The 230,686-nt window shown below is 60.2% G+C and carries 194 protein-coding genes, 4 pseudogenes and 1 riboswitch (2 of these 199 running past the window's edge); of the genes and pseudogenes, 83 read left to right on the top strand and 115 right to left on the bottom strand.

Going from position 1 to position 230,686, the window contains the following annotated elements; translation table 11 throughout:
• From parE to K5R88_RS23750, 5 genes are all read right to left on the bottom strand, one after another.
• Positions 1-151 carry the 5' end (the start) of a DNA topoisomerase IV subunit B gene (parE, locus tag K5R88_RS23770; RefSeq protein ID WP_008027908.1) on the bottom strand. It extends 1,754 nt beyond the left edge of the window, so only the first 151 of its 1,905 coding nucleotides appear in the window; its start codon is at positions 149-151; its stop codon lies beyond the left edge, outside the window.
• A gap of 42 nt (positions 152-193) precedes the next feature.
• Positions 194-802 (bottom strand): YqiA/YcfP family alpha/beta fold hydrolase, encoded by a 609-nt coding sequence (locus tag K5R88_RS23765; protein WP_226298476.1) that lies wholly within the window; start codon positions 800-802, stop codon positions 194-196.
• A 187-nt stretch (positions 803-989) separates the two neighbouring features.
• On the bottom strand, positions 990-1,805 hold the full coding sequence (gene cpdA, locus K5R88_RS23760; protein ID WP_226298475.1) for a 3',5'-cyclic-AMP phosphodiesterase: 816 nt from the start codon (positions 1,803-1,805) through the stop codon (positions 990-992).
• A 107-nt stretch (positions 1,806-1,912) separates the two neighbouring features.
• Positions 1,913-2,365, bottom strand: coding sequence for a DUF1249 domain-containing protein (locus K5R88_RS23755; protein ID WP_008027902.1), 453 nt, complete (start codon positions 2,363-2,365; stop codon positions 1,913-1,915).
• On the bottom strand, positions 2,356-2,973 hold the full coding sequence (locus K5R88_RS23750) for an NUDIX domain-containing protein (protein WP_226298474.1): 618 nt from the start codon (positions 2,971-2,973) through the stop codon (positions 2,356-2,358). The genes K5R88_RS23755 and K5R88_RS23750 overlap by 10 nt, the downstream gene beginning before the upstream one ends.
• A gap of 229 nt (positions 2,974-3,202) precedes the next feature.
• On the opposite strand from K5R88_RS23750, the gene K5R88_RS23745 reads away from it, so the two are divergent.
• The gene (locus tag K5R88_RS23745) at positions 3,203-3,949 is read left to right on the top strand and encodes an RsiV family protein (protein ID WP_008040407.1); all 747 of its coding nucleotides are present in this window, start codon (positions 3,203-3,205) and stop codon (positions 3,947-3,949) included.
• Here the strand turns inward: K5R88_RS23745 and cytX are convergent.
• Together cytX and thiC are read right to left on the bottom strand one after the other, a co-directional pair.
• Positions 3,918-5,210: a putative hydroxymethylpyrimidine transporter CytX gene (gene cytX / locus K5R88_RS23740; protein WP_226298473.1), complete on the bottom strand. Its 1,293-nt coding sequence runs from the start codon at positions 5,208-5,210 to the stop codon at positions 3,918-3,920. The two genes, K5R88_RS23745 and cytX, sit on opposite strands and share 32 nt — an antisense overlap.
• A 131-nt stretch (positions 5,211-5,341) precedes the next feature.
• Positions 5,342-7,231: a phosphomethylpyrimidine synthase ThiC gene (thiC, locus tag K5R88_RS23735; protein ID WP_008027894.1), complete on the bottom strand. Its 1,890-nt coding sequence runs from the start codon at positions 7,229-7,231 to the stop codon at positions 5,342-5,344.
• Between the two features lie 163 nt (positions 7,232-7,394).
• Positions 7,395-7,500: riboswitch (TPP riboswitch) on the bottom strand.
• A 192-nt stretch (positions 7,501-7,692) separates the two neighbouring features.
• On the opposite strand from thiC, the gene K5R88_RS23730 reads away from it, so the two are divergent.
• A complete protein-coding gene (locus K5R88_RS23730; protein WP_008027893.1) occupies positions 7,693-9,132 on the top strand; it encodes a TolC family outer membrane protein in 1,440 nt (479 codons plus the stop codon).
• 126 nt (positions 9,133-9,258) lie between these two features.
• Here K5R88_RS23730 and waaA read toward each other — a convergent pair whose 3' ends face one another.
• The gene (gene waaA, locus K5R88_RS23725; protein ID WP_226298472.1) at positions 9,259-10,536 is read right to left on the bottom strand and encodes a lipid IV(A) 3-deoxy-D-manno-octulosonic acid transferase; all 1,278 of its coding nucleotides are present in this window, start codon (positions 10,534-10,536) and stop codon (positions 9,259-9,261) included.
• Entirely contained in the window at positions 10,529-11,449 is a 921-nt protein-coding gene (locus K5R88_RS23720; protein WP_008027889.1) for a LysR family transcriptional regulator, read from the bottom strand. The genes waaA and K5R88_RS23720 overlap by 8 nt, the downstream gene beginning before the upstream one ends.
• A gap of 102 nt (positions 11,450-11,551) precedes the next feature.
• Here K5R88_RS23720 and K5R88_RS23715 point away from each other — a divergent pair, with 102 nt between their 5' ends.
• From K5R88_RS23715 to K5R88_RS23700, 4 genes are all read left to right on the top strand, one after another.
• Complete coding sequence (locus tag K5R88_RS23715) at positions 11,552-11,884, top strand: DMT family transporter (protein ID WP_008027887.1); 333 nt, start codon at positions 11,552-11,554, stop codon at positions 11,882-11,884.
• A gap of 202 nt (positions 11,885-12,086) precedes the next feature.
• Complete coding sequence (locus K5R88_RS23710; RefSeq protein WP_192226910.1) at positions 12,087-13,262, top strand: NAD(P)/FAD-dependent oxidoreductase; 1,176 nt, start codon at positions 12,087-12,089, stop codon at positions 13,260-13,262.
• Positions 13,259-14,071: an aldo/keto reductase gene (locus K5R88_RS23705; RefSeq protein ID WP_008040399.1), complete on the top strand. Its 813-nt coding sequence runs from the start codon at positions 13,259-13,261 to the stop codon at positions 14,069-14,071. Before K5R88_RS23710 ends, K5R88_RS23705 begins: the two co-directional genes overlap by 4 nt.
• Before the next feature lie 33 nt (positions 14,072-14,104).
• A complete protein-coding gene (locus tag K5R88_RS23700) occupies positions 14,105-15,073 on the top strand; it encodes a hypothetical protein (RefSeq protein WP_008040396.1) in 969 nt (322 codons plus the stop codon).
• Between the two features lie 102 nt (positions 15,074-15,175).
• Here K5R88_RS23700 and hldE read toward each other — a convergent pair whose 3' ends face one another.
• The 4 genes from hldE to msbA form a co-directional block, all read right to left on the bottom strand.
• On the bottom strand, positions 15,176-16,600 hold the full coding sequence (hldE, locus tag K5R88_RS23695; RefSeq protein WP_226298471.1) for a bifunctional D-glycero-beta-D-manno-heptose-7-phosphate kinase/D-glycero-beta-D-manno-heptose 1-phosphate adenylyltransferase HldE: 1,425 nt from the start codon (positions 16,598-16,600) through the stop codon (positions 15,176-15,178).
• 102 nt (positions 16,601-16,702) lie between these two features.
• Positions 16,703-17,308, bottom strand: a complete 606-nt coding sequence (gene cysC, locus K5R88_RS23690) for an adenylyl-sulfate kinase (protein ID WP_192226909.1) — start codon at positions 17,306-17,308, stop codon at positions 16,703-16,705.
• On the bottom strand, positions 17,301-18,005 hold the full coding sequence (locus tag K5R88_RS23685) for a sulfotransferase family 2 domain-containing protein (RefSeq protein ID WP_223450894.1): 705 nt from the start codon (positions 18,003-18,005) through the stop codon (positions 17,301-17,303). Before K5R88_RS23685 ends, cysC begins: the two co-directional genes overlap by 8 nt.
• A 185-nt stretch (positions 18,006-18,190) precedes the next feature.
• Positions 18,191-19,990: a lipid A export permease/ATP-binding protein MsbA gene (gene msbA, locus K5R88_RS23680; RefSeq protein WP_223450895.1), complete on the bottom strand. Its 1,800-nt coding sequence runs from the start codon at positions 19,988-19,990 to the stop codon at positions 18,191-18,193.
• A gap of 115 nt (positions 19,991-20,105) precedes the next feature.
• Between msbA and K5R88_RS23675 the strand changes: the two genes are divergently transcribed.
• Positions 20,106-20,747: a toluene tolerance protein gene (locus K5R88_RS23675; RefSeq protein ID WP_223450897.1), complete on the top strand. Its 642-nt coding sequence runs from the start codon at positions 20,106-20,108 to the stop codon at positions 20,745-20,747.
• Positions 20,748-20,789: 42 nt separating this feature from the next.
• On the opposite strand, the gene K5R88_RS23670 is transcribed toward K5R88_RS23675, so the two are convergent.
• The 17 genes from K5R88_RS23670 to K5R88_RS23590 all read right to left on the bottom strand — a co-directional run bounded on the left by K5R88_RS23670 (position 20,790) and on the right by K5R88_RS23590 (position 40,001).
• On the bottom strand, positions 20,790-21,941 hold the full coding sequence (locus K5R88_RS23670; protein WP_223450899.1) for an O-antigen ligase domain-containing protein: 1,152 nt from the start codon (positions 21,939-21,941) through the stop codon (positions 20,790-20,792).
• 4 nt (positions 21,942-21,945) lie between these two features.
• Positions 21,946-22,713 carry a glycosyltransferase family 2 protein gene (locus K5R88_RS23665; RefSeq protein ID WP_223450901.1) on the bottom strand — a complete coding sequence of 256 codons (768 nt, stop codon included), beginning with the start codon at positions 22,711-22,713 and terminating at the stop codon, positions 21,946-21,948.
• Between the two features lie 38 nt (positions 22,714-22,751).
• Complete coding sequence (locus K5R88_RS23660; RefSeq protein ID WP_223450903.1) at positions 22,752-23,708, bottom strand: glycosyltransferase family protein; 957 nt, start codon at positions 23,706-23,708, stop codon at positions 22,752-22,754.
• Complete coding sequence (locus tag K5R88_RS23655; RefSeq protein ID WP_226298470.1) at positions 23,705-25,135, bottom strand: PIG-L deacetylase family protein; 1,431 nt, start codon at positions 25,133-25,135, stop codon at positions 23,705-23,707. The genes K5R88_RS23660 and K5R88_RS23655 overlap by 4 nt, the downstream gene beginning before the upstream one ends.
• Before the next feature lie 8 nt (positions 25,136-25,143).
• The gene (locus K5R88_RS23650) at positions 25,144-26,040 is read right to left on the bottom strand and encodes an antimicrobial resistance protein Mig-14 (RefSeq protein ID WP_223450906.1); all 897 of its coding nucleotides are present in this window, start codon (positions 26,038-26,040) and stop codon (positions 25,144-25,146) included.
• On the bottom strand, positions 26,040-27,170 hold the full coding sequence (locus tag K5R88_RS23645) for a glycosyltransferase (RefSeq protein WP_226298469.1): 1,131 nt from the start codon (positions 27,168-27,170) through the stop codon (positions 26,040-26,042). Before K5R88_RS23645 ends, K5R88_RS23650 begins: the two co-directional genes overlap by 1 nt.
• Positions 27,154-28,911 (bottom strand): carbamoyltransferase family protein, encoded by a 1,758-nt coding sequence (locus K5R88_RS23640; protein WP_008027860.1) that lies wholly within the window; start codon positions 28,909-28,911, stop codon positions 27,154-27,156. Before K5R88_RS23640 ends, K5R88_RS23645 begins: the two co-directional genes overlap by 17 nt.
• A 174-nt stretch (positions 28,912-29,085) precedes the next feature.
• A complete protein-coding gene (locus K5R88_RS23635) occupies positions 29,086-29,421 on the bottom strand; it encodes a YceK/YidQ family lipoprotein (RefSeq protein ID WP_008027859.1) in 336 nt (111 codons plus the stop codon).
• Positions 29,422-29,626: 205 nt separating this feature from the next.
• The gene (locus tag K5R88_RS23630; RefSeq protein WP_223450909.1) at positions 29,627-31,078 is read right to left on the bottom strand and encodes a lipopolysaccharide kinase InaA family protein; all 1,452 of its coding nucleotides are present in this window, start codon (positions 31,076-31,078) and stop codon (positions 29,627-29,629) included.
• Entirely contained in the window at positions 31,078-31,830 is a 753-nt protein-coding gene (locus K5R88_RS23625; protein ID WP_192226900.1) for a lipopolysaccharide kinase InaA family protein, read from the bottom strand. The genes K5R88_RS23630 and K5R88_RS23625 overlap by 1 nt, the downstream gene beginning before the upstream one ends.
• Entirely contained in the window at positions 31,827-32,561 is a 735-nt protein-coding gene (locus tag K5R88_RS23620) for a lipopolysaccharide kinase InaA family protein (RefSeq protein ID WP_008027856.1), read from the bottom strand. The genes K5R88_RS23625 and K5R88_RS23620 overlap by 4 nt, the downstream gene beginning before the upstream one ends.
• Entirely contained in the window at positions 32,561-33,367 is an 807-nt protein-coding gene (rfaP, locus tag K5R88_RS23615; protein WP_008040354.1) for a lipopolysaccharide core heptose(I) kinase RfaP, read from the bottom strand. Before rfaP ends, K5R88_RS23620 begins: the two co-directional genes overlap by 1 nt.
• Entirely contained in the window at positions 33,364-34,488 is a 1,125-nt protein-coding gene (locus tag K5R88_RS23610) for a glycosyltransferase family 4 protein (RefSeq protein ID WP_223450911.1), read from the bottom strand. The genes rfaP and K5R88_RS23610 overlap by 4 nt, the downstream gene beginning before the upstream one ends.
• Positions 34,488-35,549 carry a lipopolysaccharide heptosyltransferase I gene (gene waaC, locus K5R88_RS23605; protein ID WP_008027853.1) on the bottom strand — a complete coding sequence of 354 codons (1,062 nt, stop codon included), beginning with the start codon at positions 35,547-35,549 and terminating at the stop codon, positions 34,488-34,490. The genes K5R88_RS23610 and waaC overlap by 1 nt, the downstream gene beginning before the upstream one ends.
• Position 35,550: 1 nt before the next feature.
• Positions 35,551-36,585, bottom strand: coding sequence for a lipopolysaccharide heptosyltransferase II (waaF, locus tag K5R88_RS23600; protein ID WP_008040346.1), 1,035 nt, complete (start codon positions 36,583-36,585; stop codon positions 35,551-35,553).
• A 282-nt stretch (positions 36,586-36,867) separates the two neighbouring features.
• The gene (gene glnE / locus K5R88_RS23595; protein ID WP_226298468.1) at positions 36,868-39,807 is read right to left on the bottom strand and encodes a bifunctional [glutamate--ammonia ligase]-adenylyl-L-tyrosine phosphorylase/[glutamate--ammonia-ligase] adenylyltransferase; all 2,940 of its coding nucleotides are present in this window, start codon (positions 39,805-39,807) and stop codon (positions 36,868-36,870) included.
• Positions 39,804-40,001, bottom strand: coding sequence for a hypothetical protein (locus K5R88_RS23590; RefSeq protein WP_157214357.1), 198 nt, complete (start codon positions 39,999-40,001; stop codon positions 39,804-39,806). The genes glnE and K5R88_RS23590 overlap by 4 nt, the downstream gene beginning before the upstream one ends.
• Positions 40,002-40,191: 190 nt before the next feature.
• Between K5R88_RS23590 and aceE the strand changes: the two genes are divergently transcribed.
• The 5 genes from aceE to msrA all read left to right on the top strand — a co-directional run bounded on the left by aceE (position 40,192) and on the right by msrA (position 50,921).
• A complete protein-coding gene (gene aceE / locus K5R88_RS23585) occupies positions 40,192-42,837 on the top strand; it encodes a pyruvate dehydrogenase (acetyl-transferring), homodimeric type (RefSeq protein WP_008027850.1) in 2,646 nt (881 codons plus the stop codon).
• A gap of 11 nt (positions 42,838-42,848) precedes the next feature.
• Entirely contained in the window at positions 42,849-44,798 is a 1,950-nt protein-coding gene (gene aceF / locus K5R88_RS23580; RefSeq protein ID WP_226298467.1) for a dihydrolipoyllysine-residue acetyltransferase, read from the top strand.
• A gap of 271 nt (positions 44,799-45,069) precedes the next feature.
• A complete protein-coding gene (locus K5R88_RS23575) occupies positions 45,070-46,464 on the top strand; it encodes an alkaline phosphatase D family protein (protein ID WP_226298466.1) in 1,395 nt (464 codons plus the stop codon).
• Positions 46,465-47,382: 918 nt separating this feature from the next.
• A complete protein-coding gene (locus K5R88_RS23570; protein WP_008040338.1) occupies positions 47,383-50,076 on the top strand; it encodes a sensor domain-containing phosphodiesterase in 2,694 nt (897 codons plus the stop codon).
• 197 nt (positions 50,077-50,273) lie between these two features.
• Complete coding sequence (gene msrA, locus K5R88_RS23565) at positions 50,274-50,921, top strand: peptide-methionine (S)-S-oxide reductase MsrA (RefSeq protein WP_008040336.1); 648 nt, start codon at positions 50,274-50,276, stop codon at positions 50,919-50,921.
• A 461-nt stretch (positions 50,922-51,382) separates the two neighbouring features.
• Here msrA and K5R88_RS23560 read toward each other — a convergent pair whose 3' ends face one another.
• A complete protein-coding gene (locus K5R88_RS23560; protein ID WP_226298465.1) occupies positions 51,383-52,219 on the bottom strand; it encodes a 23S rRNA (adenine(2030)-N(6))-methyltransferase RlmJ in 837 nt (278 codons plus the stop codon).
• A 251-nt stretch (positions 52,220-52,470) separates the two neighbouring features.
• On the opposite strand from K5R88_RS23560, the gene K5R88_RS23555 reads away from it, so the two are divergent.
• The 3 genes from K5R88_RS23555 to K5R88_RS23545 are packed head-to-tail and all read left to right on the top strand — an operon-like array spanning position 52,471 to position 54,040.
• The gene (locus tag K5R88_RS23555; protein ID WP_008042052.1) at positions 52,471-53,055 is read left to right on the top strand and encodes a PAAR domain-containing protein; all 585 of its coding nucleotides are present in this window, start codon (positions 52,471-52,473) and stop codon (positions 53,053-53,055) included.
• Positions 53,055-53,627 (top strand): type VI secretion system amidase effector protein Tae4, encoded by a 573-nt coding sequence (locus K5R88_RS23550; protein WP_008042051.1) that lies wholly within the window; start codon positions 53,055-53,057, stop codon positions 53,625-53,627. The genes K5R88_RS23555 and K5R88_RS23550 overlap by 1 nt, the downstream gene beginning before the upstream one ends.
• A complete protein-coding gene (locus tag K5R88_RS23545) occupies positions 53,624-54,040 on the top strand; it encodes a type VI secretion system amidase immunity protein Tai4 (protein ID WP_226298464.1) in 417 nt (138 codons plus the stop codon). The genes K5R88_RS23550 and K5R88_RS23545 overlap by 4 nt, the downstream gene beginning before the upstream one ends.
• Positions 54,041-54,107: 67 nt before the next feature.
• On the opposite strand, the gene K5R88_RS23540 is transcribed toward K5R88_RS23545, so the two are convergent.
• The 9 genes from K5R88_RS23540 to putP all read right to left on the bottom strand — a co-directional run bounded on the left by K5R88_RS23540 (position 54,108) and on the right by putP (position 66,146).
• Entirely contained in the window at positions 54,108-54,425 is a 318-nt protein-coding gene (locus tag K5R88_RS23540) for a hypothetical protein (protein WP_226298463.1), read from the bottom strand.
• A 497-nt stretch (positions 54,426-54,922) separates the two neighbouring features.
• The gene (locus K5R88_RS23535; RefSeq protein WP_226298462.1) at positions 54,923-55,339 is read right to left on the bottom strand and encodes a hypothetical protein; all 417 of its coding nucleotides are present in this window, start codon (positions 55,337-55,339) and stop codon (positions 54,923-54,925) included.
• On the bottom strand, positions 55,340-55,798 hold the full coding sequence (locus tag K5R88_RS23530) for a hypothetical protein (RefSeq protein WP_226298461.1): 459 nt from the start codon (positions 55,796-55,798) through the stop codon (positions 55,340-55,342).
• A 524-nt stretch (positions 55,799-56,322) separates the two neighbouring features.
• Positions 56,323-56,631: a contact-dependent growth inhibition system immunity protein gene (locus K5R88_RS23525; protein WP_226298460.1), complete on the bottom strand. Its 309-nt coding sequence runs from the start codon at positions 56,629-56,631 to the stop codon at positions 56,323-56,325.
• Between the two features lie 45 nt (positions 56,632-56,676).
• Positions 56,677-56,973, bottom strand: coding sequence for a contact-dependent growth inhibition system immunity protein (locus tag K5R88_RS23520; protein WP_207284705.1), 297 nt, complete (start codon positions 56,971-56,973; stop codon positions 56,677-56,679).
• Positions 56,963-61,624 (bottom strand): RHS repeat-associated core domain-containing protein, encoded by a 4,662-nt coding sequence (locus tag K5R88_RS23515; RefSeq protein WP_226298459.1) that lies wholly within the window; start codon positions 61,622-61,624, stop codon positions 56,963-56,965. The genes K5R88_RS23520 and K5R88_RS23515 overlap by 11 nt, the downstream gene beginning before the upstream one ends.
• Entirely contained in the window at positions 61,624-62,361 is a 738-nt protein-coding gene (locus tag K5R88_RS23510) for a DUF4123 domain-containing protein (protein WP_226298458.1), read from the bottom strand. Before K5R88_RS23510 ends, K5R88_RS23515 begins: the two co-directional genes overlap by 1 nt.
• Positions 62,351-64,267, bottom strand: a complete 1,917-nt coding sequence (locus K5R88_RS23505; protein ID WP_226298457.1) for a type VI secretion system Vgr family protein — start codon at positions 64,265-64,267, stop codon at positions 62,351-62,353. Before K5R88_RS23505 ends, K5R88_RS23510 begins: the two co-directional genes overlap by 11 nt.
• A 394-nt stretch (positions 64,268-64,661) precedes the next feature.
• Positions 64,662-66,146, bottom strand: coding sequence for a sodium/proline symporter PutP (gene putP, locus K5R88_RS23500; RefSeq protein ID WP_192226891.1), 1,485 nt, complete (start codon positions 66,144-66,146; stop codon positions 64,662-64,664).
• A 463-nt stretch (positions 66,147-66,609) separates the two neighbouring features.
• Between putP and putA the strand changes: the two genes are divergently transcribed.
• A complete protein-coding gene (gene putA / locus K5R88_RS23495; protein ID WP_226298456.1) occupies positions 66,610-70,563 on the top strand; it encodes a trifunctional transcriptional regulator/proline dehydrogenase/L-glutamate gamma-semialdehyde dehydrogenase in 3,954 nt (1,317 codons plus the stop codon).
• Between the two features lie 258 nt (positions 70,564-70,821).
• Positions 70,822-72,624, top strand: a complete 1,803-nt coding sequence (locus tag K5R88_RS23490; protein ID WP_223413874.1) for an acyl-CoA dehydrogenase — start codon at positions 70,822-70,824, stop codon at positions 72,622-72,624.
• Positions 72,625-72,755: 131 nt separating this feature from the next.
• Here K5R88_RS23490 and K5R88_RS23485 read toward each other — a convergent pair whose 3' ends face one another.
• The 3 genes from K5R88_RS23485 to K5R88_RS23475 form a co-directional block, all read right to left on the bottom strand.
• Complete coding sequence (locus K5R88_RS23485) at positions 72,756-74,690, bottom strand: methyl-accepting chemotaxis protein (RefSeq protein ID WP_226298455.1); 1,935 nt, start codon at positions 74,688-74,690, stop codon at positions 72,756-72,758.
• A gap of 100 nt (positions 74,691-74,790) precedes the next feature.
• Positions 74,791-75,093 carry a cell division protein ZapA gene (locus K5R88_RS23480; protein WP_008025105.1) on the bottom strand — a complete coding sequence of 101 codons (303 nt, stop codon included), beginning with the start codon at positions 75,091-75,093 and terminating at the stop codon, positions 74,791-74,793.
• Positions 75,090-75,299 carry a hypothetical protein gene (locus tag K5R88_RS23475; protein ID WP_008025106.1) on the bottom strand — a complete coding sequence of 70 codons (210 nt, stop codon included), beginning with the start codon at positions 75,297-75,299 and terminating at the stop codon, positions 75,090-75,092. The genes K5R88_RS23480 and K5R88_RS23475 overlap by 4 nt, the downstream gene beginning before the upstream one ends.
• Before the next feature lie 323 nt (positions 75,300-75,622).
• On the opposite strand from K5R88_RS23475, the pseudogene K5R88_RS31070 reads away from it, so the two are divergent.
• The 6 genes and pseudogenes from K5R88_RS31070 to trxC all read left to right on the top strand — a co-directional run.
• Positions 75,623-76,459: pseudogene (locus K5R88_RS31070) on the top strand (MCP four helix bundle domain-containing protein); the annotation flags it as partial.
• Entirely contained in the window at positions 76,442-77,314 is an 873-nt protein-coding gene (locus tag K5R88_RS31065; RefSeq protein WP_411737390.1) for a methyl-accepting chemotaxis protein, read from the top strand. The pseudogene K5R88_RS31070 and the gene K5R88_RS31065, both read left to right, overlap by 18 nt.
• A 263-nt stretch (positions 77,315-77,577) precedes the next feature.
• Entirely contained in the window at positions 77,578-79,320 is a 1,743-nt protein-coding gene (locus K5R88_RS23465; RefSeq protein WP_008025108.1) for a potassium/proton antiporter, read from the top strand.
• Positions 79,321-79,354: 34 nt separating this feature from the next.
• On the top strand, positions 79,355-82,705 hold the full coding sequence (gene mscK / locus K5R88_RS23460) for a mechanosensitive channel MscK (protein WP_192226886.1): 3,351 nt from the start codon (positions 79,355-79,357) through the stop codon (positions 82,703-82,705).
• Positions 82,706-82,753: 48 nt separating this feature from the next.
• Positions 82,754-84,217, top strand: a complete 1,464-nt coding sequence (gene selO, locus K5R88_RS23455) for a protein adenylyltransferase SelO (RefSeq protein WP_226298453.1) — start codon at positions 82,754-82,756, stop codon at positions 84,215-84,217.
• Positions 84,218-84,302: 85 nt separating this feature from the next.
• Positions 84,303-84,737, top strand: a complete 435-nt coding sequence (gene trxC / locus K5R88_RS23450) for a thioredoxin TrxC (RefSeq protein WP_223414635.1) — start codon at positions 84,303-84,305, stop codon at positions 84,735-84,737.
• 134 nt (positions 84,738-84,871) lie between these two features.
• On the opposite strand, the gene K5R88_RS23445 is transcribed toward trxC, so the two are convergent.
• Entirely contained in the window at positions 84,872-85,642 is a 771-nt protein-coding gene (locus tag K5R88_RS23445; RefSeq protein WP_008025116.1) for a ParA family protein, read from the bottom strand.
• 354 nt (positions 85,643-85,996) lie between these two features.
• Between K5R88_RS23445 and K5R88_RS23440 the strand changes: the two genes are divergently transcribed.
• The 22 genes from K5R88_RS23440 (at position 85,997) to K5R88_RS23335 (ending at position 106,329) form a co-directional block, all read left to right on the top strand.
• The gene (locus K5R88_RS23440) at positions 85,997-86,722 is read left to right on the top strand and encodes a beta-ketoacyl synthase chain length factor (RefSeq protein WP_008042032.1); all 726 of its coding nucleotides are present in this window, start codon (positions 85,997-85,999) and stop codon (positions 86,720-86,722) included.
• Entirely contained in the window at positions 86,698-87,507 is an 810-nt protein-coding gene (locus K5R88_RS23435) for a lysophospholipid acyltransferase family protein (RefSeq protein WP_192226883.1), read from the top strand. The genes K5R88_RS23440 and K5R88_RS23435 overlap by 25 nt, the downstream gene beginning before the upstream one ends.
• The gene (locus K5R88_RS23430) at positions 87,488-87,748 is read left to right on the top strand and encodes a phosphopantetheine-binding protein (protein WP_008025122.1); all 261 of its coding nucleotides are present in this window, start codon (positions 87,488-87,490) and stop codon (positions 87,746-87,748) included. The genes K5R88_RS23435 and K5R88_RS23430 overlap by 20 nt, the downstream gene beginning before the upstream one ends.
• 9 nt (positions 87,749-87,757) lie before the next feature.
• On the top strand, positions 87,758-88,012 hold the full coding sequence (locus K5R88_RS23425; RefSeq protein ID WP_008025124.1) for an acyl carrier protein: 255 nt from the start codon (positions 87,758-87,760) through the stop codon (positions 88,010-88,012).
• The gene (locus tag K5R88_RS23420) at positions 88,009-88,554 is read left to right on the top strand and encodes a hypothetical protein (protein ID WP_008025126.1); all 546 of its coding nucleotides are present in this window, start codon (positions 88,009-88,011) and stop codon (positions 88,552-88,554) included. Before K5R88_RS23425 ends, K5R88_RS23420 begins: the two co-directional genes overlap by 4 nt.
• On the top strand, positions 88,551-90,233 hold the full coding sequence (locus tag K5R88_RS23415; RefSeq protein WP_226298452.1) for an acyl-CoA synthetase family protein: 1,683 nt from the start codon (positions 88,551-88,553) through the stop codon (positions 90,231-90,233). The genes K5R88_RS23420 and K5R88_RS23415 overlap by 4 nt, the downstream gene beginning before the upstream one ends.
• A gap of 128 nt (positions 90,234-90,361) precedes the next feature.
• Positions 90,362-91,096 carry a glycosyltransferase family 2 protein gene (locus K5R88_RS23410; protein ID WP_223450414.1) on the top strand — a complete coding sequence of 245 codons (735 nt, stop codon included), beginning with the start codon at positions 90,362-90,364 and terminating at the stop codon, positions 91,094-91,096.
• A complete protein-coding gene (locus K5R88_RS23405; RefSeq protein WP_226298451.1) occupies positions 91,093-92,040 on the top strand; it encodes an LpxL/LpxP family acyltransferase in 948 nt (315 codons plus the stop codon). The genes K5R88_RS23410 and K5R88_RS23405 overlap by 4 nt, the downstream gene beginning before the upstream one ends.
• The gene (locus tag K5R88_RS23400; protein WP_008039899.1) at positions 92,021-93,565 is read left to right on the top strand and encodes an HAL/PAL/TAL family ammonia-lyase; all 1,545 of its coding nucleotides are present in this window, start codon (positions 92,021-92,023) and stop codon (positions 93,563-93,565) included. The genes K5R88_RS23405 and K5R88_RS23400 overlap by 20 nt, the downstream gene beginning before the upstream one ends.
• Positions 93,558-93,983: an acyl-CoA thioesterase gene (locus tag K5R88_RS23395; protein WP_226298450.1), complete on the top strand. Its 426-nt coding sequence runs from the start codon at positions 93,558-93,560 to the stop codon at positions 93,981-93,983. The genes K5R88_RS23400 and K5R88_RS23395 overlap by 8 nt, the downstream gene beginning before the upstream one ends.
• Positions 93,980-94,582: an outer membrane lipoprotein carrier protein LolA gene (locus K5R88_RS23390; protein WP_226298449.1), complete on the top strand. Its 603-nt coding sequence runs from the start codon at positions 93,980-93,982 to the stop codon at positions 94,580-94,582. Before K5R88_RS23395 ends, K5R88_RS23390 begins: the two co-directional genes overlap by 4 nt.
• Positions 94,566-96,905, top strand: coding sequence for an MMPL family transporter (locus K5R88_RS23385; RefSeq protein WP_223450411.1), 2,340 nt, complete (start codon positions 94,566-94,568; stop codon positions 96,903-96,905). The genes K5R88_RS23390 and K5R88_RS23385 overlap by 17 nt, the downstream gene beginning before the upstream one ends.
• The gene (locus K5R88_RS23380; protein ID WP_223450417.1) at positions 96,905-98,062 is read left to right on the top strand and encodes a sodium:proton antiporter; all 1,158 of its coding nucleotides are present in this window, start codon (positions 96,905-96,907) and stop codon (positions 98,060-98,062) included. Before K5R88_RS23385 ends, K5R88_RS23380 begins: the two co-directional genes overlap by 1 nt.
• On the top strand, positions 98,049-99,296 hold the full coding sequence (locus K5R88_RS23375; protein ID WP_192226876.1) for an NAD(P)/FAD-dependent oxidoreductase: 1,248 nt from the start codon (positions 98,049-98,051) through the stop codon (positions 99,294-99,296). The genes K5R88_RS23380 and K5R88_RS23375 overlap by 14 nt, the downstream gene beginning before the upstream one ends.
• Positions 99,293-100,018: a class I SAM-dependent methyltransferase gene (locus tag K5R88_RS23370; RefSeq protein WP_223554166.1), complete on the top strand. Its 726-nt coding sequence runs from the start codon at positions 99,293-99,295 to the stop codon at positions 100,016-100,018. Before K5R88_RS23375 ends, K5R88_RS23370 begins: the two co-directional genes overlap by 4 nt.
• On the top strand, positions 100,018-100,623 hold the full coding sequence (locus tag K5R88_RS23365) for a hypothetical protein (protein WP_226298448.1): 606 nt from the start codon (positions 100,018-100,020) through the stop codon (positions 100,621-100,623). The genes K5R88_RS23370 and K5R88_RS23365 overlap by 1 nt, the downstream gene beginning before the upstream one ends.
• Positions 100,620-101,816, top strand: coding sequence for a beta-ketoacyl-[acyl-carrier-protein] synthase family protein (locus tag K5R88_RS23360; RefSeq protein ID WP_226298447.1), 1,197 nt, complete (start codon positions 100,620-100,622; stop codon positions 101,814-101,816). The genes K5R88_RS23365 and K5R88_RS23360 overlap by 4 nt, the downstream gene beginning before the upstream one ends.
• The gene (locus K5R88_RS23355) at positions 101,813-102,289 is read left to right on the top strand and encodes a hotdog family protein (RefSeq protein WP_226298446.1); all 477 of its coding nucleotides are present in this window, start codon (positions 101,813-101,815) and stop codon (positions 102,287-102,289) included. The genes K5R88_RS23360 and K5R88_RS23355 overlap by 4 nt, the downstream gene beginning before the upstream one ends.
• Positions 102,286-103,014 (top strand): 3-oxoacyl-ACP reductase FabG, encoded by a 729-nt coding sequence (gene fabG / locus K5R88_RS23350; protein WP_226298445.1) that lies wholly within the window; start codon positions 102,286-102,288, stop codon positions 103,012-103,014. Before K5R88_RS23355 ends, fabG begins: the two co-directional genes overlap by 4 nt.
• Positions 103,014-104,240 (top strand): beta-ketoacyl-ACP synthase, encoded by a 1,227-nt coding sequence (locus tag K5R88_RS23345; RefSeq protein WP_223414650.1) that lies wholly within the window; start codon positions 103,014-103,016, stop codon positions 104,238-104,240. The genes fabG and K5R88_RS23345 overlap by 1 nt, the downstream gene beginning before the upstream one ends.
• Before the next feature lie 230 nt (positions 104,241-104,470).
• Positions 104,471-105,619 carry a DUF2515 family protein gene (locus K5R88_RS23340; RefSeq protein ID WP_226298444.1) on the top strand — a complete coding sequence of 383 codons (1,149 nt, stop codon included), beginning with the start codon at positions 104,471-104,473 and terminating at the stop codon, positions 105,617-105,619.
• Positions 105,616-106,329 carry a hypothetical protein gene (locus K5R88_RS23335; RefSeq protein ID WP_226298443.1) on the top strand — a complete coding sequence of 238 codons (714 nt, stop codon included), beginning with the start codon at positions 105,616-105,618 and terminating at the stop codon, positions 106,327-106,329. Before K5R88_RS23340 ends, K5R88_RS23335 begins: the two co-directional genes overlap by 4 nt.
• A gap of 79 nt (positions 106,330-106,408) precedes the next feature.
• Here K5R88_RS23335 and K5R88_RS23330 read toward each other — a convergent pair whose 3' ends face one another.
• Both K5R88_RS23330 and K5R88_RS23325 read right to left on the bottom strand, forming a co-directional pair.
• The gene (locus K5R88_RS23330) at positions 106,409-106,672 is read right to left on the bottom strand and encodes a DUF6124 family protein (protein ID WP_226298442.1); all 264 of its coding nucleotides are present in this window, start codon (positions 106,670-106,672) and stop codon (positions 106,409-106,411) included.
• 466 nt (positions 106,673-107,138) lie between these two features.
• Positions 107,139-108,041: a LysR family transcriptional regulator gene (locus tag K5R88_RS23325; RefSeq protein ID WP_226298441.1), complete on the bottom strand. Its 903-nt coding sequence runs from the start codon at positions 108,039-108,041 to the stop codon at positions 107,139-107,141.
• Positions 108,042-108,208: 167 nt separating this feature from the next.
• Here K5R88_RS23325 and K5R88_RS23320 point away from each other — a divergent pair, with 167 nt between their 5' ends.
• Positions 108,209-109,441: an MFS transporter gene (locus K5R88_RS23320; protein WP_225609813.1), complete on the top strand. Its 1,233-nt coding sequence runs from the start codon at positions 108,209-108,211 to the stop codon at positions 109,439-109,441.
• Here K5R88_RS23320 and gspM read toward each other — a convergent pair.
• From gspM to K5R88_RS23205, 23 genes are all read right to left on the bottom strand, one after another.
• Positions 109,434-109,865 (bottom strand): type II secretion system protein GspM, encoded by a 432-nt coding sequence (gene gspM, locus K5R88_RS23315; RefSeq protein ID WP_226298440.1) that lies wholly within the window; start codon positions 109,863-109,865, stop codon positions 109,434-109,436. The genes K5R88_RS23320 and gspM overlap by 8 nt on opposite strands.
• Positions 109,862-110,968 (bottom strand): type II secretion system protein GspL, encoded by a 1,107-nt coding sequence (gene gspL / locus K5R88_RS23310; RefSeq protein WP_226298439.1) that lies wholly within the window; start codon positions 110,966-110,968, stop codon positions 109,862-109,864. The genes gspM and gspL overlap by 4 nt, the downstream gene beginning before the upstream one ends.
• The gene (locus K5R88_RS23305; RefSeq protein ID WP_226298438.1) at positions 110,965-111,816 is read right to left on the bottom strand and encodes a type II secretion system protein GspK; all 852 of its coding nucleotides are present in this window, start codon (positions 111,814-111,816) and stop codon (positions 110,965-110,967) included. The genes gspL and K5R88_RS23305 overlap by 4 nt, the downstream gene beginning before the upstream one ends.
• A complete protein-coding gene (locus K5R88_RS23300) occupies positions 111,813-112,355 on the bottom strand; it encodes a type II secretion system protein GspJ (RefSeq protein ID WP_226298437.1) in 543 nt (180 codons plus the stop codon). Before K5R88_RS23300 ends, K5R88_RS23305 begins: the two co-directional genes overlap by 4 nt.
• Positions 112,348-112,731 carry a type II secretion system minor pseudopilin GspI gene (gene gspI, locus K5R88_RS23295; protein ID WP_226298436.1) on the bottom strand — a complete coding sequence of 128 codons (384 nt, stop codon included), beginning with the start codon at positions 112,729-112,731 and terminating at the stop codon, positions 112,348-112,350. The genes K5R88_RS23300 and gspI overlap by 8 nt, the downstream gene beginning before the upstream one ends.
• Entirely contained in the window at positions 112,724-113,191 is a 468-nt protein-coding gene (gene gspH / locus K5R88_RS23290; RefSeq protein WP_226298435.1) for a type II secretion system minor pseudopilin GspH, read from the bottom strand. Before gspH ends, gspI begins: the two co-directional genes overlap by 8 nt.
• Positions 113,192-113,194: 3 nt before the next feature.
• Entirely contained in the window at positions 113,195-113,650 is a 456-nt protein-coding gene (gene gspG, locus K5R88_RS23285) for a type II secretion system major pseudopilin GspG (protein WP_207284680.1), read from the bottom strand.
• A gap of 3 nt (positions 113,651-113,653) precedes the next feature.
• Positions 113,654-114,862, bottom strand: coding sequence for a type II secretion system inner membrane protein GspF (gene gspF / locus K5R88_RS23280; RefSeq protein ID WP_226298434.1), 1,209 nt, complete (start codon positions 114,860-114,862; stop codon positions 113,654-113,656).
• Positions 114,863-114,865: 3 nt separating this feature from the next.
• Positions 114,866-116,347, bottom strand: coding sequence for a type II secretion system ATPase GspE (gene gspE / locus K5R88_RS23275; RefSeq protein WP_226298433.1), 1,482 nt, complete (start codon positions 116,345-116,347; stop codon positions 114,866-114,868).
• The gene (gspD, locus tag K5R88_RS23270; protein WP_226298432.1) at positions 116,344-118,272 is read right to left on the bottom strand and encodes a type II secretion system secretin GspD; all 1,929 of its coding nucleotides are present in this window, start codon (positions 118,270-118,272) and stop codon (positions 116,344-116,346) included. Before gspD ends, gspE begins: the two co-directional genes overlap by 4 nt.
• Positions 118,273-118,279: 7 nt before the next feature.
• Positions 118,280-118,852, bottom strand: a complete 573-nt coding sequence (locus tag K5R88_RS23265; RefSeq protein ID WP_226298431.1) for a type II secretion system protein N — start codon at positions 118,850-118,852, stop codon at positions 118,280-118,282.
• A gap of 77 nt (positions 118,853-118,929) precedes the next feature.
• Positions 118,930-120,396 carry an N-acetylglucosamine-binding protein GbpA gene (gbpA, locus tag K5R88_RS23260; protein WP_226298430.1) on the bottom strand — a complete coding sequence of 489 codons (1,467 nt, stop codon included), beginning with the start codon at positions 120,394-120,396 and terminating at the stop codon, positions 118,930-118,932.
• Between the two features lie 291 nt (positions 120,397-120,687).
• Entirely contained in the window at positions 120,688-121,755 is a 1,068-nt protein-coding gene (hemE, locus tag K5R88_RS23255) for a uroporphyrinogen decarboxylase (RefSeq protein WP_008025187.1), read from the bottom strand.
• Between the two features lie 226 nt (positions 121,756-121,981).
• Positions 121,982-123,400, bottom strand: a complete 1,419-nt coding sequence (locus K5R88_RS23250) for an FAD-dependent oxidoreductase (RefSeq protein ID WP_192226859.1) — start codon at positions 123,398-123,400, stop codon at positions 121,982-121,984.
• Positions 123,401-123,433: 33 nt separating this feature from the next.
• Positions 123,434-127,879 carry a glutamate synthase large subunit gene (gltB, locus tag K5R88_RS23245; RefSeq protein WP_008025189.1) on the bottom strand — a complete coding sequence of 1,482 codons (4,446 nt, stop codon included), beginning with the start codon at positions 127,877-127,879 and terminating at the stop codon, positions 123,434-123,436.
• Positions 127,880-128,229: 350 nt separating this feature from the next.
• Positions 128,230-129,843 (bottom strand): AAA family ATPase, encoded by a 1,614-nt coding sequence (locus K5R88_RS23240; RefSeq protein ID WP_226298429.1) that lies wholly within the window; start codon positions 129,841-129,843, stop codon positions 128,230-128,232.
• A 10-nt stretch (positions 129,844-129,853) separates the two neighbouring features.
• On the bottom strand, positions 129,854-130,954 hold the full coding sequence (gene aroB / locus K5R88_RS23235; RefSeq protein ID WP_008041853.1) for a 3-dehydroquinate synthase: 1,101 nt from the start codon (positions 130,952-130,954) through the stop codon (positions 129,854-129,856).
• 151 nt (positions 130,955-131,105) lie between these two features.
• Entirely contained in the window at positions 131,106-131,624 is a 519-nt protein-coding gene (gene aroK, locus K5R88_RS23230) for a shikimate kinase AroK (protein WP_032828585.1), read from the bottom strand.
• 4 nt (positions 131,625-131,628) lie between these two features.
• Entirely contained in the window at positions 131,629-133,713 is a 2,085-nt protein-coding gene (pilQ, locus tag K5R88_RS23225; protein WP_226298428.1) for a type IV pilus secretin PilQ, read from the bottom strand.
• 13 nt (positions 133,714-133,726) lie between these two features.
• The gene (locus tag K5R88_RS23220; protein WP_226298427.1) at positions 133,727-134,254 is read right to left on the bottom strand and encodes a pilus assembly protein PilP; all 528 of its coding nucleotides are present in this window, start codon (positions 134,252-134,254) and stop codon (positions 133,727-133,729) included.
• The gene (pilO, locus tag K5R88_RS23215) at positions 134,251-134,874 is read right to left on the bottom strand and encodes a type 4a pilus biogenesis protein PilO (protein ID WP_008041857.1); all 624 of its coding nucleotides are present in this window, start codon (positions 134,872-134,874) and stop codon (positions 134,251-134,253) included. Before pilO ends, K5R88_RS23220 begins: the two co-directional genes overlap by 4 nt.
• Positions 134,871-135,437 (bottom strand): PilN domain-containing protein, encoded by a 567-nt coding sequence (locus K5R88_RS23210; RefSeq protein WP_226298426.1) that lies wholly within the window; start codon positions 135,435-135,437, stop codon positions 134,871-134,873. Before K5R88_RS23210 ends, pilO begins: the two co-directional genes overlap by 4 nt.
• A complete protein-coding gene (locus K5R88_RS23205) occupies positions 135,437-136,501 on the bottom strand; it encodes a pilus assembly protein PilM (protein ID WP_226298425.1) in 1,065 nt (354 codons plus the stop codon). The genes K5R88_RS23210 and K5R88_RS23205 overlap by 1 nt, the downstream gene beginning before the upstream one ends.
• A 218-nt stretch (positions 136,502-136,719) precedes the next feature.
• Here K5R88_RS23205 and K5R88_RS23200 point away from each other — a divergent pair, with 218 nt between their 5' ends.
• Complete coding sequence (locus K5R88_RS23200) at positions 136,720-139,155, top strand: penicillin-binding protein 1A (RefSeq protein WP_442963915.1); 2,436 nt, start codon at positions 136,720-136,722, stop codon at positions 139,153-139,155.
• 296 nt (positions 139,156-139,451) lie between these two features.
• Here the strand turns inward: K5R88_RS23200 and K5R88_RS23195 are convergent, their stop codons facing one another.
• The 3 genes from K5R88_RS23195 to rpmE all read right to left on the bottom strand — a co-directional run bounded on the left by K5R88_RS23195 (position 139,452) and on the right by rpmE (position 141,946).
• Positions 139,452-140,720, bottom strand: coding sequence for a malic enzyme-like NAD(P)-binding protein (locus tag K5R88_RS23195; RefSeq protein ID WP_008025204.1), 1,269 nt, complete (start codon positions 140,718-140,720; stop codon positions 139,452-139,454).
• A 183-nt stretch (positions 140,721-140,903) separates the two neighbouring features.
• Positions 140,904-141,716 (bottom strand): thermonuclease family protein, encoded by an 813-nt coding sequence (locus tag K5R88_RS23190; protein ID WP_226298423.1) that lies wholly within the window; start codon positions 141,714-141,716, stop codon positions 140,904-140,906.
• A gap of 11 nt (positions 141,717-141,727) precedes the next feature.
• The gene (gene rpmE / locus K5R88_RS23185) at positions 141,728-141,946 is read right to left on the bottom strand and encodes a 50S ribosomal protein L31 (protein WP_008025207.1); all 219 of its coding nucleotides are present in this window, start codon (positions 141,944-141,946) and stop codon (positions 141,728-141,730) included.
• A 286-nt stretch (positions 141,947-142,232) separates the two neighbouring features.
• Between rpmE and K5R88_RS23180 the strand changes: the two genes are divergently transcribed.
• From K5R88_RS23180 to K5R88_RS23135, 10 genes are all read left to right on the top strand, one after another.
• Positions 142,233-144,452 (top strand): primosomal protein N', encoded by a 2,220-nt coding sequence (locus K5R88_RS23180; RefSeq protein ID WP_008025209.1) that lies wholly within the window; start codon positions 142,233-142,235, stop codon positions 144,450-144,452.
• Positions 144,453-144,688: 236 nt separating this feature from the next.
• Complete coding sequence (gene argS / locus K5R88_RS23175; RefSeq protein ID WP_032832667.1) at positions 144,689-146,425, top strand: arginine--tRNA ligase; 1,737 nt, start codon at positions 144,689-144,691, stop codon at positions 146,423-146,425.
• A gap of 1 nt (position 146,426) precedes the next feature.
• Complete coding sequence (locus K5R88_RS23170; RefSeq protein ID WP_008025212.1) at positions 146,427-147,125, top strand: SPOR domain-containing protein; 699 nt, start codon at positions 146,427-146,429, stop codon at positions 147,123-147,125.
• Between the two features lie 289 nt (positions 147,126-147,414).
• Complete coding sequence (gene hslV / locus K5R88_RS23165; protein WP_008025213.1) at positions 147,415-147,954, top strand: ATP-dependent protease subunit HslV; 540 nt, start codon at positions 147,415-147,417, stop codon at positions 147,952-147,954.
• Between the two features lie 54 nt (positions 147,955-148,008).
• Complete coding sequence (hslU, locus tag K5R88_RS23160) at positions 148,009-149,346, top strand: ATP-dependent protease ATPase subunit HslU (RefSeq protein WP_008025214.1); 1,338 nt, start codon at positions 148,009-148,011, stop codon at positions 149,344-149,346.
• A 121-nt stretch (positions 149,347-149,467) separates the two neighbouring features.
• Positions 149,468-149,845 carry a gamma-butyrobetaine hydroxylase-like domain-containing protein gene (locus K5R88_RS23155; RefSeq protein WP_008025216.1) on the top strand — a complete coding sequence of 126 codons (378 nt, stop codon included), beginning with the start codon at positions 149,468-149,470 and terminating at the stop codon, positions 149,843-149,845.
• A gap of 258 nt (positions 149,846-150,103) precedes the next feature.
• On the top strand, positions 150,104-151,783 hold the full coding sequence (gene phaC, locus K5R88_RS23150) for a class II poly(R)-hydroxyalkanoic acid synthase (RefSeq protein WP_192226849.1): 1,680 nt from the start codon (positions 150,104-150,106) through the stop codon (positions 151,781-151,783).
• A gap of 143 nt (positions 151,784-151,926) precedes the next feature.
• Positions 151,927-152,781, top strand: a complete 855-nt coding sequence (gene phaZ, locus K5R88_RS23145; protein ID WP_008025220.1) for a poly(3-hydroxyalkanoate) depolymerase — start codon at positions 151,927-151,929, stop codon at positions 152,779-152,781.
• Positions 152,782-152,895: 114 nt separating this feature from the next.
• The gene (phaC, locus tag K5R88_RS23140; protein WP_226298422.1) at positions 152,896-154,578 is read left to right on the top strand and encodes a class II poly(R)-hydroxyalkanoic acid synthase; all 1,683 of its coding nucleotides are present in this window, start codon (positions 152,896-152,898) and stop codon (positions 154,576-154,578) included.
• A 149-nt stretch (positions 154,579-154,727) separates the two neighbouring features.
• Positions 154,728-155,348, top strand: a complete 621-nt coding sequence (locus K5R88_RS23135) for a TetR/AcrR family transcriptional regulator (RefSeq protein WP_008041885.1) — start codon at positions 154,728-154,730, stop codon at positions 155,346-155,348.
• Positions 155,349-155,540: 192 nt separating this feature from the next.
• Here the strand turns inward: K5R88_RS23135 and K5R88_RS23130 are convergent, their stop codons facing one another.
• From K5R88_RS23130 to K5R88_RS23120, 3 genes are all read right to left on the bottom strand, one after another.
• Complete coding sequence (locus tag K5R88_RS23130) at positions 155,541-156,401, bottom strand: phasin family protein (RefSeq protein WP_226298421.1); 861 nt, start codon at positions 156,399-156,401, stop codon at positions 155,541-155,543.
• 10 nt (positions 156,402-156,411) lie between these two features.
• On the bottom strand, positions 156,412-156,834 hold the full coding sequence (locus K5R88_RS23125) for a phasin family protein (RefSeq protein WP_008025226.1): 423 nt from the start codon (positions 156,832-156,834) through the stop codon (positions 156,412-156,414).
• 244 nt (positions 156,835-157,078) lie between these two features.
• Positions 157,079-157,354: a polyhydroxyalkanoic acid system family protein gene (locus tag K5R88_RS23120; protein ID WP_008041889.1), complete on the bottom strand. Its 276-nt coding sequence runs from the start codon at positions 157,352-157,354 to the stop codon at positions 157,079-157,081.
• Between the two features lie 155 nt (positions 157,355-157,509).
• Between K5R88_RS23120 and ubiE the strand changes: the two genes are divergently transcribed.
• The 11 genes and pseudogenes from ubiE (at position 157,510) to K5R88_RS31055 (ending at position 165,573) form a co-directional block, all read left to right on the top strand.
• Entirely contained in the window at positions 157,510-158,280 is a 771-nt protein-coding gene (gene ubiE, locus K5R88_RS23115) for a bifunctional demethylmenaquinone methyltransferase/2-methoxy-6-polyprenyl-1,4-benzoquinol methylase UbiE (protein WP_007948968.1), read from the top strand.
• Entirely contained in the window at positions 158,280-158,903 is a 624-nt protein-coding gene (locus K5R88_RS23110) for a ubiquinone biosynthesis accessory factor UbiJ (RefSeq protein WP_223436716.1), read from the top strand. Before ubiE ends, K5R88_RS23110 begins: the two co-directional genes overlap by 1 nt.
• Positions 158,900-160,504 carry a ubiquinone biosynthesis regulatory protein kinase UbiB gene (gene ubiB, locus K5R88_RS23105; protein ID WP_226298420.1) on the top strand — a complete coding sequence of 535 codons (1,605 nt, stop codon included), beginning with the start codon at positions 158,900-158,902 and terminating at the stop codon, positions 160,502-160,504. The genes K5R88_RS23110 and ubiB overlap by 4 nt, the downstream gene beginning before the upstream one ends.
• Positions 160,505-160,584: 80 nt before the next feature.
• The gene (gene hisI, locus K5R88_RS23100; protein WP_007899278.1) at positions 160,585-160,986 is read left to right on the top strand and encodes a phosphoribosyl-AMP cyclohydrolase; all 402 of its coding nucleotides are present in this window, start codon (positions 160,585-160,587) and stop codon (positions 160,984-160,986) included.
• A complete protein-coding gene (locus tag K5R88_RS23095; RefSeq protein WP_008025232.1) occupies positions 160,979-161,311 on the top strand; it encodes a phosphoribosyl-ATP diphosphatase in 333 nt (110 codons plus the stop codon). The genes hisI and K5R88_RS23095 overlap by 8 nt, the downstream gene beginning before the upstream one ends.
• 25 nt (positions 161,312-161,336) lie before the next feature.
• A complete protein-coding gene (locus tag K5R88_RS23090; protein ID WP_008025233.1) occupies positions 161,337-161,609 on the top strand; it encodes a twin-arginine translocase TatA/TatE family subunit in 273 nt (90 codons plus the stop codon).
• A gap of 10 nt (positions 161,610-161,619) precedes the next feature.
• A complete protein-coding gene (gene tatB, locus K5R88_RS23085; protein WP_226298419.1) occupies positions 161,620-162,081 on the top strand; it encodes a Sec-independent protein translocase protein TatB in 462 nt (153 codons plus the stop codon).
• On the top strand, positions 162,078-162,872 hold the full coding sequence (gene tatC / locus K5R88_RS23080) for a twin-arginine translocase subunit TatC (RefSeq protein WP_008025235.1): 795 nt from the start codon (positions 162,078-162,080) through the stop codon (positions 162,870-162,872). Before tatB ends, tatC begins: the two co-directional genes overlap by 4 nt.
• Positions 162,869-163,576, top strand: a complete 708-nt coding sequence (locus K5R88_RS23075) for a 16S rRNA (uracil(1498)-N(3))-methyltransferase (protein WP_223452997.1) — start codon at positions 162,869-162,871, stop codon at positions 163,574-163,576. Before tatC ends, K5R88_RS23075 begins: the two co-directional genes overlap by 4 nt.
• 80 nt (positions 163,577-163,656) lie before the next feature.
• Positions 163,657-164,667: pseudogene (locus K5R88_RS31060) on the top strand (methyl-accepting chemotaxis protein); the annotation flags it as partial.
• A 33-nt stretch (positions 164,668-164,700) separates the two neighbouring features.
• The gene (locus K5R88_RS31055; RefSeq protein WP_404943240.1) at positions 164,701-165,573 is read left to right on the top strand and encodes a methyl-accepting chemotaxis protein; all 873 of its coding nucleotides are present in this window, start codon (positions 164,701-164,703) and stop codon (positions 165,571-165,573) included.
• 142 nt (positions 165,574-165,715) lie between these two features.
• Here the strand turns inward: K5R88_RS31055 and K5R88_RS23065 are convergent, their stop codons facing one another.
• From K5R88_RS23065 to hutC, 20 genes and pseudogenes are all read right to left on the bottom strand, one after another.
• Positions 165,716-166,450, bottom strand: coding sequence for an amino acid ABC transporter ATP-binding protein (locus K5R88_RS23065; RefSeq protein WP_008025241.1), 735 nt, complete (start codon positions 166,448-166,450; stop codon positions 165,716-165,718).
• The gene (locus tag K5R88_RS23060; protein WP_008025242.1) at positions 166,443-167,402 is read right to left on the bottom strand and encodes an amino acid ABC transporter permease; all 960 of its coding nucleotides are present in this window, start codon (positions 167,400-167,402) and stop codon (positions 166,443-166,445) included. Before K5R88_RS23060 ends, K5R88_RS23065 begins: the two co-directional genes overlap by 8 nt.
• 128 nt (positions 167,403-167,530) lie before the next feature.
• A complete protein-coding gene (locus tag K5R88_RS23055) occupies positions 167,531-168,328 on the bottom strand; it encodes a transporter substrate-binding domain-containing protein (protein ID WP_008025244.1) in 798 nt (265 codons plus the stop codon).
• A 189-nt stretch (positions 168,329-168,517) separates the two neighbouring features.
• Positions 168,518-171,088 (bottom strand): glucans biosynthesis glucosyltransferase MdoH, encoded by a 2,571-nt coding sequence (mdoH, locus tag K5R88_RS23050; RefSeq protein ID WP_032832668.1) that lies wholly within the window; start codon positions 171,086-171,088, stop codon positions 168,518-168,520.
• Positions 171,081-172,898 (bottom strand): glucan biosynthesis protein G, encoded by a 1,818-nt coding sequence (locus tag K5R88_RS23045; RefSeq protein ID WP_008041899.1) that lies wholly within the window; start codon positions 172,896-172,898, stop codon positions 171,081-171,083. The genes mdoH and K5R88_RS23045 overlap by 8 nt, the downstream gene beginning before the upstream one ends.
• Before the next feature lie 321 nt (positions 172,899-173,219).
• The gene (gene dtd, locus K5R88_RS23040; protein ID WP_008025248.1) at positions 173,220-173,657 is read right to left on the bottom strand and encodes a D-aminoacyl-tRNA deacylase; all 438 of its coding nucleotides are present in this window, start codon (positions 173,655-173,657) and stop codon (positions 173,220-173,222) included.
• Positions 173,654-174,625 carry a prolyl aminopeptidase gene (gene pip, locus K5R88_RS23035; RefSeq protein WP_008025251.1) on the bottom strand — a complete coding sequence of 324 codons (972 nt, stop codon included), beginning with the start codon at positions 174,623-174,625 and terminating at the stop codon, positions 173,654-173,656. The genes dtd and pip overlap by 4 nt, the downstream gene beginning before the upstream one ends.
• Positions 174,626-174,729: 104 nt before the next feature.
• Positions 174,730-175,660: pseudogene (locus K5R88_RS23030) on the bottom strand (alpha/beta hydrolase).
• A gap of 144 nt (positions 175,661-175,804) precedes the next feature.
• The gene (locus K5R88_RS23025) at positions 175,805-176,752 is read right to left on the bottom strand and encodes a choline ABC transporter substrate-binding protein (RefSeq protein WP_008025254.1); all 948 of its coding nucleotides are present in this window, start codon (positions 176,750-176,752) and stop codon (positions 175,805-175,807) included.
• Between the two features lie 276 nt (positions 176,753-177,028).
• Complete coding sequence (hutG, locus tag K5R88_RS23020) at positions 177,029-177,832, bottom strand: N-formylglutamate deformylase (RefSeq protein WP_008025256.1); 804 nt, start codon at positions 177,830-177,832, stop codon at positions 177,029-177,031.
• Between the two features lie 10 nt (positions 177,833-177,842).
• Positions 177,843-179,048: an imidazolonepropionase gene (hutI, locus tag K5R88_RS23015; RefSeq protein WP_223452985.1), complete on the bottom strand. Its 1,206-nt coding sequence runs from the start codon at positions 179,046-179,048 to the stop codon at positions 177,843-177,845.
• A gap of 87 nt (positions 179,049-179,135) precedes the next feature.
• Positions 179,136-180,668: a histidine ammonia-lyase gene (gene hutH, locus K5R88_RS23010; protein ID WP_223415491.1), complete on the bottom strand. Its 1,533-nt coding sequence runs from the start codon at positions 180,666-180,668 to the stop codon at positions 179,136-179,138.
• Between the two features lie 131 nt (positions 180,669-180,799).
• Entirely contained in the window at positions 180,800-182,323 is a 1,524-nt protein-coding gene (gene hutH, locus K5R88_RS23005) for a histidine ammonia-lyase (RefSeq protein ID WP_226298417.1), read from the bottom strand.
• A gap of 127 nt (positions 182,324-182,450) precedes the next feature.
• Complete coding sequence (locus K5R88_RS23000; protein ID WP_008036590.1) at positions 182,451-183,281, bottom strand: quaternary amine ABC transporter ATP-binding protein; 831 nt, start codon at positions 183,279-183,281, stop codon at positions 182,451-182,453.
• A complete protein-coding gene (locus K5R88_RS22995) occupies positions 183,278-184,129 on the bottom strand; it encodes an ABC transporter permease (protein ID WP_008025264.1) in 852 nt (283 codons plus the stop codon). The genes K5R88_RS23000 and K5R88_RS22995 overlap by 4 nt, the downstream gene beginning before the upstream one ends.
• 70 nt (positions 184,130-184,199) lie before the next feature.
• On the bottom strand, positions 184,200-185,168 hold the full coding sequence (locus K5R88_RS22990; protein WP_008025265.1) for an ABC transporter substrate-binding protein: 969 nt from the start codon (positions 185,166-185,168) through the stop codon (positions 184,200-184,202).
• Positions 185,169-185,237: 69 nt separating this feature from the next.
• Positions 185,238-186,707: a purine-cytosine permease family protein gene (locus tag K5R88_RS22985; RefSeq protein ID WP_223452978.1), complete on the bottom strand. Its 1,470-nt coding sequence runs from the start codon at positions 186,705-186,707 to the stop codon at positions 185,238-185,240.
• A gap of 159 nt (positions 186,708-186,866) precedes the next feature.
• Positions 186,867-188,555 carry a urocanate hydratase gene (gene hutU, locus K5R88_RS22980; RefSeq protein WP_192226835.1) on the bottom strand — a complete coding sequence of 563 codons (1,689 nt, stop codon included), beginning with the start codon at positions 188,553-188,555 and terminating at the stop codon, positions 186,867-186,869.
• A gap of 444 nt (positions 188,556-188,999) precedes the next feature.
• Positions 189,000-189,569, bottom strand: coding sequence for a HutD/Ves family protein (locus K5R88_RS22975; RefSeq protein WP_226298416.1), 570 nt, complete (start codon positions 189,567-189,569; stop codon positions 189,000-189,002).
• A complete protein-coding gene (hutC, locus tag K5R88_RS22970; protein ID WP_172435301.1) occupies positions 189,566-190,276 on the bottom strand; it encodes a histidine utilization repressor in 711 nt (236 codons plus the stop codon). The genes K5R88_RS22975 and hutC overlap by 4 nt, the downstream gene beginning before the upstream one ends.
• Positions 190,277-190,422: 146 nt before the next feature.
• On the opposite strand from hutC, the gene K5R88_RS22965 reads away from it, so the two are divergent.
• Positions 190,423-191,787, top strand: coding sequence for a formimidoylglutamate deiminase (locus K5R88_RS22965; RefSeq protein ID WP_008036578.1), 1,365 nt, complete (start codon positions 190,423-190,425; stop codon positions 191,785-191,787).
• A gap of 105 nt (positions 191,788-191,892) precedes the next feature.
• Here the strand turns inward: K5R88_RS22965 and K5R88_RS22960 are convergent, their stop codons facing one another.
• Together K5R88_RS22960 and K5R88_RS22955 are read right to left on the bottom strand one after the other, a co-directional pair.
• Positions 191,893-192,462, bottom strand: coding sequence for a lipocalin family protein (locus tag K5R88_RS22960; RefSeq protein WP_192417185.1), 570 nt, complete (start codon positions 192,460-192,462; stop codon positions 191,893-191,895).
• A gap of 31 nt (positions 192,463-192,493) precedes the next feature.
• On the bottom strand, positions 192,494-192,748 hold the full coding sequence (locus K5R88_RS22955; protein ID WP_008028040.1) for a hypothetical protein: 255 nt from the start codon (positions 192,746-192,748) through the stop codon (positions 192,494-192,496).
• 282 nt (positions 192,749-193,030) lie between these two features.
• Here K5R88_RS22955 and K5R88_RS31050 point away from each other — a divergent pair.
• Both K5R88_RS31050 and K5R88_RS31045 read left to right on the top strand, forming a co-directional pair.
• Positions 193,031-194,065 (top strand): annotated as a pseudogene (locus K5R88_RS31050) (HAMP domain-containing protein); the annotation flags it as partial.
• Positions 194,066-194,158: 93 nt separating this feature from the next.
• Positions 194,159-194,923, top strand: coding sequence for a methyl-accepting chemotaxis protein (locus K5R88_RS31045; protein WP_371927683.1), 765 nt, complete (start codon positions 194,159-194,161; stop codon positions 194,921-194,923).
• A gap of 117 nt (positions 194,924-195,040) precedes the next feature.
• On the opposite strand, the gene K5R88_RS22945 is transcribed toward K5R88_RS31045, so the two are convergent.
• The 5 genes from K5R88_RS22945 to K5R88_RS22925 all read right to left on the bottom strand — a co-directional run bounded on the left by K5R88_RS22945 (position 195,041) and on the right by K5R88_RS22925 (position 204,554).
• Positions 195,041-195,643: a DUF924 family protein gene (locus tag K5R88_RS22945; protein WP_226298415.1), complete on the bottom strand. Its 603-nt coding sequence runs from the start codon at positions 195,641-195,643 to the stop codon at positions 195,041-195,043.
• Between the two features lie 2 nt (positions 195,644-195,645).
• Positions 195,646-196,656, bottom strand: coding sequence for a class 1 fructose-bisphosphatase (locus K5R88_RS22940; RefSeq protein WP_008040991.1), 1,011 nt, complete (start codon positions 196,654-196,656; stop codon positions 195,646-195,648).
• Between the two features lie 266 nt (positions 196,657-196,922).
• Complete coding sequence (locus K5R88_RS22935) at positions 196,923-198,296, bottom strand: DUF3999 domain-containing protein (RefSeq protein ID WP_226298414.1); 1,374 nt, start codon at positions 198,294-198,296, stop codon at positions 196,923-196,925.
• Positions 198,293-201,886, bottom strand: a complete 3,594-nt coding sequence (locus K5R88_RS22930; RefSeq protein WP_226298413.1) for a DUF2339 domain-containing protein — start codon at positions 201,884-201,886, stop codon at positions 198,293-198,295. The genes K5R88_RS22935 and K5R88_RS22930 overlap by 4 nt, the downstream gene beginning before the upstream one ends.
• A 217-nt stretch (positions 201,887-202,103) precedes the next feature.
• Entirely contained in the window at positions 202,104-204,554 is a 2,451-nt protein-coding gene (locus K5R88_RS22925) for a glycogen/starch/alpha-glucan phosphorylase (protein ID WP_008028030.1), read from the bottom strand.
• 259 nt (positions 204,555-204,813) lie between these two features.
• On the opposite strand from K5R88_RS22925, the gene K5R88_RS22920 reads away from it, so the two are divergent.
• Complete coding sequence (locus tag K5R88_RS22920; protein WP_085988407.1) at positions 204,814-205,254, top strand: YkgJ family cysteine cluster protein; 441 nt, start codon at positions 204,814-204,816, stop codon at positions 205,252-205,254.
• Positions 205,255-205,456: 202 nt separating this feature from the next.
• On the opposite strand, the gene typA is transcribed toward K5R88_RS22920, so the two are convergent.
• Positions 205,457-207,277, bottom strand: coding sequence for a translational GTPase TypA (gene typA / locus K5R88_RS22915; protein ID WP_008028025.1), 1,821 nt, complete (start codon positions 207,275-207,277; stop codon positions 205,457-205,459).
• Positions 207,278-207,416: 139 nt separating this feature from the next.
• Entirely contained in the window at positions 207,417-208,871 is a 1,455-nt protein-coding gene (thiI, locus tag K5R88_RS22910) for a tRNA uracil 4-sulfurtransferase ThiI (RefSeq protein WP_008040995.1), read from the bottom strand.
• Positions 208,872-209,200: 329 nt separating this feature from the next.
• On the opposite strand from thiI, the gene glnA reads away from it, so the two are divergent.
• From glnA to ntrC, 6 genes are all read left to right on the top strand, one after another.
• Positions 209,201-210,607, top strand: a complete 1,407-nt coding sequence (gene glnA / locus K5R88_RS22905) for a type I glutamate--ammonia ligase (protein ID WP_008028021.1) — start codon at positions 209,201-209,203, stop codon at positions 210,605-210,607.
• Between the two features lie 145 nt (positions 210,608-210,752).
• Positions 210,753-212,798, top strand: a complete 2,046-nt coding sequence (locus K5R88_RS22900; RefSeq protein ID WP_226298412.1) for a toxin-antitoxin system YwqK family antitoxin — start codon at positions 210,753-210,755, stop codon at positions 212,796-212,798.
• Positions 212,799-213,038: 240 nt separating this feature from the next.
• Positions 213,039-213,548: a DUF4124 domain-containing protein gene (locus tag K5R88_RS22895; RefSeq protein ID WP_207284654.1), complete on the top strand. Its 510-nt coding sequence runs from the start codon at positions 213,039-213,041 to the stop codon at positions 213,546-213,548.
• Complete coding sequence (locus tag K5R88_RS22890; RefSeq protein WP_226298411.1) at positions 213,545-214,165, top strand: DUF4124 domain-containing protein; 621 nt, start codon at positions 213,545-213,547, stop codon at positions 214,163-214,165. Before K5R88_RS22895 ends, K5R88_RS22890 begins: the two co-directional genes overlap by 4 nt.
• 230 nt (positions 214,166-214,395) lie before the next feature.
• Entirely contained in the window at positions 214,396-215,481 is a 1,086-nt protein-coding gene (gene glnL, locus K5R88_RS22885) for a nitrogen regulation protein NR(II) (RefSeq protein ID WP_008024908.1), read from the top strand.
• A complete protein-coding gene (gene ntrC, locus K5R88_RS22880; RefSeq protein ID WP_064675450.1) occupies positions 215,478-216,914 on the top strand; it encodes a nitrogen regulation protein NR(I) in 1,437 nt (478 codons plus the stop codon). The genes glnL and ntrC overlap by 4 nt, the downstream gene beginning before the upstream one ends.
• A 525-nt stretch (positions 216,915-217,439) precedes the next feature.
• Here ntrC and K5R88_RS22875 read toward each other — a convergent pair.
• Positions 217,440-217,880, bottom strand: coding sequence for a hypothetical protein (locus K5R88_RS22875; RefSeq protein ID WP_032828573.1), 441 nt, complete (start codon positions 217,878-217,880; stop codon positions 217,440-217,442).
• On the opposite strand from K5R88_RS22875, the gene trmL reads away from it, so the two are divergent.
• A complete protein-coding gene (gene trmL / locus K5R88_RS22870; protein WP_223452963.1) occupies positions 217,879-218,334 on the top strand; it encodes a tRNA (uridine(34)/cytosine(34)/5-carboxymethylaminomethyluridine(34)-2'-O)-methyltransferase TrmL in 456 nt (151 codons plus the stop codon). The two genes, K5R88_RS22875 and trmL, sit on opposite strands and share 2 nt — an antisense overlap.
• A gap of 122 nt (positions 218,335-218,456) precedes the next feature.
• Here the strand turns inward: trmL and secB are convergent, their stop codons facing one another.
• Genes secB through K5R88_RS22855 form a run of 3 tightly spaced genes read right to left on the bottom strand, consistent with a single transcriptional unit; the run spans position 218,457 to position 219,653 of the window.
• Positions 218,457-218,942, bottom strand: a complete 486-nt coding sequence (gene secB / locus K5R88_RS22865; RefSeq protein WP_007897410.1) for a protein-export chaperone SecB — start codon at positions 218,940-218,942, stop codon at positions 218,457-218,459.
• Between the two features lie 41 nt (positions 218,943-218,983).
• Positions 218,984-219,238 (bottom strand): glutaredoxin 3, encoded by a 255-nt coding sequence (gene grxC / locus K5R88_RS22860; RefSeq protein WP_008024917.1) that lies wholly within the window; start codon positions 219,236-219,238, stop codon positions 218,984-218,986.
• Position 219,239: 1 nt separating this feature from the next.
• Complete coding sequence (locus K5R88_RS22855; protein WP_008024918.1) at positions 219,240-219,653, bottom strand: rhodanese-like domain-containing protein; 414 nt, start codon at positions 219,651-219,653, stop codon at positions 219,240-219,242.
• Between the two features lie 153 nt (positions 219,654-219,806).
• Here K5R88_RS22855 and gpmI point away from each other — a divergent pair, with 153 nt between their 5' ends.
• The 4 genes from gpmI to K5R88_RS22835 all read left to right on the top strand — a co-directional run bounded on the left by gpmI (position 219,807) and on the right by K5R88_RS22835 (position 224,987).
• Positions 219,807-221,336, top strand: coding sequence for a 2,3-bisphosphoglycerate-independent phosphoglycerate mutase (gene gpmI, locus K5R88_RS22850; protein ID WP_226298410.1), 1,530 nt, complete (start codon positions 219,807-219,809; stop codon positions 221,334-221,336).
• Positions 221,337-221,566: 230 nt separating this feature from the next.
• Positions 221,567-222,865 (top strand): murein hydrolase activator EnvC family protein, encoded by a 1,299-nt coding sequence (locus tag K5R88_RS22845; protein ID WP_008024921.1) that lies wholly within the window; start codon positions 221,567-221,569, stop codon positions 222,863-222,865.
• A 33-nt stretch (positions 222,866-222,898) separates the two neighbouring features.
• Complete coding sequence (locus tag K5R88_RS22840) at positions 222,899-224,218, top strand: S41 family peptidase (protein WP_008024923.1); 1,320 nt, start codon at positions 222,899-222,901, stop codon at positions 224,216-224,218.
• 1 nt (position 224,219) lies between these two features.
• Positions 224,220-224,987: a divergent polysaccharide deacetylase family protein gene (locus K5R88_RS22835; protein ID WP_226298409.1), complete on the top strand. Its 768-nt coding sequence runs from the start codon at positions 224,220-224,222 to the stop codon at positions 224,985-224,987.
• A gap of 112 nt (positions 224,988-225,099) precedes the next feature.
• Here the strand turns inward: K5R88_RS22835 and K5R88_RS22830 are convergent, their stop codons facing one another.
• From K5R88_RS22830 to K5R88_RS22800, 7 genes are all read right to left on the bottom strand, one after another.
• Positions 225,100-225,855: a substrate-binding periplasmic protein gene (locus K5R88_RS22830; RefSeq protein ID WP_008024926.1), complete on the bottom strand. Its 756-nt coding sequence runs from the start codon at positions 225,853-225,855 to the stop codon at positions 225,100-225,102.
• Positions 225,856-225,932: 77 nt separating this feature from the next.
• Positions 225,933-226,703, bottom strand: a complete 771-nt coding sequence (hisF, locus tag K5R88_RS22825; RefSeq protein ID WP_007972752.1) for an imidazole glycerol phosphate synthase subunit HisF — start codon at positions 226,701-226,703, stop codon at positions 225,933-225,935.
• A gap of 9 nt (positions 226,704-226,712) precedes the next feature.
• A complete protein-coding gene (gene hisA, locus K5R88_RS22820; protein WP_017336056.1) occupies positions 226,713-227,450 on the bottom strand; it encodes a 1-(5-phosphoribosyl)-5-[(5-phosphoribosylamino)methylideneamino]imidazole-4-carboxamide isomerase in 738 nt (245 codons plus the stop codon).
• Between the two features lie 42 nt (positions 227,451-227,492).
• Complete coding sequence (locus K5R88_RS22815) at positions 227,493-227,750, bottom strand: DUF2164 domain-containing protein (RefSeq protein WP_207284651.1); 258 nt, start codon at positions 227,748-227,750, stop codon at positions 227,493-227,495.
• Entirely contained in the window at positions 227,751-228,389 is a 639-nt protein-coding gene (gene hisH / locus K5R88_RS22810) for an imidazole glycerol phosphate synthase subunit HisH (protein WP_008024932.1), read from the bottom strand.
• Positions 228,389-228,982, bottom strand: a complete 594-nt coding sequence (gene hisB / locus K5R88_RS22805) for an imidazoleglycerol-phosphate dehydratase HisB (RefSeq protein ID WP_003218037.1) — start codon at positions 228,980-228,982, stop codon at positions 228,389-228,391. Before hisB ends, hisH begins: the two co-directional genes overlap by 1 nt.
• Positions 228,983-229,245: 263 nt before the next feature.
• Positions 229,246-230,686 carry the 3' portion of an OFA family MFS transporter gene (locus K5R88_RS22800; RefSeq protein WP_226298408.1) on the bottom strand. It continues 224 nt past the right edge of the window, so only the last 1,441 of its 1,665 coding nucleotides appear in the window; the start codon falls outside the window, past its right edge; the stop codon is at positions 229,246-229,248.

Below are 230,686 nucleotides of genomic sequence, written 5' to 3'. Positions count from 1 at the left end.
CTTCGTCGACGCTGTTGTCGATGACTTCCTGGGCGAGGTGGTTCGGCCGACTGGTGTCGGTGTACATGCCGGGGCGTTTGCGCACCGGGTCGAGGCCCGAGAGGACTTCGATGGCGTCTGCGTTATAAGAGCTAGCGCTGGGAGTGGCCATGGGGTCTCGTCGTCAAATGTTCTATTAAATAGAGGCGAAGACTCACAGTGCAGTGAAATCAATCGCCTGATACAAATCTGCGCCGATGCCGGCAAAACTCAGCATTGCCGGCAATTGCCCGGCAAAACCCTGGAAACTATGGTCGCCGCCGGCCTGGATGCGCAAGGCACAGGCCCGGTAATACTGCTGGGCGAGGCGATAATCCAGCGTTTCGTCGCCCGTCTGCAACCACACCTGATACCGCTGCGGGTCCTGGGGTGCCGGCACTTCCAGCTCGGCCAGGGCCGTCACATGGTCGTGGGTCAATTCCCAGGCCTCATCGGTATACAGGTTTTTCTGCGTCCCCAGATACCCGTCGAACATCCGGTGCGGACTGACGGCGGGGTTGATCAACAGGGCTTTCAAGCCATGGCGCTCGGCCAGGTGAGTCGCATAGTAGCCGCCGAGTGAGCTGCCTACCAGCAGTGGCCGGCCAAGCTCCGAAATTGCCTGTTCGAGCTGACCGATGGCCTCGCGCGGATGGTGATGCAGGGCCGGAACGCGCAGTTGATCGCTCAAGCCCAGACGCTCCATCACTTCGATCAACTGAGTGGCCTTTTTTGACGAAGGCGCACTGTTGAAACCGTGGATATAAAGGATCGAACCGGACATTTGAACTCCCTGTGCGTCGGGTAAAGAAGGCGGAGTTTACAGGGTGTCGGGGGAATCGGGGATATCCGTGGAATTCATGTCGTCTGAGCGGACGCCATCGCCAGCAGGCTGGCTCCCGCAGGGATTTGTGCACGACGCGGATTCATTGTGGGAGCCAGCCTGCTGGCGATGGCAGCACCGCAGATATTCAGTAGCCGTTGGAACCGTAGTCGACCTGAAAGTCGAACCCGGTCACGCGCTCTACGCCGGTTTCGAGCCGACCATCGGGCAACAGCCGCAACCACCGATACCCTGGCGCCTGCTCGCCGACCTTGAAATCCTCACTGCCCGGCTCGAACTGAATGCAGGTCGAGGGCGAGGCAATCAGGCGCACGTTGTTACGCACTTGATCGATTTCCTGATGCACATGCCCCCAAAGCACCGCGCGCACCTGCGGGAAGCGGTCCAGCACGGCAAACAGCGCCTCGGGATTGCGCAACCCGATCGGCTCCATCCACGCACACCCGATCGACACCGGATGATGGTGGAAGCACACCAGATGATGGCGCTCCGGCGCCTCGCTCAGCGAGCGCGCCAGCAACTGCAATTGTTCATCCTGCAAATACCCCGGCACCGACCCCGGCACCGCCGAGTCGAGCAACGTGACGCGCCAGTTGCCAACATCCACCACTGGTTCCAGCAGCGCGCTGTGCACGGCGGCTGCGGCCATGATCTGCGGTTCGTCGTGATTGCCGGGAATCCAGCGCGCCGGTGCATCGAGTTGCCGGGTCAGATCGCGAAACTGCTGATACGACTCCAGCGTCCCGTCCTGGGAAAGATCGCCGCTGGCAATGATCAGATCGATCTGCGGCTGTTGCTGCCTGACCAGCTCGATGACCTTTTGCAGGCTGTCGCGCGTATTCATGCCCAGCAACGTGCCGTCCGCTTCGGCAAACAGATGGCTGTCGGACAGTTGCACCAGCAACGCCGAATCGGCGGGGGTCAAAGTGGATACGCTCGGCAAGGCGTTCTCCCAGGGCTAAACACGGGATAAGTGGAATGCCGCGATTATGCTGGGGGACGAACGAAAGAGGAAATCCGAGAAGCTGACGCAGTTCACATCTAGCGAGCTCAACGCACAACGGCGTATTCGTGCCCACACGCCAGGCAATGGCTCAGCCATTCACCCAGGAACATGTTCAGCTGCGCCTTTTCGTCCGGCTGGTGCATCGAGGCGTTCGGGTAAGGATAGATCCCGCGAAAGCGTCGCGCATGTTCGGCGCTGACCACTTCGGCCATGCAGGCGTCGTGATAGACCTGCACTTCCAGTTGCGGCACCGGCAGCCACGGCAGGCTGTGTTCCTGACGCACTTGCAGGGTCGTGGTGTATGGACAGACCTGCAGCACTTCAAGGGCCAGCACGCCGAGCATCTGCTCGCCGTGGGTCACGGCAATGCGCCGCGCCGCCGGCTCGTTGCGCATGTCCGGCAGCAGTCGCATCAGGCGCGCGTAGTTGGCCTCGCAAGAGGCTTGCAGCCCCACGAGGTCCACCCGGTAGCGATCGCGCAACTTGTTTACGACCATAACCCCCTCACTTCAGCGCGGTTCAAAGCTAACCATTGCAAGGCAATGATGCTGGCCGCGTTGGCAATTCGTCCGTCGCGTACGGCTTGCAGGGCATCCTCGAACGCCCAGACCGTGACGCGGATATCTTCTGCTTCTTCCTCCAGCCCATGCAGGCCGCCGACCCCGGTTGTCTCGCAACGCCCCAGGAACAAATGCACGAATTCATTGCTGCCACCCGGCGATGGAAAATACTTGGTCATCGGCCAGAGCGCCCCGAATACAAGCCCAGCTTCCTCCTGCGCTTCGCGGTGAGCAACTTCTTCCGGCACTTCATCCTTGTCGATCAGACCAGCGACCAGTTCAATCAGCCAGGGATTGTCGGTCTTGCCCATGGCGCCGACGCGAAACTGCTCGATCAACACCACTTCATCGCGCTGCGGATCGTAGGGCAACACGCAGACCGCATCGTGGCGAACAAACACTTCACGATTGATTTCGCGGCTCATGCCACCGGCGAACAACTCGTGGCGCAAGTGCACGCGATCGAGCTTGTAAAAACCCTCGTAGCACTTTTCGCGCCGAACGATATCAACGGCGATCGGAATGGCGTTGGCAAAATCAGTCATGACAATCCTCGTTTACTGCTAGTCCGATCCGAGGCTCCTTTTGGTTACTTGCAACCTCGACTTCGCGCCATCCTAACGCGCCCGCGCCGTTTGATGCAGCCCCTTTCCAGTCAGCGGGATAGACGGTGAGGGCGAAACCAACTCTAATTAGCTTAGTGGCGAACTGACTGCTTCGTTGAGAGTCGAAGCGGATAACTTTTTGCCTTTCCCTGTTTTACGAAGGACGCCCATGTCGCTTTTTAAAATCGCCTCCGTGGCCGCAATCGCCCTGACCCTGGGCGCTTGCCAAAGCCTGTTCCAGCCCAACTACCGGGCGCCGCTGGAGACTACCCGCGATGCTTCCGAACAGCTGAAACCGGGTTGCACGACACCTGACTGCCCGCTGGTGAACATCGATACGCTGCGCTTTCCCGCCGAGCCGCAGTTGGACGGCATTGTCGAAAAACGTCTGCTGCAAATGACCCGCACCTCGCCCGATGCCCCGGTGGCACCGACGCTGGCGGCCTATCGCGATGAGTTTTTGCGCACCGCCGGCCCGCGCTACAGCAGTTACTTGCAAGCCAAGGTACGTGAGCAGCATGACGGCTTGGTGATCGTCGAATTTTCCAGCTACCTGGACACCGGCGGTGCACATGGCACGCCGGGCCGCAGCTTCATCAACTATTCGCGCCAGCAGCATAAAGTGCTGACCTTGTCCGACATGTTGGTGCCAGGTCAGGAAGAGGCGTTCTGGAAAGCGGCGCAGGTTGCGCACAACAGCTGGCTGATCAGCACCAAGCTCGATCAGGAACCGGAGTTCGTGAAGAGCTGGCCGTTCCAGAAAACCCAGAACATAGCGCTGACCTACGGCGGGGTGATCCTCAAGTACGACGTGAGCACCATCGCGCCTTACGCGCTGGGCCACGTCGAACTGAAGATCCCTTACCCTCGCCTGAACGGCATCATCAAGCCCGAGCTGTTTCCCGGCCGTAACTGAAGGCCCGACCCAGCACGAGTTGCAACAGCCCTGCCAGAATCAACGACGGCAGGGTTGCGCCGATGTCCGGATACAGATTGGCCAGCAAGTGATAGGTGCTGACCCCGCCCAGCCAGGCGAGCAGCGCCGGCCAGCGCAATGCGGCTGACGCCACTTGAGCACTGCGTTTACGCAGGATGAAGTGATCCACGAGCACCACGCCGAACAGCGGCGCAAACACCGAACCGATCAACAGCAGGAAGTTCTGGTACTGGGCCAATGGCGCCAACAAGGCGATCAGGGTGCAGACCACACCGATGGCCAACGCCAGGTGTTCGACTTTCAAGCGCAGCAAAATCCCGCTGGAAACGGCCGCCGAGTGAATGTCGGCAAACGCGTTTTCCGACTCATCCAGCAGAATCAGCAGCAGCGGAATCCCCAGGCCGGCACCGGCCAACGCCAACAGCAAGGCATTCACTTCACCGCTCGGCGCGAACGCCAGGGTGTAAGCCACGCCCAGGCTCATCAGCCAGAAATTACCGATAAAGAAGCCAATCGCCGTCCCGCCGAACACGTTTTTCGCACGCTTGCCGAAACGCGAGTAGTCGGCGATCAGCGGCAGCCACGACAGCGGCATCGCGATGGCAATGTCGAAGCCCACGGCGAACGGCATCGAACCGTCACCGGCCTGCGCCCACAACGCCGCCAGATCGGCTTTGGCGAACAGGTTCCAGGTCAGCCAGATGCACGCGGCCAGCAGCAGCCAGATGCCCCATTTGCGCAGGATCTGGCGCACGAAGGTCAACGGACCGCTGACGGCCAGCAAGGTCGCCAAGGCACCGAAGAACAACGTCCAGAGCAGCGGACTGGAGAACAGACTGCCTTCGCTGAACGCACGCGCGCCGAGCAGGCTGGCAGCGTCGCGCATGACGATGATTTCAAACGAGCCCCAACCGATCAGTTGCAGCAGGTTCAGCACCGTTGGCAGGCTCGCGCCTTTCGCACCGAGGCTGAGTTTGAGCGCGGCCATCGATGACAGGCCGGTGTCACTGCCGATCACGCCGACAGCGGCCAGAAGCAGAACGCCGACCAGCGTGCCGAGAAAGATCGCCAGCAGCGAACCGGACAGGCCAAGACCTGGCGCGAGCAATGCGCCGGTCTGCAAAACCATCAGGCCGATGCCGAGGGAGAACCACAGGGAAAACAGATCGCGGCCGCCGAAGACACGTTTGTCGGTCGGCACCGCGATGTCGGGTGAATAAGTGCTGGGTTGAATGCTCAAGGGTGTTATCTCAGAGGAACATTTGTTGTTGTGTGGATCGCTATCGCCAGCAGGCTGGCTCCCACAGGGGAAATGTGGGAGCCAGCCTGCTGGCGATGGGGCCTGTGCAGGCCCCACCCTTTCAGGTCAGATCAAACCTTCTTGTACAGCTGACTGCCTTCCTGCTTGAACCGCTCTGCCTGTTCCGCCAATCCCCGGGCGACTTCGGCGTCGACGGTCTCGATGCGCTGGTTGGCCGCGTACTCGCGGACTTCCTGGGTGATTTTCATCGAGCAGAATTTCGGCCCGCACATCGAACAGAAATGCGCGACCTTGGCCGAATCCTTCGGCAAGGTTTCGTCGTGATACGAACGTGCGGTGTCCGGATCGAGGCCCAGGTTGAACTGGTCTTCCCAACGGAACTCGAATCGCGCCTTGCTCAAGGCATTGTCGCGAATCTGCGCGCCCGGGTGCCCCTTCGCCAGATCGGCGGCATGCGCGGCGATCTTGTAAGTGATGATCCCGGTCTTCACGTCATCCTTGTTCGGCAGGCCCAAATGTTCCTTCGGCGTCACGTAGCAGAGCATCGCGCAACCGAACCAGCCGATCATCGCCGCACCGATACCCGAGGTGATGTGGTCGTAGCCTGGCGCGATGTCAGTGGTCAGCGGGCCGAGGGTGTAGAACGGCGCCTCGTCGCAGCACTCGAGCTGCTTGTCCATGTTCTCTTTGATCAACTGCATCGGCACGTGGCCCGGGCCTTCGATCATGGTTTGCACGTCGTGCTTCCACGCGATCTTGGTCAGCTCGCCGAGGGTTTCCAGCTCACCGAATTGCGCGGCGTCGTTGGCGTCGGCAATCGAGCCCGGACGCAGGCCGTCGCCCAGCGAGAAGCTGACGTCGTAGGCCTTCATGATTTCGCAGATCTCTTCGAAATGCGTGTAGGCGAAGTTTTCTTTGTGGTGCGCCAGGCACCACTTGGCCATGATCGAACCGCCACGGGAAACGATGCCGGTCACACGTTTGGCGGTCAGCGGCACGTAGCGCAGCAGCACGCCGGCGTGGATGGTGAAGTAATCGACGCCCTGTTCGGCCTGTTCGATCAGCGTGTCGCGGAACAGCTCCCAGGTCAGGTCTTCGGCAGCGCCGCCGACTTTTTCCAGGGCCTGATAAATCGGCACGGTGCCGATCGGCACTGGCGAGTTGCGGATGATCCACTCGCGGGTTTCATGAATGTGCTTGCCGGTGGACAAGTCCATGATGTTGTCCGCGCCCCAGCGGATGCCCCAGGTCAGTTTCGCCACTTCTTCTTCGATGGACGAACCCAGTGCGCTGTTGCCGATGTTGCCGTTGATCTTCACCAGGAAGTTACGGCCGATGATCATCGGTTCCAGTTCGGTGTGGTTGATGTTGGCCGGGATGATCGCGCGACCGCGGGCGATCTCTTCACGAACGAATTCGGGGGTGATGATTTTCGGCACGCTGGCGCCGAAGCTGTGGCCAGCGTGTTGCTGATCCAGCAGGCCAGCGGCACGGGCGACTTCAAGCTTCATGTTTTCGCGGATGGCGACGAATTCCATCTCGGGCGTGATGATGCCCTGACGCGCGTAGTGCATTTGCGTGACGTTGCCACCGGCCTTGGCGCGGCGCGGGTTGTTCACGTGAGCGAATCGCAGCTTGGTCAGCTCCGGATCGGCGAGGCGTTCCTTGCCGAAGTTCGAGCTGAGGCCGGGCAGACGCTCGGTGTCGCCACGGGCTTCGATCCACGGCGAGCGGATGTCGGCCAGGCCTTTGCGCACGTCGATGATCACGTTGGGGTCGGTGTACGGACCCGAGGTGTCGTACACGACAACCGGCGCGTTGATCTCACCGCCGAAGTCGGTCGGGGTCACATCAAGGCTGATTTCGCGCATCGGCACGAGGATGTCCGGGCGGGAGCCCTGAACGTAGATTTTTTGCGAGCGGGTAAACGGTTGAACCGATTGTTGATCGACTTGGGCCGAGTCACTCAGGTTCGTTATGTTTTTTGGTTTTATCGTCATCACGGGCTCTCCGAACACATCCAGGCAGTGGATTTTTGTCGGAGCGAACCTGTAATCGAATGGACGCACGGGCGCTGGGAAAACCAGCAGTGCTGTGCTCAGTGCTCGAGGGGTGTTCGATTGTCGAACAACATCCCGGACGAAGCACAAGAGGACTCGCCGGGTGACGAGAAATCTTGTTCCCTACGCAGGCGCTAACCTGATCAGGTTCAACGGGATCCGAAATTATTCGATCTCAGCCTCATAGCAAGGCACCCCGACAAGAACCCGGCCAGTCTAGACACAACTGACAAAGAACGCCAACACCGCAGTAAACACCATGATGAATGGCGCAATCAGACGATTGTTGCCGCACGTATGCGCAACTACACTCGCAACGGCCATGTCGCGCATTGACGCTGAGTGGGCTGCGCCGTACCTTTGGCGCTCAAATTATCAGTGTAATTTTTAGGGATGGCCTCATGCTGCGCAAACTCTCACTGGCCCTTGCCGTGTCTTGTGCTTCCAATGGAATGGCCTGGGCAGCAGAAGCGCCCTTATCGACCAAGACCGATCTGGTCAGCGTCTACCAGGAAGCGGTGGACAACAACGCCGACCTGGCCGCCGCCCGCGCCCAATACGGCGCGCAGAAAGAAGTCGTGCCCCAGGCGCGCGCCGGCTTGCTGCCGAATATTTCCGGTGGCGCCCAGTTGGCCAACGTGCGCACCGATATCGATCAACCGTCGTCCGTTGCCAACCGTAGCGCCAATTCCTATCAGGCAACGTTGGCTCAGCCTTTGTTTCGTGCCGATCGCTGGTTCCAGTACCAGGCCGCCAAGGACGTCAATGAGCAAGCCGCCCTGCAACTCTCGGCGACCGAGCAAAACCTGATCCTGCAAACCGCCGAGGACTACTTCAACGTGCTGCGCAGCCAGGACAACCTGGCCTCGACCAAGGCTGAGGAAGCGGCATTCAAGCGTCAGCTCGACCAGTCCAACGAACGCTTCGATGTCGGCCTGTCGGACAAGACCGACGTGCTGCAATCGCAAGCCAGTTACGACACCGCACGGGCCAACCGGATCGTTGCGCAGCGTCAGGTGGATGATGCGTTTGAAGCGTTGATCACCCTGACCAACCGTCAGTACAACTCGATTCAGGGCATCGTCCACACCTTGCCGATCCTGCCGCCGGCACCGAACGACGCCAAGGCCTGGGTCGACACCGCCGCCAAACAGAACCTGAACCTGCTGGCCAGCAACTACGCGGTCAGCGCCGCCGAAGAAACCCTGAAGCAGCGCAAGGCCGGCCACGCACCGACGGTGGATGCGGTGGCCAAGTATGAGAAAGGCGATAACGATGCCTTGGGCTTCAGCAACCCGAACGGCTTCGGCCAGCCGTATGGTGGCCCCGTCGAGCAACGCACGCTGGCGCTGCAATTGAACATCCCGATCTACAGCGGCGGGCTGACCAGCTCGCAGGTTCGCGAGTCGTACTCACGCCTGGATCAGACCGAACAACAGCGTGAAGGCCTGCGTCGGCAAGTGGTGGAAAACACCCGCAACCTGCACCGCGCGGTGAACACCGATGTCGAGCAGGTGCAGGCGCGCAAGCAGTCGATCATCTCCAACCAGAGCGCGGTGGAAGCGACCGAAATCGGTTATCAGGTGGGCACGCGCAACATCGTCGATGTGCTCGACGCGCAGCGTCAGCTGTACACCTCGGTGCGCAATTACAACAACACCCGCTACGACTACATCCTCGACAACCTGCGCCTGAAGCAGGCCGCCGGCACGCTGAACCCGGGGGATTTGCAGGACCTCAAGCGCTATCTCAAGGCTGACTACAACCCGGACAAGGACTTCCTGCCACCGGACCTGGCCAAGGCTGCGGCTGAGCAGTTAAAGGCAAAACCGGGGCAGTAATAAACCGGCTCCTACAGATTCGTGGGGTGACGGCGCTTCTGGGTTCACGCAAAACCCGTAGGAGCCAGGCTTGCCGGCGAAGGCGATTTCAAGGAAGTCTTCGCCGGCAAGCCTGGCTCCTACAGGTCAGCGATTGATCAATCGATCCAACCCATCCAGCAACCGCTGCAACGCGCCCTGATTGGTGCGCATCACTTTCAGCCCCGCGTCTGCCATTCGCTGCGCATCGCGCGGCAATTCGAACAGTCGCTGCACCGCCAGCGCCAGCCCCTCGGCATCTTCCACTTCCTGCAATGCCCCGGCGCTGCGCAACTGCGCGGCGATTTCGAGGAAGTTGAACAGGTGCGGCCCACTCAGCACCGGTTTCGCCAGCGCGGCGGGTTCCAGCAAGTTATGGCCACCGTTCGGCACCAGACTGCCGCCGACAAAAGCGCTGTCGGCCAGGGCATACAAAAACAGCAACTCGCCCATGGTGTCGCCGAGCAACACCGACGTATCGGCGGTGACCGGTTCGCCGGAGGAACGACGCACCGTGGCGAAGCCCTGTTGCCTGCAAAGCTCGAACACCGCGTTGAAACGCTCCGGATGACGCGGCACCAGAATCAGCAACGTATCAGGATGACTGTCGAGCAGTTGACGATGCGCCGCCAGCACCACTTCGTCTTCACCGTCGTGAGTGCTGGCGGCGATCCACACCGGACGCTCCTGCGCCCGCCATTGCCCACGCAACTCGGTCGCACGCTGAAGCAGTTGCGGGTCGATGGTCAGGTCGAACTTGATCGAACCGGTCACCTCAACCGTTTCCGCACGGGCGCCCAAATCGCGGAAGCGCTGGGCCTCGGCTTCGGTCTGCACGGCGAACAGGCTCATTTCGGCGAGCATCGGCTGAGTCAATTTACCGAAGCGGCCATAGCCTTTGGCGGAACGCTCGGACAATCGTGCGTTGGCCAGCGCCACAGGAATCCCGCGTTTGGCGCATTGGTGTATGTGGTTTGGCCAGAGTTCGGTTTCCATGATCACCGCCAGAGTTGGCCGGACCCGATCAAGAAACCGCGCCGCCGCGCATGGCAAGTCGTAAGGCAAATAGCAGTGCTGGATGCGCGGCTCGTTGGCGAACAAGGCGTGGATGCGTTCGGAGCCCGTCGGCGTCATGCAGGTCACGGTGATCGGCAGTGCGGGATAACGTTGCAGCAACGCGCGAATCATCGGCGCTGCGGCAATGCTTTCGCCCACGGACACCGCGTGCACCCAGATGCCGCCCGGCTTCATCGCCGGCAGCCCGAAGGAGAAACGCTCGCCGATGCGTTTGGCATACGCCGGGGCCTTGCGCGAGCGCAGCCACAGCCGAATCGCTACCAGTGGCAGCCCCAGGTAAAACAGCGCGGTGTAGAGAGTTCTATTCATGGCGGCGGAGTTTATCGGTTTTTTCGCCGATCGCCTGCAAGTGCACGGCAAAACGTTCCGCCAGCCAACGGGCCGCCGGGCCGAGCGGTTCATCGCGGCGCCAGACCAGCTCCACCACCAACGCCGGCGGCGTCCATTCGCTGGCCAGTTCGACCATCAACCCCTGATACGCCGGATACTGCACCACGTGCCGTGGCAACCAGGCCCAGCCGAGGCCACGCACCAGCCATTCGGCCATCACGTAGAAACTGTCGGCCCGCCAGACCTGCGGGCTGGCCGGCTCGCTGCCGGGATACACGCTGGACTGGGTCGACATCAGCAACTGCCGATGCTGCGCCAGTTGCTGACAATCGACCGGAGCCTGCGTTGCCAATGGATGCCCGACGCCGCACACCGTGACCATTTCGACGCTGCCCAGCACTCGCCGTTCGAGCGCCTCGGGAATCTGATCGTGATAAAACAACAAACCGAGATCGGCCCGACGCTCCACCAGTTTGCGCGCCACATCGCCCTGGGCAGCACTGGTCAATTGCACTTCAAGGCTGGGAAACTGTTTCGCCAGGGCTTCGAAACTTTCAATGATCGGCTGATACGGCATCGCCTCATCCTGAGCCACGCGCAGGCGAGCTTCCTGCCCGCGCGTCATTGCCAGCGCCCGACCATTCAGGCGCTCGCATTGACGCAGCACTTCCCGCGCCTCATCCAGCAACGCATTGCCGGCCTCAGTGAGTTTGGGCTGCCGGCCGCTGCTGCGGTCGAACAGGCTCACACCCAGGTCTTCTTCCAACAGCGCTATCGAACTGCTGACCGCCGACTGCGCCTTGCGCTGGTCCCGCGCCACAGCGGAAAACGATCGCTGCTCGGCAACGCTGACGAACAAACGCAACTGCTCCAGATTCCATTGAATGTTCATGGCTAACCCATCTCCCGCACAGATAGGTAATGACTTTACCCCATCTGAGCAACCTCTAAAATGCCGACCTCATAAAGCAACACTTCACACGAGGATGCACCCATGACCGCTTACTACTACCTGGCCATCGCCATCTGCGCCGAAGTGATCGCCACTGTTTCGATGAAAGCGGTCAAAGGCTTCAGCACACCGTTGCCGCTGATTCTGGTGATCGTCGGTTATGGCATTGCCTTCTGGATGCTGACGCTGGTGGTGCGCAGCGTGCCGGTGGGTGTGGCGTACGCGGTGTGGGCCGGCATGGGGATCGTGATGGTCAGCGTCGCGGCGCTGTTTATCTACGGGCAGAAGCTGGATGTACCGGCGATGCTCGGGATGGCGCTCATCGTGCTTGGCGTTGTGGTCATCCAGCTCTTCTCCAAAACCGCCGGCCACTAAGACCTGAAACACAATCCATTGTAGGGGCGAGCCTGCTCGCGATTGCGGTATGTCAGCCAACATCTCCGCTGAATGTACCGCCCTCATCGCGAGCAGGCTCACTCCCACAGGATTTGTGTCTGGCTATGGATTGATTGCCAGCAAAACCTCCATTCTTCGAGTCTGTATACTGCGCCCTCGTCTTGAACACTGAGGTCGCTGCATGCCATCCGTTATTTCCACCGACGTTTTGATTGTCGGCGCTGGTGTCGCCGGCCTCTGGCTGAACGCGCGCCTGCGCCGCCAGGGTTTTTCGACCGTGTTGGTGGAAAGCGCCACCCTCGGTGGCGGGCAGAGCCTGAAGTCCCAAGGCATCATCCACGGCGGCGCCAAGTACGCGCTGCATGGCGCCCTGACCGGCGCCTCGGAAGCCATCGCCGACATGCCGCGCCGCTGGCGTGAAGCCCTGGCCGGTGACGGTGAACTGGATTTGTCCGGTGTGCGCCTGTTGTCCGAAGCCCATTACCTCTGGTCCCCCGGCACGATCGCCGGCAACCTCACCAGCTTCTTCGCCAGCAAAGCCGTGCGCGGCCGCGTCGATCAGGTCAAGGGCGACCAATTGCCACCCGCCCTGCAAGACAAGCGCTTCAAGGGCAAGGTCTATCGCCTGGCAGAACTGGTGATCGACGTGCCGAGCCTGATTCAGCGCCTCGCCGACCTGGCCGGTGACGGCTTGCTCGCCGGGAAAACGATCGAGCCGTTGCTGGACGCTGGCGTTCTGGTCGGCCTGAAGGTCGACGAGCGTGAAATCCGCGCCCAACGCATCATCTTGAGTGCCGGTGCCGGGACGGCAGCGCTACTCGAAGCACTGGGGCTGACCAAGCCCGCCATGCAACGTCGACCGCTGCACATGATCATCGCCAAAGGCCCCGGCCTCAAACCGCTGTACGCCCATTGCCTGGGTGGCGGCACCAAGCCGCGCATCACCGTGACCACCCATCCGGCCGCCGATGGCCAATGGGTCTGGTACCTGGGTGGCGATATCGCCGAGGCCGAAGGGGTTGCCCGCGAACCCGCCGAGCAAATTGCCACCGCGCAAAAAGAACTCGGCCAGTTGCTGCCATGGATCGACTTGAGTACCGCGCAATGGGCGACCTTGCGCGTGGACCGCGCCGAGCCGCTGCAATCGGGCCTGACGCGCCCCGACAACGCCTTCCTTGCCGAAGAAGGCCGTTTGCTGGTCGGCTGGCCGACCAAACTGGCGCTGGCGCCGGACTTTGCCGACCGCGTCATCAGCTCATTGCAACGTGACGGCATCCAGCCAAGCCATCCCGCGCCGCTGCCCGAGTTGCCGAAGCCGCCGATGGGCGTCCCGGCCTGGGAGCAACTGCTGCCATGAGCCAACCGACCCTGCACGACTTGCATCGCCCGCTGGGCAGCACCGGCCTGATGGTTTCGCCCCTGGGTTTGGGCACCGTCAAACTCGGTCGCGATCAAGGCGTGAAATACCCCAACGGCTTCCAGATCCCCGACGATGACGAAGCGCGCATGCTGCTCAAACTCACGCGCGACCTGGGCATCAACCTGATCGACACCGCCCCGGCCTATGGCCGCAGTGAAGAACGACTCGGCCCGTTGTTACGCGGTCAACGCCAGGACTGGGTGATCGTCAGCAAGGTCGGCGAAGAATTTGCCGACGGCCTGTCCCGCCACGATTTCAGCGCCGCGCATACCCGGCTCTCGGTGGAACGCAGCCTGCAACGTCTGGAAACCGATTTTATCGATCTGGTGCTGGTGCACTCCGACGGCAACGACCTGGCGATCCTCAACGACAGCGAAGTCTACGCAACCCTCGCCGCGCTCAAGGCCGAAGGCAAGATTCGTGGCTATGGTTTCTCCGGCAAAACCGTAGAAGGCGGTTTGAAGGCTCTGGAACAAGGTGATTGCGCGATGGTCACCTACAATCTGAACGAACGGAACGAGAAGCCGGTCATTGACTATGCTGCTGATCACGGCAAAGCCATCCTGGTCAAAAAAGCCCTCGCCAGCGGTCACGTCTGCCTGAGTCCAGGCGTGGATCCGGTGCGCGCCAGTTTCGAGTTGTTGTTTGAACATCCGGGGGTGGCCAGTGCTATTGTCGGGACCATCAATCCGCTGCACCTCGCCCACAACGTCGCGACCGTTGCCCAGGTCCTACGTAGCAACTGATGCCGCCCCACGCGGCCTTAAGCAGGAGCCGACATGCCGCGTACGCTCATTAGAAAGAACCCGAGCAACTTCAAGACCCTGCCGTTATTCGTCGAAGCGACTCCCGAAGGCCTGAGTTATCAAAGCGTCGGGATGCCGCTGAATTTTTCCCAGACGTTGCAACGTCGCCGTCCGGTGACAGTGGCTGACAGCGAACGGTTCGCCGTGGAGCTGGCCAATCTCGGGGTTTCGGTGCGCCTGACCCTGCATTGGCAGAACCGCGATTACTGGGTGTTGGTACGTCAGCGTCGGCAAGACCGTGGCGACGTGGTGCTCAAGCTGATCTCCGGTTACGTGCCGGCCCACGAACTGAACCTGCCGCTGCACACCGCCATCCAGGAAATTGCCGAAGAGTGCCTGCTGGAAACGCCGGAAGGCTGGCTCGGCGGGCGTTTCAACGACACCTGGTTACCAGCGCCCTACTCCGCCGCGCTGCACTATCGCGAGGCGTTGCCGTTTCGATTGACGCCGCTATCCGGCTCGGCGCGGCCGGTGCGCTGCGCCAACCTGCAGTTGATCGAACGACCGCGCGCCTACGTGCACCTGCCGACCGCGTCGCTGCAACTGATCTATGACTTGCGCCTGGACGTGCCCAAGGAAGCCAAATCCCTGAGCCTGTTTCATGTCGACGAACGACTGGAGGGCGATCAACTGGTGGCCCGCCTCGACCGCAAGCGCCCCGACTTGTACCTGATGCCGTTGCAGGACGGCCAGCCGATGGCCGAGTTGTATACCCTGAAAAAGGATCACCTTTACCCGGCGAGCACACGCGGATTGTATCTGGCAGAGAGCTTTGCCCAGCAGCAAGGCTGGCTGGTGCGCGATGAGCGGATTCGCTGGAAGGATTGGGTGCGCCAGCAAGGCTTGAACCCGCCGGGGAAAGATTCCGGTTTGGCGCGGTTGCGCGGGAAGGCGAAGCAATTGCTGAAAAAGATTGTGCCGCGCAAGAAGGTCAGTTCTTAAAAGCAAAAAATCGCAGCCTCGTTTCACTCGACAGCTCCTACAGGGAATCGCATTCCAATGTAGGAGCTGTCGAGTGAAACGAGGCTGCGATCTCTTATGGTGTCACTCGGACTTGCGGATTTTCTCGACTATTGCGGTAGTCGAGCTGTTTGCCACCAGCCCCAAGACTTTCACGGTCCCGCCGTAGGCGGTCACGATGTCAGCGCCGACCACTTGGTCGATCCCGTAGTCCCCACCCTTGACCAGCACGTCCGGCTTGACCTTGCGCAGCAGGTTTTCCGGGGTGCCTTCAGGGAAGCTGATCACCCAATCCACCGCACCAAGACCTGCCAGCACCGCCATGCGACGGTCGACGCTGTTGATCGGACGACCCGGCCCTTTCAGGCGGCTGACCGAAGCATCGTCGTTGACCGCAACGATCAGACGATCGCCTTGAGCGCGCGCCTGTTCGAGGTACGTCACGTGGCCGGCGTGCAGGATGTCGAAGCAGCCATTGGTGAAGACGATCTTCTCTTTATGCGCACGCGCATCGTCGACCGCCAGCAACAACTGCTCAAGACCCAGAACACCGCGCTCGGAACCTTCTTCACGCTGGATGGCACGACGCAGTTCCGGGGCACTGATGGCCGCCGTACCGAGCTTGCCGACAACGATGCCTGCCGCCAGGTTGGCCAGGGCCACGGCGTGAGGCAATTCCTCGCCCGCGGCAATCGCCGCCGCCAGGGTGGAAATCACGGTATCGCCGGCACCGGTCACGTCGAACACTTCACGTGCCCGAGCCGGCAGGTGCAACGCCGGATGATCCGGGCGCAACAGGGTCATGCCGTGTTCGCCGCGGGTCACCAGCAACGCGCCGAGGTCGAGGTCGTGCATCAGCTGCGCGCCCTTGCTCACGAGTTCATGCTCATCGGCGCAACCGCCGACGATGGTCTCGAATTCGCTGAGGTTCGGAGTGATCAGGCTCGCACCCCGGTAGATCGAGAAATCCTTGCCCTTGGGATCGGCCAGCACCGGAATGCCACGGGCACGGGCGGCCTGGATCAGCACTTGATGATTTCTCAATGCGCCTTTGCCGTAGTCGGACAGCACCAGCACCTTGATGCCTTCGAGCAGTTCATCGACTTGCTCGCTGAGCGCCAACGCGTCGGTGGCGAAGGGTTCTTCAAAGTCGATACGCAGCAGTTGCTGGTGACGGCTCATGACCCGCAGCTTGACGATGGTCGGCTGGTGCGCGATGCGCTGGAACAACGCCCGTACGCCAGCGCCCTTGAGGCTGTTGGCCAGGCTGTCGGCGGCTTCATCGTCGCCGGTCACGCCGACCAGTGAGGCCGGTGCGCCGAGGGCGGCAATGTTCAGGGCAACGTTCGCGGCACCGCCCGGGCGGTCCTCGATTTGCTCGACTTTGACGACGGGTACCGGCGCCTCAGGGGAAATCCGTGAGGTACCACCATGCCAGTAACGGTCGAGCATGACATCGCCGACCACCAAGACAGGGGCTTGATCGAATCGCGGCATGGACAACTTCATGGAGCAACCCACATACAGAATGAACAGGGGCGGGATATTAACACAGGGTTGGCGTGGGCTTGTGTGGCGGCTGCAACGGGATGATTCTGCAGGGTTTATTGCTCATTTATTGAGCAATAAACCCGATAACCGCCGGCAAGCGTCTGCCATCTCCAGCGTTTGCGTGTCGATTTCACACTCGGCACACAACGGTGCCTCGTAGGGACTGTCGATCCCCGTGAAATCCTTGATCCGTCCTTGCCGGGCCGCCCGGTACAAGCCTTTTGGGTCGCGCTGCGCGCACACCGCGAACGAGGTGCTCACATACACTTCGATAAAATCGCCCTCGGCGAACAGGCGCCGCGCCGCTTCACGCTCGGCCCGAAACGGCGAAATCGCCGCAACAATCACGATCAGGCCGGCATCGACCATCAGCCTCGCCACCTCGGCCATGCGCCGGATATTTTCCCGACGACACTCAGCCCCCATCCCCAGGTCACGGCACAGACCGGCGCGCAGATTGTCACCATCGAGCACAAAGGTATGCCGCCCGAGTTCGTTGAGTTGCAGCTCCAGAGCATTGGCCAGCGTTGACTTGCCCGCACCGGACAACCCCGTCAGCCAGAGGCAGCGCGGCCGCTGCGATTTGATTGCGGCACGGTCGTTGATCGACAGCGACAACGCATAAGGCCTGATCCCGGGGACTGACATCGACAGCGCCTCATTCATAACCGAGCATCTCGTAATCGCGCTGGTACACCCGCCGTACCAACCGGCGGGTGCGCACCGAGCAGAAGTCACGGGCAGGCGCCGTGCGCCGCTGCTGCGAGCTGTTGATGTGCGGCAGCGGCACCGCGTCGCCCACCTGCTCGCACACGCGCTGAAAGTCGCGCTCCAGATGCTCCTGATAGCCAATGAAATCCAGCGCCAGGTGCCCGAAGGAATCGGTGAGAAAATCCGTTTGCGCAGCGAAATGCAGCTGCCGGTGGATCGTTTCCGGGTGCAGCCAACGTGCGACAAAATCGTCGAAATCGCGGTAGTGGCTGACCATTTTTTGCGCGGGTCGGTCGCGCAGGCTCAGCTCGTTGCCCCGCAGAAAAGCGTAGGCCGAGTACGCCCTTTCCAGCGGATCGCGAACAAAAGCAAACTTGAAACTGTCGGCAAACTGCTCGGGAAATTGCTGTTCGTACCAGTACAAGGGCAAGTGCCCCGGGCTCCAGCCATCGAACAGCGCCGCACAGACGCTGCTCCCGGCGCATTTGGGGACGTGAATGAACAGACAGGAACGCTGTGTGAAAGGCCGGGGAAAGCACAGGTTGGCCGACATCGACCGATTGACCACCTGACGGTCCACGACCGACAGGCGCCCCAGCAAGAATTGCCGTTGCGTCTTGGGCAACAGCTTCCAGAGATAACGTTGCAACATTGCAGCACCCGCGCGAAGGGGATGGCCCCCTCGATTGAAGTCAAAGTTCGTTCAGGAACCTTAACAAGCGCGTTGCCGAGATTTATTCAGGTTTGGTCAAGAAAGGTAAAGGTCTGGATACAATTCACCGGACGCATTGCACGTCGATGAGCGCGAGGGTGAGCCTGGCTCACCCTCGCGTCGGGTCAGGCGATGTTTTCTGCCGGCGCATCGAGCCCCATCGCATGCAGCCGCGAGTAGTAGCCGTTTTGTGCCAGGAGCTGGGCGTGGGTGCCGCGCTCGACAATTTCCCCATGGTCCATGACCAGGATCAGGTCTGCCTTCTCGATGGTCGACAAGCGGTGAGCGATCACCAGCGTGGTGCGACCTTTCATGACCTGATCCAGCGCCGCCTGAATGTGCCGCTCGGATTCGGTATCGAGCGCCGAGGTCGCCTCGTCGAGAATCAGCAACGGTGCGTTCTTCAACAAGGCCCGGGCAATCGCCAGACGCTGACGCTGACCACCGGACAGCAACACGCCGTTTTCGCCGACCTGAGTATCCAGGCCTTGCGGCATTTGCGAGATGAAGTCCATCGCATAAGCGTCCGTGGCGGCCTTTTCGATGTCTTCACGCGGCGCACCGGCAAGGTCGCCGTAGGCAATGTTGTTGGCAATGGAGTCGTTGAACAGGGTCACATGCTGCGTCACTTGCGCCACATGCCGACGCAGATTACGCAGACGGTAATCTTCGATTTCTACGTCATCGAGCAGGATCTCGCCGGTTTCATGGTGATAGAAACGCGGAATCAGACTGGCCAGGGTCGACTTGCCGCTGCCGGAACGCCCCACCAGCGCAATCATTTGCCCCGGCGCCGCGGTGAAGCTGATGTTCTTCAGCACTTCACGGTCGGTACCTGGGTAGGTGAAGCTCAGGTTACGCACTTCCAGGTGACCGCTGACGCGATCGCGCTCGACGGTGCCGGTGTCGACCTCAGGCTCGACGTCCAGTTGTTCGAAAATGCTTTCGGCACCGGCGACGCCTTTCTGGATGGTCGAACTGACTTCCGACAACTGGCGAATCGGTTTCGGCAACAGGCCGGCGGCGGTGATGTAGGCCACCAGGTCACCTGCGGTGGCATCACCGCGCAGGAACAACACGAGGAACATCAGCACTGCCATGGCGGTGTAGATCACCAACTGCAGCATCGGCGTGTAGACCGCGCCGGTCTTGGTCATGCGCAATTGCTTGTCGGTGTTGCCCTGACTGGCTTCGGCAAAGCGCCGCTCTTCGTAGCTTTCGCCGCCGAAGCTGCGCACCACTCGATAGCCCTGAATGGTTTCGGAGGCCACGTGTGTCACGTCGCCCATCGCCACCTGGATCTTCTTGCTTTGCTTGCGGAATTTCTTGCTCGCGCTGCTGACCATGACCGCGATGATCGGCAGGATCGCCAGCATCACCAGGGTCAGTTGCCAGTTCATCCACAACAGGTAACCAAACAGGAACACCACGGTCAGGCCTTCGCGAATGACCACTTTGATGGCATCCGTGGCAGCACCGGTGACCATGGTCACGTTAAAAGTGATGCGCGAAATCAGGTGCCCGGAGTTATGGGTGTCGAAATAGCGGTTGGGCAACACCAGCAATTTGTTGAACAGTTCGACGCGCAGGTCGTGAACCAGACCGAGGGAGACCTTGGCCAGGTAATAGTTGCCCAGGAACGACCCCAGGCCTTGCCATGCCGCGATCAGGATGATCAGCAGCGGCACAGCCATCAGCAACTGCAAGTCTTGCAGGTAGGGAACGTTCGGGAACAGCACCGCTTCGGGGTTGCTCAAGCCGTCGACGAAGTATTTGAGAATCCCGGCCAGCATCGGCTGTGTCGAGGCAAAAATCACGAAGCCAATGATACTGATGGCAAACAGGCCCCAGTACGGGCGCACATACGACAGCAGGCGCAGGTAAATCTTCAAGCTCGACGGCGCAGGCGAATCAGGGCTAGTCATGAGAACCCGTTGTATGAGAAAAGAGCCCGCGAGTGTAACACAGGCCATTTTAGTCGCTGAGCTGCGGTAATATGGCCGGCTATCCATGCCTCACGGCGTCGACCCCGGAGTATTGATGCAAGCGCTTGACCACACCCGATACCTCGCCCTGCGCGAGGGTGCACAAGTCCTTGAAGCGGATGGTTCGGGAGACAAGGTGCTGCGGTTGACGGACGGCTCGATCCTCAAGCTGTTCCGCCGCAAGCGTCTGTTGACGTCGGCCGCCTGGTATCCGTACGCCAAACGTTTTGCCGACAATTGTGATGCATTGCGTGAACGGCACATTCCCTGCCCGTCGATTCGTCAGGTCTACCGCATCGCAAGTATCGAGCGCGATGCCGTGCACTACGATCCGTTACCGGGTCAGACCCTGCGCCAGTTGCTGGACGACGAAGGCGACGCTGATCCGCTGCGCGGCCAGTTGGGGGCCTTCATGGCGACCCTGCATGAGCGCGGGATCTATTTCCGCTCGGCGCACCTGGGCAACATCGTGCTGACGCCCGAGCATCAATTGGGTTTGATCGACATTGCCGATATGCGGGTCTATCGCCGTCCGCTGCGCAAGACCCTGCGGCTGCGCAACTTCAAGCATATGGTGCGTTACCCGCAGGATCGCCAGTGGTTGCTCGACGATCACGGTGAGGTGTTCATGCAGAATTATGGCCAGACCCAGAGCGTTTGCTCTGCGGAAGAACTGAGCATCGCCCTGCAAAAATGATCTGGACACCTTCGCCTCCGGGGAGGAGGCGAAGGTCAGGCATTACGCCAGTGCCTGGCGTCGCGCTTTCAATACACGCGAGAGAATCATCGCCGAAGGCAGCAACACCAGCGGCCACAACTCGTCAGGGTTGCCGATCAGCAAACTTCCATCGAAGTTCAGCATCACCAACGCACACGCCAGATACATGCCCCAAGCATCACGCAGACGCCAGGCCTGCCAAAGTGAAGCCACCATCAGCGCGACAAACAACACCAGCGCCACCGCACCGCTGTAGAGCCCCAGCGCCACAAAAATATTGTGCGGATGCTGAATCGGCGTCATGCCCACGAGTAGCTGATCGGTGTGAAAACCGATGCCGCAGCCCAGCGTCCAGCCGCAACGGTGCCACTCGCCGACCATGATGTTAAAGATTTCGACGCGAGACGAATCGCCTCGGCTCAAGAGCGATTCGAACCAGAGCTCGTTGTGCACCACCCCGTACAAGCCCCACAGAGCCACCAGACCAATCACAATGATGCTGCCGATCAGGCGCGGTTTCTGGTGAAGACCATAAAGCAACCAGCAGCCGATGAGGAGCACGGCCCCCACCAATGCAGTACGCGTTTGCATGACGAAGATCACCGCGAACAGCGACAGGACGATACCCAGGCCAGCTTCAATCAGTTTTCGTTCTTTGAACCAGATGGGCAGCACCAATGCCAACGAGCAGAACAGCCAGATGCTCGCATAGATGATGTTCTGCAATCGTGCCGGCAGTAACGCCAGGCGGGCGCCGAACGGGAGCTCACCGCTGCTCCAGCTGTAGATCGCGCAAATGAAAATGTACAGCGTCAGGATCCAGAACTGCGCACGAGCAAACGCAAGGCTACGAAAGAACTGCGGATCGGTGAACGCACCGGCCACCATGATAAACATCAGCACATAAAAGATGTGCTTGAAGAACTGAGGTTCGCCGGCAATCGAAGCAGGCACCAGAAACCACAAAAGGAACGCCAGCCACCCCCACGCCAACGGCTGCTTGAGCAGGCCCGCGCCCTTTTCCTTGATCAGGAACACCAGGCCTGGCAAGACCATCAGTCCGTAGAACAGATTGTTGGTCCACTTCGATGACCAACCCACCACAAAACTCAACAGAAACAGGCAGAGCGCCAATCCAAAATACGACGTGAGGGTGATTTTTCCTGGCTTCATGCCGCTAAATTCCATTGACTGCCCAACCTATTGCCACACCGAGTATAAGGGCCACGACCAGCTTGATCCGATCGAGACGTTTACGCCGCAACTTGTTTTTGCGTTCCTGAGGAACCACCACATGCTCACCGAAACCGGTGTGCAGGACCGCATCGTTTTCCAGAATCAACGCATAGCGGTTTTCTTCGGCATACAGACGCGACAAGTCTTTCTCCCCGGAAAACGCGGCATACGGCGCATGAATCAGGTAATCCGCGCGACGGCGCAGCCCCGGGTTCAGGGAAAAGCCCTGCCAGTCGGCCTTGTGCGAGCCCAATACATAGTAGGGAATGCCATGGCTAACCTTGCGCTCGTTCAAAAACACATAAGGACTGTGAACCTTGAGGTCATGATTGAAGCTGCGCAGCCACACCTGCAAGGCTTGCGGATCTTCTTCCAGCAAGCATTGGGACTCTTCGATAAAGCCTTCGCGGTAGAAGTCCCAGTCGTCTTCGCAGTGGAAAATCCACGAGGTCTGCACCTCGGCATAGGCCGCATCGATGGACCGTAGCTGCCCCAGTCGCGGATTGTTGATGAAGAACCGGGTATGCGCCCGCCAGTGCTCCGGAATGCAGGCCTCGACGGCGCTGTCGCCGGAGTCTTCGGTAATGAATACCCTGCGGATGGGAGCCGTATTGAACCGGTCAAACGTCTCCAGGGTTCGCTTCAACAGATCGAAGCGACCGCAACTGGTGATGACGACCGAAATGTCGCTAGTCTCGCTGAACAGCATTTATTTACACCGCTCCATTAGTGGTTTTACCGCCGGCTTCACAGCCCGAGCGTTAAGCGTATTTTTTCTTTCCAGCCCAGCGGAACGTGCTCGCGTAGCGGCGCGCGCAAGGCGTCGACAATCGCATGCCCAACGGCGCGGAAGGTGTAACGCTGCTCTACCAGAGCCTGCCCGGCCAATGAAATGGACTCGGTCAGTTGCGGGGACTCACGCAACACCGCAAGTTTTTCCCTCAGCTCCTCGCGCGTTCGATAAAGCACAATGTTGTGCATATCGACAAAGCCCAATGCGCGATTCTCTTCTTCGCCCTGATCGTAAGCAAACAACACACAACCACAGGCCATGGCCTCGAAATTCTTGATCATGTATTCGCCCATGCCGACATCGGCACTCACGAAACAACGGATCCGGCTCAACGTCTCGCAGTATTCCTCACCCGACTTGGTGCGCGTGATCAGCAGGTTTTCGACTTCGGCCACGGACTCGAGCATCGCCCTGCGTCCGGCATAGGCAACACTGTTCAGGCTGCCGACGAAACCCAGCTCGATGTCACGTTCACGCTGACGGTTCTGCAACAGCGCCTGATCGTAGCCCTTGGGCACGAAATGCGCGTCAAAGCCTTCATCGCACAGGCGCTGGCTGACCATGTAACCCGAGCTGATCACCCGCGCCCAAGGCAACTTGCGGTAATGGGCGCTGAACTTTCCGGTGTACTTGCACGGAATGTAATTCTGGTAAGCATCGTGTTCCAGAATAACCAGATTGGGCAGGGTCTGTATGAACCTCACCTGTCTGATTTCTTTTTTGAAGCGCAGGAAGAACACGATCCGGTCATAGCGGGAGACATCTACGTGCTTGCGAAAGTAGCCACGCAAGTCGTCCTGTTCCTCACTGGTCAATTCGCGCTTGTCGCAGTCGCACTGCTCGGCAATACCGTCATACAGCCGATCGAGGATCGCTCGCTGCTCTTTCTGTACCAGAAACAGAACTTTCAATTGGTCTCTCTCTTTCCCGACAGCTCATGGACCCAGAACAATTCATGGCGTCGCACCGCTTTACGGAAGAACTCGTTTTCGCCGAACGTCGGCCAGTGTCTGGCCGCCAGACAACGTTGTATCGCCCGACGGAGTACACGCTTGAGGGGAAGTCGCGGTTGAAGGTCGTGCATCATGCCCAACGACATGGCCTTGTGCCACTGCTTTTCGGCCGACAGACAAAGCGTCCAGGGACGCAACGGCTCTTCAGCACTGATCTGCGGAGGCATCGCCACACCCGCACCGGCATCGCCCATTGGCCAGCGATCGTTATCGTGCAGGTGATTGGCGTAATGCAACAAAGTCTCGGGCTGCCAGGCTGTACCGCCCAGCGCCTGCATCACCGCTTGTTGCGAGCATAGATGATCCGGGTGCGGGTCGAAGCGCGGATGCGGCAAGACAATGACCTGAGGCTGAATGCGCTCGATCAGCTCTTTCAGGTCGGCCACCAGGTTGTTCCATGACGGCACGCCATCCACATCACTGCCCAGGGCGAACGGATTGAACCGGCGAAAATAGCGGGTGTCGCCCAGTTGCGCCTCGCGCGACAGCACGGCCTCGGCCGGTGCGTTTTGCATGGCTGGCAACTGCAGACAGAAGTAGCCCAGCTGGACACAACGCTCCTGAGGTACGCCGCCCCATAATGGCACACTGATACTATCCCAGGCGCGAAGCGATCCTTTCAACCGGGACGCCTCGACGCCTTTGAGCCCCATCTGCTGGTAGTGTTTGGCCTCGATTTCACCGGCGGTCAACGTCACGATCCAGCTTTCGCTGGCACTGCTGTACAAGCCGAACGCGGCCAATTCGGCATCGTCGGCGTGGGGCGCGATCACCATCACCCGCCGATTGCTGTAATCCGGATGTTCGAACGCCCAGAGTACCGGTTCGCCGAGCAATCGACAGAAACGCCCGCGCAGACGCAGCTCGCCTTTGGACAGAACCTGCGCCTGGCCGCTGAGGTTGAGGTAACGCAGACCGTTCACACCGCGCTCAAAGACTTGCCGGTCCGGACTGTCGCCACCCGACAATTCCACTATCGGGTCGAGAAAGCGCCCCAGCCAGGTACTTTTGATCCGTAACGCCAGCACCAGGGTCGCGTCGTCCACCAGCATGACGCCATCATCCAGCCGCAAATGTTCACCGTCCAGGTGAACCTTGGGTTGCTGGGTGTAGGGAGGAAAGCTGTATTCGTAATCGTCTTTGGGCGAATAAAACAAATGGTCCGCAAACCATGCTTCGTGAGCGATCCAGCCCAGGACCGCCAGAATCAGCGGCAACCACCAGGCCACCAGCACGCCGATGGCAATCAACAGCACCAGCGCGACCAGCAGGCCGATGCGTTTCTGGCGCCGATGGCGCTTGAGCAATTGCTGTTTACGGCTCATGGATTGGCTCATACGGTGAAGACTGGCACAGGATTGCACCAGCGATCCTTGTATTCACGATCGGCGCGACCGAAGGAGAAGCGCAGGGGCTTGTCCAGCGCTCGCGCATGCTCCCAGGCACTTTGCGTATTGAGAAAGCTCAGCACGCTGCCAGGGCTGAATTCGCGGGTTTGCGGATCCACGCCACCATTGATGTACTCGACACTGATCCATTGCGGCGCTTCAACGCGGTAGACCAGTTGAATCGCGATTGGCGCGTCGTTGAGGAAAATCACCGAACCGATCAACAAATCACGCAACAACTCGATCACTTCACCCATGCGCTCGGCACCGGTGGCCGCAAAACCCCAGCGACGCTGAAACAGGTCGCAATAAATCGCGGCCAGTTCTCGGCTGGAAAACTCGCTGACCGGCCGCACCACGCCGCCCGCCTCCTCCAGCAAGCGCAATTCGCGGCGCTGGTTGTAGCGAAACTTTTTCGACAGCTCTTCCGGAGTACGGGCCATGGCCAATTGCTCAGTCTGCAACCTGATGCCGGCGAACCGGCCTTCATTCAGTGCTGACAGATAACGGGCGCGATGGCGCAGGGGCGCTTGCGTATCAGCAGCGGCCGGCAGGATGAGCTCGGCGTTGCCGAGGTCGAACAGGCCTTTTTTACCGTTGCGCTTGAGCACGTCCTTGGACAAGGCAAGGTCGCGCCCCCAGGTCGGGATGGCCGCCTGGACGTCACCGTTTTGCGCCCAGGCCAGATAGCGCACGGGAATGCCGGCCAAATGAGCCAGTCGTTCGACGACCATCGGATGCGTCGCGACGCTGCCGCCATAACGGTTCCAGGCCTCGGCGTAAGTCGAGGCATCGACCACCGCCCAGCCACGCTCGCGCCAGCCTTGTAGTCGGTTGAGCATCAGCCCCTCGGCGCCAGTTCGGTAACGTGTGGCAAACGCCAGAAAGCATCGCGTACGGCACGGTCGGAGAAGCGCTCACGCAAGCGGTCGAGCATCAGCTCGGCGCACTGGCGACGTTGTTGCTCATCCATTGCGGCCAGATGGTGCAGCCCTTGAGCCAGGTGCCCGGCATCGCCCAACGGGAACAGAATGCCAACGCCTTCCACCACTTCCTTCGCGCCGCCACACGCCGTGGCGAGCAACGGCACGCCGGCAGCCATGGCCTCCAGCAGCACCATGCCGAACGGCTCGTGATCGGAACTCAGGGCAAACACATCGAAGGCACGGAAATAACGCCGAGCCTCGGGCACCTGCCCAAGGAACAGTACGCGATCGCCAATACCCAACTCGCGGGCCTGGGCCTTGAGGTCCTGCTCCAGCCGACCGGTACCCAAAACGACCAGTTGGCTGTTAGCCGGCAAACCCGGCAGAGCCGTCGCAAAACCTTCCAGCAACGTGGCCTGATCCTTGTCCGGATGCAGCCGTCCGACGTTGCCGACAACCCAGGCATCCATCGACAACCCCAGGGTTTCCCGGGCTTCACGAACGGACACCTGGCTGTCTTGCAAGGTTTGCACATCGATGCGGTTATAGAGTGTCTGAATCCGCCCGGCCGGCCATTTCGGCAAGCAACCGCGCATGTCATCGCGCACCGCGTCGGAAACCCCGAGCAGGCTCAGTCGCTTGCGGAAAACATGGGCGAAGAGCTTGCGAGTGCCGCGCTTGTAGTCATCAAACGCATGATGCACACCGATGACCGGCAACGAAGTGCCCAGCAAGGCGATGTAGATCGGCTTGAAACGATGAGCGATGCAGAAGCTGAAGTTGCGCGAAGCGGCGATCTTGCGCAGATCGCCGATGGCACCCAGCTTCAGGCCACGAATGGCCTTGGAGCTGTATTCCATGAACAACACTTCATCGGAAGCACAGCCCGCGGCAACCTCGCTGTCTGCAACCCCGGTCAGAAACACCGTGGTCACTCGATATCCGGTCCCCGCGAACAGGCTGGCGTACTGCCGGGCGCAGTCCAGAAACGGCCCGTCATAGCCGTGACAGAACTGCAGCACATGGCGTTCAGCCGAGCGTGTCATATGCGTCCGCGCCCTCTTTGACCACCAGGATGTCTTCCATGATCAGATACTGCAGGTCGGAGCCGAAGAACATGTTCAGGGCATCCGTCGGCGAGCAGATCATCGGCTCGCCACGACGGTTGAGCGAAGTGTTCAGCGACACGCCGTTGCCGGTCAGCACTTCCAGCGCCTTCATCATGTCGTAGTAGCGCGGGTTGTATTCGCGCTTGAGCACCTGGGCCCGGGACGTGCCGTCTTCGTGGACGACTTCCGGCACGCGGGTTTTCCACTCTTCAGCCACTTCGAAGGTGAAGGTCATGAACGGCGCCGGGTGATCGATCTTGATCATCTGCGGCGCGACGGTGTCGAGCATCGACGGGCAGAAAGGCCTCCAGCGCTCGCGGAACTTGATCTGGTGGTTGATGCGATCAGCCACGCCGGTCGCGCTCGGGCAACCGATGATCGAACGACCGCCCAAGGCACGCGGACCGAACTCCATGCGACCCTGGAACCACGCGACCGGGTTGCCGTCGACCATGATTTTGGCAATGTTTTCCGGCATGTTCTCGAGCTTGCGCCATACCGGCTTGCTCGGGTGACGGGCGCATGCTGCCAGCACGTCTTCGTTGCTGTACGACGGGCCGAGGTAGACGTGTTCCATCTTCTCGACTGGCACGCCACGGGCGTGAGACACGTAAGCCGCCGCGCCGACCGCGGTGCCGGCATCGCCGGACGCAGGCTGGACGAACAGCTCTTTGACGTCGTCACGGGCGATGATTTTCTGGTTGAGCTTGACGTTCAACGCACAGCCGCCGGCGAAGGCCAGCTTGCCGGTTTCCTTGAGCACGTCGCCCAGGTAATGGTCGATCATCTGCAACGCCAGTTTCTCGAACAGCGCTTGCATGCTCGCGGCGTAGTGGATGTACGGCTCGTCGGCGATGTCGCCTTCGCGCTTGGGACCCAGCCACTCGATCAGCTTCGGCGAGAAGTAGAAACCCTTGCCCTTCTCTTTATAACGGCGCAGGCCGATGACGTTGGCGTAGTCGGTGTTGATCACCAGCTCGCCGTTCTCGAACGAGGCCAGACGCGAGAAGTCGTACTTGCTGGCGTCGCCGTACGGCGCCATGCCCATGACCTTGAACTCGCCGTCGAGCATCTCGAAACCGAGGAACTCGGTGATCGCACCGTACAGGCCGCCGAGGGAATCCGGATCGAAGAATTCCTTGATCTTGTGGATCTTGCCGTTTTCGCCGTAACCGAAGAAGGTCGTGGCGTACTCACCCTTGCCGTCGATGCCGAGGATCGCGGTTTTCTCTTTGAAACCGGAACAGTGGTAAGCGCTGGAAGCGTGAGCCAGGTGATGCTCGACGGGCTCGATCTTGATTTTCTTCGGGTCGAAGCCCAGTTGCTCCAGGCACCAGACGATCTTGTTGCGATAGCGCTTGTAGCGACGGTTGCCCATCAGGATCGCGTCGAGGGCGCGGTCCGGGGCGTACCAGTAACGCTTGGCGTAGTGCCAGCGCGCCTTGCCGAACAGGCTGATCGGTGCGAACGGAATCGCAACCACGTCAACGTCGGACGGCTTGATGCCCGCCTGCTCGAGGCAGAACTTCGCCGATTCGTATGGCATGCGGTTCTTTGCATGTTTATCGCGCACAAAGCGCTCTTCTTCAGCCGCCGCGACCAGCTTGCCGTCGATGTACAAGGCTGCGGAAGGATCATGGCTAAGGGCGCCGGACAGGCCAAGAATCGTCAATGCCACAGGGGTCTAGCCTCTTTAGTCTGCATGCAGGCGCAACGCGCCTCAAAAATTAATGTGCCCTCGCAAGGGGCGAGAGACAGCTAAAGGGCGGGATTATAGCGTAAACATGCCGGGAATGACCCTACGGTTATCAGCGGCGTAAACATGACCCAAGGCCAGGACGCACGGCCAGGATCATCCGCGACCCGGCCGCCAGTAAATCCTGAGATTGCCATCGACCCCCTGCCGGTAAATCGTGTACGGCAAGGCAACGGTGTCCAGCGCACCGGACAACGCCAGGTCCAGCAAAACCAGCGGTACAAGAAAACCCGTGGGGTCCGGCGGTGCATTCAGCACACAAAAATCGTAGGCCATCCCGCTGTAGATTCGCGGGATGGACTGGCAGTAGGTTTTTTGTTTGCGCAGGTCACGCGCCGCGTCTTCGTCATTTTGCAGGACGGTGACGGCGGTGCCGCAGCCAGATAGCGCCAGTGAGAATGTGCCGAGCAGAACAGCCGTTTTAATCGTCAAGATTTGCCCTCCATGAACGTCAGGCAAACTAGCATTGCGGCTATTCGGGGCACAGTTCATGGGGTCCGGAGAACATGTAGGACATTTCATAAGAACTTGTCCGCCAATCTCGGGTGACTGTTCCAGCCCCATCGCGAGCAAGCTTGCTCCTACAGGATCTGCAGCGGGCACAGAATGTGTGTTTGCCGCAGACCCTGCAGGAAATTCAGGCAGCGCTGGCGATTTCTTTGGGCAGCCGCTGATCGATAACCTGATACAGCGCGCTGCTCTCAGGCCAATTGCGCATGAACCGCGCCCGGTCCCGCGCATACGCCGGGGCGAAGCTGGCGAGCGAGCCGTGCTGACGCATCGCGTCCAGATCGATCAGTGCCCAGCGATCTTCCTGCCAGAACAGGTTGTGGCCCTTGAAGTCGCCATGACTGATCCGCTCGCGAATCAGCTCTGCAAACAACTGATCCAGCGCCACCAGCTCTGCCTCGGGCGCTTCACCGCTTTCAACGTACGGCGCAAACCGCTCGATGATGTCCGGCCCCGCCAAATGCTCGGTCACCAGATACGCCCGGCTGCGCAACCAGAGAAAACGTTTTTCCAGCACGGCCAGCGGTTTCGGCGTGGCAAAACCAAGGAATGCCAGCCGATTGCCTTCGCGCCATGAGTGCCAGGCACGGCTCGGGCGCCAGAAGCGCTTGAGCCAGTGGGCAAAGCCTTTGATGTTGTAGCGCTTGATTACCAGCGTCCGACCGTCCACCGCGACTTTTCCGACACTCGCCGCGCCGCCGGTCTTGTACAGATGGCCCTGATCGAGCAATGCATCGGCCTGCTCCAGCACCGGCAACATCGCTGTTTCTTCCTCGCGGCGAATCGCCCGCAACCCGAAGGCCCCGCGCTGCACACTGAACAGCGTGCATTCGCGTCCGACCTTGATCAGGAAGTCCTTGAGGCGCCAGCTGCGGACCTTGTCGATCTGTTTCTGCAACGCTTCCATGGGCAAGGCATGCTCGCCATTGCTCAGCAGGTAATAGACCAGCAATTCTTCGGTGAAAGGCTCCAGCGCCTTGGGCAACTGGGCGAAAAACACCCCGAGGTTTTCCAGGACTTTCTGCCGCGACAATGGCTGGCCGGGGGTTTCGCTACAGATCCCGGCGCCGTCGATCAGATACAGTCGACCGCCCTGGCGCAGCAGGTTGTCCAGGTGCAGGTCTTCCTGCCACAGCCCTTTGCGGTGCATCTGGCCGATCGCGCCCAACGCCTCGGCCAACACGGCCCCTTGCCCATCCGCGAGCACCGGCAAGTGCTCGACCTGTTTCCAGGTATCCCCCAGGCTCTCGGCGCCTTCAAGGAAATCGAACAGCAGCCAGCCGCCCTCGCCGTCCTTCAAGCCGTCGGCCAGCAGCTGCGGCGTGGTCAGACCTTGAGCGGCGAGCAAGCGAACACCGTCCAGTTCTCGCTGAAAATGCCGGGCCGCCTTGGTGCCGACCAACAACTTGGCCAGCACCGGACGACCACGCCAGACACCGGCGCCGACATAACGCTGGCCCGGCAACACCCGCAACAGACTCAACAATTGCAACTCGGCAGGACCGGCGGCATCGGCCAGTGAAACGCTCAGCGGCAGAGCCGGGCTACGGCCGGTGTTTTTCAGTTCGGACAAACGCATCAGCGCGCCTCCTTGTGGCTGCGCCGCGCGGTCAGTCGCGCCAGCCAGCTGTCGATCAGCGAACTGTCCTGCGATTGATCCAGGTAAGCGGCCAGCAATTCACGTACCTGCGCATCGCTCCACTCGGGCGCCCGCCGCGTCAACGGTTCCAGATCCTTGACCCGGTCACGTCGGCCCCACAGCAGCGGCCGGGTTTTCTCCAGGTCGATCAATTGAGCCTGGTAACCGTCGCCCGTGGCCCGCAGAAAAATGTGTTTGGGATAGAAGCAGCCATGAACCTGACGCGCCGCGTGCAGGCGCCGAGCCAGCTCGCCACACGCCTGCAAAATCGCCGAGTGCTGCGCACCACTTAACTCCGACCAGCGCTGCAACAGCGAATCCAGGTCATCCCAACCGTCCAGCGCACGGGTCAGCAGAATCGCCCGGACTTCGCCATCGACTTTGCGCTCACCGAAGAACGCCGCTTTCAGCGCCGGAATGCCAAGTTTTTCATAACGACTGATGTTGCGAAATTCCCGGGCAAAACTGGGTTCGCCAAACGGCGCATGCAACGTGCGCATCTGGTAGTTGCTTTGCCGTTTGAGGTAGAAGCCGTGACCTTCAAGATCCAGCCGAAACACGCTGCTCCAGCCACCGCGCACGGTGTTGGGCTCATCCACGGCATCAAGCTGCCTGGCCCAAAGCGCATCGAAGTTGCCGAGGCCGTGGCGCTCCAGTAGCGCACGGTCTTCAGCAGCCAGAAAATCAGTCATTCGCGTCCCTCGAAAAATCTAACCACGTGCCGGATCCGTTTTTTGTCGGCGGCATTGAGTCGTGTCCGTTGGCTGTATTGCAGGTAAAAGCGCAGGCGTTGAGTCGCCGACAGCTGATACTTGGCGACCTTGTCCAGGCACGCCAGATCCTTGGTGATACGGTACTTGAGCCAGAAGCCGCGCCAGAAATTACCGTTGGGGCAATCGATCAGGAACAGCCGGGCCTGGTCGTCGATCAACAGGTTGCGCCACTTCAGATCGTTATGGGTGAAGCGGTGGTCGTGCATGGTCCGGGTATAACCGGCCAATTGCCGACTGACATGATCGACCCAGGCGCGGTCCGCCAGTTTTGGATCATGCCGTTCAGCCAGGATGGACAGGTCTACGGTATGCGGCAGTTCAAGGGTAATCATCGCCCCGCGAGCGTACGCCGCACCGCGCCGCTCCAGCCCCCAGGCCACCACTTCAGCAGTGGGAATGCCCCATTTGGCAAAGCGCTTGAGGTTCTGCCACTCCATTTTCACCCGCGGCTTGCCCAGATAACGGCGCAAGCCCTTGCCCGCGCCGACGTAACGTTTGACGTAATAGTTGACGCCATTGCGATTGACGCGGATGACTTCGGACAACGGATCGTGAGTCAGTCGCTCGCCCTTAAGCGCAAACACCGCTTCAAGGCTGCCGAAATCTTCTGCCAGCTCGCTATAAGCAGGTTCCAGTTTCCAGCCCGACATCAGAGCGCATCCCCGTATCGCTGTTTACGGTCGTAGAGTTTGTTGGCCTTGCCTTCCAGCCAGGCGAGCAGCCCCGCTTCTTCCGACAGAACCTGGCGCAGCGGTTGCTGGAAGTAGCCCTTGAGGAAACGCAATTTGTCGCGCTGGGTCAAGCCGATGTCCAGGGCCGAGAAGTACAGCGCCGCCAGATCCTTGTTACGCCAGCGCTGGGTAATCGTCGGGCGGGTCTGGGCGCGGTGCAGGTCGATCACCGAAAGTTTGAAATCGTCGGCGGTCACCGGTTTATCGGTGTGCAACAGGAAGTGGCAGATGTAGCAGTCGCGATGGTTGACCCCGGCACGGTGCATCATGCCGGTCATGCGCGCGACTTCGGCGATCAGCGCGCGCTTGAGTTTGGGCTCCGGCGGTTGCTTGACCCAGTCGATACTGAAATCTTCGAGGCTGACGGTCGGCGCCAGCTCTTCGGTAACGATGAACGAATGCTGGTCCGCCGGGTTGCTGCCCTTTTCACCGTAGGCGACAGCTGTCATGGTCGGCACACCGACTTCCTGCAGGCGCTGAATGGCTTTCCACTCCTGGCCCGCACCGAGCACCGGCAGTTTGGCGGTCAGCAGGTTCTTGAAGATCTCGCCCCAGCCAATGCCACGGTGGATCTTCACGAAAAAACCATGGCCGTTCACTTCGGTGCGCAAGGTCCGGCGCGCTTCCAGCTCGCGATAAACCTCGCCCTGCAAGCCTTCGACTTCGGCGAACGGGTCGCGCCCGGCCCAAAGGCTCTTGAACGGTTCAGCCAGCATCAACTTCATTTAGCGTGCTCCGCCAGAATCACATCGGCCGCGTGTTGCGGCATGCTGTAGAGGTCGGCCGTCTCGGCGAAAGCCAGACCATTGCGGCTCCAGGCCGCCCGTGCTTGAGCGTCGTTCAACATGCGGGTCAGGTATTGCGTCAGTTGCGCCTGATCGAAGGGTTCATCCAGCACCAGGCCGGCGTCGGCCTCGGCGATGTAATGGGCGTAACCGCACACGGCGCTGACCAGTACCGGCAACCCGGCCACCAGGGCTTCGAGCAACACGGTCCCGGTGTTTTCGTTGTACGCCGGGTGGATCAACAGGTCAGCACCCAGCAGAAAACGCGGGATATCACTACGACCCTTGAGGAACGTCACGTTGTCGCCGAGCCCCAAGGTGGCGCTCTGCACCTGGAATAACTTGGGGTCATCCTGGCCAATTACAAACAGCCGGGTGCGTTTCTTCAGGTCAGCGGGCAATGCGGCCAGCGCCTTGAGGCTGCGATCCACGCCCTTGGTCTTGAACCCGGAGCCGATCTGCACCAGCAACAACTCGTCGTCCTGCAGGTTGAATTCACGACGGAACCCGGCACGAATCTCAGCCGCATTCGGTGGCGCACGACGGTCCTGAGAAATGCCCGGCGGCAACAAATGGAAGCGTTCCAGCGGCGTGTCGTAATGTTTGATGAACAGTGGTTGCTGGACTTCGGAGATCATCAGTACTTCAGTCTTGGCGTCCTTGGCGAACACCGCGCGCTCGTACTCGGCGAAGTGCCGGTAGCGGCCCCAACGACGGTACAGCGAGTTGCGCAGGTTCTGCGCCTTGTCTTCGAAGCAGCCGTCGGCGGCGTAGTAGACGTCCAGGCCTGGCATTTTGTTGAAACCGATCAGACGGTCCACCGGACGCTTGGCCAGATCGGCCTCCATCCACTCGCTGAGTTTCTCGTTGCGACGATGATTGAAGAACGCCTTGACCGGCGCCACCAGCACTTCGAAACCCGGCGGGATGTCGCCTTCCCAGATCAGCGTGTAGACACGAATCTGATGACCGCGCTGCTGACATTCCAGGGCAATGCGCATGAAATCGCGCTGCAAGCCCCCGAACGGAAAGTACTTGTACAAGACGAATGCCAATTGCATCAGCGCAGCTCCTCAGCCAGTAACAACGTGCTCAGTCGGGTCGCGACACGCTCGGGATTCAAACGCGTGAAGCACAGCGGCGACTCGCGTTTCAGGTCAAACCGGCGGGCATCTTCGGCCGTCGGTTGATAGGTGCATTTCTTTTGCAGGCAGGGTGCGCAGGGGAAATCACTGGCCATGTGAATCTGTGCCTTGCCATACGCGCCGGTCAGGCCAGGGTTGGTCGGACCGAACAGCGACAGCGTTGGCACATCGAGTGCGGCCGCGAGGTGACCGAGACCGGTGTCCACCGCCACGCACGCTTGCGCACCGGCCAGCACTTTGCCGATGCCCGCCAGGTTCAACTTGGGCAGTACTTCGACGTGGCGCATGTCTTTGGCGATGCGTTCAGCCCGGGCCTTCTCGGCCGGATTGCCCCACGCCAGCTTCACGCCGACGCCCAGATAGCCAACGCGCTCGGCCAGTTCGCGCCAATAGGCTTCAGGCCAGTGCTTGGTGTCCCAGGTGGTGCCGTGCAGGAACAGCACGTAAGGATTCTTGCGCGGCAATTCCACCAAGCGCTCGACGTTCAGACCGTAATCGCCCAGACCTTTTGGCAAGTCGTAACCCAGGGCGATGGCGAACAGCTGACGCACTCGCTCCACCGCGTGTTGACCACGGGCCACCGCCAGGCGTCGGTCATAAAAACGCGCAGCAATCGGCTCGCGCGCCGATCCTTTATCCAGGCCCGCCACCGGCGCCTTGACGTAGCGGGTCAGCAACGCGCTTTTCAACAGGCCTTGCGCGTCAATCACCAGATCATATTTCGTGGCGCGAACGCTTTGCTTGAAGCGCTTCCACTCGCCACTCTTGATGGTTTGCCAGATGTTCTTGCGCCAGCGACGGATCGCCACCGGAATCACCTTGCCCACGGCCGGGTGCCAGGTCGGGATCTCGGCGAAACCTTCTTCCACCACCCAGTCGAACGTGATGCCGGGAATCGCCCGGGATGCGTCGGTCAACGCCGGCAACGCATGAATCACGTCGCCCAGCGAAGAAGTCTTGATCAGCAGAACCCGCAAACTATTTGACCTCGACCACAGTGCCCTGCAACCGCTGCAAGGCTTCGTTCACCGCTTGCGGCATCAGCTGGCGCAGGCAGTTGTAATGACCAAAGCGGCACGTGCGATCAAAGCACGGGCTGCATTCGATGCCCAGGCGCACGATCTCGACATGTTCGGCCAGCGGTGGCGTGAAGCCCGGCGACGTCGAACCGTACACCGCCACCAACGGGCGGTTCAGTGCCGCCGCGACGTGCATCAGGCCGGAATCGTTGGACACCACCGAGTCCGCGCAGGACATCAGGTCGATAGCCTCGGCCAGGGACGTACCGCCGCTGAGGTTCACCGACTCTTCACGCAGGCCGGGAATCAGCCGCGCGCGAATGTCTTCGCCCACGGCGTGATCGTTTTTCGAACCGAACAGCCAGACTTGCCAGCCTTCGCGAATCTTCGCTTCGGCGACCTGGGCGTAATGCTCGGACGGCCAGCGCTTGGACTCGCCAAACTCGGCACCAGGGCATAGCGCCAACACCGGACGGTCGAGGCTCAAGCCGAATTTGGCCAGCGCCGCTTCACGGGTGACCGGATCGATCTGCAAGCTCGGGCGCGGATACGGTTTCGGCAGATCAAGGCCGGGCTCGTACGCCAGCGCCATGAAGCGCTCGATCATCAGCGGGTAACGTTCTTTGTCCAGCGTGCGCACGTCATTGAGCAGGCCGTAGCGGAACTCGCCACGCCAGCCGGTGCGTTTCGGGATACCGGCGAAGAACGGCACCAGCGCCGACTTCAGGGAGTTGGGCAGCAGGATCGCCTGGTCGTACTGGCCGGCCAGGGATTTGCCGATGCGCCGACGCGTCGCCAGTTCCAGCGCGCCGTGGCCGAGCGGAAAGCTCAAGGCCTGGCGAACTTCGGGCATGCGCTCAAGAATCGGCCGGCTCCACTCGGGGGCCAGCACGTCGATTTCGCATTGCGGGTGGCGTTGCTTGAGACACTGAAACAGTGTCTGCGCCATCACCATGTCACCGACCCAACTGGGCCCAACGATCAGAATTTTCATGTGGTTTCCAAAAACGAACCGGGGAGGCATACGCCTCCCCGCCTCGAGAATTCTACAAAACACTGCAGATCTACTGTGGGAGTTTGCTCCCACATTGGGTATTGGTGCACATCCAGTGCGGTGCAGCTTAGCTGCCTCAATTTACAAAACAACGCAGATCTACTGTAGGAGCAAGCTTGCTCGCGATGAGGCCATCACATCCAGCATTGGTGGTGACTGACACTCCGCCATCGCGAGCAAGCTTGCTCCTACAGGGGTATTCGGTGCTGCCACTGTCCGGTTTCAGCTTAGTCCCAGCTCGCGCCAGATCCGCAACACCTGCCGCCGCTCGTCCGCGAACTGGTCGCCCGGTATCACCCCGGCGTCCTTCTGCAAGGCCTGCCGGTGCGCGGCGGAGCGGTAGGCTTTATAGGCCTCGCGCAACAGGCTGGCGTCTTCGGCGGGCATCAGCCCTTCGTGTTCCAGCTCTTCCAGAATGCGGATATTGTCGGTCCAGCGCAGCAATGGCGGGTGTGTTTCGGACCACGCCAGAGCCGCGTATTGCACCATAAATTCAATATCGACGATACCTCCCGCGTCCTGCTTGAGATCGAACGGCGCCGTGGCTTCGAAGGCATTCGCCCCGGTGCCGGCCGCGGTGCTCTTGCTGCCAAGGTTATCGCGCATCTTCGCGCGCATCTCGCTGACCTCCTGACGCAAGGTCGGTAAATCCCGAACTTTGCCCAATATCGCCGCACGAACCTTCTCGAACGCCTGGCCGACATCCTGACTGCCCACCAGCACCCGCGCCCGTACCAGCGCCTGATGTTCCCAGGTCCAGGCTTCGTTTTCCTGATAACGGGCAAACGCCCCGAGCGAACTCACCAGCAGGCCCGAAGCACCGGATGGTCGCAGGCGCATGTCCACCTCATACAGCTGACCGGAGTTGGTCTGGGCGGTGAGCAAGTGAATGATCCGCTGCCCCAGCCGGGTGAAAAATTGCGCGCCGTCGATCGGTTTCGGCCCGTCGGTTTCTGCCTGCGGATCGCCATCATGAATGAACACCAGGTCCAGGTCCGAACCATGCCCGAGTTCCAGCCCGCCGACTTTCCCGTAACCGACAATGATGAAGCCGGGATCGCACAAGGTGCCATCGGTGCGCTGCGGCGTGCCGTACTTGGCCACGGTCTGGCGCCAGGCCAGGGCCAGCACTTGTTCGAGGATCGCTTCAGCGAGCCAGGTCAGGTAATCGCTGACTTTCATCAGCGGCAGGCTGCCGGCGATTTCCGACGCGGCGACGCGCAAACGGTGCGCCAGTTTGAAATGGCGCAGGGCTTCCATTTGTTGTTCGAGGTCATCCTCGGGGATTCGTGTCAGGCGTTCGCGCAACTCGGCGGCCAGTTCCGGCGCCAAGGGCGGTTTGAACAACCGGCCTTCGTTGAGCAATTCGTCGAGCAGCAGCGGGAAGCGCGTGATCTGTTCAGCGATCCACGGGCTCGCGGCGCACAAGGTCAGCAAACGTCGCAGCGCGCCGGGGTTTTCAGTCAGCAGCACCAGGTACGCGGAGCGTCGGGCCACCGCTTCGACCAGTGGCAGCACACGCTCCAGCACCAGATCCGGGTTGGCGTGCTCGACCGCCTGAGCCAGCAACCGTGGAATGAACGCATCAAGGCGTTCGCGACCCAGACGCTGCATCGCGCGCAATTGCGGGCTGCTGCGCAGGCTGGCCAAGGCCTTCAGCGCTTTGGTGGCATCGACGAAACCGCCCTCCTCCAATTGGCGACAAGCGGCCTCTTCGTCCTGCGCCTCCTCCCACAATGGTAGCCATTCACCGCCGACCACCACTTCGCTTTCGGTGCCTTCCTCTTCATCAGGGTCGGCGATCACCTGGCCAAAGTGCCAGGCCACGCGACCGCGCCAATACATCAGCTGCTCATGGAAGGCGTCCCAATCGGCGAAGCCCAACATAAAGGCAATGCGCGCCTGGTCCTGCGCCCCGTCCGGCAACATCTGCGTCTGGCGGTCGGCAATCGCCTGGATCGCGTGCTCGGTGTAACGCAGGAATTCGTAGCCTTCGCGCAGCTCGCTGACCACCGCCGGCGGCAAGTAACCCTGACCTTCCAGCGTGCTCAGTACTTTTAATAGAGGACGTTGTTGCAGGCTCAGGTCGCGGCCACCGTGGATCAGCTGGAACGCCTGGGCGATAAACTCGACTTCGCGGATGCCGCCGGAGCCGAGCTTGATATTGTCGGCCATGCCTTTGCGCCGGACTTCCTGCTGAATCAGCTGCTTCATCGTGCGCAGCGCTTCGATGGCGGAGAAGTCCAGGTAACGCCGGTAAACGAAGGGGCGCAGCATGTCTTGCAGCTGCGCGCCGGCCACTTGGTCGCCGGCCACCACCCGCGACTTGATCATCGCGTAGCGTTCCCAGTCTCGGCCCTGATCCTGGTAATACTGCTCCAGCGCGTTGAAGCTCAACACCAGCGCACCCGACGAACCGTAAGGGCGCAGGCGCATGTCGACGCGGAACACAAAGCCGTCGACGGTCATCGGGTCCAGCGCCTTGATCACGCGCTGACCGAGGCGGATGAAGAATTCCTGATTATCCAGCGAGCGTTTCACGCCGACGGTTTCGCCGCCTTCGGGGTAGGCGAAGATCAGGTCGATGTCCGACGACAGGTTCAACTCGACCGCGCCAAGCTTGCCCATGCCGAGAATGACCATCTGCTGCGGCTCGCCACTGCGTCGGCCGGTGGGCACGCCAAACTGCTGGCAATGCCGCGAGTACAACCACTGATAGGCCTGATCGATGCTCGCATCGGCCATGTCCGAGAGGTCGCGGCAGGTCTGGACCAGATCGGCCTGACGGGTCAGGTCGCGCCAGATGATCCGCACTTGATGACGGGTGCGCTGGCGACGCAGGGCACGACCGAGCTCGTCTTCGGTTTCAGCCGCGTTCACCGCTGCCGCAATCTGCGCGCACAGTTCGCCGGGAGCAAAGCCACGGTCCAGCTCACCGGACTGCACCAGCGCCAGCAACATCAAAGGGTCACGTACGCTCTGTTCAATCACGAAGTCGCTGGCGGCGGTGACGCGGGCGAATTGCGCCCAGCGCTCAGGCGTCCAGGCGGACAGGCCATGATCATCATCAAGAGCCTCGACGGCCGCACGGAACGACTGCTCGGCGCGGGTGACAAACGGCAGGAGAATGCCGGGCAGTTCAGCAAGCGTAGGGAGGCTCATGGTCTATCCTTGATCGGCGTGTAGGAGGCTGCATGTAGTGAATTTTCAAATTGCACTACCTGATCGACTGTCGAACAAAGGTTAGAAATAGCTGAAATTTCTTTATTTTTGGCAGGCAGCATCAAGCTTTCACCTTTTTCGGTTGGCAAAAGACCAACCTTAACGATTATTCTCACAACGTAGCCGGAGGCCACAAGCCGCTCATCTGTAGTTTTACTACTCGTATATACATTCGAATAGCTGAAATGCCCGATGATTTGTAGTAAAACTACACGCCGCCGAATCCTACCTCTCGGCAATCCAAGAATTTATATCGTCTGCCCACAAGGCCAGTCGCAAACTCAGGCAACCGATTCTGGAAGCCTTTCCGCCCTGGAGCAAGCCATGCAAGACCTCGATCCCGTCGAAACCCAGGAATGGCTGGACGCCCTGGAATCGGTTCTCGACAAAGAAGGCGAAGACCGTGCTCACTATCTGATGACCCGTATGGGCGAACTCGCAACCCGCAGCGGTTCGCAATTGCCTTACGCCATCACCACGCCATACCGCAACACCATTCCCGTTACCCACGAAGCACGCATGCCTGGCGACCTGTTCATGGAACGCCGCATTCGCTCGCTGGTACGCTGGAACGCGATGGCCATGGTGATGCGCACGAACCTGAAAGATTCTGACCTGGGCGGTCACATCTCCAGCTTCGCTTCCAGCGCAACCCTGTACGACATCGGCTTCAACTATTTCTTCCAGGCCCCGACCGACGAACACGGCGGCGACCTGATCTACTTCCAGGGCCACACCTCGCCAGGCGTTTACGCCCGTGCGTTCATGGAAGGCCGCATCACCGAAGACCAGATGAACAACTTCCGCCAGGAAGTGGACGGTCAGGGCCTGTCGTCCTACCCGCACCCTTGGCTGATGCCTGATTTCTGGCAGTTCCCGACTGTATCCATGGGTCTGGGCCCGATCCAGGCGATCTACCAGGCGCGCTTCATGAAGTACCTGGAAGCCCGTGGCTTCATTCCGGAAGGCAAGCAGAAAGTCTGGTGCTTCCTGGGCGACGGCGAGTGCGACGAGCCGGAATCCCTGGGCGCGATCTCGCTGGCTGGCCGCGAGAAGCTCGACAACCTGATCTTCGTCATCAACTGCAACCTGCAGCGCCTCGACGGCCCGGTTCGCGGCAACGGCAAGATCATCCAGGAACTCGAAGGTGTGTTCCGCGGTGCTCAGTGGAATGTGACCAAAGTCATCTGGGGCCGTTTCTGGGACCCACTGCTGGCCAAAGACGTCGACGGTATCCTGCAACGTCGCATGGACGAAGTCATCGACGGCGAGTACCAGAACTACAAAGCCAAAGACGGCGCGTTCGTGCGTGAACACTTCTTCAACACGCCAGAACTCAAGGCGATGGTTGCAGACCTGTCCGACGACGAGATCTGGAAACTCAACCGTGGCGGCCACGACCCGTACAAGGTCTACGCGGCGTACCACGAAGCGGTCAACCACAAAGAACAACCGACCGTCATCCTGGCCAAGACCATCAAAGGTTATGGCACCGGTGCCGGCGAAGCGAAAAACACTGCGCACAACACCAAGAAAGTCGACGTCGACAGCCTGAAGTTGTTCCGTGATCGTTTCGACATCCCGGTCAAAGACGACGAGCTGGAAAACCTGCCGTTCTTCAAGCCAGAGCCAAACAGCGCCGAAGCCCGCTACCTGAGCGAGCGCCGTACTGCACTGGGCGGCTTCGTGCCACAGCGCCGCGCGCAGAGCTTCAGCGTACCGACGCCATCGCTGGATACGCTCAAGGCGATCCTCGACGGCTCGGGCGACCGTGAAATTTCCACCACCATGGCCTTCGTGCGGATCCTCGCGCAGCTGGTCAAGGACAAGGAAATCGGCCCGCGCATCGTTCCGATCATCCCGGACGAAGCCCGTACCTTCGGTATGGAAGGCATGTTCCGTCAGTTGGGCATCTACTCCTCCGTCGGCCAGCTCTACGAGCCAGTCGATAAAGACCAGGTGATGTTCTACAAGGAAGACAAAAAGGGCCAGATCCTCGAAGAAGGCATCAACGAAGCGGGCGCCATGAGCTCCTTCATCGCTGCCGGTACTTCGTACTCCAGCCACAACCAGCCAATGCTGCCGTTCTACATCTTCTACTCGATGTTCGGCTTCCAGCGTATCGGCGACCTGGCCTGGGCTGCCGGCGACAGCCGTACCCGTGGCTTCCTGATCGGCGGCACCGCCGGCCGGACCACGCTGAACGGCGAAGGCCTGCAACACGAAGACGGTCACAGCCACATCCTGGCTGCCACCATCCCGAACTGCCGCACCTATGATCCAACCTACGGCTACGAGCTGGCGGTGATCATTCAGGACGGCATGAAGAAGATGACCGAAGAGCAGCAGGACGTTTTCTACTACATCACCGTGATGAACGAGTCCTACCAGCAGCCAGCCATGCCGGCCGGTGTCGAGGAAGGCATCATCAAGGGCATGTACCTGCTCGAAGAAGACACCCGCGAAGCGGCGCACCACGTTCAGCTGATGGGCTCCGGCACCATCCTGCGTGAAGTCCGTGAAGCGGCGAAGATCCTGCGTGAGCAGTTCAACGTTGGCGCCGACGTGTGGAGCGTTACCAGCTTCAACGAACTGCGTCGCGATGGCCTGGCCGTCGAGCGCACCAACCGTCTGCACCCTGGCCAGAAGCCTAAACTGAGCTACGTCGAAGAGTGCCTGAACGGCCGTCAAGGTCCGGTCATCGCGTCTACCGACTACATGAAGCTGTTCGCTGAGCAAATTCGTCAGTGGGTCCCGTCCAAGGAATTCAAAGTCCTGGGCACCGACGGTTTCGGCCGCAGTGACAGCCGCAAAAAGCTGCGTCACTTCTTCGAAGTCGATCGTCATTTCGTGGTGTTGGCAGCCCTGGAAGCATTGGCTGACCGTGGTGACATCGAACCTAAAGTGGTGGCTGAAGCCATCGCCAAGTTCGGTATCAACCCGGAAAAACGCAACCCACTGGACTGCTGAGGAGAGATTCTGTGAGCGAACTCATTCGCGTACCTGACATCGGCAGCGGTGAAGGTGAAGTAATTGAACTGTTTGTGAAGGTCGGCGACCGTATCGAAGCCGACCAGAGCATCCTGACACTTGAGTCGGACAAGGCGAGCATGGAAGTGCCTGCGCCGAAGGCCGGTATCATCAAGAGCCTGAAAGTGAAGCTGGGCGACCGCCTGAAAGAAGGCGACGAACTGCTGGAGCTGGAAGTCGAAGGTGCTGCTGCGGCCCCTGCGGCTGCCGCGCCTGCTGCCAAAGCCGCAGAGAAACCGGCCGCTGCTCCAGCGCCGGCCGCTCCTGCTGCTGCGCCAGCTGCCGCTTCGGTTCAGCAAGTGCACGTGCCGGACATCGGTTCGGCAGGCAAGGCCCAGATCATCGAGATCCAGGTCAAGGTCGGCGACACCGTCGAGGCTGATCAGTCGCTGATCACCCTGGAATCCGACAAGGCGAGCATGGAAATTCCATCGCCTGCCGCTGGCGTGATCAAAGCCATCAGCGTCAAGCTCAACGACGAAGTCGGCACCGGCGACCTGATTCTGGACCTGGAAGTGGCAGGTGCTGCGGCACCGGCTGCGGCCGCACCAGCTCAGGCTGCTGCTCCTGCCGCTGCACCTGCGCCAACCGCTGCCGCCCCGGCCGCACCGGTTGCCGACAGCGTTCAGGACATTCACGTCCCGGACATCGGTTCGGCGGGCAAGGCCAAGATCATCGAAGTACTGGTCAAGGCCGGTGACACCGTCGCCGCCGACCAGTCGCTGATCACCCTGGAATCCGACAAGGCGAGCATGGAAATCCCATCGCCTGCCGCTGGCGTGGTGGAAAGCATTTCCATCAAGCTGGATGACGAAGTCGGTACCGGCGACCTGATCCTGAAGCTGAAAGTCAAAGGCGCTGCGCCTGCTGCTGCCCCGGCTGCGGCGTCGGCTCCAGCCGCTGCGGCACCGAGCGCTCCTGCGCCAGCCGCCGCTGCTCCTGCTGCTCCAGCACCTGCGGCGGCTCCGGCCAAGTCGGGCGCCAAGGTTCACGCAGGCCCTGCCGTACGCCAACTGGCCCGCGAATTCGGCGTCGAGCTGAGCGCGGTCAGCCCAAGCGGCCCGCACGGTCGTGTGCTGAAAGAAGACGTGCAGGTTTACGTCAAAGCCATGATGCAGAAGGCCAAGGAAGCACCGGCCGCTGCTGCCGGCGCAACCGGCGGCGCGGGCATCCCGCCGATTCCGGTCGTGGACTTCAGCCGCTTCGGTGAAACCGAAGAAGTGCCGATGACTCGCCTGATGCAAATCGGCGCGTCGAGCCTGCACCGCAGCTGGTTGAACATCCCGCACGTGACTCAGTTCGATTCGGCTGATATCACCGAGCTGGAAGCGTTCCGTATCGCTCAGAAAGCCGTTGCAGAGAAGGCTGGCGTCAAGCTGACCATCCTGCCGCTGCTGCTCAAATCCTGCGCGCACATGCTCAAGGAACTGCCGGACTTCAACAGTTCGCTGGCACCAAGCGGCAAGGCGATCATCCGCAAGAAGTACGTAAACATCGGCTTCGCCGTCGACACCCCTGAAGGCCTGCTGGTTCCGGTCATCAAAAACGTCGACCAGAAGAGCCTGTTGCAACTGGCAGCCGAAGCCGCTGCGCTGGCTGCCAAAGCCCGCGACAAGAAGCTCACCGCTGACGACATGCAAGGCGCCTGCTTCACCATTTCCAGCCTCGGCCACATTGGCGGCACCGGCTTCACGCCGATCGTCAACGCGCCGGAAGTGGCGATCCTCGGTGTTTCCAAGGCAACCATCCAGCCAGTCTGGGACGGCAAAGCCTTCCAGCCGAAACTGATGCTGCCGCTGTCGCTGTCCTACGATCACCGTGTGATCAACGGCGCCGCTGCTGCACGCTTCACCCAGCGTCTGAGCAGCCTGCTGGCGGACATCCGCACCATCTTGCTGTAACACCGGCCGGCCCTCCTTCACCGGAGGGCCGTTCGCGTTTCACGTTTTCCGAGCGCCACGCTCGTACCTCAACCCCGCCAATTTGGCGGGGCTTTTTTTGACTTGAAGAAAGTCACTTTCCTACGTTAGTGGTTGAGTTAGCCCACAACTCGAATCCACTTCGGCACGATATTTTTTGCCGGCCTCCCACTAGGCTTGGTTATACAAATGACTAACTAAAAGTTTAGTCGGCTTACTTATTTAGTTAATACCCCTTCGAATGGATTCGAATATGTTTAAACCTACAGTCGGCCCGATTATTGGCCACACTACAACTCAACATGCCCGTATCTTTTTACGTGGCGAGTTACAAGAAGACACTTTGGTATTTGGTGGAATTCGTTATCGACGCAGCGGTGATACGCCGTGGTCCAAAGCGATGTTCAAACAACTGACAAGCGCGCGCGACATGTGCGACGTCTTTGCCCTCAACGATCTTGCCACCGATACCGAGTACGAATACCAGGCAGGCTGGTTCAGCCCCATGAGCCCCGTGCACACCGTGGAGACGGTTCAGGAACTGCCGCTGCAATGGCCCAGGCATGTCTACCGTTTCAGCACCCAGCCCGGCAATCCCACAGCGCCACGGGCTTACATCGTCGGGTCATGCCGTTACCTGCGGATGACGGTCGGTGCACCTTCGTTCCCGCACCTGGGCGACCGGATCTTTGCCTCCATCACGAACCTGGCGCAGCGCGCCGAAACGCCCATCAGCGCCCTGTTGATGACTGGCGACCAAGTCTATATCGATGACTTGAACATCATCGCACCTGATCGGGAATACAAGGAAATACTCAGCAAGTACCGCATGGCTTTTTCCCAGCCGCATATTTCAAAGTTAATGTCCGGCACGCCGACTTACATGATCCTTGACGACCATGAAATAGAAGATAACTGGCCCGCCAATAAAAACGAAAACGATGACCTTCTCTATAACAATGCCATCGCCGCTTATGAGTTGTATCAAGCCAGCCATAGCCCGGCCCATGAGTTGCTTGAAGATGGGAACATCCATCAGCACTTGGAGCGCTATTGGTATCAATTCACCAACGGGGATATCGAATGGTTTGTCACCGACAGCCGGACCCGACGCAACCTGTCGGCCGGCGACCGGCGCATTCTCGACGAAGAGCAGGAGCAGGCCCTGTGCGAATGGCTGATCCACAGCCCGGCCCGGGTCAAATTCGTGGTCACCAGCGTGATGTTCTACCCCGACCGAAAACGCCTGGGCGATGACGCCTGGAAAGTCTTTCCGGAGCAACGACTACGGTTGCTGGAGACTATTCGTACACGCCGCATCAAGAACGTGTTCTTCGTGTCCGGTGATGTGCACGGCTCCCTGACCAGTCGATTGACCCACAGCGAAGACCCGGACTTCGAGGTGCACACCATCGTCTCCTCGCCGCTGTGCAACAGCAAATTGCTGCCCTACGCCAAAGCCTCCACCTTCATCCTTGATCAGCCACTAGCCCGAACAGCCGCCGGAGATTATCGGCATGAACTGACCAGCCAGGTCATCAGCCAGGACAATTTCGCGCACCTGATCGTTGAGCCAGAACAGATCCGCGTCAGTTATCACGACCGCGATGGCAAACTTTTACAGTCGACGAGCATTACGTTGCGGTGATGCCAAAAACATCGCCAGCAAGCCGGCTCCTACAGGATTTACGCGATCCCCTGTAGGAGCCAGCTTGCTGGCGATAGCGGCCTCAAATTTTGCGCCGCCCTTCAGACCGCCATCGCTGGCAAGCCAGGCTCCCACAGATCCGGTGTCGCCCCGCAGATCGAGAAATCACGCCCCCCCCCTGTAGGAGCCGGCTTGCTGGCGATAGCGGCCTCAAACTCTGCGCCGCCCTTCAGGCCGCCATCGCTGGCAAGCCAGGCTCCTACAGGTCCGGTGTCGCCCCGCAGATCGAGAAATCACGCAACCCCCCTGTAGGAGCCGGCTTGCTGGCGATAGCGACCTCAAATTTCGCGCCGCCCTCCAGACCGCCATCGCTGGCAAGCCAGGCTCCTACAGGTCCGGTGTCGCCCCGCAGATCGAGAAATCACGCAACCCCCCTGTAGGAGCCGGCTTGCTGGCGATAGCGACCTCAAATTTCGCGCCGCCCTCCAGACCGCCATCGCTGGCAAGCCAGGCTCCTACAGGTTCGGTGTCGCCCCGCAGATCGAGAATTACCCCACCTCCCCTGTAGGAGCCGGCTTGCTGGCGATAGCGACCTCAAACTCTGCGCCGCCCTTCAGGCCGCCATCGCTGGCAAGCCAGGCTCCTACAGGTTCGGTGTCGCCCCGCAGATCGAGAATTACCCCACCTCCCCCTGTAGGAGCCAGCTTGCTGGCGATCAGCCGTAACGCTTTTTCCAGCGAAATACGTTAGTTTTCAGCCATTACTGAAGAAATGTTCACGCCGGCCGACATATTCTTATAGCACTTGGCCTTCATGTCTCTTGTCAGTCGGTGTCGCAATGATGCAACCTTGCCGCAGGCAACAGTAAAGAGGGCGAGAGCCCAGCGCGATCAGCACATTCGAAGCGAGTTACCCTCCATGAAAAGCCAACCCGATGCCGCCAGCCGTATGGTGGCCGAGGTAGTGACGCAGTTGCCGGTGCCCTCGCGGCTCGGCATGCTGCGTTTCGAACGGCTGAATGAACCCAGCTGGGCGCTGCTGTTTCTCGATCCCAATTGCGAGCGACAGTTCGGCCTGCCCGCGGTGGAGCTCTGTGCGCTGGTCGGTTCGCCCTATGCCAGCCTGATGGAGCCCGAAGCGCGCTATCAGCTGCATGACGCGGTCCAGCAACAACTCACCGACAGCCCGCATTACCTGATCCGCTACACCTTGCACACCGCCGCAGGCACCCTGAGCCTGCTGGAACTGGGCGAAGCCTACAAACAACACAATCGACACCTGCTGCGCGGCTACCTGCTGGTGGTCGATGGCATGTTCCAAGGCGATCCGCTGCTGCCGGCGCTGGACCTCGAAACCCAGAACTCGCGCTTGCAGATCGCCCTGGAACTCAATCAGCGCGCCCAACAGGAGCAGCTCCTGCACCTGGACCGCGTGCGCGCCCAGCAAGACTTGATCCTGCTGCTGACCCGCCAGCGCTACAGCACCGGCAACTCCCTGCAAGAAGCCGCCGAGCTGATCACCCGCAGCGCCTGTGACATCTACGAAATCGACTGCGCCAGCCTGTGGAACCTCGACGGTTCGATGTTGGTGCCGATCTCGGCGTATCACCGCGCCACCCAGGAATACGCTCTACCGGAGCCGATCGACATCAGCGGCTTCCCCGATTACATGGACGCGCTGCACGGCAGCCGTGCAATCGATGCCCACAATGCGATTCGCGATCCGCGCACCCGGGAAATGGCCGAAAGCCTGCGCCCGCGTGATGTAAACGCGATGCTCGACGCCAGCATTCGTGTCGATGGCCAAGTGGTCGGCGTGCTCTGTCTGGAGCAGACCGGTGCGACCCGCGCCTGGCAGTCCGACGAAATCGCCTTCGCCGGCGAGCTGGCCGACCAGTTCGCCCAGGTCATCAACAACCACAACCGTCGCACCGCCACCAGCGCCCTGCACCTGTTCCAGCGTGCGGTCGAGCAAAGTGCCAACGCCTTTTTGCTGGTCAATTGCGACGGCGTGGTGGAATACGTCAACCCGAGTTTCACCGCGATCACCCAGTACTCCACCGAAGAAGTCCACGGCCAGCGACTGTCGGAACTGCCGGCCCTGGAAAACCTCAGTGAACTGCTGTTCGACGCGCCCTCGGCGCTGGCCAAGAGCAACAGTTGGCAGGGTGAATTCAAGAGCCGCCGCAAAAACCTCGAACCCTACTGGGGCCAGTTGTCGATTTCCAAGGTGTACGGCGACAACCGCGAGCTGACGCACTACATCGGCATCTACGAAGACATCACCCAGACCAAACTCGCCCAGCAGCGCATCGAGCGCCTGGCCTACACCGACAACCTGACCAACCTCGGTAACCGCCCGGCGTTCATCCGTAATCTCGATGAGCGCTTCGCCCGAGACAGCGATACCCCGATCAGTCTGCTGCTGGTGGACATCGACAACTTCAAGCGGATCAACGACAGCCTCGGCCACCAGACCGGCGACAAACTGCTGATCAGCCTGGCCCGACGCCTGCGCAACAGCCTGATCCCGAGCGGCAGCCTGGCGCGTTTTGCCAGTAACGAATTCGCCGTGCTGCTGGACAACACCGACCTCGCGATGGGCCAGCAAGTCGCCAACCAACTGCTGGCGACCCTCGACAAACCGATGTTCGTCGACAACCAGCTGATCAGCGTCACCGGCTCCGTGGGCCTGGCCTGCGCGCCGCTGCACGGCCGCGACCCGCAAACCCTGATGCGTAACGCCGGGCTCGCGCTGCACAAGGCCAAGGCCAACGGCAAGCATCAGGTTCAGGTGTTCACCGAAGCGCTGAACGCCGAGGCCAGTTACAAACTGTTCGTCGAGAACAACCTGCGCCGCGCCCTGACGCAGAACGAGCTGGACGTGTTCTACCAGCCGAAACTGTGCCTGCGCAGCGGTCGCCTGCTGGGCATGGAAGCGTTGCTGCGCTGGAACCATCCGGAAAAAGGCATGATCCGCCCGGACCAGTTCATCAGCGTCGCCGAAGAAACCGGGTTGATCATCCCGATCGGCAAATGGATCGCCCGTCAGGCCTGCCGCATGAGCAAAGACCTGACGGCCGCCGGCCTGGGCAATCTGCAAGTGGCGATCAACCTGTCGCCCAAGCAGTTCTCCGACCCGGACCTGGTGTCTTCGATTGCCAACATCCTCAAGGAAGAAGCGCTGCCACCAAGCCTGCTGGAGCTGGAACTGACCGAAGGCCTGCTGCTGGAAGCCACCGAAGACACCCACTTGCAGCTCGACCAGCTCAAGCGCCTGGGCCTGACCCTGGCCATGGACGACTTCGGCACCGGCTACTCGTCGCTGAGTTACTTGAAAAAATTCCCCATCGACATCATTAAGATTGATCGAAGCTTCATTCACGAAATCCCGGACAACCAGGACGACATGGAAATCACCTCCGCGGTGATCGCCATGGCCCACAACCTGAAACTCAAGGTCGTGGCTGAAGGCATCGAGACGGCCGAACAGCTGGCTTTCCTGCGCCGCCACCGCTGCGACGTCGGCCAGGGCTACCTGTTCGACCGACCGATTCCGGGCTCCGAGCTGATCGAAAAGCTCAAGCGCTACCCGCGCGGCCCACTCGCCTGACTGCCCCACCGCAATCCCCCCTGTAGGAGCGAGACCGGCTTGCCGGCGATGGCGGTGTGTCATCCAACGTAGATGTTGGATTTGCCGACCTCTTCGCGAGCAGGCTCACTCCTACATTGGGTAGTGCGTAACCAGGCGGCATTGGGCAAACTGGCGGTCTGACTACCTACATTTCAACCTGACTGAGAGGACTGATCATGGTTCTGCGCTCGGAAATTCTGGTGAACAAAAACGTGCTACCGACTAAAGAACAAGCTCTGCCTGGCCGCGAATCCCCGATGACCGTGCCGGAAAAACACTTCGTCCACGACGCCCCGCTGCTGGGCCCGTTCGCCATGGACGTGGATTTTGCGATCTTCGGCCTGGGTTGCTTCTGGGGTGCGGAGCGCAAGTTCTGGCAGCGCGAAGGCGTGGTGAGTACAGCGGTGGGTTACGCCGGTGGCTTCACGCCGAACCCGACGTATGAAGAAGTCTGCTCGGGCCTGACTGGCCACAGCGAAGTGGTGCTGGTGGTCTACGAGCCGGCGAAAGTCAGCTATGAAGAACTGCTGAAAATGTTCTGGGAACTGCACAACCCGACCCAGGGTATGCGCCAGGGCAACGACATCGGCACTCAGTACCGCTCGGTGGTCTACGCCACGAACCCGACGCAACTGGAAGCGGCCAAGAACAGCGAAAAAGTGTTCCAGGCCGAACTGACCAAGGCGGGTAAAGGCACCATCACCACCGAAATCGAAGAAGCGCCGACGTTCTACTTCGCCGAAGCCTATCACCAGCAGTACCTGGCCAAGAACCCTGAAGGCTACTGCGGGATTGGCGGCACCGGCGTCACCTGCCCAATCTGACCTGACGCAGAGTCAATTGTAGGAGCCAGCTTGCTGGCGATAGCGTCGGAAAATCCAGCGCGAATCTCTCGGCCGCCATCGCCAGCAAGCCGGCTCCTACAGGTTATATGTCAGCCACGAGATTGCGCTCGACACACGACTGATTGGCAGGACCAGCGTCACCCACCCAATCCGATCCGACGCAGATCCAATTGTAGGAGCCGGCTTGCTGGCGATGACGGCGGAAAATCCAGCGAAGATCTCTCGGCCGCCATCGCCGGCAAGCCGGCTCCTATAGGTTTCGTGTCAGACACAATATTGAGCTCGGCACACAACTGATTGGCGTTACCCACCCAATCCGATCTGACACAGATCCAATTGTAGGAGCCGGCTTGCCGGCGATAGCGGCGGAAAATCCAGCGCAGATCTCCCGGCCGCCATCGCCGGCAAGCCGGCTCCTACAGGGTTTGGGATTACCGTGGTTACTCGGCGATCAACCAATCCATCTGCCACCCACCCTGGGTTTGTCCCAACTTCTTGGACAACCACGGCAGCAGCTCACGCAACTCCTCTTCCAGCCCCCACGGCGGGTTCGCGATCGCCAACCCGGAACCGTTCAGACTGTTCGGCGTGTCCAGCGGATGCACCAGCAACTCCACCCGCAACAACTTCGGCGCGCCCGTGCCGGCCAGATCCTGATAAAAACGACGCAACATGCGCTGGTCCTTCACCGGGTACCAGATCGCTGCCACGGTTTGGCGCATCCGGCCAATCGCTTCTTTCAGCGACGCCGCACAACGCTGCATCTCATCGAGCTGTTCAAACGGCGGATCAATCAACATCACCGCCCGCTTCTCCTGCACCGGCAACATCGCACGCGGCACATGCCAGCCTTCGCCCAAGTGAACCTTCACGCGACGGTCGCCGGCCATGTTGTCCTTGAGCAACACACCGTCTTCGGGGTGCTTCTCGTTGAGCATCACCCGATCCTGCGGCCGCGTCAGACGGCGCGCAAGCTCCGGCGAACCTGGGTAATAGCGCAACTGGCCATCCGGGTTCATGTCGTGCAACACCTTCATGTAATCGGCGGTCAGTTCCGGCAGATCCGGCTGATCCCACAACCGTGCGATGCCTTCCAGGTACTCACCGGTACGGCTCGCCTGATCGCCTTGCAGGTCATACAGACCAATGCCGGCGTGAGTGTCGAGATAGGCAAACGACTGCTCCTTGCGCGACATCAGGGCGATGAGGCGGGTCAAGGTCAGGTGTTTGAACACATCGGCGTGATTGCCGGCATGGAAGGCGTGACGATAATTCATGATTGCTCCTGCGAAGGCCGGGAAGTTTACCTTGTACCGAGGCGAACGTCAGGGCTTCGCGGCTGAGCGGGCATTCGCTCCTTCAATCGCAACCACGTCCCCCCGTCGAAACCGCCGACGGCTGCGATTTTTTGATCTTGCTCATGTGGCGAGCAACATCAAGTCACATATTGCCGAAGACCTGCCATCGTGGCGCTTACACATGAATGCGAAGATCGGACCGGCCTGATACCCCTAAAATGGAGATTTACATGGGACGGAAAATGATTGGTATCGGTGCGCCCACCTCAACCGGCGGCTCGGTACTGGAAGGGAATGTCGGTATCAACATCGATAGCGCCGTAAGCACCTCGTCCATTGGACACTTGGCAAGTTGCCCAGCCTGCAGCAAAGGAAAAGGCCCTATCGTCGCGGTCGGGCCCAGAACCATTACGTTACCGGCCGGATTGGTTGCCCTGGAAGGTGATTACGTTGCCTGCGGCTGCCCTCCACAATCCAACAAGGTGATGTTCGCTCAGTCATCTGTATATGGAGGAGCCGAACACAACAAAGCAGATTTTTCAGGCATCACTGCCGCGCTCAATCGTCCCAAGACCATCACTGATATTTCCTTGTCCTATGGCGATGCGCAGGTGCCTGTTGAGTCAGTTTCCCGGTTTTACACCGACTTGAATATTCATGTAAAAACCTCGGGTTATTTTCCCGGCGAGACGGTTACCGTCAACATTAGCGGCCCCACCGAAAAAGCGTTGACCGGGATAGTCGGAGCCAAAGGCATAGCCATCATTCCAAACGCATTTGGAAGCGAAATTATTGACATGGAAGGGGAAGCATAATGGCTCAAGTTGTCATCAGTTCCGGCGGGGTGTCTTCCAACATTTCGGTTAAACGGCCTCGTTTCAGCACTTTATGGAACGCATATGCAGAAGTGGGTCATAAAGGCTCACTGGAGGTTTATGGACTTGTCGGCGGCGGAGTCGAAGCGGCAAGAGTGGAAAAGCCTGATGCTTATGCGAATGCCTGCGCCTTGAGGATAAGCAGAGCCTTTAACTATGGCGGATACAAAATCCCCAAAGGCACGATCATAAAAAACCAGCCCATCTATCGATTGAGTGGAGCGGACCAACTCCCCTACATCATGAAGGTGGTCGATTTCCTCGCTTTTCTTAGACATAACTGGGGCGAACCCGACCATATTTTGACGCAAAGTAATTCAAATTTTATAAATGGCAAAAAAGGCGTCATTGTCATGGAGATCACCGGATGGAGCGACGCATCAGGCCACGCTACCCTTTGGAACGGGAGCGTGACCGGTGACGACAGTGACTACCATAGGCAAGACAGCCACACCTATGACAATCCGAGGGTAAAGCTGGAAAAAATAAACTTTTGGGAGTTGAAAGGATGACACGCTCGCAGTTAATTGTGCTGGCACTACTATTGGTTTCAGGGCGAGCCATATCTGCTGAAATCAGTATCGATAAGGCTCGAGAAACGCTTAAAAATTATGGGTTGGCCAACTGTATTTCCGGCCAATTCAAGGACGAGTCAGAAATCAAATCTGATATAGGACTCGCGATTGGCGCCTACTCGTCGATGGGAAAAGGTCAGCATCTGATCGTTCAAAACGAGGACACCCTCGAGGTCACGCATGACCCCTACGCAGAAACCGAGAAATACATGCGTAATGCCTACGCAAGGACCTCACCCGTCAGCAAGCACTCCGATAAAAAAATGGTTTTTTATGGTTGTCTAGAGGTTTACAACTCCGTGGAATTCAACGCATTCGTCAAATCTCAGGATCAGTACCTGCCAAAGTAGGTCATCAAAAAATCATCCGGACGATCCTTCCCACAATTAAGCCGGAAGGATCCCCCCTTTACCGATGCTACGACAGCGCCTTCAACCGCCGCCCCAACACGTCCAGCACATCACACCCGTCCCGCAACGGAATGGCGCAGAGCAAGGCAAAGTCACTGAGGATGAAGGACTGGCACTCGATAGAGCCACGCATCGACAGGTTTTCCATTACTTGGGTGACTGCGCGGATTCGATAGCTGGCCGCGTCGTATAAAACGTCGAGTGGTGCGAGGGTATCGACGAACAAGGTGGGCATGTCGTCGCAGTTACTGGTCAGAGCCATGAAACGGCTTTTGGGTGGAGGAGTTGGTTTTTCGTAGGGTGGATCGGGGTGAAGATTAGTCATTTTTAAACCTCTGGTAAGAAGGGAAGCTACCATCGGCCTTCCTACAGGCTTGGGTGGCAGCTATACGCGGGGTAGGAATATCGAGACCAGAGAACTCGACCACGCCGAAGCATGCCCGCGCAGAGCCGCCGTAACTGATCTTACGGACGCACGTTGCCGGCCGCAAATACAGGTATCGACGCCAAAGCGTCCTCTCTAGTCTTGAAGGGTTCCTACACCCTGCCACTGAATTTTCAGTGACCACCAGAGACTATCGATGGAATGCACTTCCCACCAGTTCATGCAAACCGCTACAACTTGAAGGAAACTTCCGACGACCTTGCCCAGAAATTTCGCAGCCTGTAAGACCGCCTTCGCGGGCAAGCCTCGCTCCTACAGAATCGAGGCACACCGCCAAAAATGGGAACAACCCCAATCCTGTAGGAGCGAGGCTTGCCCGCGAAAAGGCCGGAACAAACACTGCGAAATTTTGCACCTCTCGCTACAGGAATAGCCTTTCACCAGGTTGAAAAGTCCTCCTGACTCGCCTTGTACAAATCTTCGACCCAAGCTTCGGATAATTTAACGTAAACATCTTCAAAAAACGCCTTGGGATCTTTCATTTCATCCCAGCCAGGAGGAAGTAATGAAGGCGATATCGGATCATGCTCAAATACCTCAGCAAAAACTTTCGAATCTCCATCAAGAGCCTCTCCCAACATAAAAAACAAAACAAACTTATGTCGATAGCTCAATCCAGCGAAGCGCTTCACTACAAACCGAGATATTAAAAACTCTCTATCTGAAGGACAGCCAGGATCGTACTCCGACAACTCAACCCCAAGACTCTCCTCGCGATCATATATATCGAACCCACCAAGAAAGTGCCCTAAGTTTGGATTATATGGAATATCAAGAAAAGGATGCATCAACATTTAAACTTTCTCTATCGGGTAAAGCGCTATAGGCTGCAACGTCTCAAAATCGAATTTCATCTCAAATGCATTCATCTTCGGAATGTAACGCGGATTGGCCGGATCTAAAGCATTAGGCTCATATCCACGCCCTATATTTTCAGCTTCCATTCGCACTACCAAGTTCCCTTTACTATCCTCCCCGGTAAAACGTGACATATTTCTGGCCTCCCTTGTAATCGCCTCATTGTATGCATTTAACTGCGCTTCATAGCTTAAAAATTTTGAACTGGGAACGGCTCTCCATTTCTTGCTTTCACCATGAAGCTCGCCAGCAATGGTTTTCTGCTCAGCAGCGGAGACCAAACTTTTCGCCCCACCATTTCTAGGACCTCGCACCACAGCCATCCTTTCTTTCCATTTACTAAAAACACTAATTTTCATAAACTTGCCAATCAACATAATCACTATTTTTTTCAAATGCCTCACCTCCAAAACAAATATCTATCTCACCGAACGAAACTTCAATAACGCTGAAAACTCAAATACCATTTAACATATATAAACAATAATCCAACACAATCCCCTCCTCTAAGATTATCAACGACCATTAACCCACGCGCACAGCTAAGCGGATCCGCTCTATAGCTAAAGCATACCGAAAACATGTTCCAACCAAGCCAGACCAGCGGGCGCAAAAAGTGAACGGATTTATTTTCTACTCTTATTACTAGCAAAAACACCTTCGAAGCTAGCAGCAAAAATATGTCCGTCCCCTTTGCTGCTACAGAAATTTCGCAGCCTGTAAGACCGCATTCGCGGGCAAGCCTCGCTCCTACAGAATCGAGGCACGCAGCCTAAAATCGGAACGACTCCAATACTGTAGGAGCGAGGCTTGCCCGCGAATTGAGCGCGAAGCGGTCATAAAATCTATCTGCCTAAGAGATAGCGGGCCTTACCAGGTTGATTGATCTTCAAGACTGGCGCCCAAAACGGAACAAATTTTAATTTTTATCAGTTTTGTTATCAAATTTGCTAGCAATATGACGCAACCATAATTCGCCAGATCCCCATACGTTCCAGTAGCAGTAGTAACAGCTCAGCTCTTTCAATAGATAATCCCTTAACTCCACTTCGTCCTTCCGCTGATCAAGCAGAAAATTGAGATCTTCCCGGACCAACATTAAATCCCCGGGGTCAGTGTCAGCTATAAAAGCATCTATAACTTGCTCAGCCGCCCCGTGCTCGACCGTCCAATCCTGATGAAAGTACGCGCCAAAAAAATCGTGCAACTCGGAACAGTGTACGACCATATCTATTAATCAAGATAAATTTCTAAATTGAAAACCAAACTCATCTCACTCACCAAAAACATTAACAACATGATTTAACCATGCCTCCCCTGACGCCCATTCGTGCCAGTAACAGTAACAACAAGACATGTTTTTTAGCAGAAACTCTCTTAGCTCAGGCTCAACCATATGCATTTCTAACAACATTGTGATTTCCCGCTTTACCTCTGCAATCGTCTCTGCTGTTGAATCATTTACGAAAGATCGGACAATATCATCCGCCAATTCGGATTCGCACATCCAGTCCTCGTTAAAGTAGGCACCCAAAAATTGAAAAAGCTGCGAATACGAATTATCGGTCACTTGCATACCCCGTTAATATTATGTAGCCAGACGGCGAATTTCTCGCTTTCTGAAGTATTAATTTTACAACCGTCAATGGCTCCAGCGCCCCACTGCGCCGAACAACCCCAACACCTGCCTGCGCAGGTATTGGTTGTGTAATCACGAGCTTCCGTGCATTACCTTTCATAAAATCATCAATTACCTTTTTATTCCCCCCCATGACATTTGAGACAGTGGCCTCTGCGGCAGCCCTGCTAGGAAACGTCGAAGCAATGGGTATATGCGGCTCAGCCCTGAGCCTGTCCCGCAATTGTGCTTCGGTCCTATCAATATGTTTCGCAATGAGATGCCCACCGCGCGCCTCGTGTGCCGCCAACCCCCCACCCGGAACAATTTCGCTGTACGGCCCATCAACATCCAAATCGCCAGGACAAGCGGTACAAGCCAACCCCAACGGATCAACCCACCCCGTCGGATTCAGCGCGTACCGATACCCGTTCAGCCCGCCCGCCAACTTGACCGGATCCGGCGTCAGGTACCGCCCCACCTCCGGATCATAGTACCGATGCCGGTTGTAATGCAGGCCGCTCTCGGCATCGAAGTACTGCCCTTGAAACCGCAGCGGCTGCTCAAGTTGCTCGCCCCCGCCGAACGCTAATCGCGTAACTTTTCCGTAGGCGTTGTACTTCGCCGACCAGACAATCTCGCCACCAAAATCGGTCAGTTCCTGCGGCGTACCTAGGTGATCGAGTTGGTAGTAAAACGGGCAAGCCTTGCGCGGGCCTTTGCCGTCGAGCATGGCCAGCGGGCGGAAGGTGCCCGGTTCGTAAACATAGCTGCGGTAGTGTTCGCGACTGCTTTCAGCGACGAGGTTGTCGCCCTGCCAGAAGAATTCGGTGGTTTTCCCCTCAACGGTTTTGGCAATGCGGCGGCCGAAGGCGTCGTAGCGGTAACTCGCGCAACGTCCGTCCGGGGTCGTGACGCTGACCAAGCGATGCTGGCAGTCGTAGGCATATTCGGTGACGAGTTTTTGCCCGGTGCCGCGACGTTCGCGGATGAGGTTGCCGAAGGCGTCGTAGTCGTAATGCCGGTCGCCTTGCATGAGCAGGCGATTGCCTTTTACGGCAGCCACACCGGGGCGGTTTTGCATCAGCAGGTTGCCGGCCGGGTCGTGGGCGAAGCTTTCCGGTGGGTCGTCGCGGGTGTGGCGCACGCGGGTCAGGCGGTTGAGGGCGTCGTAGTAATAACTGCGCTGGCCATGACGGCTGTCGGCGACGGTCGCCAGGTTGCCGTTGACCGCGTAGGTGTAGTGGCGCAGGTACAACGGCCGGGTTTGTTGATTGATCGCGTGTGCTTGCAGGCGGCCCTGTTCGTCGTAGTGGTAGCGGCTGGTGAGCTGGCCTTGTTGGCGCTGCTGTTCGCGGCCAAACGTGAATTGGTGGGCGGTGAGCGGCGCTCCGTTGAGGTCGATGGCGGTCAGCGCGCCGCCCTTGGCGTGGTGGTAATCGAGCTTGCTGCCGTCCGGCAGGCGCATGCGGTTGAGTTGGCCACAGGTGTCGTAGCCGTAGCGCAAGGTGCCCCAGCCTTGGTGCTCGGTGATCAAACGGTCTTGTCGGTCGTACTCGAATTCCAGCGGATGATCGTGACCGTCGTCGACGCTGATCAGTCGGCCGAGGTTGTCGTAGCGGTATTTGACCTTGATGTCGTCGGGCAGCGTTTTGACCAGCAACCGCCCTGCCGAATCTCGCTCATAAGCGGTAACCCGCTGCGAGCCGTCTTCGCCGAACTCGGTTTTTTCCAGCAGGTTTCCATTGAGGTCATAGGTGTACGCCGTGCGCTGGCCATCGAATCCGGTTTCTTGCCGGATCAATCCGCCAGGCGTGTAGTCCAGGCGATATTGTTCGCCGGATTCGTTTTCGATTTCTGTGAGCAGCAGCTGCGCGTTGTCGTAGCGATAGCTGAGCTGCGTGCCGTCGGGATTGATCCGGCGGCTGACCAAATGCAAACCATCGACGTATTCGTAGCGGGTAACGAGGCCAAGCTCGTCGCGTTCGGCGGTGATTTTTCCGTAGGCGTTGTAGCTGAAGGCGCGCGTAGTCCCCGTAGGAAGTGTCGTCTGAACCAGTCGCCCAACGGCGTCCCACCCGTAGTGAGTGAGCGATCCGTGTTCATCCTGATCGGTAATCCGTCGACCCAGCGCGTCGTAGGAAAACCGCCGCAGCCCACCGTCCGGCAAAGTTTCTTCAACCAGTTGCCCCAAAGCATTGCGGACGAAGAGATGGCGACTGCTATCCGGGTAACGGATCGACAGCAACTGTCCTTTTTCATCGTAGTGATAGTGGGTGATCTGGTCGTCGGGATCAGTCTCTTCGGTGATGTCGCCCTGAGCATTGCGCTGATATTTCCAGACCGCTTTGCCGCGATACCGGGCATGCAGGAAACCGTTGCGATACTCGTAGGACGTGGGCTCGTCTTCTGACGGAATCAGCGCCACCAAGCGTCCGACTTCGTCGTAGTGGTATTCGGTGACGGCGCCGAGCGGATCCTGTTCGGCAATCAATCGACCTTTATCGTCGTAGGCCTTGAGGTGTTCGCCGCCATCCAGCTCGACCTTGCGCACCAGTCGCGCCCGGTCGTCATGCTGGTAAACCTCTTCGCTGCCGTCGATGTTGTGGACGGTGACACTGCCCTCGTCATCCCAGACATAACGAGCTTCCATCTGCGCAAACGACGCCCAATGCCGGACGCATCGCGCAGCCTTGCCGGACCTTTCCCACCCCCAGAAGAAACTCGCCCCACCGGCCAGTTGCCGCTGCTGGATGACGTGCTGGTCGTCGTAGTCGTAACGCTCGCTTTCCCCGGCGGCGTTGGTCGCTTCGATCAGTCGAGCGCGCTCGTCGTAGCGATAACTGACCAGCGTCTGTTCGGTTTTCCAGGCTTCATCCGACGTGTCTGCCGGGACAAAACGCTGATAGTCGACGGCAATCAAATGGTGCGGGTCATAGCGCAACAACAAGGCGCGGCCGGCACCGTTGTCGAGGCGCTGGATACGCTCGCGGCGGTCGTGAGTGATGCGCAGCCGGTTGTCGTAACCGTCGCTGATCGCAGCCAATCGACCGTTGATGAAATGATAGAAACGCGTGTCGTCGCCGGCCTGGGCGAGGATCAGTTCTTCCGGGGCATCGCCCAGGTAAATCGCTGCACGCGAGAGGCTGTTGTGGATCGCCGGGCGCTCATTGTCAGGCAGCGGAAAGGCGGTGCGACGGTTTTCGTGGTCGATCCAGATGACGCCATCGCCATCGATTTCCAGTCGGTGCGCAAGGCTGTGACTCCAGCCAAAACCGAGGCCGCAATCAATCTCGACGGCGCTGGTGCGATAGAGGCGCGTGAAGTCGAACGGCAGGATTCCATTCAAGGAACCGTCGGTGAGGGTCAGCAGTTCTTCACCGGTGACCATCGACACCGGGCATTTGTTGGTGGCGGTTTTATCGGCGGCATCAGCGCTGTCGCCGTTGGGATTTGTGGCCTGCCTCGAAGCGTCGTCGTGGTGTTCGTTTTGTTTGAGCGTGGTATTGCGTCTGGCGTCCCAACGCAGGTGCAATCCGCCTTTTTTCACACCCGCTGCCACGCCCCGTGCGGCGACCTTTTTGTACTGGTCGACGTAGGTCATGAAGTTGTTGATGAGGGTGAAAATCGCTTTGACGAAACCCTGCACGGCGCTGACGATACGGGCGCCGTAGCTGGCGAGACGCATACTCAGGTAGGCGATGCCCGCCCCCGCACCGGCGAAGGTCAGGACCACGCCAATTAGAATGTCGATGAGCAACTGAACCACCACCGTCGACAGTGCTTCGGCGGTTTTTCCAGCGATCTCGCTGGGCGGCAACATCTCCAGCCAGAGGCTGGCGGTTCGCAACAACAAACACAGCGCCGCTTCGTCACTGGCCAGCAGTTGGACCTTGGCCATGACGTCCGGAGCGGTTTTGGCGAGCGTGGCCAGTTCATCCGCACTGCTACCCAACCGCTCAACGAACTTGCCGGGATCCTGGAGAATGTCCGAGAGCAGGCTGATGCTGTCCCACACACCAATGACCGCCGCCCAACTTCCCGCCAGCATGCCGTTACCCGCGGCGGCAAACGCCGACTGCGACCACTGCGGCTTAAAGCCTTGCCACTCAGTGCGCAGCCAGTCTTCCAACTGCCCGGTCAGGCCGTCATAAGACTTGAAAAGCTCATCAACCTGATCCGAAGTCACCGCGCTGTGGACATGCACGCGGTAGAACTTCCCGGCAACGCCCCTGAATTGTCCCTTGCCGTTTTCATCAAGCGTGACAGTGGTTTTTTCGCCGCCATCAACGGCAATCACATCAACATCAATGTTCCCCAGCGGAACGTCATAAACCGATTCGAACTTGCTCTCGATCTGCAGAATTCCGTTTAGCGGACACTGCGCAACACTGGAGAAAAAGTCGTCATCACTGCGGCTCACCGACGTAGTGGTATTGCCCAGTTTGATCTGCCGGTCCATGTCCATCAGCGAGGGCAGGTCCATTGCCCGGCTGACCTTGTCGGCGTTACGACTTAAAAAGCCCTTGAGTTGCTGGCGATACACACTCAGCGTGTCCTTGAAACCGTCGAGCTCCTGCTCGATCCGTACGATCTGATCCATCAGTCCAGCTCCATCGACAGGTAATCCACCAAGGCTGATTTCGGGGCTGGCGGCAGGCCCGGCTCTTCCAGAAAGATCGCGACTTTGTGCCGCAAAACGCTTTCGGAAAACGCCTCGAAAAGATCAGGGCGGTCCTCGCTCAGCCAAGTGAGCAAGTTGTTCAGCCGAGTGGTGTTTGAGTGTTCGCAAAGTTGCTTCAACAGCGTTGTGGAGATTTCCCACCATGGAAAAACCCTGGCGGTTTTCAGTGCAGTTCCACCGATGTCGAGCGGCCGACCATTGATCAGGCACCGCCCCACGACCGGCAGCAGTTGAGTGACATCGACTTCGGCCGACTGAAGAATCGGCAATAAATAACGCCCGTCCCAAAAGCGGAAAAACACCGCGTTGCCATTGGGCAAAAACACTTGCGTGAGGCTGCGCAGATGTTCGATCAACACGTCTTGAGGCGAAGAGGAAACTGCCAGCCAACCCCAATCGCGAGACTCGGTAGTGGCGACCCAGTCCAGAAACTCACTGTCAGCAGCGACGATTCCGACATAGGGCATGACCGGTTCCCACTCGGCATAAGCGGTGTCGGCCCAGATCGGGCTCGGAGCATGCAACGGACTTGATCTCTGCCAGGCTTTGAACGGTTCGGCGGAGCTTGCATTGCCGAACACAGCGAACAACTGCTCGGAAGGCTCGAGTGGTTGGCGCTCCAACCAAGTGAGGGGTGACAAGCTCTCAGGCTGCACAGACACCACCCTTGCAGCGTTCACATTCTTCGCAGAATGGGGCGTCGCTTTTCAGGGTCAGAATCTGTGCTGCGCTGAGTGCCAGAAGTGTTTGTTGAGTGGTCGCGGCGCCCATGGCCGGCATCGGCGCACCGCCCAGTTCAATCGGAACGCTGCTGAAGATCCCGGCGGGGCCGATGTTGATCCAGTGGCCGCCCGCCTGAATGGTCGCGTTTGCGCCACCGTCGATGACAATTTGCTGGCCGGCGCTGGCATGAAATTGCCCGCTCACTTTGAGGGTCTGGTTGCTGACGGTGATGGAGCGGTCACCGTGAACGTGCAGGTTATCGTTGGCACCAATCACCGCACTGCGCTGATTTCCGACCTGGACGTGCAGGTCGTTCAACACGTGTTGAGTCCAGTTTCGCTGGGCCCGCAGGTAGATTTCCTCGGCGCCTTTGCGATCCTCGATGCGTAATTCGCTGTAACCACCGCCACCGGGACTACTTTGGCTGCGGAAAATGCTGCGGGTTTTGTCGGCGGGCAGATTCAGCGGTATCGAGTTGGCGCCATTGGGCACGCAGCCCATGACCATCGGCTTATCGACGTCGGCATCGAGGAACCCCACCAACACTTCCATGCCGACCCGAGGAATCAGTGCGATGCCGTAGCCCTCATGCGCCCAGCCGGTGGCGACGCGCAGCCAACAACTGGAATGTTCATTGCGCTTTGCGTCACGATCCCAGGCGAGCTGAACCTTGACGCGGCCGTACTCGTCGCAGTGGATTTCACTGTCGGTGGGGCCAGTGACTACGGCGGTCTGGTAACCGGTGAAAAAGGGTTTCCCGATCAGGGGCGGGCGAAACGAAACATCCCACGGTGTCGCCAGAAAGGTATTGCGATAGCCCTGGAAATCATCCGCCCAGTCGCTGCTGACTGACTCTTCGAGCACTTGCGGCTGACGGCCATGGTGTTCGATTTGGGTGATCAGCCACAGGTCATTCCAGGCCTGGCGTGGATGCTCAGACAACGCCAGGAAGTGACCTGTCACCAGAGCGGGCTCATCGCTGCGGCCTTCAGCCTGACGGTAGTCGGCGTTGTGGCGCTCCAGTGTTCGTTGAGCCTGCGCCCTGCCGGATTCGCGATCCATGAACTGGCCAGGAAAGTGATAATCCTCAAGCGTCGGCAGTTGCCCGTTGTCGCTTCGGCTTTCAAGTTGCAGCCCGGGTTTGTGGAAGTCGTAGTCGCGACGGGCTACCGAAGTGGTGCGGGTTTCCAGCCGCACGTTGAAACGATTGATCGCAGGCGCGTCGGCCGCCATTCCGGTGTCAGGCGAGAAAAGTGTCGGTTTGTCGATCAGCGGGAAAACCGTCTGGTCGTCACCAAACACCAGCAAATGCCCGTCAGGGCTGTGCTGAAAGTGGTAGTGAATGCCGATCTCGGCGCACAAGCGCTGGATGAACGCCAGATCGCTTTCCGCGTATTGCACGCAGTACTCGCGATCGGGGTAATCGCTGCCGAGCTGAAAGGCGAACGCATCGCGCTGGATGCCATGATCTTCAAGGATTTGCGCAATGATCACCGGCACGCTTTTGTGCTGGAAAATCCGCTGATTGATGCGCTGGTCGAGGTAGGTCAAACGCGGAACCAGGCTGACTTGATAGCGCGTCAGGCGCTTACCGGAATCGCCCTGGCCAACTCGAAAAATCTGACCGTGTATACCGCTGCCGTGTGTATCGAAACTCAGAAATGCCTGACGGTGCAGAAGGCTTTCGAGCTCGATGTCCGGCCGTTCACTGACCAGTTCCAGATCAAAGCGGTAAGGCTGGCTGATGGCTTCCTTGCCGGTGAACTCAAGCACCTTGAGGTCATGCTGGTCACCGTCGACGGTCAACGTAAAGCGCGGTTGATTAGCAAGAGCGAACATCCGATGTGTCTCTGCAGAGTGAAGGCGGGCGATTCTGCATGAGCGGCAAGGGGTGTTGACGAAGGGACAGGAAACTCAGATTTGTCGTGCTTTTTTTAGAGAATTTTCCTTCATAAATCAGGACAGCGAACTACAGACATTCCCTCAGGAAGGTCGGGGTTAAATCAAATTACGCCTTCGCGGGCAAGCCTCGCTCCTACGGTTTTTTGGTTGCGCCCATTAGTTTTGAATCAACGCAATCCTGTAGGAGCGAGCGGTGCGGCGATCCGACTTGCCCGCGAAGGCGGCATCGGCAACACCAAACTTTTCCCCGCCCAATAAAAACGGCCCGCCTCCAAAGGAAGCGGGCCGTTTTCATGTTCGGCGAAAGGGGTTGAGCCTCAGCTCATCCCGATCACTTGTTCAGGCGGAAATCAGCCTCGGCAGCAGCGAAACGCTGCAGCATGCCGTGAGTCGGCGCGCCCAGCTTGCTGACGATGTAGATCGCCAGGCTGGCGAAGATGAAACCAGGGATGATTTCGTACAGGCCCAGCAGCTCGAAGTGTTTCCACACGATCACGGTGATCGCGCCGACCAGGATGCCTGCCAGTGCGCCGTTACGGGTCATGTCTTTCCAGATCACGGAGATCAGGACCACCGGACCGAACGCAGCACCGAAACCGGCCCAGGCGTAGCTGACCAGACCCAGCACACGGTTTTCCGGGTTGGCGGCCATCGCGATGGCGATCAGGGCAACCAGCAGCACCATGGCGCGGCCGACCCAGACCAGTTCCACCTGGGAAGCCGATTTACGCAGGAAGGTTTTGTAGAAGTCTTCGGTCAGGGCGCTCGAGCACACCAGCAACTGGCAGCTCAGGGTACTCATCACCGCAGCCAGAATGGCCGACAGCAAAATACCGGCGATCCATGGGTTGAACAGGATTTTGGCCAGTTCGATGAACACGCGCTCGTGGTTTTCGCTGACGGGCATCGCCACGGCAGGGTTGGCCGAGAAGTAGGCAATACCGAAAAAGCCTACAGCCACGGTGCCGCCCAGGCACAGGATCATCCAGGTCATGGAGATGCGACGGGCATTGGCGATCGACTTGACCGAATCCGCCGCCATGAAACGCGCCAGGATGTGCGGTTGGCCGAAGTAGCCCAGGCCCCAGCCCATCAGCGAGATGATGCCGATGAAGGTGGTGTTTTTCAGCATGTCGAAGTTGGCTGGATCTTGCGCTTCGATGGCCAGGAACGCGGTATCGACGCCGCCGGTCGCCAGCAACACGATGATCGGCGTGAGGATCAGGGCGAAAATCATCAGCGTGGCTTGTACGGTGTCAGTCCAGCTGACTGCCAGGAAACCACCAACGAAGGTGTAGGCAATCGTCGCCGCAGCACCGGCCCACAGCGCGGTCTCGTAGGACATGCCGAAGGTGCTTTCGAACAGACGGGCGCCGGCGACGATGCCGGACGCGCAGTAGATGGTGAAGAACACCAGGATCACAACCGCCGAGATGATCCGCAGCAGGCCGCTTTTGTCTTCGAAACGGCTGGAGAAGTAGTCCGGCAGCGTCAGCGCATCGCCGTTGTGCTCGGTCTGCACGCGCAGACGGCCGGCGACGAACAGCCAGTTCAGGTAAGCACCGACGATCAGACCGATGGCGATCCAGCTTTCGGACAGACCGGACATGTAGATGGCGCCCGGCAGACCCATCAACAACCAGCCGCTCATGTCGGAGGCGCCAGCGGACAATGCAGTCACGACGCTGCCCAGGCTGCGACCGCCCAGAATGTAGTCAGAAAGGTTGTTGGTGGAGCGATAGGCCATGAAGCCGATCAGCACCATTGCTGCGATGTAGATCACGAACGTGATCAGGGTTGGATTGCTAACGCTCATTAAGTGATGCCCTGGCTTTGTTTTTATGTAGCGGCAGAGTGTGAAAACGCCGACAAACGACAATGTTTGATCAAACGATTTGCGGGTCCGCGCATTTAGGACTGATGTTTCCCCAGGAAAGCCATCAGCCGGTGCACCTGTCTTTTCGACCGGTTGCACCTTGGGCGCGAATCCTATTCAACAACACAAATAAGGTGCAACCCATTTTTTGAGAATAAGTTGCACCTAGTCGGATTTAGCTTGAAAAGCTCTGTTTTTGCTCCCTTTTAGAGCAGTCATGAGCGTTTACTAGAAGCAAAAGCACCAAGCAGGAGCGGTACGTTCGTACCGGAATTTAATTCCTGACGAGCTGCCTATTATTCCGACAAAAAAAGGGTTGCACCCGGTTGCACCTCAGAGAGCGCGCAGCTAATCTTGCCGCCAGCTGATGCCACGCGGTCGTGGCAAACATGAGGATAAAAATATGGCTACCACCACCCTTGGGGTCAAACTTGACGACCCGACCCGCGAGCGCCTCAAGGCCGCCGCGACTTCGATTGATCGCACGCCGCACTGGCTGATCAAGCAGGCAATTTTCAATTACCTGGAAAAACTCGAGGGTGGTGCAACCCTGACCGAGCTCAACGGCCTGACGGCCAAAGAAGCTGACGACAGTGGCGACGTCCACGTCGACCACGCGCACCAGTGCTTCCTTGAGTTCGCCGAAAGCATCTTGCCGCAATCGGTGCTGCGCGCCGCCATTACCGCTGCTTACCGTCGCCCTGAGCCGGAAGTGGTGCCGATGCTGATCGAACAGGCGCGCCTGCCGGTTGCCATGGCTGACGCCACCAACAAGTTGGCTGCCTCGATTGCCGAGAAACTGCGCAATCAGAAGAGCGCCGGTGGCCGTGCCGGAATTGTTCAGGGCCTGTTGCAGGAATTTTCCCTGTCGTCCCAGGAAGGCGTGGCACTGATGTGCCTGGCCGAAGCGCTGTTGCGCATCCCGGACAAGGGCACTCGTGACGCACTGATCCGCGACAAAATCAGCACCGGTAACTGGCAGCCGCACTTGGGCAACAGCCCGTCGCTGTTCGTCAACGCCGCCACCTGGGGCTTGCTGCTGACCGGCAAACTGGTCGCCACCCATAATGAAGCGGGTTTGACTTCGTCGCTGAGCCGCATCATCGGCAAGAGCGGCGAGCCGATGATCCGCAAGGGCGTCGACATGGCCATGCGCCTGATGGGCGAGCAGTTCGTCACCGGCGAAACCATCGCCGAAGCCCTGGCCAACGCGAGCAAGTTCGAAGCCAAGGGTTTCCGCTATTCCTACGACATGCTCGGTGAAGCCGCCCTCACCGAGCACGACGCGCAGAAGTACCTCGCGTCGTACGAACAAGCCATCCACTCGATCGGCAAAGCGTCCCACGGTCGTGGGATTTATGAAGGCCCGGGCATTTCCATCAAGCTGTCGGCACTGCACCCGCGTTACAGCCGTGCGCAGTACGAGCGTGTGATGGACGAGTTGTACCCGCGCCTGTTGTCGCTGACCCTGCTGGCCAAGCAATACGACATCGGCCTGAACATCGACGCCGAAGAAGCCGACCGCCTTGAGCTGTCGCTGGATCTGCTGGAGCGCCTGTGCTTTGAGCCGCAACTGACCGGCTGGAACGGCATCGGTTTCGTGATCCAGGCGTATCAGAAGCGTTGCCCGTACGTGATCGATTACGTGATCGACCTGGCTCGCCGCAGCCGTCATCGCCTGATGATCCGCCTGGTGAAAGGCGCGTACTGGGACAGCGAAATCAAGCGCGCCCAGGTCGAAGGCCTGGAAGGCTATCCGGTCTACACCCGCAAGGTGTACACCGACGTTTCCTACATCGCTTGCGCCCGCAAATTGTTGTCGGTGCCGGAAGTCATCTACCCGCAATTCGCCACACACAACGCCCACACTCTGTCGGCCATTTACCACATCGCCGGTCAGAACTATTACCCGGGCCAGTACGAGTTCCAGTGCCTGCACGGCATGGGCGAACCGCTGTACGAACAGGTTGTAGGTAAAGTTTCCGAAGGCAAGCTGAACCGTCCATGCCGCGTGTACGCACCGGTCGGGACTCACGAAACGCTGCTGGCGTACCTGGTACGTCGTCTGCTGGAAAACGGCGCGAACACCTCGTTCGTGAACCGTATCGCCGACCAGTCCATTTCGATTCAGGAGCTGGTGGCCGATCCAGTGGCCAGCATCGAGCAGATGGCGACGCTGGAAGGCGGCTTCGGCCTGCCGCACCCGCGTATCCCGCTGCCGCGTGATCTTTATGGTGCCGAGCGCGCCAACTCCAGCGGCATCGACATGGCCAACGAACATCGCCTGGCTTCGCTGTCGTGCGCTCTGCTGGCCACTGCTCACAACCACTGGAAAGCCGCGCCGATGCTCGGCTGCGTCTCCAGCAGCGAAACCCCTGCGCCTGTTCTGAACCCGTCCGATTTGCGTGACGTGGTCGGTCACGTACAGGAAGCAAATGTCGAAGACGTCGACAACGCGATCCAGTGCGCCCTGAACGCAGCGCCGATCTGGCAGGCCACCCCGCCGGCCGAACGTGCTGCGATTCTGGAACGTGCCGCCGATTTGATGGAAGGCGAGATCCAGCCGCTGATGGGCCTGCTGGCTCGCGAAGCCGGCAAGACCTTCGCCAACGCCATCGCCGAAGTGCGTGAGGCCGTGGACTTCCTGCGTTATTACGCGGTGCAGGCTCGCAACGATTTCACCAACGACGCCCACCGCCCATTGGGCCCGGTGGTGTGCATCAGCCCGTGGAACTTCCCGCTGGCAATCTTCAGCGGTCAGGTTGCCGCTGCATTGGCCGCCGGTAACCCGGTACTGGCCAAGCCTGCGGAACAAACCCCGCTGGTCGCTGCCCAGGCCGTGCGCCTGATGCTCGAAGCCGGGATTCCGGAAGGCGTGCTGCAACTGCTGCCGGGCCGTGGCGAAACCGTGGGTGCCCGTCTGGTCGGTGACGATCGGGTCAAAGGCGTGATGTTCACTGGTTCCACCGAAGTCGCTCGTTTGCTGCAACGCAACGTCGCTGGCCGCCTGGATGCACAGGGCCGTCCGATTCCGTTGATCGCCGAAACCGGCGGCCAGAACGCGATGATCGTCGACTCCTCGGCACTGACCGAACAAGTCGTGATCGACGTGGTGTCGTCGGCCTTCGACAGCGCCGGTCAACGTTGCTCGGCTCTGCGTGTACTTTGCTTGCAGGAAGATTCCGCTGACCGTGTCATCGAAATGCTCAAGGGCGCCATGGCTGAATGCCGTCTCGGCAACCCTGAGCGCCTGTCCGTGGACATCGGCCCGGTGATCGACGCCGAAGCCAAGGCGGGCATCGAGAAGCACATCCAGGCCATGCGCGAAAAAGGTCGCAACGTGTACCAGGTGGCCATCGCCAACAGCGAAGAAGTCAAACGCGGCACCTTCGTGATGCCGACGCTGATCGAGCTGGAAAGCTTCGATGAGCTGCAACGCGAAATCTTCGGCCCGGTGCTGCACGTGGTGCGCTACAAACGCAAAGACATCGACCAGCTGATCGGTCAGATCAACGCTTCCGGCTACGGCCTGACGCTGGGCGTGCATACGCGCATCGACGAGACCATCGCCAAGGTGATCGACAACGTCAATGCCGGTAACGTCTACGTGAACCGTAACATCGTCGGTGCGGTGGTTGGCGTGCAACCGTTTGGTGGCGAAGGCCTGTCGGGTACTGGCCCGAAAGCCGGTGGTCCGTTGTACCTGTACCGCCTGCTGTCGACGCGTCCTGCCGATGCAATCGAACAATCCTTCGCTCGTGGCGACGCAGCCACTGCACCGGATGTTCGTCTGCGTGATGCCATGAGCAAACCGCTGACCGCCCTGCAAACCTGGGCCGACAGCAACAAGTTTGCCGACCTGAGCGCCTTGTGCGTGCAGTTCGCGGCCCAATCGCAAAGCGGCATCACCCGTGTGCTGGCGGGCCCGACCGGCGAGCGCAACAGCTACGCCATTCTGCCGCGAGAGCACGTGCTGTCCCTGGCCGAAGCTGAAGGCGATTTGCTGACGCAACTGGCGGCGGTATTGGCCGTCGGTGGCTCAGCGGTATGGCCGGAAGCTGACCTGACCAAAGCCTTGTTCGCACGCCTGCCGAAGGAAGTTCAGGCGCGCATCAAGCTGGTTGCCGACTGGAACAAGGACGAAGTGGTGTTTGATGCGGTTCTGCATCACGGCCATTCCGATCAGCTGCGTGCGGTTTGCCAGCAAGTGGCCAAGCGCGCCGGGGCGATTGTCGGGGTTCATGGGTTGTCGCTGGGCGAGACCAACATTGCGTTGGAGCGCCTGGTGATCGAGCGAGCGTTGAGCGTTAACACCGCTGCGGCGGGTGGTAATGCGAGCTTGATGACCATCGGCTAAAACCGATAAGCCGGGCTGCCGCAATAGCCGCCCGGTACGCAATACCCCCTGTGGGAGCGAACCTGCTCGCGATAGCGGTGTGTCATCCGACACATGAATTGGATGAAACACCGCTATCGCGAGCAGGCTCGCTCCCACATTTGTTTTGTGGTGCCTGTTAAGTCGTCGCTCTGCCCTACCATCACGCTCATCAATCATCCTGTTCAGCCTCTATCCCCACGCCTAGACTCGGTCCACTCCAAAAAAAGGTAGGCCGCCATGTCCGAGACGTTGCTCAGTTCCCGCAATCTGGCTTTCGAGCTGTATGAAGTCCTCGACGCCGAAGGCCTGACCCAGCGAGAGCGTTTCGCCGAGCACAATCGCGAGACCTTCGACGCCGCCATCGGCACCGCTCGCAGCATTGCCGAGAAGTTTTTCGCCCCGCACAACCGCAAGGGCGACGAGAACGAGCCTCGCTACGAGAACGGTCAGGCGATTCTGATTCCGGAAGTGAAACCAGCGGTGGATGCCTTCCTCGAAGCCGGCTTCCTCAACGCTGCGCGCAGTTTCGACGCCGGTGGCATGCAACTTCCTACACTGCTGTCCCAGGCGTGTTTCGCACACTTCCAGTCAGCCAACGCGGCCTCGACTTCATACCCGTTCCTGACCATGGGCGCGGCGAACCTGATCGAAAGCTTCGGCACCGAGGAACAGAAACAGCGCTTCCTGCAACCGATGATCGACGGCCGTTTCTTCGGCACCATGGCCCTGACCGAGCCGCACGCAGGTTCGTCGTTGTCGGATATTCGTACCCGCGCCGAGCCTGCTTCTGACGGCACCTATCGACTCAAGGGCAACAAGATCTTCATCTCCGGCGGCGATCACCCGTTGTCGGAAAACATCGTGCACATGGTGCTGGCCAAACTGCCGGACGCACCGGCCGGGGTGAAAGGCATTTCGCTGTTTATCGTGCCCAAGTTCCTGGTCAACGATGACGGCAGCCTGGGCAAGCGCAACGACGTGTTGCTGGCCGGGTTGTTCCACAAGATGGGCTGGCGCGGCACGACGTCCACCGCGCTGAACTTCGGTGATAACGGTGAGTGCGTCGGTTATCTGGTGGGCAAGCCGCACCACGGTTTGAGCTACATGTTCCAGATGATGAACGAAGCGCGAATCGGCGTCGGCATGGGCGCGGTGATGCTCGGTTACGCCGGTTATCTCTACTCGCTGGAGTACGCCCGCGAGCGTCCGCAAGGCCGCGTGCCGGACAGCAAAGACCCGAACACCGCACCAGTGGCGATCATTCAGCACGCCGACGTCAAACGCATGTTGCTCACGCAAAAAGCCTACGTCGAAGGCTCGTTCGATCTTGGGTTGTACGCGGCGCGACTGTTCGATGACACCACGACGCTTGCGACCGAAGCCGAGCGCAAACAGGCGCATGAGCTGCTGGATTTGCTGACGCCAATCGTCAAATCCTGGCCGTCGGAGTTTTGCCTGAAGGCCAACGAACTGGCGATCCAGATTCTCGGCGGTCACGGTTATACCCGCGAATACCCGGTTGAGCAGTATTACCGCGACAACCGTCTGAACCCGATTCATGAAGGCACCCACGGCATTCAGTCACTGGACTTGCTGGGCCGCAAACTGGCGCAGAACGGTGGTGCGGGACTGAAGCAATTGATCCGCCTGATCGCCGACACTGCCGAACGGGCGCAAGCCTACGAATCGCTGAATGCGCTGCGTGAACCGCTGGAGAAACTGGTGGCCCGCCTGCAAACCGTGACCCTCGGCTTGCTGACCGACCTGGCTCAAGGCAAGGTCAACAGCAGCCTGGCGAATTCGGCGCTGTACTTGAAAGTGTTCGGGCACACAGTGATTGGCTGGCGCTGGCTGGAACAGGCGATTCGCGCCGAGGAAGGGTTGGCCAAGGGGAACGCGGCGGATGTGAGCTTCTATAAGGGCAAGCTGCAGGCGGCGCGGTATTTCCTGACCTGGGAAGTGCCGGGTTGCCACCATGAGCTGGCGATTCTTGAGGCGCGGGATGATGTGTGTTTGAACATGCAGGATGAGTGGTTCTGATCACAGCCATGCAGTGTTGCTGAAATCCAATCGCGAGCAGGCTCGCTCCTACAGTGGTTCGCGTTTAACCAGACAACGCGTTCAAATGTGGGAGCGAGCCTGCTCGCGATGGCGTTCGAACAGGCGCCCTATCAACTCAACTTGAACCCACCCATCTGCCGCGCCAAATCATCCGCCAACCGCTGCAACGTCTGGCAATCCTCCCGGCAAGCCCTGACCTCCCCCGCTGTCGCCCGGGCCAGGTCGGAAATCCCCTGCACGTTACGGTTGATCTCTTCGGTCACCGCCGACTGTTCTTCCGTCGCGGTCGCGACTTGGTGGTTCATGTCGCTGATGCGCTCGATCTGCCCGGTAATCGCGGTCAGCGACGTCCCGGTGCGCTGGCTCGATTCGACACCGGTGCCGGTCGCCGCTTGACCGGTGTGCATCGACGACACCGCGTTCTCCGCGCCTTGTTTGAGGCTGCCGATGATTTGCTGAATTTCATCGGTGGACGTTTGAGTTCGCCGCGCCAGCGTCCGCACTTCATCTGCCACGACGGCAAACCCGCGCCCCATGTCCCCGGCCCGCGCCGCTTCGATGGCCGCGTTAAGCGCCAGCAAGTTGGTCTGTTCGGAAATCCCGCGAATCACCGCCAACACCTGATCGATCGACGCCACCTGATCCGCCAGTTCGCCCACCGCACTGGCGGCCACACCGATTTCATCGGACATGCTTTCAATATGTCGGATCGACCCACCGACCACTTCCCGCGCCTGCATCGCTTCGTCGCGAGCATCCTGCGAAGCAACCGCCGCGTTACCGGCGTTCTGCGCGATTTCCTGCACGGTCAGGCCCATTTCGTGGACGGCGGTGGCAACCATGTCGGTCATTTCCTGCTGACGCCCGGAGCGTTCGGCGGTGTTGTCCACAACCTTCGCCACCTGGCTGACGGCGGTGCGCAAACGCTCACTGGTGGTCAGCACTTCGCCGATCATCTCGCGCTGACTGTCGAGGAATCGATTGAAGCCACGAGCCAGGTCACCCAGTTCATCGGCGCGGCTGGAATCTAACCTGTGGGTCAAATCTCCACCACCGCTACCGATGGCAACCAACGCTGCTGTTACCTGACGAATCGGCCGCACCAACCCACGGGCCAGCAACACCACCAGTAACAGGCACACCAATGCCACCGCCAAGCCAATGCCGCTGCTCATCCACATGGCGCGGCGGGCTTCGGCGTAGATCTGCGACTGTGGCACTTCGGCCACCAGGGTCCAGCCCAAGTCCCTCAGCGGCAGGCTCAACGCGAGGTAGTCTTCGCCATCACGCACGAAGCTGCTGCTGGCAGCTTTTTGACCCATGACTGCCTGCGCGGCCGACGCACCGATTTGCTCGACCAAGGTGCGCTTGCCACTGAATTGCGCTTCGGGGTGAACCTGGATCAAACCGTCGGAACGCACGAGATAGACCTTGCCGCGCTCACCGAAGGTGAAGTTGTGAATCAGCTCCGACAGCTCTTTCATGCTCAGGCCAAGCCCGGCAACGCCCACGACTTTGCCGGCCTGCTCGACCTTGAGGTCGATGAACAGCGCCAATTCTCCGGTGGCTGTGTCGTTGTCGATATTGAGGGTGCGCGGCTGGTTGCTGTCGAGGAACGAATAGAACCAGGCGTCTTTGGGATTGGAACGGCTAAGGCTGCGGTCCAGGCCTTTTTCAGTGAAATAGTGGTTTGAAGCCGTACCGACAATTAACGCGGTAAAGGCTTTGTGTTCGGCGCGGATGCCCTCCAGATACTGCACGAACGCGGCGGTCTGATCACTGTTTTCGCCCCCGGCGAGCCAGTCGCGCACCATGCTGTTGCTGGCGATGTCCTTGGCGGCGGTGAGGGGTTGAACGAGGATGCGCTCGATGTCGTTGCGCATCGCTTCGATGCTCGACGGCAGCGCTTGTTCGACCAGGTAGCTCTGGGCGAGACGGTTGACCACGAGGGTATAAACGCCAACCACGATCAGAATACTGACCAGCAGGGCGGTGCCCATACTGAGGATCAACTGCCATTGAATACTGCGACGCCAGAACTGCATGGAGCACCCCCAAAGAATAAGAGGCTGAAACACTGCAACAGCCGTGCCGATTGTATACAACTCAATCGACAATTTATTCTTTGGTTGTGCGCAAAGCCGATCAGGCTTGATTGATCGTCTTGGAGATCACTTCAACCGTGGCGCTGACTTGCTCTTGGTAACGGTCTAGTTCGAGCTTGTGCTGCTTTTTCATTTCGATCTGCTGAGAACACAGATTCATCGCGGCCAGCACCAGCAGGCGGTCACCGATCAACGTCGGGTACTTTCTTTTGGTGTCGGCCAAAGCAGCCTTCAACATCAATGCGGCGTCCAGCAGGGTTTGCTCTTCCCCGGCCGGCGCCTTGATCGAATAGTCCTCCCCCAGGATCGAGACGACTTTTACCCCTGCGGCGCCGACACTCATGCGCTGACCGGGCCGGCGCTGACGCGTTCAACCAGGGCCTGGATGCGGGCGGCGGTGGCGCCTTGTTTCTCTTCCTGTTCCATCAGGCTCAGTTGCAGGCTTTCGTTTTCATCCTTGGCCTGGGCCAGTTCTGCACTCAGGGTCTGGTTCTGTTGAACAAGGTCGCTGACCAGTTGTTCCAATTGGCTTAGGGATGCTTCCAACATTTTGATTTTCCAAGCATTTTCAAGGGGCGCGTACGATAAAGAAAAGTCACCACGGATGCCAGGGTTAATGGGGCGCAAGGCCTTGATTTTCCTGGCGGGCGACCTTCCTCGCGAACTTTAAAGACTGTGATTGGCGGATCTGGTTCCTGCACTTCGTCGCCATAGTTTCTGTAGGAGCGAAGCTTGCTCGCGAAGGACGTTAACGATAACGCGTGCAGCCTGGATGAACGCGTTGTCTGGACGCCCTTCGCGAGCAAGCTTCGCTCCTACAGGAAACGGTCTGGCTGCGACAAATACGCGCAGCCCCTCAAGACTTTAGTCGTATGACCGATAAGTCATCCATACGTCAGTCTCAGCGCCGCACAGGTGCGCTCTTTTCGGTAAACACCATGTCCCTTCGTAATATGAATATCGCTCCGCGGGCGTTCCTCGGTTTCGCCCTGATTGGCGGTCTGATGCTGGTTCTGGGAGTGTTTGCCTTGAACCAGATGAGCAAGATTCGCGGTGCTGCCGAGGAGATCACCTTGAGCAGCGTGCCAAGTATCAAAAGCCTCGACGAGTTCACTCAACTCACCTTGCGCCTGCGGGTGCTGTCCTACCGTTTGCTGGTGAACCGCGAGCCGGACGTTCAGCAGAAGACCATGGAGCTGCTGGACACGCGCAACCAACAGATTCGTGCGGCTCAAGCCACCTACGAAAAACTGATCGCCAGCCCGCAGGAACGTGCAGCCTACGATCAATACGTGCAGTTGCTGGGGCAGTACCGCCAGATCGAAGACCGGATGAAAACCCTGTCGCGCAACAATCAGGTCGATGAACTGCGCACCTTGCTCAACACCGATCTGCTGACCAACTCCGAAGCGGTCAACGCAGTGCTCAATCGCTTGCTGGAGATCAACACCCAGCAGACCGTCGACACCAATCAGCGCGCTGCCGATCAATACGATTCGGCTTTCAATCTGGTGATCACCTTGCTGGTCATCGCCACCGGCCTGACCGTGCTGTTTGCCTGGCTGCTGACCAACAGCATCACCAAGCCAATCGCCAATGCCTTGAGCGCTGCCGAACAAATCGCCGAAGGCAACCTGACTCGCCCGATCACCGTTGATGGCGAAGACGAAGCCGGCCGTTTGCTGCTGGCCATGTCGAAGATGCAAGACAAGCTGCGCGACACCCTGCAGCGGATTTCCGGCTCGGCCACGCAACTGGCCTCCGCCGCTGAAGAGCTCAACAGTGTCACCGACGAAAGCGCCCGTGGCCTGACCCAACAGAACAACGAGATCGAACAGGCCGCCACCGCCGTCAATGAAATGACCAGCGCCGTGGAAGAAGTCGCGCGCAACGCGGTGAGCACCTCGCAAGCGTCGAAAAACGCCACCACGTCGGCCGGTGACGGTCGTGATCTGGTGCAGGAAACCGTCAGCGCCATCGAACGCATGAGCGCCGATGTGCAGAGCACCGCGACGCTGATCGGTGATCTGGCCAATGAATCCCGCGACATCGGCAAGGTACTGGATGTGATCCGTGGCCTGGCGGACCAGACCAACCTGCTGGCCTTGAACGCCGCCATCGAAGCGGCCCGCGCCGGTGAAGCCGGGCGCGGTTTTGCGGTGGTGGCGGACGAAGTGCGTGCACTGGCGCACCGCACTCAGCAATCGACCAGCGAAATCGAACGCATGATCGGCAGCATTCAGACCGGCACCGAGCACGCGGTGGATTCGATGCGTAACAGCACCGAGCGCGCCGAGTCGACCTTGAACATCGCTCGCGGCGCAGGGATGTCGCTGGACACAATCAACAGCGCCATCGTCGAAATCAACGAACGCAACCTGGTGATCGCCAGCGCGGCCGAAGAACAGGCCCAAGTGGCCCGTGAAGTGGATCGTAACCTGGTGAACATTCGTGATCTGTCGGTGCAATCCGCCACCGGCGCCAATCAGACCAGCGCGGCGAGCAACGAGCTGTCGCGACTGGCAGTGGACCTGAACACAATGGTTGGACGGTTCAGCCTCTGACCCGCTAACACCAGATGCTCGTGATACGTCGATCCGGAACATCCCCCGATCTGTAGGAGCCGGCTTGCTGGCGATGGCGATTTCACAGACACCATCGCCAGCAAGCCGGCTCCTACAGGGGATTGCGTAATGGCGGATTTCGCGTAGGGCTTTTGATCTGCAAAAGCTTTTTGACAGCATCACATTTCAACAGGTTAGAATCGCTGGCACGCAGACTGCATGGTCAGTGTGTGCCCGCCTTTCAGCTTTCTGGAGTATTGCCTTTGAATGCGACGACCATCAACAGCCTGTTCTTGATCGGCGCGTTGCTGGTAGGTGCGAGCATTCTGGTGAGCTCACTTTCGTCCCGCCTCGGTATCCCGATTCTGGTGATCATCCTGGCCGTGGGCATGGCCGCCGGCGTCGATGGCGGCGGGATTATTTTCGATAACTACCCAACGGCTTATCTGGTCGGCAACCTTGCACTGGCGGTGATCCTGCTCGACGGCGGTTTGCGCACCAGGGTGTCGAGTTTTCGTGTGGCGTTATGGCCGGCGCTGTCGCTGGCCACGGTCGGGGTGTTGATCACCACCGGGCTGACCGGCATGGCCGCGGCCTGGCTGTTCGATCTGAACCTGATCCAGGGCCTGCTGATCGGCGCCATCGTCGGCTCCACGGATGCTGCGGCGGTGTTCTCGCTGCTCGGCGGCAAAGGCCTGAACGAACGGGTCACCGCCAGTCTCGAAATCGAATCCGGCAGCAACGACCCGATGGCGGTGTTCCTCACCGTCACCCTGATCGACATGCTCGCCAGCGGCCAGACCGGCCTGCACTGGAGCCTGCTGACCCACCTGCTGCGCGAGTTCGGCATCGGCGGCGTGATCGGGCTCGGTGGCGGTTGGCTGATGCTGCAACTGGTCAACCGGATCAATCTGGCCACCGGCCTCTATCCGATTCTGGTGATCGCCGGCGGCCTGGTGGTATTCGCCCTGACCAACGCCCTGCACGGCAGCGGCTTCCTCGCGGTTTACCTGTGCGGCCTGGTGATCGGCAACCGTCCGGTACGCAGCCGCCACGGCATTCTGCACATGCTCGACGGCATGGCGTGGCTGGCGCAGATCGGCATGTTCCTGGTGCTGGGCCTGCTGGTCACGCCGCACGACTTGCTGCCGATCGCCTTGCCTGCGCTGGGCCTGGCGCTGTGGATGATCCTGTTTGCCCGGCCGCTGTCGGTACTGGTCGGCCTGCTGCCCTTCAAGGCCTTCCACGGTCGAGAGAAAGCCTTCATTTCCTGGGTCGGCCTGCGCGGCGCGGTCCCGATCATTCTGGCGGTGTTCCCGCTGATGGCCGGTCTGCCCAACGCCCAGCTCTACTTCAACCTCGCCTTCTTTATTGTGCTGGTGTCGCTGCTGGTACAGGGGACGAGCCTGCCGTGGATCGCCAAACTGCTAAAGGTGACGGTGCCACCGGAACCTGCGCCGATCTCGCGCTCAGCCCTGGAAGTGCATGTCACCAGCGAGTGGGAGCTGTTCGTTTATCGCCTCGGTGCCGAAAAATGGTGCATCGGCTCGCCCCTTCGCGAACTGAAAATGCCCGAAGGCACACGCATCGCCGCACTGTTTCGTGGCCAGCAACTGCTCCATCCGTCGGGTAGTACGGTGCTCGAAGTCGATGATTTGCTCTGCGTAATCGGCCACGAACACAACCTGCCGGCCCTTGGAAAACTGTTTAGCCAGGCGCCTCAACGAGGCCTCGATTTGCGTTTCTTCGGCGACTTCGTACTCGAAGGAGATGCCCAGCTGGCGGCGGTTGCTGCCCTGTACGGGTTGAAAGTCGAAGGCATCGATCCGGATATGACTCTGGCCAGTTTCATTGCTCACAAAGTGGGCGGTGCGCCAGTCGTGGGTGACCAGGTGGAATGGAACAACACCATCTGGACCGTCGCGGTCATGGAAGGGAACAAGATCGGCAAAGTGGGCGTCAGATTCCCCGAAGGAAGTCGCCCGGGTCCGGGACTCTTCCTCTAAACTTCATTCTTCGTCTCGTTTTCGATCGGTCTCTATGTCAACCCTGCGCACCTTTTTCATCATGGCCCTGCTGGGCTTGAGTCTGTCTGTCGGCACCCTGCAAGCGGCGGAACCACCGTCCAGCGAAGCCGTGCAGGCGAGCCTGGACAAGATCGCCGACCGCAAACTGCCGGAAGCCGATCAGAAAGCCCTGCAAACGCTGCTGCAAAGCACGCTGACACAGCTCAACAACAAGCGTGATTACGAGCGCAAGCTGGCCGATCTGAAGCAGCAACTCGCTACCGCGCCCAAGCAGAACATCGAGAACCAGCGCGAACTGACGCGCCTCAAAGCCAGCAGCGCCATCCCTGTGGCGCAACGCTATGGCAAAGAATCCGTGCAGCAGCTCGAGCAGATGCTGACCGAGCGCGCGACCCAGCAAAGTGATATGCAGAAAGCCCTCGCTGATGCGAACAGCCTGGTCATTACCGCCCAGACCCGCCCTGAGCGTGCCCAGGCTGAAATTTCCACCAGCCAGACGCGCATCCAGCAGATCAATAACATCCTCAAGGCCGGCAAAGACAACGGTAAGACCTTGAGCAGCGAACAGCGCGACCTGCTCAATGCCGAACTCGCGGCACTGAATGCACTGATCCCGCTACGTCGCCAGGAACTGGCCGGCAACAGCCAGTTGCAGGACCTGGGCAACAGCCAGCATGACTTGCTCTCGGAAAAATCCGACCGCCTGGATCGCGAAATCCAGGAGCTGCAAAACCTGATCAACCAGAAACGCCTGGCCCAGTCCCAGGAGACGGTGACGCAGCAGTCCATCGAAGCGCAGAAGTCCGGCGGCAGCGCCCTGCTGGCCACCGAAAGTGCGGCAAACCTGAAGCTTTCGGACTACCTGCTCAAGAGCACCGACCGCCTCAACGAAGTCACCCAGCAGAACCTGCAAACCAAGCAGCAACTCGACAACGTAACCCAGAGCGATTCGGCCCTCGACGAGCAAATCAGCGTGCTCAAGGGCAGCCTGCTGCTGTCGAAAATCCTCTACAAACAGAAACAGGGCCTGCCGCGCCTCAAGGTCGACCGCGACCTGGCCGACCAGATCGCCGACATTCGCCTGTATCAGTTCGAAGTCAGCCAGCAACGGGAATTGCTCAGCAACCCGGCGACCTATGTCGACAACCTGCTGTCGACTCAGCCGCCCGAGCAAGTCACCCCGCAACTACGCAAGAGCCTGCTGGAACTGGCCACGACCCGCGCCGACCTGCTGGAACGGCTGAACCGCGAATTGAGCGCGGTGCTCAACGAATCGATCACGCTGCAACTCAATCAGAAGCAACTGCTCAGCACCGCGCAAAGCCTGCGGGCGACCCTCGACGAACAGATGTTCTGGATTCCCAGCAACAAGCCGCTCGATCTTGAATGGATGCGCGGCGTGCCGGAACGTCTGCAACGCCAGGTGGCGACCCTGCCGCTGGCGTCGAGCGTGAGTGAATTGATTGACGGCCTGACTCAGCGACCGCTGCTGTTTCTCCCGTTGGTACTGGTGATCGGCGCCCTGCTGTGGCGGCGTAAAAGCCTGTATGCCCGACTGAACAAGGTTCACCAGGACATCGGCCACTTCAAGCGTGACAGCCAGTTGCACACGCCGCAGGCGATTCTGGTCAATATTCTGCTGGCATTGCCGGTTGCGCTGGGCCTGGCCCTGTGTGGCCTGGCCCTGCAAATCGACGCTCGGGGGCAGAACGCCAACATGGGCGCGGCGCTGCTGCAAATGGCTCAGGCCTGGCTGGTGTTCTACACCGCCTACCGGATCCTCGCGCCGGGCGGCGTCGCCGAACTGCATTTCCGCTGGGAAAAGCCTCAGGTCGAATTTCTCCAGGGCTGGGTCCGCCGTCTCGGGCTGGTGGTCATGGCGTTGGTCGCGGTGGTGGCCGTTGCCGAGCTGCAACCGGCGGGGCTGGCCGATGACGTGCTGGGCATGCCGGTCGTACTGATCTGCTACGCCTTGATGACCTGGCTGCTCAGTCGATTGCTGATCAGCAGCCCGACGCACGAAAACGCCTCGTTGTTCCGCAAAGCGGTCGGGGTCATGTTCACCGTCCTGCCTGTCGCGTTGTTCGTGGCGGTGTGCTTCGGCTACTACTACACCGCGCTGAAGCTCAGCGACCGCTTGATCAACACGCTTTACCTGCTGATGTTCTGGCTGGTGATCGAAGCCACGTTCGTCCGCGGCCTGAGCGTTGCGGCACGCCGTCTCGCGTACCAGCGCGCCCTGGCCAAACGTCAGGCAGCGAAAGAGGCCGGCGATGGCGAAGCGGTGATCGAAGAGCCGACCCTGGACATCGAGAAGGTCAACGAGCAGTCGTTGCGCCTGATTCGCCTGGCGCTGCTCGGCGGCTTCATCGCTGCGCTGTACTGGGTCTGGTCCGATCTGATTTCGGTGTTCTCGTACCTCGACAACATCACCCTCTACGAATACACCAGCGGCACCGGCGCCAACATGAGCATGGTGCCGATCAGCATCGGCGACATGCTGGGGGCGCTGATCATCATCGGCATCACCTTCGCCCTCGCGCGCAACTTGCCAGGGCTGCTGGAAGTGTTCGTATTGTCGAAGCTGAACCTGGCGCAGGGCAGCGCCTACGCCACGACCACGCTGCTGTCTTACGTGATCGCCGGCATCGGTTTCGTCTCGACCCTGTCCACGCTCGGCGTGAGCTGGGACAAGTTGCAGTGGCTGGTGGCGGCGCTTTCGGTGGGACTTGGCTTCGGGATGCAGGAGATTTTCGCGAACTTCATCTCCGGGATCATGATCCTGTTCGAACGCCCGGTGCGGATCGGCGACACGATCACCATCGGCAACCTGTCGGGCACGGTCAGCAAGATCCGCATCCGCGCCACGACCATCACCGACTTCGACCGCAAGGACATCATCGTCCCGAACAAGACGTTCATCACCGGGCAACTGATCAACTGGTCGCTGACCGACACCATTACCCGGGTGACCTTGAAGCTCGGCGTCGATTACGGTTCGGACCTGGACCTGGTGAAAGAACTGCTGCTCAAAGCCGCCCGGGACAACCCGCGCGTGCTGAAGGATCCGGAGCCGCACGTGTACTTCCTGAACTTCGGCGAAAGCACCCTCGACCACGAGCTGCGCATGCATGTGCGTGACCTCGGTGACCGCAACCCGGTACTCGATGAGGTCAACCGCTTCATCAACCGCGAGTTCAAGAAGCAGCACATCAACATTTCGTTCCGGCAGATGGAGGTTTACCTGAAGAACCTGCACGGCCAGGAATACAAAATGGTGCCCATCGAGCCGGAAGCCAAAACCATCGTGCCGATGGCCGACGGCAAACCGCTGCAAGAGCCGCCGCCCGCCAAACTCGACTAACCGCCCTATCCCTAGCAGAATGCTCGGACATTCTGCTGGAGATGGCCGGTGAAAGCCCTCGACGAACTGACCTTCGATAATCGCTTCGATCGCCTGGGCGATACGTTTTCTGCCCACGTACTGCCCGAGCCCATCGACAATCCGCGCCTGGTCGTCGCGAGCCCTGCCGCCATGGCGCTGCTCGACCTTGATCCGGCCGTGGCCGAAACCCCGGAGTTCGCCGAGCTGTTCAGCGGCCACAAACTCTGGGCCGACGCGGTGCCACGTGCGATGGTGTATTCCGGGCATCAGTTCGGCTCCTACAACCCACAGCTGGGCGACGGTCGCGGACTGCTGCTGGGCGAGGTCTACAACGAGGCCGGCGAGCATTGGGACCTGCACCTCAAGGGCGCCGGCCAGACGCCTTTTTCGCGCATGGGCGATGGCCGTGCGGTGCTGCGTTCGTCGATCCGCGAGTTTCTTGCGTCCGAAGCGCTGCATGCCCTGAACATCCCGACCACCCGCGCGCTGTGCGTGATCGGCTCCGACACACCGGTGTGGCGCGAAAAACAGGAACGCGCAGCCATGATCCTGCGCCTGTCACCGAGCCATGTGCGCTTCGGGCATTTCGAGTATTTCTACTACACCAAACGCCCCGAAAAGCAGAAAGAGCTCGGCGAGCACGTGCTGGCCATGCACTTCCCGGAATGCCTCGAACAGCCAGAACCGTACCTGGCGATGTTCCGCGAGGTCGTCGAGCGCAATGCCGAGCTGATCGCCAAATGGCAGGCTTATGGCTTCTGCCACGGCGTGATGAACACCGACAACATGTCGATCCTCGGCATCACCTTCGACTTCGGCCCGTTCGCCTTCCTCGATGACTTCGACGCCAACTTCATCTGCAACCACTCCGATGATCAGGGCCGTTATTCCTTCAGCAACCAGGTGCCGATCGGCCAGTGGAACCTCAGCGCCCTGGCCCAGGCGCTGACGCCGTTCATCAGCGTCGAAGCCCTGCGCGAAACCCTCGGGCTGTACCTGCCACTGTTCCAGGCCCATTACCTGGACCTGATGCGCCGCCGCCTCGGCCTCACCACCGCCGAAGACGATGACCAGAAACTGCTGGAGCAATTGCTGCAACTGATGCAGAACAGCGGCGTCGATTACAGCCTGTTCTTCCGCCGCCTCGGCGAGGAATCACCGGAATTGGCCGTTGCCCGCTTGCGCGACGACTTCGTAGACATCAAGGGCTTTGATGCCTGGGCAGAACGCTATGTCGCCCGTGTTGCCCGCGAAGGTGAAGTTAACCAGCCACAACGCCGCCAACGGATGCACGCGGTCAATCCGCTCTACATCCTGCGCAACTACCTGGCGCAGAAAGCCATCGATGCGGCGGAAAGCGGCGACTATTCAGAGGTTCGCCGGCTGCATGCGGTGCTGAGCAATCCGTTCGAGGAGCAACCGGGGATGGAGGGTTACGCCGAACGGCCGCCGGAGTGGGGGAAGCATTTGGAGATCAGTTGTTCCTCTTGAGTGACTTACGGAATGTCGCCTTGATAACCACCGACTTCGACTCCAGATCAGCTTCACTGATAACCCATTTATTCAGAGCCCGATTATGTCCGACCCACTCCTCATCCCCTGCCCCCACTGCAACGGCCTCAACCGCATCCCCGCCGAGCGCCTCGGCGATCAGCCGAAATGCGGGCGCTGCAAAGCCGAGGTCTTGCTGAGCAAGCCTTTCGAATTGAAACAAGGTGATTACGCCAGTCAGATCAAGGGCGATCTGCCGTTGCTGGTGGACGTGTGGGCGGACTGGTGCGGGCCGTGCAAGTCTTTTGCGCCGGTGTTTGAGCAGGCAGCCAGTCAGTTGGCGGGCAAATGCAGGCTGGCCAAGCTGGACAGCGAGGCGAATCAGCAGTTGTCGGCGCAGTTGGGGATTCGCTCGATTCCGAGCCTGATTCTGTTCAAGAACGGCCGGGAAGTGGCACGCCAGAGCGGGGCGTTTCCGTTGCCGCAGTTGATGAGCTGGCTGCGTAGCCAGGGGATTTAGTAGCACCACCAATCACTGTGGGAGCGAGCCTGCTCGCGATTGCTATCTGTCATTCAACATTGATGTTGTCTGACACACCGCTATCGCCGGCAAGCCGGTCTCGCTCCCACAGGGGCTCGGTGGTGCCGGGAAGATCAGGCGTTTTCGAGCAGGCTATGCAGCTCGACGAATTGCTGGGTCAGCTTGTGCCGTGGGTCGAGGTGGATCAGCGGCGTGTTGGCCTGATGCGATTCGCGCATGCGCACCGAAGTGCCCAGGTACACCGGCAGCACGGGCAGCCCTTCGGCAATCAACTCGTCGAGGATTTGCTGGGGCAGGCTGGCGCGGGCCTGGAACTGGTTGACGACGATACCCTCGACCTCCAGCCCTTCGTTGTGGTCGTCCTTCAATTCTTCGATTTCCGCCAGCAAACCGTACAGTGCCTGACGCGAGAAACTGTCGCAGTCGAAGGGGATCAGCACACGATCGGCGGCAATCAAGGCAGAAACCGCATAAAAATTTAGCGCTGGCGGCGTATCGAGGTAGATCCGGTCGTAATCTTCGGCCAGCTCGTCGAGCAGTTTGCGCAGCTTGTTGATCTTGTGTTTCGCTTCAAGCTTGGGCTGCAAGTCCGCCAGTTCGGCGGTGGCGGTGATGACGTGGAGGTTGTCGAAAGGGGTTTCGTAGATATCGACCTGGTTTTTCTTCGAAAACGGGCCTGAAGACAGCGTTTGCTTGAAGAAGTCGGCAATCCCCATCGGAATGTCATTACCGGTGAGCCCGGTGAGGTACTGGGTCGAATTGGCCTGAGCATCAAGATCCACCAACAGGGTGCGATAGCCCTCGCTGGCACTGACCGCCGCCAGATTGCAGGCAATGCTGGATTTGCCTACGCCGCCTTTCTGATTGAATACCACGCGCCGCATGTCAAAACCTCCGTGTATCAAAGATGACCGAGTGTAGTAGTCCACGGCGTCGCTTAGCTACCTCGCCGGCACAGGGACTACGCAGTCAGGTGCAAACACTCACCGAAAAAGCCGCCTTCTCGTCCGGAAAAATGCTCTCGGCGCCGACAGACATCCGTCCACCGATGTGAATAATGGCCAAACGACAGCTTTTCACGAACCAATCGGTACATTTCGTTGAGCAAAATGTAACCAGCATTTGCTACGCGCTCGCCGCAACGGGATAATGCGCGCCACTCGACGCTCAGCGTCACGTCAGGTGAATCGCCGATTTTGCGACTTGCCGCGTCAAGAAAGCCCGCAGGGGCGGGATGAATGTCTGTGATCAACTTCAACATCGCCCAATGGCGCGCGTGGGCCCCTGGGCTCGAAAGCGTGGACGATTGGCAGGCCTGGAGCCGACAACCGGTCGTGCTGCCAAGCTGCGATGCCGCCCCCGACGTCTCGTTTCTGCCGGCCATGCAACGGCGGCGGCTCAGCCGCCTGGCGCGGATGGCGTTCAGTGTCGGCTGGCCATTGGCCGATGGTCGCCCTGACCTACCGTTGGTCTTTATTTCCCGCCACGGCGAAACCCCGCGCACCTTCGAAATCCTCAGCGATCTGGCCGCCGATCAGCCCCTGTCGCCGACTCAGTTCAGCCTGTCTGTGCACAACGCAGTCATCGGCCTGTGGTCGATCATGCGCGGCGAAACCAGCGAAATGACCGCGCTGGCTGCGGCCGGCGATGGCCTTGAACACGGCATGCTAGAGGCTGCGGCGCTGCTTGGCGAAGGAGCGCCCGCCGTCCTGCTGGTGGTCACCGAAGAGCAGCCACCCGAAGCCTATTCGACCTGGATCGACGACGTACCCTTTCCCTACGCGGTGGCTTTGTTGCTCACACCGGGCAATGACTGGCAACTGTCCTTGAACAGCACTTCGGATGAGTTGTCCAAAGCCCACTGGCCCCATGCCCTGAATCTCTTGCGTACCCTGCTGGGCCAGCAGACCACCTGCCAACATGCCTGGAAAAATCGTGTATGGAACTGGCAACGCAATCGGTAACCGAAAAAAACCGCGACGCCTATTACTGGCGTTTGCTGGCCACCGCCGCAAGCTTCACCCTCTTCGGATTGGGCGGGCTTTGCCTGCGCCTGGTGGTATTCCCGGTGCTAAGCTGTCTGCCCGGCGATGCGCAGACGCACCGCTTGCGTGCGCGGCAAACCGTCAGCCGCTGTTTCTGGTTTTTCGTCCGGTTCATGGCCCGCACCGGCGTGCTGACCTACGACATCGAGGGCGCGGAAAAACTCGGCCGCCCCGGGCAGATGATCATCGCCAATCACCCATCGCTGATCGACGTGGTGTTCCTGATCGGCCTGGTGCGCCATTCCAACTGCGTGGTCAAAAGCAGCCTGTGGGAAAACCCTTTCACCCGTGGCCCGTTACGCTGCACCGAATACATCAGCAACGACGGCAGCATGGACATGCTCGACGCCGCGGCCGACGCGCTGAAAAGCGGCCAGACCCTGATCATTTTTCCCGAAGGCACCCGCACCCAACCCGGCGAAGCACCCGCCTTCCATCGGGGTGCGGCGTCGATCGCACTGCGCGGTGCGAAAATTCTCACACCGGTGGTCATCAAGGTCAGCCCGACCACATTGACCAAGGCCGAACCCTGGTATCGGATCCCAAAACGTCGCGTGCACTTCAGTTTCCGTGTCGGGGCCGATATAGACCCACAGGCCTTCGCTGCACAAGGCCCGGCGCCTCAAGCCTCGCGCAAGCTCAATGATTACCTGCATCACTACTTTATTAAGGAGCTCGCCGAAGATGAGCGATCTGCACCGTGAAATAAAACTGTTGATCATCGACGCCCTTGGCCTCGAAGACATCAGCGTCGAAGACATCGGCAATGACCAGACGCTGTTCGGTGAAGGCCTGGGCCTGGACTCCGTCGACGCCCTGGAACTCGGCCTGGCGATCCAGAAAAAGTACGGCATCAAAATCGATGCCGACGCCAAGGACACCCGCAATCACTTCAGCAACGTGGCGAGCCTTGCGGCGTTCGTCACTGCAAAACAGGCAGCTTGAGACCGGACCATGCAAACTCGTGACGACATTTTCAACACCTTGCGCGATGCCTTGGTCGAACTCTTCGAGCTGGATCCAGAACGTGTCAGCCTCGACTCCAACCTGTACCAGGACCTGGAAATCGACAGCATTGACGCGGTCGACCTGATCGATCACATCAAACGCCAGACCGGCAAGAAAATCGCCGCCGAAGAATTCAAATCGGTGCGTACCGTCAGCGACGTCGTCGAGGCGGTCTACCGTCTGGTTCAGCCGGCCGCATGAGTCGACTGATCGGCCTCGGCCTGCTGCTCGCGGGGCTGCTGTACCCTTTCGCGGTGTATTTCGGCATGGAGCATTTCGCCCCGTGGCAGTTCGGCCTGCTGCTGGGCAGCCTGTGGCTGGCGCGAGCGGTGACAGGCGTGCGTCGACCAGGGAGCCTGTGGATGGCCATCGTCGCCATCGTGTTTTGCCTGTTGCTTGCACTGTTCGACAGCCCCGCCATGCTGCGCTGGTACCCCGTGCTGATCAGCGGCTTCATGCTGGTGCTGTTCGGGTTGAGCCTGAAATTCGGCCCGCCGATGATCGAGCGCCTGGCCCGCCTGCGTGAGCCACGCTTGCCGGCCAAGGCCATTCGTTACACCCGCCAGGTCACCATTGCCTGGTGCTGGTTTTTTCTTTGCAACGGTTTGTGCGCCGCCGCCCTGACCCTCTGGGCGCCGCTGAGTTGGTGGATGTTGTACACCGGCCTGATCTCCTATGGATTGATCGGCCTGATGTTTGCCATTGAATGGCTTATACGACAACGGGTACGAGGCCACCCATGAATTGGATAAAACTTGAGCACCTGTTGTTCAAGGCTCCGCCGGAACGCGCCGTAACGGCCGGGCCGGTGCTGAATCACGCACAGTTGTGCGAACAGGCCCTGAGCCTGGCCGCCGGCCTGCAAGCGCAGGGTGTGCAGCGCATTGCCGTGCATCTGGAAGACGCCGCCGACCTGGCAATTGCCCTGCTTGGCGCCTGGCGGGCCGGGGTCAGCGTGTTGCTGCCTGCCGACCTGCAACCCCAGACGCGCCAGCGCTGGTCGAGCGAAGTCGATCTGTGGCTGACGGATCAGGCCGATGACGCGCAGTTGAGCGACTATCGCCATGCGCCGCTGAGTGGCGCTGCGCTGGACCTGGATCGCTGCACGCTTAGCCTGTGCACCTCCGGCTCCAGTGGCGCGCCCAAACGCATCGACAAAAACCTGCGCCAACTGGCCAATGAAGTCGAAGCCCTGGAACACCTCTGGGGCGCCGATCTGGCTGAAGCCTGCATCATCGGCAGCGTCGCCACCCAACACATCTACGGTTTGCTGTTTCGGGTGTTGTGGCCGCTGTGTGCCGGGCGCTCGTTCGTGCGCAAGCAACTGGCCTTTCCGGAAGATTTGCAGCGCGCCAGCCGCGAACACCCGGCCTTCGCCTGGGTCGCCAGCCCGGCGCTGCTCAAGCGCATGGGCGACAACCTCGACTGGCCGGCCTTGAGCGCAGTTCGTCGGGTGTTTTCCTCGGGCGGCGCATTGCCGGCCGAGGCGGCGCAAAGCCTGCAGCAACGCCTGCAACAGTGGCCGACGGAAATCTTCGGCAGCTCGGAAACCGGCGGCATTGCCTGGCGCCAGGGACTTGATTTGTGGCAGCCGTTTGCCGGCATCGAATTGAGCCAGGACAGCGATGGCGCGCTGCTCATTGCCTCGCCGTACCTGCCGCCCGGCCATATTGAACACACCGCGGATGCCGCGCGAATCGCGGCCGATGGCCGCTTCGAATTGCTGGGCCGTCTGGACCGGATCGTCAAACTGGAAGAAAAACGTATCTCGCTGCCGATGCTGGAACACGCGCTGATGACCCACGACTGGGTCGCCGAAGCGCGCCTGGGCGTGGTTCAGGAAAATCGCGCTTCACTGGGTGCGTTGCTGGTGCTGAGCGAGCAAGGTTTGCATGCATTGCGCAATCAAGGTCGACGCAACCTCACTCAGGCATTACGCGAACACCTGAGTCAGCATTGCGAAGCCCTTGCCCTGCCTCGACGCTGGCGTTTACTGCGGCAGTTGCCGCTGAACGCTCAGGGCAAACTGCCTCAGGCCGACGTCGAAGCGCAGCTGCTGGCGCCGCGTCCGAAGGCGCCGCAAGTGCTGGAGCAGGTAGAAGCCGATGGCGAATGGAGCCTGCAACTGGCGGTGCCACCGGACCTCGCGTACTTCAGCGGTCATTTCCCTCAGGCGCCGGTATTGCCCGGCGTGGTGCAAGTGGATTGGGCGTTGAGCCTTGGCCAGCAACTGATGAGCCTGCCGGAAAAATTCGCCGGCATGGAAGTGCTGAAGTTCCAGCAGCTGGTGCGCCCCGGTGATGAAATCCAGTTACACCTGCGTTTCGATCCGGTACGCAGCAAGTTGTATTTCGCCTATCGCAACGAGACCGCCACGTGTTCCAGCGGGCGGATTTTGCTGGAGGCTTCGAGTGATGCATAAATTTGGTGAGTGCTACGCACTCAATCGCGAGCAGGCTCGCTCCCACAAGGGGCCGTTTTGCACAATTCCAATGTGGGAGCGAGCCTGCTCGCGATGGAATCAACGCGGTCTCCCAGGTGTACGCCAACATGCATAACCCCTGCGCCGTCGTGCCCGTCTACAACCACGAAACCGCCATCACCACGGTGGTCGACGCCCTGATTGCCTACGGCCTGCCGTGCATTCTGGTGGACGATGCCAGCAGCCCGGCCTGCGCCAAGGTGCTCGATCGCCTGGCTGAGCGCGAGATGGTCTACCTGATCCGCCTCGCCGCCAACCAGGGCAAGGGTGGCGCGGTCATGACCGGTCTGCGCGAAGCCTCACGCCTGGGCTTCAGCCACGCTTTGCAGGTGGACGCCGACGGTCAACACGACCTGCAAGACGTCGCGACGTTCATCGAACACTCGCGCACCCATCCGCGCGAAGTGATCTGCGGCTATCCGCAATACGACGCCAGTGTGCCGAAAGGTCGGTTGTACGCCCGCTACCTGACGCACGTGATGGTGTGGATCAACACCTTGTCGTTGCAGATTCGCGATTCCATGTGCGGTTTCCGCGTCTATCCATTGTCACCGACACTGGCCGTGATCGAATCGGCCAAAGTCGGCAAGCGCATGGACTTCGACTCGGACATTCTGGTGCGCCTGTCCTGGCGCAATCAGCCGATGCAGTGGCTGCCAACCAAGGTGCATTACCCGCTGGACGGCGTCTCGCATTTCCGCATGTTCCACGACAATGTGCTGATTTCGAGCATGCACACCCGGTTGTTCTTCGGCATGTTGCTGCGGGCGCCGGTAATCCTCTGGCGACGGTGGCGAGCATGAGCAGCAACGTCGACAAAAAGCATTGGGCCGACCGCGAGGAGCGCGGCAGCTTCTGGCTGATGAAGCTCACCGCGTTCGGCGCCAAAGTCCTCGGCCGCCGACTGTTGAGCCCGCTGTTGTACGGCATCGTTCTGTACTTTTTCCTGTTCGGTCGCAGCGCCCGCCGCAGTGCCTGGCAATACCAGCAACGCCTCGCCGACTGGAGCGCTCGCATTGAATTGCGCCCGACCCATTGGCGGGTATTCGGTCAGTTCATGGCCTTCGCTGATTCGATGCTCGACAAACTCGACGTGTGGAACGGCAAGCTGAGCATCGAGCAGATCGAAATCGTCGACCCGGCGCTGTTGCGCAATCAGTTGCGTGGCAGCCGCGGGCAACTGCTGGTGGGCGCACACCTGGGCAATCTCGAAGTCTGCCGCGCGCTGGCGGAGATCGGCGAAAAGGTCACGATGAACGTGCTGGTGCACACCAAGCACGCCGAGCAGTTCAATCGTCTGCTGGGCGAAGCCGGGGCCACCAATCTGCGGCTGATTCAGGTCAGCGAACTGGACCCGGTGATCATGCTGCAACTGCACGAGCGCCTGGAGCGCGGCGAATGGCTGGCGATTGCCGGTGATCGCGTGCCGTTGCACGGCGGGCGCAGCGTGACCGTGGATTTCCTTGGCCATCCGGCAAAGTTTCCGCAGGGGCCATGGTTGTTGGCCGGTCTGTTGAAATGCCCGGTCAACCTGATGCTGTGCCTGAAGAAACCCGACGGCGATTATCGACTGACCCTCGAACCGTTCGCCGATGCGATCACCTGGAAGCGCAGCGACCGCGAGCAGGTCATTCATCAGTGGGCGACCCGCTACGCCGAGCGCCTGGGTCACTATTGCCTCGAAGCACCTCAACAATGGTTCAACTTTTACCCTTTCTGGAAGACCGATGACGACGCCAACGCTTGAGCCGGTAACCTTCGGCGAACTCCCTTTGCGCATCGAAGACGTGCTGGCCCTGGCCAACCGTCAGGTGCCGACGCAGTTGCAGGCTGACCCTGCGTACCGCGAGCGCATCGCCAAGGGCGCACGATTCCTCGATTCCCTGCTGGACAAGGAAGGCGTGATTTATGGCGTGACCACCGGTTACGGCGATTCCTGCGTGGTCGCGGTGCCACTGCATCACGTCGAAGCGTTGCCGCGTCATCTGTACACGTTCCACGGCTGCGGCCTGGGCAAACTGCTCGACGCCCAAGCCACCCGCGCGGTGCTGGCTGCACGTTTGCAGTCGCTGTGCCACGGCGTGTCGGGGGTTCGCATTGAGCTGCTGGAACGCCTGCAAGCATTCCTTGAACACGACATTTTGCCGCTGATCCCGGAAGAAGGCTCGGTGGGCGCCAGCGGTGATCTGACGCCGCTGTCCTATGTTGCCGCGACCTTGTCCGGCGAACGCGAAGTGATGTTCCGTGGCGAACGTCGTCAGGCCGCCGATGTGCACCGCGAACTCGGTTGGGAGCCGCTGGTGCTGCGCCCCAAAGAAGCCCTCGCGCTGATGAACGGCACCGCCGTCATGACCGGCCTCGCTTGCCTGGCCTATGCCCGCGCCGATTACCTGCTGCAACTGGCAACGCGCATCACCGCGCTGAACGTGGTCGCGCTGCAAGGCAATCCGGAGCACTTCGACGAGCGCCTGTTCGCCACCAAACCGCATCCAGGGCAAATGCAAGTCGCCGCGTGGTTGCGCAAGGACCTGGCGATCGATGCGCCGACCGCGCCGCTGCATCGCCTGCAAGACCGTTATTCCCTGCGCTGCGCGCCGCACGTACTGGGCGTCTTGGCTGACAGCCTGAACTGGCTGCGTTCGTTCATCGAGATCGAACTCAACAGCGCCAACGACAACCCGATCATCGACGCCGAAGCCGAGCGCGTGCTGCACGGCGGGCATTTCTACGGCGGCCACATCGCGTTCGCCATGGACAGCCTGAAAAACCTGGTGGCCAACGTGGCTGACCTGCTCGACCGTCAACTCGCGTTGCTGGTGGACGAGCGTTACAACCATGGCTTGCCGAGCAATTTGTCCGGCGCCACGGCAGATCGAGCGATGCTCAACCACGGCTTCAAAGCCGTGCAGATCGGCACCAGCGCCTGGACCGCCGAAGCGTTGAAAAACACCATGCCGGCCAGCGTGTTTTCACGCTCCACCGAATGCCACAACCAGGACAAAGTGAGCATGGGCACCATCGCTGCCCGCGATGCCATTCGTGTGCTGGAGCTGACCGAACAGGTCGCTGCCGCCACGCTGCTCGCCGCCAATCAGGGCGTGTGGCTGCGCAGCAAGGCCGAGGACGCGCGCCCGTTGCCACCGGCCCTTGCTGCCATGCATGAAGAGCTGGCCAAGGACTTCCCGCCAGTCATCGAAGACCGCGCGCTGGAAGGTGAATTGCGCCTGTGCCTGAAACGGATTGCCGAGCAACACTGGAGGCTGCATGCGTAGCAAGGGAGTGCTTCACACCGATACGGAAATCCTCGTGCCGTTCTTTGACGTCGACAGCATGAACGTGGTCTGGCACGGCCATTACGTCAAATACCTGGAAATCGCCCGTTGTGCGCTGCTGGATAAAATCGGCCACAACTACACGGCCATGTCCGACTCGGGTTACGCCTGGCCGGTGATCGACCTGCAATTGCGCTATGTGCGTGGTGCGGTGTTTGGCCAAAAGCTGAACGTGCGCGCCAATCTGGTGGAGTGGGAGAACCGGCTGAAGATCAACTACCTGATCAGCGACCTGGAAACCGGCGAACGCTTGACCCGCGCCGTCTCGGTGCAGGTCGCAGTCGACATGAGCAGCCGTGAGATGCAATTGGCCTCACCCAAAATCTTCACCGACGCTGTTGAAAGGATGCTCGCATGAAGCCGTTTTTCAGATGCCTCGGCGCTTTGGCGCTGCTCGGCCTGTCATCGATTGCCCATGCCTTCGATCTGCAACAGCTCAGCGATCAACTGGCCAAACCCGATGTGATCCACGGCCACTTCATCCAGGAAAAACACCTGCGCGCCCTGCCCCAGCCGCTGACCAGCAAAGGCACCTTCGTTCTCGCAAAAAACCACGGCCTGCTGTGGTTGCTGAAAACGCCGCTGCAACAGGATTACCGCATCACCGGCAAAGGCATTGCGCGACGTGACGCCAGCGGCTGGCAAATGCTGCCTGGCAAGAGTGCCGGCGCCGAGCAGAACCGCTTGTTCCTCGCCGTGCTGCAAGGCGACAGCAGCGGGCTGCAACGGGACTTCGAACTGTCGCTGAGCGGTGAGGCGCAGAACTGGAAACTGACGCTGACCCCGCGCTCGCTGCTGCTCAAACAGGTGTTCAATCAGATCAACATCACCGGCGGCGAATTGGTGAACACCATCGAGCTGCTGGAAACCCAGGGTGACAGCACCTTGCTGCGGATGCAGGACAGCACCAGCACCCAACCCTTGAGCGACGCGGAGCAACATGACTTTGCCGAGTGAACGCACGCTTCCACGGCTGTTTCTGATCCTGCTGCTGGCGGTGCTCGCGCTCGCCGGCTGGCAATGGCGGGACGGTGCGCCGCTGTCGGCCAACCTGATGGAACTGGTGCCGGGCACGGCGCCAGACGCGCTGGAACTGCGCGCCGAACAACGCATGCAAGAACCGCTGAACCGCGAAATGCTGGTGCTGGTCGGTCACACCGATCGCCAGCAAGCCGTCGCCATGGCGCAGAAACTGGGCGAGCAATGGCAGGCCAGCGGTTTGTTCGAAAAGGTCCAGTGGACCCTGCAAGCCGACTTGCCGGCGCTGCGCACGCAACTGCTGCAAGGCAGGTTGGCGATGCTCTCGGCAGCGGATCGCCAGCAATTGATCGAGCATCCCGACGCGTTCATCCAGCAACGGGTGCAGGCATTGTTCGACCCATTCACCGGTTTCAGCCTGGTGGCGAGCCAGGATGACTGGCTGGGCCTGACCGGGCGCATCCAGAACAGCCAGCCGCAACACGGTTCGGTGCAACTGGACATCGGCAGCGGCGCACTGGTTGCCGATGCCGATGGCAAAAGCTGGGTGTTGCTGCGGGCGCGCACCACCGGCAATGCTTTCGACATGAACCTGCCGCTGCAAGTGGCCGATCTGCTCAAACACAGCCGTGAAGAAGCGGCCCAGGCTGACGTGCAACTGCTGGCCGCCAGCGGCTTGCTCTACGCGGCCAACGGGCAGCGGCAAGCCACACGCGAGATAACCTGGGTCGGCGGTGGTGCCACCGTCGGCATTCTGTTGCTGTTGTTGCTGGCCTTCCGCCGTTTGCGCGTATTGCTGGCCTTCGTCCCGGTGCTGGTGGGCATGCTGTTTGGCGCGGTGGCGTGCGTGGCGCTGTTCGGCCATATGCATGTGATGACGCTGGTGCTCGGCTCCAGCCTGATCGGCGTCGCGGTCGACTACCCGCTGCACTATTTGTCCAAGAGCTGGAGCCTGAAACCCTGGCACAGCTGGCCGGCGTTGCGCCTGACCTTGCCGGGGCTGACGCTGAGCCTGATCACCAGTTGCATCGGTTACCTCGCGCTGGCCTGGACCCCCTTCCCGGCCCTGACCCAGATCGCCGTATTCTCCGCCGCCGGCCTGCTCGGCGCCTACCTGTCTGCGGTGTGCCTGTTGCCTGCGCTGCTCAAGGGTTCGGATTTGCGCCCGGCGCAATGGCCATTGCGCGTCGCCGAGTATTTGCTGGCACTGCGCGAAAAGCTGTTGAAAATCGCCCGTACGCCTGTGCTGCTGGTGCTGCTGATTGCCTTCTGCGTGGGCGGTCTGTTGCAGCTCGATACCAAAAACGATATTCGCCAATGGGTCGGCGCACCGCAGCAATTGACCGACGAAGCCCAGACCATTGCGCGCATCACCGGCTACCAACCCACCAGCCAGTTTTTCCTGGTGCGAGCGGCCAATCAACAAGCATTGCTCGAACGCCAAACCGCGTTGAGCGAGCGGCTGGATCAGTTGGTCAATCTGAACAAACTTCAAGGCTATCTGTCGCTGAATCAACTGGTCAGCCAGCCCAGCGAGCAACGGCAAGTGCGCGAAGCGCTGAACAAGTTGCCGGCGTTCTGGCAACCGCTGCTCGACGTCGGCGTGCCGGTCGAAGCTCTGAAAACCGAATTGGCGAAGTTGCAGGCACTGCCGGTCGAAGACATCGACAGCGCCCTGACCGGTCCGCTGGCCGAACCCTATCGCACGCTATGGCTGGGCCCGACCGAAGACGGCGTGGCGGCGATGGTCAGCCTGCAAGGCCTGAACAACCCTGCACTGCTGCGGGTGCAAGCGCTGGACTTGCCGGGGGTGGAACTGGTGGATCGTCTGGGCGAATTGAATAACGTGTTCGCCAAAACCCAGATCAGCGCTGCGGAACTGAAACTCGCCTCCTGCGTGCTGATCGTGCTGGTGCTGATCCTGCCGTTCGGCCTTGGCGGCGCCTTGCGCATCGTCGCCCTGCCGTTGCTGGCGGCGCTGTGCAGCCTCGCCAGTCTCGGCTGGCTCGGACAGCCGCTGACGTTGTTCAGCCTGTTCGGCCTGCTGCTGGTGACGGCGATCAGCGTCGATTACGCGATCCTCATGCGCGAACAGGTCGGCGGCGCCGCCGTCAGCCTGCTGGGCACCTTGCTGGCGGCGTTGACCACGTGGCTGTCGTTCGGATTGCTGGCCGTGTCCAGCACCCCAGCGGTGAGCAACTTCGGGGTGTCGGTGAGCCTCGGCCTGGCGTTCAGCTTCATCCTCGCGCCGTGGGCCGGACGGCACGTGCAAGCGGCCACGGTCGCGGAGTCGGCAGCGTGATGGTCGTGTTGTTCTGGGCAATGGCCCTGGCGCTGTTCGCCGTGGCCACGCGTGTCGGGCGCCATTTCGGTTTGATCCCGATCGTCAGCCAATTGTTGCTGGCCACCGTCGGTTTGCCGCTGCTGATGTACTTCTGGATCGAACCTCAATGGCACTTGAGCGGCGCAACGCTGGTCGCTCCGATCTGGCTGAAAAACCTCTACAGCCTGAGTTTCGCGCTGTTGCTGGGCTACATCCTCAGCGACGTGATCGACCTGCGCCTGGACCGCCAGAGCCTGAAAATCGCCCTGCCGAGTTTCTGCATTCCGTTCGCCGGCGGGCTCGCGACAGCGATCTGGCTGCTGCCGCCACAGCCGTGGATCAGCTCTTTGGCGGTCGGGCTGCTGTTTGCCATTACCGCGATTCCCGTGTTGTACCTGTACCTTCGGCATATCGATTACCCGGTCGCCGCGACCCGGCGCCTGGTGCAAACCGCGATCCTCATCGACCTCACGTGCTGGACAGTGTTCGCCATCGCCCAAGGCAGCCTGCACCTGAGCAGTTTGCTGCTGCCCTTGGCCTGCGCGTGCGTGCCCGTGCTGCTGCGGGTACTCGGCTTGCGCCAGCCACGGCTCTACAGCGGCTGCTTCTTCGCGTTGCTGGTGGTGGCCGAGCACTACAAGCTCAATGCGCTGATTGTCGGCATCGGTTACTTGTTGTGCATGGCCGCGCTGAAGGTGCCGCTGGTGCTGCCAATGCCGGCGGTGTGGATGAATCGCTTGCAGACCTGGATCGCGATCCCGTTGATCCTGACGTTCGGCATCGTGCAGATCAACGTCCACAGCGCCATGGACAGCCTGAGCTGGGCGCAACTGGCTGCGCTGCTGCTGTTCCCGATTGCCAGCAAACTGCTGGGCAACTGGCTGGGACTTGGCTGGGCCGGCGCTTCGTTTGCGGGCGCCAGCCGCTGGCGCGAAAGTGTGCTGCTCAATATTCGCGGCTTGAGCGAGATCGTCTTTCTCAACCTGCTGCTGCAACAACACCTCATCAGCCCGCCGCTGTACTTTGCGCTGATGCTGATGGGTCTTATCGCGACATTGCTGCCGGCATTGGCCGGCATGCACCGAATCCCTTTGAAAGCTGCCGTCCCGGCAAGGAGCCCCCATGCCAATCGTTGAAATGGAACGTCGTCAGGTAGTGATCATCGGCGCCGGTCCATCGGGCGCCATCGCCGCCGCGCTGCTCAAGCGCAAGGGCCACGATGTGTTAGTGATCGAACGCCAGCATTTCCCACGGTTCTCCATCGGCGAAAGCCTGCTGTCGCACTGCCTGGATTTCGTCGAAGAAGCCGGCATGCTCGAGGCGGTTAACGCTGCAGGTTTCCAGCTGAAAACCGGTGCGGCGTTCGCCTGGGGCGAGCAGTACAGCGCCTTCGATTTCGGCGACACCTTCAGCAACGGCAAGCCGACCACGTTTCAAGTCCAGCGCGCCGATTTCGACAAACTGCTGGCCGATCAAGCCGCGCTGCAAGGCGCGGAAATCCGCTATGGCGAAGCGATCGTCAGCGTCGATATCGAGCGGGAAAAACCGCTGCTCGGTGTGCAGCGCGAGGACGGCAGCGAGTACCGCGTCGAGGCTGATTTCATGCTCGATGCCAGCGGCTACGGCCGCGTCCTGCCGCGCCTGCTCGACCTTGAGGCACCCTCGAATTTCCCGGTGCGCCAGGCGGTATTCACCCACGTCGAAGACCACATCGACCACCCGGGTTTCGACCGCACGAAAATCCTCGTCACCACGCATCCAACCAAACGCGATGTCTGGTTCTGGACCATCCCGTTCAGCAACGGCCGTTGCTCGGTGGGCGTGGTCGCGGCGGCGGAGCATTTCGCCGGTCGTGCCGATAATCTGGACGATTGCCTGCGCGGTTTCATTGCCGAGACGCCAAGCCTCTCCGGCGTGTTGAACAACGCGGTGTGGGATACGCCGGCGCGCACCATCGGCGGCTACTCGGCCAACGTCAAAACCTTGCACGGACCAGGCTTTGCGCTGCTGGGCAACGCGGCGGAGTTTCTCGACCCGGTGTTCTCCTCCGGCGTGACCATCGCCATGCGTTCGGCGAGCATGGCCGCCGGTGTTCTGCATCGCCAACTGCAAGGTGAACGTGTCGACTGGCAGACCGAGTTCGCCACACCGCTCAAGCGTGGCGTCGACACTTTCCGCTGCTACGTTGAAGGCTGGTATGCCGGGACGTTCCAGGACGTGATTTTCCATCCGGACAGCTCGCCGGACATCCGCCGCATGATCAGTTCGATCCTCGCCGGTTATGCCTGGGATGAACGCAATCCATTCGTCGCCGAACCGAAACGCCGGCTGCGGATGCTGTCGGAACTCTGTGCAAGGGATGCCACATGAGCTACTTGAGCGACAACTACGTCGAGGAGACGCGCTTCGGGTTCTGGTTCCTGCGCAGCCACACCTGGCAGCACCATGTGCTGCGTGTGGCGATCAATGACCTGCGCAGCCTGTTCAGCGAACCGTTGCCCGCCCATCCGGTGTTGCTGGATGCCGGTTGCGGCCAGGGCAAGTCGTTCCAGTACCTGCGCCAGACCTTTGCCCCCCAGCGCCTGATCGGCGTAGACGCCGACCCGCACAGCCTCGACCTGAGCGGTGCAGAAGCCACCCGTCAGGGCATGGACGTGGAGTTGATCGGCAGCGACTGCGCCACGCTGGCCGTGCCGGATGCCAGCGTCGACCTGTTGTTCTGTCACCAGACCTTCCATCATCTGGTGGAACAGGACAAAGCGCTCGCCGAGTTCTACCGTGTGCTCAAGCCGGGCGGTTATCTGCTGTTCGCCGAATCCACCGAGGCTTACATTGATACCTGGGTGATCCGCTGGTTGTTCCGCCATCCGATGCACGTGCAGAAGAGCGCCGCCGGGTACCTTGAAATGATTCGTCGCCAGGGTTTCGAATTTGCCCCGCACAACGTGTCATATCCTTACTTGTGGTGGAGTCGCGCCAAGGATTTCGGCCTGCTTGAACGCTGGGGTCTGCGCCAGCCAAAACCCTTTGGCCAACGGGAAGAAACCCTGGTCAATGTGGTGGCGCGCAAACCGCTTGAAGGTGCTGTGTGATGTCTAGTGCAACTCAAAACTGTAGGAGTGAGCCTGCTCGCGATAGCGGTGTGTCAGTCAGCATAAATGTCGACTGTATGGCCGTCATCGCGAGCAGGCTCGCTCCCACAGGGTATGCGGCGGTGTTGAGATTTTTGCTCATTGGCGCGGTCCTGCTGATCAGCGCCTGCGCCAGCAAGGCACCGCTGCCCGAGCAAACCCCGAGCCTGCCGTTGCCGCAGCAACTGCACATTCAGCGTCTGGCGGACGGCCAGCGTCAGGACTGGGTACTGGTGATTGCACGTGAAGGCCCGGGCATTCGCTGGTCGATGATGGATCTGCTGGGTATTCCACAGGCACGTCAGAAACTGATCGACGGTCAATGGCAAGCAGACGGCCTGTTGCCGCCCAACCCGGAAGCCCGAGAGTTGTTTGCAGCATTGCTGTTTGCGCTGACACCCAAGGATGAGTTGCACGGCAACTATCCCGCTGCCTGGCAACATGGCGCACAACGATCCCTGCCGGAGCACTGGGAAGTCCGATATTCACAACCGATGAGCTTTGAATTGAACCTGCCCAAAGGTCCGACGTACCAAGTCACGCCCCTGTCCGGTGAGACACCATGACCGCCTACCTGAACGCACTCGGGGTGATCTGCGCCCTGGGCCGCGACAAGCACGAAGTCGCGCGCAACCTGTTTGCCGGCGATTGCTCCGGCATGCGCAGCGAGGCCGGCTGGGTTCCAGAGCGTTCGTTGCCAGTGGCCGCAGTGCGCGGTGATCTGGCGCCGATCCCGGCGGAACTGGTGAAGCAAAGCACCCGCAACAATCAGTTGTTGCTGGAAGCGGCGCTGCAAATCCGCGACGACATCGATCAAGCGATCCAGACCTACGGCCGCGACCGCATCGGCGTGATCCTCGGCACCAGCACGTCCGGCATCGATGAAGCCAGTCGCGGCCTGGCTCATTACATCCACGAGCATCAGTTCCCGGACTATTACGACTATCAGCAACAGGAACTCGGCGCGCCGGCGAATTTCCTTGCCGACTGGCTGCAACTCAGCGGCCCGGCCTATGTGATTTCCACCGCCTGCACCTCCAGCGCCCGGGCGCTGATGAGTGCCCAACGTCTGTTGGATCTGGGCCTGTGCGACGCAGTGTTGTGCGGCGGCGTCGACAGTTTGTGCAAGCTGACCCTCAACGGATTTTCGGCGCTGGAGGCGGTGTCCGAACAACGTTGCAATCCGTTCTCGGTCAACCGTAACGGCATCAACATCGGTGAAGCGGCGGTGCTGTTCCTGATGACCAAAGTGGCTGGCGATAAACCATCGATTGCACTGCTCGGCAGTGGCGCCAGCTCAGATGCGCACCACATTTCCGCGCCGGAACCGACCGGCCGTGGCGCCCTGCAAGCGATGCGCAAAGCCTTGGGCCGCGCGAACCTGCAACCCGAACAGATCGGTTACCTGAACCTGCACGGCACCGCCACGCAACACAATGACGCCATGGAAAGCCTCGCGGTGTCGGCATTGTTCCCGGCCGGCGTGCCGTGTTCTTCGACCAAACCGATGACCGGTCACACCCTCGGCGCGGCCGGCGCGCTGGAAGCGGCGTTCTGCTGGCTGAGCCTGAGCGCTGACAATCAAACACATACGTTGCCGCCACATGTCTGGGACGGCCAGCCTGACCCGCAACTGCCAGCCCTGAATTGGGTGACCCCGGCCGATCGCCTGGCGTCCATTGCACCTCGCTACCTGATGAGCAATTCCTTTGCCTTCGGTGGCAATAACGTCAGCCTGATTATCGGAGACGCCCCATGATTGACTGGCCGCTCGCCGAACTGCTGCCGCACGCTGGCGACATGATCCTCATCGATCAGATCCTCGCGTTCGATGACGAGCAGATCCACACCCGCCTCACCGTCAAGCCCGATGGCCTGTTCAATCGCCCCGACGGCAGCCTGCCGGCGTGGGTCGGCATCGAACTGATGGCCCAGAGTGTCGCCGCCTTCGCCGGCTGCCATGCGCGCCAGCGAGGCGATGCGGTAGAGCTGGGCTTCCTGCTCGGCACCCGCAAATTCGAATGCAATGTCGACCACTTTCCCGCCGGCACCGAGCTGACTATCCATGGGCTGCGTTCGCTGGAAGACGACAACGGCATGGGCGTGTTCGAATGCCACATCAACGCCCCCGGCATTCACGCTACCGCCCGTCTGAACGTGTTTCGCCCGCCTCAGGCCGCTCAATATCTTCATGAAACTCCACAAGGCTTTTCACAAGGAACGCAGGCATGACTGAATCCGTACTGGTCACCGGTTCCAGCCGTGGCATCGGCCGCGCTATCGCGTTGCGTCTGGCTCAGGCCGGGCATGACATCGTGCTGCATTGCCGCAGCGGCCTGGTAGACGCCGAAGGGGTGAAGGCCGAAATCGAAGCCTTGGGCCGCAACGCACGCATCCTGCAATTCGACGTGTCCGACCGCGCCAGTTGCAAAGCCATTCTCGAAGCCGATGTGGAAAACCATGGCGCCTATTACGGCGTGGTGCTCAACGCCGGCCTGACGCGTGACGGTGCTTTTCCGGCGCTGAGCGAGGATGATTGGGATGTGGTGATGCGCACCAACCTCGACGGTTTCTACAACGTGCTGCACCCGGTGATGATGCCGATGATCCGTCGTCGCGCCGCCGGGCGAATCGTTTGCATCACCTCGGTTTCCGGTTTGATCGGCAATCGTGGGCAGGTCAATTACAGTGCCTCCAAGGCCGGTTTGATCGGCGCGGCAAAAGCGTTGGCGATTGAACTGGGCAAGCGCAAAATCACCGTCAATTGCGTCGCACCCGGCCTGATCGACACCGCCATGCTCGACGAAAACGTGCCAGTGGAAGAACTGATGAAAATGATTCCCGCACAGCGCATGGGCACCCCGCAAGAGGTGGCCGGCGCGGTGAATTTCCTGATGTCGGCGGAAGCGTCGTACATCACCCGGCAGGTTCTGGCCGTCAACGGAGGCCTGTGCTGATGAAGCGCGTCGTCGTCACCGGCATGGCCGGCATCACCTCACTGGGCAGCGACTGGGAAACCATCGCCGGCAACTTCGCAGCCAACCGCAGCGGCATCCGCCGCATGGACGAGTGGGACCGTTTCACCGAGCTCAACACGCGCCTGGCAGGTCCCATTGATGATTTCAAAGTGCCGAGCCACTGGACCCGCAAACAACTGCGCAGCATGGGCCGCGTCTCGCGCCTGGCCGTCGGCGCGGCGGAACAGGCTTTGGCCGATGCCGGTTTGCTCGGTGACCCTTCGATCAAGGACGGGCGCATGGGCGTCGCCTGCGGCTCATCCACCGGCAGCACCGACGAAATCAAGGCATTTGGCAACATGCTGCTCAACTCGGTGGCCGAAGGCCTGAACGCCAACTCCTACGTGCGCATGATGCCGCACACCACGGCGGCCAACATCAGCATCTTTTTCGGCCTCACCGGCCGACTGATCCCGACTTCCAGTGCTTGCACCAGCGGCAGTCAGGGCATCGGTTACGCCTACGAATCGATCAAGTTCGGCCGCTTGCCCTTGATGCTCGCCGGCGGCGCCGAAGAGCTGTGCCCCACCGAAGCCATGGTCTTCGACGCGCTCTACGCCACCAGCCTGAAAAACGACGCGCCGCAGACGTCGCCACGCCCTTACGACAGCGCTCGCGATGGCCTGGTGATCGGTGAAGGCGGCGGCATGCTGGTGCTGGAAGAGCTCGAACACGCGCTGGCACGCGGCGCACACATTCACGCCGAACTCGTCGGCTTCGGCAGCAACGCCGACGGCCAACACACCACCCGTCCAGAGCAGGCCACCATGCGCCGCGCCATGGAGCTGGCCCTGGAAGATGCCGGTTTGCAGCCATCGGACATCGGCTACGTCAACGGTCACGGCACCGCGACCGAACAGGGCGACATCGCTGAAACACTGGCGACCAGCAGCCTGTTCGGCGAACACATGCCGATCAGTTCACAGAAGAGCTTCCTCGGCCACACCCTCGGCGCCTGCGGCGCACTGGAATCCTGGTTCAGCATCGAAATGATGAACCGCGATTTGTACGCGCACACCTTCAACCTCGATGAGGTCGATCCGCACTGCGGCAAGCTCGATTACCTGCGCGGCGAGTTTCGGCAGATGAGCAATCAGTATGTGATGAACAACAACTTCGCGTTTGGCGGCGTCAACACCTCGCTGATCTTCAAGCGCTGGGTTTAAGCGAAATCAAATGATCGCTGCTTGCGGCGATCATTGACTCCCCCCAACAAAAAAGATGGTTTTCGACGATGGACAAGGCGCTTGAGGATATTTCCTACACGCCTCATCGTAATTTCCTCGCGCTTTGCGCATCTCATCTGCCAGTGACTTCTGATTTTTCGTCTGCCTGATCTGAGCGGGATTTATGGCTGTTAGGGTTCAAGAATTCCCTGATAGGCAGTCCTCCAGACATGACTCAGTGTTTCAAAGTACACCCCTGCGATGAACAACGCCTGAACCACAACAGCACGCCCGTTGCTGACTGTGAATGCAAAGAAGAACTGCTTTACGGCGTCAAGACCATGGTGACCGACGTCCCCATCCTCACGTGCGCATGCCTTTGGCGTATCTACCAACGCGAAGCCGAAGAAATCGTTGCCCCTGGCGGTGTGCTGATCGCTGACCCCATGGAACGCAATCGTGTGATAAATGCCGCTTATGCTCGGCTGTGGCTGCATGACTCGAGATTCCAGTGGGCCGGGCTCGCGGCGTTTGCTTCCAAGCAGGTTGGCTGCGGACTGCTGCATGCGGCGGATAGCATTGGGCGTATTGGCGCGGAACATCAATCCCGACAGCGCGTGCGAGATAGCCGTAGTGAATTCGGGTTGTTTACACCTGACAGGATGGCCGAACAGGCCGAAGCGCTGCGTGACTACAACGAAGCGGATGCGCGTAACCCGGTTCCGTCCGTAGATCTCCGTTTCAAGGGAAATGACTTGTCGTTGGTGCAGCAACAGTTCCGGCATGTCCACGACATGATGGCGCTGGGGAACACCACGCTGTTTCTGGATATTTTCCCGCTGCATGAGTTCTATGCGAAGCGAGGCTTGAAGGAGTTGAAGAAATGCCTGGAAGTGCGAGCGGGGATTTACGGACATCCGAAGTGGCCAGTGCTTTGGCCAGCGGGGCAGAAAAAGCTCCGCTTTGGACAATTTCATCAGGAAATTATTCGTGCTTTCGAGTTGATTGATGAAGGGGATATTGCCCCAAGCGTGGAGTTTCTGGCGTGGCATGAGCAGCGCAACATCCTCCAGCCAGCCATTTACGAGGACCAGCAATTGGTGGCATTGCTGCGTACCAATCATGCTGCCTACGTGACCGGTTTTCCTACTGGCGTGGCTCAGGCTATCGAGTTGACCCTCACGAGCCAATGCCAAAGCGTTGAGGACGAACGCACCATCGGTTTTAGTTCCAACCCGCTGGCGGATTTGTCGGACATCAAGCAACGCATGCCTTTCGTACTCAGGGCTGCGGCGAGATTTAATGACATGTTAAACGACAGTAACCGAAGGGCATTAGAGCAGTCGATTCGAGAAATCGCCTCCGGTGGCGAGGCATGAATTTACGCAGCTGGCGCCGAGGAGCAGGCTGGTTGCTTCTGGCTGTTTTGGCGCTGGCCGCCATACACCAACTGAGACAGCCTTTGTGGGATGAACCGGAAGTCGCCGTGGAGATAGGCGGAACGTATGAAGAGATGCGTAATCGCTCTTCAGCCTCTTTTAGCCCGTTAATCCGTGGGCACCTGTGGCTCGGAGTTCCTATGGTGGATGCACGAATGCGATTCATCGACCCGCAGTTCGGGTTCGTCACGCCTCTGGCTCGCTTTTTCACGGTTGGATTCGACGACAATGTCATTGACGACATCCGCATGTCACCTCAAATAGAACCGTTGCTGCTCGATGATGCCCTCAAGGTCGTTCTCGACTTACAGGACCAATGGCGCGAAAAAGGCTGGGTGGCGAGGGGCCTGCGGAGCAACCCTACCATTGCCGATACACCGGAATGGCGAGCCTGGCTTCGGGACAGTGAGCGATCAGGGAGATCCTTTTGGCAGGCAGGAGACAAGTATCAAGCAATGCTGCTTCTAGGACAGTTTAGTGATTCCAGAAATCCGACCGAAGAACGCTATCTCATTACCCTTTCGGTTGCCAAACCGTGGGTACCCTTCGATGAAATTGAAGCAGGGTGGGAGCAGGTGTACTCGCTGTGCCATGGAAGTCCCAAGCCACCGCCGATCCCCGAGTGTGAAGTACTCAGTGATAAACCTTGAATTCTCGGCGATGGCTGGTTGCCCAGGATCTTTAAAGCCTCACAAGCCCCTTTCGGAACGATCAATCAAGTGGTGACAGTTAGGGTGGATCAAGGTTATCCAGCACTCGGTTCACCGCCAACTCCCCGAGCATGATTGACTGCTGAATGCCCAGCAGCGTGTTGCAATGCGATCCTTCCAGATATCTCACGAAATCGCTCACCATGACATTCGCTGATGCCAGGGATTCACAGGCGTATTCCAGCAGGGTGTGGTTGTCGATATCGGGATTGATGAGGAAGATTTTGCTTGGTTGACGTGGAGCATCCGGATCAATGTCCGGTGGATTTTTTGTTTTAGTCATATTTCGGCTTCCTTGAAAGAGGAGCCACCGAATTGCTACTAATCAAAAGGGTGGCAGCTGTGCGCAGGTTAGTAGACCGGGGAAGCGCGAAGCCGGCGCGCCCGAAGGCGCCCTGCGCACTGCTGCCATCGAGCGCAGGTATCGAAATACCTGACTGTATGGAACGCAAATACGCTTCGCAAAACCACGGGCTACTAAACCCGATCACTGGAAATCAGTGACGCGAACCAAGTTACCGATGGCCCCCAAAGCGCACAAGCCGGCGGATTCTGGCGTAGTTGTAGGCGCTGCCGCAAGGTGTTGTAGCCTCCCGGAAGACGTCTTAGGAAACGTCCCACAACTGCTACAGAAAGAATACAAAACCTGTAGGAGCCGGCTTGCTGGCGATAGCGGTGGATCAGTCGACATCAATGCCAACTGACAATCCGCGATCGCCAGCAAGCCGGCTCCTACAGGTTTGTGTCGTTCATGGCTTGAGGGGTTCGACCTTGAGTGTCAGCAGGTCCACAAACGCCTTGGCCATTGGCGATTTCTGATCCTTGCGCTGTACCAGCCACACCGCCGAAACCGCTGCAGGGTCGAGCAGAGGTCGGTACACAACGCCATCAATCCGCATCCGCTGATAAGACGCCGGCAGCACCGACACGCCGAGCCCCGCAGCCACCAACCCGATGATGGTCATCGCCTCACCCGCCTCTTGCGCGAAGTGCGGGCTGAAACCGGCGTCCCGCGCCAGGCTGAGCAATTGTGCATACAGACCACTGCCGTAACTGCGAGGGAAAAATACGAACGGTTCGAGGGCCAGAGCTGACAGGAATAATCCCTCTTCACTGTCCTGCACCAGCGGATGTTTGGAGCTGAGCACGGCCACCAGCGGCTCGCGCATCAACTCCACCACGCTGAGCGAATCCGGCAAACCCAACGGCCGCATGATCCCGACCTCGATCGACTCGTCCACCAGAGCCTCGGCCACCTGGGTGCTGCTCATTTCCCGCAGGTTCAGGTGCACCGCCGGGAACCGCTGGCGGAATGAAAAAATCGCCTGGGGAATGGTCGAGTTGAATGGCGCCGATGAAGTGAATCCGATCTTCAACTCCCCCAGCTCACCCAACTGCGCCCGCCGCGCCACATCCGCCGCCTTGTCGACCTGCGCCAGCACCAATCGAGCTTCTTCCAGAAACAATCGCCCGGCCTCACTGAGCTCGACCCGACGATTGGTACGCTCGAACAATCGCGCACCGACTTCCTGCTCCAGCGCCTGAATCTGCTGGCTCAGCGGCGGTTGCGAGATGCCCAGCACCTGGGCGGCGCGGCCGAAGTGCAGTTCTTCGGCGACGGCAATGAAGTAGCGCAGGTGACGCAATTCCATGAAAACTCCATTAGGTCGTAAAACCTCTCAAACAGGTCGAACAATATATTGGATTGAATCATTAGGCAGCTATATGCTTTTTTCATTGCCTGACCGGCTGCGCTCCCCCGAGGTCTGAAGTGAAAACTGCTGTCGCCCCACTCGCCCATGAAGTTCCGCCCGCCGCGCTGGACGATGCCGTCTCTGAACTGAAGGAGATCTACATCGAAAAGGGCACGCCGATGTTCATGCGCACGGTACTGGCGCTGTTCTCCGGCGGCTTTGCGACCTTCGCGCTGCTGTACTGCGTGCAACCGATGATGCCGCTGCTGTCCCACGAATATTCGATCAACGCGGCGCAGAGCAGCCTGATTCTGTCGGTGGCCACGGCCATGCTCGCCATCGGCCTGCTGATCACCGGGCCGATCTCCGACCGGGTCGGGCGCAAACCGGTGATGGTGGCGGCGCTGTTTGCCGCGGCGCTGTGCACCATCGCCAGTTCCATGATGCCGAGCTGGCACGGCGTGCTGGTGATGCGCGCGTTGATCGGGTTGTCGTTGAGTGGCCTGGCGGCGGTCGCCATGACCTACCTGAGCGAAGAGATCCACCCGCAACACATCGGCCTGGCGATGGGCCTGTACATCGGTGGCAACGCGATTGGCGGGATGTGCGGGCGCTTGATTACCGGGGTGTTGATCGACTTCGTCAGCTGGCACACGGCGATGCTGGTGATCGGCGGCCTGGCACTGATCGCGGCGGCGGTGTTCTGGAAAATCCTCCCCGAATCGCGCAACTTCCGCGCCCGCTCGCTGCACCCGCGCAGCCTGCTCGACGGTTTCACCATGCACTTTCGCGACGCCGGTTTGCCGCTGTTGTTCCTTGAAGCGTTCGTGCTGATGGGCGCGTTCGTCACGCTCTTCAACTACATCGGCTATCGCCTGCTGGCCGAGCCGTACCACATGGACCAGGCCTTTGTCGGGCTGCTGTCGGTGGTGTACCTGTCGGGCATCTACAGCTCGGCGAAAATCGGTTCGCTGGCCGACAAACTCGGACGCCGCAAAATGCTCTGGTCGACCATCGTGCTGATGCTCGCCGGTCTCGCCCTGACCATGCTCACGCCGCTGCCCGTGGTGATCATCGGCATGCTGATTTTCACCTTCGGTTTCTTCGGCGCGCACTCGGTGGCCAGCAGCTGGATCGGCCGCCGCGCCACGAAGGCCAAGGGTCAGGCATCGTCGTTGTACTTGTTCAGTTACTACGCCGGGTCGAGCATCGCCGGTACGGCAGGCGGTGTGTTCTGGCACCTCGGCGGGTGGAACGGGATTGGCGTGTTCATCGGGGCGCTGCTGGTGGTGGCGTTGCTGGTTGCGTTGAAACTGGCCCGCCTGCCACTGCTGCCGGGGAATGGTTCGACTACCTGAGCACCACCCGCGCCTCAAGCACCGCGTCACGCTTTTCCAGGGTCAGCGATTGCAAGGCGACGCCGTCACGTTCGGTGCGGTCCAGCCATTGCAACAACGCCTGCGCGTCGCCGCTGAGGGTCAGGCGCAACATATCGTTGTCGGTGTCCATCTGATGGATCTCAAGCCCCGCAGCTGTGGCGCTTTCGCTGACACGCAGCGACAACGACTGATGGCTGACGACGGGCGGGGTGCTTCGCGGTTGTACCCGTTGCAGTTGCGCAGACACGGCCAGTTGCTGTTGGTGCTGGCGTTCCATGGTTTCCAGGCGTTGGCGTGTCGGTTGCCAGATCAGGCTGAACGCCACGACAGCCAATAAAAATGCGCCCATGGCCAGCAACAGTCGTTGCTCGCGAAGGGACAGCCGTTGCCAGGCCGCTTTCATGTTCGGTCCTCCACTGTCAGGGTCGCCTGCACGCGGTCGCGCTCTTTGCTCGCACTGTCGATCCTGAGCGGCACACCTTGTTGTCGCCCGCGTTCGCGCAGTTGTTCCAGCTCGGCAAAGCTGTTGGCACTCAGCTGGATTTTCCAGCCATCGCCGGCACGAAACTCAATACGCCGGACCTCGACATTGCTTGCGCCAATCACCTGCTCGACCAGCGTCACCAGCTCGGCGACGCGTGTGCGCTGCGGCTCGGCGGTCTGCTGTTGTAGTGCGTTGAGCTGCGTTGCCAGATCGACGATGCGGCTCTGCTCGGGGTAAAGCGTCTTGAACCGTTGCTCGTTCTGGCTGTAGAGCCTGCGTGTTTCACTCTCCAGAAAATGGATTCGCGCAGCGCTGGCGCCCCAGGTCAGCAACAGCAGCGTCAGGATCGTCAAACCACCGAGGCGCCAGGGCAGACGTTTGTTGCGCAGGGCGAATTCGCCTTGCAGCAGATTGATGGCCTGCGCGGGACGATGGGCCAGGTATTGATCGACATCCGTCGCACCCTGACGCGCGTCGACCCATTGAATCCCTGCGGGCAAGGCCGGCCCCAGCAACGTCAACCCGTCGTCCGTCAACGTCAGGCGGGCCGGCAGCCCTCCGCCGACCAGCCATCGACCGAACCACCAAACACCGAGTGCCTGATCCAGGGGCAAGACATCGGCATCGACGAACACCGAACGCACCTCGACGCCCTCTTCGGCCAGTAACGCGAGCATCGCGGCAAACCGCTGGCGGTCGATCACCATGACCGGATAACGCCCTTCCTGATCGCGAGCGCCGATGCTCAGGTGCAGCTTTTCCAACGCCTCGCTCAATTGATCCTCCACGGCAAACGCGACGGCTTGCGTGCCGGGTTGGCGTTTGGAAGGCCACGGATCGCTGCGCACCCAACTGCACAATTCCATGGGCAGCAGCACATCGACCACCTGCCCGCTCAGCACCTGTGCCGCTTGATTCAAGGGCATGGACCGGCGTTGCGCAGTCGAGGACCAAACGCAGCAAGGCCAGTCTGCCGACGGTTCGCCCAGGCCCTCGGTGGTCAGGTAAAGCCAGGTATTCATCGCGGCATCTCGTGGGCAGTCGAAGGAAGAAGGCGTCGTTGCAGGACGTTGAGTTGGTGGGTGTCGGCATCGCGTTCGACCTCCGTGGCCAGCCGCAATCGGCGCTGCCCCTGAGTGACCTGCACCGTGATGCGGAACCAGCGGCTGCCGGTGCCAAGTCCATGACTGTTCAGGCCTGCACCGGAGAGCAGCGGGTCTTGCGTAAAGGCCTGAACGCTGGCCCATCCCGTCGTCGAAGCCTGACGAACCAGCGCCGCAGCCGTGGTCGCGTCCACGTCATCGAGCGTCCTCAGCACCAACGCCGGGGCCGTGTTGACGTTCAGCGTTGCGTGGCCGGGCAACATCGCCACCCAAGGCTCAAGTTGACGCAGCACATGAGCGTCAACCCCCGGCAGCAGGCGCAGTTGGCTCAGTTCTCGGAACGCTCCCACCTGAGCAAGTTGCAGCGGTGGAAGATCCAGCACGTCGAGCAAGCGCGCCCAGCGGTTGAGGGTGACTTGATCGATCTGCCCCTGAGTCAACAATGAGTTGAGATTGAAGCGCCCGGCGAGGTCCTCGATATCAACGCGGATCTGCGCGCCTTCGACGTCGAAGTCGGGAGTCATCCGCGCCCAGTCCTGGGTCAGGTCGACGGTTTTTTGCGAGCCCTGCGCCGCGTCCCGCAAGCGCAAAAGCGCCCAGCTTTCCCCCGCAACGGCGAGTTGGCGCATTTGAATGTGCTGCAGGGCCTGGCCGCTGCTGTGCAGCGACAGGCGATGGCTGCGCAGCAAGCCGCTGGTGATCAACAACGCCAGACTCATGACCAGCAACACGCTGATCAACGCGATGCCGCGTTGATGCCTCCTCATGGCAACGCGCCGGGCAACAGCAATACCCGACGAATCGCCTCGAAACGACCCGTAGAGAATTGCACTTCCACCGCCATCGGCCGCTTCACGCCCCGCCCGGATGGCCAATCGCGGCTCCAACCGGACTGTGCATCAAACACCCGCCAACTCAAGTCTCGAACATCGCCCAGCAGCTTTTGCCGCTGCACGCTCGGCACCCCCTCCCCCTGACTTTCACGCCACAGCGTGCCGTTATCGAGTCGATAGGTCAGCAACTGGCGCTCGCTGCGCGGCTGGTCCAAAGGGTTGCGCCAATGGCTACGCTGCAACTGCAACACCGATTGCTGGAGCACGACAGGTTGATCGGTGGCGTGCAGCACATCCCGCTCGATCACCGCCACCGCCCGTTGCAGGCTTCGAAACTCATGCTCATGCGCCGTCGTCCCTCGTTGCACGCGCACCACGCCATCGAACAGCCCCCAACTGGCCAGGCCCAGCAACGCGAAGATCGCCATGGCGATGACCAGTTCCAGCAAGGTGAAACCGCTCTGCTTATTCATCACGATGAGGTATCCAGCCACTGGTGCGGTGTACGGTTTGCTCGCGCCCGGAAAGGCTGACGTCAACATCGACCTTGAGCAGGCGCGGATCAGGCGAAACGCTGATGCGCTGGCGCAGCAACCAGTCGCGGCGATCCATCGACACGATCCGTTGTTGCTGGTCGAGGGGCCATCCGGTTTGCAGGCGCAGTTCATTCAGATGGTTGTCTGCCAGCCACGCGGCGAAGAGCCGTTCCTCGACCGCGCCGGTTTGCCTGAGCACGTATTGGCTCGCCGACAGCACGGCAGCCGCCAGCGTCGAAAAGATCGCCAGGGCCACCATGATTTCCAGCAAGGTGAAGCCACGCATGCGTGAAGAAAATGGCCGGCTAGCCATCGATCACCACCTGGCCAAGGCCATCGCTGGACAGGTTGAGCCACATCTTTTTGTCGCTGCCAAACGTCAGCGTAAAGACGCTGGTTTCATCGTTGCTGAACATCAGCACCTGAGGAGGTCCATCGTCGGCGCCAAGGGTTACCGGATGACCGTCCTGCTCAAGCCGTAGCCGCACGTTTTCGGGCCATCGATAAAAAGCCACCATCGGTTCCCAGCCCTGAACATCGAGCCTCATCACCCGATAACCCTCGACACTCAGCCGCAGGCCGAACTCCTGGCCATCGAGCACTGCGCGTTCACGCAACTGTTGAATCACGCCCACGATCCCGTGTGCTTCCTGCCGGGCCTGACGCGCCGGATTCGACCCGATGGCAAAGCTCACCATGCCCAACAGCACGCCGATCAAAACGATCACGATCATCAGTTCGAGCAAGGTGAATCCCCGACAACGCTGGCGCATGATTCAGTCGCCCCAGTTGCCGATATCGGCCGCATGCCCTTCGCCACCCTTCACGCCATCGGAACCGAGGGAGTACAAGTCATAGCTGCCGTCCACCGAATGCACACCGGGATTGAGGTACTGATAGGGCGTGTTCCACGGATCGACCGGCAGGCTTTTCAGATAACCCTGAGGGTTCCAGTTCCTCGCCGCCGGCAGGCCGGAAGGTTGTTTGCTCAAGGCTTCCAGCCCCTGCTGTGTCGAGGGGTAGTTGAAGTTGTCGAGGCGATACATTTCGAGGGCCGTGGCGATGGCCTGGAGATCAATTTTGCTGGCGGTGACTTTGGCCTGGTCGGGACGGCTCATGAACTGCGGCACCACGATGGCCCCCAGCACGCCGATGATGACGACCACCACCATGATTTCGATCAGGGTAAAACCGCGTTGAGCGCGAGGGCTGTTTCTCTGTGCTGCATTCATGGGTCAATTCACCAATTGGTTGAGGCTGAGAATCGGTAGGAGGATGGCCATGACGATCAGCAGCACCACGCCGCCCATCAGCACCAGCATGGCCGGTTCAAAAAGGCTCACGACCAATGCGATACGCGCCGCCAGGCTGCTTTCCTGCTGCTCGGCGGCCCGCACCAGCATGCGATCGAGTTCACCGGCGCGTTCGCCGCTGGCGATCATGTGCAGCATCATCGGCGGGATGTCGCCGCTCAGTTCCAGACCGCGAGTCAGCGTTCCACCTTCACGGACCGAGCGCGCGACATCGGCCATGCGGCTGCGGATGGTCAGGTTGCCGATGACGGCCGCCGCGATCTCCAGCGCGTCCACCAATGGCACTGCACTTTTGCCGAGGATCGCCAGCGTGCTGGCGAACCGCGCGGCTTCCATCGCCCGCAGCACCTCGCCCATGACCGGCAGTTTCAACGCGAGACGATGCCAGCGCAGGCGCCAGGCCGGCTGGCGCAGGCTCCAGCGCCAGAGGCCGAGCAACGCCGCCAGCACGCCCATCAACAGCAGAAAGTGATTGCGCAGCCCATTGCTGAGGGCGATCAGCGCCTGTGTCAGCCAGGGCAACGGCTGGCCACTGTCGACGAAGATCTTCACCACGTCCGGCACCACGTAGCCGAGCAGAAAACCAACAATCGCGACACTGGCCAACATCAGGATCAGCGGGTACACCAGGGCCATCTGGATTTTCTGCCGCGACGCCTGCCGGGCCTGGGTGTAAGCGGCCAGTTGTTCCAGCACATGCCCCAAGTGACCGGAACGTTCGCCAGCCGCAACGGTGGCGCGGAACAATTCGGGGAACGCCTTGGGAAATTGAGCCAGCGCCGTCGACAGGGCATGACCTTCCATCACCCGACTCCTGACCGCCGACAACAGACCGGCAACCTTGCGCTTCGCACTTTGCTTCGTCACCGCTTCAAGGGCTTCCTCCAGAGGCAGCCCTGCCTGAACGAGGGTGGACAGCTGCAAGGTCAACAGCGCCAGATCCGCCGCGCTCAGACGTCCGCTGCGAGGCTGCGTCCCGGTGTCGCCACCTGCCCTGACCTCGCTCAACTCACGCGGCCACAAGCCGCGCTCACGCATCAGTTGTCGGGCATGACGCGGGCCATCGGCCTCCAGTCGGCCTTTGCAGCGTCGGCCCTGGGCGTCGTCAGCGCGGTAATCGAACGTCGGCACTCGCTAGTCCTCCTGCGTCACGCGCAGTAATTCGTCGAGGCTGGTCGCGCCCTCCAGCACCCGCTGGCGACCGTCCTGAAACAGGCTGCGGGAGACCTTGCGCGTCTCTTCTATCAACGCCTGTTCACTCGCACCTTGATGAATCAGAACCGAGACGGCGGGCGTCACGCTGATCAGCTCGTAAATCCCGATCCGCCCGCGATAACCGTGCTGACACTGGTCGCATCCCACGGCCCTGAACAGTTGCGGTGGCGCTGCCGAATCGAGCCCTAAGCGTTCGCACGTGGCGCCATCGGCGCTGTATGTCGCTTTGCAATGGGGACACAACGTGCGCAGTAAACGCTGGGCCAGAATGCCCACCAGCGACGACGCCAGCAGGTAGGCATCGACGCCCATGTCCACCAGCCGCGTCACTGCACCGACGGCACTGTTGGTGTGCAACGTCGAGAGCACCAGGTGCCCGGTCAGCGATGCCTGGACGGCGATTTCCGCCGTCTCGCGATCACGGATTTCGCCGACCATCACCACGTCCGGATCCTGTCGCAAAATCGCCCGCAAGCCGCGGGCAAACGTCATGTCCACTTTCGGATTGACCGGCATCTGCCCCACACCCGGCAGGTGATATTCGATGGGGTCTTCGACCGTGAGAATGTTGCGTGTCTGATCGTTCAGGCTGCTCAGCGCGGCGTACAGACTGGTGGTCTTGCCGGAACCGGTAGGCCCGGTCACCAGGAGAATGCCGTGAGGTTTTGCGAGCAACTGGCGCAACGCGGCGAGGGTATCGGCAGGCATACCGAGTCGCGGCAGTTCCAGGCGCCCGGCCTGCTTGTCGAGCAGGCGCAACACCACCCGTTCGCCGTGGGCCGAAGGCAGCGTAGAGACCCGCACATCGACTTCGTGCCCGGCCAGTCGCAGGGCCATTCGACCATCCTGCGGGACCCGTTTTTCAGCAATGTCCAGGCGCGCCATGACCTTGATCCGCGACACCAGCAAGGTGGCCAGTTCACGTCGGGGCCTGAGCATTTCGCGCAATTGCCCGTCGACACGCATGCGTACCGACAGGTACTGCTCGAAAGTTTCCAGGTGCACATCCGACGCGTGCTCGCGCACCGCTTCGCTGAGCAGTGCGTTGATCAACCGGATGATCGGCGCGTCGCCCTGCTGCTCCAGCAGGTCGGCGGTTTGCGGGACTTGATCGACCAGGCTGAGCAGGTCCAGCTCTTCGTCCAGCCCTTGGGCAACTTGCTCGGCTGCGCTCTGACCTTCGCGATAAGCGACGGCCAGACGTGCGGCGAACACATCAGGCTCAAGCACCCGCATCGGCAGATCCCGAGCGCTTGCCCGACGGGCTTCCGACAAGGCCGTGAGTGGCGTATTGGCGCGCAGCACAAGACTTGAGCCCGGCCCGTCGTGCTCCAGCAGTACGCCGAAACGCCGGGCGAAACCGAAGGGCAATGGCTGGAGGGATTCACGCGGTTCGCTCATGGCGATTCCGCCGCTGATTTACGCAAATCGAACACGGGGGCGTCGGGCGCGGGGTCGAACAATTGACGCGCCTCGGCCGGCAGCAGCAAGGAGTTGTTCCCTCGCGCGCCGGGCTTGCTCAATTCACGCAGCGCGTTGTAACGCTGCTGGCTGACGTCTGACAGGTCTTCCTTGCTGCGCACGATGGTCGGCCGCAAAAACACCATCAGGTTGCTTTTGGTCTGGGTGTCGCGGGTCCAGCGAAACAGCGCACCGAGGTAGGGAATGTCGCGCAGCAACGGCACCCCGCTCTGTTGGGTGCGGACGCTGTCCCTGATCAGCCCGCCGATGACGATGATTTCGCCATCGTCCGCCAGGATCGTGCTCTTGAGCGCACGTTTGTTGGTGATCAGGTCCGAAGAATCGATGCCCGATACCGAAGGCGCGATGTCCGACACTTCCTGCGCGACCTCCAGGCGCAACGTCGAGCCTTCGTTGATGTACGGCTTGATCTTCAGGCTGATGCCCACGTCCTTGCGCTCGACGGTGGTGAACGGATTTTCCGCGCCGTTGCTGTTGGTGGCGTAGGAGCCGGTCTTGAACGGGACGTTTTGGCCGACGATGATTTCTGCCTCCTGATTGTCCAGGGTCAGCAGGCTCGGCGTGGACAGCAGGTTGCTGCGGGTGTTGCTGGCCAGCGCCGAAACCAACGCGCCGAAGCGGTCACTACCCAGTCGCAGGACGGCCCCTTCCGGCGCGGATTTTTTCTCGTCAAAGTTCAGCCCGCCGATGATCGGAATGTCGGTGCCGGGGAAGTTGATGAAGCCTTTTGCATCACTGCCGCTGACGCTCCACTGAACACCCACGGCCTCGGCGATGTCCCCGGAAATCTCGACGATGGCGGCATGGATCAGCACCTGCGCCCGAGGCTGATCCAACTGACGCACGATGTCCTCGATGGTGCGGATTTGCGCCGGGTCGGCGATCAGCACCAGCGCATTCTGGCTTTCGTCGGCCTTGATCATGAACGTCGTGCCGGGTGAGTTATCCCGGGCGCCACCGACGGCCGTTGCCGGCTTTCGGCCCTGCCCCATCGTTTCGAGGACTTCGGCCAATTGCCTGGCATCGCTGTGACGCAGGCGAATCACCCGCGCGTTGTCGAGGGTGGCGGTCGCCGGGGTATCGAGACGGCGTGCGAGGTCGATCAGGCGTTGGCGAACCGACGGTGGACCAATGAGGATCAGCCGATTGGTTCTGGCGTCGGCCAGTACCTGGATCGCCGTATCAGCGCTGCGTTTGCCCAGCGAGGACTCCATGACAGTCGCCACATCAGCAGCCTGTGCGTGCTGCATTTGCACCACGGCATGCTGGTTGTTCTGCCCGGAATCCAGTTGCCGGACCACCTGCGCGATACGGTTCACATTGGCCGCAGTATCGGTGACCACCAGCGCATTGGCTGACACCGAAGGACCGACATAGCCGTTGGCCGACACCAGCGGCCGAACCAGGCCGGCAATGTCGGAAGCGCTGCTGGTGTTCAGTTCGACGACCTGGGTGATGAATTGCGAAGCCGTGGCGTTTTTTGCAATGCCTTGGCCGGCGCGGGTTTTCGCTTCGGTGACCGGCGTAATCAGGATCCGGTCACCCTCGTCGATGACCGTGAAGTTGTGGGCATCCAGCACCGAATAAAACAATCGGCGAACACCTTCGCGGTCGAGGGCCTGACGGGACATGACGGTGATGCGCCCGGAGACTCTGGGATCAAGCACCACCGTGGTCCCGAGAATGGTGGAGATTTCCTCGACGATGTCGCGCAGCTCGGCATTGTTCATCGCCAGTTGCCACTTTTCTTCCTCGGCCCGCGCCGCGCCATGAAAGAGAGACAGCGCCAACGCGGCGAGAAAAAACAGGGTGCGCAACGCCTGCGCGCTGATGGAACTGTTCATGGGTTGATCACTCTGACGGCCCGGAAAGCGGGCGTAGAAAATGCGCAGAAGTCGCGGGGGCCGGAGCCTCGGCTTGCGGGTCGAATCGGCGCAAGAGCTGCGTGGCAGACGCCTGCAGCGTCAGCACTTCTTCTCGCCCCTTGTTCCACAACACCGCCCGATCCGCCTCGACGCGACGCAGGACGCTGCCGCCCGGCAACGGATCGCCCACCTGATAAATCCGTGAGCCTTGAGCGTCTGCCAGCAGTGCTCTGGACAACCCTGTGGCGAGGACAAAACTGGCCTGCAGGGTCAGCGGCTCGGCGCTGGCCAACAACGTGGCTCCCGCCGTCAGACCGAGTACCGTCGCCACCGCGGTGGTATCCAGAGGTGCACGGGGCGGTGGCGTCGCTATCGTTGAAACGACAGGCATCGCAGCGACACGGCTTAGACGAAACCCCCACTCTTGCCACACCAGAAAGGCTCCGTACGCGACGGTCACCAGCAGCAGGCAGAGGGTGCAGAGTCGCCTCCAGATGATCACCGCCGCCGATATCCAGTGCAGCCATACACGTTGGGTGGAGTAACCCAAAACCGTCATTTTCAACTCGACTTTTCAACAGGAAGATAAGCCTTCAGGCAATCCTGTTCCGGATCGCCTGAAGTGTTACGAGAGACTTAGATTTTGTCCCACGCCATGTGCCAGTGCGCCCCTACACCGGGCTCAAAGCCGTTGGCCGTCGGGGCGTATTGCTTGCAGTAACCGGACGCGGGGAATGGCTTGCATTCGAAGATTTCATTGGTCTTCGGTTGCAGCACTTTGGTGCCGGCGGTGTACTCGCTGATGCCTTCGGGGAACACGAAGTCGTGCTCGATGCCCGCGCCTTCACCGGTCATGTGGGTGGGCTGGGTGTCCTGGCGAGTGGTGCGGCCATCCAGCGTGGTGCCGACCAGCGTCAGGGTGTGTTTGCCGGGATTGCTGCGAACATCCATGGTCAGCCAGGTCGGACCGCTGTCTACCTGCTTCGCGACGGAACCGACCGGCTTGTTGTTCTCGTCGAACAAGGTCGCTTCGACGTTCATCGCACGGTTCGAGATCATGCTGAACTGGACGTTGGCCAGGCCTTTTTCCAGAACGTATTCGGCTTGCTGGGAGGCCACCGACATGCGCGCGGCGGCGTCTTCCTTCATGTCCAGCTGAACTTCGAATCGGGTTACGCCGCTTTCTTTCTGGGCGTAGAGGGTGTTGTTACCCCGGACTGGTTCGATGCTGCCGTTCTCATTACGAACACCGGCACGGATAAGCGAGTGGGTGCTGTTGATTTTTTCTGCGAGTTTGAACGCCCAGTTATTCGGCGAGCCTTCCTCGGCAGTGTCGATGGAGATCTCGACGTCGTAATTCGGGCTGACACCGTTGGCAGAGAATGCACGGGCCTTGACCTTGTCGCCGATCAGCAATTGGGTCGATGGCGTGATGCCGCCAACGGAAGACCAGCCACCGGGCAACGACGGTTCGCCGAGGATGTTCACATCGACAGCGTTGTAAAACGCCGCGTCGGTATCACCGACGGTCCAGATCCCGAGGATGACGTGCTGGCCGGATTTGTCGTCAGGAATGTTGCAGTTGTGTTTGGCGCCGGACACCGGCAGCTGATGATTCCCCTCGACGACGCAGAACGGGGTGCTTTCGAACGAGGCGCGCTTGAGGGATTCGTTAACGTTCCAGCCGTTGCGAGTGATGAAGTACTCATGCTTGGTGGCCGGGTGAGCCTGGGTGTAGCTCCATTGGAAATCGATATTGCGGTCTTTGATTTCCGTTAATTGCCAACGGGTAGCGGACTGAGCATCCATAGCGGAGAACGATGGATGACCGCCACTCGGAATCTTGCCATCGATCGGCCCTTGCAAAGGCGCACCGCCTGTACCAGCCGGAAAACCTTTGAATGTTTCGCCAACACTTTGAGGCTCGTATTGCGCGGAACCACAGTTGGTGTTCACCCCTTTCTGGCACAGCAGCGCGCGCGATGGCGGCACTTCCATATAGCCGTGGGCCGAAACAGTTTGAGACGCCAACATTGCCGATAACAGGATCATTGAAGAGGAGCATGCGCTTAGCGCTCCTCCCTTGTAGAAGGTCTTTTTCATGAGTGTGTTCCAGACTACTTATCGAAAATTAAGGCGCCATAAGGACGCCGCTGTTCGTAATCTCGTTCGGTGGGTTGCACCGGACGAAGGTCTGAAACCTTACTGAGATGGGCACGAATTCTATGTAGGACAAGTCGCCGTTTAGATGGGGATTACTCTCTCTCTTCACTTGTCTGACAAAGAGGGAAAACATTCTTACAGGATGAAACGGGTTAGGCTGGCACACGGTATTTCAGACAAAAAAAAGCCTGCCCGGCGTTGGCCGGACAGGCTTGATGGAACCCGAGAGAACTACTCGTGATACTGCGCCGACAGCTCATGCACCGCGCGCAGGAACGCACCCGCATGTTCCGGATCGACTTCCGGCGTAATGCCATGACCCAGGTTGAACACGTGGCCGCTACCCTTGCCATAGCTGGCGAGGATCCGTCCGACTTCGGTACGAATGGCTTCCGGTTTGGCGTAGAGCACGGTCGGGTCCATGTTGCCTTGCAAGGCAACTTTGTCGCCAACGCGAGCCCGGGCATTGCCGATATCGCACGTCCAGTCCAGGCCCAGCGCATCAGCACCGGCATCAGCAATGCTTTCCAGCCACAGGCCGCCATTCTTGGTGAACAGGATGACCGGAACCTTGCGGCCTTCGTGTTCGCGGATCAGGCCGCTGACGATTTTGCGCATGTAGGCCAGGGAGAATTCCTGGTACGCCGCCGCCGACAGGTTGCCGCCCCATGTGTCGAAGATCTGCACCGCTTGCGCGCCAGCCATGATCTGGCCGTTGAGGTACGAGGTCACCGACTGCGCCAGCTTGTCCAGCAGCAGGTGCATGGCTTGCGGGTTGTCGTAGAGCATGGCTTTGGTCTTGCGGAAGTCTTTCGACGAGCCGCCTTCGACCATATAGGTGGCCAGGGTCCATGGGCTGCCGGAGAAACCGATCAGCGGTACACGACCGTTCAGTTCGCGGCGGATGGTGCTGACCGCGTCCATCACGTAACCGAGGTCTTTGTGCGGATCAGGAATCGGCAGGGCTTCGATGTCGGCCATCGTGCTGACGACTTTTTTGAAGCGCGGACCTTCACCGGTTTCGAAGTACAGGCCCTGGCCCATGGCGTCCGGGATGGTGAGGATGTCGGAGAACAGGATTGCCGCATCCAGTTGCGGATAGCGGTCGAGCGGTTGCATGGTGACTTCGCAAGCGAACGCCGGGTTCATGCACAGGCTCATGAAGTCGCCGGCCTTGGCACGGCTGGCGCGGTATTCAGGCAAGTAGCGACCGGCCTGACGCATCATCCACACTGGGGTGACGTCTACAGGTTGCTTGAGCAGGGCGCGAAGGAAACGGTCGTTCTTCAGGGCAGTCATGTCGGCATCCGGAAAAAAAGTGCGGGCATTTTCTCAGAGCTCGACGCAAAAGGCACGGATGCAGGTCAGCCTTTTGTCTATCGGGTCAATTTGTCGCGGGTTACATCAACTAAATCTGCGTTGAATTTACCGGCCTCTTCGCGGGCAAGCCTCGCTCCTACAGGGTCATATTGCACCTGTAGGAGCGAGGCTTGCCCGCGAAGGGAGCGACGCCGATCAAGCAGATTTAGACGCCCAGGTAGTCCAGGATCCCTTCAGCCGCATTGCGGCCTTCGAAGATCGCCGTCACCACCAGGTCGGAACCGCGAACCATATCGCCACCGGCGAAGATTTTCGGGTTGCTGGTCTGGTGCTTGAACTGACCTTGTTCAGGCGCAACTACGCGGCCCTGGCTGTCGGTCTGGATGCTGAACTGCTCGAACCACGGCGCCGGGCTTGGACGGAAACCGAAAGCGATGACCACGGCGTCGGCCGGGATGATCTCTTCGGAGCCCGGGATCGGCTCGGGGCTGCGACGGCCACGGGCGTCCGGCTCGCCGAGACGAGTCTCGACCACCTTCACGCCTTCAACCTTGTCTTCACCCACGATGGCGATCGGCTGGCGGTTGTAGAGGAATTTCACGCCTTCTTCCTTGGCGTTCTTCACCTCTTTGCGCGAGCCAGGCATGTTCGCTTCGTCACGACGATACGCACAGGTCACCGACTTGGCGCCCTGGCGGATCGAGGTACGGTTGCAGTCCATCGCCGTGTCGCCGCCGCCCAGTACCACGACCTTCTTGCCTTTCATGTCGACGAAATCTTCCGGCGACTTTTCAAAGCCCAGGTTGCGGTTGACGTTAGCGATCAGGAAGTCCAGCGCGTCATGCACGCCCGGCAGGTCTTCACCGGCAAAGCCGCCCTTCATGTAGGTGTAGGTGCCCATGCCCATGAACACGGCGTCGTATTCTTCGAGCAGTTGCTCGACGGACACATCCTTGCCCACTTCGGTGTTCAGGCGGAACTCGATGCCCATGCCGGTGAAAACTTCGCGGCGATTGCTCAGCACGGTCTTTTCCAGCTTGAACTCCGGGATGCCGAAGGTCAGCAGACCGCCGATTTCCGGGTTCTTGTCGAACACCACCGGGGTCACGCCGCCGCGTACCAGCACGTCGGCACAACCGAGGCCGGCCGGGCCTGCGCCGATGATCGCGACACGTTTGCCGGTCGGCTTGACCTTGGACATGTCCGGGCGCCAGCCCATGGCGAACGCGGTGTCGGTGATGTACTTCTCGACCGAACCGATGGTCACCGCGCCGAAGCCGTCGTTGAGGGTGCAGGCACCCTCGCACAGACGATCCTGCGGGCAAACCCGGCCGCAGACTTCCGGCAGGGTGTTGGTCTGGTGCGACAGCTCGGCGGCCTGGAGGATGTTGCCCTCGGCCACCAGTTTCAGCCAGTTCGGAATGAAGTTGTGCACCGGGCACTTCCATTCGCAATACGGGTTACCGCAACCCAGGCAGCGGTGGGCCTGATCGGCCGAATGCTGGGGTTTGAAGGGTTCGTAGATCTCCACGAACTCTTTCTTGCGTTGACGCAACAGTTTCTTCTTCGGATCTTTGCGCCCGACGTCGATGAACTGGAAGTCGTTATTCAGACGTTCAGCCATTGTTAAAACCTCATCAAACTCTTCAGGCGCATATCACTGCGGGTTGGCACGGGTGCTGGAAAGCAACGTTTTCAAGCTGGCAGCCTTGGGCTTGACCAACCAGAAACGGCGCAGGTAGTCATCGAGGTTTTCCGCGAGTTCACGACCCCACTCGCTGTCGGTTTCCTCGACGTACTCGTTCAGCACGCGTTGCAGGTGGCTACGGTAGGCTTCCATCGCTTCGCCGCTGATCCGCTGGATTTCCACCAGTTCGTGGTTGACCCGGTCAACGAAGGTGTTGTCCTGGTCGAGCACGTAGGCGAAACCGCCGGTCATGCCTGAGCCGAAGTTGTAACCGGTTTTGCCCAGGACGCAGACGAAACCACCGGTCATGTACTCGCAGCAGTGATCGCCAGTGCCTTCCACCACGGTGTGAGCACCGGAGTTACGCACTGCGAAACGCTCGCCCGCAGTGCCGGCAGCGAACAACTTGCCGCCGGTGGCGCCGTACAGGCAGGTGTTGCCGATGATGGCACTGTCCTGAGTCTTGTAGGCGCTGCCCTTCGGCGGAACGATGACCAGTTTGCCACCGGTCATGCCTTTGCCGACGTAGTCGTTGGCGTCGCCTTCCAGGTACATGTTCAAACCGCCGGCGTTCCACACACCGAAGCTCTGACCGGCCGTCCCTTTGAAGCGGAAGGTGATCGGCGCGTTCGCCATGCCTTGGTTGCCGTGCTTGCGCGCGATTTCACCGGAGATCCGCGCGCCGATCGAACGGTCGCAGTTGCAGATATCCAGCGCGAATTCGGCGCCGCTCATGTCGTTGATGGCCGAGGTGGCCATGTCGATCATTTTCTCGGCCAGCAGGCCTTTGTCGAACGGCGGGTTGCGGTCGACCTGGCAGAACTGAGGCTTGTCTGCCGGGATGTGATCGCTGCCCAGCAACGGGGTCAGGTCCAGGTGGTTCTGCTTGGCGGTCTGGCCTTCGAGGACTTCCAGCAGATCGGTGCGACCGATCAGCTCTTCGAGGGAGCGCACGCCCAGCTTGGCCAGCCACTCACGGGTTTCTTCGGCGACGTAGGTGAAGAAATTCACCACCATGTCGACGGTGCCGATGTAGTGATCCTTGCGCAGCTTCTCGTTCTGAGTCGCGACGCCGGTGGCGCAGTTGTTCAGGTGGCAGATACGCAGGTATTTGCAGCCCAGCGCGATCATTGGCGCGGTGCCGAAACCGAAGCTTTCAGCGCCGAGAATGGCCGCCTTGATCACGTCGAGGCCGGTTTTCAGGCCGCCGTCGGTCTGTACCCGGACTTTGCCGCGCAGGTCGTTGCCACGCAGGGTCTGGTGGGTTTCGGCCAGGCCGAGTTCCCACGGAGCGCCCGCGTATTTGATCGAGGTCAGCGGCGATGCGCCGGTGCCGCCGTCGTAACCGGAGATGGTGATCAAGTCCGCGTAGGCCTTGGCCACACCGGCGGCGATGGTACCGACGCCCGCTTCTGCTACCAGTTTCACCGAGACCAGGGCCTTCGGGTTGACTTGTTTCAGGTCGAAAATCAGCTGCGACAAGTCTTCGATCGAGTAGATGTCGTGGTGCGGCGGCGGCGAAATCAGGGTCACGCCCGGCACTGCGTAACGCAGCTTGGCGATCAGACCGTTGACCTTGCCGCCTGGCAGTTGACCGCCTTCGCCGGGCTTGGCGCCCTGGGCAACCTTGATCTGCAGCACCTCAGCGTTGACCAGGTATTCCGGGGTGACACCGAAACGGCCTGTCGCCACTTGCTTGATTTTCGAGCTCTTGATGGTGCCGTAGCGCGCCGGGTCTTCGCCGCCTTCGCCGGAGTTGGAACGCGCACCGAGGCGGTTCATGGCTTCGGCCAGGGCTTCGTGAGCTTCCGGCGACAGTGCGCCAAGCGAAATGCCGGCGGAGTCAAAGCGCTTGAGCACCGATTCCAGCGGTTCGATCTCGCTGATGTCCAGCGGCGTGGCCAGCGTCTTGACGTTGAACAGGTCGCGGATCATCGACACCGGACGGTTGTCCACCAGCGACGTGTATTCCTTGAACTTGCTGTAGTCGCCCTGCTGTACAGCGGCTTGCAGGGTGTTGACCACGTCCGGGTTGTAGGCGTGATATTCGCCACCGTGGACGAACTTCAGCAGGCCGCCTTGCTGGATCGGCTTGCGCGGGCTCCAGGCTTCGGCGGCGAGGGCTTTCTGCTCGGCTTCGATGTCGACGAAACGTGCGCCCTTGATGCGGCTCGGCACGCCACGGAAGCTCAGGTCGCAGACTTCCTCGGACAGGCCGATGGCTTCGAACAATTGAGCGCCGCGGTAGGAGGCGATGGTCGAGATACCCATCTTCGACAGGATTTTCAGCAGGCCTTTGGTGATGCCTTTGCGGTAGTTCTTGAACACCTCATAGAGGTCGCCCAGGACTTCACCGGTACGGATCAGGTCGCCCAGCACTTCATAAGCCAGGAACGGATAGACCGCCGAGGCGCCGAAGCCGATCAACACCGCAAAGTGGTGCGGGTCGCGTGCGGTGGCGGTTTCCACCAGGATGTTGGAGTCGCAACGCAGGCCTTTTTCGGTCAGGCGGTGGTGTACCGCGCCGGTGGCCAGGGAAGCGTGGATCGGCAACTTGCCCGGTGCAATGTGACGGTCGCTCAGGACGATCTGGGTGCGACCGGCGCGAACGGCTTCTTCAGCCTGATCGGCGACGTTGCGCACAGCCGCTTCGAGGCCGACGCTTTCGTCGTAGTTGAGGTCGATGATCGCGCGCTCGAAGCCCGGACGATCGAGGTTCATCAGCGAGCGCCACTTGGCCGGGGAAATGACCGGCGAGCTGAGGATTACGCGCGAGGCGTGTTCCGGCGACTCCTGGAAGATGTTGCGCTCGGCACCAAGGCAGATCTCCAGCGACATGACGATGGCTTCACGCAGCGGGTCGATCGGCGGGTTGGTCACCTGCGCGAACTGCTGGCGGAAATAGTCGTACGGTGTGCGCACGCGCTGGGACAGCACGGCCATCGGCGTATCGTCGCCCATGGAGCCAACGGCTTCGTAGCCTTGCTCACCGAGCGGACGCAGCACCTGGTCGCGCTCTTCGAACGTGACCTGATACATCTTCATGTATTGCTTGAGCTGATCGACATCGTAGAACGCCGAACCGTGGTCGTTGTCTTCCATGGTCGCCTGGATGCGCAGGGCATTCTTGCGCAGCCATTGCTTGTATGGATGACGGGATTTCAGACGGTTGTCGATCGCGTCGGTGTCGAGGATCTGACCGGTCTCGGTGTCCACGGCAAAGATCTGGCCCGGGCCAACGCGGCCCTTGGCGATCACGTCTTCAGGCTGGTAGTTCCAGACACCGATTTCGGACGCCAGGGTGATGAAACCATTCTTGGTGGTGACCCAACGCGCCGGACGCAGACCGTTACGGTCGAGCAGGCACACCGCGTAACGACCGTCGGTCATTACCACGCCGGCCGGGCCGTCCCACGGCTCCATGTGCATCGAGTTGTATTCGTAGAACGCACGCAGGTCCGGGTCCATGGTTTCGACGTTCTGCCACGCAGGCGGAATGATCATCCGCACGCCACGGAACAGGTCGATGCCACCGGTGACCATCAGCTCGAGCATGTTGTCCATGCTGGAGGAGTCGGAACCGACGCGGTTCACCAGCGGGCCGAGTTCTTCCAGATCCATCAGATCGTTGGTGAACTTGGTGCGACGGGCCTGGGCCCAGTTGCGGTTGCCGGTGATGGTGTTGATCTCGCCGTTGTGGGCGAGGAAGCGGAATGGCTGGGCCAGCGGCCATTTCGGCAGGGTGTTGGTGGAAAAGCGCTGGTGGAACACGCAAATCGAGGTTTGCAGGCGCTGATCGCTGAGGTCTGGATAGAAGGCGGTCAAATCCGCCGGCATCATCAGGCCTTTGTAGATGATGGTCTTGTGCGAAAAGCTGCAGATGTAGTGATCGACGTCGGCGGCGTTGGCCACGGACGAGCGACGACGGGCGCTGAACAGCTTGATCGCCATGTCCTGATCGCTCAGGCCTTCACCGCCGATGTAGACCTGCTCGATCTGCGGCAGGCGCTCAAGGGCCAGGCGGCCGAGGACGCTGGTGTCGATCGGCACTTTGCGCCAGCCGACCAGGGTCAGGCCTTCGGCCAGGATCTCGCGGTTCATGTTCTCGCGAGCGGCTTCGGCTTTGACCGGGTCCTGGTTGAAGAAGACCATGCCCACCGCATATTGCTTGGGCAGTTCGACGCCGAAGGTTTCCTGGGCGATGGCTCGCAGGAACACGTCCGGCTTTTGAATCAGCAGACCGCAACCGTCACCGGTCTTGCCGTCGGCGTTGATCCCACCGCGGTGGGTCATGCAGGTCAGGGCCTCGATGGCCGTTTGCAAAAGGGTATGACTGGGCTCGCCCTGCATATGGGCTATCAGGCCGAAACCGCAGTTATCCTTGAATTCATCTGGTTGGTACAGACCTGCTTTCATAGACACTTTCTCACCAGGCTGCCTCTTATCGAGGCAAATTTCTTTTCAATTCAACCACTTACCATCCGCGCCGAACGTACGCCAGCTTTGCGGGGGCAAAAGGGAGGTCATTGTACACACCGACACAGAGGCTCACAAATTTGACGACGAAATGTCGCAAATCTATGTCGCATTTGTGAAAGGTTTAAAGCGATCTGCTGTGCTAGTCAAAACTTTTTTAATTTTGACTGCAACGACTCAAAGACTACTGTGACGCAGACACCACAAGGCACGCGGCCTGTAGAGGCGGCATGCGCTTGTAGAAATTTTGAGGTGCCGGGAGAGGCGGCCTGGGTAAGGCCGCCGAATCTTCAGCGAGTTGTTGCCAGTTCCTGTTGGACGCTGGCGACAGTGCGAGGCCAAGGTTTACCAGCCTGAACCTTCGCTGGCAAGGCCTTGATGGCGGTAACGGCTGCATCGCGGTTGGCGAAGTTACCGTAAGTGATGACGTAAAGCGGCTTGCCGTTGAGGACTTTCTTGAAATAACGGTACTCGCCGCCCTGCTCTTTCACGAAGTTTTGCGCGGTCGCCTCGGAGCTGGTGCCGAGGATCTGCACCACGTAGTTACCCGGAGCCTGACCGGCGTACCAGGTGCCGCCGGCAGCCTTGGCCGCAGCCGCAGGTTTCTCGGCAGGCTTGGCGGTTGCGACGGCCGCAGGCTTGGCTGGCGCAGGCGCTGGTGCCGGCTTCGCTGCAGGCGTAGTCGGAACCGGCTTGGCCGTCGCGACCTGAGTCGGCGCTGGTGCAGGCGCTGGCGTCGGCTTGGCGGCTGGCGTCGGCGCAGGACCGGCCTGGATGCCCGCAGGAGGCGCGATGGTGGTCACGGTCGGCGGTGTAGCGCTGGAACCCTCTACCGGCACGCCATCGTCGCCCTCGGTGATGCCACCGGCGGCTTCAGCCAGCGGGCCACGCATGACCGGCTGCGAGTTGCCGACCAACGGCAATGGCATCGGTTGCGAATTACCGGCGAATTCCACGGCAGGTGCGCCGCCGCTGTTAGGTTGTGGCGTGCCCTGGCCGAGCGGCAGTTGCGCCTGTTCGTTGGCAGGTGCGCCGGTGGTCGGTGCTTTGCTGCGACCCGGCATCAACCAGGCGGCGGCTACCGCGACCACGACGACGGCGGAAATCGCCAATACGTGTTTCTTCGGCATGTTGAACCCCATACTTGGACGCTTGACCGCTGAGCGGCTGGCAATCATGGCTTCGATCATTGCATCGCGGGCAACCTGGTTGATGTTGCCAGGCCAGCCGTCGGAGCTTTCGTGAATATCAGAGATCTGTTCTGCGGTGAAAAGTTCGATACCCCGCCCAGCACCTTCGAGCCGCTGGTCCAGATATTCGCGGGTTTCTTCTTCGGTGTAAGGCTGCAGCTCGATGACGTGGAAGCGCTCTTCTTCAAGGCTCAGCGCCTCAAGTTGAGCGATCAGCGAGGATTCGCCGAACAGGAACACGTGCGGACGGCCTTCCGGCGCACCGGCGGCCAGCTCCATCAAGGCTTCGAGCGCGGACTCGTCGAGCTGCTCGGCGTCGTCCACCAGCAAATAGACTTCCTGACCGGTCAGCGCGAGCTGCACGACCTGAGCCAGAATCGCGCCGGTCTCGGCCTCGGCAACGTTCAGCGCCTGAGCCACCTGACGCAGCACGCCCGCCGCATCACCGGCGCCACGGGCGGAAACCACCACGCTTTGAACGGACTGTTTATTGGTGCTGGCCACCAGAGCCTGACGCAACAGGGTCTTGCCACTGCCTTGCGGGCCGGTGACCACCAGCAGCAACTGGCTGTAACGGGCCAGGTGGTGCAGCTGACCCAGCACAGGTTTGCGCTGGGCCGGGAAGAATTTGAAGCCAGGCACCCGTGGAGCAAAAGGGTCATGACTCAACTGGTAATGGCCGAGGAAAGCCTCGTCGGCGTGCAAACTAGTCATCGGGATCTTATTAACCTTTAAGCTGAGCCAGGGCGCGGTAATCCGCTCCCAGCGTGGCCTGTAGAACCTCTTTCGGATAATCGTCGGTCACCACTGCTTCGCCCATGTGGCGCAGCAGCACCAGGCGCAAACGACCGTCGATCACTTTCTTGTCAATTGCCATGTGTTCGAGAAAATCGGCTTCAGTCATCTCTTCAGGCGGGATGACCGGCAGGCCGGCACGCTGGAACAGGCGAATGCCGCGATCACGCTCTTGCTCACTGATCCAGCCCAGACGCGTGGACATTTCCAACGCCATTACCGTACCGGCAGCGACCGCTTCACCATGCAGCCAGACACCATAGCCCATGTGGGTTTCGATGGCGTGGCCGAACGTGTGGCCCAGGTTCAACGTGGCGCGAACACCGGTTTCCTTTTCATCGGCGCCGACCACCGCCGCCTTCGCCGCGCAGGAGCGCTCGATGGCATAGGTCAGGGCGACCTGGTCCAGAGCGCGCAGGCGATCGACGTTTTCTTCGAGCCAGGTCAGGAAGGGCTCGTCGCAGATCAAGCCGTATTTGATGACTTCAGCAAGCCCGGCGGACAACTCGCGGGCCGGCAGGGTATTGAGGGAGGCGGTATCGATCAGCACCACGTTCGGCTGATAGAACGCGCCGACCATGTTTTTGCCCAGCGGATGATTGATCCCGGTCTTGCCGCCCACCGAGGAATCGACTTGCGACAACAGAGTGGTTGGAACCTGGATGAAATCGACGCCACGCTGGTAACAGGCGGCGGCAAACCCGGCCATGTCGCCAATCACGCCGCCACCGAGGGCGATCACGGTCGTGCGACGGTCGTGTCGTGCGGTCAGCAAGCCGTCGAAAATCAGTTGCAGGGTTTCCCAGGTCTTGAAGGCTTCGCCGTCGGGCAGCACCACGGAAATCACCGAATACTGTGCAAGGCTGCGGGTCAGACGTTCAAGATAGAGCGGCGCAACGGTTTCGTTGGAGATGATCGCCACTTGCCGTCCGCGAATATGCGGGGCCAGCAGCTCAGGCTGATCCAACAAACCTTCGCCAATATGAATCGGGTAGCTACGCTCGCCTAGATCGACCTTGAGTGTCTGCATGTGTCCCCACAGTGAAGATGAAATCAGGCATCCCGCCTTGAGTTATCGAGTATCCAGGGCATCTGATGGTGTGACGCCGTTCGGTAGCCATCCGCCACAACCTTGAGCGGTCGTGGCAGGACGCCGAGGATAGCGCATTTCGCGCTGCGCTTTAACGGGGAGGCAGCTGCTGCAAGCGCTCGAGAATATCGAGCACCACCATACGCGGCGGCCGCTCATCCGTTTCAACCACCAGGTCGGCGATTTCCCGATAAAGCGGGTCGCGCAACTCCAGCAGATCCCGAAGGGTCTTGGCCGGGTCGGCAGTACGCAACAGTGGCCGATTGCGGTCGCGGGCAGTGCGGCCGACCTGCTGCTCCACGGAAGCGTGCAGATAAACCACCCGACCACCGGCACGCAGCGCCCGACGATTGGCTTCGCGCATGACTGCACCGCCACCGGTCGCCAGCACCACGCCGTCGCAATCGCACAGCTCGGCAATCATCGCCTGCTCGCGGTCACGAAAGCCCGGTTCGCCTTCCTTATCGAAGATCCATGGGATATTGGCGCCCGTGCGCAATTCAATTTCCTTATCGGAATCTTTGAATGGCAGGCGCAGCTCTTTGGCCAGCAACCGGCCGATGGTGCTTTTTCCAGCCCCCATCGGTCCAACAAGAATCAAATTTCGCACAGAATCAATGACTCACAGCAATCGCCTGGTTGTTCATGATACGCGGAGTGAGAAATACCAGCAGCTCGGATTTTTTCTCCGAAACCACGTCACGCCGGAAAAGGCGGCCAAGATACGGCACATCGCCGAGAAATGGCACCTTATCTACAACCTTGCTCTGAGTATTTGAGAAAACGCCACCGATTACGATGGTCTCGCCGTCATTGACCAGGACCTTGGCGTTGACCTCGTTTTTCTTGATCGGCGGTACATCCTGGACCTTGTTCAGGTAGTCCGGTTCGTCCTTGGTGACCTTGACCTCCATGATGATCCGGTTGTCCGGGGTGATCTGCGGCGTCACTTCCAGCGACAGCGAGGCCTCTTTGAAGGACACCGATGTGGCGCCGCTGGAGCTGGCTTCCTGGTACGGGATCTCGGTGCCCTTGAGGATTTTTGCGGTTTCCTTGTCGGACGTGACCACTTTGGGCTGTGAGACGATTTCGCCGTTGCCGGTCTTCTCCATGGCGGTCAGTTCAAGATCCAGCAGCACATTGTCGGTGATGAAGGCGATGCCGAGCCCCGAGGTATTGGCGGCGGCGCCCATATCGACGAACGGCGAGTTGGTACTGGTGCTGCCAGGCGTGCCGATGGTCGACGAAGCATCGGCGCCGTTGCTGACCCCGGACGTGTTCCAGTTGCCCTTGTTCTGCAACGAACCACCCCAGCGCACGCCGAGGCTTTTGTCATAGTCGACGTTGGCTTCGACGATTCGCGCCTCGATCATCACCTGACGCACCGGGATGTCCAGTTGCGCGACGATCCGGCGAAGCTCGTCGAGGCGATCCTGGGTCTGATAGGCAATGATGTTGTTGGTCCGGTCATCGACAGTGATCGAACCCCGCTCATCCACTTTTGCCTCGGCACTGGTCACCGACGTGAACAGCTTGGCGATATCCGCCGCCTTGGCGTAATTGACCTGCAGCAGCTCACGACGCAATGGCGCCAGATCGGCAATCTGCTTCTGCGACTCCAGCTCCTGACGTTCGCGCGCGGCAATCTCGTCGGCCGGCGCCACCAGCAACACGTTGCCGATCTTGCGCTTGTCCAGCCCCTTGGTTTTCAGCACCAGGTCCAGCGCCTGATCCCATGGCACGTTTTGCAGACGCAAGGTGATGCCGCCCTGCACCGTGTCGCTGGCCACCAGATTGAGGTTGGTGAAATCGGCGATCAGTTGCAGCACCGAGCGCACGTCAATGTCCTGGAAGTTCAGCGAGAGCTTTTCACCGGTGTACGCAAAACGTTCGGCGTTGCGCTTTTGCAGGTCATCGACGGTCATCGGGCGAATGCTGACGGTGAGCTTATTGTCGGTCTGGTAGGTCGAGTAATCGAAGGCGCCGCTGGGCTCGATGCTGATGATCGCCCGGTCACCGGTGGCGCTGGCGTTGACGAACTGCACCGGCGTGGCGAAATCCTTGACGTCCAGGCGCACTCGCAGAGGTTCCGGTAATTGGGTTCTGGCAAAATTAAGGACAATCCTGCCATCGCGCTCCTGAATGTCCGGGGCGATGGAAGGGTCCGACAGGTCGATGACCACGTTGCCTTCGCCTTGGGTTCCACGCTGGAAATCCACGCCGCGAATGGCCTTGCTCGCCGGCGCATAAGCCTTGGCCGGCGCCGCAGTTGCCGTGGCGACCCGCGAAGGCCTGGCGGCAGGCGCGGCAGCGTTACTGCCTCCCCGCCCGACCACAACGAACAGGTTGTTGCCTTCGACCCGTGCGGTGTACGGGGTCAATTGAGTCAGGTTGATGATCAGCCGCGTGCGGTCCTTGGCTTCCACCACCGTGGCGCTGCGGGCGTTGCCGCCGCCAAGATCACGGGTCTTGCTCGCCAACTGACTGACCACGCCAGGCAGATCCAGCGCAATCCGCGCAGGCTGCTCCGTCGTGTAACCGTGGGGCGCCGGCGGCGCGCCATCGAATGACAACTTCAACTCGACGCGGTCTCCCGGCAGCGCGGCAACATCCAGCGCCTTGAGGTTGGCCGCTTGTACCATCGGCGACAGCAACGCTATCCATAGCGAAATACCGAAGGTTGCGAAAATCCTGTTCATTATTCGAGTTCCACTATGAGTGCTCTTTCAAAGGGATAGTCCGTGGCCGCTCCAGCCAGGCGCCTTCGCCGTCAGGAACGATTTCGACCACATCGACTTGCGAGCCGCTGATGGCGACGATCCGGCCATCGTTGCGCCCCAGGTAATCGCCGACTTTCAGCCGATGCACACCGCCCGCCCCGCGCAACAGCGCAAAGGAGCCCGCCGCATTGGAGATCGTGCCGACCATTTCAAACTGCTCGATGTTGAAACCTTCGAGGTACTGCTTGACCCGGCCGGGGTCTGGTTTGACATTGCGCGCGCCATGCTTCTGGCCGGCCAGATCAACTCTGAGCTGCCGGGAAAACGGGCTTCGCAAGTTAGCCGCGCTGTAGGTGAACGTTGGGTAAGACCGGAATGTCGGCGTTGGTTCAATCCTGCCCGGCGCACGCAGACGCATTTCGTTCATATAAGCGTCGAGATCACTGAAGTCATTGCTGCCATCACAACCGGCCAGGGCGGCCAACATCCCGATCATCGGAAAAATACGAACCGGGCTCATTTTTGCAGCCCCTTGTCGTTGTAGCGGTAAGTCTTGGCGAGGATGCTCATGCGCAATTTAGCGCCGCCTTCGGGGTTGGCCGGGGCAAGGTCGAAATCATGCAGGGTGACGATCCGTGGCAGCCCCGCCACGCCACTGACGAACGTGGCGAGGTCATGATAGGCACCAGTGACGGTGATCTGGATCGGCAGTTCGATGTAGAAAGGCTGGGTCACCTCTGGCAGCAGTTTGATCTCTTCAAACTCCAGCCCGCTTCCGAGGCCCGTACGGGTGATGTCCTCCAGCAGACCGGGCACTTCGGTGTCACTGGGCAATTGCCGCAGGAGCACGCCGAAGGAGTTCTCCATTTCCTTCATCTGCTGGGTGTACAGCTCAAGATTCGCCGCCATGTGGGCCTTGGTGGCGAATTGCTCCTTGAGGGTCGACTCTTCCTCGCGCTTGAGTTCAAGCTGGCTCTCAAGGTCACTGATGGAAAAGCTGTAGCCCAGCGCCAACACCAGAATCATCAATAGAAGACCCGCCAGCGCCTTGATGGCGGGCGGCCAGGACCCCATGTTGTTGGTGTCCAGATCGTTGATGTCGATCTTGCGCAGCCCTTCGATCCATTCGGCCGGCCTCATTGAACGGCCTCCACGGCAGCAGGCTGGGTCTGGCGCACGGTCAACTGAAAGACGTTGGCCTGATCCAGTTGGCCTGCGGTGGTCGCCTTGACCTCTGTTAGGGTGGGCGCATCGAACCAGTCCGATGCATCCAGATTGCGCATCAAGTCGGAAACACGGTTATTGGATTCTGCCGCGCCGGTGATGGACAGGGTTTTACCTTCCATTTTCACCTCGGTGAAATAGACCCCGTCCGGCAGGGTGCGCGCCAACTGATCGAAGATCCGCCCGCTGATCGGACGATTGCCCTGCAGGTCCTGGATGATGCGCATGCGTTCGACCAGTTGCTGACGCCGCGCCTTGAGGTCGCTGATCTGTTTGATCCGCTCGTCGACCACCGCAATCTGTTTACCGATGTAATCGTTTCGGGCGACCTGTCGGTCGATGGCGCCGTTGATGGCCCGATCCACGACCAGCACCACTGCCACAGCGCCCACCAGCACGCCGACCAGCGCCAGCAAAAAGCGTTTGCGACGTGCGTCCCGCAGCTCTTCGCGCCAAGGTAAAAGGTTGATCCGCGCCATCAGTCGAAGCTCCTGAGGGCTAACCCGCAGGCGATCATCAGCGCCGGCGCGTCGCTGGCCAGGGCACCGGCGTTGACCTTGCTGCCCAGGGTCATGTCGGAGAATGGATTGGCCACTTGCGTCGAAGTGCCCAGACGCTCCTCGATCAATCGGTCCAGCCCCGGAACCGAAGCGGTGCCGCCAGCCAACAGGATATGGTCGACCGAGTTGTACTGGCCGGAAGCGAAGAAAAACTGCAACGAACGCGACACTTGCTGCACCAGTGCATCACGGAAGGGCTGCAACACTTCGCTGACGTAATCGTCCGGCAAACCGCCCTGCTTCTTCGCCAGCCCCGCTTGCTCAACGGTCAGGCCATAACGCCGCTGGATTTCTTCCGTCAGTTGACGACCGCCGAACAACTGTTCGCGGGTGTAGATGATTTTCCCGTTGCGCAGCACGCTCAGGGTGGTCATGGTCGCGCCGATGTCGACCACGGCGACCGTCAGATCCTCGCGAGACGCCGCCAGATGCCCGGTCAGCAGGCCGAATGAGCGCTCCAGCGCGTAAGCCTCGACATCGACCACGCGCGCCGTCAGGCCGGCCAGTGCGAGCGCCGCTTCACGGACTTCGACGTTTTCCTTGCGACAGGCTGCCAGCAGCACACTGACCCGTTCCGGGTTGCGTGCCGATACGCCCTGTACTTCAAAGTCGATGGCGACTTCGTCCAGTGGATAAGGGATGTATTGATCGGCCTCGATCTTCAGCTGGTTTTCCAGCTCGTCGTCGGAAAGACCTGCATCCATTTCGATGGTTTTGGTGATGACGGCAGAACCGGCCACGGCAACGGCCACATTCTTGAGGCTGGTTCTGGCCTTGAGCAGCACGCGTGAAAGGGCCTGACCCACGCCTTCGAGCTCGGCGATATTTTTCTCGACCACCGCGTTGGCGGGTAGCGGTTCTACCGCATAAGCCTCGACCCGATAGCGGTCGCCCTGGCGGCTAAGCTCAAGCAGCTTCACCGACGTGGAGCTGATGTCGATCCCCAAAAGCGTATTGGCTTTTTTATTGAAGAGTCCTAGCACTACCAATTCCCTATGACTATCCGTGTCTTACGGACTCTGTAATGTCCGTTGCGTTCAAACCACCCGTCTTGACAGCAGCGCAAATGACGCTCTCGACGTAAAAATGCTTATAATGCCCAGCGTTTTTTTCCGGTTTTTACTGCAAGCGCGGGTCGTTCCCTGTTTATCTGAACCCTGCTGCCTAATTCATTCTTTGCCCTGGATATCCCAAAGCCTTGATTCGTCTGCTGAAATTCTTCGGTTGGTCCATCGTCGCCGTTTTCTGCGGACTGCTCCTTGGTCTGAGTGGCGCGTTTCTTTACCTTAGTCCGGGATTGCCTTCTGTGGAGGCACTGCGAAGCATCCAGTTGCAGATTCCATTGCGCGTCTACAGCAGCGACAACAAGTTGATCGCAGAGTTTGGCGAAATGCGCCGTACACCGATCCGTTTCGCCGACATTCCCCCCAATTTCATTAATGCGTTACTAAGTGCTGAAGACGACAATTTCGCCAACCACTACGGCGTCGATCCCAGCAGCCTGATGCGTGCCGCTACCCAATTGGTAAAAAGCGGACACATCCAGTCCGGCGGCAGCACCATCACCATGCAGGTGGCGAAGAACTTCTTCCTGACCAGCGAGCGCAGCTTCTCGCGCAAGACCACTGAAATCCTCCTGGCCCTGCAGATCGAACGGCAGCTGACCAAGGACGAGATCCTCGAGCTGTACGTCAACAAGATCTACCTGGGCAACCGCGCCTACGGCATCGAGGCCGCGGCGCAGGTTTACTACGGCAAGTCGATTCGTGACGTCAGCCTGGCGCAGATGGCGATGATCGCCGGCCTGCCGAAAGCCCCGTCGCGCTTCAACCCGCTGGCCAACCCGGCTCGCAGCAAGGAACGTCGCGACTGGATCCTTGGCCGCATGTACAAGCTCGGCAAGATCACCGAAAGCGATTACACCGCCGCGATCAACGAGCCGCTGAACGCCAGCTATCACGTGCCGACCCCGGAAGTGAACGCGCCGTACATTGCTGAAATGGCCCGCGCCGAAATGGTCGGCCGCTACGGCAGCGATGCCTACACCGAGGGTTTCCGCGTCACGACCACCGTGCCGAGCAACCTGCAGGAAATGGCCAACACGGCCGTCCACGAAGGCCTGATGACCTACGATCAGCGTCACGGCTATCGCGGTCCCGAGTCGCGCCTGCCGGGCAAGACCCGCGAGGCCTGGATCTCGGAGCTGACCAAGCAGCGCACCATCAGCGGCCTTGAGCCGGCCATCGTCACGCAGGTCGAGAAGAACGGCCTGCAAGTGCTGACCCGTACCGGCGACGAACACATCGGCTGGGACAGCATGAAATGGGCGCGGCCGTTCCTGAACACCAACAGCATGGGCGCCAATCCGAAGCAGCCCACGGATGTGGCTCAGGTCGGTGATCTGATTCGCGTGCAGCGTCAGCCGGACAATTCGCTGAAATTCAGCCAGATCCCGCAAGCTCAGGGCGCATTGGTTTCCCTTGATCCACAGAACGGCGCGATTCGCTCGCTGGTCGGCGGTTTCGCCTTCGAACAGAGCAACTACAACCGTGCCCTGCAGGCCAAGCGTCAGCCGGGCTCAAGCTTCAAACCGTTCGTGTACAGCGCCGCGCTGGATAACGGCTACACCGCCGCCAGCCTGGTGAACGACGCACCGATCGTGTTCGTCGACGAATACCTGGACAAGGTCTGGCGTCCGAAGAACGACACCAACACTTTCCTCGGCCCGATCCGTCTGCGTGAAGGGCTGTACAAGTCGCGCAACCTGGTGTCGATCCGCCTGGTGCAGGCGCTGGGCGTCGATCGCACCATCGACTACATCAGCAAGTTCGGCTTCAACAAGCAGGACCTGCCGCGCAACCTGTCGCTGGCCCTGGGCACCGCGACCCTGACGCCAATGGAAATCGCCACCGGCTGGAGCACGTTCGCCAACGGCGGCTTCAAGATCACCCCGTACATCATCGACAAGATCGAAAGCCGCAATGGCGACACGTTGTTCGTCGCCAATCCGCCAAGCGTGCCGAAAGGCGATGTGGCCACCGACGGCATCGCCGCGCCGACCGCCGAGGCCTTTACGGTCAACGCGACGCCGGGCGAAGCTCCAGGTCTGCCAACACCTCAGGCGCCGGCCGTGGCCGAACGCATTGTCGATGGTCGCACCACTTACATCCTCAACAGCATGCTCGAGGACGTGATCAAACTCGGCACCGGCCGTCGCGCACTGGCCTTGGGGCGCCCCGACATTGCAGGCAAAACCGGTACGACCAACGAATCGAAGGATGCCTGGTTCTCGGGCTATAACGCCGATTACGTGACCACCGTCTGGACCGGTTTCGACCAGCCGGAAAGCCTGGGCAAACGCGAGTTCGGCGGCACCGTCGCCCTGCCGATCTGGATGAACTACATGGGCGCCGCGCTCAAAGACAAGCCGCCGCACACGCAACCGGAGCCGGAAGGCATCCTCAGCCTGCGGGTTGACCCGGTCAGCGGCCGGGCAGCCACCCCAGGCACGCCTGGAGCGTACTTCGAGCTGTTCAAGGCCGAAGATACGCCACCGTCGGTGAATGAGCTGGGCAACGGCAATGCGCCGGGCAGCCCGCTGCCAGCGGATGAAGCGGCACCGATCGATTTGTTCTGATCGCAGCACCACCCGAAAAGCCCCGCCTTCGAGAGAAGTGCGGGGCTTTTTATTGCCTGCGATTTATGGGTTGTATTACCCGGCCTCTTCGCGGGCAAGTCGGATCGCCGCACCGCTCGCTCCTACAGGTTTTGTGTTGTACGCAGTATTCGCGACCGGCACAAAACCCGTAGGAGCGAGCGGTGCGGCGATCCGACTTGCCCGCGAAGAGGCCCGCACAGACAACACACAAACCACAGACAATAAAAAACCCCGGCTCACAAGAGCCGGGGCTTCGGTTGAAGCGTTACAACGGCTTAGCCGTTGAACACATCATCCACGCTTTTCAGCGGGTAGTTCTTCGGATACGGCAGGGTTGCCACGCCGGTCTCGATTGCAGCCTTGGCCACGGCATCGGAGATCAGGGTGATCAGACGCTTGTCCATTGGCTTCGGAATGATGTACTCACGACCGAATTCCAGCTTGATGCCGCCGTAGGCGTCGCACACTTCCTGAGGAACCGGCAGTTTGGCCAGTTCACGCAGGGCGTTGGCTGCTGCCACTTTCATTTCTTCGTTGATGCGCTTGGCGCGAACGTCCAGGGCACCACGGAAGATGAACGGGAAGCCCAGTACGTTGTTGACCTGGTTCGGGTAGTCCGAACGGCCGGTCGCCATGATCACGTCGTTACGGGTGGCGTGTGCCAGTTCCGGGGAGATTTCCGGATCCGGGTTCGAGCACGCGAACACGATCGGGTTGGCCGCCATGGACAGCAGGCCTTCAGCGCTCAGCAGGTTCGGACCGGACAGGCCAACGAACACGTCTGCGCCTTGCAGGGCGTCAGCCAGGGTGCGCTTGTCGGTCGCGTGAGCGAAGACAGCCTTGTACTGGTTCAGGTCGTCACGGCCGGAGTGGATCACGCCGGTACGGTCAACCATGTAGATGTTTTCGATGTTGGCGCCCATGCTCACCAGCAATTTCATGCAGGAGATGGCGGCCGCACCGGCACCCAGGCAGACGATCTTGGCGTCGGCGAGGGTTTTGCCAGCGATTTCCAGGGCGTTGATCATGCCGGCGGCAGTCACGATTGCGGTGCCGTGCTGGTCATCGTGGAATACCGGGATGTCGCACTGCTCGATCAGAGCGCGCTCGATCTCAAAGCACTCAGGTGCCTTGATGTCTTCCAGGTTGATGCCACCGAAGGTGATGGAGATGCGCTTGACGGTGTCGATGAAGGCTTGCGGGCTTTCGGAGTCGACTTCGATGTCGAAAACGTCGATGCCGGCGAAGCGCTTGAACAGCACGCCTTTACCTTCCATCACTGGCTTGGAAGCCAATGGGCCGAGGTTACCCAGGCCCAGAATCGCGGTGCCATCGGAAATGACTGCAACCAGGTTGCCTTTACCGGTGTATTTGTAGGCCAGTTCAGGATCGCGGGCGATTTCGCGTACTGGTTCGGCTACGCCGGGGCTGTAGGCCAGCGACAGGTCGCGGGCGGTAGCGGTGGCCTTGGTGAGCTCGACACTCAGCTTACCTGGACGAGGATGGGCGTGATATTCGAGAGCGGCAGTTTTCAGATCAGACATGGGGGCATTCCGCTTTTACTGTTGGACAGACTGGTCAGCGAGGATACGCGCCTCGCAAAGTCCCCACAAGACTGACCAGTCACCCCTGTCAAGCGCCCCGCCCTACGACTTTGGGCCAAGAGCCACGGAACACAAGGGATAGACTGTTCACAATCGACAATAAAAATGTCTACAATTTTTTTATCAAGGCGCCGCTTGCAACATCGCCGGATCGGTCAATGGAAGAAGCCAGCGCGCTTGCCCCGCTTGCAATCCGCCACGGCGCGAACGGTCCACGACCCAGCCACGGGCCTCGACCTGCTTGCCTTTCAGGCGCTCCAGCGCCGCACCATCAAATTGCCCCAGCAAATTGGGCGCAACACGCAGTACAAGAGAATCCTGCAACTCGATCCAAACACCGCCGCGATTGCGTTGAACCTTGCTCACACGCCCACTGACCACCGCGAAGCCGGACGTGTTGATCTGCTCCGCTTTCAGTACAGGCGACTGGCGCCACACACCGAGCCCGGCTTGCCGCGCACTGCGTTCCGCTGCTTGCTGACAGGCCACCAGATCGACATTCGGCGCGACCGCCACCTGGAAACCGAGCCCTTCTGCGAGCATCTGCGCTTCGAGGTTGGCACCCTCGGCGCCATAAAGATGCGCAAGGGTACGACCGTAGTGATCCTTGCTCTCTTTACCCGGCAGCACACCGACCCGCCCGCCGCTGGCAGCCACCAATGCTTCCAGGCGCTTGCGCGCCGCCACGGCAAACGGCTCGTCGGAGCGGCCCTGTTTACCCAGCTCGGGCGTATTCAAGCCGATCATGCGCACGCTTCGGCCATCGCTCAGGCGCAGCGTGTCGCCATCCACCACCCGTTGCACCGCGACCGACGTCAGCCCGCTCGGCACCGGGCAGAAGGCCTGGGCGCCCGAAAGCCAAATCGCGGACACAAAAAAGGCGCCCGCAAGGGACGCCTTTTTTATCAGTCTGGAGAAGCCGGAACGACCTTCCAAAATGATTGGCCTTAGGCCTTTTTCGCGCCGAAAGCACCGAAACGGTCTGCGAAGCGCTGAACGCGGCCGCCAGTGTCCAGAGTCTTTTGCTTACCGGTGTAGAACGGGTGGCATTCGTTGCAAACGTCGATCGCCAGGGCTTTGCCGAAGGTCGAACGGGTTTCGAACTTGTTGCCACAGCTGCAGGTAACAGCGATGGCTGGGTATTCTGGATGGATATCAGCTTTCATGGTGTCTTCCTCAGGCTGCGTGCCGCCACCCAACACTATTGTTGAATACCGCACGTAATTAGGCCGCGGATTCTACCAGACAATCTCAATCACGCAAGCTGTCGCTGAGACCGACCGTCTGCTAGGCTCCCGACCCAATACGCGATCCCCTGTAGGAGTGAGCCTGCTCGCGATAGCGGTCTGCCAGTCGCCACAATGTTGACTGCAAGATTGCTATCGCGAGCAGGCTCACTCCCACAGGTTATATGTCACGCCCCCTATTGTTTGTTGATCGAGATCCCCCCGCGTGCCCGACGCCATTTTGCGCCTCGCCCTGCCTTCGCCCCTGCGCCGCCTGTTCGATTACCGTGCCCCGGCCGGAGTCCTGCGCGCCCAGTTGCAACCGGGCATGCGCCTGCGCGTACCTTTCGGCCGGCGGGAGATGATCGGGATTCTGGTAGAGGTCACCGACACCAGCGAAGTGCCTGCAGAAAAGCTCAAACCGGCCCTGGCCCTGCTCGACGCCACGCCGCCCTTGCCGCCAGCGCTGTTCAAGCTGTGCCTGTGGACCTCTCAGTATTATCAGCACAGCCTCGGCGACACCTTGAGCTGGGCACTGCCGGTGTTGTTGCGTCAGGGCGAACTGGCCGAAGCGCGCCAGGAACGTTTCTGGTCCGCCGCGCCTGGCGCCAGCCTCGATGACCCGCGCATCGCCCGGGCCCCGCGTCAGCGTGAGGCGTTGGCAACCCTGGCGCAGCATCCTCATGGCGTCGCCCATCAGTTGCTGAGCAAGCTGATGCTGAGCAAGGACAGCCTGGATCTGCTGCTGGCCAAGGATCTGGTGCAAGTGGAGATCCGCAAGCACGCCCCCGGCGCCCGCCACGAGCACTGGCTGGCGCAACCGGAATTGCCGCTCAACCCTGAACAACGCGCCGCCTATGAAGCGATTCGCGCCGGGTTCGACAGTTATCACGCGTTCCTGCTGGCCGGGGTCACTGGCAGTGGCAAGACCGAAGTCTATTTGCAGCTGATCCGCGAAACCCTTGAAGCCGGCAAGCAAGCACTGGTGTTGATCCCGGAGATCAACCTCGGCCCGCAGACCCTGGCGCGCTTCGAACAACGGTTCAATGCACGCATCGCGCTGATCCACTCGGCGGTCAACGATCGCGAACGCCTCGAAGCCTGGCTCGCCGCGCGCGACGGCGACGCCGACATTATTATCGGCACCCGTTCGGCGCTGTTCACGCCGATGAAAAACCCCGGCCTGATCATCATCGACGAAGAGCACGACGGCTCTTATAAACAGCAGGAAGGCCTGCGCTATCACGCCCGCGACCTGGCATTGGTGCGCGCACGGCAGGAAAACATCCCGATCGTGCTCGGTTCCGCCACGCCTTCGCTGGAAAGCCTGCACAACGCCTACACCGGGCGCTACGGCCTCCTACGCCTCAATGAGCGTGCTGGCGGCGCCAAGCAACCGCGCTTCCTGCGCCTGGATGTGAAAAGTCGCCCGCTCGACAGCGGCATTTCCGGGCCGATGCACCAAGCCATCGGCCAGACACTCGCGGCCGGCCAGCAAGTATTGGTGTTCCTCAACCGTCGAGGTTTCGCCCCGACGCTGCTGTGCCACGACTGCGGCTGGATGTCCGAATGCCAGCGCTGCGATGCGCGAATGACCGTGCACCAACGCTCCGGCGAATTGCGCTGCCACCATTGCGGCTACGTCGAACGCGTGCCCCGGCACTGCCCGAAGTGCGGCAAAGTGGATTTGCGGCCGGTGGGCGCCGGCACCGAGCGTGCCGAGGAACGCCTGGCCATTCTGTTCCCGGATGTGCCGGTGCTGCGGGTCGACCGCGACAGCACGTCGCGCAAGGACGCGATGAATCAGTTGTTCGCGACCATTCAGAAGGGTCACCCGTGCATTCTGGTGGGCACGCAAATGCTTGCCAAAGGGCATCACTTTCCACGGGTGACGCTGGTGTCGATTCTCGATGCCGATGGTGGTTTGTTCTCCGGCGACTTCCGCGCCAGTGAGCGCATGGCGCAACTGATCGTGCAGGTCGCCGGTCGCGCAGGCCGGGCTGAAGAGCCGGGCAAAGTGATCATCCAGACCCATCTGGCGGACCATCCGCTGCTGGTGCAACTGACTGAACAAGGCTACTTCGCGTTCGCCGAACAGGCGCTGAGCGAACGACGCTCCGCCGGTTTGCCGCCGTTTGCGCATTTGGCGCTGCTGCGGGCCGAAGCGCACAAACCGGGGCAGGCTGAAGGGTTTCTCGACGAGGCGTGCAGCGAGGCCGAGCGTTTGCTGGCCGAACAGAATCTGACCGGGATCGAATTGCTCGGGCCGGTGCCTGCACCGATGGAACGTCGGGCCGGGCGTTATCGCGCGCAGTTATTGTTGCAGGCAACGGCCCGGGCGCCGCTGCACCGGTTGCTGGCCAGTTGGTTGCTGGTGCTGGAGCAGATGCCTAGCGGGCGGGCGGTGCGCTGGTCTTTGGATGTCGACCCGGTCGATTTGTATTGATTTCAATATTGCCTTCGCGGGCAAGCCTCGCTCCTACGGGTTTGTGTCGTTCACAATATTGGCAAACGACTCGCCCCTGTAGGAGCGAGGCTTGCCCGCGAAAGAGGCCCTAATAGTCACCACATATCCACAACCTGCCCGCTATAGTTGGCAAGCCCGCCTTCGCAACGGATAATGCCCAGTTTTTCCACCAGCGCATCGAAGCGCCGCCGCGCTTGCGGTCGAAAGAGAAGACCATGAAAGACACCATTCGCCAGTTGATCCAACAAGCCATCACCCAACTCGTCAACGAAGGTGTGTTGCCTGAAGGCCTGACGCCGGCGATCCAGGTGGAAAACTCCCGTGACAAGAAGAACGGCGACTTCGCCAGCAACATCGCCATGATGCTGGCCAAGCCGGCCGGCATGAAACCGCGCGATCTGGCCGAGAAGATCATCGCCGCGCTGCCGGCTGACGAAAACGTCACCAAGACCGAAATCGCCGGTCCTGGCTTCCTGAATTTCTTCCAGAACACCGACGCCCTGGCCACCCGCCTCGACGCCGCACTGGCCGACGAGCACATCGGCGTGCGCAAGGCTGGCCCGGCGCAACGCACCGTGGTCGATCTGTCGGCACCGAACCTCGCCAAAGAGATGCACGTCGGCCACTTGCGTTCGACCATCATCGGCGACGGCGTGGCTCGCGTTCTGGAGTTCCTCGGCGACGAAGTGATCCGTCAGAACCACGTGGGCGACTGGGGCACCCAGTTCGGCATGCTGATGGCTTACTTGCAGGAAAACCCGATCACCAGCGACGAGCTGTCGGACCTGGAAAACTTCTACCGCGCCGCCAAGGGCCGTTTTGACGAATCCGAAGAGTTCGCCGACCGCGCCCGTGGCCTGGTGGTCAAGCTGCAAGCCGGCGACCCGGATTGCCTGGCACTGTGGACCAAGTTCAAGGACATCTCGCTGTCGCACTGCCAGAAAATCTACGAGCTGCTGAACGTCAAACTGACCATGGCCGACGTGATGGGCGAAAGCGCTTACAACGACGACCTGATCAATGTGGTCAACGACCTCAAGGCCGCTGGCATGCTGGTCGAGAGCAACGGCGCGCAGTGCGTGTTCCTCGACGAATTCAAGAACGCTGACGGCGACCCGCTGCCAGTGATCATCGTCAAGGCGGATGGCGGCTACCTCTACGCCACCACCGACCTGGCGGCGGTACGTTATCGCAGTGGCAAGCTGAAGGCTGATCGCGCGCTGTACTTTGTCGACCAGCGCCAGGCCCTGCACTTCCAGCAAGTGTTCGCCGTCGCCCGCAAGGCCGGCTTCGTGACGCACCCGATGGAAATGGAACACATGGGTTTCGGCACCATGAACGGCGCCGACGGCCGTCCGTTCAAGACCCGCGATGGCGGCACCGTGAAGCTGATCGACCTGCTGACCGAAGCCCAGGAGCGCGCCTACAACCTGGTCAAAGAGAAAAACCCGGAGCTGGCCGAAGACGAGCTGCGCAACATCGCCAAGGTCGTGGGCATCGGCGCAGTGAAATACGCCGACCTGTCCAAGCACCGCACCAGCGACTACAGCTTCAACTTCGACCTGATGCTGAACTTCGAAGGCAACACCGCGCCGTACCTGCTGTACGCGTACACCCGTGTGGCCGGCGTGTTCCGCAAGCTCGGCAAGGACTTCAGCGAAGTCGAAGGCCAGATCGTCCTGGAAGCCGCGCATGAACATGAGCTGGCAGCCAAACTCGCGCAATTCGGCGAAATCCTGAACAACGTGTCCGAGAAAGGCACGCCGCACATCCTCTGCACCTACCTGTACGACGTTGCCGGCCTGTTCTCCAGCTTCTACGAGAACTGCCCGATCCTCAGTGCTGAAACCCCGGCGCAAATGCAAAGCCGCTTGCGTCTTGCCGCGCTGACCGGTCGCACTCTCAAGCAAGGCCTGGAACTCTTGGGTCTGGAAACTCTGGAGCGTATGTAAGTTGGCTGCCAAGAAAAAACCTGCACCCAAGCGTGGCGCCAGCCGTTACCAAGCTCCTGCAAAGCAACCGATCCCGGGTTGGTTGTGGATGGCCATCGGCCTGACGGTCGGCGCGTTCATTGTATTCCTGATGAAGCTGGAACCGGGCAAGGGCAGCGACAGCGTCAAGCGCGAGAAGATCGAGCAGCAGAAAGCCACCAAGGTCGCCGAGGCCAACAAGACCCCGCCGAGCCCGACGCAACCGGTGAAGCCGAAGTACGACTTCTACACCTTGCTGCCGGAATCGGAAGTCATCGTGCCGCCGGATGCCGTGCCGGAGAAAACACCGCCGACGCCGGCTGTACCGACCACGCCGGTAACCCCGGCGGAAGCGGCGAAGATCGACACAGCGCGGGCTCAGGCGGCACTGGCTGGCATCACCCCGCCGCCACCGCCACCCGTGGCCAAGGCGGCACCGGTGACCAAGTTCTTCCTGCAGGCCGGTTCGTTCCGCAAGGAGGCTGATGCAGACAAGGTGCGCGCGCAGATCATCCTGCTCGGCCAGGCGGTATCGGTTGAGTCCGGCACGGTGAAGGACGAGACCTGGTATCGGGTGCTGGTCGGGCCGTTCAGCAACCGCGAACAGCTGACCACCGCGCAGAAACAACTGTCCGGTGCCGGGTTCAGCAACCTGTTGTTACAACAACGCCAGAACCGCTGATTCCGTCAGCAGCACCGCGCTATCGTTCTTCGCGGGCAAGCCTCGCTCCTACAGGTAACGGGGCGTTTGCGATATTGCGAACGCCGTAAAATGCACCGTTCGCCGTATTTGTGAACGGTGCATTACCTGTAGGAGCGAGGCTTGCCCGCGAAGGCGTCAGATCAGACAACACACCTTCCCCCGCGCAACACCGCTCGTCCCCTCTCCCGCCCCGCAGTTGAAAAACGCTCCACCACCCCCATATGAGTTGGCATAAGGCATTTTCGCCCCGCTGCGTGGAGACTCTCCCTTGACCACCATCGTTTCAGTTCGCCGCCACGGCAAAGTCGTCATGGGCGGCGACGGCCAGGTTTCTCTCGGCAATACCGTAATGAAAGGCAACGCGAAGAAAGTTCGTCGCCTCTACCACGGCGAAGTCCTCGCCGGTTTTGCTGGCGCCACGGCTGACGCCTTTACCCTTTTCGAACGCTTCGAAGGTCAACTGGAGAAACACCAGGGCCATCTGGTTCGCGCCGCCGTCGAACTCGCCAAAGAATGGCGCACCGACCGCACCCTCAGCCGCCTCGAAGCCATGCTCGCGGTCGCCAACAAAGACGCGTCCTTGATCATCACCGGCAACGGCGACGTTGTTGAGCCTGAACAAGGCCTGATCGCCATGGGTTCCGGCGGCGCCTACGCCCAGGCCGCCGCCAGTGCGCTGCTGAAGAAAACCGACCTGTCAGCCCGGGAAATCGTCGAAACCGCCCTCGGCATTGCCGGCGACATTTGTGTATTCACCAACCACACCCAGACCATTGAGGAGCAGGACTGCGCCAAAGGCGACGAGTAAGTCTGTTTCGGCCCCACGCCACGACTCATCTTGTTTAAGGTCCGTCAAAATATTATGTCCATGACTCCCCGTGAAATCGTCCACGAACTCAACCGCCATATCATCGGCCAGGACGATGCCAAACGCGCCGTCGCCATCGCGCTGCGTAACCGCTGGCGCCGGATGCAACTGCCGGAAGAGCTGCGCGTTGAAGTAACGCCGAAGAACATCCTGATGATCGGCCCGACCGGCGTCGGCAAAACCGAGATCGCCCGTCGCCTGGCCAAACTGGCCAACGCACCGTTCATCAAAGTCGAAGCGACCAAGTTCACCGAAGTCGGCTACGTCGGCCGCGATGTCGAGTCGATCATTCGCGACCTGGCCGATGCTGCCATCAAGCTGCTGCGCGAACAGGAAATGACCAAGGTTCGCCACCGCGCCGAAGACGCCGCGGAAGAGCGCATCCTCGACGCCCTGCTGCCACCGGCGCGCATGGGCTTCAACAACGATGACGCCCCATCGGCCGACTCCAACACCCGCCAGCTGTTCCGCAAGCGCCTGCGCGAAGGCCAGCTGGATGACAAGGAGATCGAAATCGAAGTCGCCGAAGTGTCCGGCGTCGATATCTCCGCGCCACCGGGCATGGAAGAAATGACCAATCAGTTGCAGAGCCTGTTCGCCAACATGGGCAAGGGCAAACGCAAGAGCCGCAAGCTCAAGGTCAAGGAAGCGCTGAAACTGGTCCGCGACGAAGAAGCCAGCCGCCTGGTCAACGATGAAGAGTTGAAGGCCAAGGCGCTGGAAGCGGTCGAGCAGCACGGCATCGTGTTCATCGACGAAATCGACAAGGTGGCCAAGCGCGGTAACTCCGGTGGCGTCGATGTGTCCCGTGAAGGCGTGCAACGCGACTTGCTGCCGCTGATCGAAGGCTGCACCGTCAACACCAAACTGGGCATGGTCAAGACCGACCACATCCTGTTCATCGCTTCTGGTGCGTTCCACTTGAGCAAGCCGAGCGATCTGGTGCCGGAGCTGCAAGGCCGTCTGCCGATTCGTGTCGAGCTGAAGGCGCTGACGCCGGAAGATTTCGAACGCATCCTCAGCGAACCGCACGCCTCGCTCACCGAGCAATATTGCGCACTGCTGAAAACCGAAGGCCTGGCCATCGAGTTCCAGCCGGATGGCATCAAGCGCATCGCCGAGATCGCCTGGCAGGTCAACGAGAAAACCGAGAACATCGGTGCCCGTCGCCTGCACACGCTGCTTGAGCGCCTGCTCGAAGAGGTGTCGTTCAGCGCCGGCGACCTGGCCAGCGCTCACGATGACAAGGTGATCCTGATCGACGCCGACTACGTCAACAACCACCTCGGCGAATTGGCGCAGAACGAAGACCTGTCCCGTTATATCCTGTAAGCCATACTTGTAGGAGCGAAGCTTGCTCGCGAAGGTGTGTCAGCTGAATTGATGTCGACTGACACACCTTCGCGAGCAAGCTTCGCTCCTACAGGGTTCCATCCATAACGGAACTCCGGCCATGACCCAACTCCCCACCGACATCAAACTGCACAAAGCCTCGAAAACCCTGTCGCTGAAATACGCGTCCGGCGAGGAACATCACCTGCCCGCCGAGTTCCTGCGCGTGCACTCTCCTTCCGCCGAGGTCCAGGGCCACGGCAAACCTATCCTGCAATTTGGCAAGATCGGCGTAGGCCTGACCAAGGTAGAACCGGCCGGTCAGTACGCACTGAAATTGACCTTCGACGACGGCCACGACAGCGGCCTGTTCACCTGGGAATATCTGTACCAGCTGGGCGTGCGCCAAGAGGATCTCTGGAACGATTATCTTGCCGAGCTGAAAGCCGCCGGAAAGACCCGCGACCCTAACGAATCTGTCGTCAAGCTGATGCTCTAACCCGCGCCTCTTGCGCATTAGAAGGCATTTTCTAATTTCATCTGTTTGAATGCTTGGCCGCGAGGTCAGTCATTAGCCTGCTTGCGAAAAAAATTAAACTCGGGTAACCAATGGAGCTGGCAAGTTACCTGCAGTGCTCTCTGAACTAAAAAGCAGCGATGCAGAATTATCGGTCACCCGAGCAGTAGTACCTGGCATTGGCTGTGTGACTACACGGCTGGACTCAGGTACTCGTCTCAGGACAATGGAGCGTCGTAGATGAGTAACAAGAATAACGATGACTTGAAGAATCAAGCCTCGGAAAACACCTTGGGGCTTAATCCTGTCGTTGGGCTGCGTGGAAAGGATCTACTGGCTTCTGCTCGAATGGTGCTCAGGCAGGCCATTAAACAACCGATTCACAGTGCGAAGCATGTCGCTCATTTCGGTCTTGAACTGAAGAACGTGCTGTTCGGCAAATCCGAACTGCTACCGACCAGCGATGACCGTCGCTTTGCCGATCCGGCCTGGAGCCAGAACCCGCTCTACAAACGTTATTTGCAAACCTACCTGGCGTGGCGCAAGGAACTCCACGACTGGATCGACGACAGTAACCTCGGGCCCAAGGATGTGGCACGCGGGCATTTCGTGATCAACCTCATGACCGAAGCCATGGCCCCGACCAACACGGCGGCCAACCCGGCAGCGGTCAAACGCTTCTTCGAAACCGGTGGCAAGAGCCTGCTCGACGGCCTCTCGCACCTGGCCAAGGATCTGGTGCACAACGGCGGCATGCCGAGCCAGGTCAACATGGGCGCATTCGAAGTCGGCAAGAGCCTGGGCGTGACCGAAGGTGCGGTGGTTTTCCGTAACGACGTGCTGGAGCTGATCCAGTACCGGCCGACCACCGAGCAGGTGCATGAGCGTCCATTGCTGGTGGTGCCGCCACAGATCAACAAGTTCTACGTTTTCGACCTGAGCCCGGACAAAAGCCTGGCGCGTTTCTGCCTGCGCAATCACGTGCAGACCTTCATCGTCAGCTGGCGCAACCCGACCAAGGAGCAACGCGAATGGGGCCTGTCGACCTACATCGAAGCGCTCAAGGAAGCGGTTGATGTGGTCACCGCGATCACCGGCAGCAAAGACGTGAACATGCTCGGCGCCTGCTCCGGCGGCATCACCTGCACCGCGTTGCTGGGCCACTACGCCGCAATCGGCGAGAAAAAAGTCAACGCCCTGACGCTGCTGGTCAGCGTGCTCGACACCACCCTGGACAGCGACGTCGCACTGTTCGTCGACGAACAGACCCTCGAAGCCGCCAAGCGCCATTCCTATCAGGCCGGCGTACTCGAAGGCCGCGACATGGCGAAAGTGTTCGCCTGGATGCGCCCCAACGATCTGATCTGGAACTACTGGGTCAACAACTACCTGCTCGGCAACGAGCCGCCGGTGTTCGACATTCTGTTCTGGAACAATGACACCACCCGGTTGCCCGCCGCGTTCCACGGCGACCTGATCGAGATGTTCAAAAACAATCCGCTGATCCGACCGGATGCACTGGAAGTGTGCGGCACGCCAATCGACCTGAAGCAGGTCACGGCCGACATCTTTTCCCTGGCCGGCACCAACGACCACATCACGCCGTGGAAGTCCTGCTACAAGTCGGCGCAACTGTTCGGCGGCAAGGTCGAATTCGTGCTGTCCAGCAGCGGGCATATCCAGAGCATTCTGAACCCGCCGGGCAACCCGAAATCGCGCTACATGACGAGCGCCGAGATGCCGTTGAAGGCTGAGGAGTGGCAGGAAAACTCCACCAAGCACACCGATTCCTGGTGGCTGCACTGGCAAGCCTGGCAGGCCGAGCGTTCGGGCGAATTGAAAAAAGCCCCGACAAAACTGGGCAACAAGGCTTATCCGGAAGGTGAAGCAGCACCGGGCACTTACGTACATGAGCGGTAACTGACACACCCGCCCCCGTAGGAGCGAAGCTTGCTCGCGAAAGCGGTCATTCATTCAACGTAGATTTCGACTGATCTGACGCCTTCGCGAGCAAGCTTCGCTCCTACAGGGGACCGGGATAATTAACCCACAGGGCTTGAAGCATGCCGCAACCGTTCATTTTTCGTACCGTCGACCTGGATGGCCAGACCCTCCGCACGGCAGTACGCCCCGGCAAGCCTCACTTGACGCCCTTGCTGATATTCAACGGCATCGGCGCCAACCTGGAGCTGGTGTTTCCGTTTGTCGCCGCATTGGACCCGGACCTCGAAGTCATCGCTTTCGACGTGCCCGGTGTCGGCGGTTCGTCGACGCCGAACCGGCCGTATCGTTTTCCGGGCCTGGCCAAACTCACGGCGCGGATGCTCGACTATCTCGATTACGGGCAAGTGAACGTGATCGGTGTGTCGTGGGGTGGCGCCCTCGCCCAGCAGTTTGCTTACGACTACCCCGAGCGCTGCAAGAAACTGGTGCTGGCGGCGACGGCGGCGGGTGCGGTGATGGTGCCGGGCAAACCGAAAGTGCTGTGGATGATGGCCAGCCCACGGCGCTACATCCAGCCATCGCACGTGATCCGCATTGCGCCGATGATCTACGGCGGCTCGTTCCGTCGCGATCCGACACTGGCGGCCAGCCATGCGGCGAAGGTGCGCTCGGCGGGCAAGCTCGGTTACTACTGGCAGCTGTTCGCCGGGCTCGGCTGGACCAGCATTCACTGGCTGCACAAGATCCACCAGCCGACGCTGGTGCTGGCCGGCGACGATGACCCGCTGATCCCGTTGATCAACATGCGCTTGCTGGCCTGGCGGATTCCCAATGCCCAGTTGCACATCATCGATGACGGGCACCTGTTCCTGATCACTCGCGCCGAGGCCGTGGCGCCGATCATCATGAAGTTTCTCGAGGAAGAACGGCAGCGCGCCGTGATGCATCCGCATCCGGCTCCATCGGGCGGCTAACCGACTTATCGTCGGTCGGCAGGACGCCGCGCCGCGCAACAACCCGTTACAGCGTCTATGGTGTTCTGGTTCGGTGTGTTTGTATTTGGCCTGAAGACGAAGGAGTGTTGAGTCATGCGCGACAAGCCAGCGAGGGAATCTTTACCGACTCCCGCAGCGTTCATCAACGCACAGAGTGCGATTACCGGCCTGCGTGGTCGGGATCTGTTTTCGACCCTGCGCAGCGTTGCCGCCCATGGTTTGCGCAACCCCGTGCACAGCGCCCGCCATGCGTTGAAGCTGGGCGGTCAACTGGGGCGTGTGTTGCTGGGCGAAACCCTGCACCCGACCAACCCCAACGACAATCGCTTTGCCGACCCCGCATGGAGCCTCAACCCGTTTTATCGCCGCAGTTTGCAGGCCTACCTGAGCTGGCAGAAACAGGTCAAAAGCTGGATCGACGAGAGCAACATGGACCCGGATGATCGCGCCCGCGCCCACTTCGCGTTCGCTTTGCTCAATGATGCGGTGTCACCGTCCAACACCCTGCTCAATCCGCTGGCGGTCAAGGAAATCTTCAACTCCGGCGGCAACAGCCTGGTGCGTGGCATCAGTCACCTGGTCGATGATTTCCTGCACAACGACGGCCTGCCCAGGCAAGTGACCAAGCAGGCCTTCGAGGTCGGCAAGACGGTCGCGACCACCACCGGCGCCGTGGTGTTTCGCAATGAGCTGCTGGAACTGATCCAGTACAAGCCGATGAGCGAAAAGCAGTATTCCAAACCGCTGCTGGTGGTGCCGCCACAGATCAACAAGTACTACATTTTCGACCTGAGCCCGAACAACAGCTTCGTCCAGTTCGCCCTGAAAAACGGCCTGCAAACCTTCATGATCAGCTGGCGCAACCCCGATGTGCGCCATCGCGAATGGGGTCTTTCGACCTACGTCGAAGCCGTCGAAGAAGCGATGAATGTATGCCGGGCGATCACCGGCGCCCGGGAAGTCAACCTGATGGGCGCCTGCGCCGGCGGGCTGACCATTGCCGCGTTGCAAGGTCATTTGCAGGCGAAGCGGCAACTGCGCCGTGTATCCAGCGCAACCTATCTGGTGAGCCTGCTCGACAGCCAGATGGAGAGCCCCGCGACCCTGTTCGCCGACGAACAGACCCTGGAAGCGGCCAAGCGTCGGTCCTATCAGAAGGGCGTGCTGGACGGTCGCGACATGGCCAAGGTCTTCGCCTGGATGCGTCCCAACGATTTGATCTGGAGCTACTTCGTCAACAACTACCTGTTGGGCAAGGAGCCGCCGGCGTTCGACATCCTCTACTGGAACAACGACAACACACGCCTGCCGGCCGCCTTTCACGGCGACCTGCTGGACTTCTTCAAGCACAACCCGCTGAGTCATCCGGGGGGCCTGGAAGTGTGCGGCACGCCGATCGACTTGCAGAAAGTCACCGTCGACAGCTTCAGCGTGGCCGGCATCAACGACCACATCACGCCGTGGGATGCGGTGTATCGCTCGACGCTGCTGCTGGGTGGCGAGCGGCGCTTCGTGCTGTCCAACAGCGGTCATGTACAGAGCATCCTCAACCCGCCGTCCAACCCGAAAGCCAACTTCATCGAGAGCACCAAACTGAGCAGCGATCCGCGGGCCTGGTATTACGACGCCAAGCAAGTCGATGGCAGCTGGTGGACGCAGTGGCTGAGCTGGATTCAGGAACGTTCGGGCACGCAAAAGGAAACCCACATGGCCCTCGGCAACCAGAACTATCCACCCATGGAGGCAGCACCCGGTACTTACGTGCGCGTGCGCTGACACCCAACACACCACTGCCGCCTCCGTAGGAGCCGGCTTGCTGGCGATCGCATCACCGCGGTTCACGACCCACCGCGGCGATGCGATCGCCAGCAAGCCGGCTCCTACAAGGTATAAGCGCGGCAGGACTTGAACATTAAGAAGACTGGATGAAAACCCGCGACCGGATCCTCGAATGTGCCCTGCAGTTGTTCAATCAGAAGGGCGAACCGAACGTCTCCACCATGGAAGTTGCCAATGAAATGGGCATCAGCCCGGGCAACCTCTACTACCACTTTCACGGCAAGGAACCGCTGATTCTCGGGCTGTTCGAGCGCTTCCAGGCGGAGCTTGCGCCGCTGCTTGATCCGCCGTCCGATGTGGAATTGGCACCGGAAGATTACTGGCTGTTCCTGCACCTGATCGTCGAGCGCCTGTCGCACTATCGGTTTCTCTTTCAGGACCTGTCGAACCTCGCCGGGCGCCTGCCGAAACTGGCCAAGGGGATTCGCAACCTGCTCAATGCGCTGAAGCGCACACTGGCTTCATTGCTGGCGCGATTGAAGGCTCAAGGGCACTTGGTCAGCGACACGCAGGCGTTGGGGCAGTTGGTGGAACAGATCACCATGACGCTGCTGTTTTCGCTGGATTACCAGCGGATTCTGGATCGCGAAGGTGAGGTGAGGCTGGTGGTGTATCAGATCATGATGCTGGTGGCGCCGCATCTGCTGCCGCCAATCAAGGTGGCGACGGAGCAACTGGCACTCCAATACCTCGAAGAACACGGATAACCCCTGAATACCACGGTACCCTGTGGGAGCTAGCCTGCTAGCGATAGCGATTTATCCGGCGACATTGTTGTTGACTGATGAACCGCTATCGCTAGCAGGCTAGCTCCTACAAGGGCGGTGGTGTTTGCAGGATCGTGCACAAACAAAAAACGCCCGACCTTTGCAGGCCGGGCGTTTTTTTGAGCCCTGAAATCAGGACTGACTGGTTGGCGTCGATGGAGCCGGCGCGGCAGTCGGGGTTACAGCAGGGGTCGGCGCGGTGGCAGAGTTGGAGCTGCTCACTGTAGGCGCCGGGGTTGCCGGTTTGGCGGCAGCCACTGCTGGTTTTGGAGCAGCCGCTTTCGGCGCTGCCGGTTTTTTCACTGCTGGTTTTTTCGCGGCGGCAGGTTTTGCCGCAGGCTTGGCTGCTGCAGGTTTAGCAGCCGGTTTAGCGGCGGCTTTGGCGGCAACCGGTTTCGCTGCTGGCTTGGCTGCGGCAGGTTTTGCTGCGGCCGTTTTGGCAGCCGGCTTGGCCGCTGCTTTCGCGGCGGGTTTTGCAGCGGGTTTTGCAGCCGGTTTAGCGGCAGCTTTTGCCAGAGGCTTGGCAGCGGTTTTAGCCGCTGGTTTGGCTGCTGCGGTTTTCGCCGCAACAGGCGCAACCTTGGCACCGGTGAGTTTTTCGATTTGCTTGGTCAGGGTATCGACCTTGCTGTGCAGCGCTTTCACTTCGTTGCGGCTCGGGACACCCAAGCGCGAAATGGCGCTGTTCAGGCGCTTGTCGAAAGCTCCTTCCAGCTCATCCCACTTGCCCAGCGCACGATCTTTCACGCCAGTGATGCGCGATTTGGCAGAGGTAGCGGAGTCCTTGGCGGCATCGACTTTCTTGCCGACAGCGCTCTTGGTTAGCTTCTCGGCTTTCTCGCCGTCTTTGACCAATGTATCGAAGAGCTTGCTGCCGTCAGTGTCGATCTTCGAGTACACGCCTAAACCAGCAAGCCAGATTTTGCGGGAGTAGTCTTCGACTTTCCCGATCCACGAGCTGCCTTCTTTTTCGGTGTTCTTTTTACCAGCCATCCCGTTCTCCTTAAGATTTACGCGCGACGCGTTCGAGCAATGCCGTCAGCTCATCGAGCTTAGCAGAGAGTGCCTCAACGTCATGTTTAGACGGAATGCCAATACGATTCAAGGTACTTGCGACACGCGAGTCAAAAGCCTTCTCGACCTTGTCGAGTTGAACTTCGACCTTGCCTTTGAAAGTGCTTACTTCGCTCTTGGCTTCATCAATCTCGGCGTTAGCTGCTTCAAGTTTCTCGGCAACTACCTTTTTGCCTTTCTTTTCAACAGTTTGACCAGCCTTGATCAACTCTTGAAAGTAATCGCTGCCCTCTTGGCCGACCTTGGCGTAGGCACCCAGGCCTGCCAGCCAGATCTTGCGGGCATAGGATTTGACGTCGCTCAGAGCGGTTGTCGAAGCGTCGATTTTTTTCTTCAAAATAACTTTGGCCATGGTGCACCTCACGCGCAGAAGGTTTGAGGAACTGCCCGCGAAAGTGTCGGGCTCATGCACAAAGTAGGGAGAAAAATTAGAAACGGCACCCTAACAACTGACATAAAACCTCGGGCGCGCCTTAAAACAAATGTGGGAGCCAGCCTGCTGGCGATAGCGATTTATCCATCAACATCAATGTTGACTGATACACCGCCATCGCCAGCAGGCTGGCTCCCACAGGGGATGTGGTTCGACTCGGAAATCAGACCAGGGCTTTATCGAGGGCCTTTTCGATTTCCGATTTGATCATGCCGCTCATGGCCGACATCATCAGGCCCAATTCCACATCAACGCGAATCGAATCCTCAGCAACATGCACCGCGCCTTTCACCCCGGAACGCTTGAGGTTCAGGGTGTCGCCGGACCACTGCGGCTCCAGGCCATATTGATCGGACAGTTTCTGCGCCAACTGGTCGGCCTTCTCGCGGGCCGCTTCCTTGCCCAGGCCGTGGGCACGTTCAACACTAATACGGGCCATCGAATGACTCCTGCTTTATGAATACTTTCCTGAAGCATCTTGACCGCGCCTGCGGCAAAACGTCCCGGCGGTTCTACATCTTACCTTCAGCCTTGCCAAGACAAAGCAGGCCACCGGGATTAGAATGTCCCGCATTCTCTTCTGGTGACAGCGATATGACTGATCAGCGCAAAGGCAGCGATGCCGAACCCACCACGCACTTCGGTTTCAAAAACGTTCCGGAAAGCCAAAAAGCGGAAAAAGTCGCTGAGGTTTTCCACTCGGTAGCCGCCAAGTACGACTTGATGAACGACCTCCTGTCGGGCGGCATGCACCGTTTGTGGAAGCGATTTGCGATCGAGCTGTCGGGCGTTCGCACCGGCAACCGCGTGCTGGACATTGCCGGCGGCACCGGCGACCTGACCAAAAAATTCTCGCACCTCGTTGGCCCGACCGGCCAGGTGGTGTTGGCCGACATCAACGAATCCATGCTCAAGGTCGGTCGTGACCGTCTGCTGGACCTGGGTGTGGCCGGCAACGTCGAGTTCGTTCAGGCCGACGCTGAAAAGCTGCCGTTCCCGGACAACCATTTCGACTGCGTGACCATCGCATTCGGCCTGCGCAACGTGACGCATAAAGAAGACGCACTGCGCTCGATGCTGCGCGTACTCAAGCCGGGCGGCCGTTTGCTGGTGCTGGAGTTCTCCAAGCCGACCAACGCGCTGATGTCCAAAGCCTACGACGCCTACTCGTTCGCCTTCATGCCGCTGATGGGCAAGCTGATCACCAACGACTCGGAAAGCTATCGCTACCTGGCCGAATCGATCCGCATGCACCCGAACCAGGAAACCCTGAAGTCGATGATGGTCGAGGCCGGTTTCGACCGCGTGACCTACCACAACATGACCGCAGGCATCGTGGCCCTGCACCGTGGCATCAAACCCTGATGTTGCTGGCCGGTCTGCTCGCCAGCGTTGAACTCGGCCTGAACCGGGTGCTGCGTCTCGACAGCACGGCGCTGCCGCGGCTGGCGCATTTGAGCGGCCGGGTGATTGCCGTCGATTGCCGCAGCCCGGCACTGCAACTGTTCATCCTGCCCAGCGACGAAGGCTTGATGTTGGCGACCCACTGGGAAACCGGTGCCGACTGCACCTTGCGTGCACCGGCTTCCAGCCTGTTGAAACTGGCGATGAGCAAGGACAAGACCTCCGTTTTGCATGCCCCTGAAGTCGAACTCGACGGCGACAGCGGCGTGCTGCTGGAACTGGCCGCGATCCTCCAGGACCTGGAACTGGACTGGGAATACGAACTTTCGCGCTGGCTGGGACCTGTGGCCACGCAACTGGTCGGCGGTCACCTGCGCAGTCGCGCACGCTGGTATCAGCAAGGATTTGCCAGCCTGGGTCAGAACCTGGGCGAATACCTGGCCGAAGAATCGCGCACCCTCGTCGGTCAGCGCGAAGCCGAAGCCCGATTCAGTGAACTGGACCAGATCAAACTCGATCTGGAACGTCTCGAGGCGCGTTTCGAGCGCCTTTCCCGATCCCTCGACCCAAGCGATAACGCATGAAGCTGCTTGCCGTCCGCCGTTTGTTGCGCATCCAGCGCGTTGTGATTCGCTACCGCCTCGATGACCTGCTGTTCGCCCTGCCGCTGCCGTGGTTTCTGCTGGCGCTGCGCTACGCCTTGCCGTGGCGCTGGTTCCCGCGAAAGCCGCTGGACCTGAGCCGTGGCGCGCGATTGCGCCTGGCGCTGCAGGACCTGGGGCCGATCTTCATCAAGTTTGGGCAGATCCTGTCCACCCGCCGCGACCTGCTGCCGGAAGACATCGCCGATGAGCTGATGAAGCTGCAGGACCGCGTGCCGCCGTTCGATTCGCAAGTGTCGGTCAAGCTGATCGAAGAACAGCTCGGCAAAAAGATCAGTGAAGTGTTCAGCCGTTTCGACGTCGAACCGCTGGCCTCGGCTTCGGTGGCGCAGGTGCACGCCGCGCAGTTGAAAACCGGTGAAGAGGTCGTCGTCAAAGTCATCCGCCCCGGCCTGAAACCAATCATCGCGCAAGACCTGGCGTGGCTGTTCATCCTCGCCCGCTCAGCGGAAAAACTCTCCGCCGACGCGCGTCTGCTGCACCCGGTGGACGTGGTCAGCGACTACGAAAAAACCATCTACGACGAACTCGACCTGTTGCGCGAGGCGGCCAACGCCAGCCAGTTGAAGCGTAATTTCGACGGTTCGCCGCTGCTGTACGTGCCACAAGTCTATTGGGACTGGTGCCGGCCGAAAGTGCTGGTAATGGAGCGCATCTACGGCATTCAGGTCACCGACCTCGCGACCCTGGCCGACCAGCGCACCGACATGAAAATGCTCGCCGAGCGCGGCGTCGAGATCTTTTTCACCCAGGTGTTCCGCGACAGTTTCTTCCACGCCGACATGCACCCGGGCAACATCTTCGTCAGCACCGTCAACCCGTGGAGCCCGCAGTACATTGCGATCGACTGCGGCATCGTCGGCAGCCTGACCCCCGAAGACCAGGATTACCTGGCGCGCAACCTGTTCGCGTTCTTCAAACGCGATTACCGGCGTGTGGCGCAACTGCACATCGACTCGGGCTGGGTACCGGCGGAAACCAAACTCAACGAATTCGAAGCGGCGATCCGTACCGTTTGCGAGCCTATCTTCGAAAAACCGTTAAAAGATATTTCCTTCGGTCAGGTGCTGATGCGCCTGTTCCAGACCGCTCGACGCTTCAACATGGAAGTGCAGCCACAACTCGTTTTGCTGCAAAAAACCCTGTTGAACATCGAAGGCCTGGGCCGTCAGCTGTACCCGGACCTCGATCTGTGGAACACCGCCCAGCCGTTCCTCGAACGCTGGATGCGCGAGCGCGTCAGCCCCAAAGCCTTGCTCGGCAACGTGCAGAACCAGTTCGAACAACTGCCGCACCTGGCCAACATGGCGCGCGACCTGCTCGAACGCATGTCGCAGCCCCACGCTTACGACCCGCCGCCATCGTGGCATCGACGCCGGGACGACTGGTTCCTGCGCCTGCTCGGCACCGCGCACCTGGCCGGCGGCGCAATACTGGCCATGGGCGGGCCGTTGAACGAACTGGCCTACTGGCCGGCAGGAATCATGATGGCCGTCGGCTTGTATCTGGTCGTTCGCCGATAGCCAGTTGTGTGATCCACTGGCACACTGTTTGAACGTTGGACTCTGCTCATGTAGTGCGGAGCCCGCTGTCGGAGTCGAAGATGAAAAACTGGCTGGACGAGATCAAGTGGGACGCCGACGGCCTGGTGCCGGCAATCGCCCAGGATCACAAGACCGGGCGCGTCCTGATGATGGCCTGGATGAACCGCGAAGCGCTGGAACTGACCGCTGCCGAAAACCGCGCCATCTACTGGTCACGTTCCCGTGGCAAGTTGTGGCGCAAGGGCGAAGAGTCCGGCCACGTGCAGACCTTGCATGAGATGCGCCTGGACTGTGACGCCGACGTGATCATCCTGATGGTCGAGCAGATCGGCGACATCGCCTGCCATACCGGTCGGCAGAGCTGCTTCTATCGCGTCTTCGAGAACGGCGACTGGAAAACCGTCGACCCGGTTCTCAAAGACCCGCACGCCATCTATTCCGCAGGACACACACATGAGTGACACTCTGACCCGACTGGCCGAGGTACTGGAAGCGCGCAAAGGCGCCGCCGCCGACAGCTCGTACGTCGCCAGCCTGTACCACAAGGGCTTGAACAAGATTCTGGAAAAAGTCGGCGAAGAGTCGGTCGAAACCATCATTGCCGCCAAGGATGCCGCCATCAGCGGCGACTGCAGCGATGTGATCTACGAGACCGCCGATTTGTGGTTCCACAGCATGGTCATGCTCGCCCAACTGGGGCAGCATCCACAAGCTGTACTCGATGAACTGGACCGTCGTTTCGGTCTGTCCGGACACGCAGAGAAAGCCTCGCGCCCGTCCGCCTGAACAACTATTAGAGAGGAGCAGCAACATGGGCATTTTTGACTGGAAACACTGGATCGTCATCCTGGTTGTTGTCGTGCTGGTGTTCGGCACCAAGAAACTGAAAAACCTCGGCACTGACGTCGGCGAATCGATCAAGGGCTTCAAGAAAGCCATGAACGACGACGAAAAACCGGCCGACCCGGCAGCGGCCCAACCGGTTCCGCCTGTTCAGCCACAGACCACCCAGTCCGTGAACCAGCCGCACACCATCGACGTGCAGGCGCAAAAAGTCGAAGAGCCGATCCGCAAAGACGTGTGAGCACTGACTAATGTTTGGTATCAGCTTCTCTGAACTGCTGCTCGTCGGCCTCGTGGCCCTGCTGGTGCTGGGCCCCGAGCGTCTGCCGGGTGCTGCGCGCACCGCCGGCCTGTGGGTCGGTCGCCTGAAGCGCAGCTTCAATGCGATCAAACAGGAAGTTGAGCGTGAAATCGGTGCCGACGAGATTCGTCGGCAACTGCACAACGAGCACATTCTGTCGCTGGAACAGGAGGCGCGGAAGATTTTCACGCCGACCCAGCAGGAAGCCACTCCGGTTCAGCCGGTGGCGGAGCAGACGATCCATGCATCGACGACAGAATCCGCGCCTGCTGCTGCGCCGACGGAAACCGTGAAAGCGGTGGAAGCGGTTGAAGCGGCGCCGGTCGTGGCGCACGTAGAACCCGTTGCTCCTGCCGCCGCGCCGACAACGCCGGCTCCTCACGACACCACTTTGCCGCCGCGAGCCTCATGAGCGATCTCCCAGAAAACGACCAGCACATGCCGCTGGTTTCGCACCTCACCGAGTTGCGCACCCGTCTGCTGCGCTGCGTAGCGGCGATCTTCATCATCTTCGCCGGGTTGTTTGCGTTCACCCAGCAGATCTACACCTTCGTCTCCACGCCGCTGCGCCAGTATCTGCCAGTGGGCGCGACGATGATCGCCACCGACGTGTCGTCGCCGTTCCTGACGCCACTGAAGCTGACCATGATGGTGTCGCTGTTCCTGGCGATCCCGGTGATCCTGCATCAGATCTGGGGTTTCATTGCGCCGGGCCTGTACAAGCATGAAAAACGCATCGCGGTGCCGTTGCTGGTATCGAGCATCATGCTGTTCTACGCCGGCATGGCATTCGCCTATTACCTGGTATTCCCGCTGATCTTCAAATTCTTCGCCGCCGCCACCCCGGCCGGCGTGGAGATGATGACCGACATCAGCAGCTACCTCGATTTCGTCATGACGCTGTTCTTCGCCTTCGGCGTGGCGTTCGAAATTCCGGTGGCCGTGGTGCTGCTGGTGTGGATCGGCGTGGTCGACGTCAAATACCTGAAGAAAATCCGCCCGTACGTGATCATCGGCTGCTTCGTGGTCGGCATGATCCTGACGCCGCCGGACATCTTCTCGCAGACGCTGCTGGCCGTACCGATGTGGCTGCTGTTTGAAATCGGCATCCTGTTCGGCGGCCTGATCAGCAAGCGCGGCGACCATCCGGACGACCAACCGGTTGACGATCACAACGACCAGCCGCCAGCGACCCAAGCGTGAACCTGCTGCTCCTCGAAGAGGCCGATTTCATTGCGGCCGACCGGGTGATCCTGCGTGATCGGCGGTTGACGCACATGCAGGAAGTCCACCGCTGTGAAGTGGGTGACAGCATGCGCGTCGGGCGTATCGGCGGCCTGATGGGTTCGGCCGAAGTGCTGCGCCTGGACGCCGATGAAGCCGAACTGCGCGTCACCCTCGACCAACCGCCACCGGCCAAGCTGCCGCTGACCCTGGTGCTGGCCCTGCCACGTCCCAAAATGCTGCGTCGGGTGTTTCAGACCGTGGCGGCCATGGGTGTGCCACGGATCGTGCTGGTGAACAGCTATCGCGTCGAGAAAAGCTTCTGGCAGACCCCGTTCCTGGAGCCGGAAGCGATTCGCGAGCAACTGATCCTCGGCCTCGAACAGGCTCGGGACAGCGTGCTGCCTGAAATTGTCATCGAGAAGCGCTTCAAGCCGTTTGTCGAAGACCGACTGCCAGCGATTGCCGAAGGCACCCTCGGCCTGGTCGGCCATCCGGGCAACTACCCGCCCTGCCCCCGCGGCCTCGACGAGCCTGTCACGTTGGCCATCGGCCCGGAAGGCGGCTGGATCCCCTACGAAATCGACCTGCTGGCCAAGTCCGGCCTGCAACCGGTGCAGCTCGGCGAGCGCATCCTGCGCGTCGAGACCGCCGTCACCGCGCTGCTCGCCCGCCTCTTCTAGCCATTACGCTCCTACAGAATCCTGACCGCCTGCCGATACAGTTCCCATAAAACCAACTTGTGGTCCGTGGGAGTTGCAGCATGTACCGATGGCTAGCCGAGAAACTGGGGAACGTCAGCGTCAATCGCAAACTGGGTGTCGGCTTCGGTCTGGTGCTGCTGCTGACATTGTTGATCACCGTCACGGGCTGGACCGGCCTGAGTGACGTGGTGAATCGCGGCGACAAGCTTGGGTTTATTGCCAGCCTCAATGAACTGACCAAAGACCTGCGCCTGGCCCGTCTGGACTACGAAATGCGTCGTGGCGAACAAGGCCCGGGCGCCGTCAACGACCTGCTCGGCCAACTCGACACCGGTTTGAAAACCGCCCGCACACTGATCGAGCAACCTGCCGACGCAGCCATGGTCGATCAGCAACTGGCCGCAGTCAGCGAGTACAAACAAGCCTTCGCCGCCATGACCCAGGCCGGCGCCAACCGCGAAGATGCTCGCAGCAAACTCGGCGCCACGGCCGATAACGCCGTGGCGCGCGTGGGTGAAGTCGAGAAATCCTTGCTGCAAGGCGACAGCGTCGCCGATTTCAACAGCGTTATCGACCTGAGCAAACTGATCCAGCAAGCTCGCTTCCAGGTGCGCGGCTATACCTACAGCGGCAAGACCGAAGCCGAACAACCGGCGCTGGACGCCATCGACAATGCGCTGAAAAACCTCGAAAGCCTGCCGTCCAGATTGCCGGAACAGCACATCGCCAACCTGCAACAGGCCAGCGATTCACTCAAAGCCTACCGCGCCGCCGTCAGCCAGTTCCGTGACTCCCAGGTCGCCAGCGCCGCCGCGCTGAAACGCATGGCCGATCAGGGCAACATCCTGTTAGACGTCAGCAAAAAGCTCACCGCCTCGCAAACCGTCATCCGTGACACTGACGCCGCGCACGCCAAGAACATGCTGTTACTGGCCACCGCCCTGGCGTTGGTCTTCGGCCTGTTCGCGGCATGGGCCATCACCCGGCAGATCGTCGTTCCGCTGGGCCAGACACTGAAAGTGGCCGAGCGCATCGCCGCCGGCGACCTGACCCAGAACCTCGTGTCCGAGCGTCAGGACGAACTCGGTCAGCTCCAGCGGGCGATGCAAAGCATGACCCTGGGCCTGCGTGAATTGATCGGCGGCATCAGCGATGGCGTCACGCAAATCGCCAGTGCTGCTGAAGAACTGTCCGCAGTCACCGAGCAGACCAGCGCCGGCGTCAACAGCCAGAAGGTCGAGACCGACCAGGTGGCGACCGCGATGAACGAAATGACCGCCACGGTGCAGGAAGTCGCACGTAACGCCGAAGAAGCCTCCGAAGCCGCGCTCGCCGCCGATCAGCAGGCCCGCGAAGGCGACAAGGTGGTAGGCGAAGCGATCGCTCAAATCGAACGCCTGGCCAAGGAAGTCGGCAACTCCACCGACGCCATGGGGCATCTCAAACGCGAAAGCGACAAGATCGGCAGTGTGCTCGACGTGATCAAATCCGTGGCTCAGCAAACCAACCTGCTGGCGCTCAACGCGGCCATTGAAGCCGCTCGCGCCGGTGAAGCCGGACGTGGTTTTGCGGTGGTCGCCGACGAAGTCCGCAGCCTGGCGCAGCGTACCCAGAAGTCCACCGAAGAAATCGAAGAGCTGATCGTCGGCCTGCAGAGCGGCACCCAGCAAGTCGCGACCATCATGGACAACAGCCGCACCCTGACCGACAGCAGCGTCGAACTGACCCGCCGCGCCGGTGGCTCGCTGGAAAGCATCACCCGCACCGTGTCGGCGATTCAGTCGATGAACCAGCAGATTGCCGCCGCTGCCGAACAGCAAAGCGCGGTGGCGGAAGAGATCAATCGCAGCGTGCTGAACGTGCGCGATGTGTCCGAGCAGACCTCGGCAGCCAGTGAAGAAACCGCGGCGTCCAGCGTTGAGCTGGCGCGGCTGGGGACGCATTTGCAGATGCTGGTGGGGCGGTTCAAGGTTTGAGGTGATTCATTTGCCTCGGTTCACTATGGACCGAGGTGATGCAATCGCCAGCAGGCTGGCTCCCACAGGGTTTGGTGTGAACACCACAAATCCACTGTGGGAGCTAGCCTGCTAGCGATTAGCGGCCCCAAGGCCGCTGCTTTTAAAGGACCTGACGAAGGAAGGCCTGCGCCCGCGGATCCTTCGGCGCATCGAAGAACTCGGCTGGCGAGGCGTCTTCCAGCAATTTGCCGTGATCGAAAAACAGCACCCGATCCGCCACTTCCCGCGCAAAGCCCATTTCGTGGGTTACGCAGACCATGGTCATGCCTTCCACGGCCAGGGTTTTCATCACATCCAGCACTTCACCGACCATTTCCGGATCGAGCGCCGAAGTCGGCTCATCAAACAGCATGACCTTGGGCTCCATGGCCAGCGCCCGTGCAATCGCCACGCGCTGCTGCTGACCGCCGGACAGGCGTGACGGAAACTCGTTGGCCTTCTGCGCAATGCCAACCTTTTCCAGCAATGCCAAGGCCTTGGCTTCACGCTCCTTCTTGCCGCGTTTGCGCACGACTTTCTGGGCGAGGCAGAGGTTTTCCAGCACGGTCATGTGCGGGAACAGGTTGAAATGCTGGAACACCATGCCGACTTCGCGGCGGTAGGCATTCACGTCGGTTTTCGGATCGGCCAGTTGCAGGCCGTCGATACTCACCGAGCCCGAATCGAACTCTTCCAGGCCATTGAGGCAGCGCAGGAAGGTCGATTTGCCGGAGCCGGACGGACCGATCACCACCAATACTTCGCCCTTCGCCACTTGGGTGGAGACGTTGTCCACCGCGCGCACCACGTGGCCACGGGTGTCGAAGACTTTTACCAGATCGCGGACTTCAATCACTTTGCGCGAGCCTCCGCTCAAGCCGGCTGGCGATTTTCGACAGCGGCAGGTTGATCAACAAGTACAGGCCAGCCACGCAGAACAGGATTTCGAATGGCGAAAACGAAGTAGTGATAACTTCGCGACCGCTTTTCAACAGCTCGGTAATCGCAATCACCGACACCAGCGAGGTGTCTTTGACCAGGCTGATGAACTGCCCGGCGAGCGGCGGCAGCACGCGCTTGAACGCTTGCGGCAGCACCACGTGGCGCATCGACTGACCCGCGCTCAAGCCCAGGGAACGCGCAGCTTCGTTCTGGCCACGGGCGATGGATTGCACGCCGGAGCGGATGATTTCCGCCACGTAGGCGCCGGTGAACAGCGACAGCGCAGCGATCCCGGCGAACTCCCGGGACAGGTTCATCACGGTGCCGATGAAGAAGTAGAAAATGAAAATCTGCACCAGCAGCGGCGTACCGCGCACCAGTTCGACGTAAATCGTCGAGAGGTCGCGCAGGGTCGGATTGTTCGAGAGACGGCACAAGCCCGTGGCGAGGCCGATCAGCAGGCCGAGCACACCAGACACCACGGACAACCACAGAGTGGTCCAGAGCCCCCACATCAGCGGTCCGGCGGCCCAATGGCGAGTCACGCCGATCACGTCGCCTTCGGCCACATCATCGCCTTGGGCGACTTGCAGGCTGTTGTCGTCGACGGTCACGCGCTGCTCGTCACCCGCGTCGTTGCGCAACGTGACTTCAGCCTTGTCGCCTTTGCGCACCAGTTCGCTGACGGTGGAGATGTCGGCGGCGCGCTGGGACTCTTCGGCGTGGTAGGCAAAGTACTGCGGGACGCGGTTCCAGCGCCATTCGTAGGACATCAGCGAGGTGGCGTAATACAACGCGCCAGCCAGGCCGATCAGCACCAGCACGGTCAACACGTGCCAGGGCCATTGGGCTTTTTTCTGTTTCATTGCGGGTTCCGGATTCTATGTCGCCAGGGAGGCCGCCTTCGCGGGCAAGCCTCGCTCCTACAAAGTCATATCCTGTAGGAGCGAGGCTTGCCCGCGAATGGGAGCGACGCGGTCTATCTGACCGGGCCTTATTCCATATCCTTGAGCCAAGCGGTGTCTTTGAACCACTTGTCATGGATGCGATCGTAGGTGCCGTCTTCGTGGATCTGGTGCAGGAAGTTGTTGATGAAGTTGATGCTGTCGTAGTCACCCTTCTTCAGACCAAAGGCCAGCGGCTCGTAGGTGAACGGCTTGTCGAGGAACACCAGTTTGCCGTTGCCGACCTTGTTCACCGCCACGACGTTGTACGGCGCGTCGTAGATGAAGGCGTCAGCCTTGCCGTTGACCACGTCGAGCACTGCTTCCTGCTCGTTGTCGTAGCCGTGGTACTTGGCTTTGGAGATCAGCTTCTTGGCGACCATCTCGCCGGTGGTGCCGAGCTTGGAGGTGATGCGGTAGTCGGCGGTGTTCAGGTCTTTGTAGGACTTGATGGTGCCTTCCAGCTCTTTGCGAATCAGCAGCGTCTGGCCGACCACGATGAACGGTTCGCTGAAGTTCAGGCGCAGGTTGCGTTCCTGGGTCAGGGTCATGCCGCTGCCGATCATGTCGAACTTGTCGGTGAGCAGGGCCGGGATAATGCCGTCGTAGCCGGTGGACACCAGCTCCAGCTTGACGCCCATGGCCTTGGTCATGGCTTTGAGGATGTCGACTTCGAAGCCGATGATCTCGCCGCGCTTGTTGGTCATTTCGAAAGGCATGTAGGTCGGGTCCATGCCGACTTTCAGCGTGCCGCGCTTGACCGCGTCATCGATGGCACCGGCCTGCGCCGCGCTGACTGCAACCAATGCCGTGACGCCGACCAGCAGCATCGAGAGATACTTCTTCATCTTCATGTCCCCAAAACCAGTGCGTTATGAGGCGCGCAAACGGCGGCTCCCCTCAGGAAACGCATCGATACGGACAAAAATTATCCGGGCGCACCAATTCGGGGACGGATGCTAACGTACTCGCTCGTTTGCACAAGTGTTTGGGAACGATGAGGCAAAAAAAACCCCGCTTTCGCGGGGTTCTCTTTGTTATGCCAACTGCGGTTGCGCACTCAGCGGCTTGAGCGGCAGCAACGGCGCATGGGGATCGGATTTCACCGATTTGCGCCAGGCTTCCAGCCACTCGGGATGACCTTCGCTCCAGACCTGCTCATGCAAACGAGCCAGTGCGACCGGGTCGCTCAGCAGTTGCACACGCTCATTGTTGTTCAGACCGTCAGGCCCGACTTTCAATGCATGGCGAACTCGCTCGATCCGCAGCCACTCGATTGGCTCGGCCTGACCGTGGCGCGATGTCGCCAGCGAGCACGCCAAGGCGTTCTGCTGTGGATCAACCACCGACCGGATGAAGCCGTCTTTCAGCGCATGCCAACGGTTTTCATGGGTGTACTGGTCAGTCGCCAGCAACGCCTGTGGCGGATTGTATTCCTCAGGGATCAGGAACAGGCTCTCGTCACGGGACTTCAGGCCCAGGCCGACACGGCTGGAGATCACGGAAACCGGGATCGACAGCATCAACGAACCGACGATCGGCACCAGCCACCAGAGGAAGCTCGGGTTCAGCCAGATCACCAACAGGGCCCAGAAGAAGCCCAGCAGCGTTTGCGGACCGTGGCGCTTGACCGCTTCGCTCCATGGCGTGGAGTCGTCGTCACGTTGCGGCGAGTTCCAGGTCGCGGCCCAGCCGAGGAACGCGGCGAGTACGAAACGGGTGTGGAAAATCATCCGCACCGGCGCCAGCAACATGGAGAACAACATCTCCAGCAGCATCGACAGGGTCACCTTGAACTTGCCACCGAACTCTTTCGCGCCCTTGGCCCAGATCAGGATGATGCTCAACAGCTTCGGCAGGAACAGCAGCACGATGGTGGTCGAGAACAGCGCGATCGCCTTGTCCGGGTGCCATTGTGGCCACAGCGGGTAGAGCTGACGCGGTTCGAGGAAGTACTGCGGCTCCATCAGCGTGTTGACCGCCAGCAGCGCCGTCGACAGCACGAGGAAGAAGAACCACAACGGCGCCGACAGGTAAGACATCACGCCGGTGAGGAACACCGCACGGTGAACCGGGTGCATGCCCTTGACCAGGAACAGGCGGAAGTTCATCAGGTTACCGTGGCACCAGCGACGGTCACGCTTGAGTTCGTCCAGCAGGTTCGGCGGCAATTCTTCGTAGCTGCCCGGCAAGTCGTAGGCAATCCACACGCCCCAACCGGCACGGCGCATCAGCGCGGCTTCAACGAAGTCGTGGGACAGAATCGCGCCGGCGAACGCGCCTTTACCGGGCAACGGCGCCAGGGCGCAGTGCTCGATGAACGGCTTCATGCGGATAATCGCGTTGTGGCCCCAGTAGTGCGATTCGCCCAACTGCCAGAAGTGCAGACCGGCGGTGAACAGCGGACCGTACACGCGGGTCGCAAACTGCTGCATGCGTGCATAAAGAGTGTCCATGCCCGACGCACGCGGCGCGGTCTGGATGATCCCGGCGTCCGGCGTGGCTTCCATCAGGCGCACCAGACTGGTCAGGCATTCGCCGCTCATCACGGAGTCAGCGTCGAGCACGACCATGTACTTGTAGTCACCGCCCCAGCGACGGCAGAAGTCGTCGAGGTTGCCGCTTTTGCGTTTTACGCGACGGCGACGGCGGCGATAGAAGATCTTGCCGAAACCCTTGGCTTCGCGGCAGACGTCCAGCCAGGCCTGCTGTTCGGCGACGCAGATGTCGGCATCGTTACTGTCGCTGAGGACGAAGAAGTCGAAACGGTCCAGGTCACCTGTGGCAGCGACCGACTCGAACGTCGCGCGCAGACCGGCAAATACCCGTGGCACGTCTTCGTTGCAGATCGGCATCACCAGTGCGGTGCGCGCGTCTTTGGGGATCGGCTCGTTGCCGGCACTTTTACCGGAGATACGGTATTTATCGTGACCGGTGAGCAACTCGAGGAAGCCCATCAGTGCGGTCCAGAAACCGGCCGAGACCCAGCAGAACAGAATCCCGAACATGATCAGGATGGTGGTCTGCAGCGCATACGGCAGCACTTGCGTGACGGTTTGCAGGAGCGGCTGATGCAGGACTTCGTTGAGGTCGACGAACGACCAGCCCTGGTACGGCATGATGCCTTTCATGTACCAGCCGGCAACGATGGTTTGACCGAGCATCAGTACCAGCAGGATGTAACGGCGGATCGAACCCACGGTACGCCAGCGGGCCGCCGGCAGCACGTTCTCGTCTTTCGGCGGAGCCGGCGGGTTGGTGCGACCGGTCAGACGCCGCCAGCCACGCACCAGAATGTTGGTGCGCCACGGCTCCGGCACGACTTTGGTCCGGCGGATCGGCGGGGTTGCCTTGAGGCAAACACGACCGCTGGCGTCGAGCACCAGCATTTCCGCTTCTTCCAGCTCTTCAGCGGTGCTCAGGGTCAAACGACGGCCGACCGAGGCTTGAGCCGCCTCGACCGGTGCATCGAACGTCGAGGACGACAGACGCTCGTGAAGTTCGCTGAACGACTTGCAGCCCGCGAGTTCCGCGCGCTGCTCGTCGGTCATCGGCAGATGCGCCAGATACTCGGCAAGAGTTTCTGGCTGAACTTGAGAATTACTCATCGGCAGGCAACTGATAGCTCCAGGTCTCGGTCAGGACTTCTTCAGTCGGTGCCGATTCCGGTGTGGCTGGGGCCGCGTCGGCAGCGACAGGCTGCTTGGCGTCTTTGTTGTTCGCCTTGTCCTTGGCATCTGCAACTGGCTTGGCTTCGGCCTGCTTGGCCTCGGCGGCCTTCGCGTCCTTGTCCGCTTTCTCCGCTTGCTTGGCGGCCACTTTGTCGGCCTTGGCAACGGAAGAGGTGGACGATGGGATCGAAGTCTTGGCCAGATCGGCAGGCACGATGTTCTGCACCAGTGCGGCACGCATCTCGGTGGACTTGCCCGGATCCTTGATCTTCATGCGCAGGGTCAGGCGCCAGCCCTTGGTTTCAGGGTTGTAGCGCACGCTGTTCTCGACCAGCTCGGCATTATCACCCACGCTGACCTGGCTGCGAACGTCTGAATCGGCCGGCAACGCTGCCAGGGACGGGCCTTCGAAATCCACCAGATAGGCAACGCTGCCGTCCGGCTGACGAATCAGGTTGGACTGCTTGACGTCGCCGGTGGAGCGCAAGGTCTGTTTGACCCAGGCGCTGTCCGGTGCGTGAATCGCCGCTTCGTCCATGGTCCAGTGCAGGCGGTAGCCGAATTCCAGCGGCTGACCTGGCTCAGGCAGTTTTTCCGGGCTCCAGAAGGCAACGATGTTGTCGTTGGTTTCATCGGCAGTCGGAATTTCGACCAGGTCGACAGAACCCTTGCCCCAATCGCCTTTTGGCTCGATCCAGGCACTTGGGCGCTTGTCGTAGCGGTCGTCGAGGTCTTCGTAGTGGCTGAAGTCACGGCCACGTTGCAGCAAGCCGAAACCGCGCGGGTTCTCGATCGAGAAGTTGCTCACCGCCAGGTGTTTCGGGTTGTTCAGCGGACGCCAGATCCACTCGCCGTTGCCGGCATGGATCGACAGGCCGCTGGAATCGTGCAGTTCGCGGCGGTAGTTCAGCACTTTCGACGGCTGGTTGGCGCCGAACAGGAACATGCTGGTCAGCGGCGCAACGCCAAGCTTGGTGACCTTGTCACGCAGGAACATCTGCGCCTTGACGTCGACAATGGTGTCGCTGCCCGGACGCAGGGTCAGGCGATAGGCACCGGTGGCGCGTGGCGAATCCAGCAGCGCGAAGATCACCAGGTGCTTGTCGCCCGGCTTCGGCTGTTGAATCCAGAACTCACGGAAACGCGGGAATTCTTCGCCGGACGGCAACGCGGTATCGATTGCCAGGCCGCGAGCGGACAAGCCATACGTGTGACCCTTGCCGACAACGCGGAAGTAACTCGCGCCGAGCATGGTCATGATTTCGTCTTGCTTGTCGGCCTTGTTGATCGGGTACAGCACACGGAAACCGGCATAACCCAGTTGTTCGGTGGCTTTAGGATCGAATTTCAGGTCGCCGAAATCGAAACGAGACGGGTCGTATTTGATCTCTTCGACGGTGTTGGCCGTGATTTCGTTGATTTTCACCGGCGTATCGAAATGCATACCCTGGTGATAGAACGAAAGCTTGAACGGGGTTTTCTGATCGGCCCATTCGGCTTTTTCGGTCAGGAAACGAATTTTCTGATAGTCCGCGAATTTCATCTCACGGAATTCGTTCGGCAGGTTACTGCGCGGGGCTTCGAATTTCTGCCCGGCCAGCTCTTTTGCCTTGACCGATACATCATCCAGATTGAATGCCCAAAGCTGGCCGGCGCCGAACAGGCAGAGCAGTGCAGAGCCCGCTACCAGTGCGCTTCGTAGCCGTTTGGCTGACAATCTTGGTGCATTACAGGGACTAACAATCACGAGCAACCCTCGCCGAAAACAGATCAAAAAACCAACGGCCAGTTAAAGGGCCTGTGAGGTAAACGGGATGAAAAACCCGTCCCTACAAACCACTCTTGCCAAGTTGGCGAGCATTGTTCCGACTCCTATGGGGCTAAATGATTCCCCAACAGGCCCAGGACAAGTCTCTACCTAAGTCAAAACGGACCAACGAACGCTGATCCCCGTAGCGCGCGATTATCTAGTAGGCCGCGTTACAACGCATCAGGCGCAACAAAGTATTTCTCGCGAAAAACCCCTGTTTTCAGTGAAAAAGCGCTTAAAAACTTGTTTCAAGCGCTTTCAGGTCTGTAACAGGAAGGTTACCGGGCCATCATTGACCAGGTGCACCTGCATATCCGCGCCGAATCTACCTGATGCCACTGTGCCATGCACCTGTTTCGCTTTCTCTAATAGATAGTCGAAAAGCTCCTCGCCCAGCGCCGGAGGGGCAGCGGTTGAAAAACTCGGGCGCAACCCGTTTTTGGTGTCGGCGGCCAGGGTGAACTGAGAGACCAGCAGCAACCCGCCCCCGACATCCGCCAGGGACAGATTCATCTTGCCCTCGGCGTCACTGAACACACGATAGTTAAGCAGCTTATGCAGAAGTTTGTCGGCGCTGGCCCGAGTGTCCTCGGGCTCGACCGCCACCAGTACCAGCAAACCCTGATCGACGGCACCGACCACCTCCCCCGCTACCTCGACGCGCGCGCCACGCACGCGCTGCAACAGGCCCTTCATGCTTCTGCTGGGGACAGGTCGAGCAGGCGCCGGGCCATCTGATCGGCGGCGCGCACCAAGGCATCGGTAATGCCGGGTTCGGAGGCGGCATGCCCGGCATCACGGATGACTTGCAGTTCACTGTTCGGCCAGTTCTGATGCAGTTCCCAGGCGTTATCCAGCGGGCAAATCACGTCGTAGCGACCGTGAACGATCACGCCCGGCAGATGGGCGATCTTGCCCATGTCGCGGATCAACTGATTCGGCTCAAGGAACGCATTGTTGGTGAAGTAGTGACATTCGATGCGCGCGATGGACAACGCGCGTTGCGGCTCGGAGAAACGATCGACCACCAGCGGGTTCGGACGCAAGGTCGCGGTCCGCCCTTCCCAGGTGGACCAGGCTTTGGCCGCATGCATCTGGGCGATCTGATCGTTGCCGGTCAGGCGCTTGTGGAAAGCGCCGAGCAAGTCTTCGCGCTCATCCAGCGGGATCGGCGCAATGTAGTCTTGCCAGTAATCAGGGAACAGACGACTGGCGCCCGCCTGATAGAACCACTCGATTTCCTGCGGACGGCAGAGAAAAATCCCGCGCAGGATCAGACCGTGCACACGCTCCGGATGGGTTTGCGCGTAGGCCAGCGCCAGGGTCGAACCCCACGAGCCACCGAACAGCACCCATTTATCGATGCCCAGATGCTGGCGAATCCGCTCAAGGTCGGCGACCAGATCCCAGGTGGTGTTGTTTTCCAGGCTGGCGTGGGGCGTGGATCGACCACAACCGCGCTGGTCGAAGGTGACAATGCGATACAGGTTCGGATCAAAAAAGCAGCGACTCTGTGCATCACACCCGGCACCGGGGCCGCCGTGGATGAACACCACCGGCAAACCTTCCGGTGAACCGCTTTCGTCTACATACAGGGTGTGGGTTTCATCGACAGCCAGATCGTGCCGGGCGTGGGGTTTGATCTGCGGGTACAAAGTCTGCATTGCGCGCTCCGTAAGGGGTCGAGGTCATCCCTGGGGGGACTTCTATTATTCTGCCGTTGGGCATCATAAACCCGATTTACGTCAATGAGCATGTCCATGCAGAGTCAGAGTTTTGCCACCCGTTTTTTTGCCAAATAGCCGAGCAGCGTTTCGTAGAGCGCATCGACCTCCGCGACCTGACCCCGCGCCCGCAAACAGCCATGAACCAGCCCTTCCCCGTAATAAAGCGTCGCGGCCACGCCCGCAGCGTTCAGGCGCTCGGCGTACAGCACGCCGTCATCGCGTAGCGGGTCGAATTGCGCCACCGCGATCATTGCCGGCGGCAATCCGCGCAAATCCCCGGCGAGCAACGGCATGGCATAGGTGCCAGGCGTTTGAGTGCCGCGCAAATACAAGGCGTGATAACAATCCACGTCACTGCTGCTGAGCAGAGGAGCGTCGCTGCATTCACTGCGTGAAGGCAAACGGTGATCGCCACCGAGGCCGGGATAGATCAGCACTTGCGCCGCCGGCAGTGGTTCACCCGCATCGCGCAGTGCCAGGCACAGCGCGGCGGCGAGATTGCCACCGGCGCTGTCGCCGGCCACCAGCGTACGTGCGGGGTCCAGCTGAAACGGCCCGGTGCGCAGCGCTCGCCAGACTTTCAGGCAGTCATCGAACGCCGCTGGAAACGGATGCTCCGGCGCCAGACGATAATCGACCGCGATCACCAACACGCCGAGCGTCGACGCCAGCTCGGCGCAGATGAAGTCGTGGGAATCCAGATCCCCCACCACCCAACCGCCGCCGTGCAGATACACAATGCACGGGCTACCGTCGGTCGATGGCAAAGCTGTTGGCTGATAGGACCGAATCGGTACGCCGGCCAATTCAAAATCCACGACATACAGCCCGGCGGGACGCGGCAGGGGTGAACGCCCGGCACATCTCGCTGTAGGCCTGGCGCAGTCCGGCGAGGCTGGTGTCGGTGGCGTTGAAGCTGACGGTTTTCTCGACGAATGCCGTCATTTGGTCAGAAAGGGGATAAGTTTCCATGGACCTGCCGCCGCGGTTTTGTGGACAGTGGATAACCCCTGTAGGAGCGAGACCGGCTTGCCGGCGATGGAGTGTCAGGCGACATCAATGTAGCTGACAGACCATCGCGAGCAGGCTCACTCCTACAGGGGTTTTGCGTTACGGTCAGTTTTTCAGGCTGGCCTGAACGGTGGCAACACCATCCTTGCCATCAAAACTGCTGACACCGGCCAACCAGCGCTGCAGGTCTTGCGGATGATCACGCAGCCACTGCCTGGCCACGTCCTGCGGCGTCTTGCGCTCCATGATCGGCACCATCAGCTGGCTTTCCTGGGCGGCGGTGAAGGTCAGGTTCTCCAGCAAGCGGTTCACGTTCGGGCAACGCTCGGCGTAGTCCGGGGACGTCACGGTGGAGACCGTCGCCGCGCCTTCGTTTGGCCCGTAAACGTCTTCGCTGCCGGTCAGGTAGGCGATTTTCATGTTGATGTTCATCGGGTGCGGAGTCCAGCCGACGAACACCACGAACTCCTTGCGATTCACCGCCCGTTGCACGGCGGCAAGCATGCCGGCCTCACCGGACTCGATCAGTTTGAAATCCTTCAAGCCGAACTGATTGGACTCGATCATGGTTTTGATCGTGGTGTTGGCGCCACTGCCCGGCTCGATGCCGTAGATTTTGCCGCCGAGCTGGTCCTTGAACCTGGCGATATCGGCGAAGGTTTTCAGCCCGGCCTCGGCCACGTATTCCGGCACGGCGAGGGTTGCCTGGGCGTCGGCCAGGCTCGGTTTTTCCAGGACCTTCACTTGATTGGCGGCCAGGAACGGCGCGATGTTTTTGTCCATCGCCGGTTTCCAGTAACCGAGGAAGATGTCCAGGCGCTTGTCGCGGATGCCAGCGAAGATGATTTGCTGCACGGCGCTGGTTTGCTTGCTTTCGTAGCCAAGGCCGTTGAGCAGCACGTCGGCCATGCCGCTGGTGGCGATGACGTCGGTCCAGTTGACCACGCCCATGCGCACGGCTTTGCAGGAAGCATCGTCACTGGCCAGAACAGGGGTGCTCAGAAGAGCGGTACCGCAGAGGATTGAGAGACAGCAGGTCAACAGTCTTTTCATTGGGAATGATCTCGTGCGGCAGAATTATTATGGGTCCGGTGTCTTGATGCACCGTGTCCAGAACATTACGCAGCAGTGAGAGACCAAAAGCGAACTGTAGCGACCGAGATTTGCACAGTGGCGACTGTGAGGCAGCACTTTCGAATGAACACCACCCCGTGTAGGAGCGAGCTTGCTCGCGAAAAACCTATGGGCAACGCGTTTATTCAGGCAGCACGCGTTATCGTTAACGTCCATCGCGAGCAAGCTCGCTCCTACAGGGTTTTGCGCCAGGCTTCAGGGGCTGTAGTGCTTTTGGCCCCAGGTCAGCAGCCCTTGCAGCAACTCCTTGAGCACCACTTGCGTCGGCTCTGCCAGGTCCGGGCGATAACGGAACGGCTCGAACTCTTCCATGTACGTGCACTGGCCCAACTCCAGTTGCACGGCGTGGATGTTTTGCGCCGGATTGCCGTAGTGCCGGGTGATGTGGCCGCCCTTGAAGCGCCCGTTCAGCACATGGCTGTAATCGGTGTGCCTGGCGCAGATCGCTTCCAGTTGAGTCGCCAACTGTGGATCGCAACTGGCGCCGTTGAACGTGCCGAGGTTGAAGTCCGGCAGCTTTCCGTCGAACAGGTGCGGGATGATCGAGCGGATCGAGTGCGCATCAAACAGCAATGCATAGCCGAATTCGGCTTTCATACGAGCCAGCTCGTTCTGCAACGTGCTGTGATACGGCGTCCAGACCTGCTCCAGATACGTCGCACGCTCAGCCGCCGACGGTTCCATGCCTTCACGAAACAACGGAATGCCATCGAACAGCGTCGCCGGGTACAGACCGGTGGTGGCGCCGACGTACAACGGTTTGTCGTCAGACGGTCGGTTCAGGTCGATGACGAAGCGCGAGTACTCGGCAGCCAGGGTGCTGGCGCCCAGCTCGGCAGCGAATTCGTAGAGTTTCGGGATGTGCCAGTCAGTGTCCGGCAAGCTTTTCGCGTCGGGGATCAACCCGGCTTCAACCGCCGGGGTCAGGCGCACGCCGGCGTGGGGCATGCTGATCAGCAGCGGCACGCGGCCTTGTTTGAAGTTCAGAACCTTATCCACAACTGCTCTCCTAAACGCTTGTTTCGACGCCGTGACGCACGACGCGTTTTTCCAGGTCACCGCCCAGCCAGTACGACAGGTCGGCGGGACGATCGATTTGCCAGGCAACGAAATCCGCAACCTTGCCGACTTCCAGCGAGCCGTGCGTCTCGGCCATGCCCAGCGCGGTGGCGGCATGGATCGTCGCACCGGCCAGGGCTTCTTCCGGGGTCATGCGGAAACAGGTGCAAGCCATGTTCAGCATCAAGCGCAGCGACAGCGCCGGCGAAGTGCCGGGGTTAAGGTCGCTGGCGATGGCGATTTTCACCCCGTGTTTGCGCAACGCATCCATTGGCGGCAATTGGGTTTCACGCAGGAAGTAGAACGCGCCGGGCAACAACACGGCGACCGTGCCGGACGCGGCCATGGCGATGGCGTCTTCTTCGGTCATGAATTCCAGGTGATCGGCGGACAGAGCGTGATAACGCGCCGCCAGGCTCGAACCGTGCAACGACGACAGTTGCTCGGCATGCAGCTTCACCGGCAAGCCCAGTTTTTGCGCTGTGACGAACACGCGCTCGACCTGTGCCGGCGAAAACGCCAGGTATTCGCAAAACGCGTCCACCGCATCCACCAGCCCTTCGGCGGCCAGGGCCGGGAGCATCTCGGCGCAGATGTGATCGATGTAGTCGTCGGCGCGATCCTTGTATTCCGGCGGCAAGGCGTGGGCCGCCAGGCAGGTGCTGCGCACACTGATCGGCAGTTCGGCCCCGAGACGGCGGGCCACGCGCAGCATCTTGCGTTCGTTGGCCAGGTCGAGACCGTAGCCGGATTTGATTTCGATGCTGGTCACGCCATCGCGCATCAAACTCTTCAACCGCTTGGCGGCGCTGGCGAACAACTCGTCTTCACTGGCCGCGCGCGTGGCGCGCACGGTGCTGGCGATGCCGCCGCCGGCCGCGGCGATTTCCGCATAGCTGACGCCTTGCAGACGCTGTTCGAATTCACCGCTGCGGTTACCGCCAAACACCGTGTGGGTGTGGCAGTCGATCAGGCCCGGCGTAACCCAGGCCCCGTTCAAATCGTTGACGGCCGGGTATTCACCCGCCGGCAGTTCAGCACGTGGGCCGATCCACTCAATGTGCGCACCGGACGTCACGATGGCCGCGTCCTCGATGATCGAGTAGACGCCTTGCGCCATGGTTGCGACGTGGCAGTGTTGCCAGAGAGTTTTCATCCCGTAATCTCCACAATGTTCAAAATCGGTTCGCGGGCAAGCCTCGCTCCTACAAGGTAGGAGCGAGGCTTGCCCGCGAAGAGGCCATCACAGACTAGGCAGCAACTTCGCCGATACCAGTTCATTCAGGCAACGCGTCGCCAACAACTCGCTGGCCGCATTGATGTCCGGCGCAAAGAAACGGTCCTTCTCATAGAACGGCACTTCTTTACGCAGAATCGCCCGAGCCTTTTCCAGTTTCGGCGAGGTCTTCAGACCGTCGCGCAGGTCCAGGCCTTGAGCGGCGGCCAGCCATTCCACCGCGAGGATGCCACGGGTGTTCTCGGCCATTTCCCACAGACGCTTGCCGGCAGCCGGAGCCATCGACACGTGGTCTTCCTGGTTGGCGGAGGTCGGCAGGCTGTCCACCGAATGCGGATGGGACAACGCCTTGTTCTCGCTGGCGAGTGCCGCAGCGGTCACCTGGGCGATCATGAAACCGGAGTTCACGCCGCCATTGGCCACCAGGAACGGCGGCAGTTGCGACATGTGCTTGTCCATCATCAGCGAGATGCGGCGTTCGCTCAGCGAGCCGATTTCAGCGATGGCCAGGGCCATGTTGTCGGCGGCCATCGCGACAGGTTCGGCGTGGAAGTTACCGCCAGAGATCACGTCACCTTCAGCTGCGAACACCAGTGGGTTATCCGAAACGGCGTTGGCTTCGACGGCCAATACTTCGGCAGCCTGACGGAACTGGGTCAGGCAGGCGCCCATGACTTGCGGCTGGCAGCGCAGGGAGTACGGGTCCTGGACCTTTTCGCAGTTCTCGTGCGAATCGGACACTTCACTGCGCTCGCCCAGCAAGTCGCGGTAAGCGGCAGCGGCGTCGATCTGGCCTTTCTGGCCACGGGCGGCGTGGATGCGGGCGTCGAACGGCGAGCGCGAACCCAGCACCGCTTCGACGGTCAGGCCGCCCAGAGCCAGGGCGCCCGCGAACAGATCTTCACCTTCAAACAGACCACGCAGCGCGTAAGCGGTGGACACCTGAGTACCGTTGAGCAGCGCCAGGCCTTCTTTCGCGGCCAGGGTCAGCGGGGTCAGACCGGCGACTTTCAGCGCTTCGGTCGCTTCCATCCACTCGCCTTTGTAACGAGCCTTGCCTTCACCCAGCAGCACCAGCGACATGTGGGCCAATGGCGCCAGGTCGCCGGAGGCACCGACCGAACCTTTCAATGGAATGTGCGGGTAAACCTCGGCGTTGATCAGGGCGATCAGCGCGTCGATGACCACGCGACGAATACCGGAGAAACCACGGCTCAGGCTGTTGACCTTGAGCACCATGACCAGACGCACCAACGCGTCGCTGATCGGCTCGCCGACGCCGGCAGCGTGGGACAGCACCAGCGAGCGCTGCAGGTTTTCCAGGTCTTCGCTGGCGATGCGGGTCGAGGCCAGCAGGCCGAAACCGGTGTTGATGCCGTAAGCGGTGCGGTTCTCGGCGAGGATCTGTTCCACGCAGGCAACGCTGGCTTCGATCTGGGCAGCAGCGCTGTTATCGAGGGTGATTTTGACCGGTTGCTGATAGACATCACGCAGTTGGGCAAGGCTCAGTTGGCCGGGGATCAGGTTTAGTGCAGTCATTTTGTGCTCCTTTTGAGAGTTTTTATTCTTCATAAACGAAGAAGACTCACCAGACGCTCCGGAGATATCCGTTGTCCGTCGCGACTCGCTTTTTGGGAGCCGCGCCTTGGCACGTTGGTGTTGTGTGGAAATCAGTTCAGATTCGGTAAAGCCTTGTGCAGCAAATTCGAGTCTTTCAATACGCCGGCAGCGGCGGCGATGTCCGGTGCCAGCCAGCGATCCTGGTCGTAGGCCGGAACACGCTCTCGCAGCAGACGCCACGCCGCATCGGTGCCGGCGCCGAAGCGTTGCTCTTTGAGGAACTCAAAAGCCTGGGCCGCCAGCAGGTACTCGATGGCGAGGATCTGCGTGCAGTTTTCCAGCGCGCGATGCAGCTTCAGCGCGGCGTTGGTGCCCATGCTCAGGTGGTCTTCCTGCAAGCCGGAAGTGACGTAGTTGTCGAGCACCGCCGGTTGCGCCAACTGGCGGTTTTCCGCACACAGCGAAGCGGCGACGTATTGCACGATCATCATCCCGGAGTTCACCCCCGGATTGGCCACCAGGAACGCCGGCAAACCGCTGACGTGCGGGTTGATCAAACGGTCCAGACGTCGTTCGGCGATGGAGCCGATTTCGGCCATGGCAATCGCCAGCAAATCCGCCGCCAACGCGACCGACTGGCCATGTGGGTTGGCTTGGGACATGACGCGGAAGTCATCCGGCGTGCCCAGCAGCAACGGGTTGTCCGTGCAGCCGTTGAGTTCTGTTTCGACTTGCTTGATCGCGTGATCGAGCTGATCGCGAGCGGCGCCATGGACTTGCGGGATCGACCGGATGCTCAGCGCATCCTGCGTACGAATGCCTTTGCTGCTGGCAATCACTTCGCTGCCATCAAGCAGCGCCCGCAGGTTGATCCCGACCTGTTGCATGCCCGGATGCGGTTTGAGTGCGATGATCTCGGCGTCGAACGCCGCGATCTGACCGCGCTGGGCTTCGAAGCTCATGGCACTGATTACGTCGGCCCACTGCAGCAGGCGCGTCGCATCGGCAATCGCCAGGCAGCTGAGGCCACTCATGCACGGCGTGCCGTTGACCAGGCACAAACCGTCCTTGGCACCGAGTTGAACCGGTTGCAGGCCTTCTTCAGCCAGCGCCTGTTGAGCGGAAACAATCTGCCCGCGATAGCTGACATTGCCGACACCCAGCAGTGCGATGCCGATGTGTGCCATGTGGGTCAGGTAACCGACCGAACCCTGGGACGGCACTTGCGGGGTGATGCCCCGATTGAGCAGCGCCAGTAAGGCTTCGACCACTTGCCGATGAATGCCGGATTTGCCCTGGGAGTAGTTGCGGATCGCTGCGCACATGATCGCGCGGGTCTGCTCGTCGGCCAGTGGTGCGCCGACGCCACAGGCATGGCTGAGCAAGGTGTTGCGCGACAGTTGGCTGAGCTGTTCGTCTTTGAGCGATACGTTGCAAAGCGCGCCCAGGCCGGTGTTGACGCCATAGGCGCGTTCGCCGCTGGCGACGATGCGCTGGACGATCGCCTGGGCATTGTCGATGCGTGCCCAGGTCTGGGCCGACAGCTCGAGTTGTGCGCCGTGACGGGCTACCGCGACCACATCCTGCCAACGCAACGGGGCATCGGCGATAACGATTTTTTCAGCCTGGGACATCATTAACCTCAACCGTACATCCTGAATATTGATGCAGCTCTACCGCCGCCTTCGCGGGCAAGCCTCGCTCCTACAGGTGTGGGAGCGAGCCTGCTCGCGATGGGGCCGGCACAAACGCCGCAAACCTTTAAACCACCGCCGCCCGCCGCTGTACGAACCGGTCGACATACTCATCCGCCGGCGAATGCAGGATCTCTCGCGGGGTGCCGACCTGAATCAGGCGGCCATCCTTGAGGATCGCGATGCGGTTGCCGATGCGCACGGCCTCGTCGAGGTCGTGGGTGATGAAGACGATGGTCTTGTGCAGGGTCTTTTGCAGCTCCAGCAACTGGTCCTGCATCTCGGCGCGAATCAGCGGATCGAGCGCACTGAAGGCTTCGTCCATCAGGATGATGTCGGTGTCCGCCGCCAACGCACGTGCCAGGCCCACACGCTGACGCATGCCGCCCGAGAGCTGATGCGGGTATTTGTTTTCGTAGCCCTTGAGGCCCACGGTGTTGATCCAGTGCAGCGCGCGTTCGGTGCACATCTGCTTGCTCTCGCCGCGCACTTTCAGGCCGTAGGCGACGTTGTCCACCACGGTCTTGTGCGGCAACAGGCCGAAGCTCTGGAACACCATGCTGATCTTGCGACGACGAAATTCGCGCAGGGCTTCCATGTCGTACTGCAGGATGTCCACGCCATCCACCAGGATCGCGCCGCTGGTCGGGTCGATCAGGCGGTTGAAGTGGCGCACCAGGGTCGATTTACCGGAACCGGACAGGCCCATGATCACGAAGATCTCGCCGCTGCCGATGCTCAACGACAGGTCGTTCACACCGACCACGCAGCCGGTTTCGGCCAGCACCTGATCCTTGGTCTTGCCCTGGCCGATCATGCCCAGCGCTTCCTTGGAACGGTTACCGAAAATCTTGAAGACGTTTTTGACTTCGATCTTGCTGATGGCTGCGTTGCTCATTTGCTCACCTCATGCCGTGCACGACCGTACGCCTGTGTAATGCGGTCGATCACCACTGCCAGAATCACGATCGCCAGACCGGCTTCAAGGCCGCGTCCGACGTTGAGGGTCTGAATCCCCACCAACACATCTTCACCCAGGCCACGGGCACCGATCATCGAGGCAATCACCACCATCGACAGGGCCATCATGGTGGTCTGGTTGATCCCGGCCATGATGCTCGGCAGGGCCAGCGGCAATTGCACGCCAAACAGTTGCTGCCAGCGGTTGGCACCGAAGGCGTTGATCGCTTCCATCACTTCACCGTCGACCTGGCGGATGCCCAGATCAGTCAGGCGGATCAGCGGCGGCGCGGCGTAGATCACGGTGGCGAAAATCGCCGGGACCTTGCCCAGGCCAAACAGCATCAGCACCGGGATCAGGTACACGAAGCTCGGCATGGTCTGCATGATGTCCAGCAACGGCATCAGCACCGAACGCAGGCGATTGCTGCGTGCCGAGAGAATGCCCAGCGGAATGCCGATCAGCACCGAAATGACCGTCGCGACCATCATCAGCGCGAGGGTCTGCATCAGCTTGTCCCAGAGGCCGACCGCGCCCACCAGGAACAGCAAACCGACGATCACGGAGGTGGTCACGACCTTGCGGGTCGCGTGCCAGGCAACGCCCGCCACGATCGCCAGCATCAGCCACCAGGGCGCCGCACGCAGCAGCCCTTCAAGATTGACGATGGCCCACAACAGGGTGTCGGAGATGCTGCGGAACACATCGCCGTAGTTGGTGACCAGCGAATCGACCCAACCGTTGACCCAGTCGGCGATGGAAAAGGTAAAGCTTTCGGGAAACATAAGAGACTCTCAATCAAGGGGTTGCGATCAAGCATCCGACTGCCGCTGACGGCAGTCGGAGAAGCTCAACCTACAAGGCCGCGTCGATCTTTTTGGCTGCGTCTTCGCTCACCCATGCGTGCCAGACTTCAGGATGTTCCTTCAAGAAGATCTTGGCCAGTTTTGGCGACTCGATCCGCTCTTTGGCCATACGCCCGAGGTTCTGGTTCAGCAGGTCGATCGGCAGGTTGACCTTTTCCAGCACGGCCACCAGTTCCGGGGCTTGCTCATGGAAGGTCTTGGACAGGCCGACCTTGATGGTCACGCGCTTGTCCACGCCCGGCTTCTCTTCGAGTTTCACCAGGTCAACCTGGCCCATCAGCGGCGTTGGCGACCAGTAGTAGAACAGGATCGGCTCGCCACGCTTGTAGCTCGACAGCACTGCGGCATCCAGTGCCGGGCCGGTGCCCGGACGGAAGTTGGTGTAGCTGCTTTCCAGGCCGTAGCTTTTCAGCATTTCGCTGTTGTCCAGCTCACAGGTCCAGCCCGCCGGGCAGTTGTAGAAGCGGCCCTTGGCGGGCTCTTCGGCGTCCTTGAACACGGCGGCATACTTGCCCAGGTCAGCAATGTTTTTCAGGTCCGGCGCCTTGGCTTCCAGTTTGCGCTTGGCGTCGCCTTCGATCACGTAGCGCGGCACGTACCAGCCTTCGACTGCGCCCACGACTGGCGCACCGACACCGACGACTTTGCCGGCCTTCTCGGCCTTGTTCCAGACTTCGCTGCGGCCGACCCATTCTTCGGCAAACACTTGAATGTCGTTGCTGCTCAGGGCGTTTTCCATGGTGATGGAGTTGCCCGGCAGGCTGTCGGTCTTGCAGTCGTAGCCTTTCTCCAGCACGACTTGCAGCACGTCGGTCAGGAGCATGGCGCTTTCCCAGTTCAGGCCGGCGAATTTCACCGGTTTGCCCGATTCGCACCAACCGGCTGCCTGAGTGGCGCCGGCGCTGGCCAGCAGGCCCATGGAAAGCAATGTGGTCAGCAGGGTCTTGTTCGATTTCATTGTTGTGACGCTCCTAATCATGAATTGGCTTACGGCAGTCAAGAGGCATCCAGCCCTGTCCACGTCCAATCAGGCCTGCGCCGCAGCGCGACCGACATTCAGCTTTTGTTCGGTAATAACGTCCCGCTCGACCGGCAGGATCAGTTGATCGGGCACTGTGCCGTGCCATTTTTTTGCACACACGTAATACAGGGCGGCGGGAACCACCAGGCCGATGATCCAGGAGATATCCACATCACCCAGAGCGGCCACCAGCGGACCTGTATAGAACTTGCTGGAGATGAACGGCAGCTGCACCAGCACACCGAAAACATAGACGCTGATACCCAGAACGTTCCAACGACCGTAACGACCGTTCGGATCGGACAGCGCCGGCACGTCATAGCGCTCGCGGGTGATGCAGTAGTAGTCCACCAGGTTGATCGCGCTCCATGGGGTAAAGAACGCCAGCAAGAACAGGATGAAGGACTTGAACGCACCGAGGAACGAGTGCTGGCCGAGCAACGCCATCAGGGTCGCCGCACCCACGATGACCAGCACAAACAGCAGACGCTGCAAGCGCGTTACTTTCAGGTCACCACGGAAACCGCTGATGATGGTCGCGATGCACATGAAGCTGCCGTAGGAGTTCAGCGTGGAGATGGTGACCTTGCCGAACGCGATGCTGAAGTACAGCAGCGCAGCGGTGGCACCGGTACCACCCAGACCCACGATGTAGGCCACTTCGTGACCGGCGAATTGCCCATTGGCCGAAGCGGCGGCAAACACGCCGAGGATCATCGCCACCTGCGCGCCAATGACCGAACCTGCACCCGCGGCGAAAAAGGTTTTCACCGAGGAAGTCTTGCTCGGCAAGTAGCGTGAATAGTCAGCCACGTAAGGACCAAAGGCGATCTGCCAGGACGCCGCGAGCGACACCGCCAGCAGGAAGCTGCTCCAGCTGAAGTGGCGGATTTGCAGGAGTGCGCCAACGTCAGTCTGGCTCATCAAACGGCTGAACAGGTAAACGAAGGCAATCACACCAATGACGCTGGCAATACGGCCAATCCAGTGGATCACCCGATACCCCAGCACCGTGACCAGCACGATGACACTGGCGAAGATGAGGATACCGACGGTGTCACTGACGCCAAACAACTGGCCCAGCGCCTGGCCGGACAGCACGGTACCCGTTGCGGTGAAGCCCAGGTACATCAGGCACACCAGCACGATCGGGATCGCCGCGCCATAAACGCCAAACTGCACACGGCTGGAGATCATCTGCGGCAGGCCAAGCTTGGGCCCTTGCGCAGCGTGCAGCGCCATCACCCCGCCGCCGAGCAGTTGACCGATCAACAGACCGATCAACGACCAGAACACGTCACCGCCCAGCACCACGGCCAGGGCCCCGGTGACAATCGCGGTGATTTGCAGGTTGGCACCCATCCACAGCGTGAACTGGCTGAACAGACGACCGTGTCTTTCCGCTTCCGGGATGTAGTCGATCGAACGTTTCTCGATCAACGGTTTGCTGCCTGCACGATCGTTGTTAACAGCCATGATTCAACCTCTGTGGATTGTTCTTCCGGGTTGGTATATCCCCCTGTAGGAGCGAGCGGTGCGGCGATCCGACTTGCCCGCGAACCGCGGTGGGTCAGTAAAGACGCCTTCGCGGGCAAGCCTCGCTCCTACAGGTTTTGCGTAGTGCCTAAGGCTGTTTTATTTACCGGTAATCATCGGCAGGTTCAGCCCTTGTTCCTTGGCGCAGTCGATCGCGATCTGGTAACCCGCATCGGCGTGACGCATAACGCCTGTGGCCGGGTCGTTGTGCAGAACGCGGGCAATACGCTCGGCCGCTTCGTCAGTACCGTCGCAGACAATCACCATGCCGGAATGCTGGGAGAAGCCCATGCCGACGCCGCCGCCGTGATGCAGGGAAACCCAGGTCGCGCCGCTCGCGGTGTTGAGCAGGGCGTTGAGCAGTGGCCAGTCGGACACGGCATCGGAACCGTCTTGCATCGATTCGGTTTCGCGGTTCGGGCTCGACACCGAACCGGAGTCCAGGTGGTCGCGGCCGATCACGATTGGCGCGGACAATTCACCGCTGCGTACCATTTCGTTGAACGCCAGGCCAAGCTTGGCGCGCAGGCCCAGGCCAACCCAGCAGATACGCGCCGGCAGACCCTGGAAGCTGATGCGCTCGCGCGCCATGTCCAGCCAGTTGTGCAGGTGGGCGTCGTCCGGGATCAGTTCTTTGACCTTGGCGTCGGTTTTGTAGATGTCTTCGGCGTTGCCCGACAGTGCAGCCCAACGGAACGGGCCGATACCACGGCAGAACAGCGGACGGATGTAAGCTGGTACGAAGCCTGGGAAGTCGAATGCGTTTTCCACGCCTTCTTCCTGGGCCATCTGACGGATGTTGTTGCCGTAGTCGAAAGTCGGGATGCCCATTTTCTGGAAATCCAGCATCGCTTTAACGTGCACGGCCATCGATTGCTTGGCGGCTTTCACCACGGCAGCAGGCTCGGTCTTGGCACGAGCGCGGTACTCTTCCCAGGTCCAGCCGGCCGGCAGGTAACCGTTGAGCGGGTCGTGGGCGCTGGTCTGGTCGGTGACCATGTCCGGACGCACACCGCGGCGGACCAGTTCCGGCAGGATTTCAGCAGCGTTACCCAGCAGGGCGATGGAAATCGCTTTGCCTTCCTTGGTGTATTTCTCGATGCGGGCCAGAGCGTCGTCGAGGTCTTTGGCTTGCTCGTCGACGTAGCGGCTGTTCAAACGGAAGTCGATGCTGACCTGTTGGCATTCGATGTTCAGCGAGCAAGCGCCGGCCAGGGTTGCAGCCAGAGGTTGAGCGCCGCCCATGCCGCCCAGGCCTGCGGTCAGGACCCAACGACCTTTGAGGTCATCGTTGTAGTGTTGGCGACCGGCTTCGACGAAGGTTTCGTAGGTGCCTTGAACGATGCCCTGGCTACCGATGTAGATCCAGCTGCCGGCGGTCATCTGGCCGTACATGGCCAGGCCTTTGGCGTCGAGTTCGTTGAAGTGTTCCCAGCTCGCCCAGTGTGGCACCAGGTTGGAGTTGGCAATCAGTACGCGTGGAGCGTTGCTGTGGGTCTTGAACACGCCGACCGGCTTGCCGGATTGCACCAGCAGGGTCTCGTCTTCGTTCAGGTTGGTCAGGCTTTCGACAATTTTGTCGTAGCATTCCCAGTTACGCGCCGCACGACCGATACCACCGTAAACCACCAGCTCTTTAGGGTTCTCGGCGACTTCCGGGTCGAGGTTGTTCATCAGCATGCGCAGCGGCGCTTCGGTCAGCCAGCTCTTGGCGGTCAGCTTATTACCGCGGGCGGCACGGATTTCAACGTCACGAAACTTAGTAGGTTTCTGGGTATTGTCAGTCACGAAAAAGACTCCTCAGCGATCAATTCAAACCAACCCTGGCGGTGGGTAAGCCAGCCTGTGCGCGTCAACGCGACACAAGCGAATCAGTGGACGCTGCGGAGAGTCTCGATCGACTCATACGCATACGTCTTTACTTGTACATACAAGCATATGCAATCAAGCGGCCAACTTGTTTGATGGGTGTTCAAGAAAAGTTTTTGGAAGGCTGGAAGCCCCCTGGATCAAGGGTTTTGGAGAAGATGAAATTTTTCGGGAGGATTTTGCGGAGGGGAGGACTGTTGTTACTTGAGCGTGGTTTTGCGCCACGCTGGGGCGTTCGGTAACAAGTTGGTGCGCGATGGGAAACGCGTTCAAGTAGCGAAAAGCTTCGCGGGCAAGCCTCGCTCCTACAGGGGATCTGCGGTCCACTGTAGGAGCGAGGCTTGCCCGCGAAAGGATTTTGGATCAGCGTGCAGTCAGCTCGACCACACAGCATGGGCCTTTACTGGAGACTTCCAGCAGGCCGTTATTACCGTCGAGTTGCAGGCAGTCATGGCGACCCAATTGCTGGGTGTTGTTACCGACCTGCAATTCCAGCGCCTCGCCGACACTGAACACCAACACCGTGCCCGCCGAACTGAAAAACCGATGTTCGCCATCCAGCCACTGCAACCGTGCGCTGTAACGCTGCGGCGCATAAATCAGGTTGAAGTCGCGAATCGGCCCGCCAAGCAGAGTGCACGACACCTGGCTCTCGCCACTGAACGCAAACGGTTCCAGCGGTAACAACGGATGCGTGTCCTGGCCATCGACGCGCAAGGTCATGCCGTCGCCTTGCAGCACGGTGATCACCCGCTCATAGCCAGTGAACGTCGAAAAGCCGCCCGACTCACCAATATCGGCAATCGACAGGCGCCAGCCGAAACCATCCAGGCCAGTACCCGCATCACGGGTGATTTCTTCAGTGCTGCCGCCGCCGTTTTTCCACGGCATGCGCGGGTAATCAACGGCACGTAAAACCTTTATCTGACTCATTTATGAAACCGACCTTCCAGACGATGACGGGAACCAGGGTGGATCAAACGGGCGGCGGTCACTGGCTGACGGCCAGACCAGGTGCGGCGACGAATCAGCAGGCACGGCTCGCCTTTCTCAATCTGCAGCAACTTGCACTCGCTGGCCTCGGCCAGAATCGCCTCGACCACATGCTCGCCTTCGGTCAGCGGCGCGACCTGGTTCAGATAGGCGTAAGGCGTTTGCAGGGTGAAGTCCTGCTTGAGGTAGTCCGGGGCGACCAGCGCGTTGACGAAACGGTCTTCGATTTGCACCGGAATATCGTTTTCGAAATGCACGATCAGCGAGTGGAAGACTTTTTGACCTTCACGCATGTCCAGCGCCAGGGCGCGCTCGGAACCGGCGGCCTCTTCTTCAAGGGTAATGACCTTGCAGGTATGGCGATGGCCACGGGAGGCGATTTCGTCGGCGATGTTGTGCACTTCGAACAGCGCGGACTGGCTTTTCGGTTCGGCGACGAACGTGCCGACGCCTTGCATACGCACCAACAGACCGTCGGCAGTCATCTCGCGCAGCGCGCGGTTGATGGTCATGCGGCTGAAACCGAGTTGGCTGACCAGCTCGCTTTCCGACGGAACGCGGTAGTGCGGCGGCCAGTTTCCACTGTCGATTTGCTGGGTGATCATCTGTTTGACGCGGGCGTACAAGGGCGCCGGACTGTCGCCCATGTTCGCGGCCAACGGTGACACTGCAGGCGGAGTCGGCACGGTTAATCCTTGTTCGTTGAAGAGAGGTTGCTAGCTTGCCGGAGTTTACCGGGCAGGCAAACGTCTGTATATGTATATACAAATAACACACGATGGGGTGCTGAACCATGTCCGCCTTCTTTGCCGAACGCGCGCTGCTGCCTAGTGGATGGGCCAACAATGTACGTCTTGAGGTCAGCGCCGACGGCGTTTTGACCCATATCCAGGCCGATTCCCACGCAGATGGTGCCGAACGGCTAAGCGGTCCGCTGCTGCCAGGCATGCCGAATCTGCACTCACACGCGTTCCAGCGAGCGATGGCCGGGCTGGCGGAAGTGGCCGGTAATCCGAACGACAGTTTCTGGACCTGGCGCGATTTGATGTACCGTCTCGTCGGAAAAATCAGCCCGGATCAACTCGGCGTGATCGCCCGGCAGCTGTACATCGAAATGCTCAAGGCCGGTTACACCTCGGTGGCGGAATTTCATTACGTGCACCACGACACAAGCGGCCAACCCTATGCAGATCCGGCCGAACTGGCGCTACGCATCAGCCAGGCGGCCAGTTCCGCCGGTATCGGTTTGACCCTGCTGCCGGTGCTCTACAGCCATTCCGGTTTCGGCGGCCAGACGCCGAACGACGGCCAGCGTCGCTTTATCAACAGCACTGAAAACTACCTCAAGCTCCAGTCGCGCTTGCAGCCGATCCTGGCGCAGCAACCGGCGCAATCGCTGGGTCTGTGTTTCCACTCGTTGCGTGCGGTAACACCGCAGCAGATCAGCGAAGTGCTGGCGGCCAGCGACAAGCAGTGCCCGGTGCACATTCACATCGCCGAGCAGCAGAAGGAAGTCGACGACTGCCTGAGCTGGAGCGGTCGCCGTCCGCTGCAATGGCTGTACGAAAATACCGAAGTCGACCAACGCTGGTGCCTGGTCCACGCGACCCACGCCAACCCGGAAGAAGTCACGCTGATGGCCAAGAGTCGCGCCATTGCCGGTTTGTGCCTGACCACCGAAGCCAACCTCGGCGACGGGATTTTCCCGGCGGTGGACTTCCTCGCTCAAGGCGGGCGCATGGGCATCGGTTCTGACAGCCATGTGTCGCTGAGCGTGGTGGAAGAATTGCGTTGGCTGGAATACGGCCAGCGCCTGCGCGATCAGCGGCGTAACCGGTTGTATGGCGCGGACCAGCCGATGGTCGGCCGTACGCTGTACGACGCGGCACTCGACGGCGGCGCGCAGGCGATGGGGCAGCCGATCGGTGCACTGGAAGTTGGCAAACGGGCAGATTGGCTGGTGCTGGACGGCAACGATCCGTACCTGGCGACCGCCAGTGGTGACGGGATTCTCAATCGTTGGTTGTTTGCCGGCGGCGATCGCCAGGTGCGCGATGTGCTGGTCAATGGCCAGTGGGTTGTGCGCGATGGGCGACATGCCGCAGAAGAAGAAAGTAATCGCGCGTTCACCCAAGTCCTGCGCGATCTTTTGGGTTAACACAAACCCCTGTAGGAGCCGGCTTGCTGGCGATGGTGTGTCAGCTACATTGAAGTCGACTGACACTCCATCGCCAGCAAGCCGGCTCCTACAAAGGGTGCGTAATCAATTCGAGGTCTTGGCCATCTGCGTATCCGTCGCACGCCAGATCAGCCGCGTGGTGTCATACCCCTGCTGACGCGCCTTGCTCAGCAGTTCTTCGCGCACTACACCGTTGACCGTCGGGGTTCGCGACAGCAGCCACAGATAGCGGCGGCTCGGGTCGCCGACGATCGCAGTCTTGTAGTCGTCGCTGACGAACAACACCCAGTACTCGCCCTTCGCCACGCCCGGTATCAACCGCGAAAACCAGGTATCGAACTCGACCCACAACTTGTCGGTCTTGCCCGGCACCTGTGGATAAGCCGTGCCCTTGGCCTCTTCCCATTGCCAATCCGCCGTCAGGCAGCGATTCAGCACCAGGATGTTACCGTCCGGCTTGAGCGTGTAATGCGCTTCGGATTGCGCACAGTTGCGCTGGAAATACATCGGCAGACGCGCCAACTCGTACCAGGTCCCTTGGTACTTCTTGAGATTGACGCTGTTGACCGTTTTCGGCGCCAACGGATTTTCACCAGAAGTGGCGCAGCCGGCCAATACCAGGCTGGCAAAAAGGAGGATCAATAACCGCTTCATTGTTTTTCTCCCGAGGGCATATCGCCCCGGTTTACTTCAGGCCTTGGCCGGAAAACATCAACACTTTGTCACCGGCGTACTGCACGCTGATAAAGCTGTTCTTGTCGCCCCAGGTGCAACTGGACATGCCGAGCGCGCCCGCGCAGTCGGTAGGTTTGCCCAGCAAGGTTTCCACCTCGGCCTTGGCCATGCCTGTCGACAACTTGGAGTAGTTTTCCTGATTGATTTTGCCGCACGCGGCCAGCAACACGCAGAACGAAAGCAGGGCGATGGAACGCAGCGACATTGTGTAGCTCCTGGGACAAAGGGGAATGGCATGACAGCCAAGCTGAAGCTTAGAAGAGAAAACCCCTGTCTGGTTCCCTGACCGAGCGCCTATTTATCGGGCCGCTCGTCTGCCTTTTGCCGAAAAATCAGCCACTTTCTCGTGTTGTTGAGCATTTCGTCGGTTTTGACAGAATTCGCCTAATCTTTGGCGCCGCTCAGTCGACATAAAAGCAGCGCAAAGCCCGTTCCTGTGGCAAATTGACGCCCCTTGTCGACCAGCACCTCCGCGGTAGTTCATTTAATGACCAGAAACATGAAGTTCAGCCACAAAATCTTGTTGGCTGCTGCCCTCGTGGTGGCCGTTGCATTCGCCTGTTTCATCCTCTTCAACGACTACCGCCAGCGCCAGACCTTGCGCAGCAGTACCGAATCGTCGATGCAGGAACTCGGCAGCCTGACCACCAGCAACATTCAAACCTGGCTGGAAAGCCGCATCCAGCTGTTGCAATCGTTGTCCCAACAGATCGCCGTGGACGGCAGCGCCCAGGCCAGCCTCAAGCGCGCCATCGACCTGCCGGCCTACACCAGCAATTTCCAGCTGAGCTACTTCGGCGGCACTGACGGCGTGATGTTCTCGGTTCCGGCCGGCAATCGCGCCGCCGATTACGACCCTCGCGCACGTGGCTGGTACAAGGCGGCCAACGGCGCGCAACAGACCATCGTCACCGAACCGTACATCGCTGCGTCCTCCGGCAAACTGGTGATCACCGTGGCCACACCGGTGAAGCATCAGAACCAGATGATCGGCGTCGCCGGCGCCGACATTGACCTGTCCAGCGTCAGCGCGATCATCAACTCGCTGAACTTCGGCGGTCACGGCCATGCGTTTATCGTCAGCGCCGACGGCAAGATCCTGATCCACCCGGACAGCAAACTGGTGCTCAAGAACCTCGCCGAGGCCTACCCGAACGGCGCGCCGCAAGTCAGCCCGGGCATGAAAGAGGTCGAGATCGACGGCAAACGCCAGTTCATCTCCTTCACCCACGTCAACGGCGTGCCGTCGGCGGATTGGTATGTGGCGCTGGTGCTGGATCAGGACACCGCGTTCTCGATGCTCAGCGAATTCCGCACCTCGGCGATCATCGCCATGGTTATCGCCGTAGTGATCATCATCGCGCTGCTGGGCATGCTGATCAGTTTCCTGATGCAGCCGCTGCTGACCATGGGCCGCGCCATGCATGACATCGCCGAAGGTGAAGGCGACCTGACCAAGCGCCTGACCATTCACGGCCACGACGAATTCGGCGCGCTGGGTACTTCGTTCAACCGCTTTGTCGAGCGTATTCACACCTCGATCCGCGAAGTGTCCTCGGCCACCGGCCAGGTCAACGAAGTCGCCCTGCGCGTTGTCGCCGCGTCCAACTCGTCGATGTTCAACTCCGATCAGCAAGCCTCGCGCACCAGCAGCGTGGCCGCCGCCATCAATGAACTGGGCGCAGCCGCTCAGGAAATCGCCCAGAACGCCGCCCTCGCCTCGCAGCATTCCAGCGATGCACGCGCCTTGGCCGAAGACGGTCAGCAAGTGGTGGATAAAACCATCGCGGCGATGCAGCAGCTCTCGGCGAAGATCAGCGATTCGTGCGGCAACATTGAGACGCTCAACAGCAACACGGTGAACATTGGGCAGATTCTGGAAGTGATCACCAGCATCTCGCAGCAGACCAACCTGTTGGCGCTGAACGCCGCCATCGAAGCCGCCCGTGCCGGTGAAGCCGGGCGCGGTTTTGCCGTGGTCGCAGACGAAGTGCGCAACCTCGCCCACCGCACCCAGGACTCGGCGCAGCAAGTGCAGAAGATGATCGAGGAACTGCAAGTCGGTGCCCGTGAAGCGGTGAGCACCATGACCGACAGCCAGCGTCAGAGTGAAAGCAGCGTTGGGATCGCCAATCAGGCGGGCGAGCGTCTGGGTAGCGTGACACAGCGGATTGGCGAGATCGACGGGATGAACCAGTCCGTGGCCACGGCGACGGAGGAGCAGACTGCGGTGGTGGAGTCGATCAATGTCGACATTACCGAGATCAACACGCTGAATCAGGAAGGGGTGGAGAACCTGCAGGCGACGTTGCGGGCGTGTTCCGATCTGGAGCAGCAGGCGGCGCGTCTTAAGCAGTTGGTCGGTAGCTTCAGGATTTAAGGCGCTCTTGCGGGCCTCATCGCGAGCAGGCTCGCTCCCACAGTGGATCTCCAGCGTTACGAAGATCCATGTGGGAGCGAGCCTGCTCGCGATGACGGCATCAGCCGCAATGAAAATTTAGAACCTTGAGCCAGGCTGCGAAAGAAACGCCAACTCCTCCGCCGTAGACTCCCTTCCCAACACCGCATTGCGATGCGGAAACCGTCCAAACCGCGCAATCACCTGCTGGTGCTTCTCGGCGTAGCCCAGATAATTGCTAAAGAGTTTCCGGTCGCCCTCTGGCTGTTGCGCCACCAGATCGATATAGCGTGAGACGGCCTCATTCTGCACCGCCAGATTCTCGCAGTGCTCGAACACCAGATAGATGAACACCCGCTGAATCGGCCGCAACTGTCGATCAAAATCCGCAGCAATGCCTTGCGCCACCAGTGCCTGAGCCCTGAGATCGCCGGAAAAGGATTTGGGTGTTTCGCGAAAGATCATTCGCGGTAGTTGATCGAGCAGCAGCACCAAGGCCAGCCAACCTTCCGGGCGTTGCGCCCAGTCAGTCAATCCGCCGGCCAGTGCCTGCTCGACCCAGTCCCCGAAACGCGTCTGCGCTTCGAGGTCCTGGCTGTCGTGCTTGCCGAACCATAACCTGCCCTTCTCAGCCGCTACTTCGTTCGGCGATTCGGAATTTCCGAACCACCATTCGAGCAACGGCTGCCAGGGCGCAGTCATGTTTATTCCTTGTGGTAAGCCGTGACGCGTGCGACTTCTTCTTTCGAACCGAGGAACACCGCTACGCGCTGGTGCAGGCCTTCCGGTTGAATGTCGAGGATGCGCTGGTGGCCGTCGGTGGACGCGCCGCCCGCCTGTTCAACCAGGAACGACATCGGGTTGGCTTCGTACATCAAACGCAGTTTGCCCGGCTTCGATGGCTCACGGCTGTCGCGTGGGTACATGAACAGACCGCCACGGGTCAGGATGCGGTGCACGTCGGCAACCATCGCGGCAACCCAGCGCATGTTGTAGTTCTTTTTCAACGGGCCTTCATCGCCAGCCAGCAATTCGCTGACGTAACGCTGTACCGGAGCTTCCCAGTGACGCTGGTTGGAGGCGTTGATCGCGAATTCCTGAGTAGACTCAGGGATCGTGATGTCTTCGTGGGTCAGTACGAAGCTGCCCATTTCACGGTCCAGGGTGAAGCCTTTGACGCCATTGCCCAGGGTCAGTACCAGCATGGTCTGTGGGCCGTAGATCGCGTAACCGGCGGCAACCTGCTGAGCGCCTGGCTGCAGGAAGGCCTTTTCGTTCAAAGGCTCGTTCTGGGTCAGGTATTCGTTCGGGCAACGCAGCACCGAGAAGATCGTACCGACCGGCGCGTTGATGTCGATGTTCGACGAACCGTCCAGCGGGTCGAATACCAGCAGGTACGCGCCTTTCGGGTATTTGCCCGGGATCTGGTAGGCATTGTCCATTTCTTCGGACGCCATGCCGGCCAGGTGACCGCCCCATTCGTTGGCTTCGAGCAGGATGTCGTTGGACATCACGTCCAGCTTCTTCTGCACTTCACCTTGGACGTTTTCAGTGCCCATGCTGCCCAGAACACCACCCAGGGCGCCTTTGGAGACGGCGTGGCTGATTTCTTTACAGGCGCGCGCCACCACTTCGATCAGGAAACGCAGATCGGCAGGGGTGTTGTTGCTACGTGTCTGCTCAATCAAATAGCGACTCAGGGTAACGCGGGACATGGAAGGCTCCGGTGGAATGGGGGGCTAAAAACCCGCGCAGTTTAACGCGAGTCGGGGCGTATTTCCTCCTATCAGACGTGATACGTCCAACAGAGTTCATGTGCCGGGTTTAGCGTAGATCGAAACAGACTAAGGAATGGCGCCAGATTCGGTATTTTTGGGGGTGATAGATGACGCCTTCGCGGGCAAGCCTCGCTCCTACAGGTAGTGCGCAAATTCTGTAGGAGCGAGGCTTGCCCGCGAATGGCGCGTAGCGCCAGCCTTTCTCAGGAATTGGCCGGAGGTTTACGCAACAAGCTGAACGCCATCGCCGCCAAAAACAGAACACCCAGCAACAACACCGCCCACAACCCGAATTTCTTCCAGTTAGGTTCAGCCTGTGCAACGGATGTGAGTGTGGACGTCGGCGTCTCCACCACCCCGCCCGACACCGTAGCCTTGCCCAACGCCGCCCACTTCGCCGCGCTGTAATCCGGAATCAACGTTGCCAGCGGCAGGTTCGCCGCTTTCACCGTCGCACTGCCCAGCGCCAGCGTATAAGGCCCGGCGCCGCGCGCCAGGAACACCAGTTGCGTCGAACGTACAGCAAAACGTACCGTCGGCGCCTCGGCGCCCAAGCCACCGCCGCGCTCGTCCACCGTCAACTTCAACTGCTGCACGGTTTGCCCCGGCAACTGCAATTCGTTCTGCACCACGTCCTGGCCACTCTGGGTCAGGCGATAGAGCAAACCACTGCTCAACGGCTGCCACGGCAGGCTGCTTTCCCGACGACCGGACAACGTCACCGGCGCCAGGCTGTTCGGCTGATTCAGCTCGACCTGCACGCGCTCGACGTTCAACCCCATCGGCAATTGCCAGGTGTATTCACCCGCCTTCACGCTGGCGCCCGCTAACGGTTGCGACCAGACCAATGGCAGCGGCAGGCTGCGCGTGCTGGCGCTTTGCAGTTGCGCCGAGGTCAATATCGGCGCCGATTGCGGCGTGTTCCACAACAAGCGCAGATAACGCGCTGATTGTCCCGGCAAGCCGACCTCATGCTGCTCGACCCGCTCGTCGGCAAACGTCAGCCGCGCCACCTGCCCGTCACCCCACGACTGCCAATGCTGCAAATCGTCGCTGGCTTCGATGCTGAAACGCTGGAAGCCATCGCGCTCACTGGTCCAGTCGAGGATCAATTGCTGCAACGGCGCCTTGATGCCGCTGGCGTCGAGCAGCCAGCCGCTCAGCACTTCTTCGCCCACCTCCAGCTGACTCGACGGCTGCACTTCGACCAGCGTGCCATTGGCGCTCGATTGCACCCGCACACTCGGCGCGCGCTCGGTGGCGTCCGCCGAGTTGTACAACGGGAACCATTTCACGTCGGTCAGGGTGGGGGTTTCGCCGGTTTTCGCGGTCTCCCGCGCCACGGCGTAGGCCTGAGCCTCACCGGCCGCGTTGAACACGCGCACATCGCTGAGGTCGGTTTGTCGCGCATTCAGCTGCACGGCCAAGGGCAATTCGAGGCGATACCACGGACCTTCGCCGCTCACGGTCAACAGCACTTGCGTGGCGAAGTCCGCCGGTTTTTCCTGCGCGTTGGCCGACAGCGCCACGCCCAACGCAACAACGCCCAACCAGACCAGGTTCAGCTTCTGACTCAAGACGACACTCCTTCGGTTTCCGGGGCCGGTTTTTCAGATTCCGGCGCAGCATCGACGCGCTTGGGCGGCAACGGGGCGAAATAGCCCACCACCAACAGCAACACGCCAACACCGATAAACGAGACGATCCGGGCGAGTCCGCCACGGTTACTCAATTCGACAAAGAACAGTTTCGCGACCACCACGCCGATCAGCGCCGCGCCAATCAGCCAGACTTCGCGACGATGCCGCAGATGGCCGCCGATCATCAGACTCAACGCCATCAAGGTCCAGACGATCGACAGACCGGCCTGCACCAACATCGATTCGAGCAAGTCATCCAGTTCGAACGGCACGCCGCCCCAATGGTGCGCCGTGCGCATCACCAGCGCGGTGAAAAAAGCGAACAGCGAGACGCCGGCGACCAGTTGCGTGGCGTGATCAAAGATGTCCTTGCGGATCGCCAGTTGCGTCACTGCGCTGCGCGCCCAGACATAAACCCCGAACAGCGCAAACAGCAGGCCCAATTCCAGCGGATTGATCAGCGGCACGTAAGGCAATGGCTCGGCGGTGCCGTCGCTGACGATGTTCGCCAGCCAGAACCAGCCGAGCATCAGCACCGCCAGAGGCGCCGCCGCGTACACGCGGTATTCCCGCGAGTAAGCCGACACCGGCCAAGGCCAGTGGCGTGGCGCAGCCATCAGCACCAGGTACAGGCTCGGCAGAATCGCCCAACCCAACCAGCGCCAGGCGTTGTACTGCTCGGACAGCAACAGCAAGCCGTAGCGTAACTCCAGCGCCAGCACCCCGATCAACAGCCAGCAGCCGAGCACGTGAGCGGTGCTCAAAGCCCGCTCGGGGAGCATCGGCGCCAGACGTCGCAACGAGATGAAATGCACGACGAACACCGCCGCCCAGACGAGCCAGCCGAAGTCGGCCGCCGGGTGGTAACGCGCGTGCCATGCCCCAAGCAATACCACACCCGCCGCAGGGATCAGCAAGGTGCAGAGCAAACCCAGCGACGGCCATTTCAGGCGCAACGCCAACACGGCCCACAGCGCGACGCTCAGCGCCGCGACTGCCAGCAACAACGTCGCCTGAAGATTCACCGGTGCAAAGCGCAGCACTTCACTGATCCACGCCAGCGCCCACCAACCCGCGCCCCACACCAGCAGCACTTCGGACAAACGCTGCAAACTCAGAACTTCGAACGCCGATGCATGGTTGCCGAGTTGCAAGCGCCAGGCGCCGACCAATGCCGCCAGCCCCAGCACCAACGGCGTCCAGAATCCGCTATGCGCCAATGGTTTCAGCCCTTCGCTGGCCAGCGGCCCCAGCAGGTCCGGCCCGGCGAACAGGAACGCCGCCCCGCCAATCACCTGCAACAGCAGACCGAAGACGAAACTCACGCGCTGCTTCAGATAAAGGCTCAGCCAGATAATGAACAGACCACTGGCCGCCCACACCGCACTTGCGGTTTGCCACGGCAGCACGAACAGAACAGCGAGGTTGATCAGCACCAGACCGGCTAGCAACACCACCGACAAACCGCGCAACAGCCGAACATCGCCGCGCACCATGTCATCGCGCGCAGCCAGCAACATACCGGCGATCAACGCCAGGCCGATCAGCGATGCGCTGAGCAAACCGCTCCAACCCGCGCTGAACACCGCGCCAGACTCACCGCTCGCACCTTGCAGGCGCAGCAGGAACAACGCGCCGCCCAGCAATTGCACAGCGAACGCGGTGAAGAGGAAGGTGCGCGATTGCAGACGCAGACCGACAAACAACGTCGCCAGACCGGCCAGCGCCCAACTGATCGCCGTGCCGTGGGTAAAGAAGAACAGCGGCGCCAGCAGATAGAGGAAGGTCAAACCGAGGCAGGCCAGCACCGGCAAGCCTTTGCGCTCCCACGCCAATGACTGCTCAGGCAAGGCGTTGCGCAATTGGTAGAAACTGAACAGCAGCGCCACGCCGAGCATCAACGCGCCCAGCGGCGCACCTTCCAGCAAGCTGCTTTCGCCGAACCGCAGCTCACTGAGGAACGCCAGCGCCGAGCCCAGTTGCAGCAGCAATGCAAAGGCGCGCGCCAGCGGTCGTTGCTGACGCAATCCGAGCCAGAAAATCCCGGCGCCTTCCACCGCCCAAGCGGCCGCTGTCCAGCGCGCATCAAGCCCCAACGGGATCGCCAGGCTGGCGAAGATCACGCCCAACGCCAGACAGGTTTCCGCCAGCAACAACGCTCGGCCACCCATCAGCAAACGGGCCAGGCCCATGTAAATCATGCCCAGCGCCAATGCACTGAAAGCGGCAGCGAACTCCAGATGCTGGACCAGCGCGAACTGCAAACCGAAACCTACCAGCGGCGGGCCGAACAGCATCGTGCCGTCGACGTAGTCACCTTTGCGCGCCGACCAGTGCAGCAGCGCCTCGCGACTGTCGTCCTCGGGCGCGTCGCTCATTTCCAGCAACTTGCGTCGTGCAAACAGTAGCCCGATGGCCAGGTACATCAGGAAAAACACAATCAGGAACGGCTCGGTGCTCCACAGCAGCTCCGGCGTGTAGGAGCGCAGGCCCCAGGCGAAACCGATGCCGAAGGTGCCGACAAAGCCGATCAGGTTGAGCAGCCGCCAGGCCTTGAACCAGGCGATGGCGAGAATGCCGGCGTTGAGCAAGGCGAAATAGCTGAACAGCGCGACATGGTTGCCGGCGCCGGTGGACGTCAGGATCGGCGCGGCGAAACCGCCCAACGCGGCGGCGCACGCCAGTGCCAGCGAGTCTTGAGTGATGGCCAGAATGGCCGAGAACACCGTCACCGCCACCAGCAGCCCGAGCGCCGCCGTCGGATCAAGCAGCGGATGCAAACGCATGGCCGCGAACACCGTCAGGTACAACACGGCGATCCCGGTGCCTTGCAGCATCAACGCATAGTTAGTGTTGCGATGACGCAGCCACCAGCCCAGACCGAGCAGGGCCAACGCAGCCGCCGCCACCCCGGCGTAACGCAGTTCGATCGGCACCACCATGCCTTCGGTGGCATAACGCAGCAGAAACGCCAGACCGAGGAACAACAGCACCACACCGACCCGCAGCACGGTATTGCCACCGAACAGCCAGTTACGGGCACCGCTGATGGCGCGCTCAATGAAGTTAGGGCCACGCGGGACGGCGGGTTCGCGGGCAACCGGCTCGGGCTTCCAGGCATCGTCGGGCAGCGGACGGCTGGTTTGCGTCGCTGTCGCGGTGATCGGTTCGAGTTCGGGCGGGAGTTCCCAGACCATCTCCGGGGTCGAGACAGGGACTTCTTCGAGAATGAATACAGGGGACGGGGCCGGTTCGCTGGCAAGCGGTTCCTCGGCAAGCGGTTCGCTGGTTTCAGGCGCCTTGACGCCAGACACCTCCAGCGTGGCCAGGCGTTGCTGGACCGCATTCAGTGCGACCTGCGCCTGCTCCAGCAAAACGCGCTGTTCAGCCGCCTGCGAACCCAAACGGCCGATGCGAATGGCCTGGCCGATACCCAACCCGAGTAACGCCCCCAACAGCGCGTCGCTGAACGACTCGTCGAGTATCCAGCCCAGCACCAGCCCAATCAGCATGAACATCCATTGCATGGTCGATATCCCTAAGCGGCCCATTGCCTTGCGGTGTCTGCGCTGATGCTTTCGCGGCAAAGCCTCGCTCCTACAGGTTATGCGTAAATCCTGTAGGAGCGAGGCTTGCCCGCGAAGATGCCCGCAAGGACATCACTGAAACATCTGGCAAACTGGTGCTTAGTATATCGGCCAGGTCCAACAACCGTCGGACCTTGCGCACATTTGTGGCTAAAAGTTACTCCAATGCTTTCCAGATATCCGTCGCGTACTCGCGAATGGTCCGGTCGGAGGAGAACCAGCCCATCCGGGACGTGTTCAACACCGCCGAACGCCACCACTCGTTCGAGTCGTGCCAATGGGCTTCAACACGCATCTGCGCGTCCCAGTAGGAATCAAAATCGGCACAGACCAGGAAGCGGTCGTAGTCGATCAGCGAATCGATCAAGCCGGTGTAACGGGACGGATCATCCGGCGAGAACACCCCGCCACGAATCGCTTGCAGCACATCATTGAGCCGATGGGACGCGGCAATGTCCGGCGTCGCATTGAATTCATGATTCTGTTTGCGCGCTTCAACCTGCTGCGCGCTGAGGCCGAAGATGAACATGTGCTCGGCGCCGATGCGCTCGCACATTTCCACGTTGGCACCGTCCAGCGTGCCAATCGTCAGCGCGCCGTTGAGGCCGAACTTCATGTTACTGGTGCCCGACGCCTCGAAGCCTGCAGTGGAAATCTGCTCGGACAAATCCGCCGCCGGAATGATGCTCTCCGCCAGGCTGACGTTGTAGTTAGGCAGGAACACCACTTTAAGCAAGCCGCGCACGGTCGGGTCGTTGTTCACCACCCGGGCGATGTCGTTGGTCAGTTTGATGATCAGCTTGGCCTGGTGATAACTGGCGGCGGCCTTGCCGGCGAAGATCTTCACTCGCGGCACCCAGTCGATTTCCGGCTCGGCGCGAATCGCCTGATACAGCGCGACGGTGTGCAGCAAGTTGAGCAACTGACGTTTGTATTCGTGGATCCGTTTGACCTGCACGTCGAACATCGCCGCCGGGTTGACCGCGACCCCAAGTCGTTCGTGAATGATGTACGCCAGCGCTTTTTTGCTGTGCAGGCGCTGTTCGGCGAAGGCCTTGCGGAACGCGGCTTTTTCCGCGAACGGTTCCAGATCGAGCAAGCGCTCTTCCGGGTTATCCAACAGATCAGGGCCGAGGGCATCGACCAGCATCGAGGTCAATTCCGAGTTGGCCTGATACAGCCAGCGGCGGAAGGTAATGCCGTTGGTCTTGTTGTTGATCCGCTCCGGATAGAGCTTGTGCAGCTCCGAGAACACGGTTTTGCGCATCAGTTGCGTGTGCAGCCCGGACACTCCGTTGACGCTGTGGGAGCCGAGAAACGCCAGGTTGCCCATGCGCACACGGCGACCGTTGTCCTCTTCGATCAGCGATACCGCGCGCAGCACGTCAAAATCATGGATGCCTTTGGCGCGCAGCGAGTCGATGTGCTGGGCGTTGATCAGGTAAATGATCTGCATGTGCCTTGGCAGCATCCGCTCCATCAAACCGACCGGCCAGGTTTCCAGCGCTTCCGGCAACAGCGTGTGGTTGGTGTACGAAAGCGTGTCGACGGTGACCTGCCACGCGGCGTCCCACGCCACGTCGTAGACATCGACCAATTGGCGCATCAGCTCGGCCACGGCAATGGACGGGTGAGTGTCGTTGAGCTGGATTGCCGCGTGGTCGCCCAGGGTCAGCACCGAGGTGTGCATGTTGCGATGACGGCGCAGCAAATCCTGGAGAGATGCAGCGACGAAGAAGTATTCCTGGCGCAGGCGCAGTTCCTGACCGGCTTCGGTGCTGTCCGCCGGGTACAGTACGCGAGAGATACTTTCCGCCCGCGCCACTTCAGCGACTGCGCCGAGGTGGTCGCCGGCGTTGAAGCGCTCAAGGTGCAAATCTTCCATCGCGCGGGCACGCCACAGGCGCAGCGTGTTGACGCTCGCCCCGCGCCAGCCGACTACCGGGGTGTCATAAGCAATGGCGCGCACGGTTTCCGCCGGGGACCAGACTTGCTTGGACTTGCCGTTTGAGTCGGTCACGGTTTCGACGCTGCCGCCGAAGCCGATCGGGTAAACCACTTCTGGCCGTTCGAATTCCCACGGGTTGCCGAAATCCAGCCAGTGTTCGGTCTGTTCCTGCTGCCAGCCATCGACAATCGCCTGGCGGAACAAGCCGTGCTCATATCGAATGCCATAACCGTGGCCGGCGATGCCGAGGGTCGACATGCTTTCCATGAAGCACGCCGCCAGACGACCGAGGCCGCCGTTACCCAAGGCTGCATCGGGCTCCAGCAAACGGATGCGTTCGAGGTCGACGCCGAGTTCGGTCAGCGCTTCGCGGGCGACGTCGAGCAGGCCGAGGTTGCTCAAACTGTCGTAGAGCAGCCGGCCGATGAGAAATTCCAGGGAGAGGTAATAAACCCGCTTTTGACCTTTGCGGTAGATCTGCCGGGTGTGATCCATCCAGTGCTCGACCATGTGATCGCGCGCCGCCAGCGCAATGGCTTCGAACCAGTCGTGGTCGAAGGCGTGATCCGGGTCTTTACCCACCGCGTAGGTGAGTTTGGTCAAGACGGCGTCGCGGAATGCGGCCACCTCTGCTTCGCGAACAAGTGGTTCTTGAGTCATCGATAAGACCTCGAGCGAGCTTTGAGTTGTCTGAGCCTAGACGGTCTGACAGGCGGTAGAGGCTCTGGTTCGGCAGTTTTTCCTGTTAGTGCGAGATAGGTCGGCATTACCTTGTCGTGTACCTGAATCAATGCAGGGGCCGTGCCGGAATTCAAGTGTTGTTGACCACAGTTAAAAAAATCTGGCGAAAGGTTGTTCAAAAATCCACCAGTCCCGGTATGATCGCGCGCCCTGATGCACACGCTGGTAACAACCGATGATGAAGCCCAACCTGATCGCCGCCGCAGAGATCGATCGTCTCGATACCTGGGCCAAATACTCTGCGCCGATGTGCGGTTCCTGCATATCCAGCTGCTGCACCCTGCCGGTCGAGGTCAAGATCAAGGATCTGATCCGCATCGGCATCGTCGACGAGTTCGAGCGCGGCGAACCGGCGAAGAACATCGCCAAGCGTTTGCAGAAGGAAGGGATCGTCGAGCGTTACAGCCAGAAGACCGAGATCTTCACCCTCCAGCGCATGAGCAACAACGATTGCCTGTATCTGGATCGTAAGAGCCGTCTGTGCACTATTTATGAAAAGCGCCCGGATACTTGCCGCAATCACCCGAAGATCGGGCCGCGACCGGGGTATTGCGCTTACAAGCCGAAGGAAGTGGCGCGCGAGACCAGCAGCAGCCGTCGGCCCCTCGAGAAATTCTGATCCGGAATATGGGCGCCTGAACGGGCGCCTTCGCGGGCAAGCCTCGCTCCTACAAGGGCAGCGCATAACCTGTAGGAGCGAGCGATGCGGCGATCCGACTTGCCCGCGAAGGGGCCGGTGAAAGCACCACACAAACCCCAGACAAACAAAAACGCCCCCGGCCTTTCGACCGGGGGCGTTTTCATTCAGCCTGAACTAAAACTCAGTTCTTGGCTTTCTTGGCAGCGCGGGTACGCTCGCCTTCGTCCAGGATCTTCTTACGCAGGCGGATCGACTTAGGCGTAACTTCGCACAGCTCGTCGTCCTGGATGAATTCCAGGGCCTGTTCCAGGGTGAAGCGAACAGGTGGAACCAGAGCGATGGTTTCGTCTTTACCCGAAGCACGCATGTTGTCGAGCTTCTTACCTTTGGTTGGGTTGACGCCCATGTCGTTATCACGGCTGTTCAGACCAACGATCTGACCGTTGTAGATTTCCTGACCGTGTTCAACGAACAGCTTGCCACGTGCCTGCAGGGTTTCCAGGGAGTAGGTCAGAGCCTTGCCGGTTTCTACCGATACCAGAACACCGTTCTGACGACCGGACATGTCGCCGGACTTCATGGTGTCGTAGCGATCGAAGATCGAGGTCAGGATGCCAGCACCGTTGGTCAGGGTCAGGAACTGGTTACGGAAACCGATCAGACCACGAGCAGGGATGTTGTATTCCAGACGCACACGGCCTTTGCCATCCGGCACCATGTTGGTCAGGTCGCCCTTACGCAGACCCATCTCTTCCATGACCTTGCCCTGGGATTCTTCAGGGGTGTCGATGGTGACGTTTTCAAACGGTTCCTGCTTCACGCCGTCAACCTGACGGATGATCACTTCAGGACGACCAACGCCCATTTCGAAGCCTTCGCGACGCATGGTTTCGATCAGTACCGAGAGGTGCAGCTCACCACGGCCGGAAACCTTGAACTTGTCAGCCGAGTCGCCTTCTTCAACGCGCAGTGCAACGTTGTACAGCAGCTCTTTGTCCAGACGTTCCTTGATGTTACGGGAAGTCACGAACTTGCCTTCTTTACCGCAGAATGGCGAGTCGTTTACCTGGAAGGTCATGGAAACGGTTGGCTCGTCAACGGTCAGAGGCTTCATCGCCTCGACGTTGTCCGGCTGGCACAGGGTGTCGGAGATGAACAGCGAGTCCATACCGCTCACGCACACGATGTCACCGGCAAACGCTTCTTCAACGTCGATACGGTGCAGACCGTGGTGACCCATCAGCTTCAGGATACGGCCGTTGCGTTTCTTGCCGTCGGCGCCGATGGCAACAACCGGAGTGTTCGGCTTGACGCTACCACGAGCGATACGGCCAACACCGATAACACCCAGGAAGCTGTTGTAGTCCAGTGCCGAGATTTGCATCTGGAACGGGCCTTCACGGTCAACTTTCGGCGCAGGTACGTTGTCGACGATCGACTGGTACAGCGGGGTCATGTCTTCAGCCATGTCGGTATGGTCCAGACCGGCAATGCCGTTCAGGGCCGAGGCGTAGACGACTTTGAAGTCCAGCTGTTCTTCGGTGGCACCCAGGTTGTCGAACAGGTCGAAGATCTGGTCCAGAACCCAGTCCGGACGCGCGCCTGGACGGTCAACCTTGTTGATGCACACGATCGGACGCAGGCCGGCTTCGAAAGCCTTCTTGGTCACGAAACGGGTTTGCGGCATAGGGCCGTCTTGAGCGTCAACCAGCAGCAGAACGGAGTCAACCATCGACATTACGCGTTCAACTTCGCCGCCGAAGTCGGCGTGGCCCGGGGTGTCCACGATGTTGATGTGGTAGCCGTTCCAGTTGATGGCGGTGTTTTTCGCCAGAATGGTAATACCGCGCTCTTTTTCCTGGTCGTTGGAGTCCATCACGCGCTCGTCGTTGAGCTCGTTGCGCTCCAGAGTGCCGGATTGACGCAGGAGTTTGTCTACCAGGGTGGTTTTACCATGGTCAACGTGAGCAATGATGGCGATGTTGCGTAGATTTTCGATCACTTGTGTATCTCGATCAGAGGATTCGGTGTGCTGACAAGTCTTGGCAGCGATTAACAGTAGAGTCAGGCCTTGCCGTTACAGCTTGACGGCAGAGTCGGGGGGCCGATGACGCAGGCCACAGGCAAACAGCCCCGGGCTCTTAGCTCGGTCGATAAACGCGCACATTGGCATGCCCCTCACTGAGCAAATGGTGGGCATGCAGGCGACTCATCACGCCTTTGTCGCAATACAGCAGGTACTGGCGAGTAGGGTCCAGTTCCTTGAAACGAGCGTTCAATGCATAAAACGGCATCGTCTGTACCTCAATGCCACCGAGTTCCAGCGGCTCGTCTTCAGCGGCATCCGGGTGACGGATGTCGATGATGATCTGGCCCGCCAGTGCTTCGCTGACTTCTTCGATTTGCAAATCCTGGCCCAATTCGTCGATCACGCGATCGATCGGCACCAGTTTGGCGTTCTCGAGCGCACGCTCAAGGACTGCCATGTCGAATTCTTTCTCTTCATGCTCCACCCGGTGGCGCTTGGCAGCCGTCTTCGGGTTGACTGAAATGACCCCGCAATACTCCGGCATGTGCCGGGCGAAATCGGCGGTACCGATTTCGTTGGCCAGATCGATGATGTCCTGCTTGTGACTGGCGATCAGCGGGCGCAGCACCAGCTTCTCGGTCACGCAGTCGATCACGTTCAGATTCGGCAATGTCTGGCTCGACACCTGGGAGATCGCCTCCCCGGTCACCAGCGCTTCGATTTGCAGTCGATCGGCAATTTGGGTCGCAGCGCGCAACATCATACGCTTCAATACTACGCCCATATGACTGTTATCGACTTTACCGAGAATTTCTCCCAGTACTTCCTCGAACGGCACACTGACAAATAACACGCGTTGGGAGCTGCCGTACTTCTTCCAGATGAAGTGCGCGACTTCCATCACGCCCAGTTCGTGGGCCCTTCCGCCCAGATTGAAGAAGCAGAAGTGGGCCATCAGGCCGCGACGCATGATCTGGTAGGCCGCCACAGTGGAGTCGAAGCCGCCGGACATCAGCACAAGTGTCTGCTCCAGTGCACCCAGCGGATAACCGCCGATGCCGTTGTGCTGACTGTGGATCACGAACAACCGTTGGTCGCGAACTTCGATTCGGACTTCGATTTCAGGTTTTTTCAGGTCGATCCCGGCGGCACCGCACTGGCGGCGCAACTGGCTACCGACGTATTTCTCAATATCTATCGAACTGAATGGGTGCTTGCCGGCGCGTTTGCAACGCACCGAGAAAATCTTGCCGGCCAGCGCATCACCGTAGTGCTGCTTGCATTTTTCAACGATGTCGTCGAAATCACCCAGCGGGTACTCATCGATTTGCAGGAAGTGCGCGACGCCCGGCATGCAGCTCAGACGCTCGCCCATCTCCTTCAGAGCCTTGGGATCGCTGACGCGGGTTTCCAGCTCGAGGTTGTCCCACACGCCGTTCACCACCACGGCCGGATCCAGATCGCGGAGCACGGCACGGATGTTCTTGGCCAACTGGCGGATGAAACGCATCCGTACCGGGCGGCTCTTGATGGTGATCTCTGGGAAGACTTTTACGATTAATTTCATGGAAACAGCGCGCGCGAGGCCTGCCGAAAAAGGGGGCGCGGATTATAGCGGAAATTGCTCAAGGTTTAACCAGTTAATGTGCAGAAGGTTTTGCGCGCACCAAAACAGGTCATTTATTGATTTTAGCGCCACATTGTAGGGCGTGATTTTCCCCATTAATGCGCTTTACACCTTTATAAGCGTGATATTGGGGCAAAAAACCCATGGTGGGGCACTGGCATGCAATTTGCTCCCTTGTGAGGCAGGTTGCCTTGGCAGAGTATTCGCGCCGGCATCACCCACATTCTAAGGGCATCCACTACTAAGCCCGAAGCCACCCGGAGGACACTATGTCGAAGTCGGTTCAACTCATCAAAGATCATGACGTCAAGTGGATTGATCTGCGCTTCACGGACACCAAAGGCACCCAGCACCACGTGACCATGCCGGCTCGCGACGCGCTGGATGAAGACTTCTTCGAAGTCGGCAAGATGTTCGACGGTTCCTCCATCGCTGGCTGGAAAGGCATCGAAGCCTCCGACATGATCCTGCTGCCGGACGACAGCACTGCCGTACTGGACCCGTTCACCGAAGAGCCGACCCTGATCCTGGTCTGCGACATCATCGAACCTTCGAGCATGCAAGGCTACGATCGCGACCCACGTGCGATCGCCAAGCGCGCAGAGGAATACCTCAAATCCACCGCCATCGGCGACACTGTGTATGCCGGTCCGGAGCCAGAGTTCTTCATCTTCGACCAAGTGAAGTTCAAGTCCGACATCTCCGGTTCCATGTTCAAGATCTACTCTGAACAAGGCTCGTGGATGTCCGACCAGGACGTGGAAGGCGGCAACAAAGGCCACCGTCCAGGCGTCAAAGGCGGCTACTTCCCGGTTCCACCGTTCGACCACGACCACGAAATCCGTACCTCCATGTGCAACGCACTGGAAGAAATGGGCCTGACCGTCGAAGTTCACCACCACGAAGTGGCAACTGCCGGCCAGAACGAAATCGGCGTCAAGTTCAACACCCTGGTGAAGAAAGCCGACGAAACCCAAACCCTGAAGTACGTCGTGCACAACGTGGCCGATGCCTACGGCCGCACCGCTACCTTCATGCCTAAGCCTCTGTACGGCGACAACGGCTCGGGCATGCACGTGCACATGTCCATCTGGAAAGACGGCAAGAACACCTTCGCAGGTGAAGGCTATGCCGGTCTGTCCGATACCGCTCTGTACTTCATCGGCGGCATCATCAAACACGGTAAGGCCCTGAACGGCTTCACCAACCCGGCGACCAACTCCTACAAGCGTCTGGTTCCAGGCTTCGAAGCTCCAGTGATGCTGGCCTACTCGGCCCGTAACCGCTCCGCTTCGATCCGTATTCCTTACGTGTCGAGCCCGAAAGGCCGCCGTATTGAAGCGCGCTTCCCGGATCCAGCTGCCAACCCGTACCTGTGCTTCGCAGCACTGATGATGGCTGGCCTGGACGGTATCCAGAACAAGATCCACCCTGGCGATGCAGCTGACAAAAACCTGTACGACCTGCCGCCTGAAGAGGCGAAAGAGATCCCACAAGTTTGCGGCAGCCTGAAAGAAGCCCTGGAAGAGCTGGACAAAGGTCGTGCGTTCCTGACCAAAGGCGGCGTGTTCTCCGATGACTTCATCGACGCTTACATCGCTCTGAAAAGCGAAGAAGAAATCAAGGTACGTACCTTCGTACACCCACTGGAATACGAGCTGTACTACAGCTGCTGATCCGGTAGCGCCTGCGCAAGCGGCGTGACAAAAAAGAGGCCTCCTTCGGGAGGCCTTTTTTGTGGATGCTCGTTTCCCCTGAACACACATCCATGGATAATCCGCCGCTCTCGCGCCCGCCCGGCGCCTTGACGAAGGGATTCGTATGAAGTGGCTGTGTTACCTCTGCCTGCTTGCCAGCCTGTGTTTGAGTTCCGCGCAATCGGCGTCTTTTTATGAGGGAAAGCCGCTGGCGCACCCAGTGATCGACAGCCTCCAGGAAAGTCAGGCAACGCTGGCCTTCATCAAGGAAACCGCCGGCGTCACCGGGTATTACTGCCTTTGTCAGAGCCCAGACAGCCAGCCGCAAGCGCTCGACACATATGGCGACGCCTCCATCGAGGCCGTATTCAATACCGCGCTGGACAACGAACACACCACGATGTTCGTGCTGTTCAAGACTAAAAACCGCTATGGCATTCGCGCCTACCGCTTCTACGAAAGCCCGCAGATCTACGTCAGACTTGACCGCCTGCAACCCGCTCTCGACCGCATTGCCAAAGATCAGAAAAACCTTAATGTGCTAATGGTCCGCAAGGCGCTGGCAAAGCTGAGCCCGTTTGACTACCGCATTAACTATGAAGAATCCGGGGTCACCGAATTTGACCAAATCGATCACACTGCAGGCACGCTCGCAAGCTATTTCGATGAGCAGAAAAAGCCCGTCCCCGATGATCCCGCCAGTGACAGCATCAGTACCTACAAAAAAACCTTTCAGAAGAAAGACGGGCGCTTCCTGACAGTGACCTACTGGCGCGGCACGGATAAACCAGTTCGCGACTATGGCGACCGGACGGCTTACAACTATCAGATCTACAGCATCGCCTGGGAAACCGATCCGACTCAGTATGACGCCACGCGTGATGGCTATGCCGTGACCTTTAACTCTGGACTTTTGCGCTCCATCGGCCAGTACAAAAACAATCTGCGGACCGGTGAGTGGACCTTTCAGAAAGGCTGGGAGAATCGCTCGAGCGGCCCCTACGTCGACGGAAAACGTCACGGCCGATGGAGTATCTGGACGCCAGAGGAACTGCAAGTCGGCAATTACGAAAATGACTTGCGCGAAGGTCGCTGGCGGACCGCGCCGCCCGAAGACGATGAGCCCGAGTCCAGCGGCTTCGTCACCTATCTGCATGACCAACTCCAGGGGGCCAGCGAACAGCGCCGCAATGGCGTGGTCACTGAGCGTGGCGACTATCAGAACGACAAACGCCAAGGCCCCTGGCTGACCGGTGCGGGTGAAGGCACCTATGAAAATGGCCTGCAAAGTGGTCCCTGGATACTCAGAACCAAAGAGGGGCATACGCAACGTGTGAACTTCATCGATGGCAAGAAGGAAGGCGAGCTGCGTGATACCGACGCCAATGGCACGCTGACGCTGGTGGAGCACTACAAGGCCAACATGCTTGCAGGAGTTCGAGAAGGCTACGCCGCGAATGGCAAGCCCACCTTCCGTGAGCAGTATGAAAATGGAAAACCGCACGGACCGGCACAGCATTTCAGCGCTGATGGCAGCCGCCTCATTAAAGAGATGACCTGGCGCGACGGCGTACTCGACGGCCCTTATCGCGACTACCTCGACGACGGCACACTCGCGAGCGAGGGCGCGTATAGGAATGGTCAATTCCTCGGGACCTGGATAGATCGTGATGCCAAAGGCGCCGTCGCTTTGGAAACGAACTCGTGCAGCTTCGACGAGAATGGGCCGAAGGTCGCTCTCTGTGGGAAGTTTCGTGTTTTCAAGCAAGGGAGACTGCAAAGCGAAAGCGAGTACCTGTACGGGCGCAGACAAAACTACGTCGAATACAACGTTGAAACGGGGAAAAAAACGCAGGAAATGATTATCGGCGAGGACGATCAGGTCACGGTTAACAACTATGGCTCTGACGGCGGCTTATGCAGGCTGGCCAAAAAAGGCTTCACGCTGATGACCATCAACCAGCAGTCGGTTAAAAACTATGACGGCGCCGAACTGTACGGCGAACAGTTGTGTTTCTACCCTAACGGTGTCGTCAGTAGCCGCTACTTTTTCGATCGGGGCTTTCTAGGCTGCACGATTCGTTATGACGAAACAGGCAAGGAAATACCGGAACGCTGCGCGCCGCCGACGCCTGAAATGGAAAGACGCATGCAAAAATTCATTCGCTGATTTCGCAACCAGCGATAAACCAATGTAGGAACGAGACCGGCTTGCCGGCGATAGCATTCGTTCCTTCAACACTGATGCTGGATGATCCGCCGCCATCGCCGGCAAGCCGGTCTCGCTCCCACAGGGGGATTCGTTGCGCTTGGGAGATGACGGCAAATCATGCCCAAATGTTTACAACTTGGGTCAATCACCAGCCCTGACCTATGCTGCAACCCAACGCGTTCGTTTCTGGTCGATTTTATGGGTCGTGGTTTTCTGTTCATCCTGCTGTTGATCGCCCTGCCCGCCGCCGCGCAGATTTATAAGTACACCGACGCCGCCGGCAACACTGCCTACAGCAATCAACCACCCGACGGTGTGAAGGCTCAGCCGGTCGAACTGCCGCCGCTCAACAGCGTCGAGCGCCAGGCGCCTCCTGCCCCACCCGCCGAAGCCACCAGCCGCGAACAACCTCGCAGCGCCTACGAGGTGCTGGAGCTGACCAACCTGCCCACCACCGAAGCGCTGCGGGCCAACAACGGCACCTTCACCGTCAACGTGTTGATCAAGCCGCGCTTGCAAGGCCCGCATCTTTTCAGGCTGCTGCTGGACGACCAGCCTTACGGCCAGCCGAGCAACGTGCCGATCCTGCAACTGGTCAACATTGATCGCGGCACTCACAGCCTCGCGGTGCAGGTGATCGACGGGGAAGACATCGTGCAGCAGAGTCCGACCGTGACCTTCACGGTTCAACGGGTGCACAAGCCGTGAGGTTATGGCTGCTGGCCGCCTGCCTGATCGCGCTGTCCGCATCGGCCGAAGTCTTCACTTACATCGACGCACAGGGCAATCGGGTCTTCACCGACCAGCCTGGCTCCGGCAACGCCAAACGTGTGCCGCTGGCGACGAGCAACCGCATGTCCGCCAACCCGACCGGCGCAGCGCCGGTGATTGCAGAGAAAAAAACCGAAGCCAGGCCGATGTTCCGCTATGACATGCTCCGGGTGCTGGTGCCCGAGCCCGACGCCACAATCCGCAGCAGCACCGGCGAGCTGATCGTCAGCATCACCAGCGAGCCCGGCCTGCAACGAGGCCATCGCTACCGCTTGTTGCTGGACGGGCAGCCCACCGCTGAACCGGGGCCGAGCCCGGTGTTCGCTTTGAGCAACATCGATCGCGGCAGCCACAACCTGTCCGTGGAAATCCTCGACGAACACGGCCGCATCGCCGAGCGCACCGCCAATCAACCCTTCCATATGCTGCGCATTTCCCTGGCACAAAAACGCCAGGTCAAACCCTGCATACTGACCGACTACGGCCAACGACCGGAGTGTCCGCTTAAGGACAAACCCATCGAGCCCAAAAATCCCTTCCTGCGTTTCTTCTAACCTCGTTCAGCTTTGCGCACTATATTGGTGCGATAGGTTGCACCGTACCCAAATATCAACCCATTTTGGTTCGAAAGTACCCGCAAAAGCTGGCAGAACGCCACGCAAACGAGCGTCAAACGCCCGTTTCAGGCCTTTAACGCTTCTTTTCGGAGCCTTGGTTTGGTTTTTGCATTTTCCTGATATCGGCGCGTTATCCACGCGCATGCCCTGCTCCAAAAGAGGTCCTGATGACCATTAGCGACGCACTGCATCGATTGCTGCTCGACAACCTGACCACCGCCACCATCCTGCTCGACGCCGAACTGCGCCTCGAGTACATGAACCCGGCGGCGGAGATGCTGCTGGCCATCAGTGGCCAGCGCAGCCATGGGCAGTTCATCAGTGAGTTGTTCACCGAATCCACCGAAGCCCTGAATTCCCTGCGCCAGGCAGTCGAGCAGGCGCATCCGTTCACCAAACGTGAAGCGATGCTCACCGCACTGACCGGCCAGACGCTGACCGTCGATTACGCGGTCACACCGATCCTGGCCAACGGCGCCACCATGCTGCTGCTGGAAGTCCACCCGCGTGACCGCTTGCTGCGGATCACCAAGGAAGAGGCGCAGCTGTCGAAGCAGGAAACCAGCAAGATGCTGGTGCGCGGCCTCGCTCACGAGATCAAGAATCCGCTCGGCGGGATTCGCGGTGCGGCCCAGTTGCTCGCCCGCGAACTGCCGGAAGAAAGCCTGCGCGACTACACCAACGTCATCATTGAAGAAGCCGACCGCCTGCGAAACCTGGTCGATCGCATGCTCGGCTCCAACAAGCTGCCATCGCTGGCCATGTGCAACGTCCACGAAGTGCTGGAACGCGTCTGCCACTTGGTCGAGGCGGAAAGCCAGGGCTGCATCACATTGGTGCGCGATTACGACCCAAGCATTCCCGACGTGTTGATCGACCGCGAACAGATGATTCAGGCCGTCCTGAATATCGTGCGCAACGCAATGCAGGCCATCAGCAGCCAGAACGAGCTGCGCCTGGGCCGCATCAGCTTGCGCACCCGTGCCATGCGCCAGTTCACCATCGGCCACGTGCGCCATCGCCTGGTGACCAAGATCGAAATCATCGACAACGGCCCCGGCATTCCTGCGGAACTTCAGGAAACCATCTTCTTTCCCATGGTCAGCGGGCGCCCGGACGGTACCGGGCTCGGCCTGGCCATTACCCAGAACATCATCAGCCAGCACCAGGGCCTGATCGAATGTGACAGCCATCCAGGCCACACCACCTTCTCGATCTTTCTGCCACTGGAACAAGGAGCCACATCGACATGAGCCGTAGTGAAACCGTGTGGATCGTCGATGACGACCGTTCTATCCGTTGGGTCCTGGAAAAAGCCTTGCAGCAGGAAGGCATGACCACGCAAAGCTTCGACAGCGCCGATGGCGTGATGAGCCGCCTGGCGCGCCAGCAGCCGGACGTGATCATCTCCGACATTCGCATGCCGGGTGCCAGCGGTCTGGACCTTCTGGCGCGGATTCGCGAGCAACACCCACGGCTGCCAGTGATCATCATGACTGCGCACTCCGATCTGGACAGCGCTGTCGCGTCCTATCAGGGCGGCGCATTCGAATACCTGCCCAAGCCGTTCGATGTCGACGAAGCGGTGTCCCTGGTCAAGCGCGCCAACCAGCACGCCCAGGAACAGCAAGGCCTGGAAGTCCCGGTCGCCCTGACCCGCACCCCCGAAATCATCGGCGAAGCGCCGGCGATGCAGGAAGTGTTTCGCGCCATCGGGCGCTTGAGCCACTCCAACATCACCGTGCTGATCAACGGTGAATCGGGTACGGGCAAAGAGCTGGTCGCCCACGCCCTGCATCGCCACAGTCCACGGGCGGCTTCGCCATTCATTGCGCTGAACATGGCGGCCATCCCGAAAGACCTGATGGAATCCGAGCTGTTCGGCCATGAAAAAGGCGCGTTCACCGGTGCGGCCAACCTGCGTCGCGGACGATTCGAACAGGCGGATGGCGGCACGCTGTTCCTTGATGAAATCGGCGATATGCCGGCGGACACGCAGACCCGTTTGCTGCGCGTGCTGGCAGACGGCGAGTTCTACCGCGTCGGCGGCCACGTGCCGGTCAAAGTCGACGTGCGGATCATCGCCGCGACTCACCAGAACCTGGAAACCCTGGTGCACGCCGGGAAATTCCGTGAAGACTTGTTCCACCGCCTCAACGTGATCCGCATTCATATTCCACGGCTGTCGGACCGTCGCGAAGACATCCCGACCCTCGCCAAACACTTCCTCAGCCGCGCCGCGCAAGAACTGGCGGTCGAGCCGAAGCTGTTGAAAAGCGAAACCGAGGAATACCTGAAGAACCTGCCGTGGGGCGGCAACGTCCGTCAGCTGGAGAACACCTGCCGCTGGATCACGGTAATGGCTTCGGGTCGCGAAGTGCACATCAGTGACCTGCCGCCAGAGCTGCTGAGCCTGCCGCAGGATTCGGCGCCGGTGACCAACTGGGAGCAAGCGCTGCGCCAGTGGGCCGATCAGGCGTTGGCTCGCGGTCAGTCGAGCCTGCTCGACAGCGCAGTGCCGGCGTTTGAGCGGATCATGATCGAGACTGCGCTCAAGCACACCGCTGGCCGTCGTCGTGACGCTGCGGTTTTGCTGGGTTGGGGGCGTAATACCCTGACGCGCAAGATCAAGGAACTGGGGATGAAGGTGGATGGTGGGGATGATGATGAGGGGGAAGAGGGTTAATCAGCCTTTAGATCATCATCGTTGCATAGATCCATTCGCGGGCAAGCCTCGCTCCTACAGGATTTTTACGAACCTGTAGGAGCGAGGCTTGCCCGCGAAGCTTTTGGGCCCAACATGCACCGACTGAATGCAGAGTGAACCGCAATCGCGCACGCCAACCGATCCAAAATCCCACCTGCGTTCACAATCGAACCCCTGGCGAAAAAACACGAAAGCCCCGTAATACGGGGCTTTCGGCGTTTCAGAGGGCGTGATTGTTTCAAGCTGTTAAAACCTGGCACGCCCCCTGCAATAGTCCATTCAGTGATTCAGTTCACTACCCGGTTTCGGGGACCTTGGTACAGGCAGGCCGGGGATTCCCCTCTTTACATCGGGCTCACACCGCACTTGCGACGAGCCCAAACAGTTTTGGGGCCCTTGATACAGGCAGGTCAGGGGTTCCTTCTTTACACCGGGCTCACGATGCAATGCGCGAGCCCTGCCGTTTTGGGAACCTTGGTACAGGCAGGCCGGGGATTCCCTCTTTTATTGCTCCCGGAGATGGATCTCCAGCCGCCAGCGGTCATCGACCTCGCTACCGGCCCACTCGCCTTGCAGTGGCCGGGCCGCCACCACCGACAGCAACAACCCCCCATCACTCAATCGCACCCGCCAGTTCACGTTCTTGTCGTTGAGCTTGAGCTGACCTTTCTGCGTCTTGCCCTCCGCCTCGAACAGCAACGCCAGGCTGCCGTCGATAAACTCGCCGTGGGACTTGGGTTCGTTGTTGAACCACACCACCAGGCCGTCGTTCGTCACCTCGATCTGCTGCAATTCACTGGGGTCGGGCGTGGTCAGGCGACCGATCATCAGCCCCACCATTACCCCGACAATCGCCAGCGAACCCATCACGCGCGGGAATAGTTTCGAACGGGGATCCGCTTGCGGCGTAGAATGCCCGTCATCTTTACCTTCGGAGCCGTGCATGTTTCACGTCATCCTTTTTCAACCAGAAATTCCGCCGAATACCGGCAACGTTATCAGGCTGTGCGCCAACAGTGGCTGCCACCTGCATTTGATCGAACCGCTGGGCTTCGAGATGGACGACAAGCGCCTGCGCCGGGCCGGCCTCGATTACCACGAGTATGCCACCCTGCAACGCCATGCGGACCTCGCCAGTTGCCTGGAGAGCCTTGGTCATCCAAGGGTGTTCGCGTTTACCACCAAGGGTTCGCGGCCGTTCCACGACGCGAGCTTCGCCGAGGGCGATGCCTTTCTGTTCGGCCCGGAAAGCCGAGGCTTGCCGGCGGAAGTGCTGGACGCCCTGCCCGGCGACCAACGCCTGCGTTTGCCGATGCGCGAAGGCTGTCGCAGCCTGAACCTGTCGAACACTGTGGCGGTTGCCGTCTACGAAGCGTGGCGGCAGAACGACTTCAAATAACACCCCATAACAAATGTGGGAGTGAGCCTGCTCGCGATGGCGGTGTGTCAGCTGACATTGATGTCATCTGACACACCGCCATCGCGAGCAGGCTCACTCCCACACGGGTGTCGCTGCGCAGCTTATTGAACGGTTGGAGTCTCGCCAGCCGCCTGCATGCGTTGCAGTTCTTGTGCGTACAGCGCGTCGAAGTTGACCGGGGCCAGCATCAGGGCCGGGAACGAACCACGGGTCACCAGGCTGTCCAGGGTTTCGCGAGCGTACGGGAACAGGATGTTCGGGCAGAACGCGCCGAGGGTGTGGCTCATCGAAGCGTCGTCCAGGTTCTTGATCAGGAAGATCCCGGCCTGTTGCACTTCAGCGATGAACGCTACTTCTTCACCGTTTTTCACGGTCACGGACAGGGTCAGCACGACTTCGTGGAAGTCGCCTTCCAGTGCCTTCTGGCGGGTGTTCAGATCCAGACCGACGCTTGGTTCCCACTGCTGGCGGAAGATCGCCGGGCTTTTCGGGGCTTCGAACGACAAGTCACGTACGTAGATGCGCTGCAAGGAGAATTGCGGTGCGGTTTCTTCTTCGCTAGCTGCAGTGTTCTGTTGGTCAGTCATCTCAGATCCTTTCTGATCTTGGGGTCTTATAGGGAAGGCATTCAGGCCTTGAGCATGGCGTCGAGCTTGCCGGCGCGCTCAAGGGCAAACAAATCATCACAACCGCCAACGTGGCGCTCACCGATCCAGATCTGCGGCACGGACGTGCGCCCGGCCTTCTGGGCCATGGCGGCGCGCACCTGCGGCTTGCCATCGACCTTGATCTCTTCGAAGGCCACACCTTTGTTCTCGAGCAGGTACTTGGCTCGCGAGCAGTAAGGGCAGTAATCGCTGGAATAGACGACGACGTTGCTCATATCACTTCACCAGCGGCAGGTTGTCGCCTTTCCAGCTGGAAATACCGCCGGACAGCTTGGCGGCGGTGAAGCCGGACTTCATCAGTTCGCGAGCGTGAGTGCCGGCGGTCTGGCCCATGGCGTCGACCAGGATGATGGTCTTGGCCTTGTGCTTTTCCAGTTCGGCCACGCGAGCGGCCAGTTTGTCGTGAGGAATGTTCAACGCGCCAACAATATGACCGGCGGCGAAATCCTTGACCGGACGAATGTCGATCACAACGCCCGCGTCCTTGTTGACCAGGCCGGTCAGTTCACCGGTGCTCAGGCTGCGGCCGCCGCCTTGCATCTGATAGGCGATCAGCAACGCCAGCAGTACCACGAAGATACCGACGAGCAGATAGTGGTTAGTGGCAAATTCAATCAGGTGAGCAACCATCGAAGGAGGTTCCAGGGCGTTAAAATGTCGGCCAGTATACACAGCCACTATGGTGGGCCAAACCCCGTCCGGCGGTGACGCCGTCGGAACTTCGCTTTAAACTGCCACTCCCTTTTCCATTGCCCTCTTTTAACTCAGCCACGAGTGGAATCCATGACTACCACGCCTAAACCTTTGGTCCTGATTATTCTCGACGGCTTCGGTCACAGTGAGAGCCCTGAATCCAACGCCATCTATGCGGCGAAGAAGCCCGTACTGGACCGTCTGTGGGCCACCGTGCCGAACGGTCTGATCTCGGGCAGTGGCATGGACGTCGGCCTGCCGGATGGCCAGATGGGCAACTCCGAAGTCGGCCACATGAACCTCGGTGCCGGCCGCGTTGTGTATCAAGACTTTACTCGCGTGACCAAATCGATCCGCGACGGCGAGTTCTTCGAGAACCCGACCATCTGCGCGGCTGTGGATAAAGCCGTTGCCGCCGGCAAAGCCGTGCACTTCATGGGCCTGCTGTCCGATGGCGGCGTTCACAGCCACCAGGATCACCTGGTTGCCATGGCAGAATTGGCTGCCAAACGCGGCGCGGAAAAAATCTACCTGCACGCCTTCCTCGATGGCCGCGACACGCCGCCGAAAAGCGCCCAGTCGTCGATCGAACTGCTCGACGCGACCTTCCAGGCCCTCGGCAAAGGCCGGATCGCCAGCATCATTGGCCGTTACTTCGCCATGGACCGCGACAACCGCTGGGACCGCGTGTCCCAGGCTTACAACCTGATTGTCGATGGCAATGGCGAATTCAACGCCGCCACCGCCCAGGAAGGCCTGCAAGCCGCGTACGAGCGTGGCGAGAGCGACGAATTCGTCAAAGCCACCTCCATCGGCGAGCCGGTTAAAGTCGAAGACGGCGACGCCGTAGTGTTCATGAACTTCCGCGCCGACCGCGCCCGCGAGCTGACCCGCGTGTTCGTCGAAGACGGTTTCAAGGATTTCGAGCGCACCCGCCAGCCAAAACTGGCCGGTTTCGTCATGCTCACCCAATACGCCGCCAGCATCCCCGCGCCATCGGCCTTCGCCGCCGGCAGCCTGGACAACGTGCTCGGCGACTACCTGGCGAAAAACGGCAAGACGCAGCTGCGCATCGCCGAAACCGAAAAATACGCCCACGTGACCTTCTTCTTCTCCGGCGGCCGTGAAGAACCGTTCCCGGGCGAAGAACGCATCCTGATCCCGTCGCCGAAAGTCGCCACTTATGACTTGCAGCCAGAAATGAGCGCGCCGGAAGTCACCGACCGCATCGTCGACGCCATCGAAAACCAGCGTTACGACGTGATTGTGGTCAACTACGCCAACGGCGACATGGTCGGCCACAGCGGCGTGTTCGAAGCAGCGGTAAAAGCCGTGGAATGCCTGGACCTGTGCGTCGGCCGCATCGTCGAAGCGCTGGACAAAGTCGGCGGCGAAGCGCTGATCACGGCTGACCACGGCAACGTCGAGCAAATGTCCGATGAAACCACCGGCCAGGCGCATACCGCGCACACCACCGAGCCGGTGCCGTTCATTTATGTCGGCAAGCGTGACCTGAAGGTGCGTGAAGGCGGCGTGCTGGCGGATGTGGCGCCAACCATGCTGAAGCTGTTGGGCCTGGAAAAACCGGCTGAAATGACCGGGACTTCGATTCTGGTGTAATCCGGTAGCTCAAACACCGCCAAACCCTGTAGGAGCAAGCTTGCTCGCGATAGCTATCTGACCGTCGACATCTGTGTTGAATGTTAAGGCCCTATCGCGAGCAGGCTCGCTCCTACAGTGGGTTTGCGTGGTTTTTCGGGCCGGTTATCACACAGCTCCAATTGGGCGTTTTTTTTGCAGCGTGGGGCGGGCATACTAGGCCGTCCCTTTCCCTGGTGTCGCCCGCCTCTATGCTTCGCGTCCTGATAGCCCTTGCCCTGACTTGCCTGCTCCAACCGGCCTTTGCTGACGAGCGCGCGCAAACCCAACAACAGTTGGACGCCACGCGTCAGGACATCGCCGAGCTGAAAAAACTGCTGGGCAAGCTCCAGGAAGAAAAATCCGGGGTGCAGAAAGACCTCAAGGGCACCGAGACCGAGATGGGCAAGCTCGAGAAGCAGGTCGAAGCCCTGCAAAAAGAGCTGAAGAAAAGCGAATCCGAGCTGCAGCGTCTCGATGGTGAGAAAAAAAAACTCCAGAGCGCGCGCATTGAACAGCAAAGACTGATCGCCATTCAGGCCCGCGCGGCCTATCAGAACGGCCGTCAGGAGTATTTGAAGCTGCTGCTCAACCAGCAGAATCCGGAAAAATTCGCCCGCACCCTCACCTATTACGATTACCTGAGCCAGGCCCGCCTGGAGCAGTTGAAGAGTTTCAACGAAACCTTGCGCCAACTGGCCAACGTCGAAAAAGACATCGCCCTGCAACAAGCGCAGTTGCTGGTGCAAAAGAGCAGCCTCGACAGCCAGCGCGATGAACTCGACAAAGTCCGTCAGGAACGCCAGCAAGTCCTCGCCAAGCTCAGCGATGACGTAAAGGCTCGCGATCAGAAACTGGCCGCCCGCGAGCAGGATCAGGCAGACCTGTCTAAAGTCCTTAAAACCATCGAAGAAACCCTGGCCCGCCAGGCTCGTGAGGCAGAAGAAGCGCGGCAAAAAGCGCTGATTGCCCAGCAGGAAGCCGAAAAAAAGCGTTTACGTGAGGCTCAGGCGGCAGCAGATGCAGACGCCACTGACGCCCCACGCAAACCCGTTAAATCGACACCCGGCGCCCTGGTATCAAGCTCAGGCGAGACGTTTGGCGGCCCGTTTGCTTCCAGCCGGGGAAAACTTCCATGGCCGGTTGATGGTCGACTGCTGGCACGCTTTGGCGAAACCCGTGGCGACGACGCCCGCACCAAGTGGGACGGCGTGATGATCAGCGCCTCCGCCGGCAGCCAGGTGCATGCCGTGCACGGTGGCCGCGTGGTGTTTGCCGATTGGCTGCGCGGTGCCGGCTTGCTGGTGATCCTTGACCACGGCAACGGTTTTTTGAGTCTTTACGGTCACAACCAGACGCTGCTCAAGTCTGCGGGTGACGTGGTGAAAGCCGGTGAGTCCATCTCCACTGTCGGTAACAGCGGCGGGCAGGACACTCCAGCACTGTATTTCGCAATTCGTCAGCAGGGTCACCCGAGTGATCCGGCGCAATGGTGCCGCGCGCAAGGATAGGCGTGAGTCACCTACATTAGGAGTTCGTTCGACATGCTGCATTTGTCCCGTCTTACCTCGCTGGCCCTGACGATCGCCCTGGTGATCGGCGCGCCTCTGGCGTTCGCTGCTCAACCGGCTCCGGCGGTCGCGCCTGCGGGCACTGCTGCGACGACCAAGGCGCCGTTGCCGCTGGAAGAGTTGCGCACCTTTGCCGAGGTCATGGACCGGATCAAGGCAGCCTATGTCGAACCGGTGGACGACAAGACCCTGCTGGAAAACGCCATCAAGGGCATGCTCAGCAACCTCGACCCGCACTCCGCCTACCTGGGCCCGGAAGACTTCGCTGAGTTGCAGGAAAGCACCAGCGGCGAATTCGGCGGCCTAGGCATCGAAGTCGGCGCCGAAGACGGTTTCATCAAGGTGGTTTCGCCGATTGATGACACGCCCGCCTCGAAGGCCGGCATTCAGGCCGGCGACTTCATCGTCAAGATCAACGGCCAGCCGACTCGCGGCCAGAGCATGACCGAAGCCGTCGACAAGATGCGCGGCAAGATCGGCCAGAAAATCACCCTGACCCTGGTTCGCGATGGCGGCACGCCGTTCGACGTGACCCTGTCCCGCGCCATCATTCAGGTGAAGAGCGTGAAGAGCCAGTTGCTGGAGTCCGGCTACGGCTACATCCGCATCACCCAGTTCCAGGTCAAGACCGGCGAAGAAGTCTCCAAGGCCCTGGCCAAGTTGCGCAAGGACAACGGCAAGAAGCTCAAAGGCATCATCCTCGACCTGCGTAACAACCCGGGCGGCGTGCTGCAGGCAGCGGTGGAAGTGGTCGACCACTTCATCACCAAGGGCCTGATCGTTTACACCAAGGGCCGCATCGCTAACTCCGAGCTGCGCTTCTCCGCTACCGGCAAAGACGAAAGCGAAGCGGTGCCGATGGTTGCGCTGATCAACGGCGGCAGCGCCTCGGCCTCGGAAATTGTGGCCGGCGCCCTGCAGGATCAGAAACGCGCGGTGGTCATGGGCACCACCAGTTTCGGCAAGGGCTCGGTGCAAACCGTGCTGCCGCTGAACAACGATCGCGCACTGAAGATCACCACGGCGCTGTATTACACGCCGAACGGCCGCTCGATCCAGGCCCAAGGCATCGTCCCGGACATCGAAGTGCGCAAGGCCAAGATCACCAGCGAGCAGGACGGCGAATACTTCAAGGAAGCCGATCTGCAAGGTCACCTGGGCAATGGCAACGGCGGCGCCGACAAACCGACCGGCTCCAGCGCCAAGGCCAAGGCAATGCCGCAGGACGATGATTACCAGTTGGCCCAGGCCCTGAGCCTGCTCAAAGGGTTGAGCATCACCTCCGGCCGCTGAGATGCGCCTGCGGTTGGTTCTCGGTCTGCTGTGCTGTCTGGCGGGTGTTGCTCACGCGGCGCCCGCCCCTCAAAAAGCCTACATCAGCCTGATCATCGATGACCTGGGGCAGAACCTGCCCCGGGATCGCCGCGTGCTGGCCCTGCCCGGCCCGGTGACCACGGCGATCATGCCCGACACCCCCCACGCCACCGAATTCGCTCGCGAAGCTCATCGCGCTGGAAAAATCGTCATCCTGCACATGCCGATGGACCCCGCCACGGGGCCGTTCGCCTGGCATCCCGAGCTGCCCATCGAAGAGCTGGAGAAGCGCCTCAACGCGGCGTTCAAAATGGTCCCGTACACAAGCGGCATCAACAACCACATGGGCAGTCGCATGACCGCACAGCAACCCGCGATGGCCTGGTTGATGGCGGAGTTGCAGCGGCAGCACAAGTTCTTCGTCGACAGCCGCACCAGCGCGCAAACCGTGGCAGCGGCCGAAGCGCAGAAGATTGGGTTGGCGAGTGTTTCGCGGGATGTGTTTCTGGATGATGAGCGAACGGAAGCGGCGATCTTCACCCAGCTACAGACCGCGATCAACCTGGCACACAAGCAGGGTTCGGCGGTGATGATCGGGCATCCGTATCCGCAGACGCTGGCAGTGCTGGAGCGCGAATTGCCGAAGCTGAAAGCTCAGGGCATTGACTGGATTGATATCAAGTTGATGATCAGCGTGCGCAGTAACCGCGCAACGACTGCGCACGGCAAGGACGGCGTGTACCGCTAATCAACGGAACCACTGTAGGAGTCGGCTTGCCGGCGATGGCGGCCTCGAATCATGCATCGATTTCACTGCCGCTATCGCCAGCAAGCCGGCTCCTACAAGGATGGGTGGACGGTTAGAGATACCGCCCCATGATCTCGTCCACCACGCCTTCCTTGCGCAGCTGATCCAGCGCGGCTTGCAGCTTGGCGACGGTTTCATCCGGCACGTCTTTGTTCAGCGCCAAATACAACTCCGCACTGTTGAAGCGCAGCACAGTCTTGAGCCCGGTGACGCCGTCCTGACGCGCCAGGTAACGCCCGGCCGGGTCGCCCGTGGCCCACAAGTCGATCTGGCCGCTGGTCAGCTTCTTCGCGTTGTCCTGATCCCGCAGCACGACAATCGGCTTCAACCCTTGCTTGGCCAGCGTCTCGGCAATCGCATCGCCCTTGTACGCACCGATCTTGTATTTGCGCGCGTCTTCCAGCGTTTCCAGGCTGATCTTGCTGTCCGCCTTGGCCAGCATGATCCAGTCATCCGGACCGATCGGGCCGACCCACTTGAAGAGCTTTTCACGGTCCGGCAGCCGCGCCATCACGAACACGCCATACCCGGGTTTCTCGAGGGCGAGCTTGTAGATACGCTCCCAGGGGAAACGCAGGGTCAGGCTGTAGGTTACGTCGGCACGCTTGAACATCTCGCGGACAATGTCCACGGCGATGCCATTGATGTTCTCGTCCTGAGCGAAGTTCTTGCCGTTCTTGGCCATGTTGTAAGGCGGGAAGTTTTCCGTCAGCAGCACCAGGTCGGCGTCGGGATTTTCGGTGGCGTGCACGCCACTAATCTGCAATAGAGAAGCGCTGGCGAGGGCAAGAAGAAGGCGTTTGAGCATGTCTGGCTACCGAGATCCATGGCGTACCCAAGAGTGCCTTGAGCCCGCCATGATGTCCACTGGCCTGTATCGTTTGTTTAGCGCATCACGATGCCGCGATGGGCCATGTAGGCCTTGGCTTCCTGCACGGTGTATTCGCCGAAGTGGAAAATACTCGCGGCCAGAACGGCGCTGGCGTGACCTTCGATGATGCCGTCGGCCAAATGCTGCAGGTTACCGACGCCGCCGGAAGCGATCACCGGAATACCCAGCGCATCGCTGATCGCACGGGTAACGCCCAGGTCGAAGCCGTTTTTCATGCCGTCCTGGTCCATGCTGGTCAGCAGGATTTCGCCGGCTCCCAGGCCTTCCATCTTCTTCGCCCACTCGACGGCGTCGAGACCGGTCGGCTTGCGCCCGCCGTGGGTGAAGATTTCCCAACGCGGGGTTTCGCCCGGGCCAGAGACCTTCTTCGCGTCGATGGCAACCACGATGCACTGCGAACCGAAATGCTGCGCCGCCTCACCCACGAATTCCGGGTTGAACACGGCGGCGGTGTTGATCGACACCTTGTCCGCGCCGGCATTCAGCAGGTTGCGAATGTCCTGCACGGTGCGCACGCCGCCGCCAACGGTCAGCGGAATAAAAACCTGGCTGGCCATGCGCTCAACGGTATGCAGCGTGGTGTCGCGACCGTCGACGCTGGCGGTGATGTCGAGAAAAGTAATCTCGTCGGCACCCTGCTCGTCGTAACGACGGGCGATTTCCACCGGGTCGCCGGCATCGCGGATGTTTTCGAACTTCACACCTTTGACGACCCGGCCGTTATCCACGTCCAGGCAAGGGATGATGCGTTTGGCCAGCGCCATGGTCAGTCCTCAGCCTTTGTACGAATCGCAGAAAGCTTGCGCTTCAGCGACGTCGAGGGTGCCTTCATAGATCGCCCGGCCGGTGATCGCGCCGATGATGCCCGGTGCCTTGGCGTCGAGCAGCGACTTGATGTCGCCCAGGTTGTGGATACCACCGGAAGCGATCACCGGAATACGCGTGGCAGCGGCCAGCGCAGCGGTGAACGGCACGTTGCAGCCCTGCATCATGCCGTCTTTGGCGATGTCGGTATAAACGATCGCAGACACGCCGTCGGCTTCGAATTGCTTGGCCAGGTCGATGACCTGAACGGTGCTGATTTCAGCCCAGCCATCGGTGGCGACGAAACCGTCTTTGGCATCGAGACCGACGATCACTTTGCCCGGGAACGCGCGGCAGGCTTCAGCAACGAACGCCGGATCTTTCACGGCTTTGGTGCCGATGATCACGTAGCTCACGCCCGCTTTGACGTAGTGCTCGATGGTTTCCAGCGAGCGGATACCGCCGCCGATCTGGATCGGCAGGTTCGGGTAGCGTTTGGCGATGGCGGTGACCACTTCGCCGTTGACCGGCTGGCCTTCGAAGGCACCGTTCAGGTCGACCAGATGCAGACGACGGCAACCGCCCTCCACCCACTTGGCGGCCATGCTCACCGGGTCATCGGAGAACACCGTGGAATCTTCCATGCGGCCCTGGCGCAGACGAACACAGGCACCGTCTTTGAGATCGATAGCGGGAATAATCAGCATCTGGCAAACCTTCAAATTCGAGTGTTCAGCTTCGCTCGGAAATCAGTTTTTCTCGAGCGCCCACAAGTCGCTTTCGATGCTTTCGAACCTTTCTTTAAGGTGCGTCTGCACATCGAAAATCGCCCTGTTGTAATAGTGCGGCGCAATTTCACGGGTAAACAGCTCAAGGATTTCGGCCGCTTCGAACGAACCCAGGTCCAGTTCGAAGCGATCCTCCATGAAGCGTTTGATCTTGTGATTGGCCTCGTTCTCCTGCTCGGGAGTGAGGCTCAGGATCGGCGGCTTCTTCTTGACGGCCATTTACCAGCGACCATCCCACGCAGCGAAGTTCTGCAGCAATTGCAGGCCATGGGTATGGCTCTTCTCCGGGTGGAACTGCACGGCGAAACGCGAGCCATCAGCCAGCGCTGCAGCGAAATCGACACCGTAGTGACCGCCACCGACCACCTGCCGCGCGTTACCGGCAGCGATGTAGTAGCTGTGCACGAAGTAGAAACGCGCCAGGTCCGGAATGTTGTGCCACAGCGGGTGACTCACCGTCTGCTTCACTTCGTTCCAGCCCATGTGCGGGACTTTCAGGTGTTCGCCGTCTTCAACAAGGCCTTTGCCGAAGAACTTCACCGCGCCCGGGAACAGGCCGATGCAGTCGACGCCGTCGTTCTCTTCACTACTGTCGAGCAAGGCTTGCATGCCGACGCAGATGCCGAGGAACGGACGGTCCTGGCTGACTTCACGCACCAGCGAGTCGAAACCCAGGCGACGGATCTCCGCCATGCAATCGCGAATCGCACCGACGCCGGGGAAAACCACCCGGTCGGCTTCGCGAATCACGTCGGCATCACTGGTGATCAAGACCTTGCCGGCACCGACGTGCTCGAGGGCCTTGGCCACCGAGTGCAGGTTGCCCATGCCGTAATCGATAACCGCGACCGTCTGCATTACAGAACGCCTTTGGTCGATGGCATCTGACCGGCCATGCGGTCATCGAGCTCTACGGCCATGCGCAGCGCGCGGCCGAAAGCCTTGAACACGGTTTCGATCTGGTGGTGGGTGTTGGTGCCACGCAGGTTGTCGATGTGCAGGCTGACCAGCGCGTGGTTGACGAAGCCCTGGAAGAATTCCTGGAACAGGTCAACATCAAAACCGCCAACAGTGGCGCGGGTATAGGGAACATGCATCTGCAGGCCAGGGCGGCCGGAGAAGTCGATCACCACGCGCGACAGAGCTTCATCGAGCGGCACGTAGGCGTGGCCGTAGCGACGGATGCCTTTCTTGTCGCCGATGGCTTTGGCGAAAGCCTGACCCAAGGTGATACCGACGTCTTCCACGGTGTGGTGGTCGTCGATATGCAGGTCGCCCTTGCTGACGATATCCAGGTCGATCAGCCCGTGACGGGCGATCTGGTCCAGCATGTGCTCAAGAAAAGGAACACCGATATCAAATCGGGCCTTTCCGGTGCCATCCAGGTTGATCGAGGCTTTGATCTGGGTTTCCAGAGTGTCGCGCTCGACTGACGCCTTACGTTCGGCCATCACCAGCTCCGCAAAATCATTGGGCGAAAAAGGCAGCCATTATAGGGGCGCGGGCGGGAAACAGAAACACGAGAGGTGATATGACTGACGGAGTGAATTCAACAAAGTCGGTGGTGTACCTGTCATGACATGTAGGAGCGAGCGGTGCGGCGATCCGACTTGCCCGCGAAGGCGGTGTACCTGAAACACCGCATCATCGTTCTTCGCGAGCAAGCTTCGCTCCTACAGGTAGCAGTGCGCCCGACGGATCGGGCGCGGGGTACTTAGTGGAACAGTACTGCCGTTTTCTGCAGGGTCACCCAAACACCCCACGCCAACGGAATCCCCACCACCAGCCACGCTGCAATCGCCAACGGCTTGGTGCCCGACGCCGCCTTCCACTCCAGCGAGGTGCTGGCATCAGCACCCTTGTCGTGGCCCAGCGCCTGTTCGGCGGCCAGTTCAGCGTCGGTCATGAAGTACTTGTCGGCCACCGGGCGCACCAGCAGGTTGCAGATGAAACCCAGCACCAGCAGGCCCGCGAGGATGTACAGCGTGATGTCGTAAGCGGCGGCACGTTCAACGCCGATGCTCAACTGATACTCACGCAGGTAGTTCACCAACACCGGACCCAACACACCCGCTGCCGCCCAGGCGGTCAACAGACGACCGTGGATCGCACCGACCATTTGTGTACCGAACAGGTCCGCCAGGTAAGCCGGAACCGTCGCAAAACCGCCGCCATACATCGACAGGATGATGCAGAACGCCGCCACGAACAGCGCAACGTTGCCCAGGTGACCAAGGTTCGGGATCAACGCGTACAACGCAAAACCGAGGGCGAAGAACACGAAATAGGTGTTTTTGCGGCCCAGGTAATCCGAGAACGATGCCCAGAAGAATCGGCCACCAATGTTGAACAGGCTCAGCAAACCGGTGAAGCCGGCAGCAATCGCGGCAATCGAGGCCAGTTGGCCTGCGTCGAGCTGACCAAACGTCTGGTCGGTGCCGAGCAATTTGCCGGCGAACACTTCCTGCAACAGCGGCGAAGCCATGCCGAGGATGCCGATACCGGCGGACACGTTCAGGCACAGCACCAGCCATACCAGACGGAATTGCGGGGTTTTCCACGCCACATTCACGTGCACGTGACGATGAGTGATCATCGCGTTCGAAGCTTTTTTCGCCGGAGCGGTCCAGCCTTCAGGCTTCCAGCCGGTTGGTGGGACGCGGTAGGACAGTGCGCCGCCGATCATGAACACGAAGTAAATCGCGGCCATCACCAGGAAGCTCTGCCACACGCCCACGCTGTCTGCCGAAGCGAAGTGCCCCATCAAGGCTGCGGCCAGCGGTGCACCGACCATCGCGCCACCGCCAAAACCCATGATCGCCATGCCGGTCGCCATGCCGCGCTTGTCCGGGAACCACTTGATCAGGGTCGAGACCGGCGAGATGTAACCCAGGCCCAGGCCGATACCGCCAATGACCCCGGAGCCGATCCACATCAGCCAGATCTGGTGCGTATACACACCCAGCGCCGAAATCAGCAGGCCACCACACCAGCACAGTGCCGACACAACACCAGCCTTGCGCGGCCCGGCGTGTTCCAGCCAGCCACCCCAGATCGCGGCCGAGCAGCCGAGGAAGATGAAGAACAGGGTGTAGATCCAGCCGAGCATCGAGATCGGCCAGTCGCATTGCGACGAGAACACTTGCGAGATGAAG

The sequence above is a fragment of the Pseudomonas sp. MM213 genome (assembly GCF_020423045.1).
GTDB lineage: Bacteria > Pseudomonadota > Gammaproteobacteria > Pseudomonadales > Pseudomonadaceae > Aquipseudomonas > Aquipseudomonas migulae.
Note: the sequence above shows the minus strand (reverse complement) of the source record. Positions and strands in the feature narration are given on the sequence as shown.

Excerpts from the sequence above, each read along its gene's own strand:
- K5R88_RS23475 (WP_008025106.1), bottom strand. The coding sequence starts at position 75,299 with ATGTTGGAAGCATCCCTAAGCCAATTGGAACAACTGGTCAGCGACCTT.
- hutH (WP_223415491.1), bottom strand. The coding sequence starts at position 180,668 with ATGACTGCACTAAACCTGATCCCCGGCCAACTGAGCCTTGCCCAACTG.
- K5R88_RS31055 (WP_404943240.1), top strand. The coding sequence starts at position 164,701 with ATGCAAAGCATGACCCTGGGCCTGCGTGAATTGATCGGCGGCATCAGC.
- K5R88_RS22955 (WP_008028040.1), bottom strand. The coding sequence starts at position 192,748 with ATGTCGCTGCGTTCCATCGCCCTGCTTTCGTTCTGCGTGTTGCTGGCC.
- K5R88_RS22945 (WP_226298415.1), bottom strand. The coding sequence starts at position 195,643 with ATGACTGCGCCCTGGCAGCCGTTGCTCGAATGGTGGTTCGGAAATTCC.
- K5R88_RS23405 (WP_226298451.1), top strand. The coding sequence starts at position 91,093 with ATGAGCAGCAACGTCGACAAAAAGCATTGGGCCGACCGCGAGGAGCGC.
- K5R88_RS23130 (WP_226298421.1), bottom strand. The coding sequence starts at position 156,401 with ATGGCTGGTAAAAAGAACACCGAAAAAGAAGGCAGCTCGTGGATCGGG.
- K5R88_RS23380 (WP_223450417.1), top strand. The coding sequence starts at position 96,905 with ATGGTCGTGTTGTTCTGGGCAATGGCCCTGGCGCTGTTCGCCGTGGCC.
- putP (WP_192226891.1), bottom strand. The coding sequence starts at position 66,146 with ATGAGCGTTAGCAATCCAACCCTGATCACGTTCGTGATCTACATCGCA.
- hisH (WP_008024932.1), bottom strand. The coding sequence starts at position 228,389 with ATGCAGACGGTCGCGGTTATCGATTACGGCATGGGCAACCTGCACTCG.
- thiI (WP_008040995.1), bottom strand. The coding sequence starts at position 208,871 with ATGAAATTAATCGTAAAAGTCTTCCCAGAGATCACCATCAAGAGCCGC.
- K5R88_RS23550 (WP_008042051.1), top strand. The coding sequence starts at position 53,055 with ATGGCTCAAGTTGTCATCAGTTCCGGCGGGGTGTCTTCCAACATTTCG.
- hemE (WP_008025187.1), bottom strand. The coding sequence starts at position 121,755 with ATGACTGCCCTGAAGAACGACCGTTTCCTTCGCGCCCTGCTCAAGCAA.
- K5R88_RS22940 (WP_008040991.1), bottom strand. The coding sequence starts at position 196,656 with ATGTCCCGCGTTACCCTGAGTCGCTATTTGATTGAGCAGACACGTAGC.
- msbA (WP_223450895.1), bottom strand. The coding sequence starts at position 19,990 with ATGACTAGCCCTGATTCGCCTGCGCCGTCGAGCTTGAAGATTTACCTG.
- pilO (WP_008041857.1), bottom strand. The coding sequence starts at position 134,874 with ATGAGGCCGGCCGAATGGATCGAAGGGCTGCGCAAGATCGACATCAAC.
- pilQ (WP_226298428.1), bottom strand. The coding sequence starts at position 133,713 with ATGAACAGGATTTTCGCAACCTTCGGTATTTCGCTATGGATAGCGTTG.
- fabG (WP_226298445.1), top strand. The coding sequence starts at position 102,286 with ATGACTGAATCCGTACTGGTCACCGGTTCCAGCCGTGGCATCGGCCGC.
- K5R88_RS23090 (WP_008025233.1), top strand. The coding sequence starts at position 161,337 with ATGGGCATTTTTGACTGGAAACACTGGATCGTCATCCTGGTTGTTGTC.
- K5R88_RS23505 (WP_226298457.1), bottom strand. The coding sequence starts at position 64,267 with ATGTTCGCTCTTGCTAATCAACCGCGCTTTACGTTGACCGTCGACGGT.
- argS (WP_032832667.1), top strand. The coding sequence starts at position 144,689 with ATGAAAGACACCATTCGCCAGTTGATCCAACAAGCCATCACCCAACTC.
- phaC (WP_192226849.1), top strand. The coding sequence starts at position 150,104 with ATGAGTAACAAGAATAACGATGACTTGAAGAATCAAGCCTCGGAAAAC.
- K5R88_RS22895 (WP_207284654.1), top strand. The coding sequence starts at position 213,039 with ATGGGTCGTGGTTTTCTGTTCATCCTGCTGTTGATCGCCCTGCCCGCC.
- glnE (WP_226298468.1), bottom strand. The coding sequence starts at position 39,807 with ATGAGCCTCCCTACGCTTGCTGAACTGCCCGGCATTCTCCTGCCGTTT.
- K5R88_RS23620 (WP_008027856.1), bottom strand. The coding sequence starts at position 32,561 with ATGTCGGGCTGGAAACTGGAACCTGCTTATAGCGAGCTGGCAGAAGAT.
- K5R88_RS23250 (WP_192226859.1), bottom strand. The coding sequence starts at position 123,400 with ATGGCTGAACGTCTGAATAACGACTTCCAGTTCATCGACGTCGGGCGC.
- K5R88_RS22840 (WP_008024923.1), top strand. The coding sequence starts at position 222,899 with ATGCTGCATTTGTCCCGTCTTACCTCGCTGGCCCTGACGATCGCCCTG.
- K5R88_RS23415 (WP_226298452.1), top strand. The coding sequence starts at position 88,551 with ATGAATTGGATAAAACTTGAGCACCTGTTGTTCAAGGCTCCGCCGGAA.
- K5R88_RS23340 (WP_226298444.1), top strand. The coding sequence starts at position 104,471 with ATGACTCAGTGTTTCAAAGTACACCCCTGCGATGAACAACGCCTGAAC.
- K5R88_RS23125 (WP_008025226.1), bottom strand. The coding sequence starts at position 156,834 with ATGGCCAAAGTTATTTTGAAGAAAAAAATCGACGCTTCGACAACCGCT.
- K5R88_RS22990 (WP_008025265.1), bottom strand. The coding sequence starts at position 185,168 with ATGAAATCGAACAAGACCCTGCTGACCACATTGCTTTCCATGGGCCTG.
- K5R88_RS23670 (WP_223450899.1), bottom strand. The coding sequence starts at position 21,941 with ATGAAGCCAGGAAAAATCACCCTCACGTCGTATTTTGGATTGGCGCTC.
- K5R88_RS31065 (WP_411737390.1), top strand. The coding sequence starts at position 76,442 with ATGTCGAAGATGCAAGACAAGCTGCGCGACACCCTGCAGCGGATTTCC.
- K5R88_RS23095 (WP_008025232.1), top strand. The coding sequence starts at position 160,979 with ATGAGTGACACTCTGACCCGACTGGCCGAGGTACTGGAAGCGCGCAAA.
- K5R88_RS23135 (WP_008041885.1), top strand. The coding sequence starts at position 154,728 with ATGAAAACCCGCGACCGGATCCTCGAATGTGCCCTGCAGTTGTTCAAT.
- waaF (WP_008040346.1), bottom strand. The coding sequence starts at position 36,585 with ATGAAAATTCTGATCGTTGGGCCCAGTTGGGTCGGTGACATGGTGATG.
- msrA (WP_008040336.1), top strand. The coding sequence starts at position 50,274 with ATGGTTCTGCGCTCGGAAATTCTGGTGAACAAAAACGTGCTACCGACT.
- K5R88_RS23515 (WP_226298459.1), bottom strand. The coding sequence starts at position 61,624 with ATGGATCAGATCGTACGGATCGAGCAGGAGCTCGACGGTTTCAAGGAC.
- K5R88_RS23545 (WP_226298464.1), top strand. The coding sequence starts at position 53,624 with ATGACACGCTCGCAGTTAATTGTGCTGGCACTACTATTGGTTTCAGGG.
- K5R88_RS22830 (WP_008024926.1), bottom strand. The coding sequence starts at position 225,855 with ATGCTCAAACGCCTTCTTCTTGCCCTCGCCAGCGCTTCTCTATTGCAG.
- trmL (WP_223452963.1), top strand. The coding sequence starts at position 217,879 with ATGTTTCACGTCATCCTTTTTCAACCAGAAATTCCGCCGAATACCGGC.
- ubiE (WP_007948968.1), top strand. The coding sequence starts at position 157,510 with ATGACTGATCAGCGCAAAGGCAGCGATGCCGAACCCACCACGCACTTC.
- K5R88_RS22855 (WP_008024918.1), bottom strand. The coding sequence starts at position 219,653 with ATGGTTGCTCACCTGATTGAATTTGCCACTAACCACTATCTGCTCGTC.
- K5R88_RS22925 (WP_008028030.1), bottom strand. The coding sequence starts at position 204,554 with ATGACTCAAGAACCACTTGTTCGCGAAGCAGAGGTGGCCGCATTCCGC.
- K5R88_RS23705 (WP_008040399.1), top strand. The coding sequence starts at position 13,259 with ATGAGCCAACCGACCCTGCACGACTTGCATCGCCCGCTGGGCAGCACC.
- K5R88_RS23300 (WP_226298437.1), bottom strand. The coding sequence starts at position 112,355 with ATGAATAAGCAGAGCGGTTTCACCTTGCTGGAACTGGTCATCGCCATG.
- tatB (WP_226298419.1), top strand. The coding sequence starts at position 161,620 with ATGTTTGGTATCAGCTTCTCTGAACTGCTGCTCGTCGGCCTCGTGGCC.
- K5R88_RS23395 (WP_226298450.1), top strand. The coding sequence starts at position 93,558 with ATGCGTAGCAAGGGAGTGCTTCACACCGATACGGAAATCCTCGTGCCG.
- K5R88_RS23540 (WP_226298463.1), bottom strand. The coding sequence starts at position 54,425 with ATGACTAATCTTCACCCCGATCCACCCTACGAAAAACCAACTCCTCCA.
- K5R88_RS23560 (WP_226298465.1), bottom strand. The coding sequence starts at position 52,219 with ATGAATTATCGTCACGCCTTCCATGCCGGCAATCACGCCGATGTGTTC.
- hisB (WP_003218037.1), bottom strand. The coding sequence starts at position 228,982 with ATGGCCGAACGTAAGGCGTCAGTCGAGCGCGACACTCTGGAAACCCAG.
- K5R88_RS23375 (WP_192226876.1), top strand. The coding sequence starts at position 98,049 with ATGCCAATCGTTGAAATGGAACGTCGTCAGGTAGTGATCATCGGCGCC.
- gspE (WP_226298433.1), bottom strand. The coding sequence starts at position 116,347 with ATGAGCGAACCGCGTGAATCCCTCCAGCCATTGCCCTTCGGTTTCGCC.
- aceE (WP_008027850.1), top strand. The coding sequence starts at position 40,192 with ATGCAAGACCTCGATCCCGTCGAAACCCAGGAATGGCTGGACGCCCTG.
- K5R88_RS22900 (WP_226298412.1), top strand. The coding sequence starts at position 210,753 with ATGAAGTGGCTGTGTTACCTCTGCCTGCTTGCCAGCCTGTGTTTGAGT.
- ntrC (WP_064675450.1), top strand. The coding sequence starts at position 215,478 with ATGAGCCGTAGTGAAACCGTGTGGATCGTCGATGACGACCGTTCTATC.
- pip (WP_008025251.1), bottom strand. The coding sequence starts at position 174,625 with ATGCAGACTTTGTACCCGCAGATCAAACCCCACGCCCGGCACGATCTG.
- hisA (WP_017336056.1), bottom strand. The coding sequence starts at position 227,450 with ATGCTGATTATTCCCGCTATCGATCTCAAAGACGGTGCCTGTGTTCGT.
- K5R88_RS22965 (WP_008036578.1), top strand. The coding sequence starts at position 190,423 with ATGTCCGCCTTCTTTGCCGAACGCGCGCTGCTGCCTAGTGGATGGGCC.
- K5R88_RS22920 (WP_085988407.1), top strand. The coding sequence starts at position 204,814 with ATGAAGCCCAACCTGATCGCCGCCGCAGAGATCGATCGTCTCGATACC.
- K5R88_RS23625 (WP_192226900.1), bottom strand. The coding sequence starts at position 31,830 with ATGACTGATTTTCTGGCTGCTGAAGACCGTGCGCTACTGGAGCGCCAC.
- K5R88_RS23345 (WP_223414650.1), top strand. The coding sequence starts at position 103,014 with ATGAAGCGCGTCGTCGTCACCGGCATGGCCGGCATCACCTCACTGGGC.
- K5R88_RS23210 (WP_226298426.1), bottom strand. The coding sequence starts at position 135,437 with ATGGCGCGGATCAACCTTTTACCTTGGCGCGAAGAGCTGCGGGACGCA.
- dtd (WP_008025248.1), bottom strand. The coding sequence starts at position 173,657 with ATGAAGGGCCTGTTGCAGCGCGTGCGTGGCGCGCGCGTCGAGGTAGCG.
- K5R88_RS23655 (WP_226298470.1), bottom strand. The coding sequence starts at position 25,135 with ATGAGCCGTAAACAGCAATTGCTCAAGCGCCATCGGCGCCAGAAACGC.
- hslU (WP_008025214.1), top strand. The coding sequence starts at position 148,009 with ATGTCCATGACTCCCCGTGAAATCGTCCACGAACTCAACCGCCATATC.
- K5R88_RS23445 (WP_008025116.1), bottom strand. The coding sequence starts at position 85,642 with ATGCGGCGCGTGGTATTCAATCAGAAAGGCGGCGTAGGCAAATCCAGC.
- cysC (WP_192226909.1), bottom strand. The coding sequence starts at position 17,308 with ATGAATGAGGCGCTGTCGATGTCAGTCCCCGGGATCAGGCCTTATGCG.
- K5R88_RS23355 (WP_226298446.1), top strand. The coding sequence starts at position 101,813 with ATGATTGACTGGCCGCTCGCCGAACTGCTGCCGCACGCTGGCGACATG.
- gspM (WP_226298440.1), bottom strand. The coding sequence starts at position 109,865 with ATGAAAGCGGCCTGGCAACGGCTGTCCCTTCGCGAGCAACGACTGTTG.
- K5R88_RS23490 (WP_223413874.1), top strand. The coding sequence starts at position 70,822 with ATGTCCGAGACGTTGCTCAGTTCCCGCAATCTGGCTTTCGAGCTGTAT.
- K5R88_RS23665 (WP_223450901.1), bottom strand. The coding sequence starts at position 22,713 with ATGCTGTTCAGCGAGACTAGCGACATTTCGGTCGTCATCACCAGTTGC.
- K5R88_RS23535 (WP_226298462.1), bottom strand. The coding sequence starts at position 55,339 with ATGTTGATGCATCCTTTTCTTGATATTCCATATAATCCAAACTTAGGG.
- K5R88_RS23400 (WP_008039899.1), top strand. The coding sequence starts at position 92,021 with ATGACGACGCCAACGCTTGAGCCGGTAACCTTCGGCGAACTCCCTTTG.
- phaZ (WP_008025220.1), top strand. The coding sequence starts at position 151,927 with ATGCCGCAACCGTTCATTTTTCGTACCGTCGACCTGGATGGCCAGACC.
- K5R88_RS23730 (WP_008027893.1), top strand. The coding sequence starts at position 7,693 with ATGCTGCGCAAACTCTCACTGGCCCTTGCCGTGTCTTGTGCTTCCAAT.
- K5R88_RS23710 (WP_192226910.1), top strand. The coding sequence starts at position 12,087 with ATGCCATCCGTTATTTCCACCGACGTTTTGATTGTCGGCGCTGGTGTC.
- K5R88_RS22960 (WP_192417185.1), bottom strand. The coding sequence starts at position 192,462 with ATGAAGCGGTTATTGATCCTCCTTTTTGCCAGCCTGGTATTGGCCGGC.
- K5R88_RS23750 (WP_226298474.1), bottom strand. The coding sequence starts at position 2,973 with ATGACTGATTTTGCCAACGCCATTCCGATCGCCGTTGATATCGTTCGG.
- K5R88_RS22845 (WP_008024921.1), top strand. The coding sequence starts at position 221,567 with ATGCTTCGCGTCCTGATAGCCCTTGCCCTGACTTGCCTGCTCCAACCG.
- K5R88_RS23700 (WP_008040396.1), top strand. The coding sequence starts at position 14,105 with ATGCCGCGTACGCTCATTAGAAAGAACCCGAGCAACTTCAAGACCCTG.
- glnA (WP_008028021.1), top strand. The coding sequence starts at position 209,201 with ATGTCGAAGTCGGTTCAACTCATCAAAGATCATGACGTCAAGTGGATT.
- K5R88_RS22875 (WP_032828573.1), bottom strand. The coding sequence starts at position 217,880 with ATGCACGGCTCCGAAGGTAAAGATGACGGGCATTCTACGCCGCAAGCG.
- rfaP (WP_008040354.1), bottom strand. The coding sequence starts at position 33,367 with ATGAAGTTGATGCTGGCTGAACCGTTCAAGAGCCTTTGGGCCGGGCGC.
- gspL (WP_226298439.1), bottom strand. The coding sequence starts at position 110,968 with ATGAATACCTGGCTTTACCTGACCACCGAGGGCCTGGGCGAACCGTCG.
- K5R88_RS23055 (WP_008025244.1), bottom strand. The coding sequence starts at position 168,328 with ATGAAGAAGTATCTCTCGATGCTGCTGGTCGGCGTCACGGCATTGGTT.
- K5R88_RS23755 (WP_008027902.1), bottom strand. The coding sequence starts at position 2,365 with ATGGTCGTAAACAAGTTGCGCGATCGCTACCGGGTGGACCTCGTGGGG.
- K5R88_RS22995 (WP_008025264.1), bottom strand. The coding sequence starts at position 184,129 with ATGTTTCCCGAAAGCTTTACCTTTTCCATCGCCGACTGGGTCAACGGT.
- K5R88_RS23025 (WP_008025254.1), bottom strand. The coding sequence starts at position 176,752 with ATGAAAAGACTGTTGACCTGCTGTCTCTCAATCCTCTGCGGTACCGCT.
- putA (WP_226298456.1), top strand. The coding sequence starts at position 66,610 with ATGGCTACCACCACCCTTGGGGTCAAACTTGACGACCCGACCCGCGAG.
- tatC (WP_008025235.1), top strand. The coding sequence starts at position 162,078 with ATGAGCGATCTCCCAGAAAACGACCAGCACATGCCGCTGGTTTCGCAC.
- K5R88_RS23420 (WP_008025126.1), top strand. The coding sequence starts at position 88,009 with ATGAGTCGACTGATCGGCCTCGGCCTGCTGCTCGCGGGGCTGCTGTAC.
- gspH (WP_226298435.1), bottom strand. The coding sequence starts at position 113,191 with ATGCGCCAGCGTTGTCGGGGATTCACCTTGCTCGAACTGATGATCGTG.
- hldE (WP_226298471.1), bottom strand. The coding sequence starts at position 16,600 with ATGAAGTTGTCCATGCCGCGATTCGATCAAGCCCCTGTCTTGGTGGTC.
- K5R88_RS23120 (WP_008041889.1), bottom strand. The coding sequence starts at position 157,354 with ATGGCCCGTATTAGTGTTGAACGTGCCCACGGCCTGGGCAAGGAAGCG.
- ubiB (WP_226298420.1), top strand. The coding sequence starts at position 158,900 with ATGAAGCTGCTTGCCGTCCGCCGTTTGTTGCGCATCCAGCGCGTTGTG.
- K5R88_RS23480 (WP_008025105.1), bottom strand. The coding sequence starts at position 75,093 with ATGAGTGTCGGCGCCGCAGGGGTAAAAGTCGTCTCGATCCTGGGGGAG.
- gspG (WP_207284680.1), bottom strand. The coding sequence starts at position 113,650 with ATGAATGCAGCACAGAGAAACAGCCCTCGCGCTCAACGCGGTTTTACC.
- hutI (WP_223452985.1), bottom strand. The coding sequence starts at position 179,048 with ATGAAAACTCTCTGGCAACACTGCCACGTCGCAACCATGGCGCAAGGC.
- gpmI (WP_226298410.1), top strand. The coding sequence starts at position 219,807 with ATGACTACCACGCCTAAACCTTTGGTCCTGATTATTCTCGACGGCTTC.
- K5R88_RS23440 (WP_008042032.1), top strand. The coding sequence starts at position 85,997 with ATGTCTGTGATCAACTTCAACATCGCCCAATGGCGCGCGTGGGCCCCT.
- hisI (WP_007899278.1), top strand. The coding sequence starts at position 160,585 with ATGAAAAACTGGCTGGACGAGATCAAGTGGGACGCCGACGGCCTGGTG.
- K5R88_RS23220 (WP_226298427.1), bottom strand. The coding sequence starts at position 134,254 with ATGAGCCCGGTTCGTATTTTTCCGATGATCGGGATGTTGGCCGCCCTG.
- K5R88_RS23110 (WP_223436716.1), top strand. The coding sequence starts at position 158,280 with ATGTTGCTGGCCGGTCTGCTCGCCAGCGTTGAACTCGGCCTGAACCGG.
- grxC (WP_008024917.1), bottom strand. The coding sequence starts at position 219,238 with ATGAGCAACGTCGTCGTCTATTCCAGCGATTACTGCCCTTACTGCTCG.
- rpmE (WP_008025207.1), bottom strand. The coding sequence starts at position 141,946 with ATGAAAGCTGATATCCATCCAGAATACCCAGCCATCGCTGTTACCTGC.
- gspD (WP_226298432.1), bottom strand. The coding sequence starts at position 118,272 with ATGAACAGTTCCATCAGCGCGCAGGCGTTGCGCACCCTGTTTTTTCTC.
- K5R88_RS23060 (WP_008025242.1), bottom strand. The coding sequence starts at position 167,402 with ATGAAACAGAAAAAAGCCCAATGGCCCTGGCACGTGTTGACCGTGCTG.
- K5R88_RS23630 (WP_223450909.1), bottom strand. The coding sequence starts at position 31,078 with ATGCGTTTGTCCGAACTGAAAAACACCGGCCGTAGCCCGGCTCTGCCG.
- K5R88_RS23685 (WP_223450894.1), bottom strand. The coding sequence starts at position 18,005 with ATGTTGCAACGTTATCTCTGGAAGCTGTTGCCCAAGACGCAACGGCAA.
- K5R88_RS23360 (WP_226298447.1), top strand. The coding sequence starts at position 100,620 with ATGACCGCCTACCTGAACGCACTCGGGGTGATCTGCGCCCTGGGCCGC.
- hisF (WP_007972752.1), bottom strand. The coding sequence starts at position 226,703 with ATGGCGCTGGCCAAACGCATCATCCCTTGCCTGGACGTGGATAACGGC.
- gspI (WP_226298436.1), bottom strand. The coding sequence starts at position 112,731 with ATGGCTAGCCGGCCATTTTCTTCACGCATGCGTGGCTTCACCTTGCTG.
- aroB (WP_008041853.1), bottom strand. The coding sequence starts at position 130,954 with ATGCAGACACTCAAGGTCGATCTAGGCGAGCGTAGCTACCCGATTCAT.
- K5R88_RS23650 (WP_223450906.1), bottom strand. The coding sequence starts at position 26,040 with ATGCTCAACCGACTACAAGGCTGGCGCGAGCGTGGCTGGGCGGTGGTC.
- K5R88_RS23645 (WP_226298469.1), bottom strand. The coding sequence starts at position 27,170 with ATGACACGCTCGGCTGAACGCCATGTGCTGCAGTTCTGTCACGGCTAT.
- K5R88_RS23240 (WP_226298429.1), bottom strand. The coding sequence starts at position 129,843 with ATGACTAGTTTGCACGCCGACGAGGCTTTCCTCGGCCATTACCAGTTG.
- K5R88_RS23675 (WP_223450897.1), top strand. The coding sequence starts at position 20,106 with ATGCAAGCGCTTGACCACACCCGATACCTCGCCCTGCGCGAGGGTGCA.
- K5R88_RS23555 (WP_008042052.1), top strand. The coding sequence starts at position 52,471 with ATGGGACGGAAAATGATTGGTATCGGTGCGCCCACCTCAACCGGCGGC.
- K5R88_RS22985 (WP_223452978.1), bottom strand. The coding sequence starts at position 186,707 with ATGGCTGTTAACAACGATCGTGCAGGCAGCAAACCGTTGATCGAGAAA.
- K5R88_RS23430 (WP_008025122.1), top strand. The coding sequence starts at position 87,488 with ATGAGCGATCTGCACCGTGAAATAAAACTGTTGATCATCGACGCCCTT.
- K5R88_RS23525 (WP_226298460.1), bottom strand. The coding sequence starts at position 56,631 with ATGGTCGTACACTGTTCCGAGTTGCACGATTTTTTTGGCGCGTACTTT.
- secB (WP_007897410.1), bottom strand. The coding sequence starts at position 218,942 with ATGACTGACCAACAGAACACTGCAGCTAGCGAAGAAGAAACCGCACCG.
- K5R88_RS23000 (WP_008036590.1), bottom strand. The coding sequence starts at position 183,281 with ATGAGCAACGCAGCCATCAGCAAGATCGAAGTCAAAAACGTCTTCAAG.
- hutC (WP_172435301.1), bottom strand. The coding sequence starts at position 190,276 with ATGGGCGACAGTCCGGCGCCCTTGTACGCCCGCGTCAAACAGATGATC.
- K5R88_RS23720 (WP_008027889.1), bottom strand. The coding sequence starts at position 11,449 with ATGAACATTCAATGGAATCTGGAGCAGTTGCGTTTGTTCGTCAGCGTT.
- K5R88_RS22835 (WP_226298409.1), top strand. The coding sequence starts at position 224,220 with ATGCGCCTGCGGTTGGTTCTCGGTCTGCTGTGCTGTCTGGCGGGTGTT.
- K5R88_RS23575 (WP_226298466.1), top strand. The coding sequence starts at position 45,070 with ATGTTTAAACCTACAGTCGGCCCGATTATTGGCCACACTACAACTCAA.
- K5R88_RS23485 (WP_226298455.1), bottom strand. The coding sequence starts at position 74,690 with ATGCAGTTCTGGCGTCGCAGTATTCAATGGCAGTTGATCCTCAGTATG.
- K5R88_RS23390 (WP_226298449.1), top strand. The coding sequence starts at position 93,980 with ATGAAGCCGTTTTTCAGATGCCTCGGCGCTTTGGCGCTGCTCGGCCTG.
- glnL (WP_008024908.1), top strand. The coding sequence starts at position 214,396 with ATGACCATTAGCGACGCACTGCATCGATTGCTGCTCGACAACCTGACC.
- K5R88_RS23365 (WP_226298448.1), top strand. The coding sequence starts at position 100,018 with ATGTCTAGTGCAACTCAAAACTGTAGGAGTGAGCCTGCTCGCGATAGC.
- K5R88_RS23265 (WP_226298431.1), bottom strand. The coding sequence starts at position 118,852 with ATGACGGTTTTGGGTTACTCCACCCAACGTGTATGGCTGCACTGGATA.
- K5R88_RS23425 (WP_008025124.1), top strand. The coding sequence starts at position 87,758 with ATGCAAACTCGTGACGACATTTTCAACACCTTGCGCGATGCCTTGGTC.
- K5R88_RS23745 (WP_008040407.1), top strand. The coding sequence starts at position 3,203 with ATGTCGCTTTTTAAAATCGCCTCCGTGGCCGCAATCGCCCTGACCCTG.
- K5R88_RS23610 (WP_223450911.1), bottom strand. The coding sequence starts at position 34,488 with ATGCAATTGGCATTCGTCTTGTACAAGTACTTTCCGTTCGGGGGCTTG.
- K5R88_RS22930 (WP_226298413.1), bottom strand. The coding sequence starts at position 201,886 with ATGCAATGGATGTTCATGCTGATTGGGCTGGTGCTGGGCTGGATACTC.
- K5R88_RS23325 (WP_226298441.1), bottom strand. The coding sequence starts at position 108,041 with ATGGAATTGCGTCACCTGCGCTACTTCATTGCCGTCGCCGAAGAACTG.
- mdoH (WP_032832668.1), bottom strand. The coding sequence starts at position 171,088 with ATGAGTAATTCTCAAGTTCAGCCAGAAACTCTTGCCGAGTATCTGGCG.
- K5R88_RS22975 (WP_226298416.1), bottom strand. The coding sequence starts at position 189,569 with ATGAGTCAGATAAAGGTTTTACGTGCCGTTGATTACCCGCGCATGCCG.
- K5R88_RS23715 (WP_008027887.1), top strand. The coding sequence starts at position 11,552 with ATGACCGCTTACTACTACCTGGCCATCGCCATCTGCGCCGAAGTGATC.
- phaC (WP_226298422.1), top strand. The coding sequence starts at position 152,896 with ATGCGCGACAAGCCAGCGAGGGAATCTTTACCGACTCCCGCAGCGTTC.
- K5R88_RS23435 (WP_192226883.1), top strand. The coding sequence starts at position 86,698 with ATGGAACTGGCAACGCAATCGGTAACCGAAAAAAACCGCGACGCCTAT.
- mscK (WP_192226886.1), top strand. The coding sequence starts at position 79,355 with ATGTCAACCCTGCGCACCTTTTTCATCATGGCCCTGCTGGGCTTGAGT.
- K5R88_RS22815 (WP_207284651.1), bottom strand. The coding sequence starts at position 227,750 with ATGGCCGTCAAGAAGAAGCCGCCGATCCTGAGCCTCACTCCCGAGCAG.
- K5R88_RS23335 (WP_226298443.1), top strand. The coding sequence starts at position 105,616 with ATGAATTTACGCAGCTGGCGCCGAGGAGCAGGCTGGTTGCTTCTGGCT.
- gbpA (WP_226298430.1), bottom strand. The coding sequence starts at position 120,396 with ATGAAAAAGACCTTCTACAAGGGAGGAGCGCTAAGCGCATGCTCCTCT.
- K5R88_RS23195 (WP_008025204.1), bottom strand. The coding sequence starts at position 140,720 with ATGTCTGATCTGAAAACTGCCGCTCTCGAATATCACGCCCATCCTCGT.
- K5R88_RS23765 (WP_226298476.1), bottom strand. The coding sequence starts at position 802 with ATGTCCGGTTCGATCCTTTATATCCACGGTTTCAACAGTGCGCCTTCG.
- K5R88_RS31045 (WP_371927683.1), top strand. The coding sequence starts at position 194,159 with ATGTTCAACTCCGATCAGCAAGCCTCGCGCACCAGCAGCGTGGCCGCC.
- thiC (WP_008027894.1), bottom strand. The coding sequence starts at position 7,231 with ATGACGATAAAACCAAAAAACATAACGAACCTGAGTGACTCGGCCCAA.
- trxC (WP_223414635.1), top strand. The coding sequence starts at position 84,303 with ATGTCCGACCCACTCCTCATCCCCTGCCCCCACTGCAACGGCCTCAAC.
- K5R88_RS23370 (WP_223554166.1), top strand. The coding sequence starts at position 99,293 with ATGAGCTACTTGAGCGACAACTACGTCGAGGAGACGCGCTTCGGGTTC.
- K5R88_RS23330 (WP_226298442.1), bottom strand. The coding sequence starts at position 106,672 with ATGACTAAAACAAAAAATCCACCGGACATTGATCCGGATGCTCCACGT.
- hutH (WP_226298417.1), bottom strand. The coding sequence starts at position 182,323 with ATGTCCCAGGCTGAAAAAATCGTTATCGCCGATGCCCCGTTGCGTTGG.
- K5R88_RS23570 (WP_008040338.1), top strand. The coding sequence starts at position 47,383 with ATGAAAAGCCAACCCGATGCCGCCAGCCGTATGGTGGCCGAGGTAGTG.
- K5R88_RS23410 (WP_223450414.1), top strand. The coding sequence starts at position 90,362 with ATGCATAACCCCTGCGCCGTCGTGCCCGTCTACAACCACGAAACCGCC.
- gltB (WP_008025189.1), bottom strand. The coding sequence starts at position 127,879 with ATGAAAGCAGGTCTGTACCAACCAGATGAATTCAAGGATAACTGCGGT.
- waaA (WP_226298472.1), bottom strand. The coding sequence starts at position 10,536 with ATGAATAGAACTCTCTACACCGCGCTGTTTTACCTGGGGCTGCCACTG.
- K5R88_RS23155 (WP_008025216.1), top strand. The coding sequence starts at position 149,468 with ATGACCCAACTCCCCACCGACATCAAACTGCACAAAGCCTCGAAAACC.
- K5R88_RS23305 (WP_226298438.1), bottom strand. The coding sequence starts at position 111,816 with ATGAGGAGGCATCAACGCGGCATCGCGTTGATCAGCGTGTTGCTGGTC.
- K5R88_RS23385 (WP_223450411.1), top strand. The coding sequence starts at position 94,566 with ATGACTTTGCCGAGTGAACGCACGCTTCCACGGCTGTTTCTGATCCTG.